Below are 230,686 nucleotides of genomic sequence, written 5' to 3'. Positions count from 1 at the left end.
TCACCTTGGATAGCACGGAAATGAACAAATACGTCATCACCGCCATTGCGTTGAATAAAGCCGAAGCCTTTAGTGTCGTTGAACCATTTTACTACGCCTTGTTCACGAGCAGCTGTCATTAGTTAATCCTCATTGATACTAAAAAAAGGACCACCCGGTGTTGCAAACAGCAGAGCAAACAAGTTTGAAAATATTATTTTTAAGCTTGTAATCATTCTGTAAAACTATTAACAAAATCCCGGTTACATCCATGGTGTTATAGGGTGAAAAACAACTAAGTTGTTTAACTGAAATCCTAATTACCCAACGAGCTTAGCACGGGTTTATGACAATTAATAGATATTTTTTAGCTTTGTTCTTTTTGATTTAGTTATTTTTTTCACAAAATATGTCAAATAGCAGATAAGTGTGAGTTGATGTATCTTTTTGCTCAAAAATTTGGGTTTTGGCATCCTATTTGCTATTATTTATGGTCTTTTTTAAAGGTGGTACGGATAAAGCAGTCATGGGGCAAAATAGCGACCAAATCAGTATCATAGATGCGATGGGCAAACCCTGTCCAATGCCGCTACTTATGTTGAAGCGTGCGTTAAAAGCCCAACCTGGTCTGACATTTTTACTAAAGTCTTCTGATCCGCATAGCCAGACTGATGTGACACGCTATTGTCAAATCCATCATTTAACATATGAATTTAGACAGATTTCGGCCACAGAGTTTCACTACCTGATTGAATCTTAAAAAAATTCAATTAGACTGGATAGCTTCACAAACGTATAAAACTTTACATTTCTCTACCCAAATATCCATTATTTGCGGAGAGTTTGGATTAAGATTAAACCTAGTTAAGGGTTAAATCCCCCGCACTTCAAGGAGAACACATGAGTGACAGCCGCAATCAATTGATGCCCCTGTCATTATCGGCGCCAGGTGTCAATCTCGGTGCTTATATTAGTACTGTCAATCAAATTCCTATTTTAACAGCCGAACAAGAAAAAGAGTTGGCTGAACGCTATTACTATGACCAAGATCTCGATGCAGCAAAAATGCTGGTCATGTCACACTTGCGTTTTGTGGTGCATATTGCACGTAGTTATGCAGGCTACGGCCTGCCTCAGGGTGACCTGATTCAGGAAGGTAACTTGGGTCTGATGAAAGCAGTAAAACGCTTTGACCCGAACATGGGTGTGCGTCTGGTGTCATTTGCAGTGCACTGGATTAAAGCTGAAATTCATGAATATGTGATTCGTAACTGGCGTATTGTCAAAATTGCCACCACCAAGGCACAACGTAAACTCTTCTTTAATTTACGCAGCCTGAAAAAGTCATCAAAAAAACTGACGCTTGAAGAAGCAAAATCAATTGCGAATGACTTGAATGTCACACCAGAACAAGTACTGGAAATGGAAGGCCGTCTGACGGCATATGATGCTGCTTTTGATGCCTCAGGCGATGACGATGACGAAGGTTCAACCCATGTTGCACCGGCTTTGTATCTTGAAGATAACCGCTACGATCCGGCGCGTTTGATTGAAAATGAGGACTATGAGGAACAAAGTACCTCTGCCCTGCACGACGCCATGGAACAACTGGATGACCGTTCACGTAATATCTTGCAGCGCCGCTGGCTCGATGATGAAAAATCGACTCTGCATGAACTGGCAGCCGAATACAATGTTTCTGCCGAACGTATTCGCCAGCTGGAAAAAAATGCCATGGAAAAAATTAAAGTTGCAATGTCATCTAACTGATATTTTGAATTTGCATGATTTGATATTGTCAAAAAAAGCCTTCCCCCCAGAAGGCTTTTTTATGCCGGCAATTTGACTTTTATGCTAAAGTTAAGCGCAAACTTTATGGGGAAGATCAATTCAAATGTGGATTGCGATTTCAGCACTCAATCTTGCACTTGCAGTCCTGCTCGGTGCATTTGGTGCACATGGTTTAAAGGCACGGGCAACTGAAGCGCAATTGGCCTGGTGGCAGACAGCGACAGATTATTTTTTCTATCATGCGCTGGGTTTACTGCTTCTGGCCATCATGAGCCGAGTCATTCCAGAGTTGCCGATCAAGTGGAGCTTTGTCCTGATTCAGGCTGGAATTTTCTTCTTTTGTGGTTCTCTTTATATTATGGCACTAGGCCTGCCACGTGGTTTAGCTGTTATTACGCCCATTGGCGGTGCTTTAATGATTGCCGGCTGGTTAATTCTGGCCTGGAATGCCGTAAAATATATCAAATAAGTCTGAAGCTTTAATCAATCATGGAGGGTTGCCAATGCTGGTTTATATCAATGGCGAACAACAAGATACTCAATGCAAAAACCTGCTGGAACTGGTTCAAAGTCTTGCACTTGAAGGCAAGCGCTTTGCAGTTGAGGTCAATGAAATGATTATTTCTAAAAGCAGATTAGGTGAAACATTAATTTGCGAAGCAGACAAGATAGAAATTATTCATGCAGTCGGTGGCGGCTAATACTTGGGATAACTATGCAAGATTTATTACAGATTGGTTCACGCCAATTCCAGTCTCGCCTTTTAGTAGGTACAGGCAAATACAAAGATTTAAATGAAACGGATCAGGCAATTCAGGGCAGTGGTGCAGAAATTGTGACCGTTGCGATTCGTCGTGTAAATATTGGCCAGCATCCGGATCAACCAAATTTACTTTCAGTGATTCCCCCTGAAAAATATACGATCTTGCCCAATACAGCGGGTTGTTTTGATGCCAATAGTGCAGTACGGACCTGCATGCTGGCACGGGAACTACTCGACGGACATAATCTGGTCAAACTGGAAGTCTTAGGTGATGAAAAAACACTTTATCCGAATGTGACTGAGACCTTAAAAGCAGCTCGCACTCTGATTGACGATGGTTTTGAAATCATGGTTTATACTTCAGATGATCCAATCGTGGCTCAGGAGCTTGAAAGCATGGGCTGCGTGGCGATCATGCCATTGGGCAGTCTGATCGGCTCAGGCCTTGGTATCCTCAACCCGCATACGCTTTCCATTATTAAGGAAAATGCCAAAGTTCCGGTACTGGTCGATGCTGGTGTCGGTACAGCCAGTGATGCCGCCATTGCGATGGAACTGGGCTGTGACGGCGTGCTGATGAATACTGCAATTGCAGCTGCACAGAATCCGATTCTGATGGCCTCTGCGATGCGTAAAGCAGTAGAAGCAGGCCGTGAAGCCTTCCTGGCAGGTCGCATGCCGCGTAAGCGTATGGCCAATGCCAGTTCGCCGGAAACTGGTTACTTCTTTAAATAAATCTCATTATAGTCAAAGAGTTGTATGATTCTTTGACTATAATTTAGCTTTTACTCATCCTAAATTATCTATTTTTATAAATCAGCTCGACGGATTCAAGCTTTAATAAAGCATCAGGAAAAAGCAACTCCCCCTGCAAGCCTGGTAATTCAACCTTACTCCAGACCAGTTTATTACGTAAAGATAATGGAAGTTTCTCCGCAATAATCGTAGTGCAATAACGATGCGTCTCACCTCTTGATCCTAAAATAAATTGCTCTCCTACCTGCCTTGCCACGGCCCTAGCAATATCTTTTCTTTTATCTGGCTCTAAACTGCTTTCTCTATAAACCGCCCACTTTTTTGCTCGTTTTGAGTCAATAAAATCACTGATATCTGATTGAATCACTTGATTTAAATATGAGGGATCGTCATCTGTGGTCGCATGCACCACCCAAATTTTCGGTTGAGTCGCTGCAATCACGCCAATATGTGAATACTCACTCCCACTCAGCTTTTTGATTAAAAAACTTTCGTAACCCACCCCCTCCCGAACAATCCAATCACCCACTTGAAATGCATGCTCGGGCATATAAATCTGTTTATCTGGCTTTATAGTATCTTTGGAGGAGAACCCAATAAAAAGGCAGATTAGAATAACTAATCCGCCCAAAAACAAAATAAACCGATTATAAATCAACTTTCCATTTATCTTCATTTTTGATAAGTTTTACTCGATCTGTTACAGAATTAGAGCCTTCATTTTTAAAGCTGACTCCGATAGTCACCCGTCCTTTGCCATTTGCTTCATCGATATTTTTGTCTACCACACTAATTTCTTTGACTCCGCCTTTACGTTCAGCTTGCTCTTTAGCCTTTGCCGCGCCAGCTTTTATTTTGCCTTGAATCATTTCTTCAGAACCTGCTTGGGCTTTAACATTTTCAGGTATATAAATATAAGAAAGCATTTTTTCTGAATCGCCTTTATAGGCTGCTGTAACATATTCTTGAGCTACATTTTCTGGATTTTTAACATTACTACATGCAACCAACATGCCCGTTAAACCAAAACTTAATACTAAATTTAGTATTTTCTTCATCTTATTTATTCCAATAGCAATTATTAAATGAAAGTCAAAAAAAAGCATAATAATTATGCTTTTTTTAAAATTTTATGGAATTAGACCTTCATCTCGCATTGCAATCTGTACAGACTGCCGCGCCGCAACTTTGTTTCGAAGATGAATAATATTCTTATAGGGACTTAAATCATGCTCAATATGATTCGACCAATTGGTCAACACAAACAGGTAAGCATCGGCTGGGCCAAAGTTATCATCAACCAGATAGTCATTGTCTGATTCAGCAATCGCTTTGTCGATATAACTTAATAGACGATCGACTTCTGCATAGGCTTTTTTCTTTTCATCATCGGATAACTTGCCACCAAAGAACACCGCATAAGCATCATGCAATTCTGAATTGAGATAACCTAACCATTCCAGCACTTTGGCACGTCCCATGCCAGAGGGTGGAATCAGATCCTGCTTGGGATCATGTTGTGCAAGAAACGGTAAAATTGCCACATTCTCTGTCAGAATTAAACCCGGGTTAATTTCGAGTGCAGGTACATAGCCTTTGGGATTAATTTCGTAATAATCCGTACCTTTTTCTGTTGTATGGCTTTTTAAATCAACACGTTCTAAATCAAAGTCGACATTAATTTCATTTAAAATAATATGTGCTGCCAATGAGCAGGCACCCGGCGAATAGTAAAGCTTCATTTCTGATCCTTGTTCTACACTTCTCAATGTTTTAAAACGCTTCTGACAAACTTTCAAGCGAGCAAACCTGTAAATTGCAAAAAAGCGTAACTGTCATTCCAAGACATTTACTTCTTCAATATTGAGGAAATCACAAGCTTTTGCAAGCCTATCTTGTGTAGATTTTTATCTGCATCTGTTTAAGAGATACGGGCTTTCCTTATTGAGAAGCGATTTTGTGATACACCTTAAAAGTGGAAAGTTTTCTAGCCTCTGGAGAGTGTATTGACAGATCAGAGGATGAAGCCTGAATTACGAGCAAGCTTAAATATTCGGGACTGGATCTGACTCATGCATGGGTTTAAGAGATGGCTTCGGTGAATATACTGAATCACGTGGTTCAGAAATTTAAAGTCAAAAATATTTGAACATCTCATTTAATTTTATTGACAAATAGAGCCAAGAGTTCTTTTTATTTGACTTTGGGAATCCAACCGGCTTTTTATGGATAAATACCGAGAAAAGTTTGACTTGCTCCGCTCAGGACTTAAAATACCGCATTCTGAATTTTTAGTTTTGCCAAAATTATGTCGAACGATCAATTAGACCAGCACGTCGTAGAGCTGGACAATTTAAGCGAACACCGTGAAATTGTGACGTTTATGCGCCGTTCAGCGCCATTAAATACCTCTCAACGTACTGCGCTTGAACAATATGGTCACTTAATTTTGGAATATCCGGTAGGTGATTTACGTCAGCATTTTGAACATCCTGAACGTCCGTTAACGGTAGAAATCGGTTTCGGCATGGGTCGTTCCCTGGTATTAATGGCCAAAGCCAATCCTGAGCGCAACTTTATTGGGATTGAAGTACATGTTCCAGGAATTGCCCAATGTGTCTATGAGGCTGGAATTGAAGGCCTGACTAACCTACGTGTGCTAGATGCCGATGCAATTCAGGTATTGCGTGAAATGCCGGACAATAGCATTAATACAGTTCAGTTATACTTCCCTGATCCATGGCAGAAGAAACGTCACTTCAAACGCCGTTTTGTTTCGCATGACCGTATGCCACTGGTAGAGCAAAAGCTGGAGCTTGGCGGAACTTTCCATGCCGCAACGGACTGGGAACCGTATGCGGAATGGATGCTTGAAGTATTGGAGGAGCGTCCACGACTGGAAAATCTGGCGGGCAAAGGCAACAGCTACCCGCGCCCGGACTGGCGTCCACAAACCAAATTTGAGCGTCGCGGCATTGAAGCCGGCCACAAGATTAATGATTTTATCTTCAAGAAAATTTCTTAATCTAAGATTTAAAAAAGCGCTGACCTGATCAGCGCTTTTCTATTGGAAAAATTTATCTTTCAACCAGAAGATTAGTGCAAGTCCTGTGCCTATCATCGGGCTTAAAAAGACAAACAACGCTTCATCCCTATAGCATGTTCATTTTTATTATTTTTTTCTGCGCATTTTCACTTAAATTTAAAGAGTGAATGCAACCAAATTAGCTTATTCAATTAAAAATCAAACCATTCATTTTTGATGACGCTCTAAAATCTGCTGACTCAATAGCTGATAGACCTTGTATAAATCTGCTCGCTGCATAGTGGCCAACATCTGCTGATGCATATTCAAGATATTTTGATCACCACGCATCGCTGGGCCGGTCTGCATTTGTTTTGGATCATTCTGCGTGGCTTTATTGGCGGTTTCCAGCATCAAGGGATACAGCAGGCTAAAATCGACCTGCTCGGCATCGACCACCTGTTTGGCCATATCATAACAGTAATTACTAAAATTACAGGCAAATACCGCAGCTAAATGCAGGCTTAAACGTTGCTCAGAGCTGTAGAGATAGACCTTTTCGCTTAGGCTATTTGCCAGAGTATTAAGTTTTCCCTCGTCTTCATCATCATGTGCTTCAATAAACAAAGGGGTATTCAACCAGTCAATTTCACGCTCCAGACTGAAGGTTTGAAGAGGATAAAACACTCCGGATTTTGGGTGTACATCGCGCAGCACATTTAAGTGCGTACTGCCTGATGTATGTACTATCAATACGTCTGGCAGATAGTTATGTACCTGCTGGATGACTGTTTGGATCGATTGGTCACTGACTGCAATAATAACCAGATCTACATGACTATCCAGCTGTTCAGGGCTGGTGATGGCCTGAGCTGTGTATAGATCAGCCAGTTGCTGGGCTTTTTCAACAGTCCGACTATAGATCTGTACAATTTCATGCTTGCCTGACAATACACGGGCGAAGTGATAAGCCACGCGCCCTGCCCCGATGATACTTATCCGCATCTGCATATATTCCTGATAAATTGCACACAGCATGCCAATAAAAAAAGGACGAAGCAATTCGTCCTGATTTTTAAAGGGATGTTAAAATTTCCGAAGGGTCAAAATCTGCTCACTGCGTCCGAATGGCCCGTAAATATCATGCAGAATGCCGCTGGTCAAACCGACACCATCTTCGCCATATTGCTGCACCACTTCCAGCCCCAACCATTCACCCTGTGGCAGACGGTGCATGTGAATCTGCAAGTCCAGATTCGGGAATCCCCAGCCCGCACTTGGATCCTGACGTGGCACGATACCATTCGCCGTGTCGACCATACCGAGCAAACGGCTAAAGGCGGTCGTTGTCTGTCCCTCTACCATGTCCAAAGAGTTTTTGAGCCAGACAATCCCTTTGCCTGCCCGATGATCGGCATGCGCTCGCGTTTCAATACTCTGGATATAACCGCCTGGCCAGCAGCGCATGCCTTCCCACACGGGTAAAAACTCTGGACTTTCAATCGGAAAATCTTCTAGACCGGCGATGGCGCGGGTATCCGAAGTCAGCATTTTCCAGGCACGCGCAACGATACAGGTTTTTCCATTCGCACACATTTCTGCTTCAACCAGCTCAATGGTTTTACCCGGACGAAGCATGCGGGTGGTAATTGAAAACTCACCAAAAGCAATCAATCCAAAGATATCCAGTCCGACCCGACCAATTCGCATATCCTCTCGTGGCTGAAACTGTTCCAGCTCTACACAGAGGATACCTGTTGCTGGGGCCATATGCTGTTCATGAGGATTCCATGCGCCTTGGGCATGAATATTGGAACGGTAATAAGCTGTAGTACTACCATCTGCATGCTGCTCACGTTGAATTAAACTGTAATATGCCGACATTCTTCTCTCTACTTCCTTGAATAATCTCTTTAACTTTATCGCAAATATAATGCTTTATGATCTTTATTTTTTCAGAAAAAAGCCATAATAATTCATAATTTGACAATAAGTTTTGCAGTGCTTGAATCCGACTTTTGTCAAAAGGCCTTTGAAGTCTTCAGTCGAAATCAATGCAAAATCCTGCTGTAATCTGGCCAGCATGTTTTCACTTTGCCGGAGACTTAATCCCGTCTGCTGCGCCATTTTTTGCATGATCTGTAGTGCAGTTTCATTTTCTGGCTGCATCAGGTCATAAGTCAACATAATCCCGCCTGTTTTAAGACTTTCATAAATATGCTGAAAAAATTCGGTTTTCTGTGGCTCAGGAATAAAATGGGCGACCAGAATCGCCAGTGCTGCATCGAAAGTATCCTGCTCCAGTCCGTGGGTAGTGCTCTGTATAAACCGGACTCTCTGCTCGGCAGCAAAAGGAGCCAGATTTTTCCTTGCCTGTTCCAGCATGGTGACTGAAGGATCAATCGCCGTAAAAGTCCAGTGTGGATGCTGCTCTAACAGATAGGACAACTCATATCCTGTTCCGCAGCCCGCAATCAGAATATGTGCATTTTCTGGTAATTCCGTACTGAGAATAGCCTCAATCTGCTGATGCACCAGTTCATAAGCAGGAATTAATTTACGGATGTGATCATCATAACTGGCGACCACCACTTCACTGTGAAAGTTTTTTGCCATCTGTTTACTCTGATTTAGATAGTCGATATATGAAGTTTTATATTGAAATAAGACTTTATATAGAAATGCATTTTTATCTATTTAAAGAAATTGCTAAACGCATGACCTCAATTTGCACGATGGATTCTTCTTCCACTCTGCAGGTGCTTCGTTACTTTGACTGGGCAACGTAACCAAACCCCTCTGTTTCATTGATATGGCATCCTTGCCATACAATGAAACGGCGGCATCCATGCCGCCAGGTCATCTGATCAAATACTATTTAAACTTAACTTTAATTAATTTAAGCAATCTCTTTTAAATTTAATTCTTCCCGCATAAATTCACGCAATTTAAATTTCTGCGCCTTACCTGAAGCTGTCATCGGGAATTCATGAAAGAAACGAACATAACGTGGCACTTTGTTATGAGAAATATGCTCGATACAATACTGACGAATCGCCTCTTCAGTACATGAATCATTTTCATGCAGAATGATACAGGCACAGAGTTCTTCCCCATATTTATGGTCTGGGACACCAATGACCTGTACATCTGAGATCGCAGGATGGGTATAGAGAAAATCCTCAATTTCTTTCGGGAACAGGTTCTCGCCACCACGAATCACCACATCCTTAATACGCCCCTTGATTTTAATAAAGCCTGCATCATCCATTTCAGCAATATCACCGGTATGCATCCAGCGGGCTGCATCAATAACTTCGTGGGTCTTTTCCTGATCTTCCCAATAGCCGAGCATCACGGAATAACCTCGCACACAAAGCTCACCCAGTTGACCACGCGGAACCACTTTGCCCTGTTCATCTACAATTTTAACTTCCAGATGCGGATGGACGCGACCAACCGTACTGACTCGCTGCTCAACACTGTCTTCTGTCGAGCTTTGTGCACTCACAGGTGCGGTTTCAGTCATGCCATAACAGATGGTTATTTCAGACATATGCATGCGTTCAATCACACGCTGCATAATCTCCTGTGGACATGGACTGCCTGCCATAATGCCGGTACGCAAGCTGGACAGGTCAAACTCATCAAACCGTTCATGTTCCAATATGGCAATAAACATGGTCGGGACGCCATAAGCTGCCGTACATTTTTCTTGCTGGATGGCTTTTAAGGTTTCCAGCGGATTAAAGACTGCAGACGGATAAATCATGGCTGAACCGTGAGTAATACAAGCCAGATTCCCCATCACCATACCAAAGCAGTGGAATAGCGGCACTGAAATACAGACCCGGTCTTCCGGTGCAAGGTGAATTGCCTCACCCACAAAATAGCCATTATTCAGGATATTGTTATGGGTCAGCATGGTGCCTTTCGGATTACCAGTCGTGCCCGAGGTAAACTGGATATTAATGGTTTCATCGAACTGCAATTCACTGGAGATCTGTTGCAGTTGTTCCAGTTCTTGGGCACTTGGGGGAGGCAGTAAATCCTGAAAACGGTGAATCCCTGTATGCTGCTGGTCATCAATTTTGATTACATGCTTTAAATGCGGCAGGCGCTCTGCATTAAGTAACTTGTCTTCAGTCTCTTTTAACTCTGGTGCAATTTTGGTCAGAATTTCCTGGTAGTCCGTGGTTTTAAACTGGGAAGCAATGACCAAGCCCTTACAAGACACCTTATTCAGCACATATTCCAGTTCATTGCTTTTATAGGCCGGATTCAGGTTGACCAGAATAATGCCAGCCTTGAAAGCAGCAAACTGGGTAATGGTCCATTCCACACAGTTCGGCGACCAGATCGCCAGACGGTCACCTTTTTGCAGCCCCAGCTTCAGCAACTGACAGGCAAAAGCATTGACCTGTTCCTGTAGCTGCCGATAACTCAGGCGTACATTCTGGTGCAGACTTACCACTGCATCCCGATCCGCATACTGCTCGCAAGCCTGGTCAAATTTTTCACCAATTGTCATCCCCAATAAGGGCTGGCTGCTGGTTCCATAGGCATAGCTTAACCGTACTTGTGTCATTGAATCGATCTCCTTGATTCTTTGTAATTCTGATTTCAACTTTACTAATTGTTTTATGACCACGACGACCTTGTCTGTGTGCCTGTTTTTTGTGTATTTATGCTACTGAACTTCCCTCCTGTCGACGTACTGCGTTTACACAAAAATCGGCAATCTGTTTGACAAAGTGATCCTTATACTTCTGATCAAACATCATATTGCGAGATGGATTTAAAGGCTCGATTACGACAAAGGTCATGGCACCTACCACGCCTAGCGCCGCCGTGTTCAAGTCTTCAAATTCAAATTTTCCATTTACCTTTCCTTCGGCCAGAATCTCCTTAATACTCTGCTTGATCAGCTGTTTACTACGAAAACGCTCATGCTCCATCTCCGGATCGACCGGTTCAAACATAAGTGAATACGCCAGTTGAGGGCTATTCATGGCGCGTTTCACAAAAGTTGTAACAGATTTTTGCAATTTCAGTTCTGGCGATAAATCTGATCGAACAATGTGGTTCAAAATTCCCACCTCATGCTGAATCGCTGCCGACAAAACCTCAATCAAAATCTGGCTTTTGCTATCAAAGTACCGATATACCAGCCCTGTAGAAACGCCTGCACGCTCTGCAATGGCCTGAATCGACGCCTCTTTAAAGCCCCCCTGAGCAATCAGTTCACGAGCAGACTGTAAAATCGACAAGCGATTTTGTTCCATTCGCTCCTGCATCAGTGATGATCTTTTATAACTCATAATATTATTCTCAACAAGATAAAATGAATTGTAAATCATTTTGTGAATATAGGTTCACTTTTTTGTTTTTTCGTTGTATGTTAAAAAGCAAGCACAACAAAAATGCTTTTTTGGACACAACAAATATAACCTCAGGATGGATGAAGAATGAATTTACAAAGCTTGGATTTCGGTTTAGATGAAACTCTGATAGCGCTTCGTGATTCAGTGGCTGCCTTTTGCGCCAAGGAAATTGCCCCTATTGCCCAACAGGTTGACCGCGATAACGAGTTCCCAGCTCAACTCTGGAAAAAATTTGGTGATATGGGCCTGCTGGGTCTGACAGTTGGTGAAGAATATGGCGGCACCAATTTAGGTTATCTGGCACATATTATTGTCATGCAGGAAATTTCCCGGGCTTCAGCATCCATTGGTCTGTCCTATGGCGCACATTCTAACCTATGTGTGAACCAAATTAAGCGTAATGGTAATGAAGAACAAAAGCAGCGTTATCTGCCAAAACTGATTTCTGGCGAATATGTCGGTGCTTTGGCGATGTCTGAACCGAATGCCGGCTCGGATGTGGTCAGTATGAAACTCAAAGCTGAAGACAAAGGCGATCACTATCTGTTAAACGGCTCCAAAATGTGGATCACCAATGGCGGTGATGCCGATGTATTAGTGGTGTATGCCAAAACCGATTTACAGGCGGGCGCCAAAGGCATGACTGCTTTCTTGGTTGAAAAAAATATGCCAGGTTTCAGCCACGGCAGCCATTTGGACAAACTGGGTATGCGCGGTTCCAACACTTACCCGCTGTTCTTTGACAATGTCGAAGTCCCTAAAGAAAACGTCCTCGGTGGTGTCGGCAATGGCACCAAAGTGCTGATGAGTGGTCTGGACTATGAACGTGCGGTTCTCAGTGCTGGCCCATTGGGCATTATGGATGCCTGTATGGATACCGTGATTCCATATATTCATGACCGTAAACAGTTTGGTCAGGCGCTGGGTGAATTCCAGTTGATGCAAGGCAAAATGGCCGATATGTACTCGACCTGGCTGGCATGTAAGGCACTGGTTTATGCCGTCGGCGCTGAATGTGACAAGGCCGAGCATAGTCGCAGCCTGCGTAAAGATGCTGCCAGCGCAATTTTATATGCGGCCGAAAAAGCCACATGGATGGCCGGTGAAACCATTCAGACTTTAGGTGGAAACGGTTATATCAACGAGTTTGCAGCAGGCCGTCTATGGCGCGATGCCAAACTGTATGAAATTGGTGCCGGCACTTCAGAAATCCGCCGCATGCTCATTGGCCGTGAGCTTTTTAACGAAACAGCCTAAACCTTAATACTGAGAATAAAACAAGGATGTTCGTCATGAATCAGTTACAGAGCAAAATCAATATTCGTAGTGAAGAGTTTAAAGCCAACCAGACCGCCATGCTGCAACTGGTGGATGACCTGAAGCAGAAAGTTGAAAAAATTGCCTTGGGTGGTGGAGAAACTGCCCGCCAGAAACACCTTGACCGTGGCAAACTGTTACCACGTGACCGGATTAACCAGCTGATTGACCCGGGTAGCGCTTTTCTGGAAATCGGTCAGCTGGCTGCCTATCAAGTGTATCAGGATGACGTGCCTGCGGCAGGTGTGGTCGCTGGTGTGGGTCAGGTCAATGGTGTGACCTGCATGATCCTGGCCAATGATGCTACGGTGAAAGGCGGTACTTATTATCCGCTGACAGTGAAAAAGCATTTACGCGCACAGGAAATTGCCGAACAGAACCATTTGCCTTGTATTTATCTGGTGGATTCCGGTGGTGCGTACTTGCCTTTACAGGATGAAGTTTTTCCGGATCGTGATCACTTCGGCCGTATTTTCTACAATCAGGCGCGTATGTCCAGTCAGGGAATTGCCCAGATTGCAGTGGTGATGGGCAGCTGTACTGCTGGTGGTGCTTATGTGCCTGCCATGTCGGATGAAACCATTATTGTCCGTAATCAGGGCACCATTTTCCTGGGTGGCCCGCCACTGGTCAAAGCTGCAACCGGTGAAGTGGTGTCAAGTGAAGACCTCGGTGGCGGTGATGTACATACCCGTTTGTCTGGTGTTGCCGATCATCTGGCAGAAAGTGATGAGCATGCCCTTGCCATTGCCCGCAACATTGTGGCAAATCTGAACAAAAAGCCCAACAAGACCGCAGAGGAAATTGAAGCGCCGCGCTTTGACAGTTCAGAACTGTACGGCATTATCCCTTGTGATGCCCGCAAGCCTTTTGATGTGCGTGAAGTGATTGCACGTATTGTTGACGGTTCACGCTTTGACGAATTCAAGGCGCGTTTCGGCACGACTCTGGTGACCGGTTTTGCCAAGCTTTATGGGATGCCAGTCGGGATTATTGCCAATAATGGCATTCTGTTTTCCGAGTCTGCACAAAAAGGCGCACATTTTATTGAATTGTGTACCCAGCGCAATATTCCGCTGATTTTCATTCAGAACATTACCGGTTTTATGGTGGGTCGCCAGTATGAAAATGAAGGCATTGCCAAGAACGGTGCCAAACTGGTGATGGCGGTGGCCAATGCCAATGTGCCAAAACTGACCTTGGTGATTGGCGGTTCTTTTGGTGCCGGCAACTATGGCATGTGTGGCCGTGCTTATTCGCCACGCTTTATGTGGACCTGGCCTAATTCTCGAATCTCGGTCATGGGTGGTGAGCAGGCTTCAAGTGTACTTTCGACCCTCAAACGTGATCAGATTGAGCAAAAAGGCGGTAGCTGGTCAGCTGAAGAAGAAGATCAGTTTAAACAGCCTATTCGTGATCAATATGAACGTCAGGGTCATCCTTATTATGCTTCAGCCCGTTTATGGGATGACGGTGTGATTGATCCGGCACAATCGCGTGAGGTGCTGGCCTTAAGTCTGGCTGCAGCGATGAATGCGCCAATTCAGCCAACCAAGTTCGGCGTGTTCCGTATGTAAGAGGTGACGACAATGGATTATCAGTTTTTACAGCTCGAACAGCAGAATCAGGTGGCAACGGTTTGGATCAACCGTGCTGAACTGCACAATGCCTTTAATACTCAGGTCATTGAAGAATTATATGCCTGCTTTCAGTCTTTAAATGCACGTGATGATGTGCGCGTGGTGATTCTGGCCGGACGAGGCAAAAGTTTCTCGGCTGGCGCTGATCTGAACTGGATGAAACAGGCCGGTCAGGCCTCACAAGCCGACAATGAAGCCGATGCCTTAAAACTGGCGAAAATGCTGCAAAGTCTGGCGACCTTAAAACAGCCGACCATTGCCCGGGTACATGGGATTGCCTTTGGTGGCGGTATGGGTCTAGCCTCGGCCTGTGATATTTGTGTGGCTAGCACCGATGCCAAATTTGCCACCTCAGAAGTACGTTTAGGTCTGACCCCATCCACCATTAGTCCTTATGTCATTCGGGCGATTGGTGCCCGTCAGGCGTCACGCTATTTCCTGACTGCCGAGCGTATTTCAGCGGAACAGGCCAAAAATATTGGACTGGCACATGAAGTGACTACCCCAGAGCAGCTCGACAGCAAAATTGATGAAATTGCGGAAGCATTATTGCTCGGTGGGCCAGCAGCACAACATGCCTCTAAACAGCTGATCCAACTGGTTGACCAGCAAGTTTTGAGTGAAGATTTACTGCTTAAAACAGCACAGCATATTGCCCATGTTCGCCAAGGAGATGAGGCGAAAAATGGCCTGAATGCATTTTTGAACAAACAAAGCCCGGCCTGGATCAAGACCACGGCATAACAACAAGAAGGATCCTACAATGTTTGAAAAGATTTTAATTGCCAACCGTGGCGAAATTGCCTGCCGTATCATTCGTACAGCAAAAAAATTAGGGATTGCTACCGTTGCCGTCTACTCCGATGCCGATGCGCAGGCACAGCATGTGAAACTGGCAGATGAAGCGATCCATATTGGTGAATCACCGGCAGCACAAAGTTATTTGCAGATTGAGCGTATTATCGAGGCTGCAAAAACCACGGGTGCCCAAGCCATTCACCCGGGCTATGGTTTCCTGTCTGAAAATGACCAGTTTGCCCTGGCCTGTCAGGACAACAATATTGTTTTTATTGGTCCGCCAGTCGAGGCTATTTTGGCGATGGGCCTCAAAGCCACCTCTAAAGCCCTGATGGAAAAAGCCGGTGTGCCTTTAACTCCGGGTTATCATGGTACCAATCAAGATGCCGATTTTCTGAAGCAGCAGGCAGACAGTATTGGCTATCCGGTGCTGATTAAAGCCAGTGCCGGCGGTGGCGGTAAAGGCATGCGTCTGGTGGAACGCAGCGAAGATTTTCTTAGTTCGCTGGCTTCCTGTAAAAGTGAAGCACGTTCCAGTTTTGGCAATGACGATGTGCTGATTGAGCGTTATGTGGTACAGCCACGTCATATTGAAGTGCAGGTATTTGGGGATACCCACGGCAATTATGTACATCTGTTCGAGCGTGATTGCTCGGTACAACGCCGTCACCAGAAAGTGCTGGAAGAAGCGCCTGCACCGAAAATGCCGGAAGATAAGCTTGAAGCGATGCGTCAAGCTGCCATTGACGCTGCGCGCGCAGTCAACTATGTCGGTGCCGGTACAGTCGAGTTTATTGTCGAGCAAGACGGTACGGCCTATTTCATGGAAATGAACACCCGTCTACAGGTCGAGCACCCGGTCACAGAAATGATTACTGGTCAGGATCTGGTGGAATGGCAATTACGTGTGGCTTTCGGTGAGCCTTTACCAAAGCAGCAAGATGAATTGCAGATTCATGGTCATGCGCTTGAAGCGCGTGTCTATGCCGAAGAACCGGAAAAAGGCTTTATCCCGGCAATCGGCCAGATCAGCTATTTACATTATCCGGAGCAAAGTGACTGTGTACGTGTCGATAGCGGTATTGTCGAAGGCGATGAAATCAGCACTTATTATGATCCGATGATTGCCAAACTGATTGTCTGGGGCAAAAACCGTGAAGCAGCCCTAACCCAGATGCATCATGCACTGGGCCAATTCCATGTCGATGGTCTTGGCAATAATATCGCCTTTTTAGATCGCCTGGTGCTGTGCGACTCATTCAAAAATGCACATTTAGATACTGGTCTGATTCAGCGTGAAGAAGCATTCCTGCTCCCCCCTTCTGCAGAGATTGATGCCGAACTCGTGATCAGTGCTGCACTGATTGAACTCCTGTCACGTCAGGCGCAAAATCCGCTTCCAAACAATCCGGTCTGGCAGCACAGCTCATTCTGGCGCCTCAATCAGCAAAATACTCATTGCATCAAATTACAATGCAATGATCAATTGTGTGAGGTTCGCTTTACTACACAGGATGAAGGCTTTTTGGCCACTTATGCGGATCAATGTGTAGAGCTTAGAGGAAAACTGCTGGATAGGCATTTACTTCAGCTGAATCTTGGTGTGAGACAGCAAAAACTGGCTTTTAGCCGGACTGAACATGGCATTACCCTATTCCAGAATGGGCAAAGCCATAAGTTCAGTTATTTAAACACTGATTTTAATGGTCAAGATGAGCAAGGCACCGAAAACAACCTGACTGCGCCAATGCCGGGCGTCATTACCCAAGTTCTGGTTTCTGCCAATGATAAGGTAAAAAAAGACGATGTGCTGATGACGCTGGAAGCCATGAAAATCGAATATTCGATTCGTGCACCCCATGATGGCATTGTCGCAAGTTCATATTTCCAAAAAGGAGATCAGGTCAAGGCGGGTGATGAACTGGTAGAGTTCCAGCCACTGGCGGAGGAAGTCGCATGACAGATTTTGTCAAAATCGTAGAGGTCGGGCCACGCGATGGCCTGCAAAATGAAAAAACACCTTTGACATTGGATGACCGGAAAAACCTGATTCTGGATCTGATGAAAACCGGTTTACAGGCCATTGAAGTGGGTTCCTGTGTTTCAGCGAAATGGGTACCACAAATGGCAGACAGTGATGTGCTGTTTGCCAGCCTGCCTAAAGATCCGAATATTCAGTTCAGTTTGTTAACCCCAAATCTGAAAGGTTTTGAATCTGCCTTGGCTGTGGGTTGTAAAGAGGTTGCGGTATTTACCGCAGCTTCTGAAAGCTTTACCCGCAAGAACATCAACTGCTCGATTGATGAAAGCTTTGAAAAATTCAGCGACGTAATGAGTGCTGCCAAAGCCAATGATATTAAGGTACGTGGCTATGTGTCCTGCATGGTGGACTGCCCTTATGAAGGTGCGATTGATCCGAAGCAGGTGGTCAAAGTCACTCAGCGCTTACTCGATATGGGCTGCTATGAAGTGTCTTTGGGTGAAACCATTGGGACGGCCACGCCTGATCGGGTGAAAAAAGTCTGGGAGACTTGTCTGGCTGAACTTGATGCTAAAGTTTTGGCAGGACATTTTCATAATACTTATGGCATGGCGATTGCCAATATTTACCAGTCATTATTGCAAGGTATTCGGGTATTTGATTCCTCCATTGCTGGCCTCGGAGGATGTCCGTATGCCAAAGGGGCCTCAGGGAATGTCTCGACCGAAGATCTGTATTACCTACTCTCGAATATGGGCTTTGAAACCGGAATTCAACTGGATGCCCTGATGCAGGCCAGCCGTAATATTAGTGCAGTCTTGCAGCGCAATAATCCCTCCAATTATGCCAATGCCTATTGGCAAAAAACCTGTGCTTAAAGCAGCCTAATTTGGACCTAAAAAGTCCTCAAAGATATAAGTCCGCAGATCTTCTCAAACGAACTGCAAGAAAAAAATAAATCGAGGTAATAAATGGCAAATAAAGTATATGACAGTGCAGAAGCTGCTTTAGACGGCGTGGTTCAGGATGGACAGACCCTGGCCGTAGGTGGTTTTGGTTTATGCGGTATTCCGGAAGCACTGATCGCGGCCTTAAAAGAAACTGGGGCAAAAAACCTGACCTGTATTTCCAATAATGCTGGCGTGGATGGCTTTGGTCTGGGACTTCTACTGGAAACCAAACAGATTAAAAAAATGATCTCCTCTTATGTCGGTGAAAATAAGGAATTTGAACGTCAATACTTAAGCGGCGAACTGGAAGTGGAATTAACTCCGCAAGGCACCTTGGCCGAAAAATTACGCGCAGGTGGTGCAGGCATTCCAGCCTTTTATACCGCGACGGGTGTCGGCACAGTGATCGCTGAAGGTAAGGATGTCCGTGAGTTTCATGGCAAGTCTTATATTCTGGAAGAATCTCTAACTGCCGATGTTGCGCTAGTCAAAGCCTATAAAGCCGATAAAGCGGGTAATTTAATTTTCCGTAAAACCGCCCAAAACTTTAATCCGGTCTGTGCCATGGCTGGCAAAGTGACTATTGCTGAAGTGGAAGAAATTGTCGAAATTGGCGTACTGGATCCGGACGAAATTCATCTACCGGGAATTTATGTGAACCGGATAGTCCTGAACGCTCAACCGGAAAAACGTATTGAACAGATGACTTTAAAGGCGGAGGCTTGATCATGGCTTGGACACGTAATCAAATGGCGCAGCGCGCCGCTCAAGAGCTTGAAGATGGTTTCTATGTCAATCTCGGGATTGGCCTGCCCACGTTAGTTGCCAACTATATTCCGGAAAATATCAATGTCTGGCTGCAGTCGGAAAATGGCCTGCTGGGGATTGGTGAATTTCCAACGGCAGAGACTGTCGATGCCGACCTGATCAATGCCGGTAAACAAACCGTGACTGCACGTAAAGGGGCTTCATTTTTCTCCAGCGCTGACTCCTTTGCCATGATCCGTGGCGGTCATGTCAATATCGCCATTCTGGGAGCCATGGAAGTTTCAGCCCAAGGCGATCTAGCGAACTGGATGATTCCCGGTAAAAAAGTGAAAGGTATGGGTGGCGCCATGGATCTGGTCGCGGGTGTACAAAAAGTCGTGGTCCTGATGGAACACTGTGCCAAAGATGGCACACCAAAGATCGTCTCAGAATGCAGCCTGCCACTGACTGGCCAAGCAGTCGTCCACAGGATCATTACCGATCTGGGGGTACTGGATGTTACTCCTGATGGAATTCGTCTGGTTGAACTGGCACCGGAGGTAAGTTTTGAGGAAATCCAGCAAGTTACTGGCGTACCGCTACTGCGTAACGTTGCCTGATCTATCCAGCCCTTAAGAATACATTTTCTTAAGGGCTTTTTTTATATTCAACTGCTGCATTTCAAAATAATAATCGCAGAATAAATGGATTTTAATCATGTCGACACAACAAAATATCTTGCAGCGCTTCGCCTTGCGCGTCAGCGACTGGTCAGAAAAATGGTTTCCTGATTCTTATATTTTTGCCCTGCTTGGCGTGATCATTGTAGCGATTGCCGCAATCGGAATTGGTGCACCGGCACAGGATGTGGCGATTTCCTTTGGCGACGGCTTCTGGAGCCTGATTCCCTTTACCTTGCAAATGTGCATGCTGATCGTGGTCGGTTATGTAGTTTCAGTGTCCAAGCCGGTACAAATACTAATTCAGAAAATGGCACGCCTGCCGCATTCCGGACGTGGCGCGATTGTCTTGGTCGCCACCGTCAGCCTGCTCATCTCCCTGATTAACTGGGCCATGAGCACCGTACTGACTGCACTACTTGTCATTGCACTGGCACAGCGCAAAGAACTTAATATGGATTACCGCGCTGCAGCCGCAGCCGCGATTATCGGGATGGGAGCCACCTGGGCACTGGGCATCAGTTCCTCAGCAGCCCAGTTACAGGCCAATAAATCCAGTCTGCCTGAGCCAATTTATAACCTGACTGGGGTCATTCCGTTTACCGAGACTATTTTCTTGCCGCAATCCATGATCATGACGGCGGTACTGATTGTGGCTTCAATTGCGATTGCTTACTGGTCAGCACCTAAAGGGTCTGACATTAAAACTATAGAGCACTTCCCGATTCAGATTGAAGAAGAAAAACCGCAAGTATCTGCTGAAAAAAGACCGGGGGACTGGCTGGAAAATTCACCGATTTTGAGTATTCTGATTGTGATTCTGGGTGCAGTCTGGATGTTTAACGAATTTTCCAAAAGCAATCCGATTCTGGCCATTTCCAGCTTAAATACCTATAACTTTATTTTCCTGATTTTGGGCGTGGCCTTGCACGGTACGCCACGAAATTTTTTAAATGCAGTTTCCAAGGCTGTTCCGGCTATTTCAGGGGTACTGATCCAGTTTCCACTGTATGGCAGTATTGCCTTTATGATGACCAATGCGCTGAACCCGGCCGATCTGTCGCTGTCACATTATATTGCTGAATTTTTCGTTTCAATTGCCTCGCAGGAAACCTTTGCCATCGTGATGGGACTCTATTCAGCGATTCTGGGCTTCTTTATTCCATCTGGCGGCGGCAAATGGATTATTGAAGCACCATATGTGATGCAGGCCGCACATGACCTGAAAGTGCATCTGGGCTGGTCAGTACAGATTTATAATGCGGCAGAAGCCCTGCCCAATCTGATTAACCCTTTCTTTATGCTGCCGATGCTGGGCATCTTAAAGTTAAAAGCCAAAGACGTGATTGGATTTACGGTTACCCAGCTAATTTTCCACCTACCTTTGGTACTGTTCCTGCTCTGGTTCTTGGGCCGAACTTTAACTTATAGTCCGCCGGTATTTTCTTAATTCACACCTTGGATTCTCAGAACTGCAATAGAGATTCAAGTGTTGGAAGGAAGTAAGATGAGCGAACATTCTGCTTCCGACCAACCAAAGTCAAAATTGCATCATGACCTATACTCCTCTTGCTCAAGAAGAAAGACACCACATATATACCGTGTTAGGTGAAGGTTTTTTTAAACAGCATATCGCTCTTAAAGATTGCAACGATTGCTAGGGAAATTACAGGCAATCGAGCAAGAAATGATTGTTCTGCCAAGCAGGCCCATAAATTAGCGCAAAGATGTTATGTTTCAAATCCTAAAAAATCCATGCTGAAATGTGGGCATATATTATCTCTGGTCTTGAGCTTCGTCCAACAAGATGAAAATAAGGGTAAAGCCTGCATAACAGACGTATTGAAATTAAACAGCGAAGTCGCTTTGATGATCTAAAAATAGATACAGTGCTTGGTAAGGACCATCAACCCTTATTGATCTCGAGTGTTGATCGCAAGACCGGTTATGTATGGCTAAAAATGTAGCTCACCTAAGACAGAGGACATCTGCCAGACCAGCATCAGTCTGCTTAAGCCAATCTTAATCAGGCAATAAATTAAAAAGACAGTGATTAAATACCTAGATAGATGAATATCTCTCAGAAATCACTCAAGGTTTGAATCATCACCCAAGAAAAAGACTCGGCTTTAAAAGTCCGAGTCAGGTAGTATGGCAACAACATAGAATGGCATTTCAAATGCAACTCTCAGGGCTAAAAAAGGACGAAAATTCGTCCTTTTTCGTTTAGGCCGCGCTCTTAATTGGCTGTCTTCTCAACCACGCCTTCAGCATCTACTCCACGTACAACTCCCGTTTCGGTATTCACAACCTCAAAAGCCACGCGACGGTTCTGAAATTGCCCGGCACGTGTTGCATTCGATTCAACAGGCTGCTCCTGTCCCATCCCCATTGCACGCAGTTGAGCAGGATCTACCCCCTTCTGAACCAGATAAGTCACAATCGCTTGAGCGCGTCGTAAAGAAAGCGTTTCATTTGCTGCGGTACTTCCTTCAGCATCGGTATGGCCCTTCACGATCAGCTGCACATGAGGCGCTCGTTGCAATAATGCAGCAGCTTGATCCAGCACCAGTTTATTGACCTCTGGAACTTCAGTCGATGCGGTATCAAAATTGATGATCTGTAAATTCAGTGCAGTCGCCACATCCAGTGCTTTAACATTATCGGTCTTGATACTGGCCAAGGCTTGTTCTGCTTCGTTGTTAGCAGTATTAATCACATCGCTTCTATTGAGTGGCTGTTGGGTAACCACAGTGACATTTTTGGCCAGACTACGGATTTGTGCTGCCAGCCGCTCGGCTTCTGCATTGGTTGCTGCACGAACCGAAACCTGCTTGCCAATCCAGTCAAGTGACACATTTGGCATTCCCTGGATTGTTCTCAACACAGTCGGAATGGTATCCTGATCAATAAATTCCGAATGATAGACGTCACTGCTAAGTGCACCACAGCCAATATTATAATTAAAGATCTGCTTGATCTCGTCTTGCAGAATTTGCATATATTGCGGATTGTTGAGTTGCAACTTACAGCTAACCAGCTCACCATTGCTGCCTGTACTCAGCTGTAATGCCGCAGGCTGGGCAACAGCAGCCTCACTGACAGGAATCTGGCCATCCAGACCTACTTCAGGATCATCTTCACGCATGCAGCCGCGAAAGAAAAATAAAATAATAGCGGCAATAATCACGAAAATAATAAAAGGCCATAGCAAGGCGGCTTTTTTCTTTTCCTCTCGAACCTCTGCTACATGTTCCGCTTCCAGTATAGGTGCCTGATTCAGGCTCTGTGCGGCTAGCGTAGAAACCCCTAAGGAAGCCAGAAATGGCTTGGCCCATGCCGGTAAAGCCCTTTCAATTAAATCCGCATACATTTCCAGTAAATAACTGACCGCTTCAGCTCTGGGTGCTCCGGCTTCAGTCTGTAAAAAGCTAATAGTTGGAACAATTGATTTATTCAAGGTTTTTTCTATTTCAGCTTGCGGAGCATCCACAGCCAGCTGGTCAAAAAACTGTTGTTTTAGGGCCGGGTTGGTATTGAATAATTCATCAACTTTTGGATTTAACTGCTGGCTTAAGCTATCAATCCAGGCGGGGCGGGCCCGTAAAATACTTAAAAGTATCGGATAGAACTGAACCAATGCCTGATCTTTTGCATATAAATGTTCGGTTTCACCCTGCAAAACAATCGCACTAACTTCACTTTTGAGCTTTTCAATGAGATCTATATTCATCCTGTCGATCCTTTTATATTTTTATGTCTTTTTTAATGTGTAATATTCTCAACCAGTGTATCCAGCGATCCCCTTATAAATGTAAATAATTGTATTAATATCATAAAGCTTCACGATTTATCGTGAGCTATTTTTATCAGTAATTTTTATCCAGTCATTTAAAAAGCCAGCCGAAGCTGACTTTTTAAATCTCCATCCAAGCTCTAACTCGGCAATATTTATACAGCAATAAAACTCTGCACCACTTTTCCTTTTACCTGTTGCTGGATCAGGGGCGTATTTTTACCTTGAGATACGATGGTGTCTTTGCTGAGCGTCCATTCCTGTTCAGGATCTACCAGCACCCAGCCGGCTTCCTTTTTCCAGCGCTCAAGCATATGGGCAACTTTGGCGGGTGCAATAGTGACTTTTTCAACCCATTCTAGCGGTGTAAACAGGCCTTCATTCACCAATTGAATTCCAAACGGAATATAGGTATCAAAAGCAGTAAAACCTGGCTGTGTTTCTGCAAATGGCGCCATCTTTGCAGAGCTGCTCAGCGGTTCATGATGGGTACAAATCGCATCAATCACTCCTGATTTTACGCCCTGACGCAATAGTTCCTTATCCTGCTCAGAACGAAGCGGTGGACGCACATGAGCAATCGAGTTAAAGCCATCAATCAGCTGATCTGTCAGATGTAACTGATGCATCGCCACATCACAGGTCACCGGCAAGCCTTTTTCTTTGGCAGCACGAATCAATTCTACCGATGCACCGCAAGACAGTAAACCAAAGTGAGCATGTACCTTTGTAGCTTCAATCATCAGCAGATACTTGGCAATGGCGACTGTTTCTGCCAGCACCGGAATCATAGGTAAGCCCTGTCGTGAAGCAATAAAGCCTTCATGCACACAGCCATCTTTGGCAATTTGCGGCTCTTCTGCATAGAACACCACTGTCAGGTCTAAACCTGCGGCATATTCCAGAGTGCGCAGAACAACATCATCATTGGCAAAGGCTGCATTTGCATTGGAAACGGCTGTACAGCCACCCTTTTTCAAACCTGCCATATTGGCCGGCTGATTACCTTGCAGCCCTTGGGTTTGTGCCCCAATCACCTGCAGATAGATGCCGCCATCTAGCATGGCCTTTTCAACCAGACCATGAATCAGTGCGCCATTGTCTTGTACGATGGGTTTTGAATCTGGTGGGGTGAATACGTGTAAAATCCCGTTTGCACGAGCGGCCTTGCCTTCAGATTTCAGCGTTCCATGTTGCTGCTGGCCTGGCTCACGTAAACGTGCACATAAGTCCACCATGGTTGGCATCAGCCATTTACCTTGTCCATCCAGGGTTTCTGAAACATTTTCGCTTGCTGCAATGCGCTTGCCATTTTGCAGATAAACGGTTTCTACGGTATCAGTGTTTTGAATCGGATCAAGAACACGAACATTTTCAATTTTTACTATAGTCATGACTTATTCCTTATACCGCAAGCGCTTCAATCAAACCCTGCTCCTGCAATTGGCCTTGCATCGCCAGCGCTAATACTGCCATACGCACGGCAATCCCGTTGGTGACCTGATTTAAAATCACGGATTGCGGACCGTCTGCAATACTGGAATCAATTTCCACACCACGGTTCATCGGCCCTGGATGCATGACGATACAGTCCGGCTTGGCCAGGGCTAAACGCTCTTTGTTCAGACCGTACATTTTGTAGAATTCAGCCTGAGAAGACAGAGCCGGTGAATCAATCCGCTCGTTCTGAATGCGCAAGGTAATAATCACGTCACAGTCTTTGATGCCCGCTTCCATCTTATTGAACAGGCGAACGCCTTCACCATAATCATCGAAACCATAAGGCAGCAAGGTATTCGGTGCAATTACGCGAATATCTTTACAACCCAGCGTTTGTAATGCAGCCACATCTGAACGGGCTACCCGTGAGTGTTTAATATCACCAATAATCGCGATCGACATATCTTCAAATTTTTTGTTGGTCTCGCGGCGAATAGTCAGCATATCCAGCATAGCCTGCGTCGGATGGGCATGACGACCATCTCCGGCATTGATAATCGCGACATTTGGACACACATCTTTGGCAATAAAATGTGCTGCACCTGAAGAAGAATGACGCACCACGAAAATATCCGTTGCCATCGCTTCAAGGTTCCACAAAGTATCACGCAAGGTTTCACCCTTAGATGTACTGGAACGCGCAATGTCGATATTGAGCACGTTAGCCGACAGACGCTTGGCTGCCGCCTCAAAGGTCGTACGCGTACGCGTAGAATTCTCAAAGAAAAGGTTCATCACCGTCTTGCCTTCAAGCAAATTGTTGGTGATTAGCTGATTTTGGTCATTAAAAAAGGACAACGCAGTGTCCAATATTTTTGTAAGAGTTTCTTTAGAAAGACCTTCGATGGTCAGGAAATGTTTGAGATTTCCTGCTTTATTGAGTTGAATCTGGCTCGGTGTATGCAATGCCGCCAAGTGCATGAGAGATTCCTTATACGTTAAGTCAACGTATTATACAGAAACTGGCGAATCTTTATAGTTAGATGCCGGTTTAGTTGTACAAAAACCATCTTGATAATAAGAATAGAAATTGAAATTCCTCTATATTTTTTCAATAAGATCATCTCAATCAGCTTTTTATATGAATGTCTTTGTATACAAAAAAATAAATGTTTTAGCCTCGGGCATCCGCCCTCATTTCTTTTCAGCACCATGCCCTCATATTGTGAGAAAAAAGCTGAACACGAGAGCTATTATCCTGATTTAAGTTCTCAGTTCTCAGTTCTCAGTTCTTCTAGGCCGATTGTTTCAATTATTAACTCGATACTGGCGATCCATCCAGAATAGCTTGTAAACTCTAAAGTAGATGCAGTCATTCCGACTTTGCTGTCTATGCTGTGCAAGCCAATTAATCCTGTAGCTAGCGGCGATTTCAGGCCAGATCCATGATTCCCCTCACCCGATATCCACCTTAAACAGCTATAAACCAGAAATTGAAAAGATTTTATTTTTACATTATTCAATAGCTGTTATCTCTTCTTCCGATTGATTAAAACAAGCTCAATAACAACTGCCCGCACCTGCTTTACTTGACCGCTTGATCAGGTTAAAACAGGACAACATGTATCGCCATGCATCAGTTAAGCCATGAAGAGCGGCTTTTTTCTAACAACAGTCACCCGGCTTTTTCAGAATTTAAAAAGCTTTAAGACAGAAAATACGTTAAACTTGCTAGAGTTTTTTATTGTTTATTTTGGTCTCTCTATTTTATGAATACCTCTTCACGTTTAAGCACCTATTGGGTTACCTGTGCCGATGGACTCGAAACCCTCTTAGAAGAAGAATTACAAGGCTTAGGTGTTCAGAATATTGAACGTTTTCCAGGACGTCTTACTTTTAAAGGCAATCTGGAAAATGCGTATCGTATTTGCATGTGGTCACGTCTGGCTTCACGTGTCCTGATGCCAATCCACACCCATGAAATTGAGTTTTCACATGATGCTCGTGATGTTGCTGAAGAGCTGTATGAGGGCGCCATCAGTTTTGACTGGTCACTGATTTTTGCCCCACAAAGTACCTTTGCTATCCGTCTGCATGTAGAGCGTGACATCAAGGTCAATACCCAGTTCGCCACTTTGCGCGCCAAAGATGGTGTGGTTGATTCCTTTATGGAAGCGGTCGGCAAGCGCCCAAGTATTGATACCAAAGCCCCGGAAATCACCATGTATATTCTGGCGGGCAAGAAAGAACATACTTATTGCCTGGATCTGTCTGGCGACTCTTTACATAAACGCGGTTACCGCCGTTTCATGACGGATGCCCCGATCAAGGAAAACCTGGCGGCTGCGATTCTGCAAAAAGGTGGCTTAAAAGCGCTCAACCCAGACCTTATCGTCGATCCGATGTGTGGTTCAGGTACTTTTATTATTGAATCCTTGATGATTCTAACCGACCGTGCGCCTGGTCTGGTCCGCCGTTTCGGCTTCAATGGCTGGAGTGGTCACGACCATGAGCTGTGGATGGCCATTAAGGCCGAAGCTGCCGAGCGCCATCAAACTGCACTCGAAAATCCACTACCAAAGTTTTATGCCTTTGATGCGGACTGGGAAGCCATTAAAGCCACTCGCCAGAATATTATTGCTGCGGGCTTTGAAGGCTTACTGGATCGGATTCTCATTGAAGAGCGCACCCTGTCAGATTGGCCAGATTTCCAGGCAGAAGGCAAAAAAGTCTTCTTCGTAACCAACCCTCCTTATGGTGAGCGTCTGGGTGATAAGGCCTCGAACCGTGCCTTGTATCTGGGTTTATCCAACCTGTTACAGAAAAACTTCCCGAATCAGAAAGCCGCAGTCATTGCAGCACAAGTCGAACAGGCCGACGTACTGGCCTTTAATGAGCCGCAAATCCTGCGTTTGATGAATGGTAAATTACCCATTTATATCCGTTTCGGTACAGTCAAACCAGCCACAGTAGCGCGTCCATTTTTAGAAGGCTGGCAGCCACAACAGTTTGAGCCGATCGAAGGTGCTATGGAGTTTGCCAACCGTCTGACCAAAAACATGCAAACCCTGAAAAAATGGGCGGTTAAAGAAAATGTCCACTGTTTGCGCCTATACGATGCCGACCTGCCAGATTTTAATGTCGCGGTAGACCTGTATGGCGAGCGCTTACACGTTCAGGAATATGCACCACCGAAAAAAATTGATCCTGAAAAAGCGAAAAAACGTTTCAATCTGGCTTTACAGGCGATTCGTGCTGTCACGGGTCTGAACCGTGATGCAATCTTTATCAAGACCCGTGCCCGTCAGGAAGGTAAAAACCAGTACACCAAGCAAAGTACGGCATCGAAACGCTTTATCGTACAGGAAGGTCAGGCTAAAATTCTGGTTAACCTGACGGATTATCTGGATACTGGCCTGTTCCTGGATCACCGCCAAATCCGTTTACGTATTGCCAAAGAAGCCAAAGGCAAGCACTTCCTGAACCTGTACAGCTATACCTCGACGGCAAGCTTACATGCGGCTTTGGGCGGTGCAGCCAGTACCACCAGCGTGGATTTATCCAATACTTACCTGAACTGGTCAAAGGAAAATTTCGTACTGAATGGCCTCACCGTGGATCATGCTGACCAGCAGCATCAGTTCTTTGCTTCTGACTGTTTTGAATGGTTAAAAGAAGGGCATGAGCAATATGAACTGATCTTTATCGATCCGCCAACTTTCTCCAACTCAAAGAAATTCTACGGTACTTTCGATGTGCAGCGTGACCATATTTCATTGATCAAGCGTGCCATGAACCGTTTGACCACTGATGGAACCCTGTATTTCTCCAATAACTATCGCGGCTTTGAAATGGATGAGATGATTGAAGGTCTGTTTGATGTGGAAGAAATTACCCATGAAACTATTGGTCCTGATTTCAAGCGTAACCAGAAAATTCACCGTGCCTGGAAAATTACTCATCCACAAATGTAATTTGAGAGTGAATGAACTGTTTTTCGTATAAGAGGCATGCTGAAGTTAAAAACGACATTAGTGTGCCCGCCGGGGTATGAATGTTACGGTTTCACATCATGACAGGAACATTGTACTGATTGTCCTAAATCAGCTTCTTGCACTTCTTGCGGTATAATTTATCAAGCACTCGATATTTTCGTACAACATAAAAAAACCCCAGCCTAGGCTGGGGTTTTTTTATGTTAAGGGAAGTGAACTTAGCTCAGTTTCATTTTCTCAAAGATCAACTCATTGCCTTCAGCCCGAACGACAATGGTATCACCCGGGTTAAATTCCCCCGCAAGAATACTTTGTGCCAGACTATTTTCAATACGTTGCTGAATGGCACGTTTCAATGGACGCGCCCCATACAATGGATCGAAGCCAGCCTCGATCAGCTGATCGAAAGCACTGTCATCGACCGACAGACGCATATCGCGTTCTGCCAGACGCTGACGCAAGCGGTTCAACTGGATATCGGCAATACCGCGAATCTGGTCTTTTTCCAGCGAGTGGAAGACCACCAGCTCATCAATACGGTTAATAAATTCCGGACGGAAATGCTCCGATACTGCATTCATGACTACGTTACGAACTTCATCACGGGTTGCTCCTTCACCCAGCTCACGAACATCCTGTGAACCCAGGTTTGAAGTCATCACAATCACGGTATTTTTAAAATCTACTACACGGCCTTGAGAGTCAGTCAAACGGCCATCATCCAGCACCTGTAGCAGAATGTTAAATACATCCGGATGTGCTTTTTCGACCTCATCGAACAGCACCACGCTATATGGTTTACGGCGTACGGCTTCAGTCAATACTCCACCTTCTTCATAGCCCACATAGCCCGGAGGCGCACCGACCAAACGGCTGACCGAGTGTTTTTCCATAAATTCGGACATATCAATCCGGATCATGGCATCGTCACTGTCAAACAGGAAGTTGGCCAGCGCTTTGGTCAGCTCAGTTTTACCGACACCCGTTGGTCCAAGGAACAGGAATGAACCACTCGGACGGTTCGGATCAGACAGGCCGGCACGTGAACGGCGGACTGCATTAGACACAGCAATCACAGCTTCGTCCTGTCCGACCACACGATTGTGCAGGAATTCTTCCATATGCAGTAACTTGTCGCGCTCACCTTGCAGCATTTTTGCCACCGGAATACCGGTCGCTGCACTGACCACTTCGGCAATTTCATTATCAGTCACTTTGTCACGCAGCAGTTTCGGTGCTTCGCTCTCTTCAGCAGCTTCGATACGCTCCAGCTGTTTTTGCAACTCTGGAATAACACCATATTGATAACGTGCTGCTTCTGCCAGATCACCTTCACGCTGAGCCTTATCAAGGGCAATACGCGCCTGATCCAGTTTGACCTGAATGTCTTTATTTCCAGCCACCAGCGCCTTGTCTGCACGCCAGACCTCTTCAAGTTCGCTATATTCTTTCTCGACCGTTTCAATCTGTTGGGTCAGATGCTGGATCTCGGCTTTCGCGCCACTATCCTCATCTTTTTTCACAGCTTCAAGCTGCATTTTCAGCTGAATCAAACGGCGTTCAAGCTTATCCAGCGCTTCAGGTTTAGAGTCCAGCTCCATTTTAATCCGTGATGCCGCTTCATCAATCAGGTCAATGGCTTTATCCGGTAACTGACGATCTGTGATATAACGATGTGACATTTTCGCCGCAGCAATAATCGCCGAGTCTAAAATCTGTACCCCGTGGTGTGTTGCATAACGGTCTTTCAGACCACGTAGAATTGCAATGGTATCTTCTACACTAGGTTCATCGACCAGCACTTTCTGGAAACGGCGCTCCAGGGCAGCGTCTTTTTCAATATACTGACGGTACTCATCCAGAGTGGTTGCACCCACACAGCGCAGCTCACCACGTGCCAGCGCAGGTTTCAGCATATTCCCGGCATCCATTGCACCATCGCCCTTACCGGCACCTACCAGGGTGTGCAGTTCATCAATAAACAGGATGATTTCGCCTTCATGTTTGGCAAGATCTTTCAGAACCGCTTTTAGACGCTCCTCAAATTCACCTCGATATTTGGCACCTGCCAGCAAAGACCCCAAGTCTAAAGATAATACACGCTTACCTTTCAGACCCTCTGGAACTTCACCGTGAATAATACGCTGCGCCAGACCTTCAACAATCGCAGTCTTACCCACGCCTGGCTCCCCAATCAGTACCGGGTTGTTTTTGGTACGGCGTGACAAGACCTGAATGGTACGACGAATTTCATCATCACGGCCAATGACAGGATCCAGCTTGCCTGCCAAAGCACGTTCAGTTAAATCAATCGTATATTTATTTAATGAGTCCCGTTGATCTTCATGATTATTGCTCATGACTTTTTCATCGCCTCGAATTTGATTAATAAGCTGCTGTAAAGTGTCTTTCTGCACCCCAGCACTGTTTAATAGAGTTTTGGTTGTACCTGTTTCTGCCAGTGCCAATAATACCCAGTCGGTTGAGAGAAACTCATCACCGGCTTTTTGGGCAAAACTGTCGGCCAGATGCAGCATTCTGGCTGCTTCCTGACTGATATTAATATCAGCAGAAGGGTTGCCGAGCTTGGCTGTATCATTCAAGGCTGTCTGTATTTTGCTTTTCAATTCAGGCAGGTTCGCCCCCGCCTGTTGTAGCAGACTGGTATTCGATGCTTCTTCCATCAAGGCGGCCAAGATATGAATCCCGTCAATAGAAGCATGATCTTTGCTCATTGCCAGAGACTGTGCATCGGAGAGGGTTTGCTGCAGGCGATTGGTAAATTTCTCAAAACGCATTCTTGTTATTCCTCACAACAATTTTTTCACTTGATTGGTATATGGGTGCTCAGCAGAGAATTTCAAATAGTTTTTCGTATATTTTTCAAAAACTTAAAATATTAAAGTAGATAGATCTTAGTATTAATATCGGTATAGCAACATTTGATTTCAAGAGTATGAATTAAAATAATTTCTATGCAATGGCAGTTAGAAGCAGATAAAAAATACCCTCATGATGAGGGTATTTAAAAATAGTAGTTTTAAGGTGCAGGGTTTGGCTGCTGACGATGAATGGCATCAATGCCTTGCAACACCTCTTCGGACAGTTCAATTTCAAAAGCCTGAATGTTTTCTTTTAGCTGATCCAGATTGGTCGCGCCAATAATGGTACTGGTCACAAAGAACTGCTGCTTGATAAATGCAAGTGCCAGCTGAGTCAAAGTCAGGCCATGCTGTTCTGCCAGCTGCGCATATTGCTCGGTCGCCCACTCACTCTGTGGATTACTATAACGGCTAAAGCGTGAGTATAAAGTAACACGTGCCTGAGCTGGACGTGCACCGTTACGGAATTTACCGGTCAAATAACCAAAAGCAAGCGGAGAATATGCCAATAAACCGACACCTTCGTATTTGGCAATTTCTGACATGCCAATTTCATAGGTACGGTTCAGCAGGTTATAAGGATTTTGTACGCTGACAAATTTACTTAAGCCGAGCTTTTCTGCCAGATGTAAAAACTTCATCGTTCCCCAAGGAGTTTCATTAGACAGGCCAATATAACGGATCCGGCCTTTTTGAATCTCTGCTTGCAAGGCGCTCAGGGTTTCAGCCAGATCGGTGATTGCACGATCATCAACTGCTTCTGCATTGCCATAGCCGAGCTTGCCAAAGAAATTGGTTGGACGTTGCGGCCAGTGCAGCTGGTACAGGTCAATATAATCGGTTTGCAAACGAGCCAGTGACTGGTCAATAGCTGCTGCAATTTCATCTGCCACAAAACGGGTTTTTCCATCACGAAGATGACTGCCGCCTTGTGAAGGCCCAGCAATTTTCGAGGCTAAAAACAGTTTGTCGCGGCCACCACGTGAGGCAATCCAGTTACCAATGATTTGCTCGGTTGCCCCTTGAGTTTCTGGCTTTGGTGGCACCGGGTACATTTCAGCGGTATCCCAGAAATACAATCCCTGTTCCAGCGCATAGTCTAATTGTTGAAATGCCTCGTCCTGAGTATTTTGCTCACCAAAGGTCATAGTACCCAAACAGATTTCAGGCAATAAAATTCCAGTATCGGCCAAGGGTCTAAATTGCATAGTCGCATCCTAAGAATAAGTAAATGTTTATTAATATGAGTAAGGTCTAACCTATAGGAATTATAAGAAGGACTAAATCACCTTTTCCAAAAATTCTGTACTTAATTGTTATATTTTAAAGAAAAACAGCATTTAAAAGGAATAAAAAAAAGCAAATCCGGAGATTTGCTTTTTTTGGCTTTGGAATTATTCGTCTTCAAGCTCGTCCGTGTCCACGATTTCCGGCTCTTCCAAGGAAGCATCAAAAATCAGAATGGCCTTACCATCAGTTTCAATCATGCCCTGCTCTTCCAGGTTTTTCAGGACACGACCGACCATTTCACGGGAGCAGCCGACAATACGGCCAATTTCCTGGCGGGTAATACGGATCTGACGGCCATTCGGCAAAATCATTGCTTCAGGCTGTGATGACAGATCAATCAGACAGCGTGCAATACGGCCAGACACATCAATAAATGCCAGATCAGTCACTTTGCGTGTGGTATTTTTCAGACGGCGTACCAGCTGGGCAAATACGGCATAACTCAGGTCTGGATATTGCTTGCTAATTTCGTGAAAGTTGTCATAGGTAATTTCAGCAATTTCACAGACATCACGAGTACACACTTCCGCGGTACGCTGTGGATTTGCTTCAAATAAACCCATTTCCCCAAAAAAGTCACCCGCATTTAAATATGCAACGACAATTTCACGATCATCATCTTCTCGAAGAATGATAGATACAGACCCCTTCAGAATTAAATACAAAGATTTAGATTCTGATCCTGCATCCACGATCGTGGTACGTTTCGGATAACGATTAATATATGCACGTTTTAATAACGCCTTCACAGATTCCGGTAATTGCCCCGGAGAAAGTGCGTCTGTGCTTAATTGTGAAAAGTTTGAAGTCATGCTTACGGTTCCGAATATGGATAATTTATAGATCGCACAAGACCTAATGTGAACGTATCACACAGTGGGATGAAATTCCGTATCAACCCAATTTATGTTAGTGTACAGTTACTTTACAAATTTATAGCTTTTTTTAGGTAGTTGCAATGCAAACAAGTGTTCATTGGCTAGAGAATGTTGCTTTTGAGGCAAAAACCCAAAGTGGACATAGTATCATCATGGATGGCTCAGCAGAATATGGCGGTGAAAACCGTGGCCCGCGTCCAATGGAACTCATTTTAACCGGTTTAGGTGGTTGTGCTTCTTTTGATATTGTGACGATTTTAAAGAAAGCACGTCAGGATATTAGCGATGTATGCTGCGAACTGAAAGCTGAACGTGCTGATACGATTCCTGCTGTATTTACCAAAATTCACTTACACTTTGTGGTTAGTGGCAAAGGAATTAAAGACAAGCAAGTGGCCAAAGCAGTAGAATTGTCTGCGGAAAAATATTGTTCTGCCAGCAAAATGCTGTCTGACGGTGGTGTCGAAATTACCCATGATTATGAAATCATTGAAGTAGAGTAATCTTTTGATTTCACTAAAAAAGCAGTCTTTCAGGCTGCTTTTTTATGTTATTTCTGCGTCTGATACTGCCTGCCATTTTCAAAGATCAGACGTTGTTCAGGCAATCTCAAAGCGCCCAGATGTTGACTGAACTCAGCCTGCTGCTGTCAGTCGTGATAACGCTTACCAACTGAGTAGTCAACACAGAATACATTACTGTGCTGTCCGAACCACATCACCGCATCAATATCTTTAAACAGGCCAGACTTTTCTTCAGCACTTTTAAAGTTACGCCAGTAATGCCCGATTACGACTGGTACTCTATCTGCATAGTTTTCCCACCACGCCAGACGGTCGATCATGCGCCAGCGCCCGCCGGCATAAACCGGTTTCTGGGCAATTTTTTCCGCACCTGAACTCAAGGTTCGGATCGGATTCTGCATCTGGTCGCGCCACTCTTTTTCTGCAAGAGATTTTAATAAGGGAATGGTTGCGGTGGGATCCTTTAATTGCCCCTGATATTGCTGCTGTTCTGCCTGAATCTGTTCACTTATTCCCAGAGCCTGTAGCTCAAGCGCAGTTTGCTCCAGGAAATACTCATAAGCCTGACGCAGTGAGTAAAAAGAAGATGATCGCAACTGATCAACCGAGCGTTGATCCCAACAGGCATGTACCACTCTTAAATGCGGCGCGTCTAAAACCAGAGGCAGGCTGTTTAGAAAGTCCAGAATCCATTTTCGATGTCCTTCGGATGCTGGAACTGAATCAAAAGCTTTAAAATCATCCTGATGCGCTGAGCCAAAGAACCAGCCATTCCCCTCTCTAAACGTATCAGTGAGTAGATTAATTTCATGGTTTCCCAAGACGCATTGTGCCCGACCCGCTTCTACCAAGCATTTAACCCGTTTGAGTACCGCCACGCTATCCGGACCACGGTCACATAAATCTCCGACAAAGATCAGCCTGCGCTGTTCTGCTTGATTCCCCTCCTCATCATAGCCCAACACGTGTAGCAAACGATCCAGTGCCTCAATCTCTCCATGAATATCCCCTATAATATCAACTGGGCCTGTGAAAGTTGGCTGTATAAATGCATGACTCATGACAATATCCTCAATGAAATGAGAGCAGGTAGGTTCAGTGTAATGCAGGTTTTTTAAATCAATATGGCCAAAGTAAAAATATTTTTAAAATCAATTTTTGGCAGATTTTTGCTGACAGCATGTTGTATTGAAAAGATATTTTTCAATTATTCTTTAACAGCTTGAATACTCATCTTATTAAAATTTAGAAATAAAAAACAAAAAACCGGCGCCTAAGCACCGGTTCTTATCTGACTTGACTGACCCGAAGATCAGCACAGCTTGTACCTAAGCTTGTAGCGATCCAATGATCTGGTTCAATGTCTCACTTGGGCGCATCACGGCATTTACTTTCGCCGGATCTACCGCATAGTAACCACCGATGTCTGCAGGCTTACCTTGAACTTCGTTCAACTCAGCGACAATCTTCTCTTCATTTTCAGCTAAAGCTTGAGCAATCGGAGCAAATTTCGCTTTCAATTCTGTATCTTCATCTTGCGCAGCAAGTTCTTCAGACCAGAATTTAGCCAGGTAGAAGTGGCTGCCACGGTTGTCCAGCTCGCCAGTACGACGTGATGGAGACTTGTCATTGTCCAGCAATTTACCAGTTGCAGCATCTAGCGTTTTTGCAAGCAGTTTCGCACGCGGGTTATTCTCTTTAATACCCATTTCTTCAAGAGAAACAGCCAACGCCAAGAACTCGCCCAAAGAATCCCAACGTAAGTGGTTTTCTTCTACCAGTTGCTGTACGTGTTTAGGTGCAGAACCACCCGCACCTGTTTCGTACATACCGCCACCTGCCATTAACGGCACGATAGACAACATTTTCGCTGAAGTACCCAATTCCATGATCGGGAACAAGTCAGTCAGGTAGTCACGCAGAATATTACCGGTTACAGAAATCGTATCCAGACCGCGAGCAACACGTTCAAGTGTATAACGCATCGCACGAACCTGAGACATAATCTGGATGTCCAAGCCTTCAGTGTCGTGATCTTTCAGGTATTCCTGAACTTTCTTGATCAGTTCGTTTTCATGCGGGCGGTACGGGTCAAGCCAGAAGATTGCAGGCATGCCAGAGTTACGTGCACGCGTTACAGCCAGTTTTACCCAGTCACGGATCGGTGCGTCTTTCACCTGGCACATACGCCAGATATCACCTTCTTCCACGTTTTGAGACATCAACACTTCACCTGTTTCCAGGTCAGTGATGTTCGCAATACCCGCTTCAGGAATTTCGAAAGTCTTGTCGTGTGAACCGTATTCTTCGGCTTTTTGCGCCATCAGACCAACGTTAGGTACAGTACCCATCGTACGTGGATCGAAGTTACCATTCCACTTACAGAAGTTGATCATTTCCTGGTAAATACGCGCGAAAGTCGATTCCGGCATAACTGCTTTACAGTCATAAGGCTTGCCGTCAGCACCCCACATTTTACCGCCACCACGGATCATTGCAGGCATAGAAGCATCTACAATCACGTCGTTTGGTGAGTGGAAGTTGGTGATGCCTTTTGCAGAATCAACCATTGCCAGTGCTGGACGGTGTTCTTGGCAAGCGTGTAAATCTTCGATGATTTCTTCACGTAAAGATGTCGGTAGAGTTTCGATCTTCTCGTAAAGACCTGCCATACCGTTGTTTACGTTGATACCCAGCTCATCAAACAATTTACCGTGTTTTTCAAAAGCATCTTTGTAGTAAATTTTCACACAGTGACCGAATACGATCGGGTGTGAAACTTTCATCATGGTTGCTTTAACATGTAAAGAGAACAAAATGCCAGCTTCTTTACAATCATCTAGTTCTTTTTCATAGAAGTCGCAAAGCGCTTTTTTGCTCATGAACATGGAGTCGATGATTTCACCGTCTTGCAGCGCAACTTTTGGCTTCAGAACAATGGTTTCACCCGACTTGGTGATCAATTCCATTTTCACATTACGCGCACGATCCAAAGTCATTGACTTTTCACCGTGGTAGAAATCACCTTCATCCATGTGAGAAACGTGAGTTTGTGACCACTGTTTCCATTCATTCATTGAATGCGGGTGTTTTTTCGCATAGTTTTTCACTGCAGCTGGTGCACGACGGTCAGAGTTACCTTCACGTAATACAGGGTTTACTGCAGAACCCAGACATTTACTATAACGCGCCTTGATTGCTTTTTCTTCTTCAGTCACAGGATTTTCCGGATAGTCAGGAATTGCATAACCCTTAGATTGAAGCTCTTTAATACAAGACATCAACTGAGCCACAGAAGCACTGATGTTCGGAAGTTTGATAATATTCGTATCTGGATCTTGGGTAAGACGACCTAGCTCTGCAAGATTGTCTGCTACCTTTTGTTCTTCACTGAGGTAGTCTGAAAATTCAGCGAGCACGCGTGCAGCCACAGAGATGTCAGTTTTAACAACTTTAACACCAGCCGGCTTCGTAAAGGTCTCAATGATCGGCAGCAGCGAATAAGTCGCCAACAATGGCGCCTCGTCAGTCAGTGTGTAAATGATGGTTGACTTTCCACCAGCCATATATAGCCCCTTGCGTTAGATTGAGTTTTTAAGAACCGAGCTTTTGACCCAGTTCCTGCGAACCGATTTGCTTAAATAAACCCTGAGAGTATCGGGCCTGATTGCATTCCAGTCAACGAAATATCCTGTGATGATGACATTTCGAAACGAAATAGTACTTAACGACTCTTTTTTTCATTCCGTTTCTAGCTTTTTCCTCACGTAATCCCTTCTTTGCGCATATTTACGCTTTATTTATAGATATACATGGTTAAGTTTCCATGAAACTTACATAGGTTTAAAACTATTTTACTTGGCTGAATAGACATCTCAGTAGAGAAATGAATACCCTCACCATAAATAAACGAAATGATGCTTTAGCTCATGAAGCCAGCCTATAAGGATACAGATCTGATGGGATCACCTTATTTCTTTCATCATATTGAGATAAATGCTCGAACCGTACCATCAGATCAAAGATAGCGTTGCATGGTCTGGCTGCTCTTAACAGCAGTTGCAAAACTGAAGCCCTTACACTGACGTTAAAATCGGATTTTTTCCAAATCTGTACGACACAGCACAACCTGATATAGTTCATATGCTTTTCGTACGAAATAGCAGCTTATCGTCCTATTGCGTAAACCAACAATAGAATAAGAGTTGGTGTTTCTTATCTTAGACATTTTAAGTCTAAAACAGGAAGCCTTTCCCCCTGCTGCTCATCCTATTTTCTCATAATTTGACTTAAATAGCTAAAGCTAAAATGCTCAATAAAATCTTAAATTTATAGGAATATTTTAAGGTTGGAAATTCGGAATATTTACACTTTTTACTTATTGGTAAATTCACTCTATAAAAACCATATGGCAAACTTAAAATAAACCAAACAAAATCAATAATATATTTTTTTAATAAGTTTTATTTGTTTGTTAGATGGTTAGTTTTTAGCTTTCTATAAAACGCTGGGAAATAAATATGAATTTTAAAGCTCGACAAAACACTCAATAAGAATAAATGATAATAATCAACAATACATATCACATTTAATGATGAAGATAATTTTGTGTCTTTCAACTTAAGAGCTTTATCCTGAATAAAGGAGTCTTCATTTGAGAATCAACAGATTCAACATGGGAGTTTGTCCACACTCGACAACTATTAATTTCCTCCAAAGATATCCCAAAACAAAAAATCCACCTGATAAGGTGGGTTTTAAGCAACTGATTACTCAGTAAATATGGTAGGCATATCCAGACTCGAACTGGAGACCTCTACGATGTCAACGTAGCGCTCTAACCAACTGAGCTATACGCCTATATGCCACGCATCTTATAAATTTTTTCTGACAAAGACAAGCATTTTTATTTAGCTCTTAAAACAGATGCACAAGTTTTAAGCAAATCCTTGAATCTGCTTAATTCTTGGGCGTCTACTTGCAGACCTGAATAGGCCTGTTTCTCAAAAATTTGAATGGCATCAGAAAATAAAGCCGGGTCCGTATCATCTGCCTGTTTCGACAAGCGCAACATCCACTGGCGAAAGGTTTCAGCAGACTGCTGCTTTAAAGGCTGGCTTAAAGATTGGTTTAACTGCTGTATGCTGCGTGCTAAAGGTGACTGTGCCTGCCGAAGTTTCCAATAAATGCTGAGCGCATACAGTAAAGCAAGAATGACGATACCAGCAACCATAAGCATAATACTGGCATAAACCGAATTCAGACCGAGTTTAGACATCCAGCTTTGCTGAGATTCTGTATTATAACCCACCACCTTGCTTTGCCATTGATAACTCGCATAATCACTCCAGACCCGCATTGTAGTAAGCCAGAGATGATGCTGGGTAGGCCAGCCGGATGAATTGGCCCGAACTCGCTCATCCTCAGTCATCAGATTTTGCATTCCGTCATCAATGCGTTGTGGCGCGACCATTGCAGTGGGATCGAAACGCTGCCATGTGTCATCTATCCAGACTTCGGCCCAAGCATGTGCATCCAGTTGCCGTACCTCCCAGCTGCGTCCATCCGGCGCGGCTTGCCCACCCTGATAACCTGTCACTACTCTGGCCGGAATTCCTGCGTAGCGCATCAGCATGACAAAACTGGAAGCATAGTGCTCGCAAAAACCTTGCCGGGATTTAAATAAAAACTCATCAATCCGATTCTTTCCCATGACGCCGGGCTTGAGGGTATAGACAAAACCATTCTGTTGATACCAGTTCAGCACATTGTGTATATAACGGCGTGGCTCGGCACCACTTTGCTGATATAAGCGCTGAGCCAGTCGCTGGGCCTCAGGATCTAAACCGGACTGTATTTGGGTATTGATACGCTGCATATAGTGGGGTACCAACGCCTGGCCTGCATTTGGCTGGTCTATCCACTGTAAATGAATCGGCTCTACCCTCTGGGTCAGGCGTCTTGGAACAATGCTCCAGTCCTGACGATTATAATAACGGTGTTCCAAGGGGATGGATTTTTCCAGCCCCATGATCCAGAACACTGAAGGGTCAGCTGCCAGATACTGATAATCCCAGCGATGATTCATTGCAGCAAGGTTCCGCGACTGCTGAATTAAAGGCTGCTGATTCACAGGATGGCTGGTCCAGCGCTGGCCGTCATAATCATCCAGTACCAAGGCTCGCCAATATAATTCTGAACGCGGCGGCAACTTGCTCATGTCCCCGATGATCCGGAATGCTAACGCACTGGACTGCGACAGTTCGGCAATATCACCGGGCGACATGCTGTCACTAATGCCGGTTATGCCTTTATTTTCAGGAATAGGAATATGCCAGAGCGGTGGCAAACGCGGGAAAAAAATAAAAAGCAGCAGAAAAAATGGAATGGCATAGACGATAAATTTACCGACATATTTGGCATCTTGCTGCAAAGCTTGGCGCTGGGAGCTTTGGTCTTGCTCAAACTCGCTGGTCTGGATTCGGTACAACCCAATTAGACAGCTGAGTAGACACAATAGAATGGCCAATGCCATCATAAACGACTGGCTAAATAAAAATGAACTGGCAGCCACAAATAGTGCAAAATTAAAAACAATAATCAGATCACGTCTGTTTCGGGTTTCCAGGGATTTGGCATACAGAAAAGTTGTCAGTACCGCTACGCCTGCCTCTACACCTAAAAAACTCTGATAATCCAGATAAATGCTGGCTAATGCCAAGACTGTCAGGGAAAAGGTCCATTTTTTAGAAAAGGCCCTCTGTCTTTTTAGTGAAATCCAGATACAGATCAAACTAATGGCAAAAATCAGACTCAATAAAACGGGTAAAAAGGCGATCTGGGCCAACAGGATGAATCCCAAACTTAACACGACCGATACTCGTAGTTTTGTATTGATTATCTCCATTGCCCGTACCCTTATGCCTGTGCCAAAAGCTGCTTAGCTTTGCGTAGTTGTTCATCGCCAGCACCTTTGGGCAATACTTCCTGCGGTAAATGCAGCATATAGGCGCATTGCTGCTGCTCACACTGCTCAATCAGCCCCATGACAAATTCCAGCTTTTCCTCATGCGACTGACTGGGCATATGCTCATAATGAATTTCAATACTGTGCTCATCCTGATACTGCTCAAAGACTTTGACGTATAAGCCCTGTCCACGCGCAAACTGCTTCCAGGAGACGGCTTGCAAAGAATCTCCAGACTGATAGTTACGCAGTTCGCGAAACTCATCCATATCTGGTTCAAAACGGTTTTGATAAGCACGATGTTCTGCACTGAAAGCTTTGGCTTGAGGCGCAACCCAGGCAAAATTCTGATGATATAAATAGGTCCAGGCCCGCACCAGCCCAAAAGGATAAACTGAATAAATCCGAATTGGAGGATAGTCAAATTTCCCACGTTGTTCGGCATAAAAAGGGAGAATCCAGTGCTGCCTGGACTCCTCCAGATATACCTTATGTAATTGCTCACCTGCCTGAATATACAGATAACGTGGTCGTGGTGGCTGTTGCTGAAAATAAAAATGCAGATTCATATCATGCCCTACCTGCCCCACTTCATCTGCAACCAGTTCAATCTGTAAGCCATGTAACTGTTTAAAAGTTAAATAAAAGCTGATACACAATATGGCGCTGATTAAAAAGCAGAATCCCAAAATCAGGTTATTGGCATAGTTCACACCAGCAATAAAAGTAATCAGGATCAAAATCAGGTACAGATAACCCTGCCGATAAATAAAGACCAGAATATCGCGCTGTGAAAACTGTTTTTGCTGTCTAAACTGAAAGCGTTTGGTGAGCCAGTTTCGCCAGGTTTTATCCAAAAGAAAACTCCTTTAGCTCACTGCAACCTGTTGCATTAGGTTTAAAGTCTCTGCTTCACTTAAACCCAGACGATGTGAGGCGACCGCCACAAATACCGCCTGTATATCATCAGGCGTGACAAAGGTCCGCTGCTGGATCAAGGCATGGGCCTGTGCTGCGCGCTTGAGCGCCAATAAGCCGCGGGTAGACAGTCCATGCTGTTTTTGCGGGTTTCTTCTGCCAGATCTAGCATATACTCCTGTACCGCCTCACTGATAAAAATCTGCTGGGTCAGCTGTTGTAATGCCAATACTTCATATTCTGTAAAGACATGCGCCAGACTGGCAATTAGGGCAAAACGTGATTCCTGCTGTAGTAGCATTTTCTCTGCATGTCGGGATGGATAGCCCAAAGACAACCGCATTAAAAAGCGGTCTAATTGCGATTCAGGCAAAGCATAGGTGCCACTCTGGAAAAGTGGATTTTGGGTGGCAATTACCCAAAATGGTTTCGGCAAGGCATAACGTACAGCATCGACAGTGACATAGCCTTCCTCCATGGCTTCAAGCAAGGCACTTTGAGTTTTAGGGCTGGAACGGTTAATTTCATCTGCCAGCAAAATCTGAGTAAAAATAGGCCCCTGCTTAAACTCAAACTGATGTTCTTTCTGATTAAACATATTAATCCCAATCACATCACTGGCCAGCATGTCATTAGTAAACTGGATACGCTGAAATTGCAGCCCTGTCAGATGCGCCAGACTGCTTGCTAAAGTGGTTTTTCCCAGACCAGGCAAATCTTCAAATAGTACGTGCCCCCCTGCAATCAGGCAGCACAGCGCCAATCGGGTTTTTGCCTGTTTATCTAAAATAATGGCATTAATTTCTTCAAAAAATTGCTGGATTTTGGGTGCATAACTGACCACCTTCTGCTCAAGCGCATCATTAACGTGTGCAATATCTAATTTTTCTTTTTGTTTCATGCCCCAGATCACAATATTTTTCCTAATAAAACATGGCTTAAGAGTAACATACACTCTTTTTTAATATTCCCCCAAATGTCCGCTCTTCTTTCCAGATCACTAACCTGTCAGATAACAATTTTTTAAACTCTCACGCCATAAATCCATAGACTTCTGTAAACCATTTTCTTCGATAAACCAATCAAAAAAATTGTTTAAAATGCTCTATGTTTTACTGAAAAACCATCTTTCCAAGGTTTACCCAGATAACCTAATAACTGAAAATATAAGGGCTTAAATGTCAAAATTAATGACTATTTTTTATCTTGTTTAAGCATTAAATCACCTGCATAAAAAAGCGCCCCGAAAGGCGCTTATTTTTCAACCGACTAACATGGACATTTTTTCATCTCTCCGCCAGCGGATGGATAGCGAGAATCCACACAATGACGGTAAAAGGTTTTAGGATCCATTGGCTCCAGATCAGGATGATGCTGCTGCATATGCGCCAGATAAGTCTGGTAATCTGGCACGCCCACCATCAGGCGGAAGCTCTGCTGCAAACGCTGCCACAAAGTTGCAATCCGTGACCAGTTTTTCGGGTTCAGAATTAACTCCTTCTGGGCCATCACCGTCATCTTGATAATTTTATACATCACTGTTTTACCCGCTTTGGCAAACTTCAGATTCATCAGTCATACCCCTCTTAATGTGTTTTTACAGGCTGAATGTCTTCGGGATCGCGATAAACCGCTTCTGCTTCGTTGACAGTCGGTACAGGACTTGCAAGTGCACGACGGATAACTCCAATTGCGGCAAACAGCATGACAAAAGCCACAATCATGAAGAAGGCACACAATACCGCATTGATCTGGTTGGACATTGCGACTGTCTGCATTTCAGCCATTGTTTTGGCAGGTGCCAGAATTTCGTTCTTGGCAATAGCAGTATTAAAGCGCTCTGCTTGCGCCAGAAAGCCGATTTTTGGATTGTCATGGAAAATCTTCTGCCAGCCCGCAGTCATCGAAGTAATAAATAGGAAAATGGTGGGAACAATAGTGACCCATACATATTTTTCTTTCTTCATTTTGAACAGGATGACAGTACCTAGAATGAGTGCCATTGCAGCCAGAATCTGGTTACCAATACCGAATAGCGGCCATAAGCTGTTAATTCCGCCCAATGGATCGACTACGCCCTGATAGACAAAGAAGCCCCAACCGGCAACAGCCACAGCTGTACCAAGCAGGTTACCAAAAAAATTATGCGATTTTTTTACCGCAGGAATCACGATTCCGACTGTATCCTGAACCATGAAACGGCAGGCACGCGTACCAGCATCAACGGCAGTCAGAATGAAAAGTGCTTCAAACAGGATGGCAAAGTGATACCAGAAGGCCATCATTTCACGGCTATTGAAGATTTCAGTAATGATATGCGCCATACCAATGGCAAAAGTTGGTGCCCCCCCGGTACGCGACAGGATCGAGCTCTCACCGACTTCCTGAGCCAGTATAGTGAGGGCCTCAGGGGTAACAACAAAGCCAAGATTACGCACCGCTTCTGCCGCACTTTCTGCCGTAGTACCCAGCAATGCCGCCGGCGAGTTAATGGCAAAATATACCCCCGGATCCAGCACTGCCGCACAGATCAGTGCCATGATCGCCACAAAGGACTCCATTAACATACCGCCATAACCGATCATCCGGATATCGCGTTCATTGTTGACCAGTTTAGGCGTGGTTCCCGAAGAAACCAGGGCGTGGAAGCCGGAAATGGCACCACAGGCAATCGTAATGAACAGGAATGGGAAGATAGATCCCGCAAAGACCGGACCTGTTCCGTCAATAAACTGAGTTACGGCCGGTAATTTCATTTCTGGCATTGCAAAAATAATACCTACAGCCAGACCCGCAATCACTCCAATTTTCAGGAAAGTAGATAAATAATCACGTGGTGCAAGTAACAACCACACTGGCAATACCGAAGCGATAAAACCATAAATGATCAAAGCCCAGGTCAGTTCAGTCCCCGACAGCGTAAAGAAGGGCCCCCAATACGGATGCTGTGCGATGTTTTCACCATAAATGATGCCCAGCATCATCAATACGAAACCAATCATGGAAACTTCTGCAATTTTACCCGGACGGATAAAGCGCATATAAATCCCCATAAAAATCGCAATCGGAATGGTGGCGGCAATACTGAAGACCCCCCATGGACTGTTGGTCAGTGCTTTGACCACCACCAGTGCAAGTACCGCCAGAATGATAATCATCACGCCCAGCGCACCCAGCATGACCACAATCCCGGCAAAAGTACCGAGTTCCTGTTTCGCCATTTCACCCAGTGAGCGGCCATCTCGACGTGTAGAAATAAACAGGACTAAGAAATCCTGTACCGCACCGGCCAACACTACACCAACCAGCAACCAGATAGTTCCCGGTAAATAGCCCATCTGTGCAGCAAGGATTGGTCCAACCAGTGGGCCAGCCCCGGCAATTGCTGCAAAATGGTGGCCAAACAAGACACTCTTATTGGTAGGCACATAGTCCAGACCATCGACCAAGCGATGCGCAGGTGTCAGACGGCGCTCGTTCAGTTCAAAAACCTTATTGGCAATAAATAAACTATAAAAACGGTAAGCAATGCTATACACACAAGCTGCGGCCAGAACCAGCCAGACTGCATTGACATGCTCACCACGACTCAGTGCTAGAACTCCAAAGGAGACTGCCCCGACGATGGCTACTAAAAGCCAGATGATTTTTGAAGTCAGCGTCGACTTCTGCTGTAAAGTTTCCATTTAATCCCTCATATTTGTGATGCATACAAATCAGCATAATTGTGTTATTCGAGGTACTGCTGTTTTTTCCTTTGCGACTTTAGGCAATTTTTTTCTAATTTCCTCTAAGACTTTGGCATAAAAAAAGGGATGATTTTCATCACCCCTTTGATAATAGTCTATTTTTAAACCATTATACACGCTCTAAATAGTCACCAGTACGGGTGTCTACACGAACGTTTTCTTCCTGCTGAACAAACAATGGAACACGTACCACAGCACCTGTTTCCAGTTTCGCAGGCTTACCACCACCGCCAGAGGTATCACCACGTACACCTGGATCAGTTTCAACAATTTTTAATACCACAAAGTTAGGAGGGCTGACGGTAAGCGGCACGCCATTCCATAACATAATGGTACATTTTTCATTTGAATCGTCTTTTAGCCACTTGGCAGCATCACCCATTGCTGTTTTATCAGCAGCGATCTGTTCAAATGATACTGGATCCATGAAGTTCCACATTTCACCGTCGTTGTACAAGTATTCCATTTCTACTTCTACGATATCCGCAGCTTCTAGTGAATCACCAGATTTAAATGTTTTTTCTAAAACTTTACCACTGCGAAGATTACGTAGTTTAACGCGGTTGAACGCCTGGCCCTTACCTGGTTTAACGTATTCGTTTTCCATGATTGCACATGGGTTACCATCAAGCATAACCTTAAGGCCAGACTTGAAATCGTTCGTAGAATAATAGGCCATGATTGGCTCACTCCAAACTTACTAACTTTAATCTATTGATGCTATGGGCTGTTGCAATGTCATTTAGCAAGTCTGACAAGAACATGGTTTGCCACATGCACATTCATTTAATGCTGCGTATTCTAAATGAGCAATACACTTTGCCGCAACGAAAAAATCTGATTTAACTGGCTGACTCTGCTTAACTTAACAGCAGCTATCACAAAGCTGTGTACTTGCTGAGGCTCACAAAGCAGAAAAGCACCGAGTTTCTCCTACCATAGCAAATTACAGGGATTTTTAAAAATTTTGCAGCCGGCTTTTATTCTCATTGATCGACAAACTGCTAAACTGCTGGCTTCATTTAATTTTCAGTTCTTTTAATCTTCCGGCATGACACAGTATTTATACCAAGAACATAATTGGCAGTCACAACTCAGTGACCTGATTACCGACCCGCATGAACTTCTCGAAATTTTAAAACTCTCCCCTGAGCAACTTTTATCCGGCGCTCTGCTGGCGTCCAAGCAGTTTAAATTGCGCGTACCTCGTGCTTTTGTAGAACGGATGCAGGTTGGAGATCCTCTAGACCCGCTGTTACTGCAAGTATTGCCTCATCATCTGGAACTGGAAGAGCATCCCGGCTTTGTAACAGACCCGTTGGGTGAAGAACAGGCGAATCAGCAGCCAGGTGTACTGCATAAATATAGCTCCCGATTCCTGCTGACCTTGACAGGTGCCTGTGCAGTACATTGCCGTTACTGTTTCCGCCGGCATTTTCCTTATCAGGAAAACCTGCCTAAACATGAAGATTGGATCAATATCAGGCAGTATCTGGAAAGCCAGCCAGAAATTAATGAAGTTATTTTGAGCGGTGGTGATCCCTTAACACTGTCAAACCGAAAATTAAAATTATGGATTGAGCGTCTAGAATCTGTACCACATCTCAAATTCTTAAGAATACATTCACGAGTTCCTATTGTGATCCCAAATCGGATCGATGAAGAGCTACTGACCATGTTGAAAAACAGTAGGCTACGAATTATTCTAGTGGTACACTCAAACCATGCATCGGAGTTGGATGATTCAACCTGTACGCAGTTAAATCAACTGGTTCAGCAACATATCACCGTACTCAATCAGGCCGTATTATTAAAAGGAGTCAATGATTCCGCCCAGGTTTTGATTGACTTAAGCTATCGCTTATTCGATGCCGGCGTAATGCCTTATTATTTACATGTACTTGATAAAGTAAAAGGTGCGCAGCATTTTGATTTATCACCTGAATGTATTCATGAAATTTACACTGAAGTTTTAGCGAGCCTACCGGGGTATTTGGTTCCTAAACTGGTGAGAGAAATAGCGGGTGAAAAAAATAAGACACCGCTTTTTGGGGATTCAACATTTTCGAGTTAAATAATAAAGATGAGTAAACTTACTTCAGATATCTTTCAGACACCGACTGAGCTTCAACTCGACGAGTTAAGCTTTTGTGCGACCAATGCCAAGGCTTTACAGGAGTGGGTTACCGGTATTTCAGTCTTGCAACTGGGTAATTCTTCTAAATCCCTGTTTAGCGCCTTACTCGAAATTTCAGAACTGAAGTGTGCTGAGACCTTACGCTTTGACCTGATTCAAATCCTTCATCCCACGCTTGAAAATGTGCTGGGCAGTCTGGAAAAGCATTTCATTAATCAGGGCCTGATTACGACTGACCGCAATGACCAGATCATTGAACTGGCGATGCTGTTACGTACTTACTTTACCAAAATCTATATTGATATTGTCAAACGCTGCAATTACCAGCTGAGTCATCAAAAATTTTCGCTCTTTTCTCTAGGCAAAAAGAAAAGTCTGCAAACCGCCCGAATTGTTTCCACCTATTATGCGCTACAGCAACTGAGCCTGCTGTTCTACCAGCAAAACATGCTGTATAGCGCACCCGGGCCGGGACAATGGCTGGCTGCCCATCAGTTGCTTGAAGGTGCCATGGCGCATAACTTCTACCAGGTCAATATCAACCAGATTCTGGGAACAGAACATGACATCCAGAATATTGCCCAAGCCTATGCACAGCTCATCTTGCTGGATATTTTCAATACCAACCAGATTCGTCCCGCAGAAATTCAGGGCTTATATTTATGCAGTGCGGACTGGGCGAAACGGGTTCAGATTCTGCCTAAAGAGACCACTCTGTCTCGTTATGTGGTAGATGCCAGCAAGGATCATCCACCTTTACTCAACGCTCATCAGGGCGAGCAGTTTAAGCCAAGTTTCTTTATTGCTACCCAGAGCCTGATGGAACATCTGGCTGGTACGCAAACCAAAAATGCCCAATACCTGTCACGCAATGAAAAACTGTTCCTGACCCCTGCCTTGCATTTTCATATTTATCATCTGCTTTCAAATAATGTAGAACGCCGTCATGAACGTTATGAATATTCGGCACAAATTAATATCTGCTTTGGCCTGACGGTTGCTCATTTTTATCTGTCCAAAGGTAAGAACTTTAATGAGACACTGGACTTAGAGGCCAATTACAACTTACAAAGCGAAAGCAGCTTTGTCAGCTCCCTGCAAAGCGCCATTCCAAATGGATTTAGCAGTATCAAGGCACTGGACCGGGAAACTAAACAGATTCATAGTGCCGAAGTGCTGGATATTAGTGTCAATGGTTACCGGATTAAGTGGTCTGGCATAACACCGCCCCTTCTAAAAACTGGTGAATTTATTCTGGTACAGGAAAAATCACAGAGTCAATGGCGCGGCGGTGTGATTCGCTGGATCAAGCAATCTACAGATAAAAGCCTAGAAATTGGTCTGGAAATGCTGACACAGGAGCTATATCCATGTGCCGTCTACACCCGTACAGAACTTCATAAAGCCAATTACCAGCCAGCTCTGTTGGTCCAGACCACGCAATTGGATCAGGTTTCGACCAGCATCATTGTGCCGGGCTCACAGATGTTCCGGGAAAAACAAACCATTCATTTACGTCTTGGCCAGCAAGAGCTCAAGATTTATCTAACCAAGGCCCACCTGATTACCCAAAGTTTTATCCGCTTTGATTACGAATTATTAAATGATCAGGAACAAGAGCTTATTGAACGCTTTATTCATAAGCATACAAATGAAGCTAGAAATCACGATTTATGGGAAGCATTAAAGTGAGAAATCCATTATTGTCTAAAAAGTTGAAACGTACTGAAACACGTTTACTGATTATTGATGATAATCAAATTAGATATAACCAAATCCGTGACCTTCTGAGCAATAATCAATATCAGGTGGATGCCGTCCTGCTGGATGATTTGCAGTCTTTTGAAAAACAGCTGAATTTTAATTGGGATCTGATTATTTTCGGTCGTGCCTATGACCTAAAATATGAGCAGGCGCTGAGTCTGGTTCGTCTTTCTCATCAGCCTGAACTTCCCATTATTTTACTCAAGCCTGAAGATTATAAGGCTGAGCAATACGCACAATATGTCCATAAAGGGATTTATGACATTCTGAATCTGGATTATCCGGAACGTTTCTATATTGGTCTGGTGCGCGCGCTGTCTTTTAGCCGCGGTTTGCAAACCCAACAACACTTGATGAACGAGCTGGAAACTGCCCAAAATCAGGCCCAGTCTCTGGTTGAAGACAGTAACCGCGCCGTCGCCACCATTCAGGAAGGGATTCATATTCAGGCGAATGCTGACTATCTAAAGCTTTTTGGCCTGCAAAATGAAGATGACCTGATCGGGTTACCCCTGCTTGACCTCTTACAGCCAGAAGATTTAAACGAGTTCAAAACACGCTTTAAAAAGATTTCTCAAGGGCAGTTTGACCTAGGCCGTTTTGATATTGTATCTGTCAACCCCAAAATCTCCGCGGCGAATCCCTTAAAACTTGAATTTCTTGCTTCAACGACTGAAGAAGATGCCCTGCAAATCACCATTGATACACAAGCACAGTCACAATCAGGCACAGACAAAGCTCTAGGTAAACCCGGTGCTTTCCAGCTACTTAAACGGAAAATGAGCAAGCAACCTGCGCCTTTTAATGCGCTGGTCACCTTCTCTCTGACCTATTATGACCCCGCAGTGCTCTCCTCTGACTGGCACACTTTTAGTAGTTACTTCAACGAAATTAGAGCTTTCCTGAAAGAACAGACTCATGCTCCGCTCTTTAAACTGGAATATGATGTCTTTGTTGGCCTGTTTCAGGCGGACTCGAAGCAAATCCTGGAGTCCAAGCTGATTGGATTAAATGCCCTCAGCAAGCCTCAACTCATTACTGTTGGACAAAACTCGTTCCCGCTGAATTTTCGCATCGGCTATATCATGCTGGAAGATGGCCTGAATGACGAAAGCCACTACAATGAGCTGGTGGCACAAGCTTTCTCGACTGCTTTACCTCAAGCAGAAGCAGCCCCTGAATTTATTCTAGATACCTCTGCGCCAGCAACCCCTCAAGCGCTTCAAATGCCAGGCATAGACTTTAGTGTGGCGAAAGAAGCACCTCTTAGTCCAACAACGGCGGTCATCAGCCCGGCAGTTACTTCAGTTCTGGATGGAACGCCTTCTATATTAAAAGCCTTGCGTGTATGTCTGGATCGTGGCGAAATTCATTTAAAATATCAACAACTGTATGATAAAGAAGATACTCGCCTCTATCGCTATGAAGTCACCAGCGGTTTTATCTTTGACAATAAATGGCAGGATATTTCATCAATCCTTGAGCTGCGTGAAGATGACGAGTTATCCATTAAACTAGATCGCTGGATTCTGGTTGAAGCCAGCAAACAGTTACATAACTTTATTACCCAATATCCGGATGCCAGCTTAATTGTTAACTTGAATCGGGCAGTATTATTTAAAGACCGTACCTTCCCGGAATTTATTTCCAAGCTGATTACGATTATCCGCAGTAAAAACCAGCATCCGCTTACCCTCCAATTCTCGGAAGAGGATGTTTTACTGAATCAGCAAGATGCCCAGAAGTATTTGCGTGTTCTGCATGAACATGGTGCACTGACTTCCCTGCGTGATTTTGGTCAGTCTATCTATAGTCCAAATCTACTGCAAGAACTGGAACTAGATGGCGTCAGCCTGCATTCCAGCTTAACCCAGATGCTGAATCATGATACTGAAATTGAAGAGTTACAAGAAAAAATTGCCAGTTATAACGAAATCAGACCGCTGAATATCCTGATTCGCGAATTGAATGACATGACTTTATTCGCCAATGCCTGGAACGTGGATGCCCGCTTTATTCAGGGGGATTATTTCCAGAAAAAACTGGACCACCTGATTGATGTACAAGACCATTAAGGTGTTGTACCAACCTGTGAAGCTGGAGAAATTTACTGAATCACAGACACAAAAAAACGGGCAATATGCCCGTTTTTTTATTTTGGGTATTAACGTTTGATAGAACGTGACATACCAGCAAAACGTTGTTTGAACTTGTCGATACGACCGCCAGTGTCAACGTTCTTTTGCTTACCAGTGTAGAATGGGTGGCAAGCTGAACATACGTCTAGATAAAGAGTTTCTTTACCAACAGCTGAACGAGTTTCGATTACGTTACCGCAAGAGCAAGTAGCAACTAGTTTTTCGTATTTTGGGTGAATATCGGCGCGCATCGTCGATTACTCCATAAAGATTAAAGAAGGTTTTGCTGTCATCGCAATTGATCACTCTCAAACCTGAGGAAAGCCGAAACCGAAATTCTGGCAGATCAACACCATAACAGACCATTCTTTTGGCCCACCGAGACAGATACCGTCAGAGCTAAGCACAACAAGTTGGACAATATTATACGGCAAACTGATTCAATAAGCGAATTATTCTTGAGCCGGTTCCTCGGGTTCTTTGGCCCAGAGATTAGCCACAACTCCGCAGACCATCAGCTGAATTTGATGGAAAATCATAATTGGTAATACGATCATGCCCAATGGCTGTCCAATAAATAGAATCTGTGCCATCGGTACCCCACTGGCCAGCGTTTTTTTGGAACCACAGAAAAATGCCGTTTTCTGGTCAGCGCGGTTAAAGCCCATCCAGCGTGGAATATATAGCGATAACAGCATAACAATTGTCAATAAAACCGAACATGCCAAGAGCAATAACAACAAGGTACTGATGCTGACTTCGTTCCATAGTCCAGCAACCACTGCACTACTAAAAGCACCATATACGACCAGCAAAATTGAACCCTGGTCAAAAACCTTGACGAGCTTTGGCATTTTCATCATCTGAGGATAAACCCAGGGACGCAACACCTGCCCCAAGATAAAAGGAACCAATAGCAACAAGGTAATCTGGATAATGGAAGCAGTCGGATCAAAATCATGTTCAGATTGGCCCAAAATGAAAAATGCCACCAGTGCAGGAGTAATAAACATACCGATCAGATTAGAAAAGGAAGCACTACAGACGGCACCCGCCACATTACCATTGGCCACTGAGGTAAAAGCAATCGACGACTGGACTGTCGATGGCAAGAAACACATAAACAGAAAGCCCCAATATAATTCTTGCCCCAGCATTGGCTGTAAAATCGGCTTGGCCAATAATCCTAAAAGAGGAAACAAGGCAAAAGTCAAAGCAAAGACCAGAGTATGCAGCCTCCAGTGCATAATCCCCTCAACCACCGCTTCACGGGAAAGTTTAGCCCCATGCAGAAAAAACAGGATTGCAATTGCTGCTGTTGTGACCCAACCAAACACCTGGGCTGCCTGTCCGGAGACCGGTAGCAAGCTGGCCAGCAATATCATTACAAATAACAATATTGTAAAACGATCTAATGCTAAGAGCTTAAGCATCTGACTTACTTCCCTTTAAGTTTTATTCTTTGATAAAAAATGCCCAGATATCTAGCGAATTCTGGACATAGTTAGATCGTTTTGCAAGTCCAATAAAAAATGATTTTTCATCTTACTTGCGGTATGGATCAGTTGTTACGTGCATTACTATCCTGCTGGATAAGTTCGATCTTATAGCCGTCTGGATCTTCCACAAAGGCAATCACGGTTACACCGCCTTTCATTGGACCTGCTTCACGAACCACATTACCGCCACGTGCCTTGATTTCCTCACAGGCCTTATAGGCATCATCCACAGCAATGGCAATATGGCCATAAGCATTGCCCAGCTCATAACTTGCCGTGTCCCAGTTATGGGTCAATTCAAGTACGGTATGGTTTTCTTCATCGCCATAGCCCACAAAAGCCAAGGTAAAACGACCCTCTTCGTAATCACGCTTACGAAGCAAAGTCATACCAAGTACCTCAGTATAGAACTTCAAAGACTGTTCCAAGTTGCCTACACGTAACATGGTATGTAGCATGCGCATATTAATCCTCCTTATTTACAGAGTGTTGTTGGTGTTCACCGAGCAGTTTTGCGACCCAGACCACGAGAATCAGGATTGGAATACCCATCAAGGTAGTCATCAGGAAGAAATTCGGATAGCCGATATTGGTGACTATAGTACCTGAATATCCCCCCAAAATCTTAGGAGTTAGGGTCATCAGGGAACTGAAAATGGCATATTGCACCGCTGTAAAGGACACACTGGTCAGGCTCGACAAGAAAGCGATAAAAGCCGCACCCGCCAATCCAGCAGCCAAATTATCCACGATAATAGCAAAATACAGCCAGGCAGAGCTGTAAGGCTTAATCACTTTCCCCTGTACCTCAACCATATCTGCATCACCCATCTTGAGCGGCTGAATCTCGACATCCAGAGCATTCGTCAAAGTTTGAGTCAAATCCACCATATAGCTGTGCTGCTGGGTCAAAACCACCTGATCTTGCTGCATCAGATTGACACTAATCTGCCTGGTCGCTGAAGCTACCAATTTTTCGGCTGGAATTGCAGCACTAAACGTACCTGCCTCATCCAGTTTGGCATCAAAATTCTGGCCATCTAGCGTCATTACAATTTTTTGCTGATCTTGCAGCGCTGCGCCCGTATATTGTCCACGTACTACAATGCTATTGTCCTGCTCATTGGCTGTAATAATATTATCAGTCGTAATAGGCAACAGCAGTAATTGTGCCTGCTGAGCTTGGCTTTTAAGATAAGGCATATGCAGTGTCACTGCGGGTATACCCTGATCTTGATACTGAGCCTTAACCATTACGATATCGCTCTGTTCAAGCGCTGCTTTGGGAACCGGAATATTCCAGTAACCGACTTCGTCGGTGTCAACCTGATAATAATGCGGTCCGACCTGCACTTCGACCTGAGCGAGTTTTTCTCCAGATTTAACCAGGCCTATAAAAATCAGATTCGTTGAGCAGGCAAGAATAGCACCCACAAACATCAGCTTCATGATGTTCATCTTCTGGGCCAACAATCCGCCAAGAAAACCACCGAGCAGGGAGAAAATCACCCCATATACCTTGACGGCTTCAGCAATCTGCTCCTTGCTAAAATTTAAATCCTGATAGAACACATTGGAAATTACTCCGGCAATAATATCGGAGACCCGATAAAAGCCAATCAGGAGCAACAGCACCAGCGCCAGTTTTAAGCCATAGCGCTCAAAGAAATCGGCCACCGGATTCACCCAGGTTTCATAAGCCATCTGCCTGTTCACAGCGCCCATTTTGACCAGCACGGCACCCACCCCAAATGCAACTGCAGCGGAGCCAATAAAACGTAAAGCTTCAAAACAGAACAAAGCCAAGCTATCCTGAATAGCCCAGCTCTCTATCATAATGGTGACCAGGTTTCCCGAATACACATAGCTTGAAACAAAGCTGATAACGGCAATAAAAAACACACCAACCAGACGAAAATAGTCGCTGCGCTGATAGTCTTTATGAATACGCTCTACCTGTGGCTCACGAATCAATAATGTGGTCAGAATACCCACCAGCATCACGGCTGCCATCGCCAGATAGGTCCACTTCCAGGCATCATAGATATAGTTGCCTTTGGCTGTGCCCAGATAGGCAGCCAGAAACAAAGCCCCTGCTCCAGCCACGATCATCCCGATGCGGTAACCGGCATTATAGGTCGAGGCCAGCACCGTTTGCATCTGGGCTTCAGCCAGTTCAATACGATAGGCATCAATGACAATATCCTGGGTTGCCGCTGAAAAGCCGAGCAATACTGCCCCTAGTGCCATTTGCTGTAAATGTGCCTGACCCAATGCCGGATCAGAAAATGCCATAATTGCAATTGCACAGACAATGAGAATCTGGGCAACCAGAAGCCAGGCCCGACGGCGACCCAAGGCTTTGGTTAGAAAGGGTAGTGGTAATTCATCAATCAGCGGTGCCCAGACAAATTTAAAAGAATATCCCAATGCAGCCCAGCTAAAAAAAGTCACGGCACTTTTGCTGATTCCGGCTTCACCAAGCCATAAAGACAAGCTGGAAAAAATGAGAAGAATCGGGACACCGGCTGAAAATCCCAAAAACAGCATGATCAAGGCACGTCGATCCAAAAATGCTGTAAATGCGGATTTCCAATCCGTCGTTTGTGTGGTCATTAGCTTATTATTTTCCGTGAAAATCAATTGCTGCTATTCAATCCTGTAATACGCCATCTTTCAATAAGATTTATATAATTATCACATTCTGGATTTTTTATTTTTGCCAAAAACGATGCCGCAGCTTGAAATTTTCAAGTAAATCTGTATACCTTAAACCTTATCAACGTAATATTTCGTTTTGGATTTTCAACAGTGACCCAGAGACTCGATCAAATTAATTCTTCTATTGCCACTAACACAACAACAGCCCAACTCTCTAAGCATTCTGAACTAGCAGTCTCAGTATTTGAAAAAAGCGAAATACACCCTACACTTGCGCATACCCGCCTCAGCGCAGAACAACTCACACACATCCCCCAGCTCGAAAAAATTCCGGCTTCTACAAAAAGAATCAAACCCTTAAATAATTTTTTGGGACAGGACCGTGCCCGTGCCTCGGTAGAAGCCGGTATTGCGCTTCCTTATTCAGGTTATAACATTTTTGCTGTCGGCACTGCAGGTCTGGGCAAACGTACCATGGTAAAGCGGCTGCTACAGCAACATGCAAAAACCATGGAGACACCAAATGACTGGGTCTATGTCAATAACTTCCAGAACCAGCGCCAACCTATTGCCCTGCAACTTCCTGCCGGTCAGGGGCCAAAATTCCAGACAATTTTACATCAGAGCTGGCAGACTATTTTAAAGCAACTGGAACGTCGATTTACTGCGGAAAGCTATCACAACCGGATTGAAATGATTCGCCAGGAAACGGGAGACGAGCAGCAACAGGCGCTCATCGAACTCACCCGTGAAGGCGAAGATCTGGATTTAAAACTGATTACCCGCAACGATGAACATTGCTTCGTGCCTGTCTATCTAAAAGATGACAAGGTTCAGGAGATGTCACAGGATGACCTGAATGCCCTCAGCAACAAGGATCGCGCAGAAATTGCGGCCAATATGCGCTATATGGACAAAAAGCTGGAGCGTCTCGGCCTGCATCTGGGTGATCTGGAAGATGATGCACGTGATCGCGTGCAAATACTGAACCGTGATATTGCCAAACAGGTCGTTTTACCACGGGTTGAACATATCCTGTCCAAGTTCAAACATGTGGAAGGACTCGAACAGTATCTGAAGCAATATGCCGAAGACATTATTAATAATGTCGAGATTGTACTGGAACAGGAAGAAGATGACTTCACACCTGCGCTTTTCAGTCGTGTACCCGCCCGCTATCAGGCCAATGTCATTGTGTCCCATAAACCCAATGCTGGCGCACCAGTGATTTTTGAAGACTTTCCAACCCATTATAACCTTTTGGGTCATGTAGAACAGCTGACCCAAAATGGCACGATTACCACAGATTTCACCTTAATCCGTCCCGGCTCACTGCATAAAGCCAACGGTGGCTTCCTGATGCTTGAAGCCGAGCAATTACTGGAACAGCCTTATGCCTGGCAGGGTCTTAAACGTGCACTTAAATCAGGTCATCTGAAGCTTTCTTCTCTGGAACACATGCTGACCCTAACCGGCAGCATTTCGATTGAGCCTGCTGCTATTCCTTTAAATATTAAAGTGGTACTGCTGGCTGAACCGGAAATTTACTATGAAATTCTGGAGCTTGAACCAGAGCTAGGCAGTATTTTTAAAATCCGTGCCGACTTTACCGATACCCTGCAGCGCAATGAAGAAAATGAACAGGCCTATATGCAGCTGATTGCCGATTATGTGCAGTCTGATAAATTATTGCCTTTTGACCGTTCCGCCCTTTCCGCCCTGCTCACTGACTCTAGCCGTCAGGCCGAAGACCAGAGTTCTTTATCCCTGCATGCCTTGACTTTGGGGGACCTGATTCGCGAGGCTCACCATCATGCCTTTCAGGCCGCTGACAAGATGGTCTCTGAAAAGCATATCAACATGGCTCTGGATCACCGCAAATATCGCTTAGGCTATTTACGTGAACTGTACTGGCAGGATCTGACCCGCGGTACTCAACTGATTGAAACCCGCGGTCACCGTCTCGGTCAGATCAATGCCCTATCAGTGATCCATTATGCAGATGTCGAATTTGGCCTTCCTTCGCGTCTGACCGCTTCGGTCTATCAAGGCGGTGGGGATATTCTGGATATTGAACGCAGTGTTGAACTGGGCGGCTCTTTACATGCCAAAGGCGTGTTATTGATGGCTTCATTTCTGAAAGCACATTTCGGCCGTGAACAAACCTTGCATTTTTCAGCTGCTCTGGCCTTTGAACAAAGCTATGGACAGGTCGATGGAGATAGTGCAACCGTTGCTGAACTCTCCGCCCTCATCTCTGCGATTAGTCAATTACCGGTTGACCAGTCTTGGGCCATTACCGGCTCCATGAACCAGCTGGGCCAAGTGCAGCCGATTGGTGGAGTGAATGCCAAAATCGAGGGCTTTTTCGATGCCTGTAAACTGCAAGGTCTGACTGGCAAGCAAGGCGTGATTATTCCACGTCAAAACATGCAGCACCTGATGTTACGCAAAGATGTGATTACAGCGGTCGAACAAGGTCAGTTTCATATCCATGCCATTGATACCATTGATCAGGCGCTTGAGATTCTGATGGCACGTCCAGTCGGCAAAATGGATAAAAAAGGCCGTTATAGTAAAGACTCGATTTATGCAGCAGTCATGGAACAGCTAGATTATTGGCAAGCTATTGAAGATGGTGCAGAATTTGAGGAAGAGCCAAAGAAAAAGAAAAAAAAGAAGAAGAAAAAGAAAAAAGAAAAAGCCGCAGTAAAAGATATTCAGGCAAAGCAAGACGCTCTTGCAGAAGCGCTGGCGGCTGAATCACAAGATCTGGAAAATTCAGGGCACAAGGCAGAAGAATAATTCTGCCCCCTATTTTCCTTTTACCCACATAAAAAAGCGCTTCTAAAAAGAAGCGCTTTTTTACAGCTGTGAGTTTAATTAAATCAATTAAGCTTCAGGTGCCGGGCTGTACTGTTCAACTAAAGACTTCAATTCACCTTTTTGGAACATATCGAGCATGATGTCACTACCACCAATCAACTCGCCATTGATCCAAAGCTGTGGGAATGTCGGCCAGTTTGCGATTTGTGGCAAAGTTGCACGGATATCCGGATTTTCAAGGATATTCACATAAGCAAATGGACGACCAATTTGACTGAGTGCTTCTACCGCACGCGCAGAGAAACCACACTGTGGAAATTGTGGTGTACCTTTCATATAAAGAAGTACTGCATGTTTAGCAATTTGGTCACGAATTAACGCTTCGGTATCGCGTACTTGTTCAGTCATTGATAAATCCTCAACTAATCTGTCTGGCATTATACCGAAATCCGAGAAAAACAGTATGGCTAATGCAATAAATCCATTTTTATTTACATTTACCCTTTAAATCTGCTCAGGTTTTTGCTTATATAAGTTTTTATTTCCACCTCCACTAAAGAGTCAGTCATGAACAATATTAGTCTCGCTCCGGTGCAAACTGATCAACCTTCTCACTTGATGCCAGTCTTTGGCCGTCAACCGATCAGCTTTATCCGAGGGCGAGGTGCATATCTGTATACCGAGGATGGTACGGAATATCTGGATGCCTTAACCGGTATTGCCGTATGTGGCTTGGGCCATGCACACCCGGTCATTGCTGAAGCGATTGCCGAACAGGCAGCCACCCTGATCCATACCAGCAACCTGTTTGAAGTACCTTGGCAGACTGCTGCAGCCCAAAAACTTGCCGAAGTAGCAGGCATGGAAGAGGTTTTCTTCTCTAACAGTGGTGCAGAGTCCAATGAGGGCGCCATCAAAATTGCGCGTAAATTCGGTCATATGCAAGGCATTGCCAGCCCTAAAATTATTGTAGCCGAGCACTCTTTCCATGGCCGTACCATGGCTACCCTGTCTGCAACAGGCAACAAAAAGGTTCAAGAAGGTTTTGGCCCTCTGGTTGAAGGTTTTATCCGTGTTCCTTTTGGCAATATTGAAGCCATTGAAGAAGCAGCGATCAACCATCCTGATATTGTCGCGATTCTGGTCGAGCCAATTCAAGGCGAAGGTGGAGTTAATACAGCTCCGCAGGGCTTTAGCTATCTGGAAGAAATTCGTCAGCTCTGTAACCAGCACCACTGGTTGATGATGCTCGATGAAGTTCAGACCGGAAATGGCCGTACAGGAAAATATTTTGCCTATCAGCATACCAATATTATTCCAGATGTACTGACCACAGCCAAAGGTCTGGGCAATGGCTTCCCGATCGGCGCTGTCATGACCCAAGGCCGTGGTGTAGGCGTTTTAACTGCGGGTAATCATGGCTCGACTTATAGTGGGACCGCCTTAGGCTCACGTGTGGTTTATACCATTATCGATATTATGCAAAAAGAAAATATCGTGGAAAATGCAGCGGAAAAAGGTGCTTATATTGTTGAGCAGTTACGCACCCAACTTGCAGCCCATAACGTGACCGTGCGCGGTTTTGGTCTTATGATTGGAATTGAATTACCGAAAGCCTGTGCCGAGCTGGTGGATATTGCACGTGATGAATACAAGATGATCATCAATGTAACCGCAGGAAATGTCGTGCGTCTGTTGCCTACCCTGAATATCACTCAAGAGCAGGCAGACCAGCTGGTGGAGCGTCTGGTTAAAATGATTAAAGCTTATCTGGCTTAAGACAGAATAAGCTTTAAACCAAAAAAGCCGCTAGAAAGCGGCTTTTTTATAGTCTGGATATTTATGAGGCCACTTGTAACACGCGTCCCCCAGCAATCTGGCTAAAATACTGTTTCAGTGTATCAATGCAGCGAAGCGTTTTGGTCGGCTGTTGTTCTCGTTTCGGCATGACGGCATAAAGTGTCAGTGGTGGAAGCTTCCATTCAGGCAACACTTCAACCAGAGAACCATTCATTAAGTCTTTTTTTCCATCCAGATATAAAATCTTGGCAATGCCATTTCCCTGCAAACACATGGCTTTGGCAACCTGACCATTGTTGGTGCTAAATCGTGAATTTAGCTCAAATTCCACCTGTTCTGCGCTATGAATATGCTTAAAATAGAAGCGCTGATACTGCTTGAAATGAGTCAGTGGCAACATATCATGAGTTTTCAGATCTTCAGGACGTGAAATGACTGACTTTTGATTAATATAACTTGGTGCAGCAACCAGAATCTGTTCAATCTGGATCAATGGTACAACCTGCAGGTTCGGGTCGTCCTGATTCTGGTCAAATTTCAGGGCAATATCGATACGCCCCTCCAACAAATCAACCTCATGACTGCTTGTATCCAGATGAACCCTCAGACCACGATGAGCAGACATCCAGTGGGAAAGTGCAGGAATCACATGATTAGCGCATAATTCTGGCAAGGAGGCAATGCGAAGTTCACCTACCAGATCATCACGTAACTCATCTATGCGAACTTTGCCACGCTCTGCAGCCGATAGCATTTCTTGGCAACTGTGGAAAAATGCTTGCCCCACCTCAGTCAAACTTAATTTTCTTGTCGAACGATTTAAAAGTATAACTTCCATATCTTGTTCTAATGAGCGAATTTGTTGACTCACAGCACTGGTCGTGATCCCTAACTCACGAGCAGCCCCGCTAAACGAGTTCTTTTCCACAACGCAAGCAAAGACGCCCATTGCCCGAAGTTGATCTAACATAAATTTCCCTCTAAACTTATGAGATGCCTCATCTTTTGATAAAAGCAACTCATTGTATTATACGGTGAAATTTGCGCTTTGCATTATTTATTTAATTATTTGGTAAAACTGCTGTCGGATTAATCGGCTTACCATCCAAACGTACCTGGAACTCAAGCATAGTACGGTTGGTACCTGTTGATCCCATTTCTGCAATTTTCTGACCAGCTGTTACATTTTGACCACTTTTCACGTTTAATTTACTGTTATGTGCATAAGCGGTGATATAGCCATTAATATGCTTGATCAGTATCAGATTGCCATATTCTTTTAAGCCATCGGCTGCATAGACGACCTGACCATCAGCTGCTGCCATCACCGGATCACCCGTTTGGCCACCATAACGGGTGCCTTTGATATTTGCATCCAGATCATAGGCCTGCAAAATTGGACCATTTGACGGTTTTACCCAACGCAATCCAGCCGCGGTAGATACCGGAGTTACCGGTGTAGGACTTATGCGTGGAGTGGTCTGTACAGTGGTGCTGACTGAAGGCGCCGGTGTCGGTGTAGGTACTGCAATAGTTTGACGCTGGATAGGTGCAGCTTGGGTAACAGGCTGAGCCGTTGTACGACGTGCGGCATTCTTTTTCAGGCGGATCGACTGTCCTACATAGATGCGGTATGGCGGAGCAATATCATTCATTTCTGCAATACTGATATAGTTCAGGCCATAACGTGTCGCAATACCGCTCAAGGTATCCCCAGAACGAACCGTATAAAAGTCAGGAGCTGTAGCATAGCGAGCCGGATTATTCACCTGAGGCTTGGTTGCACAACCTGTCATAATGATTGCGGATGTCGCTGCGATCGATAAAACCAGCGTTTTCATCAAGGTGGATGTTGAGGCTATCGCGAAGCTTTTCGTTGACACCAAGGACATTATCTTCCTCTCTAAACATTTATACGGTTGCAAAATTGCGTTAAGAGTAGCAAAGTTTTACTGCAATATACTTGCAATAGTTATTTTTTCACAAAGTTATAACACTTATAGAAGGTTTTCAGGCAGCTGGACCTGTAAGTCGTGCAAGACTGTGTAGTTTGTGGCATCTATCTGGATAGGCGTGATACTAACATAGCCGTTTGCGACTGCGAAAAAGTCAGATTCGATCTCGGTCAGGCCTTTTTTCGGCTCTGCAACTGCCTCACCTGCCAGCCCAATCCAGTAGACCTGACGCCCACGCGGATCCACATGACTGCTAATGGGCTTGGATTGTGAACGACGGCCCTGATAGGTCACCTTGGCACCTTTTAAAAGGGCTATATCCGGAATATTAATATTAAAGATATGTCGCTCCGGTAAGACGGGCAGACCGTGTGCAATAAAGTCACGTACCCAGGTTGCCGCAACCCGGTAATCTTCAGAAGATTCATAGCCGCGGACATTGGCACCACATAGTGAAACCGCCAGTGCAGGATGCTTGCTCAGCCGCCCTTCCAGGGCCGCCCCTACAGTACCTGAATAAAGCACATCATCTCCCAGATTTGCCCCGCTGTTAATGCCGCTGACGACCAGATCAAATTCAAGATCGAATAAACCGTTCATGGCCAGATAGACACAGTCTGCAGGCGTACCATTGACCGCCCAGACATCAGGAGAAATCTGGATCGGCCGGAGGGGACGGTCCAAGGTCAGCGCACTGGAATAGCCGCTGCGTTCACTTTCAGGTGCCACCACCACTACACGCCCTAAAGCACTTAAAGCCCTTGCCAAAGCCTGAAGACCAGGGGCAAACACACCATCATCATTTGAAATCAATATATTCACAAAAAATCTCGTTATGCCAGAAAATGACTCGTTAGGACATTTCATTGTATTCGTTCAGGAATTATATATATTTGTGGCCTTACATCCACCTTTAATAAATCTGGTTCATCATGATGAAAAAAAAATCTTTATCAGGGGTAGCATTGTGCTTTAGCGCACTTTTTTCTCACTCAGTATTTGCAACGACTGATCTGACCACCGAAGAAAGCAATACAATCATTAAAGAAGATATTGCCGCAGCACAAGTCATGGCTGAGGTATGCCCTGCCATTATTGGTAAAAATGCAACATTTGACAGCGTAATTCAGCAATTGATCCAAACCTATCTTGGGGAATACTCGGTTAAAGGCATGACCTATTCAGCGCTTCAGGCCGATTCAGAATATAAATCTTTACTGGAAGAAGCACGTGATGGTGCAAAGCAGTCTTCTCAGGAAGAACAACAAACAGTTTGCCAGGAAATTCTTGACCATCAAGGTTGAGTCCGGTGTTAGGATCCTAAATAAGACGGTGCTCACATCGTCTTATTTTTCTTACAGATATCTTCACAATTCTACAGCTTCACTACATTTTCATACTTTTCAATTTAAGAAATAGGTTTAAGCTAGGCCAATTATTGTTCTAAAGCTGATTTTTGAGTTTTCAATGAAAAAGACCTTATTTAAAACCTTCTCTTTGTGCGCCATTTCTGTGGCAGCTTTTCTGGGCACTTCCGCACATGCTGCTGATGAAAATATTGAAGTTACACCCGTTCAATCTGTGACTCCGCATGAACTTGCTGCGATTTATGTCTTATCTGAAATCTGTCCAGGCATGGTCAAGGACAAAGCCAAATTCAACCAGGGCTATAACAAGCTGGTGGCTGAATATCTACCAGGTCAGAAAAATCCGGTAGAGAGCTTAAATCAATTGAGCAAACAGGCAGATTTTCGTCATATTCTGGCCGAAGCCAAAACCGATGCCAAAAAGGCCGGCAAGAAAAAAAATCAAGTGATTTGTGATGAATTAACTGCCTACAGCAATTAAATCATTTTTCTTGCAGCTACTTACAATACTTTTAAAATAACCCCGGGTTTCCCATAGAAGTCAGCCTAGCTTTGTCCTAAAATGCTAGGCTCTTTTGTGCCTACATCAAGATATTGGAACCCACTAGAAATGACCCAAAAAACCGCTCTTGCTGCATTATTATTAATTCCTAGTTTCAGCTTTGCAGCAACTGTCTTATCTGCACCACCAGAATTGAATAATAAATCTTATGTGCTAATGGACTTCGAGACAGGGCAAATTCTCGCTGCAAAAAATGAAAATGAAAAACTTGCCCCGGCTTCAATGACCAAGATGATGACCAGTTATCTCATCGAACAGAAGTTATTAAGCGGTGAGCTGACTGAAAATGAACAGGTTCGTATGAACGAATCTGCCTGGTGCCGTGGGAGTAGCACCGAGTCATGTATGTATGTGCCCTTAAACGGTACCGCGACTACACTGGAAATGTTACGCGGGATTATTATCCAGTCCGGTAATGATGCTTCTAAGGCGATGGCTGAACATATTGCAGGGAACGAAGGTACCTTTGCACATATGATGAATCAGGAAGCGAAACGTATCGGCATGGTCAATACCAGCTTTGTGAACTCAACCGGTATGCCAGCAGAAGGTCATTATTCAACTGCAAAAGATATGGCGATTTTGGCACAGCACATCATTAAAGACAGCTCAAAATACTATCCAATTTATTCAGAAAAAGAATTTACCTTTAATGGCATCAAACAGGGTAACCGTAATGCCCTGCTCTATACAGATCCAAGTGTGGATGGCTTAAAAACCGGCCATACAGATGAAGCGGGTTTCTGTTTAACCACCTCTGCCAAACGCGGACCAACTCGCCTGATCTCGGTGATTTTTGGTGCGCCATCGATGCAGGAACGTGCTTCACAGACACGCGACTTGCTGGCTTGGGGTTATGCCAACTTTGAAACCAAAAATGTTCAACCCGCTAAGCAGGTGTTGGCTAAGGCCAAAGTCTGGTTTGCAAAGGAAGATGAAGTTCAGATCGGTCTTGCAGAAAACTTTAATGTGACTATGCCTAAAGGTCAGGCTAATGCCATTAAAACCCAGTTGGTCGTTCAGCCGAAACTGACCGCACCTTTACAGCCAGGTCAGGTCGTGGGGAAATATGTAGCGACTCTGGATGGTAAAGTCATTTCAGAAAAACCGCTAGTTGCTTTAAATGCGGTTGAAGAAGCAGGCTTCTTTGCACGTATGCTCGACCATATCAAACAGTTCTTCAGTAACCTGTTCTAAGTCAAACATTCCGTCTTAGACGAAAGCCAAAGCATTCATTCAGATGGATGCTTTTTTGTTCTATACTCTTCATGTTTTTTAATAAGCCTCGGACCCCGCAATATGCACCCAAATATTCGCCCTTATTTAAACACTCACCCACAGATCGATACTTCCTGCTATATCGATCCCATGAGCATTGTGGTCGGTGATGTGGTATTGGCTGAAAATGTCTCAGTATGGCCTTTTGCGGTGATTCGTGGTGATGTGAACTCGATTCGAATCGGTAAAAACTCCAACGTTCAGGATCATGCCATGCTGCATGTCAGCCATAAAAAAACTGACAAACCAAATGGTTCACCTTTAATTATTGGAGAAGATGTCACGATTGGCCATCATGTGACTCTACATGGCTGCACCATTGGCAACCGCGTCCTCATTGGCATTAACAGTATTATTCTGGATGATGTGTTAATTCCTGATGATGTCATGATTGGTGCAGGAACGCTGGTACCGCCCGGCAAGGTACTGGAAAGTGGCTGGTTATATGTGGGCAGCCCTGCCAAAAAAGCCCGTCCACTAACTGAAAAAGAATTGGCTTTTTTACCTTATTCCGCACAGAATTATGTCAAGGTATCGACTAATTACTTGGACCAAGCTTGAGCTTCTCTATCCATCACAAATAAAAATTGGCTTAAAAAACAAAAGGACGAGAGGCACCGCTTGGGCTACCACACCAAATGTACAACTCTAGTCCTTGGGTGCGATAGTAGTCAATTACTCTGTGTTGAGGCTTTTTTCTCAAACAGCAGCATTGCTATATGTAAGTGGTTCTCAAATGAGGGGCTGTTAACCTTTCATAAAGGCAGCCAAATATAAATACAAGCTGAAAAAAACCGCACTTTAATAATTACGCTTTAGCAGGTCATATCGAGTAGCCATATCTCTAAGCTGTTTTAAGCTTGCAAAGATATTGTCAACTAAAGGCCTCATTTCATATACATACCGATCTATATTTTTACCGCTAGACTTCGAGTAAATTCTTCCCGGGGCATTTATTTGAGTTTGAATATATTGATTTTTTTCTCTTAGTAATTTTTCGTCATAACTTTTATCAGCAATAATATCAGTTTCTGCCACACCCAAACAAACAACTAAAGCAGGAGAAACTTGGACCTTATAGCTTGTCTCATCCCCAATGATAATTCTAGGATTACCATTTAAATCGACTCCTAAATGAATTTGAGCGCTGTCTCTACCGATACTTTTGAAATACCCTGATTTTGAATGCCCGTAGCAGACTGATATGTGCGCCTAGCTTGCACCAATAAATATCCACTCTGAAGCAGCATCAGAGCAAATTAAATACTTTGAATAGTTTATTTTTGACCATCGAGAAAGCTGCTTGAATATTATATTGGATTTCCTAAAGGCGGTAAGTAAATCTCGCCAAGACTAATCTAGTCAAATTGGATCAAAAATAGTTTCAATAAAATTCCAAAGATCTCGTTCGGGATAAATATAAAAATGACGGAAAATAGTTCTTAACTTAGACCGCGTTGATGTCAGCATGGTATGAGGTGTAGTGAGTGTAAAATCGGGTTAGCGATTGATTGTACTATCTCGCTATTTTTTAAAAAATATCTATAGATCCGACACTACAATATTAAATTTTTTTATAGGTTTAAAATTAATACTTATAAAAAAACCTCTCAATAGAGAGGTTTTTTTATTTCAGATTCGATTAACGATTGTTTTCGTCGTCTGAAGAATCTTCAAATTTCGAGTCATTCTCAAAGCCTGTGCCTTGAGCACCAAAGCCTGCGCCTTGACCACCAAAGCCCGCGCCTTGAGGACCAGCAGGTGCACCAGCAGGACGTGGATTACGTGCAGGAACTACAGTTGAAATTGCATGTTTGTAAACCATTTGGCTTACTGTATTTTTTAATAAAACAACATATTGGTCAAAAGATTCAATATGACCTTGTAATTTGATACCGTTTACCAGGAAGATAGAAACAGGAATACGTTCCTTACGAAGAGAATTCAGAAACGGATCTTGTAAAGTTTGACCTTTAGACATGTTATAACTCCAAAAAAAATTAAAAATCAGCGCAAAAAACTATCTCTATTTTTCAATTAAAAATTATAAAAAAGATAGTCTCTAAATTTTGCTTTATCCGTGACAGTTTCGCAAGTCTTCTTGGGCCTGCTCGAGCGTAAAATATGTAGTAAATTTATGCTTTTCTTGCAAAGATCTCAACCAGGTATATTGACGTTTTGCAAGTTGTCGTGTTGCGAACAAAGCCTTATCTTCCATTTCTCGTTGTTTTTCGCTACTTATATTGCCATTTTTTAAGAATTCTATGGCCTGACGATAACCAACTGAACGCATTGACGGTAAATTATCATCAAAATCGTATTTTCCCATTAACTCCTTAACTTCATTCAAAAATCCGTTTTTCCACATTAATTCAAGCCGCATCTCAATACGTTTGTGCAATTCTACCCGATCTGGCATCAGGGCATAATTATGGAAACTGTAACGATATGGTTGATTTTTTGGTTGTTCTGCTTGTAGTTTTGTAATCGGCTCACCTGTCAGCCTAAAGACTTCCAAGGCACGGATGATGCGCTGTCTATCACTTGGCTTAAACTTTTGTCCAGCGGCTGGGTCAACCCGACACAATTCTGCATAGACGGCCTCCCAGCCTTCACGTATAGCCTCATCTTCAATCTCAGCACGAACCGTATAGTCTGCACTTGGCAAATTATCCGACAAACCTTCTAATAGCGCCTTAAAATACAGCATAGTGCCACCCACTAAAATTGGGGTTTTAGCACGTGCATGAATCTCATCAATCAGTTTGCAGGCATCTTCGACAAAGTTTGCAGCCGAATAGACTTCCAGCGGACTAATAATATCGATCAGATGATGCGGATAACGCGCCAGTTCCTCTTTTGAGGGCTTGGCTGTACCAATATCCATCTCCTTGTAAACCAAGGCTGAATCAACTGAAATCAGTTCAAAATTTCCTTGCTCATAAAGTTCACATGCCAAAGCAGTTTTACCGCTTGCAGTTGGTCCCATTAAATTGATGACCGGCAGTTGATTGGACATGTAAGACTACTCTCCCCGAGCAAAAAGTTTATCAAGTTGAGCCAATGGAAAAGCTCGCCAGGTTGGACGACCATGATTACATTGACTCGCAAATTCAGTGTGTTCCATCTGACGCAATAAAGCATTCATTTCAGATAGACTTAAAATACGATGGGCACGTACTGCACCGTGACAAGCCATGCCTGCCAGAATCTGGTCACGTTTCTGCAATAAGCCCTGCGCCTGATCATTGGGATCAAGGTCATTAAGAAGTTCAGGAATCAAGGCATCAAAATCGGCTTTGTGCAAAATGGCCGGTACACCACGTACAATCACCTGCTCATCACCATACTGATCAATTTCCAGCCCGAGACGTGCCAGCTGATCTTTCAGCTCATCAATCCGCATGGCCTGCATCCGGCTGATATTCACGACTTTAGGTATCAACAATTGTTGTGACATCCAGAATTCCGGCTTGTCCCAGGCCATTTTCATCTGTTGCAGCAAAATACGTTCATGTGCCGCATGCATATCCACAATAATCAGGCCTTCGGTATTCTGTGCCAGAATATAAATGCCGTGCAGCTGGGCAATGGCAATGCCTAAAGGATGTTCATCGATTTTACTTTGCAGATGAGTCTGAAAGCTATCGCCAATAGACGCATCGGTAACAGTGTCAAGCTCTCGCAAGGGTGCCAAATAGCTTTTTAAGGCATTATTGAGCTGCTGTGAACCAGTATAAGATTTACTGTAATCTGGCGCATAATGCACGGTTTGCGGCCGTGAGGATTCAAAATCTGTCAGTATATCCGAAGGTGCATTTTCGTCCTGAACAGGAACAGTGGACGAGTGAGCTGGCATTTGGGCTGTCACTGACTGGTGCAAGCTGAATTGCTCCTGATAGCGTGGTTGAGATGCACTCGCCACAGCTTCACCTTCAGTCTTCATTGCCTCTGACAGATCAGCACTCGCCGTCTGGAACTGTGCCAAGGTTTCCTTGGCATAATGCCGTACAAACTCATGCACTTCACGCTGGTTCAGAAAACGTATTTCATGCTTGGTCGGATGCACATTGACATCAATACTTTCCGGGTCAATTTCCAGAAACAGTAAATAGGCCGCATGCTGATGACCATGCAGAATGCCATCATACGCCATACGCAAGGCATGGGAAATGGTCTTATCTTTGACAATCCGCCCATTCACATAAACATATTGCAGATCAGCCTGTGCACGTGCATCCGAGGGATGACCGAGCCAACCCGATAAACGCATGTTAATACTATCTGCATCCATCCAGTAAGCATTTTCAGTAAACTGGCGGCCAAGTAACTGCTGCACCCGCTGAAAGCGTAATGCGCCACTGTCTGCCACTGGCAGATTCAGTTTGATGCTGTCATTGTGTTCCAGAACAAAACGGATATTAAAATGGGTCAAGGCCATACGGCGGACAATTTCTTCAATATGCCCAAATTCGGTTCCAGGCTTTTTCAGAAATTTACGTCGTGCCGGTACATTAAAGAATAAATCCTGCACCCGGATCTGGGTGCCTTTAGGCGCCGCGACCGGCTGAATTTCCTGATGTTCAAACGCAGTCCCATTGACTTCGACCTGATAGCCAATGCCGTCTTCATTCTGGCTACTGGTCAGACTTAAACGCGATACAGCAGCAATCGATGCCAAAGCCTCACCACGAAATCCGAGACTGTTAATGGCATGCAGCTCTTCCGCAGTCTGAATTTTACTGGTCGCATGACGCAGCACAGCCAATGGCAAATCTTCATGATGGATACCACGTCCATTATCAGTGATTTCAATCAGTGTACTGCCGCCCTGTTCCACCCGGATCAGCAGCTCGGTTGCTCCTGCATCAATTGAGTTTTCCAGTAATTCCTTCACCACAGATGCGGGGCGTTCAATCACCTCTCCCGCTGCAATCTGGTTGGCGAGTGCCGGATCAAGTGCACGGATACGGCGTATACTGAGATCATGAACCATGTGAAAATTCGCGCTCCAAAGCCTGTTTTAATGCCAGATTAGATGAAATCAAACTCACAGTACGTGTAAGTTCATCTTCGGATTTTAAAATTTCAATAATTAAATCTGCCTGTGGAATTTCATCCCCACCTTTAGATGGCCATTCAAATAAAAATAACGCATTCGGCGTTTCCAGATAATCTCGAATGCCCATCAATTCAAGCTCATAAGGGTCATTTAGACGATACAGGTCAAAATGGAAAATATCCTGCTCATTAATTTGATACGGCTCAACCAAAGTATAGGTGGGGCTTTTTACCGAGCCTTTGTGGCCAAGCTGCTGCAAGTAATAGCGCGTTAATGTAGTTTTCCCTGCCCCCAGGTCACCAATCAAATAGACAACACCAGCAGGAACGGTTTCTGCCAGAACTTTGGCCAATTTTCGGGTATCTTCTTCATGATTTAAAGTGACATTCAAGGAATAAGGCATATTACTCACGACATGCGATAAAAGAATAATTATGATAGCATCGCAGCACTTTAAAAGCCTATTCACCTCTGTGAGAAACTGTGTTTTTTCACAGCATCTGTTTTAATAAGAGAGCTTGCGACCTAATCATGCATTCGCCTGTTGATTTTAAGCCACCTATGCTGAATGGCGTAAGTGCGAGTAAAGTTTTTTTGCAAGCTGTTTCCCCCCGTCCTGCGACCATTTATGCTTATTTATGTCAGCAGTTCCGGCACATCGAACCCCGCGAATGGCAGTCCCGCTTTGAGCTCGGTCTGGTTTATGATGCTCAGGGTCAGGTCTTAACGGTAGAGAGTCCCTTTCAGCCCAACACGCACTGTTTTTACTATCGCTTTTTGGCTCATGAAGTCCATGTTCCCTTTCAGCATCAGATTCTGTTTGAAAACGAACATCTGCTGGTGGTCGACAAGCCACACTTTTTGACCATGAGTCCCACCGGACAGTATGTACAGGAAACGTTACTCGTCCGGCTAAAACAGCAGACTGGAAATGAGCATCTTAGCCCGATTCACCGACTGGACCGTGAAACTGCCGGGGTTGTGCTGATTTCCAAATGTGCAAAATCACGTGGTGCCTATCAGCAGATGTTTGCGACCCGGCAGGTACAAAAAACCTATCATGCGATTGCGGCTTATCGTCCTGATTTAAACTTCCCGATGACTTTAAGCCTGAAAATGGAAAAAGGTCAGCCTTTTTATACCATGCAGATCGTTGAAGGTGAGCCAAATAGTGAAACGCTTATTCAACTGCTAGAACACAAAGGGCAATGGGCAAAATATGAACTGCACCCCCATACCGGAAAACAGCATCAGCTGCGCGTCCATTTGAATCATTTAAATATCCCGATTCAACATGATCCTTTTTATCCCGAAGTGGTGCATAAAGCTGAATATGACTTTTCCCAGCCTTTAAAACTGCTTGCCAAACAGCTCCAGTTTAAGGATCCGCTCACAGAACAACAGATGAGTTTTAGCTCAAAATTTGAATTGACACTGTAAATCGCTTGTCATTACAGATTATTTTCTAAAATCGGTCGCTTTAAGATTGAAATTCAACATTAAATGATTAGAATAAATGCGAAAAGTTAAGTAATTTAAAGCTTTGAAAATATTATGAGAAAAACTGAAGTCTATCAAATTCGCCTGGATTCCCAAGAAAAGAAACAGGCTTTTGCAGTATTTAAGCAATTAGGGATTACACCCGCTCAGGCAGTGCGGCTGTTTTTTAAACAGGTTGTTATTACCAAGTCAATTCCTTTCTCCATCGAGAACCAGAATATCGATCTGGAGCAGCTGATTAAATTGCGCAAACTGAAGCAAAATGAACTGAGAGCAGAGCAAGCCCTTCACCCGGTTACTACTGCTCAGGCAGCAGATCATCAAGAACTGGTTGCAGATGATGATCATCTTGATTTATTTGAAGAACTTAATGCAATTTTGGGTGAAAGCGACAAAATTTAACATTGTTGCACTTAGGAACAATTCTTAAGTCCCTCCTCTGGCTAATTTCGCTATGCTTTATGCTAATGATCAAGCAAAATTAGCATGGAGTAAGCCAATGATTGTACGACGCGCCCAGTCGGAAGATCTGCATAATCTGGCTGTTTTATTTGATGAGTATCGCCAGTTTTATGGTGCTTCTTCCAATTTTGATCTTTCCCATCAATTCCTGAAACAGCGTTTTGAAGATGGTCAAACCGTTATTTTCATTAATACTAAAGATGAGGCCTTAATCGGCTTTATTGTGCTGTATTTAGGTTTTTCCTCAGTCGCCTGTTCCACTTATTATATTTTGGATGATGTTTATATCAGCCCGGCTTATCGCCGTCAGGGCGCGGCCAAACAGTTGATTGATACAGCAGTTTTATTTGCCAAACATCAACAGGCCTTAAGAATCAGTCTGGAAACCCAAAAGAATAATTACCAGTCCCACCACTTGTATGAATCCATGGGATTTGTTAAAGATGATGAGTTTCAGACTTACCACTGCTTTTTAAAATAAACCTTTTAACTTGCGCTTGTTATTCTGAACGGAATTTTGCCTGAGCCACCTGTTCTTCGGTCAAATAAATCCATTCCCCCTCCCCCAAGTCATTACATGCCAATGCCCCAATCCGGGCACGATGTAGCTGCTCAACTTTATTTCCCACTGCAGCCAGCATACGCTTAACCTGATGATACACCCCTTGATGAATGGTCATTTGTAAACGTTTTTCATCCAAACGACTGACATGGGTCGCTGCAAAGACACCTTTTTCATTTCTTAGCTCAACTCCCTGTTCCAGCTGCTGAATCTGCTCCGCTGTAATCGGATCGGCTGTGGTCATCTGATAAACCTTTGCCACATGCTTTTTCGGGTGCGTCAGGGCTTGCAGAAACTGACCATCATCTGTCAGTAGTAACAGCCCGGTGGTATCCTGATCCAGACGACCCACACATTGCAGGCCGCGATTCAACAGAATGTCGTCAAACAGGTCAAAAACACTGAAATGATGCGTGGCTTGATGGGAACATTCATAGTCTTGGGGCTTATTTAAAGCAATATAGACTTTTTCCCGGTAGCGATGTTCATGACCATAGACACTAAATATAAGGTCTTGCAGATTGAGCTTATATTTGGGTTCATCGATGATTTCTCCCTGAATTGAAACAGCACCATTCTTAATTAGTTGCTGGCAATGCTTACGTGAACCGAAACCTTGTGATTGCAACATTTTCTCTAATAGCATCTGTTTGAACCTGCTTAAACGGGAGATAGGCGCATTCTATACTGAAATTCCATCAAGATTCTGCGCTGTCCGGTTTTTCTCCCCCTCTCAGGTTAAAAAGCCTATAATCCTGTGAAGTTTCATTTTTCTATCTCCTATGTCCCAACTTGATTTAAACCTGATTGTTCTTTTGGTTTTACTGGCTTGCGGTATATTTAGCCATAATAGTGCAGTGACCATTGCTGCAGCGGTGCTGATTGTACTTAAAATTACGCCACTGCATGACCTACTTCCTTATGTTCAGCAGCACGGCCTAAATATCGGGATTATTATTTTAACGATTGGCGTATTGGCCCCGATTGCGAGTGGAAAAATTCCTGGGGAAAGCATTCTGAAATCTTTTCTTAGCTGGAAATCTTTACTGGCGATTAGTATTGGTCTTTTTGTGGCCTGGCTCGGTGGACGTGGGGTCAAACTGATGGCAAATCAGCCAGATGTAGTGGCCGGCCTGTTGATTGGTACAGTCGCAGGTGTAGCTGTCCTGCGCGGGGTACCGGTGGGACCATTGATTGCAGCCGGGATTTTATCGTTATTGATTGGAACCAGATAATGGGAGTGAATTCGCATGAAGTGCAACAAGGTGTAATCTAGGAAAAAGAAGATGCCCTGAAACACTCCTGTTGCAGCTTCCTGGCATATCGATTTAGCGAGGCCATGCACTCAATAATTTCCGTTCCAAAGCTTAAGCAGTCACCTATTAGGAATAGTTCTAAGCCCTTTGGATAAGCATTTTTAATCTGGTAGTTTTTTCCCACAATGTGGACAATAAGCATAGTGTTCCCGCTCTTGCTGTAATGCTTCTTCGCGTTGCTCACGCATCAATTGAAAAATAATATCCTGCGTCTGCTCCATACTCAGTCCCACCTCTTTGCGAATATTTTCAATTTTCTCTTGATCAATCAATAAATCGATTTCAGCATTTTGTAATAATTCTCTAAACTTTAATTCCAGATTTTGTTTACGTTGTTCCAGCTCATGCGTTAAACCCGTGGCTAAAATACCCGCCGGCAACGCGGCTAGCCCTACCCCTAAAATGGTAATAAGTGCACCCAAAAAACGCCCTACAGGCGTAATAGGGGTTACATCTCCATACCCCACAGTGGTGAGTGTGACCACCGCCCACCACATAGAAGCCGGAATTGAAGTAAATACCTCTGGTTGCGCCTTGCTCTCAACCACATATATACAGGCGGCTGCCATGACAATCATGATGCTCAAAATAAATACGACTGCCTGAAAAGAACCTTTTTCACGTTCAATCACGCGCAAGAGAATTTGCAAGGACACAAAATACCGTGTCAACTTTAACAGTCGTAACAGCCGTAAAATTCTGAGAAAACGTAAGTCGATCGGCACCCAAAAATTGATATAAGCCGGTAGAATGGCTAATAAATCAATCATTGCTCCACCGCTTTTTACCCAATTCAGGCGATTCTTCCATGCACTTTCAAAGGGACTCTCTTCGGCGATAGACCAAAAACGCAAGAGATATTCGATAGAAAAAATCAGGATAGAAAAATATTCAAATAAATCAAAAAACAACGAATAAGATTGATAAATATCATTTACTGATTCCAATAATACGGCGCTGGCATTACTAATGATCAGTAAAATTAAAAAATAGTTGATGATCCGGCTAAATTTTGTTTCGTATTCTTCATTATGTAAATTGTTATAAACGAATTTTCTGAGTGAGTACCACGTGGTAAATACCATATTCGTGCAGATTGTGATTGAGAGTACTTTCTATTTTAATCTGTTAATTCAAGTTGAAAAAGATGGAATGCCGGATAAATGATAAAGTATTCATCAAACATCCATCTTCAGTACTTCACGCAAGGTTATTCAACAAACAGTAAGGCCAGACGCACCTGATCATAGCCCATCCGCGGACTGGTCAGCTCGACAATCGGGCGTAATTTGATACTGCCATCATCATTAAAATGATCGGAGTTTTGGCGTTTAGTCAGACGTTTATAAATCTTGCGCACTTGCTCAACCACTTCTTCCCCCGGATGAGCGATTGAAATATCCAGTCCTCGTTCCTTCTGCAAACGGCCCAAATGATTAATAATGGTTGCAGGCGTCAGACCACGTTCTGTCGCAATATCAGCAATTTCATAGCCTTCTTCAAACAGCTCACGGGTTTCATCCAGCGTGGCAGTGGCATAATTGGTTTTAGCGCCACTTTTGGCAATTTTCCTTTCATTACGCTGAATTTCAGTTTCATTCAAGGTTCCGCCGCAGTGACGAATAAAGGCCTTATGCTGAGTAGTCAAATCGACATGGGAAAAATTGGCCTCGGCTTCATCAGACAGTTCCTGAAAACGGCGATCTGCTTTAATCGCCAAACTGTCAAGCTCTAAAGCCTGTTCATTAAAACCTTTCAGGCGTAATCCACTTAAGGTCTTTAAACGTGACAGCGCCACATAGCCCTGCCCTTTTTCAAAGGTATGATTGAGGTCAATTTCAGCCGCCTCTAATGTCATGCCTTGAGATTTATGAATGGTAATGGCCCAGGCCAGACGTAAGGGAATCTGCTGGAAACTGGCAATGGTTTTACCCGCTTCATTATCGACTGACCAGGTTTCAGGCTCAACAAGCAAGGTGGTTCCATCGGTGAGTTTCACTTTAGGCAGAATGCCATATTCATCATCATCTTCAAAACCAATGACTTCCCCCAAACTGCCGTTGATATAACCCATATCAAAGTTATTTTTCACGAACATCACTTTGGCATGTTTTTTCAGGGTTAAAGCCTCGGGGGCTCGCACGGATGATTTTAAGGTTTCAATCAGTTTTTCATTTCCATCACACTGCGCATCGAACTGCCGTGGATCCTGATCAATTTCATTTAGATGTTTAAAGTTAATACTGTCCACATCCATGTTATGGGTATACAGACGCGTATAAGTCTCGCCGATTTCTTGCTGACGTGTGCTATGCAGGGCGGCCAGATGCTCCTGCGTAATGGCCTGAGCACGAATCGCATTTAAAATATCATTCAGATAATCATTGCCCTGACGATGCTGCTCAGTCAGATAACACACCCGAAACTTGGCTTCGACCCAAGCTTCAGACATAAAACAGAATTTGTCCCGATTACGCTCATCATTTTTACCCACTGGCGGTAACTGGAAAAAGTCACCTGCTACAATCACCTGAATGCCACCAAAAGCCTCATCGCTTTCCTTGAAATATTTCAGTACCTGATTGACCAAGTTCAGCTGCTTGGCATGCAACATGGAGATTTCATCAATAATCAGGACTTGCGCATTTTCCAGATGTTCTTTCAGGTATTTACGCTCTTTCATGCGCTTTAAGTCTTCGTCAGACAAAAAGTCCTTAATCCCGATACCCGCCCAAGTGTGAATCGTCATTCCGTTCATGTGCGTCGCCGCGATACCGGTCGAGGCCGTAATTGCGACAGAGACCTTACGGGCTTTTAGATAATTGATATATTGATTGAGCGTATAGGTTTTGCCTGCCCCTGCAGAACCGGTTAAAAAGACATTTTCTCCTGCTTTTAATAACTTAAGCGCAGTTTCCTGTTTCATAAAAAGAGATACCCTAAAAGAACGGCTATAGCCTAACGATTTTTGGCGGAAAAGTTAAGCATCACAGCGGAAAAGGCCTAAATCCGGTCAGGCTTGCAGGTTGAGCCAGTCAATAAAATGCTGGGCAATATTGATATATTCCAGTTCCGCTTTTTGATTGTTCGGATACTCCAGCTGGTCAAAAATTACATGCCCATCCTGTAACTGGCAACCCAAAATCAGCGGTAAATGAATATCAGGATGCGACATCCGAAAGGCCACATATTCTCCTTCAACGATCCGCTGTGCGTAACTTGCAGCCAGACAATTCCTGAATATTCGAGCTTCTTCAAGAATCCGGTCTAAACTTTTTAATTCCTCAAAGCGCCAATTAAAATACAGTAAAAACGGTGCCTGGGTACGTGCTGTCCAGCTAGCTAGGGCAAACTCCTTTTTAAGCTTGGCGACAATTTCTTGTTTCTGAATATGGTTATGCCACGCTACGGCTTGGGCAAACAGGCTGCTCCAAGTCAGATTTTTAGCCACATCAGCATGAGTAGAAAAATATTCCGGTAAATAATCACGCACATAACCCTCAAAAACTGACTCACGCACATGCCGGTTCTGTAAATAAAAGCGCTTTCGAAACTCTACAAAAGGAATGCGGTTCCGCTGCAATACATGATAAAAATCGCGGTCCTGCTGTGTCTGCGGGCGAATATAGGCCAGTACATCTACTGGCAGATCCTGAGTGACTTTATATAAATGTTGCATAAATGCCTGCATGACCCGGCTTAAATTGGTATACACCTTTTTAGTCATATGATCATTCAGTGCCATATCCCGTAATAAGCCTCTCCATTCATCCAGATACAAAATGGAGGGGCTAATGGCAATACGCTGATCTTCATAGGCTTGGCCAGTGCCTTTCAGGGCAACCTTCTGATTCTGCTGATGCTGAAACCAGTCATATTGAATCGCATATTGATGCGCACTATGAATGAACAGACGCGCTGCCACATATTGAAAATATTGCAGGGTGGCCAGAATGATTTGTGGATGAATATGATGGCTATCAATAAAGCTTAAAGCGGTCGCGGCAACCCGCACACTGCTGTGCTGAATATTCATGCTCAGCCAATCCAGCACCTCAGCAGACTGTTTAAATAGCCAATTAACCGTGCGCTTGCAATCAAATAGGGGTAAATTGGCCACCTTTTTTTGCCACAAATAACTGTCATTTTCCAGAAAATTGCGCTTGGATAACAAGTCATCCCGTTGCCAGACCTCGCGGTTCATTAAACGAACAAAGCCCAACAGATTACTTTGCTCTTCAGCATGACGATATAACAGTCGAATATCATCGATATGCTCATTCAGCTCATACAGGTTAAAACGGTTCTCAAAAGATAATGCCATAATCCGGAGAGTCGCCGGATGCAGGAACTCGGCTGCACTAAAACAAAATTCATCTAAACTATCCATCAAGGATTGAATTGACAGGAACTCATTCGACTGTAAGTAGTGTAAGGAAAAAACCTGCTGCAAGCGGTTCAGCATCTCGACAGGAATTTCCTGTCCATGCTGGACATAGGCATACAGCACCGGTTGATGATACAGCTCCGCCTGAATCATCAGAGAGTCCATAATTTCGGCTTGAACAGCTGACATCTGGCTCAAACATTCAGCAACCCGCTTCGGCCCCTCTACCCAGGCATAGACCTGATCTATAAGAATCTGGCGTAAAGACTTGGCCTTGTCTCTTAAAAAAAGCGAATGCTGTGGTTTTAAATCACCGGTTAAAAAGTAAATATCTTGAAAAAAGAAATCTTCCAGCGCTTCGGCTTTGGCCTGTTTAAAATCAAAATGAGCCTCCGCCAAGACATGTGCCCGTTGCTGATCTAACTCCTTGGGCGTATAAAACTGGATATAAAACATTCCATTGAGCAGATCAATCCGGTGCTGCTCTTGATAAATCTTGAACAGGTTTTGCGCATTCAGCTGGCCAATCAGCGCCATCTGATCGAGATAAAGTTCGTTCAGATTGGGGAAAATACTGAGACTTTGTTGAGCGGACTGCTTTAAACGCAGTAGCAGGCTATCCTGTTCCATATATGAATCCCCATCATTTTATTTTTCTATTGAAGCATATTGAGTCATAGGCCTAGAAGCGATTGTCTTTAAAAACAGTTCTGCACGTGCAGGCTTAAAAAACCAATTATTATTTTTAAACTATTTCGACTTACTGTAAAGCAAAGTAAAAATTAAAAAAAGGCCCCTAAATGATCTTGCAGACACCTGACAGTAATTGCTTGAACCTCAGAGAGTTCGAGTTGTGAACGGTCACGAAAGCTGATCAATTCCTCCAAAGTCTGCCCATGGGTAATAGATTACGGCAGCATAGGCTAAAAACAAAAAGATAAGTGTTGAGAAAAGCATTATTTGAGTATAGCAGCACATAACAATGGCCATGATCAGCATACTGATCATAGCCATTTGATATTTCTTTTACCCCTTATTCATCATTATCGGAACCGCAATGAGGCTCTAGATATAATGAATTAGCGATGTGCATTACAGTAGACCTGTAACAGCACTTCTGGCTTAGGCAACATGCTTTTGTACCAGGATTGAGCCTACAGAATAGCCCGCACCAAATGAACACAGCACGCCATATTCACCATCTTCAACTTCATTTGCTGTACGGTGTAAAGCAATAATTACCCCTGCAGAAGAGGTGTTGGCGAATTCATTCAGAATGATCGGTACCAGACCCGGTTTGGCATTTTCTTTGCCCACCACCAGTTTCAAAATCAGTTCATTCATACTGGCATTGGCCTGGTGCAACCAGAAGCGTTTTACATCTGTAGGTACAATCTGGTTTTTCTCTAGCTGGGCAGTGATCATTTTCGCAACCAGTGGACACACTTCTTTAAAGACTTTACGGCCGTCCTGACGGAAACGCTTATCATCAATATCTGCATTTTCTGAGAGATTCAGGAAACCAAAGTTATTGCGGATATTGTTCGAGAACTGGGTAAAAAGCTGGGTATCCACAATTTCAAAACCGGTTTTAGTCTCTGTATCTTCAATGATGGAAGCGGTGGCCACATCACCAAAAATAAAGTGACAGTCACGTGAACGGAAATCGGTATGTGCAGAAGTAATTTCCACATTTACCAATAACACACGACGTGCGCTGCCCGCTTTGATCGCATCATGTGCCTGCTTCAAACCAAAGGTCGCTGCTGAACAGGCGACGTTCATATCATACGCATAGCCCTGAATTCCCAAAGCCGTCTGGATTTCAATCGCCACGGCCGGATAAGCACGTTGCAGGTTGGAACATGACAAAATTACGATATCAATATCTTCAGCAGTTACACCGGCATTCTCCATGGCCTGTTGAGCAGCAATAACGCCCCATTCCGCCTGAAGTGAGATTTCATTATCTGAACGTTCACGTAAATTTGGACGTAAACGTTTCGGATCTAGAATCCCGCTTTTCTCAACGACATAACGGCGCTGTACACCTGATGCTTTTTCAATAAATTCTGCGCTAGAACCACGACGCGCTTCCAGTTCGCCTGCTGCGATCTTGTCGGCATTTTCGTGATTATACAGTTCCACATAAGCATTTAAACTTTCAACTAACTCTTCATTGGTAATGACCTCTTCTGGATGGAACAAGCCAGTACCTGTAATGCGGATGCCCATGTAAAACTCCTTCTCAAAATGACCTATATCTTAACTGATTCCCAGACGTTCCCATACTTTTTGCAGGCGATTTGGAGAAATGGGTGTTTTCGTTTTCATGGGTTGTGAAAACAATGAGATCCTTAACTCCTCGACCATAAAATACAATTCTTTAAGGCGAGCGTCATTTTTAAACTTAAATAATTTTTCCATCCACGGATCAATTTGGTCAATGGCGGAATCATCCCTCTGTAGGTTATTGGGCAAGCGCTCTAAACGCAAGATCAAGGCTTTCAAATAGCGTGGAAATTCCAGCCATACGTCGGATGGTTTCTGGTAAACAAAGTCAGAAAGACTCATCAAATCAAGCTGGTCCTCAATATCATCAATATTTTTTCCAAATATAGAAGCGTCGAGCACCAGGAGTTTACGACGAATTTCCTGCCATTGAATATAAATATCCGTGATCTCTTTGAGCGCAGTTTGCCCATATGTCAGGAAAGATTTTTTTACATCTTCCACTGTTTTTTGAAACTCTTGCACATTGACAGGCAACTCTTTAACTGACATCTGCAGTGTGGCATAAACTAACATTTGCTCTAACTGGGCTTTGTCTCCCAGAGGCGAATACGCCAGCGCCAACGGTTTGGAAATCTGCTTTTTCAGCTGGCGAACCAGATCACCCAGCTGCATGTGCACCAACCGGATAATTCCTTCCCGATGCTGTTTGACGGCCTCAGCCTGATCATTAAAGGTCTGAATGACCACACCAGATTCATCTTTCTGTTCCAGCACAGCAAATTTTTTGCTCGGCACTAGTGCCTGATATTGCTTCACCATCACGCCTGTGACTTTTTGCGAGGCTTCAAAAACAAAATTTTCCGGGAAGGTTTTAAATTCACCTTTCAGCTGTTTGACCGGACTATGGGTTTCTGTACGGCAGCGTGCTTTTAACTCTGTCAAATCACGGCCCTGTTCAATCACACGGCCTTTTTCATCTACCACCTTAATGAGTGGCAGCAGGTATTGCTCGACCCGCTCAAAGCTAAAATCTTTTTCGCTGATCTGCTCGCCGCGTAACTGGAAAGCCAGAAAACTGAAAATATGTTCTTGCAAATGTACCGCATCAATCCGGGCGACCAGCTTTTGCGCTGTATCTGGAATTGGCACCAGAGCACGGCGTTTCTCTTTAGGCAGGCTTTTTAATAGCGCTTCAATCAGCTCCAGACGCCAACCCGGAATACCCCATGACCAAACATTTTCATCGACTTGCGGCAATGCCTGTAATGGAATCTTCACCATCGCCCCATCTTCATCATGACTTGGATCAAAACGGTAGCTAGTGGCCAGACGTAATTCACCATTACGCAAATAGTCAGGGAACTGCTGTGTCGTCGGACGGTCATTTAGCCACAAGGCATCATCATCAACAAACAGATAACGCGGCTCATGTGGCTCGACCGTCGCACGCCAGTCTTCAAAACTGCGTCGACTGGCCACTTCCGGCGGTACTTTCGAGGCATAAAACTGGTAAATCGTTTCTTCATCGACCACCAGATCACGGCGGCGCAACTTGTCTTCAACCCGTTCCACTTCTTCCAGTTTGAGCAGATTATGCTTCAGGAATGGCGGATTGATGCCCAGATGACCTGTGGTTAAAGCATCACGCAGGAAAATCTCGTGCGCTGCGGCCTGATCGACTTTTTCATAATTCACCGGACGTTTTGGCTCAATAATCAGGCCAAATAAAGAAATCTGGTCATAGGCATTGACCACGCCGGCTTTTTTCGACCAGTGCGGCTCAAAATAATGATGCTTGAGCAAGTCACGCGCGGCCAGCAAAATCCATTCTGGTTCAATCTTCGCCAAGGTACGCAAATACACCTGTGAAGTTTCGACCATTTCAAAGGCCATGACCCAAGGCGTATTGGTTTTATGTAAGGTCGAAGCCGGGAAAATACGTGCCTTTTGCTGACGCACTGCCATAAATACATTGCGTTCATCGGTCTTATTGGCAATGAAAGAGAGTAAACCAGTTAAAAGCGCGCGGTGCAGATTCTCATAACTGGTTTTCTTTTCATTAAAAGACAGCTTTAATCCTTTGGCCAAATCCACCAGCTGCTCATGGGTTTTCTTCCACTCACGCAGACGTAACCAGCTAAGGAAATGATTACGCGCAAAACTACGGCGTTTATTTTCACTCATGCTTTCGCGGTTATTGTGCAGGGCTTCCCAGAGTTTTAAATAAAACAGAAAGTCGGAATCTGCTTCACGGAATAATGCATGTTTCTGATCAGCCTGCATCTGCTTGTCTGCGGGGCGCTCACGCGGATCTTGTACAGCCAAGGCTGCAACAATAACCAGCACTTCATTCAGCGCACCAAAATGCGCACCACCGAGAATCATCCGTGCCAGACGCGGGTCAATCGGCATTTTTGCCATCTGCTGACCGATTTTGGTTAATCCACCTTGTGTTCCTCCTTTTTTTAAAGCGGAAGAAGTCGCCGATGGCTTTTCTTCAGTCACTTTAGAAGAACCTTTCTCAGTCATCGCTCCTAATTCAACCAGCAGCTTACGGCCATCATTAACCAGACGATGATCAGGCGGCTCGATAAAATCGAAATTTTCCAGGGAGCCCAGGCCCAGACTCTGCATCTGCAAAATCACCGAGGCCAAGTTGGTCCGTTTAATTTCCGGCTCGGTAAACTCAGGGCGGCTTAAAAAGTCTTCTTCACTATATAGACGGATACAGACACCTGGCGCAATACGGCCACAACGCCCCTTACGCTGATTGGCAGCCGCCTGGGAAACAGCTTCAATCGGTAAACGCTGCACCCGTGAACGATAGTTGTAGCGTGAAATACGAGCAAAACCGCTATCAATTACATAACGGATATTCGGAACGGTCAGTGCCGTCTCTGCCACGTTGGTTGCAATGATAATCCGTCGTCCCCCACCGGAAGGATTGAAGATTTTTTGCTGGTCAGCCAACGCCAGCCGGGCATATAAAGGGAGAACTTCGGTATGCCTTGGACCATGTTTCTGTAAAGTCTCCTGCAGCTCACGGATTTCCTGTTCAGTACTGGCAAAAATCAGGATATCGGCATGTTCAGGATGACCTTTTTCCTGCGCATCTTCAAAACACTCTTCAACGGCCCGAACCACAGCACGCGGCAGGTTTTCCTCAAAGTCATCAAACTCATCATCATCACTACCGGCAATGCTCATTTCTGAAATCGGACGATAGCGGACTTCGACCGGATAGCTGCGCCCTTCCACTTCATAAACTGGTGCACCATTAAAGTAATCACTAAAACGGTTTACATCCAGCGTTGCAGAAGTGATGATAACTTTTAAATCTTTACGACGTGGCAATAGCTGCTTGAGATAGCCCATGATAAAGTCGATATTCAGCGAGCGCTCATGAGCTTCATCAATAATGATGGTGTCATATTTGGTCAGGAAACGGTCGTGGGCCAGCTCTGCCAGTAAAATACCGTCAGTCATCAAACGAACTATAGAGTCCTGTGAACCCTGCTCGTTAAAACGGACTTTAAAGGAAATAGATTCTCCCAGTTTTTCCCCAACCTCTTCGGCAATACGTTGCGAAACACTGCGGGCAGCCAGACGCCGTGGCTGGGTATGACCAATCAGACCCGTCAGCCCCCGACCCGCCAGCATCGCAATCTGAGGTAACTGCGTGGTCTTACCTGAACCGGTTTCACCCGCTACAATAATCACCTGATGCTGCTGGATGGCTTCAATCAGCTTGTCAGCATACTGGCTGACAGGCAGATCCTGATTGAGGTTAGTCTCAGGGATACGCTCAATACGCTGCATGACTTTGGCATGCGATTTTTCAAATAATTCTTCGTATTGTTTTAGATTCGCATCTTTACCTTTTTGGAGTCGATTTAAACGATGGCGGTCGCGCGCCATAACGAGCTGATCTACATTTAAAGGACTCTGCACTGAGAAAACACCTAATATAAAAAGACAATAAACTGCTATTTTACGCTGTATTGCCAGTCAGCGGAAGCTTGGGATTTTTGAATATTTTTATAATTTCCTCAATTTGACCCTTGAATTTTAGGGCCTCAACCTTCATCTTCTTAGGCAGGCTGAAGAACTGCTTTTTTGTCATTCAGTTATCATCTTTAGGTGATTGAATAGATCAAAAAATCAGATTTGGTGGAATTGTAAACTTTATATTAGTTAATTCGGTTTTTCCGATCTTAATAATGTAAAAATACTGTTTCAGCAATAACAAAAAATCCGTTATCCTTTTGGAAATTAAATACAAACCTCAATCATGGAGACAATGATGAGCTTAATTAATACTGAAGTTAAACCATTTAAAGCAACTGCATTCCAAAATGGTCAATTTATCGAAGTAACTGAAGCTGACCTGAAAGGAAAATGGTCTGTTGTATTCTTCTATCCAGCTGACTTCACTTTTGTTTGCCCAACTGAACTAGGTGACCTTGCTGATAACTATGCTGAATTCCAAAAGTTAGGTGTTGAAATTTATTCAGTTTCTACTGACACTCACTTCACGCACAAAGCTTGGCATGATTCTTCAGAAGAAATCAAAAAAATCCAATACGTTATGGTTGGTGATGCGAACTGGACTCTTGCTAAAAACTTCGACGTATTAATCGAAGCTGATGGTCTTGCTGACCGTGGTACTTTCGTGATTGATCCAGAAGGTAAAATCCAGATCGTTGAAATCAATGCGGGTGGTATCGGTCGTGATGCTCAAGAACTTCTTCGTAAAGTTAAAGCAGCTCAATATGTACACGCTCACCCAGGCGAAGTTTGCCCAGCTAAATGGAAAGAAGGCGATGCAACTCTTGCTCCTTCAATCGACCTAGTTGGTAAAATCTAATTTGTATTAGATTGAACTGATTAAAAAAACCACGCTTTTTGCGTGGTTTTTTTTATTCTTGGATTCTCAAATGAAGTGCAACAGAGATTAAATTATTGGAAGGAAGCAAGATGAGCTAGCATTTTGCTTCCGACCGACCAAAGTCAAAGTTGCATCATGAACTATACTCATCTTACTCAAGAAGAAAGATATCAGATTTCTACATTGTTACGTGAAGGTTTTTCTAAGCGTTATATTGCCTGGAGGCTAAATCGCTCACCTTCCACTATTTCCAGAGAAATAGCACGCAATAGAGCAAGGAATGGTTATTTCGCTAAACATGCCAATAAATTAGCTCGCAGACGGCATTGTCCTAATCCTAAAAGAATCCCTTATGATACTTGGGTACAGGTCATTGCTTATCTTGATCTCCAATGGAGTCCCGAACAGATTGCTTCTCATGTTTCAGTCAGTCTGCATTCCATATACAGGTTTATACAGCAGGATAAAAGCAGAGGTGGTGTGCTCTTCCGCAACTTACGTTTCAGAAATCAAAGAAAGAGGAAATATGGCTCCATTGAGACTCGTGGCCAACTGACAAACCGCAAAAGCATTCACGATCGACCTGCTGAGATTGAGCAGCGCTCTCGCTTTGGTGATTTGGAAATAGATACGATAGTTGGCAAGAACCACCAACAATCCCTGGTTTCAATTGTAGATCGGAAGACAGGTTATCTTTGGCTGAAAAAGTGCAGCACGCGCAAGGCTGAGGAAGTTTGCCAGGCTACGATCAGATTATTGAAACCGATCAAAGCACACCTAAAAACAATTACCGCGGACAATGGTAAAGAGTTCAGCCTGCATGAGTATGCTGCTCAGGAATTAGATGTCGACTGGTATTTCGCTGATCCCTATAGCGCCTGGCAGCGTGGAACAAATGAAAATACGAATGGATTGATCAGACAATATATTAGAAAAGGCAGTGACTTGAATGACTATACGGATGCATATATTGCAGAAATTACTCAACGCTTGAATCATCGTCCAAGAAAAAGACTCGGCTTTAAAAGTCCGAGTCAGGTATTATGGCAACAACATGGTGTTGCACTTCAAATGCTAATCTAAGATTTAAAGATAAAAATTTTACTTTATCCGGTTAGCCATGATGTGAAAGTGCCAAGCCATAATTGAGAACCTCTTTAAACTTACTGCGTATGAAAATTTTTCAAATCATCGCTTAAAGGCTCGACACATCGACTTTTCAAATATCCAGCTGCTCATATTCCTTCCTCCCTGCCAGAGCAATAAACAGGAATCGCACTAGCACAAATAATGGCAACTATTGAAGGGTTAGGAAATAATAAAAGCATCGGGCAAATCGCAATCATAAAACCCATGAATGCCGCGATCAGTTTTTTATTTATATTCTTCTCATTAAACTCTAAAAGTATTAAATATGAGGGTTTCTACATATTAATTCAGTAGCGTTGATGTGAGATCAAAATCCTTCAGACAAGAAAAACCCCAGCATCCTGCCGGGGTTTTTCATATTGGTTGTTCGGTATAACTCCTGTCCTACCTTACTCTTTTTATGCCTATCTCTTGTTATTCTCTGGAATATCCTATTCCTGATAGCTCATCATAGAAAAACTTTAGCCTTTCAGATAGCCGTCAAAGGCCAAGTCTGATGTGAGTCAAAACCTACAAAACAGTCCCAACTCATCGACTAGTAATAAGAAATTCAGATGCAAGAATCTGAATCACCAGATAAAAAACCAAGATTAAGTGTTTTAGGCGTTTTAATGATTGAATATTAGAAATTAGTTTAAAAAATAGATAAATAATCATCTTTTCATTATATTCAATGAAAGCTCCCCTGCTCTTTGTAAGCGTAGTTATAGTGATAATAAAGAACGATTGAATAAAAAAAGAGAATTAAGCTTATGACATACTCAAATGAAAAAATAGTAAAAGCCCTGTTGCTTGCTCCGATACCCTTACTTTTCTTCACTGCATGGTTTTTTATCATTATGAATCGTGAATATGACTTATATTCTATTTTCGTTGTTTTTATAGGGCATGGTCTGGTTTATTTAGCCTATTGCATTTTAACAGTTCCTTTCAGCTTTTTACTCTCTGCTACTTTAAATCGCTATAATCTGCTTAATTTACTCACCATCTGTATTAGCACTCTCTTCATTGCCACGCCATTTTTTATTCTTTTTTCCTGGACTCATACAGGCCAAATTCCTGAGCAATGGTGGAAAATGTATAGCAATATTTCCACTATTTTAATGGCTCTATTTCCCGGCATCTGTTATTGGGTATTTCTTATTGGCCTAAAAGATAAAAAAGCACAGCGTATTTAGCACACGGCTTAATCAAAATGCTGGATTTTATTTAAAAACAACATTTTTATACTCCCAAGAAATCATTCATCAGAATACTTTCCCTTGATCACTTCCCCCCCAAAGCCCCTTTTAATTAGGCTTTTTTTATGATTTATCAGCTTGCACCCTTTTGCTGGTAATGCTCAATTATTTAAAAAAGTAAAACCTGGCCAAAGCGCCAAAGAAAAACTCATCTCACATAGCCACGTCTTGCTAAATTTTGTAGAATAGGGCTTTTCCTGCCATGGTGCGTTTTATGACTGCTTGGACTGCTCACGTTACTGTCGCGACTGTCGTTGAAAAAGATGGAAAATTTCTGTTTGTCGAAGAACATACAGAAGCGGTTAGCCATACTGTATTCAATCAGCCTGCCGGTCATGTGGAAGCAGGTGAAACCATTGTCGAAGCAGCTATTCGTGAAACTCAGGAAGAAACCGGCTATCAGGTTCAGATCACCGATCTGATCGGTATCTATACTTATACTCCGCCCATGTTTCCAGATCGGACCTACTATCGTTTCTGCTTGAAGGCCGAAACGATAAGTTATGATGAACAGGCTGAACTCGATACCGGTATTGTCCGTGCAGTCTGGATGACGCCAGATGAACTGATTGAAACAGCCCGTGCCCGCAGCCCCTTAGTACTAAAAGCGGTGCAAGATGCTCAGGCAGGAAAACGCTATCCTTTATCGCTCATTTACGAGCACCAGAATTCTCCCTTAATTTCAAATTTGGATGCCTAATCCCATGCAACAACGTGTCATCGTCGGTATGTCTGGTGGTGTAGACTCTTCTGTTTCTGCCGCATTACTTCTTCAACAAGGTTATCAGGTTGAAGGTCTTTTCATGAAAAACTGGGAAGAAGATGACGGCACGGAATATTGTACAGCCATGGAAGATCTGGCAGATGCACAAGCCGTTTGTGACAAGATCGGCATCAAGCTGCACACTGCCAACTTCGCCATGGAATACTGGGACCGCGTATTTGAACATTTTCTGGCGGAATATGCAGCTGGTCGTACCCCTAATCCGGATATTCTGTGCAATAAAGAAATTAAGTTTCGTGCCTTTTTAGACCATGCGGTGAATTTAGGCGCAGACTTTATTGCAACCGGCCATTATTGCCGCCGTGGTGAAACCATGACCAATTCTAAAGGTGATCAGTATGCGCCTTTATTACGCGGTGTAGACAACAACAAAGACCAGACTTATTTCCTGCATGCTGTGTATGGTCGTGAAATCAACAAGACCTTATTCCCGGTAGGTGAAATTGAAAAGCCGGAAGTACGTAAAATTGCGGAAGAACAGGGTCTTGCAACAGCCAAGAAAAAAGATTCAACCGGCATCTGCTTTATTGGTGAGCGTCGTTTTAATGACTTCTTGAAGCAGTATTTACCAGCTCAACCTGGAAAAATCGTCCTTGAGGATGGCAAAGAGGTTGGTGATCACCACGGCTTAATGTACTATACGCTCGGTCAACGCGGCGGGATCGGTATTGGCGGTATGAAGGGTGCAGAAGAAGGTGCCTGGTTTGTACTGCATAAAGATATTGAAAACAACCGTCTGGTGATTGGTCAGGGTCATGAACATCCACTCATGCACAGCACCATGCTGTGGAGTGAAGCCATTGAATGGGTTGCAGGTGAACAGGACATTCCTGAATCGGGTTTCCGCTGTACGGCAAAAACCCGCTACCGTCAGCCTGACCAAGCCTGTACTATTTATAAAGACCCGAATACACCAAATGGTGTACGCGTTGAATTTGATGAATCACAGCGTGCAGTGACACCAGGTCAAAGTGTTGTGTTTTATTCAGGTGAAGTATGTTTAGGGGGCGGCGTGATTCACCACACTAATGCTCCTAAACCGGATTTTATTGCATAAGGATGGTCTCGGCATGGCAGAGTTACCGTTTCAACAGCCTCAGACTCTGAATATTCGCCAAAATCGTGTGTTGGCGTTGGCGGCAGTTTTTCAGGCCACCCAGCTGACGCATATGACAGCGATGACGGGTCAGCAGAGTATTGGTGAAAGCGGTAACTTTTATTTTGAACAGTTGATTAAAGCCAGTTTAAATATTCGTCCCAGTGGTCAATCCAATACCCAAACCCTGGACTTCTTTAATCAGCTGGCCGATATTTCCCTCGGCTTAAAGGCTTTAGAAAGTAGCATTACCCAGCCCTTTAATACCTCGCCGAAATCCAGATTACCTAAACTTTCCAATACCAAACTCCCCATGTCCTATGCCATGGCGCTATTACAATTAGAAAAAAAAGTGTATAGCAATCCCAAGTTTGTTGAAATTATTGAACAATCTCAACAGAAAATCTTAAGACAGCTCTCTTTCTTTGATAATAATTATATGCATCCCAGCATTATTGCCAATCTTGCCCAAACCTATGTAGAGACTGCCGGACAGATTAATCCGCGCATCATGGTACGAGGCAATGCTCAGGCTTTCAAAGATTCAGGTCATACCAACCGTATTCGTGCATCCCTGTTTACCGGCTTGCAAATGGCGCATTTGTGGCGCCAGCTCGGCGGCAGCTCATGGGGCATGGTCTTTGGTAAACGCAAGTTACTTCAAGATATTCAAAATCTGGCACGTCTTCAGTTTCAGGTGACTTAACCGAGCTGATGCGCTTTTCATTTTTCGTTTAATTCCAAGATCTAAGGAATCAATATGAACGCTTTAACTGCACTTTCTCCACTAGATGGACGCTATGCGAGCAAATGTGATGCTCTCCGTCCTTTTCTTTCTGAGTTTGGTTTAATCCATGCTCGTGTAACTGTTGAAGTGCGTTGGTTACAAGCGCTTGCAAACCATCCTGAAATTACTGAAGTTCCAGCTTTTTCAGCTGAAACAAATGCTGCACTGGATGCTATTGTTAGCAACTTCTCTGAAGATAATGCCAACCGTATTAAAGAAATTGAACGTACCACCAACCATGACGTAAAAGCGGTTGAGTACTTTTTAAAAGAACAGATTGCCCATATTGATGAATTGAAAAATGCTGGTGAGTTCATTCACTTTGCCTGTACTTCTGAAGACATTAATAACCTGTCTCATGCGCTCATGTTGAAAAATGGCCGTGAAGTGCTGGTCAATGCCATGCAGCAAATCATTGATTCAATCGTTGCTTTGGCAGAACAGCATGCCGAACAACCAATGTTGTCACGTACCCATGGTCAAACTGCAAGCCCAACTACGCTGGGTAAAGAAATGGCGAACGTGGCTTACCGCCTTGCACGTCAAATCAAACAGTTCCAAAATGTTGAATTGCTAGGTAAAATTAACGGTGCAGTAGGTAACTACAATGCTCATCTTTCAGCTTATCCAGACATCAACTGGCCTGCTCACTCACAAGCATTTGTTGAATCTTTAGGCTTAACCTTCAATCCGTACACCACGCAAATTGAGCCACATGATTACATGGCCGAGCTTTTTGATGCGCTACGTCGTTTCAATACGATCCTGATCGACTTTAACCGTGACGTTTGGGGCTATATCTCTCTCGGCTTCTTCAAACAGCGTTTAAAAGAAGGCGAAGTAGGTTCTTCAACCATGCCGCACAAAGTTAACCCAATCGACTTTGAAAACTCTGAAGGTAATCTGGGTATTGCAAACGCTGTTCTTGCTCACTTGGGTGAAAAACTTCCGATTTCTCGCTGGCAACGTGACTTAACTGACTCAACTGTACTGCGTAACATGGGTGTGGGTTTTGCACAAAGCTTAATTGCTTTTGAAGCTTGCTCTAAAGGAATTGGTAAACTTGAATTGAATGCTGACCGTATTCTTGAAGACTTAGACAATGCTCAAGAAGTTCTGGCTGAACCGATTCAAACTGTAATGCGTCGTTACAATGTTGAAAAACCGTACGAAAAATTAAAAGCTCTTACTCGTGGTCAAGCCATGACTCGCGACATGATGGTGGATTTTGTAAATGGTAACGAATTAGAAGCTGTACCTGCTGCTGACCGTGCCCGTTTAGCTGAAATGACGCCAGCAACTTATACGGGTAATGCAGCAGCTCAAGCCAAACAAGTAAAAGAACTGATTTCTAAAATCTAAGCTAAGTTAGATTGAAAAAAAACGAAGCCTCGGCTTCGTTTTTTTATTATAATTCCATCAATAGATCACTGAAAATAATAAGATGATTGAATATCAACTTAGCTTAAAACACTGGCTGAGCTTAGGTTTCTTCGCCATTGCGCTTGTGCTTGCGAGTATTCAACCGCTTGAATTATTTGCTTATATGCTTCATCAGGCCGGTACAGTTTTGATGCTGATTGCCCTGCTGGTGAGCCTCAAGAAAATTGGACTCAGTTTCTCCTGTTTTATTTTTTATCTGCTTTTTTTATTGATTCATATGATCGGGGCGCACTATCTTTATTCTTTTGTTCCCTATAATGACTGGATTCAACAGCTATTGCATTTGGATTTAAATCAATTCATGGGCTGGTCACGTAATATGTATGACCGTCTGGTTCATATTGCTTACGGTCTATTGCTCTACCCTTTTTTCTATCGCCTGTTTCAAGTCTGGCTTCCTACACTGAAACCCAAGGTGATTTTTCTGCTGGTAATTCAATTTGTTATTGCTAGCAGTCTATTGTATGAATGGCTGGAATGGTGGATTGCTGTCAGTTTATCTCCTGAAGAAGCGGAAAATTATAATGGGCAACAGGGTGATATCTGGGATGCGCACAAAGATATGTTACTGGCAACCATTGGCGCCATCATTACTGGCCTAATTCAACTATTACACGGCAATAAAAAAGCACTCGATTGAATGCTTTTAATTCTCAATAATTTATTTAGCGGTGTGATTCATAGAGATCGTTTCACTTTAGACAAAAGCCCAGCTTGGGTGTTGTAACTCGTCTAGATCCATCCTCACATGGGTTAAATCAGCCATCTGCACAGATTGCGAAACTGCCATCGGCTCAGTTGATTTCCCTGCTAATGCTCCCTCTGCTGCGAAGTCATCCATCACCACTTTATCTAAATTCAGTGACTCTAAATCAATTTCGGTGTGATTAAACGAAATCACATCATCGCGACTTAGCAGTGAATGAATATCGAACTCTTGCTCTTCAACAGCATTTATCTCGGTTTGGGCAGAATCGTTCAGTAGTAACTCTAAAGCCACAAGCTGTGAAGCTGCACTGGTCAACTCCTCATTAACACCTGTAGTATCCGCCAATAGCGTTTCCGGGTCTACAGCTTCTACAGTAAATTCAAATGCAGCACTTTTATCGCTAATGTTTCCTGCAAGATCGGTTTGACTGAATGAATAGCTATATTTTCCAGGGTCCAAGTCAAGTTCAGGCGTATAGGTCCATTTACGGTCCGCCCCCACTTCAACAGTGGCAATCGCTACGCCATTTTGATAAATGGTAATCGTTGCATATTTCTCACCTGTTCCTTCAAAAACAGGAGTACCATCTTGAGTGCTGCCACCGGATTTAATGGAAACTTCACTCTCACCCGTATCATCATATACTTTAGATAAAAATGGTGCAGAGGGTGCTTCAGTATCTTTGCTGCCTCTTATATCGATCGGATCAGATTGATTACCCGCTGCATCGATAGCATATACTTTGGCAAGCTCGCCATCTGTCAATGCAGGTGAGAGTTTAATTGTATAGTTTCCATCTTCATCCACTGTACCAAAGCCCAACAAACTATTACCTTTTCGAATTTCAATTCTTGAACCCGGTTCTGCTTGACCGGTTATTTCAGTACCTTGTTCATTTAACGTTACACTAGGTGCATCGGGTGCAATATTATCTTGACCTGCAGTAATACCCATCGGTTTGGAGGTATTGCCCGCTGCATCTTTAACCGTAATACTGGCTGTTTCTCCTTCTGCCAATGCCGGGTTTAATATGATTTCAAAATCGCCCTGATCATTGGCTTGGCCCCTGCCAATCAGGTTGCCATTGCTATCTTTAATTTCAATTGTTGAATTTGCTTCTGCCTGCCCTTTAAGCGAGCTGCCATCTTCTTTGACTTCAAATTTAGGCTGATCAGGTGCTAATGTATCTTGGCCAATTTCAACACTACTCTCTTCTGAACGATTCCCTGCTTCATCTTCAACAACCACTTTTGCAGTTTCTCCGGGCTTGAGTGCAGGCTTGACAGACAGGCTAAAACTCCCGTCTGGCGCAACAGTCACTGGTCCAAGTTCTCCATCTGCTGTATATAAATAGACCTTTGTACCTGCTTCTGCATAACCGAATACCATACTCCCATCATCATTCACTTGAGCATTGGCTGCATCAGGCGCAATAGTATCTTTGTTTCCTGTCACCACTTGTTTTTGTGATTCATTCCCGGCCGAATCTTTTGCAAATACATCAACCTTTTCACCATCTGTAACCGGGCGATCTAGAGTGATTTCATAATTACCATCACTATCTGCCTGTGCTTGACCCAGAATTTCCCCATTGGCATCTTTCACGTAAACGATTGAACCAGCTTCTGCCTGTCCTGTAATGACTTTTCCGTCTTCATCTAACTTAGCTGTTGGTTTAATGGGCGGAATTCGGTCGATATTTTTATCTTTGCTATCCCCATCATCTTTAAATGCCACCAAATATGCTGCCTCAGCTGCAAGAACGGCCAGACCTGCCTTTAATAGCGAAGGAGAGTCATCTTCCTCTGGAGGAGTTGTTGGATTGGCAGTAGCGGTTTGCATTTGCGTATTGCTATCAGGCGCTACTGTTTCTGAGCGGACATTTTGCAGCTTTTCATTGACAGGCGTGTAATCAATAAATTCACCATGAATATCAAACTCGGCCTGTTCATATTCGCTGAGTGTCCCATTAAATAATAAAATATTATTTTCACCAATATCATCTATAAAGAAGTTTTCAATGACAATGACCTGACCATTTTTCAAGGTAATAATACAATTATTTTCAGCACGTGTGAGTGAGGCAATATCCTCTTTATGCATGGCAACTTTTACATAGGAGGGCTGTATTAAATTGACCTTTGCAGTCTGTGAATTATGTAATACAGTGTGGCTAGATTTTGCAATCACAATGATTCTAGTCATTTTTCCCTCGGTATTTTAAAGCTTTTTTAAGTTTTCTGAATAATAAACAAGTATTCAGACAGCACCGATTAAAATAGCAAAATTACTATTAAGGAACAATTAAAAGTGTGATTAATCTATTATTTCATAGGCAGCTTATTCAATATAAATCCAAGATATAAAAAAGGTCAGTAATGACTGACCTTTTTTATGAACCTAAGCTGAGTAATATTAAAATTTAGGATCACGCATTTGTACTACATTAGAATTTGCCTTAAGCAAAGCTTCCATTACCTTGTGCATGACAGCAGGAACCAAACCATCTGCCATTTGTGCAGCCTGTAAACCAAGCTTTTCCCCCAAAGTCGGTTTACGACGCGTTTCAATCACATAGATATCATGTTGTGCCAATAAACCCAGCAAGTATTCATCTGAAGTTTGCAGTTTATTGACCAGATTCAGATCCAGCGCATCTTTTCCATACCAGTGCTCACCAGTCGCCACTTTCTCAACATTCAGTTGAGGACGGTACTTTTCAACAAAGTGTTTAAATAATTCGTGAGTTTGCTGTAACTCTTCTTCAAATTTGGCTTTACCTTCAGCAGTATTTTCACCAAACATGGTTACGGTGCGCTTGTACTGACCCGCAGTATACAATTCAAAATCAATTTTATTGTCTTTGAGCAAACGGTTGAAATTCGGTACCTGAGCCACTACACCGATTGAGCCTACAATGGCAAACGGCGCCGATAAGATTTCATTGGCGATACAGGCCATCATATAACCGCCACTGGCTGCGACTTTATCGACACACACCGTCAGATTAAAACCGGCATCTCGTAAACGCACCAATTGCGCAGCAGCCAACCCATAACCATGTACCATACCGCCCGGACTTTCCAGACGTACCACCACACGATCACGCCCTGCTTTTGCAGTGGCCAAAATCAGGGTAATTTCTTCACGTAAACTTTCTACTGCTGAAGCCGCAGTATCCCCTTTAAAGTCGAGTATATAAATTTTTTGATTGTTTTTTTTACGTATACGGGCTTCTTTTGACAATTGTTGAGTTAATTGCAAAAGCTCCAGTTTAGAAGCCGTAGTTTGCGCGATTTTTTTGCGTTGTTCATTAATTCGCGCGTTTAAATGGCTAATACGAATTTCTGCAGGCAATTTCGGCGTATGAAATAACATAAAAAATATATTCTCAATTTAATTCGGTTTATACCCTTAGATTAGGTCAATACGGGTATTTTTCAATAGTTATTTAAAGTCTGTTGACAATTCATCTATATTCGCGATCTGAGGGATATCTCGCAAGATTTTTAGCTGATATGAAGCATCAGACAAGAAATTCTGTCATTTTAAAGGTATGACTCATCACCAGATAACAGCAAAAACCAGTGACTTGTGTTCGGTTTAGGCACGAATATATGCCCCATTGCCTCGCACCCTGCAATATAGGGAATGCCAAATAAAGAGTGAAAGATTGCGATTTGGTTTTTAAGTTATCTTCTTCTAAAAATTGTAGAGAATGATGATGGTGAGGTCATTCTTTTAATTATCAAAACAAAAAACAGAGCACGACGGCTCTGCTTTTCAATAGTTGAGATAAGCAAAGATTAACCAAAACGACCAGTAATGTACGCTTCAGTCAACTGATGATCCGGCTGGGTAAAGACTTTCTCAGTCGAATTGACTTCAATCAGATCACCTAAGTGGAAGTAAGCTGTACGGTCAGATACACGCGCGGCCTGTTGCATTGAATGCGTCACAATCGCAATCGTATACTGGGTAGAGAGCTCGGAAATCAGCTCTTCGACTTTGGCCGTTGCAATCGGATCCAGCGCTGAACATGGCTCATCCATTAAAATCACTTCGGGTGACACTGCAATAGTACGTGCAATACATAAACGCTGTTGCTGACCACCAGATAGACCCGTACCCGGCTGATTCAGACGGTCTTTGACTTCATTCCACAAGCCTGCTTTATGCAAACTGTTTTCTACAATTTCTTCCAGATCATATTTATCACGCGCCAGACCATGTAATTTAGGTCCATAAGCGACGTTATCAAAAATGGATTTTGGAAACGGGTTTGGCTTCTGGAATACCATCCCTACTTGTGCACGCAGCAGCACAACATCCAGATTCGGATCGTAGATATCCTGATTATCCAGCATGACCTTGCCTGTAACCCGACAGCTATCAATCGTGTCATTCATGCGGTTTAAGGTACGCAGAAATGTAGATTTACCACAGCCCGATGGACCAATAAAAGCAATGACTTCATTTTCATAAATGTTTAGATCAATGCCTTTAATGGCTTCGGCTTCACCATAGTACACATGCACATCCGAAGTACTGAGTTTGACATTACTGTTCTTGGCTTGCTGTTTATTTTCCGCATGAGTATCGAACTGCGAAATAAAAGAAGTCGTTGGCTTTTGTGTACTAGAATCTGCGGTAAATTGCGTATGTTGTGGATTCACAGACGGATCCTTTTCTAAGGTATTCAAGATTTCATTCATTACAATATTCATTATTTTGCCCCTTCTTACCAACGGACTTCAAACTTTTTACGTAACCAGATGGCCAGACTGTTCAGGCTGATCATCATGGCCAGAAGGACAATAATGGCTGCTGCGGTACGACCTTCAAAGAAGTTACGCAGTTCATTACCCTGCCATAAAAAGATTTGTACAGGTAAGGCAGTTGATTGCTCAAATGGTGTCGCTGGCACACTGGCGACGAAGGCACTCATCCCGATCAATAAGAGTGGTGCGGTTTCACCCAGCGCCTGTGCAACCCCAATAATGGCACCGGTCAGAATCCCAGGCAGAGCCAGTGGCAATACATGATGGAATACAGTCTGGATACGTGAAGCACCTAAGCCCAACGCAGCCTGACGGATCGAAGGCGGGACTGCTTTTAAAGAGGCACGTGTGGTAATAATCACCGTAGGCAAGGTCATCAGACTTAATACCAGCCCCCCCACTAAAGGTGCGGACAGTGGCAAATGCATCCAGCCGATAAAGATTGCCGCACCCAGTAAACCGAACACAATCGAAGGAACTGCTGCCAGGTTATTGATGTTGACTTCAACCACATCGGTAATCCAGTTCTTTGGTGCAAACTCTTCCAGATAAATCGCCGAAGCCACACCGATTGGAATCGAGATAAAGATCACGATCAGCATCATGAACAGGGAACCCATGAATGCCCCGGCCAGACCAGAGGTTGCAGGTGAACTGCGCGAATCCGGACTGACAAAGATATTGGTATTGAAGCTGTTTTCGATAACACCCGAAGCTTTCATGGCATCAGCCAGTTGACGGACTTCTGGACTGAGCTGCTGCTGTTCTGCCGGAAGATCACGGTCAATATTACCCGCCAACCAGACATCGACATTGGCATCTGCCAGAATTTTCACATTTTCAGTTTGTCCAACCAGACCTGGATTCATCAGCACCATGTCACGCAGACGATAAGCTTCTGAACTGGTATATAAAGAGCCGAGTTCATCCTGCTGGCCGTCCAGCTTGCTATCTTTGGCAATCATGCCATTTACAATCAGGGCATCCCAGTCGACCATACCCACCTGCATCTGCCAGTCAATCAGACGCTCTTCATATTGCACCGGAGTTTCATTGGCAAGCTGTTTAGGTTTAGGGCCAATATTAACAATCGTCGGATCAAAATAAATCGGCAGATTCATGCTGCTTTGCCAGAAAGCCGGCAAACCTTTGCTCAAGATACTTCCGAACAGCAATACTACGAAGAACAAGCCAGCCAATACTGCCGACAAGCCTAACAGGCGAAATACTTTTTCTTTACGATGACGACCTGCCAAAGAGTTCTGAATGGTCTTCTTACGCTTTTCACGTAGCTCGGCAGCCACAGATGGATCAATACGCTGATCTAAAGGTGTTGTATTTGAAGTACTCATTAGTCGTATTGCTCACGATATTTACGCACGATATACAGTGCAATAATGTTCAAACCTAAGGTGATCACAAATAATGTCAAACCCAGTGCAAAGGCTACCAGCGCCTGCGGACTTGCGAAGTCAGTATCACCGGTTAACTGGTTGACGATGGTAATAGTGACTGTAGAGACTGCTTCTAATGGATTGGCATGTAACTGCGGGCTGTTCCCTGCTGCAAGCACCACAATCATGGTCTCACCAATTGCACGTGATGCTGCCAACAGGAAAGCCCCGATAATCCCCGGTAAAGCTGCCGGCAAAACCACCTGACGGATGGTTTCAGACTTGGTCGCACCGAGCCCTAAAGACCCATCACGTAATGCACGCGGCACCTGGGTAATAATGTCATCAGATAAAGAAGAAACGAAAGGGATAATCATGATCCCCATAACCAGACCAGCGGTTAGCGCACTAGTGGCATTAATATCAATACCGACCATGGCTCCTATGGCCTTCAGGAAAGGCCCAATAATCATTAAGGCAAATACGCCATATACGATAGTAGGAATACCTGCCAATACTTCAATGGTTGGCTTGGCCCAAGAACGGAATTTAGGTGATGCATATTCAGCCAGATAGATCGCAATCATCAAACCGACAGGGACAGCAATCAGCAGTGCAATACCGCTGACCATCAGCGTACCCCAGAGCAGTGGCAACAGACCATAACTGCCTTCAGCATTCCCGGAGGTACTAAAACCAGGATTCCACTCTGTACCAAAGAAAAAATCGAACGGGCTGACGAAGCTAAAGAAGCGCATTGCTTCACCGAACATCGACATCACAATCCCAAGCGTGGTCAGAATCGCAACCCCTGAACAGAGTGCCAGACCAATATTAATAATTTTTTCAACTTGGTTACGGGCTCGGAATTCCTGACTGATGCGATTTTTCGCCCAGACCAGTCCAGCCAGCGCCGCAGAAATCACCACCGCCAGCTTGGCAAATGTACCGATGGTCACAAATTTGGCCAGCTGCTCTGCAGCTGCTATTTCATAAGCAGCGGGTGTATCACTGACTCCAAAACCGGAAGCGAGTGCCTGTACACGATCAACGACAACACCCAAGCTTGCCGGATCAAGCTGAGCCGATACTTCTGGCGGCAGATGATTAATCACCACTTGTTCCAGGAAGCTCGGCTCAACAATATTCCAAACAATCAAAATTAAAAACGCAGGGATTCCACACCACAAAGCGACTAAGGCGCCATAATAACTTGGACGCGAATGTAAGTTCGCAGAATTGTTTCCCTTACCTGCTAGGTTCCGGCTTTTACTTAATCCGATTTGATAGGCTATGGCAATGATTGCCAGCAAGACACCTATGAGTAGCAGATTCATGTATTCTCCACTGTTTTTTCAATTTTCATGGTTTGAAAAAACTTAATCTATCGCAACACACCAATGGCAGGTCGTCCCTGCCATCAGCGCTTTGAGCATTATGTATTTACTTTACAACCACCGCTTTGCCTGCTTTGAAGTTCGCAAGTACTGCTGCACGTTCTTTGTCTGACATTGAAATCAGGCCGGCTTTTTCCAGTTTTGAACCTTTACCTGATACTTTCTTGCTCAGGAAGTATTCGGTGAACTGTGGTAAGCCTTTAATTGACTTCAGGTGTTCGCCTTTCACATAAAAGAACAATGGACGTGAAACCGGATAAGAACCATTCAGAATAGTTTTTTCAGAAGGTGCAATATTATTCACTGTGGCAACACGCAAACGGTCACGGTTCTGGTCATAGAAACCTAGACCAAATACACCAACTGCACTTGGAGAAGTTTTTAAGCGCGCCAATGTTTCAGTGTAGTCACCGGAAATTTCAATCACACGGCCATCTTTACGGAAGTTTGTACACGCTTTTTTCTTGGCCTCTTTATCTAAAGACTTAATTGCAGCGTACGATTCACAACCTGCATCCACCATTTTCTCCTGGAACACTTCGCGCGTACCATGATTAGAAGCAGGAATCACCAGGGTGATCGGCTCATTTGGAAGTGCTTTATCAATCTGATTCCAGCGTGTATAAGGGTTAGCAACCATTTTCCCCTGAGATGGTAACTGAGCCGCAAGCGCTGCATAAACATGTTGTGGACGTAATTTATAAGCTGCTTTATTGGCATTAGAAGCAAATACAATACCGTCATAACCAATTTTGACTTCTAATACCTGGTTGACGCCATTCTTTTTACATTCTGCCAGCTCAGAGCTTTTAATCTGGCGAGATGCGTTTGCGATATCAATCGTGTTATCACCCACACCCGCACAGAATTGTTTTAAGCCGCCTGAAGAACCGCCCGAACCGACTACTGGAGTTTTAAATTGTGGAAAGGTATTTCCAAATTCTTCAGCAACAATACTTGCATATGGAAGAACCGTTGAAGAGCCAGCAATTTGAATAGTGTCACGTGCAGCATGTGCTGTAGTGACTGCCGCCCCAGTGAGTGCAATTGCTAAAGTAATATTTGTAAAGCGCATTCTGTATCTCTCTCATTTTTGCAATTTGGAGTACATTACTTTTGATTCAGTTTTGTACTTGTTTCGATACTTGCATTTTGATTTTAGAATATGACAGACAGGTTACAACTTTGTGACACTTTCATGATGTTTCGTTTTTAGCTTCTGTTTTTTATTACCCTCTGTGGTTTACAGCATGACTTAAGAGCGGTTTAGAATTATAAAAAGATTAATTTTATAATTATTGGCTTACTTGTTTTTTTTATTTTTATGAAAAATAAAAATTTACTTATCGTCATATTAATTACTTCTTTAACCGACCTCCCTATGTGCGTGCTATTGAGGAAAAAGTATTAAAAAAGGAGATCTTTCGATCTCCTTTTTTAATTTTTCAATCAATTAAACAATGGGCGGTGTATAACTACCATCTGCAATTGAATCCTTGATGCGATCCGCTTCTGCCAGTACCAATGCCAGCAGATTTTGCACGTTCTCAAGTGTGGCTACCGGGCTTAAAGTGGTCATTTTCAATGACTGAACATTGCCGACCTTAGTCACCCCAATATTCGCTTCACCACGAGCAAACAGTTCATCTGCTACGTTCTGGTTCAGTGCATCCACAAACTCAGCTGGATAGCCTTCAGGCACTACACGGAACAGTACTGATGCAAATTGTGGCTCAACCAGAAGTTCCAGACCATCAGTCGCCTTGATGTAATCTGCAACGTCACGGGTCAGTTTCACCCCATGATCGATCATCGATCCATACAGCTCTTCGCCGAGTGCTTCTACGGTCATCCACAATTTCAACGCGTCAAAACGGCGCGTGGTTTGTAAAGACTTCGAGACCAGGTTTGGCACGCCATGTTCTTCATCATAAGCCGAGTTAAGATACTCCGCCTCATAATGCATGAAACGGTAGTTCGCTTCATCTTTGAGCAAGAATGCACCACATGAAATGGTTTGGAAATAATGCTTGTGGAAATCCAGTGTAATCGAATCAGATAACTCGATCCCATCCAGCATCGCACGATAGTCATTCGACAGAATCAGTGCCCCACCCCATGCCGCATCGATATGCATCCACGCGCCATATTTGTTGGTGATTTCACGAATCTGTTTGAGTGGGTCAATCGCGCCAGCATCTGTTGTACCTGCAGTTGCAACCACACAAGCTACGATCTTGCCTTCAGACTGAAGATGCGCCATGGTCTTTTCCAGAGCATCAACATCTATTTGTGCATTTTCGTTTACAGGAACAGTGACAACTGACTGGAAGCCCATGCCCATCATTGCCATGTTCTTTTGCACCGAAAAGTGTGCATTTTCAGAACAGATGACTTTGACATTGCGCATTGCGTCCGCAGGAATGCCATCCCGCTGGACAGACCACGGCTGGCCGTTTTCATCTTTCCAATTTTTCGCGATACACGCATCACGCGCAAGCAACACACCCATCAGGTTCGATTGCGTACCACCCGAAGTGAATACACCTGCCTGACCTGCACCATAGCCGACTTTTTGACGAAGCCAGTCAATCAACTGTACTTCCATCAAAGAACCCGCCGGGCTTTGATCCCAGGAGTCCATAGACTGGTTGGTAGCGTTAATCAGCACTTCCGCGATTTGGCTGGTCACCATGGTCGGACAGTGCAAATGTGCTAATGAATGCGGATGATGAACTTTTAAGCTTTTATTTAAGAAAAGCTCCACCATACGCTCAAGTGATTTTTGTACACCCAAACCTTCTTTAGCAGGATTGAAGGCAATAGCACTACGTAACTCTTTGATGCTACCGCCAGTATACATTTTGTCGTTTTGCAACCATGCTGCAACCGCTTTAGTCGCCTGGTCCATTGCTGACTGATAGTCAGCAATGGATGCAGCATCATTGCAGAGTAACGCTTTACGGTGTTCTGCAAAATCTACCATGAATTATGCGCCTCGAACTGCTACAAGAGCTTCAGTAACCGCTTTCTTGAAACGGGCAATCACTTCTACACACTCTTCTTGAGTGATAATTAACGGGCAAAGTAAACGGATTACCGTACCATTACGACCACCTTTTTCTAGCAACAGCTTATTATTGAAACATGCTGTCTGAATAGCGGCTGCCAATTGGCCGTCTGCAGGTAAAGAACCCATGTGGTCAGCAGGTTGTCGCTCGTCCACAATTTCAATACCGATCATTAAGCCTCGGCCACGTACATTACCGATACACGGAAGTTCCTGCGCCAGCTTTTTCAATTCAGCTTGCAGGAAATCACCGCGTTCTTGCGCATTTTGTGCCAAGTTTTGTTCTTTGATGGTCTTAATCACCGCAAGACCAGTCCCCATCGCCAGCTGGTTACCACGGAAAGTCCCCGTATGGCCAGCAGGCTGCCAAGCATCAAATTTACGTTTAATACCCAGTACCGCCAGTGGCAAGCTGCCACCTACTGCTTTAGACATGACAACAACGTCAGGCTCAATCCCTGCATATTCAAAAGCGAACATTTTGCCTGAACGGCCAAAGCCTGCCTGAACTTCGTCAAGAATGAGTACGATATTGTGTTTTTCAGTCACTTCGCGGATTTTTTTCAGCCATTTTACCGGTGCAGTCACTACACCGCCTTCACCCTGAATGGCTTCAAGAATTACAGCAGCCGGTTTAGTCACACCACTTTCTACATCTTCAATGAAATTTTCGAAGTAGTAAGTCAATGCGTCAACGCCCGCTTCCCCGCCCAGACCAAGTGGGCAACGGTATTCATGCGGATATGGCATGAATTGAACGCCTGGCATTAAGCCATTGACCGCATTCTTCGCAGACAGGTTCCCTGTCATTGCAAGCGAACCGTGAGTCATACCATGGTAACCACCAGAAAAGCTGATCACCGAGCTGCGACCGGTAAAGGTTTTGGCTAATTTAATCGCTGCTTCTGTACCATCTGCACCAGATGGACCACAGAACTGCAGGCAGTACTCTTCTTTACCGCCTGGCAGCTGTTCAAGCAGCGCCTCAGTAAAAGCATCTTTTAAAGGTGTTGTTAAATCCAAAGTATGCAATGGCAGACCGCTTGCAAGCGTATCCTGAATACTTTGAATGACCGCAGGATGATTATGGCCTAATGCCAATGTTCCTGCCCCAGCTAAACAATCGAGGTACTCTGTACCTTCGACATCGGTAACCCAGCAACCTAATGCTTTTGCTATCGCAAGCGGCAGTTTACGCGGATAGCTACGAACATTGGATTCCATCTGACTTTGGCGAGTCAAATAGTATTCGTTAGTAGAATTAGTGGCAGGGTTTACTGAAGAAACGCTCATATCGAATTACCATCTCTGATATGGGTTAATAGAAATAAGTCGGGTGACTTGCGGTCCTTTGACTCGGTGCTTTATAAATTCCAGTTTGATGGTTTACTCATACATCATAACTAGGAGGCGGATGATACAGTCTTTTACAGGAAAATAAACGACTTTCGCCACAATTTTGCTGATTTTTTATCGAAAAAAAATATCATGCCGATTTGTCATCTGAATTATCATCTTAACCTGTGACCACCGAAAGAAAAGCACGTTCTTTTATACTTTTTTGTAGCCTTTCAGCAATCTTTCTTGGTATTTTATAACTTTAGAGATAAGCCTATAATTTTTATGATATTTATTTTCAAGAATTGAGGTTAAATATAGAGCGATAATTTAACACTCTTACCACAAATATTTTGCAAAAAAACCATAGTCAGGATTTAATATTTTTATAACAGCCCAGATGGCTTCTTTAAGAAAAACAGGACCACAATATGCGTCTTTTAGCATTATCTAGCATTATCCTTGCAGGCACTTTAGCAACCACGGCTTTTGCAGCTCCCAATGAGTCATTGAATTATAATGTAATTAACCTATCCGCAGATGCCAGACGTGATATTTCCAATGATGAAATGCATGCTGTTTTGTATATTGAAAAATCCCATAAACAACCTGCCCAACTTGCTAGCCAGATTAATCAGCTGATGAATCAGGCGATGGTAACAGCACGCAAATATCCAACCGTTAAAATTGAGACTGGCGCCCAAAGCACTTATCCAATTTATGATAATGACAACCGTAAACTTAAAGAATGGCGTGGCCGTGCTCAAGTGCGTCTAGAGTCCACTGATTTTAAAGCCACTTCTCAACTGATCGCAGAGTTGCAGCAAAACTTCCAGACCGAATCCATTAACTTCACCGTGTCGGATGCAAAACGCAAAAAGGTAGAAAATGAACTGATGGTCGAAGCCACCAAAAACTTTCAACAGCGTGCCCAAGCCCTCACACAGGCGTGGAACAAGCCGGGTTATCAGCTGGTTAATTTAAATCTGAACACTAATAACTATACCCCGCAACCTATGCCGCGTATAGCCATGATGAAGGCCGCTGCCCCAGCCAATGCCATTACAGAACAGCAGATGGTGGCAGGTGAATCACAACTGACAGTCAGTGCTAATGGTACTATTCAGCTAAAATAATTGAAATTCCCCTTATTTCAGGAGAGAGTTAGAGAAAGTTAAAAACTATCTCAGCTTGGTCCTACCAAAAAAGAAAATTTATTTCATAGAAAATCCCGCTCGAAAGCGGGATTTTTTAAATCTAGATTCTAAGTCTGTTTTAATAGATGGCCATATGATTGCGATGTAATATCAAAATAAACTATTGTTTTTTATAATATAAAATATCAATTAAAAACAATTAACCTCTCACTTAACCCCCCGCTTAGGATTCGTCTAGCCGTGGTATGGATTAATTAACCTTGATTAATTGCAGGGCTTCATTGACCGAAAGAGTCGAAGCAATTCTATAAGTATGCTGAGAGTTTGGCTCTAAATTGATCATTTCTTCAACTTGAGAATATGGACAAAATGATGAGGCGGCCAAATCAACTTTGATTTCGTACTCTTGAGGCTTTAAATAAACCGTTGCCCGCTCATTCGGTTTCAAGGCAAAGACTTTTTTATTATTTATATATACTCGGTGAATACAGGCTGCGCCCCAAATTCCACCATCTCTAATAATTGTAACGGGTGTGTTACGTTCGTCTGTCTTGATGAAATAGTCTTTCGAGTACATTCGCTCTAAACTGACTCCTTTAGCGCTACTTGAAGCCGTTGGGGTGGTTGCACAACCGCTAAGAATAGAGAACGACACAAAGCCGACACATAATAGTTTTTTCACTGTTGTTCCCTTGATTTGTTCTTTGAAAGAGATTTGTTTTAGGTATACCCGCAATAGCGGTCTGTTTCGCTCTGGCTTGCTTCAAACTGCATTTAAATTATGAAAACAACAAACCCTACATTCAGGTAATTAAAATCAACTACGGGGAAAATTGGAGCAATACCGCTTGAGACAAGGTTGGTTGAAAATAAGCTCACGCACTACACACGCTATACCCTGGGCAAAAGGCGAATTTTCTAAGACTTCGCCTTTTGTGATTAAAGCTTATTCGCTGATTAGCAAATACTCACCGCTTACACTTTGAATGATTGTCCCCTGTGTTGAGTTGAGAACGGTCATTGAAGTTGAGTTGATAGAGTTATCTTTAACCGCTGCTTCTGCTAGGGTTGTAAATTGTTCTTCGGTTAATTGCGTTACAGTCATGATTGCTTCCAATTTTGTGTTTAAGTGAACATTGGTTGTCTTATAACCAATGCTATCAATAAAAGTTTGTTAAGCGGTGACTTAACATGTTGATTTAATAACCAATCAAGCGGGTCTTTCGATTGCTTTTATCGATTAAAAAAGTAAAAAGCTAGAGTTAAAGAAATTTTGCACAATTTTTATAGTTCACATCCTTTGATTGGTTCGGAAGTCTACTTCATTTCCTCTCTTTTCAAAATATCATTGAACTATACCGCTGCTATTACCGGCCTGTTTTCTTCCTTTCATTACGCTTTCCCATTAAGGTTATAGATAGGGATATAAGTTAATAGGCAGACAACGGCGTTAAGATTGCCCGCTACGGATGGCCCGCCAAGCCTTACAGCGTTTTTTCTTCTAAAAAAAGTGCGTACTTTTTGCGAAGACCAACATTCTAAAAAATGCGTACTTTCTGCGAAAATGAGTATCTTAAAAAGTGCGTACTTTTTGCGAAGTCACTCTTTAAAGTTCCGCTTGAGGTCACTCACTTTTCGGCTGATTACTTTGTTTAATTCGCCATTTTTAGTGATCATTTGATTAAAGTTGCGCTTGTGTCTACTTATGCTGTAGTGCTTTTTCGTTTGCTTGCCAAATGTATCCACGGATTCCTGATAAAGTTTTTTGTCGTCTGCCGTTGCGTTCTTACTGAACCTTGTGAACTTCAAACGATTAAAGGCGCATTGAATGATCTCGGGCAAGTTGCTTAAGCTGTCATCTACTCCAAACTCTGATACGGCGCAATTCACTTCGGTTCTAGACCGGTGCTCGCTCTCATGAAGGTTTAAGCCTCTGTCTGTCGTCTTGTGGTACGAGGTATGATACGCAGGGGAGCCATCAGGATTTACCCCTATACAATAACCTTTCTCAAGTTTTTCCAAGAGAGAAATAGAAGTCTTAGGCATTGGCGTAAAAACCTTTTCGGTCTTATATATGCGTTCATTAATCGAGTTCTCAAAGTAGGCCAATGACTTATGAAGTGCTATCAGCAATGCTTTGCTTTTTACATTGTAAAAGTCGAGTGAGACTTCTATGCGGGTTACTTTGATTTCACCGTACGCCACTCCGTAACGCTCCAAACACTGGATGATCGCTTTTAAATCCTTTCTTGACCTTACATCATGCACCTGCTTGATGGTGAACACGTTACTGGATTGCTCAATCCCACCCTCATCATTTTGGATGTAGTAGCGCGTACCGGTCTTTTCGGTTAATTGCTTTTTGATAGAGTGGCGCGTAGTTGGTTTGTTTACTTCAAACTGTAAAGTGATGAAGTCAATGACTGGCTTGATCTCAATGCCCATTGCCTTAAAGTCGTAGCTATGTATGTCGCTATAAATCTTGGTTTCCCAGTCATCCGCAAGCTTGGCATTGTTAGCATAGCGTTGGCGCATACTCTGCAATTGTCGCTCTAGGTCTTCATCTGATATCTTGGATGATACGGTGATGATATTGCTTTCGTCTGCTGATGATTCTAATAGCAATTGGTCGAGCTCATCATCAAGCCTTGCCGTTAATACTTCTTGGGCATTGCCACCAACCGACAAAGCTTTGCCCATTGAGGCCTGAACCAAGTCTTGGCCGGAATATAAGCTTTCTAGCCTACTTAAGGTTGCAGCTTCGCTTTCGTAGATTAAATTGACGCGACGGGATGAAACCGTATAATCAGGGTTGTAGATTGCGTTCATATTTTAAGCTCTGTATGACGTACGACGGCGTTGTGATTTGTGCTCACGGCGCCGTTTTTATTTATATGAATATCTCGTCAATTTCGTCGAAGTCTTCCCCGTCCGCTTCAATCAAAACTGATTTTAAAGAGGGGGCATAGGTGTTTAAGATCGCTTTGCCATTACTTGTAATGGCAAGCGTGGTACATAGAGAGCCATTTCTTGATTCCCGTCCCATACGCCCCACTAGATCGCGTTTGGAGAGGTGGTTAATGCTACACAAGACAGCTTGCTTCGTTGCGGTATAACTCAGTGACTGCCTAAGTTGAGTAAGGTCGATCAATGAGCCGTCTAGGTTGCCCCTTTCGATTCTTTGTAGTATTTCAACTTGCTTGGGGGTTAGTCTCAATTTGATTGACTCCTAAAGTAAAGAGGACGGTTTTAGCGTCCTCTTTTTAATGCCCAATTGTCTGTGGTCACATCAATTCAAGTTCTTTTAGCGCTCTTATTTTTCGGTTTAATTCGCGCTTAATATCCGCATACTTAAGCTCGAAGCCCGCAACTTTGTAATGGTAAACAGCGCAACGACAAGCCTCATCAATGCCCGCCTCTGTCTTTAAGTCAAAATCGCCATCATTTTCATCAATGATATTTAATGCAATTTCGCTGATGGATTCATCACTTAGGCTTGGCAGTTGGTTCACTTCGATAGTTTCCTTGTGCGGTGTCAGGGTTACGCGTACGAACTCAAGCAAGGCTGCTTCGGTATATGCCAGTTTTCCATTTACAATATGGGTTGTGATCTTGTAGCCGTTGCTTTGGTCTGCATGGTGACGGCTATTTTTCGTCAAGAATCCAAACCACTTCTTTGCATTGCCTTTTAAATGACTTGCAAGAAATTCCGCTGCTTGTTGTTGTGTTAGGTATTTCATTTCGCCCCCTGCTGCTTGAGCCATTTTTCAACCTCGGCAGAACTCCAAACAGTCACCCCATTCATCTTTATTGGCTTCGGGAATTTTTCTTCTCTAACCCACGTCCATAGCGTCTTAGCAGTGATCGGCAACAAACCATTACGTGCCGGCTGTTCACGCTTAACGCAAACCTTGCCCACATTTTCGCCTGTTTTAGTTGTGTATCTTCTTTGTGGCAATGCTTTGGATGAAGTTAAGTGCTTTACCTGTAGGAAGCTTGGCAGTTGTTGCGCAGTGTTCATAATCGTGTCTCTACGTGCTTGTATGTTGCGATTATGAACATGCTTTAATTGTGGTAATAGACGGAAGCTTAAATCGCTCGTATCTAATTTTGCCTATTAATTTCGTCTATTTTCCATTGATCAAAGGAAGCCTCAATAAAAACTTTTGTCTGTTTTGCTTCCTCATTTGTTGGTCGCTTAGGTTCGCCCCAATTATTCAAACTAGTTATCCAATCTCTAATTTTTCTTTCTCCATCACCCTTTAAATTATTAATATGGTCTGTGTCTTTAATCACCTCAAAGATTGCAGCAGCCAGTCTTGCCTTGGTCACTCCCTCACTACCCTCTTTCGAAAGGACATAATTTGCCAAGCCTTCGACGCACTCCCTTGTTTTCTTAGGGCTATATTTGTCTATTTCTTTTTTTGGCTTTGCTTTTGTCTTGGCAATGTAGGCGTTCAGTGATGCCTCAGTGATTCGTAGCCTATCAACTGTGATTGTGTACGAAGCAGATGCACCCTCCTCCCGCTCGAACTCAAAGAAGTATTTAGGTGAATCAAACAGCTGCCAACCGTTCTTGTACTTTGAATCAATGTCATAAAGATATTGATCACTAACATCTCGTATCAAAAGCATTTGCCATTTGCTGCCAAACTGTCGCACGACCTGCATTTCTATTGGATCTTTGGAGTTGTTTTCAATCGCATCAAATACGGCATCTTCGTCATGGCGATGGGAGGGTGTTAGGTATAGCTCACCGTCAAAGTTCAGACTTCTAATTGCGATTAATCTTGTCTCTGAAATCGAATCATCTGATGTAATACCGTCAGTCATTCCTAAACGACAGTTACCCGCCCGCCACTTGAAGCAGACTTGTAACTCTCGCGTTTCACATAATCGCGCTATATGGCCGTACGTTAAAGTCTGGTCGGTTTTTCTATTGATTACTTTAATTGCTTCGCCAATTGTAAAGTGCGCCATGCCTATTGCGCCTTCTTGAATCTAATTACGTTTGGTTCATCGGCTTGGTTGATTCTATCTGCCAGTTCTGTTGCTGTCGGATTGTAATATCGCATAAGTGTTTTTAAGTCCTTGTGCCCTGTAACCTTAGCCAAGTCTTGAATCTGTAACTTTTGCGCCAAACGTGTAGTAGCTTCGTGTCGTGTATCATGAAAAGTTAAGTTCTCTATTTTTAATTTCTCAGTTACGACCTGCCAAAAATACTGTGACAGTGTATTTGCGCTTGTCATGGTGCAAACAGTATTGCTATCAAGTCCCCGCATTAGCTCTAGCATTTCTTTTGCTTTGGTCGAAAGAGGCACCTTTCTCGAAGTGCCGTTTTTTGTATCCGGTAGCAGTACATAGTCATCAAAGATATTCGCCCACGTCAGTCCCGTTATTTCACTTGCCCTCATAGCTGTTTCGATAGCAAATAAAAATGCCCAAGCGGTCTGCTGTTTTTTATTGATAGGCTGAAATGTTGGCTGATAGCTAAATGCTTCTAGGATTTTATTTATTTCCACCTCAGAGATGCGTCTCTCTCTACTCTCTGCCTGCCGAGGTTTAGCAACGTCCGTCAATGGTGATTCGGACATGATCCTAAGTTCCTGTCGTGCGTAACGGAACACGCCACCTAGAACCCCTAAATCCCTTGCTACGGTTGATTCGCTAACCCTCCTTAGTCTCTCATTCCTAAATTCGATCATATCCAATTGATCAAGCTCACTTACCGGTTTAAGCATCAGCTTAGGAAAGTCACGAATGTAACCATTGATCACGCTCTTTTCTTGCTTTGCACCTTTATGAGTGGGCGTAACTACTTCGAGGTATTGTTCAAGCAATTCTCCAAAGCTCATGCTACCAAGTCGTTTGTGCTTAGCTAATTTCTTTTCTTGATTGGGATTAATTCCATTGGCAAGCTGTGCCTTAATCACATCCCGCTTCAACCGCGCGTCTTTAATTGAAACAATCGGGTACTCACCCAAAGTTATAGTGCCTTTCTTCCCCTGAAAGGTGTAAAGCACCTTCCAAGACTTGCGGCCAGTCGGTGACGTAAAGATATAAAGCATATCGCCATCACTAGTTTTGAATAGCCTATCCTTCGGCTTTAAAGCATCAATCTGTTGTTTGGTAAGCATGGAGGTTAGCACCTGACAATAAAAAAGAGGTTAGACCAATAACCTCCAGTCTAACCTCCCTCTGTATGGTGTTTCAATGTCTTTCCAAGTTATTATAAAACACTCTTAAAACAGTAAAACCCATATACTTCAATGCTTTTCAAACGAATTTTATATTCATCGTTGTTGCATGTTTTTCCTAATATATCGCCATATGATTGCGATGAATCATTTCTAATGAACGCGCTTCACCCAAAACCTGGTGCACTTTATCTGAGGCCAAACCTTTAACAACTTCAGCCGAACGTGAACTAAAGTTGACCCGTCCTACTGCAATACGACGGCCTTGCCAATCCACACATTCCACCACATCGCCACGATCAAAATGACCTTCTACTGCTTTCACGCCCACAGGCAACAAGCTACGGTGATTTTCCTTGATGGCTTTTACTGCACCATCGTCAATCACCAGACGGCCAGCGGTTTGTAAATGCGCAGCCAGCCATTGCTGACGCGCCGTAATACGGTCATCATCGGTAATGAATAAGGTTCCCAGCATTTCACCCGCCATCAGACGAGATAACACCCGGTCGCTATCCCCACTGGCAATCAGCGTCGGACAGCCTGATTTTGCTGCCAGACGTGCAGCACGGACTTTGGTCAGCATACCGCCACGACCAAATTTGCCGCCGCCACCCGCCATATCAAACAGGCTTTCATCCATTGCACGAACCGTATGGAACAGTTTGGCATCGGGATTTGAGCGCGGGTCAGAATCAAACATACCTTCCTGATCTGTCAAAATAATCAGCAAGTCTGCATGCACCTGACCAGCCACCATCGCCGCCAGAGTATCATTATCACCAAAGCGGATTTCTTCGGTAGAAACGGTGTCATTTTCATTGATCACCGGAATCACGCGCCAGTCAATCAGGTTCTGCAAGGCATCACATGAATTGAGATAACGACGGCGATCTGCCAGGTCATCATGGGTCAATAACACTTGTGCAGTTTGAATCTCGTGCTTTTCCAGTACACTTGACCATGTCTGGATCAGGCCCATTTGTCCGATTGCAGCACAGGCCTGAAGACTGGGTAGATCGGTGGGTCGACTCTCAAGTTTCATCCGAACCATCCCTTCAGCCACAGCACCTGAAGACACCAAAATAATTTCGTGTCCAGCATTGTATAAATCTGCAATCTGTCCCGCCCAATGCGAGATCGCATCCAGATCTAGTCCCTGCCCATTTGCTGTGAGTAAAGATGATCCGATTTTCACAACGATTCGTTTACAACCCTTGAGCTGACGTTGCCCATCTACCACTTCTATCATCTTGTCCTCAGACTTTTTTCTACAGAATTAGCGTACGTAGTACACTTCTACATCATCGTCGCCATCTTCGTCATCTTCGTCATCCAGCGCACCGGCAAGACGTTGCTGACGACGCATCTCACGATACGCTTCTTTGGCAGCGATGGTTTGTTCACGTGTTTCAGCCTCCAGCTGGTCACGGAATGCTTTCATCTCTGCTGCATATTCCGGATCTTCAACTTCGCGTTCGCGCTGCTCTTCGATCTGGTCCATCAGGTAGTAGACGACCTCTTTGGTTCCTTCAGCCGTCAAGCCTGAGGTCTTAAAGACCGGACCTTCCCATTGCAATTCTTCCAGAATGTGATTACACCACTCTTCACGTGACTCTGCTGGAAGCTGATCAACCTTGTTCAACACCAGAACAATCTGCAATTTTGACAATGTCGGGGAGAATTTTTGCAGCTCGTTCATAATCGCACGGGCATTATAAGCAGGGTCGGAACCGTCAATTGGCTGGACATCCACAATGTGCAGTAAGATACGGGTACGTGCCAAATGTTTCAGGAAGCGAATACCCAAGCCTGCACCTTCGGAAGCTCCTTCGATCAGCCCCGGAATGTCTGCCATTACAAATGAACGGTAACGATCTGCATCAACCACGCCCAGATTTGGCACCATAGTCGTAAACGGATAGTCTGCCACTTTTGGTTTGGCTGCCGAGACTGCGCGGATAAACGTTGATTTGCCTGCATTTGGCATACCCAGCAAGCCCACATCTGCGAGTACTTTCAGCTCGAGACGGATTTCGCGGAATTCACCTTTGACACCATGCGTACATTTACGCGGAGAACGGTTGGTCGATGATTTGAAGTGTGTATTCCCCAAACCGCCCTGACCACCTTGAGCCACTAGAACCTTTTGACCATTTTCAACCAGGTCACCAATAATATCGCCCGATTCAGAATCGACGATAGTTGTTCCTACTGGAACTTTTAATACGACTGATTCGCCACCACGACCAGCACAGTTTGCGCCAGCACCGTTTTTACCACGTTCAGCGCGAAATTTACGGGTATAACGATAATCTACAAGGGTACTGGTGTTGTCATCAGCTTCAATATAAATGCTGCCGCCACGACCACCATCACCACCATCCGGACCACCAAATGGTACAAATTTTTCACGGCGAAAACTGGCTACGCCATTGCCACCGTCGCCAGCCTCTACGGTAATGACTGCTTCATCAACAAAGCGCATCTTGCCAATCCTCTAAAATCTTTAAAACCGCCTATTCTGCCATATTTTAAAGAATTTCACGACTAAATTTATGTACTATTCCAACGAGAACGCTTATTTCTTCAATATTTTAGTCAAGCTGGCTTAAAAGCTTTAAATCTCTGAGATTTATTCATTTAACTGCACTAGTCAATTATATGCCCTATCAATGAGCTTAGTGTTTTTAGTTATTTCTGATTTAGCCACACTCTGCTCAGAGTGCTGTCAGTTTTACAAGAGTCCAGTGTATGCCTGCAAATGTTTCACAGGATGCCAAGCATCCTTTGTCATCACAATTTGTACTCTTGATGGAGTGCGTATATTCTTTTCAAGGATAAACAGCAGAGGCTCTATATATTTATACCAACATAGCCGTTAAGCAATGAAAGATTAGGGAAATCAAGCTTTATCGACGCTTGAGCACTTAAAATAAATAGTCACTGATAAAATCAAGCCAGTCACGATATTATGAATCGCTTGATTACTGAATATACCAATCTTTTCATTCCAGATACGGTAAAACAATTTAAAACCTATGGGCTAATACGCGATTTATTATCTAAAATTTCCGGTAAACTTCGCTCTATCCAGCCAATCAGATAGTTCACTTTTTCAGCCGCCTGCGAACCTAATATGGTTAGCTGATATTCTACTTTCGGCGGTACCACCGGATAGACGGTTCTTAAAATAAAACTATCCTGCTCCAACATTTTTAAAGTTTGCGCCAGCATCTTTTCACTGATTCCTTCAATGCGCTGCTTTAATTCACTAAAGCGATGTACTCCCTCACTCAAGCAACGCAAGACCAGCACTGACCACTTGTTGGTAAGATGCTCCAAGATCCTTCGTGACGGACAATCTACAGATAACACTTGACCAAGCAATTTACTGGTTTCATAAGTCGCCATAAAGCCCTTCCCTTTAATCAAAATTCTTACTTTTCGTTATGTACTTACATTAAGTAAGTTATCAAAACAGAATTGAAGCCACAAGTTTATTTTCCCCCAAAATTAATCACTTTAATACAGAGGCTTTTAAGGGTGAATCTGCTTCAGGGGCAACTGCATGTGCATCTCCAAATTGGCTTTGGTATTTCGTTCGATATTCCGCATGGTGGCATGAAAGGTGGTGATTTTACGCATAGTCATCGGGTCATTCATTTCAAGCTGAGGTTTAAAATCATGTTTTACCTGTAAATATAAGGACTCATCAAAGCCCAAAAATACGGGCCCATCAAACAGGATTCTGATGGGAATCCGATAATTTTGTTTCAGCTGAAATGGTAGATCCAGACGAATCGGCACATCCATTTTTAAAGGAAAGGTCGGCAATAACTTGTTTTGGTAGATCAGATTGGTGGAGGTTTCAAGTGACATTATCTGATCGACTTTAATCGTCGTTTTATAATCGACATTTACCGAAACTGGTACTACAACGGCAAACTGCAAATTTGCCCGATATTTGCCTTGTAGAGGTAAATCGAGTCCACGGTTAATTTTAATCTCTGTGTCTAGCTTTCCTTGAGCATGGGTCTGTAAATGATTTCCAATTGAAATTTTAGTGGGCAATGCGTCTGGTAATCTGACTGAAGCATGCTGTGCCTTGATATGCATACTGGCCTGTATATTCAGATAAAACCAGAACAGCACGGCAATACTGCAAGTCGTAATTACAAACAGTATCGCCCATATACGAATAGAAATAGGCATACTTTTCCCTCCTATTCATCGGCTGTATGAATTGCTGAGGGCGTCGGTGTTCGCTTGAGCTTCAAGCTATCCAAAGCAATTTCCAACTCACCTTGCTGAATCGTAATTGGCAAGGTGTTCTGTACATCTACACTCGCTTGTAATGCAGTTTGAATAGGTACATTCAGATGTCCCTGAATTGGAATACTGGTTTTTAATGTAGTATTAAGTGGAATATTCAGATTTTCTTTTAATACCGTTTTTACAGGTGCATCAAATTTCAAATGCACTTTTTGCTCCAGTGGAACCTTCAGTTGCAGAGGAACGTCCAGATCAATCGGAATCGTGCCTTTGAGCGGCAAGCTAATATCCTTTCCTAAGACATTTACCTTAACCCGGGTATCAATCGGGATATTTTGCTTTACCTTTAATACCTCATTAACCGGAATAACCGTTTTAATCGGCACATAGTTATCAAAGTACACGCGCGGGGTCAGTGTTTGGGTTAAAGGAATATTGAGATTTTCTTGAATGGGAATTTCAGCATTTACATTTCCCTGAACATCCACATTCAAGGCATCATGAATTTTAACCTCAGCCTGCAAAGGCTCTTTCAAATCAATACTTACTTGCTGATCTTGTAATGGAATATAAATCTTAAAATACTGAAACACCCAAATGCCAATTAAGAGTCCACACAAGGTCGCAAAAAAAATTAAAGTAATGGCAGCAATTATATATTTAGATCGCAAAAGGCTATCCTTATCCTCTTGGTTAACACTTTATTGTGAACACAAATATTTTATGTTTTGCTATTTTTTGTATAGGATTTTTAACCCGAATCGCAGCTAAGAAATTAACTGGAAAAATACGAGGACTAGAGCTAGCTGCTGAGTTCCCCCCAACCTTAAGCGCTAGTGCTGAGGTTTAATAGGAGCGAATTATGCTGTGTAGTAAAAGTTCAATGGGCTGGTTTTATGGCTATAAGTTATCTCTTGCGATGAATCGATTGGGTGAAATCGCCTGTTCTGCTTTATCGAATGGGCATATTGCTGACATAAAAAGGGCTGAGCAATTGGTAGAAGGTTTAACTATAAAGCTTCATGCAGTTCATGGCTATATTAGCCAACAACTCAAAAGCAGGTTAATAGATCAAGGAATTGATTTAATTATCTACCGTCGAAAAAACAGGCAGGCTGTTCAACTCAGTACATCAGATAAACATCACTTAAAATAACGCTATAAAATAGAAACGCTATTCAGCTTGTTGCAAGGCCCATCCAATTTAGTGACGAGTAAAGCATATAGTCTTCGTAAGTTTATCAGTAGAATTTATATAGTTATGCGCATATCAATGAATCCATCGCAATAAGCCAACAATTCAGGTTATGGAATCATTGGCTTAAGCCGGATTCGGGTTTCTTTACAATAAATTTTGATTATTTATAACAAAGCGAATCTATATATTGCTTGCTCCAGGCGGGCCAGCATTTTTCCAACGTTTTTTCAAAGTTTACATTGTCTATTTGCCACTGCGGATTTTTATCTTTATCAATGATCAATGCACGTACACCCTCGATGAAATCGCCCTGCTCTAACCAGATATCTTGTAAATCCCGTTCTAACTGCATACATTTTTCCAGCGACAGATTCTGCCCGGTCTGCTGTAATTTCAGACTGACTTGTTTTGCCATCCGTGGACGTTGCTGCAAGAGGTCCAGCATTTTCTTGGCCCAGTCCTGATCAAGGGCATCGCTTGTATGAGCCAGACTATGTTCAATTTCCTCCAGACGCGGATAAGAAAAATGTTTGTTAATCAGTCCAATATGTTTTTGCAACTCGCTTTCTACTGGATGGGTGATAAACGCACTGACGATTTTACGGATTTCCACCGGATTTAAAATAGGCGCAGCGCTCAATGTCGCTTCGAGTTTAGCAAAACTTTCTCTCGGCACATGATAATCGATCAGATCCAGATATAACGCATCGCTACTGCTAATCTGTTCACCAGTCAGTGCCATATAAACGCCAACTTCATCCAGTCGGGACAGGAAATGGGTGGCTCCCACATCCGGGAAAAAGCCAATCGCCGTTTCTGGCATGGCAAAGCGTGATTTTTCACTGGTCACTTTAATATGACACGCCTGCACCAGTCCAAATCCCCCACCCAGAACATAACCATCCATCATGACGATGACGGCCTTTGGAAAATTGCGCAGTGTGCTCAGCATCGTATATTCAGTGGCAAAAAAATCCTGATATTGGGTATTGCCTGCCTGATAGCTGTCATACAGATAGCGGATGTCTCCTCCGGCACAGAATGCCTTAGGACTGTTAGAATTGATCAGAATCGCTTGCACCTCTGGATCATGGTGCCACTGATCTAATTGTGACTGAATACCTTGAATCATCTGTAGGGTTAAGGCATTTAAATGGCTAGTGCGGTCCAGACTAATGATGCCCAGAACTCCCTGTACGCTAATCACTAAATTATTTTCAGCACTCATTATTTTTTCCTATTCTTTTTTTATTGATGGGTAAATTTGGCTGGGCGTTTTTCAACAAAGGCCTGCATACCTTCTTTCTGATCAGAACCAGCAAAAATAGAATGAAATACCCGTCGTTCAAAGCGTAGACCTTCGGCCAGACTGACTTCAAAAGCCCGGTTAATCGATTCTTTAATCATCATCACTGCAGGCAAAGATTTTTCAGCAATTTTTTCTGCCGCTTGCAGCGTTTGTTCCAACAATTCTTCTTTGGCAAAGACACAAGCCACCAGACCACTTTGCTCGGCTTCTTGTGCGCCCATGTGACGTGCGGTCAGGCACATTTCCATGGCTTTGGCTTTACCAATGGCCAGGCTCAAACGCTGCGTTCCACCAATGCCAGGCAATACGCCTAAGGTAATTTCAGGCAAGCCAAATTTTGCATTATCGGCACAGTAAATAAAGTCACACATCAGCGCCAGTTCACAACCACCACCCAAGGCATAGCCACTCACTGCGGCAATTAACGGTTTACGGCGCTGGGCAATTCGATCGGCCAGACTGAAAAAATCATCCAGATAAATTTGTGGAAAATTCAGATCTGCCATTTCTTTGATATCGGCACCGGCAGCAAAGGCTTTTTCCGAACCGGCAATCACAATACAGCCAATTTCTGGGTCTTTTTCCAGCTGATCGAGTGCCTGATTGACCTCGACAATCAGCTGGTTATTCAGTGCATTCAACGCCTGAGGACGGTTTAAGGTAATCAATCCGACACCGTTACGTTGTTCGAGTAAAATGGTTTGCCATTGCATGATAAAAATCCTTTGTAATTCCTTATAAACTGCGTGCAATCACCAGACGCTGAATATCGCTGGTGCCTTCATAGATCTGACAAATCCGGGCATCGCGATAGATGCGTTCAATCGGAAAATCTTTCAGATAGCCATAGCCACCAAAAATCTGTAAGGCTTTGGAACAGACACGTTCGGCCATTTCCGAAGCAAAGAGCTTGGCCATAGAGGCTTCGGTTAAACAGCTTTCACCGGCTTCCTTTTTACGTGCAGCAAAATGGACCAGTTGGCGCGCGGCTTCAATTTCGGTGGCCATGCTGGCTAACCGAAAAGAGATTGCCTGCTGTTCAAAAATCGGTTTGCCAAAGGCCATACGATCATGGGCATAAACAGTCGCCTCTTCCAATGCAGCGCGGGCCAGCCCCACTGCTTGTGCGGCAATACCGATCCGTCCACCTTCCAGATTGGCGAGGGCAATTTTCAGACCTTCACCTTCTGCACCCAGTCTTAGGCTTTCATGAATGCGGACATCGGTTAAAGCAATCTGACAGGTATCCGAAGCATGCAGACCGAGTTTTTCTTCGACCCGAATCACTTCATAACCAGGCGTATCGCGTGGGATTAAAAATGCACTCATGCCTTTTTTACCCGCGTCTGGGTCGGTCACGGCAAAGACAATAATCATCCCGGCATTATGGCCTGAGGTAATAAACTGTTTGGCACCATTGATAATGTAGTGATCGCCGTCTTTGACTGCACGGGTTTTAATCGCTGCCGCATCCGAACCGGTATGCGGTTCGGTCAGGGCGAAGGCACCAATCATTTCCCCTTGAGCCAACGGTTTTAAAAACTGCTGCTTTTGCTGTTCCGTCCCAAACTTCAGAATCGGCACACAACCCACCGAGTTATGTACGCTCATGATGGCGGAGGTTGCACCATCTGCCGCAGCCACTTCTTCGAGGGCCAGCACATAAGCCAGCGTGCCTGTACCTGAACCGCCCCACTCTTCTGGAATCAGCATGCCTAAAAAACCCAGCTCACCCATTTGAGACAAGGTCTGTTTAGGAAAGATGCCTTTTTGATCCCACTCGCTGGCAAAAGGTTTAATCTGTTCCTGAGCGAAGCTTTTGGCCATATCCTGAATCAGTTTTTGCTCTTCCGTAAATTGCATTGATGCTTCCTTCAATCTCTTTATTCAATATTTTTATTCAATCTGCGGGCTAGGGCTGATTTATGCGGTTTTCACCTGCTGCTTGTTGATTTCCTGATTACGCAGTAAGAAACGCTGAATCTTGCCACTCGGGGTTTTGGGCAATTCTGTGACAAATTCAATCAGGCGTGGATAAGCATGGGCAGACAAACGCTTTTTCACAAACTGGCCCAGTTCTTCTTCCAGATGGGACGAAGCTGTAAAGTTATTCGCCAGAATTACAAAGGCTTTAATCACTTCGGTACGTTCAGGATCAGGCACGCCAATGACGGCGGCTTTAATTACGGCATCGTGTTCCAGCAAGGCACTTTCCACATCAAATGGTCCCACGCGGTAGCCTGAGGTGGTAATGACATCATCACTACGCCCTACAAAACTCATACTGCCATCAGCATGAATTTCCGCGGTATCCCCAGTTAAATAGTAATGTCCAACAAAGGGCGATTTGCGACTTTCTTCATAACCCGAGAACCACATCATTGGGGATTGACTGATATCCACTGCCAGAATGCCCGGAACATCAATCGCTAGTTCCTGACCTTGTTCATCGATGACTGCAATCCGATAACCCGGACTGGCAAAGCCTGCCGAACCTGAACGGACCGGATGTTGTAGTGCATGATGATTGCACACCACCATCCCGACTTCAGTCTGGCCATAATGGTCATAAATTGCTACATCCAGCACTTCTTTAAACCAGCGGATCACTTCCGGGTTTAAGGGTTCTCCAGCACTACTGACCACGCGCAGCTTGCCGCGCAGCTGCGCCATCTGAGCAGGATCAGCAGCCATCATCATGCGGTAAGCGGTCGGCGCACCGGCCAGATTGGTAATGCCATACTCCTTGACAATGTCGCAGACACTTTCGACATTGAAACCACCTTCATAAAACAGAGTCGAGTGCCCGAGTAATAAAGGCCCAGTAATGGCATAGTACAAGCCATAAGCCCAGCCCGGATCAGCAATATTCCAAAAAGTATCATCTTCGGTCAGACCAATGGCATTGTGCATATAACCGGCAAAAGCAATCAGGGCTTTTAGCGGCACTTTTAGCGGTTTCGCCGGTCCAGTGGTTCCAGAGGTAAACATCAATAAAAATGGCTCATCGATACTGAGCATTTCCAGTTCACAACCTTCAGCCTGACGGTTGAGCACCGTCCAAAAACTGAGGTCTTGCGGATAGGTTTCGGCCTGCGTTTCGGCATGTACAGTGACGATCGTAGGACAAGCACTAAGATCGGAGAGTTTCTCCCGATTCGCCAGATCAGTCACGACCAGCTTGCTTTGCGCCAGCTGAATACGGTGTTCGATGGCTTTAGGACCAAAGGCAGTAAATAAAGGTTGATACACTGCACCAATCCGCCAGGTCGCTAGAATGGTAATGATTAGCTCTGGAGTCCGTGGTAACAATCCGGAAACGCGGTTTCCTTTGCCAATGCCTTGAGACTTCAAAAAATTGGCAAACTGGCTGGAATATTTCTTAAGCTCGCGAAAGCTATACTGTTCTTTGCGGCCATCTTTACCGTACCAGTGCAAAGCAATGGCATCGGAGTCGGCATGGCGGTCGCAACATTCATAACAGGCGTTCAGTGCCTGCATCGAACCGGATAAATACTGTTTTGCCACTGTATCTAAATCAAAATTTTCAATCGTTTCTTGATAATCTAACATGTTCAACCTCAGCCTGAATTTATCGTTATTACTGACAAGGTACTGTTAATGAAGCGAATCCTTGCTTCATCTGAATCTTTTAAGTGTTAAGCAGGTGGCGTGGTGTATTGATGCATGATGCTGGAAAAATCCAGATGCGCATCCCCTTCCTGACACAATTGCTGATAGAGTTTTTGTACCATGCTGCCAAGTACAACTGGTTGATCCACCTGCTGCGCTGCATCGACGGCCAGGCCCAAATCTTTAAGCATGAGTTGTGCTGCGAAACCATCGGTATAACCCCGTGATGACGGCGCATTGGCACAAATATCCGGCCAGGGATTATAGATTTCAGAACTCCAGCAACGTCCGGTTGAACTATTGATTACCCCAGCCAGTGCTTGAGGATCAATGCCCAGTTTGGCACCAAGCGCCATGCCTTCCGCAACGGCGGTCATGGAAATACCCAGAATCAGGTTATTACAGATTTTTGCCACCTGTCCTGTTCCTACAGCGCCACAATGCACCAGATTTTTACCCATACTGCTGAGGACTGGTTTTACGGCCTCAAAGGTGGCATCGTCTGCACCCACCATAAAGGTCAGAGTGCCATCTTTGGCACCCAAAGTCCCGCCAGAGACTGGTGCATCACACACACGAACCTGTTTGGCTTGCGCTATTGCGGCAATCTCCTGAATAGTTTGCGGGTCAATGGTGCTGCTGTCGATACACAGGCTGCCGGCTTGGAGTACTTCCAGAATACCGTGCTCGCCTAAATAGACTTCACGTATATGCTTGGCTGCCGGCAGCATGCTGACCACGATATCCGCCTGTTTTGCAGCAGCTTGTGGACTGTCACAAACTGCACCGCCCGCTTCGGCAAAATGCTGTAAAGCCACTGCACTTAGGTCATACCCAAAAACCTGATGTCCCGATTTGAGCAGGTTCTGCGCCATCGAGCCGCCCATGTTGCCCAAACCAATAAATGCAATCTTCATACGGATGCTCCTTAGCGCAGGCTGATGGTAGTATTGACACCTGTGGTTTCCTGATCATCTTCAAACCAGCGACTGGTAATGGTTTTGGTCTGGGTATAGAACTGCACCGCCTGTTTGCCATAAGGACCCAAATCACCCAGTTTTGAACCGCGTGAACCGGTAAAGCTGAAGAACGGCACAGGGACAGGAATTGGAATGTTAATACCGACCTGACCAATATCAATCTGGTTCTGGAAGATGCGCGCCGTATTGCCATTTTGGGTAAACAGTCCAACACCGTTACCGAATGGATTTGCATTAATCAGCTCAATCGCTTGCTCTAAAGTATCGACATGCATGATCGCCAGTACCGGACCAAATACTTCTTCTTTATAAATGCGCATATCGGTCGTAACCTGATTAAAAATCGTTGGTCCGACGAAATTACCCTGCTCATAGCCCGGGACCTGCACCTCACGGCCATCGAGCAGCAGTTCAGCGCCTTGTTCAATGCCACTATTAATCAGATCAATCACGCGGGCTTTGGCACGGGTCGAAATCACCGGTCCAACATCGGTATTGGGTTCATGGCCGGCATTGACTTTCAAAGTTTTGGTTTTATTGACCAGTTCATCAACCCAGTGCTTGGTCTCGCCGACCATCACGGCCACAGAAAGAGCCATACAACGCTGGCCTGCTGCACCAAAAGCAGCACCGACCAAAGCATTTAAAGTCTGTTCTTTATGGGCATCTGGCATCACCACCACATGGTTTTTCGCGCCCATCATCGACTGCACACGCTTGCCATGCTGGCCTGCGAGGTTATAGACGTGGGTGCCGACTGCGGTCGAACCGACAAAGGAAATGGCCTTGATGTCAGAATGGGTACAGAGCAAATCGACCACTTCTTTACCACCATGCACCACGTTGAGCACACCTGCTGGCACGCCAGCCTGAATCGCCAGTTCAACCAGCATCATGGTCGACAATGGATCCTGTTCCGAAGGCTTTAAAACAAAGGTGTTGCCGCAGACAATCGCCATCGGGAACATCCACAGCGGAATCATTGCCGGAAAGTTAAAGGGGGTAATTCCGGCACAGACCCCCAGTGGCTGTTGCAAGGTATAGGTATCAACACCACGTGCCACGCCTTCTATGTATTCACCCATTTGTAGGGAACCGACTGAACAGGCATGTTCAACCACTTCTAAACCACGTTGAATATCACCTTCAGCATCTGCTAATGTTTTGCCCTGTTCAGCGGTCAAGACCTGTGCGATACTTTTTAAGTTGGTACGAATCAGATCTTGTAGTTTCAGCATGATTCTCATACGTGTCTGAATCGGGGTCTGACGCCAGCTGGCAAAGGCATTTTGCGCCGCCGCAATTGCAGCATTGACTTCTTCAGTCGTGGCAAAAGGCGCCTGACCCAAGACTTCCTGAGTTGCAGGATTAAAAATATTTTGCCAATGGCTGGTTTTTGATTCGACAAATTCACCATTAATCAGGAGTTTTGCGGTGGTGAATCCGGTACTTTGCTGGGGGTGATGAATAGCGTTCATGGTCGCTCCGTGCTGGTTTTGTTATTGTCGTTGTATCTGCCTTTACTGGCTTTTTTTAACGTATTTTTTTTACGCTGTGTCAGCAGACTAACAAAGAACACTTTGACCACCAATAGAAATTGATGCACGATGATTGTGCAAATATGCACAGGATTTAACAGGATGTTAAATAGAAGATGAAAGTAGATTGGGATCATTTACGCTTTTTTTTGGTTTTGGCACGTGCTAAAACGCTCACCAACGCAGCTCGCTTGATTGGAGTTGAACACAGCACCGTGGCACGGCGGATTCAGGCACTAGAAAATACCCTCGGTACGCAACTGTTTAAACGTGAAGCAACAGGTTATGAGCTGACTTTGGAAGGTTTGGCGCTAGTACCGCGTGTGGAACAGATGGAACAGTCCTTTATCCAGATTGACAAGCGCCATGATCCCTTGCAAGGTCGGGTCCGTATCGGCGCGCCGGAAGGCTTCGGCACGGCATTTCTGGCGGGTCTGTTGGCTGAATTTTCCCAGCATTATCCGCTATTGACCATTGACCTGATTCCGGTGCCAAAAACCATTAAACTCTCGCATCGTGAAGCGGATATCGTTATTTCCATCGACCGGCCTAAATCCGGGCCGTATATCATTACCCGGTTGTCCAATTACTGTCTAAAGCTGTATGGCAGTAAACGTTATTTACAACAAAATCCGCCCATTCAAAAACTGGAAGATCTGAAACAGCAACGTTTTGTCAATTATATTGATGATCTGGTTTATAGCGCGGCGCTCTATTCACTGGAACGTCTGCCCTTGCAAGTCAGCGCCTGTTTTCGCAGTAACAGTATTCTGGCGCAGGAGATTGCAGTTCGGGCCGGTGCCGGATTGGCCATTTTGCCGAGATTTCTTGTACATGATAAAAGTGAACTGGAAGAAGTTCTAGGCGATCAGCTGAGTTTTACCCATACTTTCTGGATGCTCACCCTGGTCGATTTACAACATGAGCCGAGAATTAAACTAGTGTGGGATTTTTTGCGTAAACAGGCCGATGTTCAGCAAGAGCTGCTAATGGGCAGATAAATCACTATTTGTATAAGTTTCAATAATATCTAGATACAGCGAATGAACGGATCACCAGAATTATAGCCAAATCCTAAAGACTATAGAACAATAAAGGTATGGGATACTCAAAAAGTTAACATGTTAAGCAGTCTAAAATGCCCCCTATATTGGCTAAGGGAGTCGGTTTTTAAATGCTGTTAGGGGATTATTTTTACACTGCCGCGGCTTTATTGCACGAACTTATCCCAAAGGCTTATTCAGCAATAACTCTCAAATGAATAAGTCTAGACCTAAAATCTATCGTACAACGAATTGATCTTCCTATAACCGAACCTTAATTATGTAAAAGACAAAAACATATTAATATTTATTGCAGTTAGCTATTAAAGAAAGCAGCAATCGCCTATATCTAATTACCGATTGTACTGACTTGAAATCTTTAAGTGAAAGCAAGTAAAAACTTAAGAAACATTAACCTTCATATCGATGATAGCGGCTTAGGCTAAATATGGGTATAAAGGCTGAAACACTGCAAATATGTACAGTTCCGCTCATAATGAACAATATTAGTGATTCACAAGTACTCGATGATTTACCTGATCAAATTTTACTAGATGAGCGGATTAATTCTGTCTATATAGATGGAGCTTATGACACGAAACATTGCAGAAAAGTCTTTTCAGATCGACAAGCACATGCGGTAATTCTATCTTTAAAGCCTTTATGCTCTAAAGCCAATTAAAAATAATATTGATTTAAGCTGCTTACATAGTACTTATATGAATTCTAAAAACAAAAAAACCACTTAGGATTAGTACACCTAAGTGGTTGTTTTATATGGTGGGCCCAGACAGACTTGAACTGTCGACCAACGGATTATGAGTCCGCTGCTCTAACCAACTGAGCTATAGGCCCTATAGGCTGAATTTGTTATATATCAACAAGTTCAGTCGCAGAGAATACTAGCGGAGATTATTTTAAAATACAAGCCTTTTTCATACCGCTTGCACATTAACGCAACAATTCAAATCAGCAAATTTCTCTAATGGATGAAAATTGTTGAAATGAAATGATTACTTATCGTTTTTAAATATTACTTAAAACATATAACTAAAGGATTAATGATAAAAAACTTTTATTTATAGGAATTTTAACACTTCACATGATTGAAATATGAAAGTTTTAAAATTAATCAAATTGCTTAATTCTCTTAGATTCCGTATAAAATTCAATCAAAGACCATACAATAACGAGTGCAAAAATGACAGATGCAAATAGAACAGCAGTAATATACGTCATTTTTTCTAGTCTCCCAGGGGCAATTTGTTTGAATAAAACTCAAAGCTCAACTTTTGAACCTACGACAAAAGTCTAATAAGATTCACGCTTTCTGAATAGCCCCTAAAAGACCTTTTTAATATATTTTTTATATCAACTCATATTTATTTTATATTTAATCAATTATATTTATTACATCTACGTCTAAGTAAGATTCGCTTTTGGCGACTTCTACCTTTTCCATACCTCTGCATTTTATTTGCGTATTAACTCAACTTTTCTATTGACTGCACACCAAAACAGGCAGAAATTAGCACTCACTATTTCATAGATATACTTTGACTTTCTCTTATGCTGAACAAATTTATTGGCGAATCTGCATTTAAACTTGCCGGTTGGCAATACCATGTGGAACCGAATGTATTGGAAGACAAACAGGTCATCGTTGGCTTTGAACATACTTCAATGCTAGACGCTGTACTTTCACTGGCACTATTTCAAATTTATGACCTGAAGATTCATACGCTAATCAAAAAAGAGTTATTTAAAGGACCATTGAAACCACTTTTAAAAGCCATAGGGGGTATCCCTGTTGATCGTCAAGCGAATAAAGATATTGTGAGCTTGATGGTGGAGCATTTCCAGCAGCATGAAAAATTTAATCTGGTCATTGCGCCCGAAGCAACCCGTGCTAAAAGTGGTGAAGTACGCAAACCGATCCGCACAGGTTTCTGGCATATTGCCAAAGCAGCCAATGTTCCCATTGTATTGATGTATGCCAACTCAAAAACCAAACAAGGTGGTATTTTCGGAAAAATCTATCCGACTGAACTGTCTCATGATCTAGCTTTAATCAAGCAGCTTTATAAAGATCATGTAGAGCTGGATATTATTATTCCAGAATAAATACTAAGGCAGAAGCCATGAGCAACGACTTGCCTCCCCTTGCTGAGTTTGCCTCTCTATTTGTATTATTTTCTGCCTTGTTTTTCGTTTCTGTTGCTATAGTTTTCCTTTTTAAGGATTTTTTTGACATTATGCTGAAATCTCAAATCTAGCCTCTATTTTCAAAAAAATACCTTATGGTAGAATCTGCCCAATTCGATAGGCATACAGCCGATCTACAAGGAGCATATTTCGCATGGCGGGTCATTCCAAGTGGGCCAATATTAAGCATCGCAAAGCAAAACAAGATGCTAGTCGTGGTAAGTTGTTTACCAAATATATTCGTGAATTGACAACTGCTGCTAAACTCGGCGGTCCAGATGTCGGCAGCAACCCTCGTCTACGTGCTGTAGTGGAAAAGGCATTATCTGTGAATATGACACGTGATGTCATCAACCGTGCAATTCAGCGCGGTGCAGGCGGTGAAGATAATGACGATCTAAAAGAAGTCACTTATGAAGGTTATGGCGTAGGCGGCGTTGCCGTGATTGTAGAGACCATGACTGATAACCTGAACCGTACCGTTCCGGATGTCCGCCACTGTTTTTCTAAAACAGACGGTAATCTCGGTACAAATGGCTCGGTTGCGTTCCTGTTCACCAAACGTGGTGAAATTTCTTTTGAAGATGTGTCTTTAGAAGACCAGATTATGGAAGTTGCACTTGAAGCAGGTGCAGATGACATTGAAGTGGATGAAGATCAGATTCTGGTCATCACCACGCCAGAAGCCTTTGGTACGGTACAGGATGCTTTATCCGCTGCTGGCTTAAAGTCTGACAATGCAGAAGTGGTGATGAGTCCTTCAACCAAGGCTGAAATCACGGACATTGAACAAGCGAAAAAAATCATGAAAATGATTGATATGCTTGAAGATCTGGATGATGTTCAAAACGTGTATACCAACGTAGAGTTCTCTGATGAAGTATTAGCGCAGCTAGATCCCTAATGCGCTTTAGAATAAGAAAACGCACCTTCAGGTGCGTTTTCTTATTGAAACTTGTTAGAAATAATTGGATATTTTAAACTTTGTTTAATAGCCCACTACAATTAAAGACATTGTATCCCTTGATCACAAAACTGGAATGCAGAGCAACCACATGCTCGATCTTGCCAATTTTATTTAACAGGATTTCACTGTAGTTTTCCATATCACGCGCAACCACTTCTACAATAAAATCGGCTGATTGTCCCGTCACGAGAAAAGCATGAATGACCTCAGGAATATCTTCCAGCTCTTCCAGAAATTTGGCAAAAGTATCACTATCATGTTTGCTTAAAGAAACCTGCAACAGTACATGCAGGCTAAAGCCAAGCTTTTGATAATTAATCTCCCGCTTCAAACCACTCATAATATTCTGATCAATCAGATGCTTGATACGGCGGTGTACGGAACTAACTGACAGATTTACTCGCTCCGACAGCTCATTCAGGTTAATGTCTTCATGGGTTAAAATTTCCAGAATATGTTTATCGAAACGATCCAGCTCCATATTTATACTCTTATTTATCTCTTTAGAAATGCAGCATTAACTTTAAAAAATCCTACCCAACATTTCGGTAATTTTCACAAAATTTGCTTATTTTGAAAATATTTTCGGAATAGCCAGTAGCTTTCAAGATTTTTTATCTCTTACGATTTGAATCTTAAAACTTTGCTGTCATTGAAGATACAGAGAGTATAGCTCAGGCTATACTCCACGCCAGTCAACCCGCGCACAACGTTCAGTTCGGTAGATCCGGCAGATATATTGTCCAAGGGGTAAGTCTTCCAGATACTGCTGATATTCACGGTATTCTTCGGACAGATTTTCAAAGTTTTCTTTTTCCCAGGGCGTACCGGGAATGGCCAATAAAGGGGCCAGCATCGAACACACGGCAATATCCGCCAGCCCCAAACGTGAACCCACAAAATATTGTCCACCCGCTTGCACCAGCAAGGCATTGAGCCGCTGTACCGCAACATCAATCTGCTGTCTGGACTCCGCCACTGTTTCTTCATTCAGCGCATAGCCTCTGGCCACCACCGCTTTTAAAAGAGGCCGGGAGTATTTTTCAAACTGACGTAAATAGCCCTGCTCACCAATTAAAATATCCATGGATTCATCATCATATGCCAAAGCCTGAGCCAACATCCAGCGTCTGACATGCCGCCCTAGCTCCAAGGTCATTTCATTAATATTTAAACTTTGCTGGCGCCATGGGCCTTCTGGGTACAGCAGGCCATGTTCCGGATAGGCATCATCTAGATATAGTGCAATCTGGGTGGAATCGGCAACCCACCGATCCTGATCACGCAGAATCGGCAGGCGGTTTTGTCCGGTTTTCAGTCGGGCAAATGCCCGATGTACCCCGGGAATCAGGTTCTGTGCAACATAGTCCAGCTCTTTATGGTCCAACATCCAGCGCGCTTTTTCACAAAAGTGAGATAAAGGAAACTGGTATAGAGTTCGCATGCATGCTCCGTATATATGCCAAGATGAGGACTATTTTCGTCTAATGGTTATTCCAGCTACTTTAGACATTCGCCTGTTTAAAAACAATGTGATTTTTATTTAAAATTAACATCATGAGGGTCAAGCCGCTCTTGTCAGGCCAGTATCTGCTTATTTTCCTCCGGTTTTTTCGATTTATCCAGACTCTATCAAAAATGGTCCGATTGAAATAAAGCTAATACACATCACCTGACTTTGGTGCGGCTTTCATGTAAAATCACAGGCAATTTTTATATAACGCTTTGTGAGTTATTTCATGGGTTTTAATTGTGGTATTGTAGGCCTGCCGAACGTTGGTAAATCTACGCTTTTCAATGCATTAACTAAAGCTGCTATTGCTGCAGAGAACTTCCCATTCTGTACCATTGAGCCCAATACAGGTATCGTGCCTGTACCGGACATGCGTTTAGACAAGCTTGCTGAAATTGTAAAACCACAACGCGTTATTCCAACTACGATGGAATTTGTGGACATCGCAGGTCTGGTGGCAGGCGCATCGAAAGGTGAAGGTCTGGGTAACCAGTTCTTGGCCAATATCCGTGAAACGGATGCAATTGCACATGTGGTTCGCTGTTTTGAAGATGAAAATGTCATTCATGTGAATGGTAAAATTGATCCTTTAGATGATATTGCGACCATTAATACCGAACTGGCCCTAGCTGACCTGGAAACGGTGACCAAAGCTGTAACCCGTCTGGCCAAGTCTGCAAAAGGCGGCGATAAAGAAGCCGTTGCGACCAAAACCGTACTTGAGAAAATCCTGCCTTTGCTAGATGAAGGCAAGCCTGCCCGTGCTGCCGATCTGGATGATGATGAACGTAAACTGGTTCGTGGTTTTGGTTTATTGACATTAAAACCTACCATGTATATTGCCAACGTGGCTGAGGATGGTTTTGAAAACAACCCGCACCTGGATGCAGTACGTGAACTGGCAAGTACGGAAAATGCAATTGTAGTGCCTTTGTGCAACCAGATTGAAGCTGAAATATCACTGCTTGAAGATGAAGACCGCAATGAGTTCCTTGAAGCACTGGGTATGGAAGAACCTGGATTAAACGTGGTTATTCGCGCAGGTTATGCTTTGCTTGGCTTGCAGACTTATTTCACGGCAGGCGTACAGGAAGTTCGTGCCTGGACTGTAAAAGTAGGTGCAACTGCTCCTCAGGCCGCAGGTGTGATCCATACAGACTTTGAAAAAGGTTTCATCCGTGCTGAATGTATTGCTTATGATGATTTCGTACAGTACAACGGCGAAGCAGGTGCCAAAGAAGCAGGTAAATGGCGTCTGGAAGGTAAAACCTATATCGTTCAGGATGGTGATGTTCTACATTTCCGTTTTAACGTGTAATTGATTTTTAAGCTTAAGTTTTTCATTGTTTTTAATTAAAACCCCTTTCGAGGGGGTTTTTTATGGCGTGAAGAAAATATCTTGCACAGCAGGCTGCTACCTGGGCAAAGACTTAACGCACCGCAACACTAATGATAATAATTCTCATTGTATTTTATGGGATTCAGACGTATTTTATTTCTTAGTCCAATCCGCAACCCGGTGACACTGAGGAACAATAAAATGAGCTATGTACTTCCGCCACTGCCCTATGCTTATGATGCACTTGAACCTCATCTTGATGCCAAAACCATGGAGATCCATCACAACCAGCATCATCAGACTTATATCAATAATATTAACGCGGGTATTGCAAGTACAGAATGGGAAGATTTATCTGTTGAAACACTGGTAACAAAATTCAATCAAGTACCAGAACCTTTAAAAAACAATGTCATTAATAATGCGGGCGGTCATGTCAACCACTCTTTGTTTTGGAGCATCATGACTCCTGAAGGCTGTGGTCATCCCCAAGGGGAAATTGCACAAGCTATTGATACAGAACTAGGCGGTTTTGAAGCTTTTAAAAAGGCTTTGACCAAAGCTGCACTGACACGTTTCAGCAGTGGCTGGGCATGGCTAAGTGTGGCACCGGATAAAACAATCATTATTGAAAGCAGTGCCAATCAGGATTCTCCACTGATGCAGGGCAATATCCCTATTCTTGGACTGGATGTCTGGGAACATGCTTATTACTTGAAATACCAAAACCGCCGTCCTGAATATATTGCTGCTTTTCTGAATGTCATAAACTGGAAAGAAGTGAATCGCCGCTATCTTGAAGCCCTAAACACGCCTTAATCTGGAAGGAAGATAGAGAATGACTACTCGCCGTACTCGAATCAAACGGATTATTGGCAGCTCTCTGCTGCTTTGCAGCGTGTGGGTGATTTTGTTTGAATATCTTCCCGGATCATTGTTTTAAAAACCAAACGATCTGTCGCTTAAATGATATATCTCCAGCACAGTTAACAACACTACAATAGCAGCATATTGAATAATCAAGCTAAGGATAAATATCATGAAGGCTTTTTTACATCCGAGTGAAAACCGTGGTCATGTGAAAATGGATTGGCTGGAGTCTAAACACAGCTTCTCCTTTGGTAACTGGTATAATCCGAAATATATGGGCGTTAGTGTATTACGTGTTATCAATGATGACCTGATTAATGCTCATCAGGGTTTTGGTCAGCATCCACATGACAATATGGAAATTCTGACCTGTGTTTTAAAAGGTACCATTACCCACAAGGACAGTATGGGCAATCATGGCGGAATTTCTGCTGGTGAGTGGCAGCTGATGAGTGCCGGCACAGGTGTACGTCATAGTGAGATGAACCAGGGCGATGAGCAGGTGCATTTATTGCAGATCTGGATTGTGCCTAATGAACGGAATGCCGAACCCAGCTATCAACAAATTAAATGTGATCCGCACGAGCAGCCCAACCAATGGCATTTGATTTGTGGACCAAATGACAATGCCCCTATGCATATCCGCCAGAATACTGAAGTCAAAACTGCAGTGATTCACAAAGGACAAATTCTGGAGATTGAAGCAACACAGCAGGTGAATTATGTACATGTGATTTCCGGTTCAGTCCAGATTGCAGAACATATTGTAGCGGCTGGTGGTGCAATTGCTTTCACAGAAGCAAGTCAGATTAAGGCGCTGGAGGATGCTCAAGTGATCTGGTTTGATTTGCCAGAAGCCAACAACTAGCCCCCTACTCGGCTCAAAGAATATGGTGAGTGATTCAGGTGATCAGTCACCATTTTTAAAAATGGTAATCAGGTGTAGGTATTAAGATTTAAACTGCCTATATGGCAGTGAACTGTCCTTCGGATCGTGAGGCTGAGGTCAATATTTTCTAAGCTGCCTATATGGCAGTGAACACTGGCTTCTACAAATAAATGGGTAGATTTAGTTTCTAAGCTGCCTATATGGCAGTGAACAGGTAGGTGACCAATCATGCCGATGGTGTCACTTTCTAAGCTGCCTATATGGCAGTGAACCTATTGCTATACGTGCGTTTGGTATTAATACATTTCTAAGCTGCCTATATGGCAGTGAACATTGTAAATTTTGAAGATAAACGCCTTTGTGCTTTCTAAGCTGCCTATATGGCAGTGAACTACCAGTCATTCGCTTCAATCTCTGCCCGGTTTTTCTAAGCTGCCTATATGGCAGTGAACACAAAACCGAATCATCGGCAAGTAAAGCTGGTTTTTCTAAGCTGCCTATATGGCAGTGAACATCTAGTGATAAAATTGAAGGCTGGCCGTCTATTTCTAAGCTGCCTATATGGCAGTGAACCTGAACGCTTAGGTGAGTCTATGGAAAAAGTATTTCTAAGCTGCCTATATGGCAGTGAACGTTCAGATCCCATGTGAAGAGCATGGCCCCCATTTCTAAGCTGCCTATATGGCAGTGAACTTTAGGATTGCCCATTTCAATGTTCTTCATAGTTTCTAAGCTGCCTATATGGCAGTGAACATTCCCAGCTACTAGACAATATTTTTCATCCTTTTCTAAGCTGCCTATATGGCAGTGAACAATTTGTTTTTGTGGCTGCACCGACTCGATCATTTCTAAGCTGCCTATATGGCAGTGAACATGGCTATAGTCGAAAGGCTAAACCGCTTACATTTCTAAGCTGCCTATATGGCAGTGAACTCACGAGGGCAACAAGGTCACACATTTACGTATTTCTAAGCTGCCTATATGGCAGTGAACTGGGATACGTTTGAAAAAGCTTCTGGCGTAGATTTCTAAGCTGCCTATATGGCAGTGAACAAAAGCCGGAGCCAAAAAACAAGCCTGTCACTGTTTCTAAGCTGCCTATATGGCAGTGAACTTCGCGCTCTTTCGCATTCGTTTCGCGCTGCTTTTCTAAGCTGCCTATATGGCAGTGAACTTTGTACGGGAATTTCCAGATATACACTGTTATTTCTAAGCTGCCTATATGGCAGTGAACCACGATGAATAACAGGTATTGTTTCTTTCAATTTTCTAAGCTGCCTATATGGCAGTGAACTTTCTGTTCCGTTTAGTCCTTTATTTATGTATTTTCTAAGCTGCCTATATGGCAGTGAACGCCTTGCAGAATGGATTAAAAACCATATATCTTTTCTAAGCTGCCTATATGGCAGTGAACTCAGTCACGTAAACGTGCAATGATGTTTGGTTTTTCTAAGCTGCCTATATGGCAGTGAACAATACATTTTATCAGAATGTTACTCAAGAGCTTTTCTAAGCTGCCTATATGGCAGTGAACTTAAATTGGCTATATCAAAAAACCCTGCACAATTTCTAAGCTGCCTATATGGCAGTGAACATTGTTCAAGTAAGCCGCGCATACGTGAACTATTTCTAAGCTGCCTATATGGCAGTGAACATTTCTAAATGATCCGAATTTTCATGATATGTTTTCTAAGCTGCCTATATGGCAGTGAACAGATTAACAATGATGGCTCAATTAATTTAGATTTTCTAAGCTGCCTATATGGCAGTGAACTCGAGCTATGAAGACGATGATCCACTTGAGGATTTCTAAGCTGCCTATATGGCAGTGAACTCCACCATCAGAAAAGCCGTTTTTAATTGAATTTTCTAAGCTGCCTATATGGCAGTGAACCGTTAGACTTATCCACCCCAATTGTTGTACATTTTCTAAGCTGCCTATATGGCAGTGAACGATTTGTACTTTTCAGATCTGCCGAGCTTCAATTTCTAAGCTGCCTATATGGCAGTGAACATTCTATTGTTTTGTAGCTGCCCCAAAGTAATTTTCTAAGCTGCCTATATGGCAGTGAACAAATGTACGCAAGATAAAAAAAGCGCCATATATTTATAAGCTGCCTATATGGCAGTGAACTGCACTTAATCGCTATGGAAAGTCTACCAAAATTTCTAAGCTGCCTATATGGCAGTGAACGCATTACGCAGCCTTATTTGTTTTTGATTAACTTTCTAAGCTGCCTATATGGCAGTGAACTTCGTGAAGCGCCTATTCACATCGTTATTAAATTTCTAAGCTGCCTATATGGCAGTGAACGTCAGTATTATCTGGCTTAAAATTCAGGTTTATTTCTAAGCTGCCTATATGGCAGTGAACTTGCGTACTTAGCATAAGAGGCAGTCCAGACTTTTCTAAGCTGCCTATATGGCAGTGAACAGATTCGGGCTTACTATTTTCAGACTTTTTACTTTCTAAGCTGCCTATATGGCAGTGAACGGCCCTATTACAACTTGAACCAACTGTTATTTTTTCTAAGCTGCCTATATGGCAGTGAACGTTAAAGCACCAAAAACAAAGGCTCGAAGAAGTTTCTAAGCTGCCTATATGGCAGTGAACTAACTAAAATTGATTGTCCAAGCTGTAATAAATTTCTAAGCTGCCTATATGGCAGTGAACTACAAGCATCTTTGCAAGGCTTACAAGTTAAATTTCTAAGCTGCCTATATGGCAGTGAACAGTTCACCTTTTAAAGCATCAATACCTTTTAATTTCTAAGCTGCCTATATGGCAGTGAACTATCAGAAAATCACGCTCAAGCACGTTTTATTTTTCTAAGCTGCCTATATGGCAGTGAACTTTTGCATTTATTGGCGTTTTTAGCCCTGTTTTTTCTAAGCTGCCTATATGGCAGTGAACTCGTGTCGCCACCTAAACCAGACAATGAGAACTTTCTAAGCTGCCTATATGGCAGTGAACAATTAGTTTGGTTAAATTGCTTAACATCATAATTTTCTAAGCTGCCTATATGGCAGTGAACCATCTTCTCTTAACACAACGAGAAGAACAGCATTTCTAAGCTGCCTATATGGCAGTGAACCAGTTCAAGCGACCAGGACTAATATAGGTCAATTTCTAAGCTGCCTATATGGCAGTGAACGCAACTTGTATCTAGTTGCGGAGGTTGCAGAATTTCTAAGCTGCCTATATGGCAGTGAACATCGCTCAGAAGCATATAGCGATATGACAAAATTTCTAAGCTGCCTATATGGCAGTGAACGTTCTTTTGATATACGCTCCAAATTCAAAGAATTTCTAAGCTGCCTATATGGCAGTGAACGCATGATTGGATTTTGTGTGATTTGATCTGTATTTCTAAGCTGCCTATATGGCAGTGAACAATCCATACTATGTTAATTCTGTTATGGATCATTTCTAAGCTGCCTATATGGCAGTGAACGTGTGACATTGCTTCCATTTGCCCCTCAATTTTTTCTAAGCTGCCTATATGGCAGTGAACCTTTTTCGCTCTTTTAATTTATGCAAAAGAATTTTCTAAGCTGCCTATATGGCAGTGAACAAGATGAAGCCAAAGCAGTAGCTAAAGCAGCATTTCTAAGCTGCCTATATGGCAGTGAACATGCAAGGTTTTCATTATGTTTTCATTAAGCTTTTCTAAGCTGCCTATATGGCAGTGAACTAGCGTTCTTTATTGGTCTAGTGCTTTTATTTTTTCTAAGCTGCCTATATGGCAGTGAACGTTAAAGCACCAAAAACAAAGGCTCGAAGAAGTTTCTAAGCTGCCTATATGGCAGTGAACCAACTAGCAAAACAAGACCCAGCTAAGTATAATTTCTAAGCTGCCTATATGGCAGTGAACAAAAGATTTAATGATGCTGTAGATGTTCTGGATTTCTAAGCTGCCTATATGGCAGTGAACTTCGTATTGTGAAAGTTGGCCCAGCAACTACTTTTCTAAGCTGCCTATATGGCAGTGAACCTGCTGCTTGCAGTTGATCATATGCGGTGTTTTTTCTAAGCTGCCTATATGGCAGTGAACTAGCATCATTTTCAGCGATATAGTAAGACAATTTTCTAAGCTGCCTATATGGCAGTGAACTTCATCTGCGGAACGTCTGGCATGTTGAGATATTTCTAAGCTGCCTATATGGCAGTGAACAATAAACGTGAAAGTAAACAAGGTGTTCACATTTTCTAAGCTGCCTATATGGCAGTGAACTAAAAGTAAATACAGTATTCGACTTTATGAATTTTTCTAAGCTGCCTATATGGCAGTGAACTATACAATGATGTTAAAAACAAAAACATTAATTTTCTAAGCTGCCTATATGGCAGTGAACGCTTGATTTAATCCAACAAAGTGCGTCGTCATTTTCTAAGCTGCCTATATGGCAGTGAACGTTTGGGTGTTTTTCCCGCTTGTTTTCAAACATTTCTAAGCTGCCTATATGGCAGTGAACCTAACAGGCTTGTTACGAGTCCGGCATCTGTATTTCTAAGCTGCCTATATGGCAGTGAACAATTTTGCATGATAGACACGGCCATCCAGCTATTTCTAAGCTGCCTATATGGCAGTGAACTATTCCACTGAAGATCATTTGACTGTGCAAAATTTCTAAGCTGCCTATATGGCAGTGAACAAAGGACTAATAACGTAGTCACTACCAATCAATTTCTAAGCTGCCTATATGGCAGTGAACAGTAGTTGTATAGGTTGGTTAAGTTGCATGTTTTTCTAAGCTGCCTATATGGCAGTGAACTTAAAAAAGCGGCTGTGCCACCCGTTGAAATTTTTCTAAGCTGCCTATATGGCAGTGAACCGAAGATTTTTCCGATAGTGCGGAACCGGGTTTTTCTAAGCTGCCTATATGGCAGTGAACATTTTTATCATTCACGATATTAAGGAAATCTTTTTCTAAGCTGCCTATATGGCAGTGAACTATCTCCTAGCACCGCTGCCCCGACGTTAGTATTTCTAAGCTGCCTATATGGCAGTGAACATTCTATGGCCGTGCTTTAGAGTTCCAATTAATTTCTAAGCTGCCTATATGGCAGTGAACCAGCGGATCGCAAAGCGTGAGGCTTATATTTTTTTCTAAGCTGCCTATATGGCAGTGAACGGACGACGAAGAATTATTTGAGCTGTTAGATCTTTCTAAGCTGCCTATATGGCAGTGAACACTTACACAGCAAGCGAGGAAAATTTAACAATTTTCTAAGCTGCCTATATGGCAGTGAACCGCAATCTGGCCCACTAAAATAGATAGTAAGTTTTCTAAGCTGCCTATATGGCAGTGAACGGCGTTTGGTGTTTAAATAAGTCTAATTTTATTTTCTAAGCTGCCTATATGGCAGTGAACCAACGACAGGGGACGCATATAAGCCCGTTAAATTTCTAAGCTGCCTATATGGCAGTGAACAGAGCAAGGGACAGCCCCGTGGTTGAAGCCTTTTTCTAAGCTGCCTATATGGCAGTGAACCTAATTTTGGTGTATCCCCCGGCCATAGTTCATTTCTAAGCTGCCTATATGGCAGTGAACAGTAATTTTACAGCAAAAAATAAAGTTATAACAGCAAGTTAACCCTTTAAATCCACAAAAGACCCAAGTTTTAACCTACCGCTATAACTTATTGATTTTATTAAGCTGTTAAAGAGTGAAAAAATATTGGGTTAAAATTCGGGTACAGATGACACCGAACTTAAACCATAAGTACTAAAAACCTGAGTTTCAGATTTTTCAGCAGGCCGCTTTTCAATAAATAATTTAAACCGCTTCTTATCCTGTTCATTAGAAGTGCTTAGGCTGAGCATTTGAATATAAGGTAAATCCGTAGTCGTGATAAATTTTTGATAATGCGCTAAAGCGTTTTCATAAATATAACGTCCTTTATTTGCCTCATGACGTGCCAAGCGTTCAGCATTGGTTTTAACCTGTTTACGACTATATATTGCGTAGCCCGTCACTTTAGCCTCAGGTACTTCACGAATCGAAGTGACATGCAGATAATCAGTTAAGCGATCCAGCCATTTCGTTAGATCCAGCTTTTCCAAGTCACTTTCAGATTGAGCAAAGAGACGGAATTTATCACCTAAGAATCCAATACTTTTTTCAGCATTAAAGCGATATTGCGGAAATGAAACCCCAATATTCACTTTGTTATCTGTATCTTTAATTTCAGCAAATGCAATATGTATTTGTGAATAAAGTCGTGACCATAATTCATAAAGTGAAAAATCATTATTTTTCATCAAGGTCACTTCAATATAATATTTCATTTAAATGACCTCATCGAATATCCGATACATAAGCAAGTCCTTTTTTACCTAAATAAAAAGACGATACACCTGCATTTTCAATCTTTTCTTCTAAGTCTCTTGCCTGATCTTTAGAAATATTCAAATTGATAATAAGCTGGCCGCTTGCCTTACTCAGAATAGATACTACTTCACCTTCGCCCTTCTTCTTTTCTTTAAGTAAATATGGATTACCCCAAATTAACTTTTTGCTACCTGTTGTGTAACGGTCCATAAAATCTTTTTTAGTGAATCCTCGTTTTGAAATACCACTTAAACCACCACTTTTGGTTAAGGCACTTGTGAGATCATACCGTTTAGATAATCGTTCAATTTGCAGATACAAAGCAGAAGCATATAAACTAATTAAAGGTAATTGCTGTTTAGCATTCAGATAATTCACATCATCAAATTTACTTTGTAAAAAATCTAAAGCTTCTTTTACTGCATCAATAACATCAATCGCTTTTTCAGCACTCAGCAACTCAATTTGACTACATACGGTAATCGGATCGAGCTCAATATCTGTCTTAACCTGATATTTGTCATCACAAATAAATTGAGCAACATCATCTAAACTTAACCAAAGAATGCCCCATAATTCAGGAGAATATTCAGATTTAAATGCAGGATCATTCGCCTTAATCATCCCTGTAAATGAATTTTGGTCTGTACTTCCTGAAACATTTCGGATATATGCCATTTCATTACTTATTATCGATTTATCCACAATGTCTTTATCTTGCAGAATTTTTTCAATTTCTGAAAAGTAATATTCTTTATCTTGGCGAGCTTGATAAAGTTTTCGTTGTTCGCCAATTAAGCGGTTTAAAACCCCCATGACTGTATCCTTAGATACATCGCGCTTTTTATAATTTCCAGCTTGTTTCAATGTTGTCATTGATGCAATGAAATTACGCCCTCCTTTGGGTAATGGTTCATTATTTGAACCATCCAAAAAAGAATTACGCCATGAGGATTCATATTCAATAATAATCTGCATCACTCACCTCATTATTGCGCTTCAAAATAAACCGCATAATCATTTTGAGGTTCAGGATTTGCTTGATCAGGATGACGTTTAATCCTCATCATTTTATGACTATCATTGTAATCCACTTCCAAAGTATCTACACACATATAGCCTTTGGCTTGTTTGATGACTAACTCTTGGAGCATATTTAAAGTTTCATTGACGAGAATATCAATTGCTGTGTTATCCAATAAAATTCCGACTTCACCTTCATTAAAAATTGTACCTTTACGTACATAATTTTTATGAAAGATCGCTTTTGGTTCTTGGGTTGGATCTAAACTTTTAATAAAATTTTTCACAGTTTCAGCAATTTTTTCACCTTCGCCTTCCTTGATAATCATTGATGCACGATCAAATTTTTTATCTAAAGAAATAAACTGTAATTGCTCTATACTAATTGAACCATAAGCCTCATATTCAGTATCACCAAATGTAGTTTTAGAGAAAATTGAATTCTCACCACGCTTATATGTTTTTGTTCCATCTGCTTGCGTTATTTCTTCGCTAGAACTCGCATTAGAAAGTTGTTCAAAGTTACCATTACCCAACTGATCAATAAAATCAGTAATTAGCAGTGGACTTGTACGCTTACATTGACTAGATGGCACTACATAACCACGGATTAAACCAGTAATTGAAGCCAAAACATCAATTAAATTTTTGTCTTTGGCATAATGTAAATCAAATGACTGATCACGGAATAAATGATGACGAATACAGTTTTGGCTAATATATAATGGCGTTTCATCAAAATTAATATCAGATGCCTCTTTACGATATTTATAACCAGTTTCTTCTTTGACTTTACCCGACAAATTACTAAATCCACGTAATTTAGGTAATGTATGATTATCTACTGTCTTACCATCATTCCCCGTCAATGATGTTGGACCATTCCAATTCACCACCCCGTAACCATACGCTGTAATTTTAAAATCTACGCTTTTAACACCCGTTACTTTAGCCATGTTAGTTCCCCTCTGGCATTTTTAGTTAAAAAATTAAAACTTATCTAATCTAGTAGTCACTATTTATTTCTCTAATCTTGTATACTTTTATCAGTATTTCACTACTGTATAAGTAGCTTAGAAAATATGAGTTTTACCTATTACGTTCACTGCCATATAGGCAGCTTAAAAATTTTATCTATTGCTCAGAAGCAGATCAAATAGATTTATTGCACAGTGAAAATAAATACTGTCTTTACTAAGATACAATACTCTTTAAAAAAATCAACCATATGAGTTTTAACTATAGTCAACTTTTAATAAAAAAATTCAAAATAGTAAGGTGAAATATTTTCTACCCACTCCCATATTCTAAATAAATACATAATATTCAATGCCTTATATTTTAATCATGGATAAAAAATTCAATTTATCTAATGAAATTGAACCAATCGGTTGTTGATCACATACCGCATAGTAAATCGCGTCAGGATGTCGAACCCCCGTCCCACCCACTTTATTTAAATCATCTTCGATATAACTCAAATACAATGGATAATCTGCATCTCGTGCATAGTTTTCCAATACAGTACAGCGAGCCTGTTGTTTTTTCTCAGGGATGCCTTTCACAGGATGTGTCGAATCAATATTGCCATGTTTTTGTGCAATGAAATTAATCAAGCCTAAATCTTTGATAATATTTAAAGATTCTGTCAGATTATCGTATTCTGTTGTATCATCCAAAGGTGGCGTATATGCATATTCATTTTCAAAAATTGGCTGTTTAAAATCATTTAAGTTCAAAACAGCCAATTGCACAAAACGACTATCACCACGAAGTGAGTTCTTGCTGATTTTTGACTTTCTTTCAGTCGTTTTGGATTTAATAACTTTAGTTGGTTCAGTAACTTTTTTATTCAGTAAATCTATGCTTTTCTTTAAAGCTTTGTCCATATCCTGTATGACAGCAGACTTATCCTTTAACTCTGATTGGTGAGCATAAAATTCTCTGTATAAAGCATACAACTCAACAATCTTAAAGACTTTTCCATTTAAATGATCTTGTAAAAAGTCATACCATGCTTTTGTCGTTTGCAAGCTATTTAATTGATTTAAGAAATAAGCCAATGAACCTTTACAACTGCCTTTCTTTACATTATCTGTAATTGCTACTTGCAACACATTCACTTCATCATTTTCACCAAAACGATCCAAACGCCCCATACGTTGTAGCATATTTTCAGGTGAGGTCATTTCACTCAACATATGTTGACTGCTGATATTTAATGATGCTTGAACAATCGGACCACTTCTTAAAACATCATATTTTTTTGAACCACCCTTTTTAAATGAATCAAATACTTCATCAAACCATTTTTTTTTGTCACTACGCTTATATTTGGAATGGAACAGTACACTGTTTTCATGATTTTTTTGATAAATAAAACCTAATTGTGCTGTTTGAGCAGTATTTGAAATAATAAAGGTTTGATCAGAATAGGGCTGATAAAATGGATTTCCTTCAATCACAGATTCATCGTATTCAATAAAATCAATTTGATAATGACTTTGATTAAATGATGACATTTCAATTACATCATCTTTATGAACTTTTAAAATATTTTCCAAATAATAATAATGCGGTGTAGCAGAAACCAATAAGGTATTTTTTTCATAGCGTTTTCGCATATTTTTATTGGTAATTAATTCTGCAAATAGAAGATTGAAAATCTCCATGCCTATATATTCATGGTATTCATCAAATACTACATGTGCATCCATGAATGGTAATAAACTATTTACATTGGTATGCGTCACAATCGAACCTAAAATTTGATCAATCGTCGTAACAACAACATCTCCTGAAAAAGGTTTTGGTTCATTGATAATCTTGCCATTTTCATAGATATACTTAAATTCACCTGTCAAAATTTCTAATTTTGCATCAGGTAAATAATCCTGTGTCAGTTCTTCAAAAATCCCCTGACAAACTTGCACACGTGGACACACCCAAATAATTTTCTTAGCATTTTTAAGTTTTGCCCATTCCAATGCAATTTTTGTTTTACCACAACCTGCTGGACCTGCAAGTACTGCAATATCACGTAAATCCGCAAGTGCTTGCGCAACTTGATTTTGTTTTTGTGTTCTTTCACTATCAGGGAATTTCATTGCTACATTTTCTAAATGAACGTGTAAGTCCGACAAAATTTCCTGATCATCTAACAGTTCATCCAAGCGTTTTTCAGCAATATAATCTATTAAATCCTGAGCAGTCTGTTGTGAAACCAAACGATCCGCACTGATGACGCAGGCACGTAATAGGTTATGTTGTGCATTAGTTTGAATTTTCCCTGTCAATACATCTGTCGAATCTGTCGTTGCATACAATTTAAAATCAGGAAAACTTCGACTTTTAAAAATATATTCAAAATTTTCAATTAAATCAGTATGATTGTCATTATCCCACGGTAGATGCAGTTCTATTAAATCAACTACATTATAATGTTTTGCAATTCCATTCATTCGCTTAATGACATTCGTACTATTTTTAATTAGCAAGGCAAACTGTTCTGCATTTATATTCTTAATTAAATATTCATACGCCTTATAACTGCCTGTAAAATCATCATTTTGACGATACGGCTTCGCATGATGCCAATACAAAACATGTTGAATACTTTCTTTTTGACGATTATTTAAATTTTTACATTGCTGTTCTAACAGATTGAATATCAACAATGAAATTTCATTGTGGCGTGGATGTTTATCAAACGTGAATTTCACATCAATATGCTGACCATCTTCCTCAGGATCTTTTTGCTTCCCTTTTTTTACCCAATCCTGAAAATGAGGGTCTAATTTACCCAAATCATGTAAACAACCTGCCAAAAATGCTACTTTGGACAAGTTTTCAAATTCATCATTGTCTACAACTTTCTTAAATAATTGTTGTGCTAAATAGCCAATTGCAAATGAATGCTCAGCCAAAGGTTGTAAGTGTGTATTTGCGTAAAATTCGTCTTTCTTTGCTTTCATTGTCATCACATCCATAAATACTTCTTTTTGAGTGCTATTCACAGGGACGATCCCCTCTGAATTAAACTTATTCCGATTCCCTACGATCCACAACAGCTCACTTCTACGTCGCCCGCGTATCCAATGACAACTCACCGCAGTGCTTTTGGTCACGGTTTTACGCAGCAACTTTTTTACGGCAATCAAACCATCTTCAGTGATAACCGTTTGCCAAGTGTTATCCCCTATTCGGTCTGCAAAGGCATCTAAAACACGGCGTGTACGTGGAATGGCTTTCTTTTCACATTGGGAAATAAAGGTCACAATCATTCTTCATCTCCATTTTTAGAAGATAAAGCAGCTAATTTCACCTGATCAAACATCCAATCCAAGCAGCGATGCTCTGTAAATTTCTGCAATAACTGCTGTCTAAACTCTTGCTCAGTCATCTTCTCCTTGGCACAGATAAAAGCATAAGGCAGAACGACCGCATCCTTAACCAAATCCGCCACATCAAACACCAAAGCACCACGGCGGGTTTTTCCATGCATCACCGCAAAACCATGTGGAATACCTAAAACCCAAAGTGTTGTTGCTGCGAGTCCATAGGCCAAGTAATTGCCATGATTGAGGAAATCATTGGCTAAATCCCCCTGTTCCGGATTGCGGCTAAAATCTTTTAAGCCTGTACGTGTTGCCGCAATTTTATAAAGCTGTTTGGTCATGGTCGCTTCGGTCAACAAGAGGTCGCCGACTTTATTTAAATGCGGTATTTTCTTCTCAAAACCTGTCAGTGCCTGCTGAATATCCAGATCATCCAGATAAAAACCTTCGGCTTTTAAATCACGGTCTTTGTCCCAAACTTTTCTGATAAATTCAATCCGAGCCTGCTGAAACTGCTTGGCAACTTCTAAACGTTTTGCATCATCAAACCAGAATTGCATCCAGCCTTGCATGTATTCGGTTGGGCGATATTCACTTTGCGGCGTCATCCATTCAATTTCACAGCCCATAAATAAAGGTGTACCGCCTCCGCCACAAAACCCAACCAGAACACCTGCACTGGCCAGCATACGCATCGCGGCCTGGGTAATTGATGTTCCCGTTCCCAGCATAATGACCGTGGTATTGGCGATCGGAATATTCCAGTACTGGTTTTCATTTTTGGCTTCTGTCAAATACAGGACCCGACCATCTTTTTGCATGACCCGGGCATGTTCCAGGTAGTACACATTCGCGCGTTTGGAATGCAAGATGGCTTTAAGATCTGAAGGATTAAGTTGTTCCATTTTCTATTATTCTTGGTATCAAGTTAAGATCAATATAATGAGATTTATCAACAAATTCGAGCCTAATTTCAAGTTAGGCGACATTTTATGTCTCTTATTCGTCTCTATAGAAATACAGTTTTAAGCCATCTCTTGGAATGCCTAGCTGTCTTATTCAAAAGGATTGAGCTTAATTTCATGCGAATTGCTCTATCCCCATCCTCTGCTGGATGAACTCTATTGATTAAGCTATCGGTCTTCTGCTTTATTTTTATATCAGAGTTGTTTCACAAATCATTCTTTAATTAACGTAAAGGAAATTCCCTTTCCTTATACGAGTGGGTCAGGGAGAGGCTCTTATAAAGACCCCCTCATCTTCTTGCGGAATATGCTCTTCATTCTAAAGAGAGAGGGAACATTTAATCTCTATTTAAACATGTAATTAGCATTATTATTTTTCGATTGAAGAAAGAGATCTACTGATCAGACATTTATAGAATCAGAACACCTCACTCTGCCATCATGACCATTAAAAAAGTGATTCATTTTTGATAGATATCATCAACCTTTGAATAAATGCTTTTAAAATTAGCTGGTTTTTTCCGTTTGATATGTCACTTCATAATCATTTAAATCTAAATGTTTTAACCGCTGCTTCAATGTTTTTAATGACCATGGCCAAGCCGCAAAATTACGCCCATTGGCATCCAGATAGTAACTCTTACAACCACCTGCATTAAAAACTGTTGTTTTTAAATGTTTTTGTACCAGCTCATTATGTTTTCTGATCACCTCTGGCTTAATGTTCAGTTGACTAATTCCCTGTTGCCTAATTTTAAGCAGACCATCCACAATATAATCCAGTTGTGCTTCTGCCAAACCAATAAATGAATCATAAACCAATACATTCGGCCCCAAGATCAAAAAAGCATTCGGTACATTTTCAATGCTGGTGCCTAAATAAGCTTCTGGTGAATTATGCTTCCACAAATCATGCAAACATTCACCCTTCTCATTGCTAATCCGCTTACCAATCGGTGGATGAGAAACCTCAAAACCTGTTCCCCAAATAATGACATCAACTTCATGGCGTTCACCATTTGCAGATACCACGTGATTGCCTTCTACTTTCACCAAGCCATGTGGAATCAACCGGATATTTGCCTGCTGTAAGGCTGGATAATAATTATTAGCAAATAACAAACGTTTACAGCCAATAGTAAAGTTTGGAGTTACATTTTTGCGTAGTTCAGCATCTTCAATCTGAAAGCGCAGTATCAGTTTGGCCAGTTCACCTACCGGTTTTAATACCGCTGGGTTACGTAGTCCAAAATTAATTGCATTCAGTGACTGGGCCACTGTTTTACGCCACGCTGTCTGAATGAAAGGAAATTTTGCAATCATTGCCTTGCTGAAGTCACCCAACTCCATATCCGGTTTTGGAACCACCCACGGAGCTGTGCGCTGGAAGACATACAGTGCTTTGGCTTTGGGCTGAATTTGGGGCACAAACTGAATGGCCGATGCACCCGTGCCAATTACTGCAATCCGCTTATCTGTCAAATCATATTCATGATTCCATTGCGCTGAATGGAACATCTCACCTTGAAAAGTGTCAAGGCCTTCAAGCTGTGGAGTTTGAGCTTCGGTAATAGGACCTGTGGCAAAAACCACGGTTCTGGATAGGTATTGGCCTTTATTGGTCTTGATTACCCACAAATGACACTGTTTATCCCATGCCGCATTTAACAGTTCAGTTCCAAATTCAATCTTGGCGCGGATCTTAAACTTTTCACTGACTTCTTCCAGATAATTCAGGATTTCAGGTTGACGCGCAAACAGATGACTCCAGTTTGTACTGGGTGCAAATGAATAAGAATATAAAGCCGAGGGCACATCACAGCCACAACCTGGATAAGTGTTTTCACGCCAGGTTCCACCGACCCGGGTCGCCTTTTCAATCATTTTGTAATTGTGATAACCCGCCTGATCAAGGCGAATGGCGGTGGCAATGCCTGAAATACCTGCACCCACAATAAATGTATCGTAAATGTGTGGGGTTAATGCTTTTCTTTTAGCGGTGTCTAATTTTTCTGCTTGAGCTGTCATTTTAAATATCCCTTAACTCTGATATTGACTTGGCTGTCTTGCCAAGCTTTTTATCCTGATCTCCGCACTGACTTTAGGCGTGAACTATTTACATGTCAGACACGCTACTATGTTTATTGATTTAACTTTCAAGTGAAGAGATTTCTTATTCCGCCTCATAGCCCAGATCGCGGAAGGTATTTCCTGTCTCCTACGAAAAAGGCTGGAGATTTTTATCTTTCACTTCATTAACCGGTACAAATTACCCAAAAATTTCGCATATAAATTTGGAGCCATTCGTTTCATTAACCAGAATAATTTGGCATCAAGCTGCGGAATAGTATAAAGCTGGCCTTGATCCAGACGATCCAAAGTCAGTTCCGCGACTTTATTGCTAGTGGTCAAGGCCAGATTAGTCAGGGCATAATCCATAATTCCTTTATGCGGGAGCTTGCCATTTTTAATAATATTGGTCGGCACCAGCGTCGGACAGACGACATTGACTTGGATATTAAACTTTCTCAGCTCGGCAGCCAGTGTTTCCGATAAAGCTCGCACACCGGCTTTAGTGACGTTATAGGCGGTCATTTCTGGAGCGGCGGTATAGGAGGCTGCTGAAGCGACATTAATAATGGCCCCATGTCCTAACTTTTTAAATTTAGGCACAAAATAATGACAACCATGCACCACGCCCCACAAATTTACATCAGTGACCCATTTCCAGTCGTCCAGCGTCACTTCATCAAACTTGCCACCCAAGCCGACCCCTGCATTATTAATCAGCAATGTGGTGGGGTGCTGCATTAACTGCTCGGCCTGATGCGCCAGCTGCTCGACTTGTCTGGCATTACCCACATCACATTTCACGGCAAACGCTTGGGCACCCGAGGCTGTAATCAGCGCAACAGTTTCTTCAGCAGCCTCCAGATTAATATCAGCACACACCACCATACCGCCCCGTTTGGCCAGCTCAAGGGCGAAATTACGGCCAATCCCGCTTCCAGCTCCTGTCACCACGGCAAAGGCATTCTGGCTGGGCTTGATTTTTTTTCTAAATAATTTCATTTTTATTATCCAGCAAATATAGTCTTGAGCAGAATTAGCTTAGGCAGAAGCTGCAGGTACAGGCGGTACAAATTCTTTCAGGAAATAAGGCGTCAACAATCCGGTTTCAGGATGCAATAATCGTTCTTTGTAATAGGCCAGATAGGCTGTCGTATCATGATCATTGGGATGAAAGCTCGGACGCAGATATTCCAGAATATGCACAAAGCTGCTACCAAACACGCCACGCTCACTGCCAAATAACAAGGCTGTGCTTTCTAGCACGTCTTTCATATAACGCGGATTTATCAAATTGCTGGGTTTACGTACAAATGGCATGAGATAACCGCCAAGCGACACCCCGCCCAGAATGGTTAAGCTTGCCAGTAAAAAACCGGTAATTCGTAGCCAGTAATTACCTGATAATTCCAGAAACACATCATAAGCAATATCTTTATGTTCGGATTCTTCCAGCATATGCCACATCCACATGGCACGCTGTCTTTCATCCTGTGAACCCAGCAGATATGCCTCGTGCTGCATCATAAACTCGGCTAGAACCGCCGTATAATGTTCAATGCCGGCCATTAAGGAAAGCTGTAAAGAATGGGGCAGTTTGTAGATGCCATAATCAAACACTTTTGCAGCGATGGCGCGCAACAACTCGACGGGATAGCCATTTTCTTTTAAAACTTCATCATTAAACTGATTATGAATTTTGGAATGAATGGCCTCTTGTCCAATCAGGGAGGTGAGCCTCTGTTTCAACACCGGATCATCAATAAAATCCCGATGATGACGTGCAGTTGCAATCACTACATCTTCACCAAAAGTCAAAAAAATTGACAAGGCATGAAAATAAGAAGAGGCTAATTCTTTATTAAGGAAAAGCCGCTTATCTAGCTCTGCCGGATTAAATTTAAAATCAAAGTGACGAATCGGAATGGGAGATTTATCGACAATATTTTGAACAATTCCCTGATATTTCGTACTTAATTTTTCTGTAAAAACGTTTCTAATAATTTGAGTGACCATAGTTTAATCCCTATAGAGAGAATAAAAAATCCAAAACCAGCACCTAAGTTGAAGCGTAAAATTGTTTATAAGGTTGTTTCTGCAATTTTACTGAATACCATCCTTCAAACCTCAAGCCAGATCGTGCCGCATTCTTCCTGAAAAAGTTTAAAGGGGTGCCTGAATTCCTAACAGCATAGTGCACTGATAAAATATGACCAGAACCAAACTGCCCATATCACTATGAACTTTTTTGCCAATTCTCGTGATTAACATCTGCCTTACAGATGTGGCTTAGAAGCCGACCTCTGGATTTATTTTCTATGGCACAGCAAGTGCATATTGGATGGCAATGCAGACTCTAATTCAGAGGATGGATTTACTTACTTCCAGGGATAAAATTAAAAAGTTATTTAAAAAAAAATCCTTGATTGCAAATATTAAAAAACACATAGCTCTGCCCTGATGTACCAGTGACAGTTAAAAAGATGGGGGCAATACCTCAGCATACCTAAGAATGGTGCTACAAAATATTAGCTCGGAGATTAAAGGATTCTGAAAGACGGTTAGCTCAAGTCGAAACCTTAACAAAAGTTTAGATGGTAAAATATAAATTCTCCTTGATCTTCGCCTAAAACAAAAAATGGATATTAAAACAATATCCATTTTTTAATGCCTGACTTAACTGATCAAGGCTTTTCACCTTGAGCCAATCGTTGCTCAATCTCATTTAGCACAGCAGGCAAGTCTGCAATACTGTCAATGACATAATGCGCTCCTGAAGCATGCATTTTTGCATAAGCTTTTTCTTTTAGACTGACCTGTTCAGACTCAGGCAGTGCCTCCCATTCTTCATAGCTCAGACCAACCTCATTGCCACTCACGGCCAAGCCTACCGTCCAGCATCCCCCATTTAAGCCCTCATGAATACCCACGACGGTATCATCCACTTTCACCACTGTTTTAATATCCAGAACATCCAGTTCAATCAGGTTTTTCCATAACATTTCTGGATACGGACGACCATGTTTCACATCACTGGCAGTAATAATGCAATCAGGCACATAACCTTGTTGCGCTGCATCTTTTACCAACTCAGTAATCATCATGCTGGCATAACCGGTATTGCTGCCGATTTTTGCTCCACGTGCGCGAATATCTGCAAATGTTTCCAGTGCGCCCGGAATCAGCTGTGAACATTGCGGAATGGCTTTTAACTGATAAGGAATAAAGTCCTGATATAAACGGTCAATATCGGCGATGGTCACTTCTGCCCCATGTGCCTGCTTCCATGCAGCTGCCACACGCGGCATGGCTAACACAGCTGCAATATGATCGCGTTTCTCCAAACCCATCGGCGCACGTGCTTCTTCAATCGTGATTGCAACCTGATTATCTGCAAACAAGGCCATGAAAGCTAAAATTGGAGCACGTGAGCCAAAATCGACTGTGGTTCCAGCCCAGTCGAAAATAACTGCTTGCAAAGTATTAGATGAAATTGTCATGAGTCTTTCCTTAAAAAAAATTAAATATAAATCAATAAAAATAAGCTAAATTATTTCTGGCAGTAGACTGAGATTGCAGCCAGTAAACGTTGAATGTCTTCCAGATAAACCTCGCCAATATTGCCAATCCGGAAACAGTTCAAATCGGTAACTTTGCCGGGATAGATGACAAAACCCGCCTGTTTTAAATTCTCATATAGCTCCTGAAAGCTAAAGTCGGCCGTATTTGGATACATAAATGTAGTAATGATCGGCGATTGTGGAATATCAGTATCAAGTACCAGTTTAAAACCAAGTTTTTGCATGCCATCGGCAAGACATTTTTGATTATTCACATAACGCTGATAACGGGCTTCAACCCCGCCTTCCTGCTCCAGTTCCAGTAAAGCCTGATAAAATGCACGTACCACATGTGTAGGTGAAGTAAAACGCCATTTACCATCATGCTGTTCCATGGTGTTCCATTGATCGTAAAGATCCAGACTTACTGAACGCGCCTGACCTTTGCAGGCTTGTAATTGTTCACGTTTTGCCAGAATAAAACCAAAACCGGGCACACCCTGAATACACTTATTGGCACTTGAAATTAAAAAGTCGATTTCAAGCTTTGCAATGTCCATCGGCACCCCTCCGAATGAACTCATCGCATCGACAATCCAGACTTTACCGGCAGCTTTCACAAGACGGCCAATCTCTTCAATAGGATTGAGCAAGCCCGTCGTAGTCTCACAATGCACACAAGACACATGAGTAATACTTGAATCGCTTAATGCCCTTTCAATATCACTTAAATCGGGAATTTGAGTCTCTGGATAAGCCAGCTCAACCACTTCAATATTTAAGCAACGTGCCATCTGCACCATGCGGGCACCATAGGCCCCATTATTAATAATTAAGATTTTGCCATTTTTAGGCAGGGCTGAACCCAATACGGCTTCTACAGAAAAACTGCCACTTCCCTGCATCAGCACGGCGCTGTAAAGTTCTGTTTCTGAGGTCGCCAAAGCCACTAAACGCTGGCGAATATCTTGCACCAGACCATTATATTCTTTGTCCCAGGTACACCAGTCACGCTGCATTACCCGGCGCACGGCTGGAGAAGTCGACAATGGCCCAGGAGTAAGCAGTAAATATTCGTTTTCTAGTTCAACATGCGCGTTCATTCATCAATTCCTTACTGAGATTTTCACTTTAATTACAATCAATATAGCGCAATCTGGTTTAAACCAGATTACAGAATATGGTTTTTTAATACTTCTTGCATAAAACCTGCACCTGTAGTCATCCCCTTGCCTGCAATAGCACTTATCAAGTAAATATTCGGTTCCGCTTCGGTTACACAGGCCAGCTCTTGAGGATGTGTGAGGTAATAACCATTCCAGCGAGACTCAATGGCTGGAAGTTTCAAACCTATTTTTTCTTTACAATATTTAAGAATAAATTGATTGATTTCTTCACGTTGATTAAATTGTGGTGCATCTTGAATGGCATGATATTCATGACTGTCGCCTAAAATAATCTGTCCAAATTCATTTTGTTTGATCAAAATATGAATTCCGTAGTCCTTGACCAGACCTTGCTGCGATTCTTCTTTTAATGCTTGATGACTGGGGCAAATTTCAAAAGCAGGATAACGGGAGATAGATAAACCCGAATAAATCGATGCTTTCAGATCATGCGCCAAAGGCTGAGTCAGGGCCATTTGTAAAGCACAGCGCTGCAGCCCCAAGTGCTGCAAGAGTTCCGGATATAAAATTTGTGTCGTTTCACCATGACAGATCAAGACTTTTTCTGCGCGATAATGCTATCCTGAAGCCAGCTGGATTTCAGCATGTCCACGGTGATAACGAGTGCGTACTACACAGGTCTTACAATAGATTTCAATACCCAGTTGCTTGGCATATTGCAATAAACGATGTCCTACCAGATGTGGTTCAACCGAATAATCTTCCTGAAATATTAAGGCACCGCTGATGTTGGCGCTGTGGTCCAGGTAACCATAACGTTCAAACACTTGTGTGCGGCTCAATAGTTCGACCGGAATCTGGTAATCCGGTGCAGCTTGAGCAAACTCATTCAGCACTTGCCATTCCAAAGCGGTATTGGCCAGATATAAACCATCGCGCTGCTGAAATGAAATATCATGCTGCGCTTGAATGCGCTGATAAAACTTGCGGGTTTCGAGTGCGTATTGGCGCCATTTTGCATCCGGACGGCTTAAGGTTGACGTGCCGACCATGCCAAAGTTCCGTCGGGTGGCTCCCACGGGTTGGGCATCTTTTTCAAAAAGCTGAACTTTCAACCCCTGTTCAGCCGCCTGAATGGCTGCTGACAGTCCTAAAATACCGGCGCCGACAATAATTAAATCTGTTTTTGCTGTGTTCATCGAAGGTTTCCATGCCTTTTCAAGTTTTTCAGGATGAAGAATCCTAAACCTTGTTAAAAAGCGTTCAAAAAATGAGTATTCATTAAGGTTTAAAACAAATTAAAAGGATGAAAAATAGAGCTCTTTTCTCACCTAATGCTGATGCTCGCGCCAGCGCTGACTCGACTTCATCATTTTCCGGGTGAACAGCCAGTGCAACAGCTTGACTACACAGGACGTCACTAAAATCAAAATGCTCATGGCAACCGCTGCCACGGTATCCCCGGCATCATCCATATTCAGCACGGCCACCGAAGCCAAATTGGTATCCGGTGAGTAAAGGAAAATGGCCGCTGAAACCGTCGTCATGGCATTGACAAAGATATAGACCGACACATCACATAACGCAGGAAAGGTTAAAGGCAAATAGACTTTGTAAAACATTTTCCAATTTGAGGCTCCCAGACTTTGCGCGGCATGATCCAGTTGGGTCGGAATCTGTTTAATGGCATTGCTCAAGGTTAAATGCGGCACGGTGTAGTAATGGATAATGGTCGAAATCACTAATAAGGTTAATGAGCCATATAGCACCGACATGGGATTTTCAGGCTGATTAAAAAACAGGATATAGGCTATCCCGAGTACCAGCCCAGGTACAGCCAATGGTAATAAAACCAGCATCTGCACATAATTTTTAATCACAGGATGGGCTTTAAAACGCTCGGTAAATAAAGCAATGATGAAAATCAGTATCGTACCGGCCAGTGTGCTCCAAAGTGCCAGCTGAATGGAGTTGAAATAACTGGACCAGCCACCGCCATCCACGTAGTCGAAGCGGTAATGGTTCAGCGTCAGCGAAAGATCGTACGGCCAATAGCGGATAAAAGAAGCCAAGATTGCAGTGATCACAATTAATAAAATACTGCCTGCAATCACGCTGCAAAATATGGTCAGCAGCTTTTCCAGACGCGGATTGTTCTTGATACGATAAGGCTGGATCTGGAAGCTCTGGAAGCGTGCCTGACGACGGCTTTGATAGCGGTCAAAAATAAAGGCCATCACAGCAGGACAAAGCAGCAGAATAGAAATTACTGCCCCCATATTCATATTTTGCTGGCCAATAATTTGCTTATAAACATCCAAAGCCATCATATTGAACGAGCCACCAATTACCTTGGGAATACCAAAATCGGTAATCACATAAGTAAATGCCACCAGACAGGCACTGACCAGTCCGTAACGAATGGCAGGTAAAGTGACCGCCCAATGCGTCTGCCAACTGTTTTTACCTAAAACGTGAGAAGCTTCAATTAAACGCTGGTCAATATTGCGAAAGGAGGCCATCATCAGCATAACCATGGCAGGAAACAGCCAGAAACAGTAACTAATAAGAATGCCCAAAGGCCCATAAATTTGCATATCTCCCAGCAGACCTTTGAATACCCCCTGCTGTCCGAACAGATAGACCAGAGCCAATGAAGGTAAGAGCGAGGGAGCTAAAATCGGCAAAAATGCCACGGTTTTAAAAAATGCCTTGCCTCGCATATGCGTGTTGGTCAAGGCAAATGCATAGATACTGGCCAAACTCACTGTCACCAGCATCGCCGTACAGGCAATCCAGACGGAGTTGAAGATAGAGGACAACAGAGCTGGATTGGAAAAATAGGCTATAAAATTTTGCAGGCCGACAAACTTCTGATTTTCATCCAAAAATGCGCTTTGCAATAATAATAACAGCGGTACAATGAGGCTTAGGGTCAGTACAATTGCAGCAACGAACAACACTGCACTAGAACGTAATGAATACAATGAAGGTTTGGATTTTTTACTGTTTAAAATGGCTTCTGCGGTTGACTGATTTAACATCTGGCTATTCCTTGCAAGTCAAACACATGTAAAGCCTGAGTCGGGATTTGTAGCCACATGTCATCTGCTAAATTCATGAGTTGCTGATTTTCAATATCAATTTGCAATTGGACTGGCGCAGCCTGTGGGTCATTTTGTTTCAATTCACAAAACAGGCGACGCTTCGCGCCAAGAAATTCCATATTTAAAATACGGACAGCTAAACTAAATTGTCCTTTACGCTCTTCTGGTTTTAGAGCCAATTCAATATTTTCTGGTCTAAATGCAATCTCGAGTTGCTCGCCTGCCGTAAAATTTATACTCGGATGATCCAACTCATATTGCCCGGCAATCTTTAAGCTATGGGTTGAAATTGCTGTGGCCTGAATAAAGTTCATGGTGCCGATAAATTGCGCGACAAAACGGGTTTGTGGCTTATAGTAAATATTGTGCGGAGTATCCAGCTGTTCAATCAGCCCTTTATTCATCACTGCAACACGATCAGAAATACTTAAAGCTTCTTCCTGATCATGAGTGACCATAATTGCAGGTAAATTCAGTTGCTGTTGAATGGCACGGATTTTCTGGCGCAGATTTAAACGCACCAAGGCATCCAAGGCAGACAACGGTTCATCCAGCAACAAAATGTCGGGTTTCGGGGCAATGGCCCGTGCTAGTGCAACACGCTGCTGCTGCCCACCCGACAATTGATTTGGATATTTATCACTAATCTCCGGCAGTTCAATCAGCTGTAATAACTCAGTAATGCGTGTTTGGATTTGTGCCGCTGTCCATTGTTTTTTATGCAGGCCAAAAGCAATATTTTCTGCAACGGTTAAATTTGGAAATAAAGCATAGTTTTGAAACACAATCCCGCATTTGCGTCTGGCAGTATTCAGGTGAGTAATATCGACATGCTGTTTAATAATCCGGCCATAATCGGGCTGTTCCAGACCTGCAATAATACGTAGCAATGTGGTTTTTCCGCAGCCTGAGGGGCCTAAAAAGCTGACAAACTCCCCCGCTTTTAAATCTAAATTGATATGTTCCAATACTTTTGTGTGGGCAAAAGATTTTTGAATATCTACAGCTTCGAGTACCACTTTCGCATTGGCAGTTGGATAGTTTTTTAAAGTTGACAGTAGATGTCCCGCTGACAACTTTTCCCCTGTTGGAGGCAGAGAGTTTTGTAAATAAGTTGGAATTTGCATACTGTACCTAATTCTAATTTCATTTATTTAAATGACATTTCTTCAATTTCGGTAGAAGCACTATTGTCTTTTTCCTATCTCACCCGGAATCCTAATGCAGGAATTGCCGGGAAGAATCGCTACCGGAGAAATGGATAATTCATCTAATTTCTAATTTACTTCTCGAACTGTGCTGACCATTTTTTTAAAATTGTGTCGCGCTGCGCTGCCGCCCAGTAAAAATCATTTTTCACCAGTTTTTCTGGCAGATCTTTGGGGAAATCGGTATTGCTACTTTGGACATGTTGATGGGCAACCATGGAAAAATTTTGCGCATACGCCTGATTCGCGGCCTGACTGACAGTCCAATCAATAAATTTCTGTGCGCTGCTCAATTTCTTGGTGCCTTTTACAATTGCAGAGGCTTCCATGTCCCAACCCAAACCTTCTTTGGGATAAATCACCTCTAACGGCGCACCACGGGATTTGAGTTTAAAGCCCGGATAACCGAATGAAATGCCAATCACGGTTTCACCTTGTGCCGCCATTTTGCAAGGCTTGGAACCAGAGTGAACATATTGAGAAATATTTTTGTCCAATGCCTGCATATAAGACCAGGCTTGCTTTTCACCAAAAATCTGCATCCATGCCGTGACATCCAAATAGCCTGTACCACTCGAGGCCGGATTTGGCATCACGATCATATTTTTATAAATCGGTTTACTGAGATCTTGCCAGGTTTGCGGCATCGGGAGATTTTTCTTCTTTAATTCGACTCGATTAACACATACTGCCGATTCCCAGGCCGTCATGCCTGTCCAGGTTGGAATTTCTTTCTGGCTATAAAACTCAGGCTTTAACTGTTCAACATTTTGCGGCCGATACGGCTGTAGCATCTGCTGTTTTTCCATCACCAATAAACTGGTCAAGGCCAAGCCCATCACTACATCTGCTTGCGGATTTTTTTGTTCTGCCAGGAGTTTTGCAGTAATGACACCGGTAGAATCACGGACCCATTTTACTTTTAATTCAGGATGCGCTTTGCGTAGTTCCCATTGATAACGTTTGAGCTGATCGGCTTCTACGGCGGTATAAACCGTAATTTGTTCAGCATCTGGTGAAACTGAACTGGTGGTACATCCTGATATCAAATAAGCCGTACCAAGGCTCAGGACACATAAACCAATCTTTTTTTTACACTGTTTTAAATACTGACTCATCTGCCATTCCTAGTGAATGCGGCTTCTTGATAATCAGTATTTCAGCAAATATTTATGACAGCTTAATTAATCTGGTTTAAACCAGATTGGTTTTTTATTTTAATTAAGGCCAGGTTATCAATGAAGCTAGATCATTGTTGAAATAATTTCACTTTTCAACCCGCCCTAAGTTGAAGCTTCAAAATGTAAATCCAGTACATCATGGAGCCAATATTCCTGATCGACATCAGTAATGATGCCGTTTTGATCACGATTGGTTCGACAAATATATAATCCCATGCTTCCTACATTGACATGTAGGGCCTTAGCCTGTTGTTCAGCAAAAGCAGTTGGATAAAGATGGATATGTGCTCGCGTAAGCTGTCGCTGATATTTTTCAGCCATTAGTACAGTGATTGAGTTTTCCAAGTTCTGTGCTAAAAACTCTGGAAAGAGTGTTGCGTTTACTCGAATATGTTCAACCACAGCAGGACGGCCATTAATTGTGCGTCGACGCCAAATTGAATAGACTTGATCTCCAACATTCAGATTTAAATGTTTTGCATCCCATTGAGTTGCAGATACCAGCTCTGCTGAAATAAGCTCTGTGGCGGGAACACTTCCTTGCTCTTGTACATATTGATTAAAGCTTTTGGTAGATTGCGGCCGATAGGCAATGCGGGGGGCACGCACAAACCAGCCGCGACGGTCTAAACGATAAATTAAACCATCCATTTCAAGCGCTAAAAGTGCTTCTCTGACCGCAACACGTGTTGTTGAAAACTGCTCCGATAATAAGCGCTCAGAGGCTAATTTTGTATTACTGCTTAATTGGCCCGACTCAATTTCATGGGCAATTGCATCTCTTATCGCTATATATTTAGGAATACGCTGGGAAGTTGTAGCCAAATCAGACATAAAGGTAAATTTTAAAAAAACTTAAACTACTATACTAAATTTTTAATTTCAAAGTGATGAAAATCAATAATAACTCGTATTCTGCTTAGGCCACTCATTCCATTAATTAAAGAGTTGACTTTGATTCAGCATACATAAAAAATAGGCTTCTGAATAGAAAATTCTCTTTTATATAGATGGTTATGCTTATTAAATTTTTTCTATTGAGCAGGTCGTATTCTCAAATGCAAATTGCGGTGTTTTAAAAATTCCCCATACTTATAGAGGCCTTCGAATTTCTAACAAGTCATCAATTATGCAAAAAAACATAGGAAATCAAACAAGGGGGCTGAAGGAATAAACTACCCGGTAAGCTCTTAATGAGTATCAGCCACTTTTCAGGCTCATTTCTTTTCCACAATTCAGGTAAATAAAGAGATTGAAATGATGACCTTTATTTCAGACCTCCAAGACAGCCTTCAAATATCCAAGTTCCACAGTCATTTTTTAGCTTTCGCACGAGCAATACAAATCATCATATTTTATCGTGATGCTTTTTCATCCCTATCAAGCTAGTAGTCAAAGTGTTCAGCTTGCAAAATCGCAGTTTCACAAGTACCACAGATTAGTGCTGTCATTGATACGTGTCATTAGCTTCATTATTACCGTGATGAATATATGCTTTGGGCACAGTTTGCCTCAAGCTCACCTAAATAAGCAGCCGCCAATCATGTATTCATGTATACAACTAAAATCACGCCCAAAAAAAAAGACCCTTGATGATCAAGGGTCTTTTAGATATTTGGCGGAAGCGGTGAGATTCGAACTCACGGAGGACTCACACCCTCGTCGGTTTTCAAGACCGGTGCATTAAACCGCTCTGCCACGCTTCCATGGCCGCCATCATACGAATCTTTCAGCCAGCTGACAAGTGAAAAGTGCAATGAATGCAATCAACTGCATATAGTTTCATCAACTCTTACAATTTAGCTGCCAATTCAGCGCCCTCACGGATTGCACGTTTAGCATCCAGCTCAGCCGCAAGCTTGGCCCCACCAATAATATGATAATTGGCCAGCGTATGTTGACCTTCGGCTGGCATTAATGCTTTGACCGATTCCTGGCCTGCACAGACCACCACACTATCTACACGCAGTAACTGGTCATGACCATCAACTTCAATCCATAAGCCTTCATCCGTAACTGCTTTATACTGCACTCCCCGCAGCATGCGTACACCGTGTTTCTTTAATTGTGCACGGTGTACCCAGCCGGAAGTTTTACCCAGACCTGCGCCAAGAGCAGTGGTTTTACGTTGTAGCAAATAAATTTCCCGGACTGGCGGTTCTACTTCAGCAGGCTGCATTCCGCCTTCGCTGATATAGTTTGGATTCGGATCGACTCCCCATTCACGCTTCCAGTCTTCCAGCGGTTGTGGCTGAGGCTGATGCTGATGCTGATGCTGATGCTGGGGTTTTAACAAAAATTCTGAAACATCAAAGCCGATCCCACCTGCTCCAATCACTGCAACCCGATCACCTACCGGTGCACCACGTAAAACTTCTGCATAAGACAGCACTTGTGGCGCCTCACTACCCGGAATTTTCAACTCACGCGGAATCACCCCTGTGGCAATAATGACTTCATCAAAGCCTTCGCGTTCCAGCTGTTCTTGATTGACCCGGGTATTCAGACGAACATCCACCCCATTTTTTTCCAGCTGCACCTTGAAATAGCGAATCGTTTCATGGAACTCTTCTTTGCCCGGTATGACTTTGGCCAGGTTAAACTGCCCGCCAACTTCATCACTTGCTTCAAATAAAGTCACCTCATGGCCGCGACTGGCAGCAACGCTCGCTGCCGACATGCCGGCCACACCTCCACCAACGACGGCGATACTTTTCGGCTTTTTGGTTTTTACATATACCAGTTCAGTTTCGTAGGCGGCGCGCGGATTGACCAGACAGGTTGCCCGTTTATTTTTAAAAGTATGATCCAGACAGGCCTGGTTGCAGGCAATACATGTGTTAATTTCATCGACCCGATTGGTTGCCGTTTTATTGACCCAGAAAGCATCTGCCAATAATGGTCGTGCCATTTGAATCATATCGGCCTGACCAGAGGCCAAAATCGCTTCTGCTGTATCCGGCATGTTAATCCGGTTCGATGCAATTACCGGGACGGTGACATGCTTTTTAACTTCTGCGGTGTAATCAACAAAAGCTGCTCGCGGCACAGAAGTTACAATGGTAGGAATACGTGCCTCATGCCAGCCAATCCCGGTATTTAGCAAGGTAATACCGGTTTTTTCCAGGGCCTGAGCCACCGTAATCACTTCCTGCATGGTGTTACCGTCATGCACCAGGTCCAGCAAAGACAAGCGGAAGCAGATAATAAATTTTTCCCCCACTTCTGCACGGATGGCTTTAACAATTTCTAATGCAAAGCGCATGCGGTTTTCAATTGACCCGCCCCAGCGGTCAGTACGCTGGTTCACATGCCGGCTAAGAAACTGGTTTAGTAAATAGCCTTCAGAGCCCATAATTTCGACCCCGTCATAGCCTGCTTTTTTGGCCAGACTGGCAGTTTTGGCATAGTCCTGAATAGTTTCCAGAATCTGTTTTTCAGACATCTGGCGAGGTTTAAAAGGTGAAATCGGTGACTTGATCGGGCTGGCTGAAACCACAAAAGGCTGATAGCCATAACGGCCCGCATGCAGAATCTGTAAAAGAATTTTGGCGCCATGTTTATGGACGGCATGCGTGACCAGACGGTGTGGAGCAATATCTCCCAGCGTATTCATAGTTCCGCCGGCAGGCAGTAACCAGCCCTGACGGTTAGGTGAAATCCCGCCAGTAATTAATAGCCCCACGCCACCTTTGGCACGCTCACCAAAATAGGCAGCCAGTTTCGGATAATTATAAAAACGGTCTTCCAGCCCTGTATGCATTGAACCCATTACTACCCGATTTTTAATCGTCGTAAACCCCAAATGTAATGGTTTTAAAATATTTGCATAACGCGTATTGGTCATAAGATCTTCCTGTTTTTATTTAGCCCAAGCCTATCCCTCTTACTTTAACTGATTTCACACGGCTTTTTATGACTATCAGGTCTGCTTTCTCAGGCATAAATCCCAATCTGTGTCGTCATGCTGCATCTGGTTTTTTCAATTACTGTTGCCATTGCCGTGCGCTTGCTTTCCACAAGGCAATCACGCCTAAAACTGTACCGACTGGAAAACTGAGCAGCATCAGAATGGCCATGATTCTGGACAGTGTCCGACCACCGCGATTGCCCTGTTTGACCTTAAGCGATGCCTGAATATTCAAGTAAATCATCAACGCCAGCAATAACAGGATAAATCCTAAGCTCATAACTGAAATTGTCGACTGCTGATATTCCAGATAGCCGAATACAATCGTAGTAAACACCAGCAGACCGGCATAAATACCATGGATCAAGGCCAAGGTTTCATTTTTGGGTTTAGGATTCAGGTTGGGTAAAGGGGGAATACGTGTCGTCATTTTGGGTGCCTCAGCGAATCACTTTTTATCTATTGATGATGAATATAGCGAATATTGCTGATATTCAGCAGTATTTTCAAAAAAACAAGCGCATTTGAAGTGATTTCAGACTATTGATTTCAAATTTTAAACCGAGTTTTCCTTTTCTAAAGCACACCTAAATAAAATAATGATACAATTGATACAATATATGTTTTTTTCAGGCCACCACTTCTGGCGCGCCTATTTCATATCATTAGGATGAACAATGTCTGATAATGCAACTATCTTGCAGAATGTCCCAGTAGGTAAAAAAGTTGGTATTGCCTTTTCTGGTGGTCTAGATACTTCTGCAGCTCTTTTGTGGATGAAACAAAAAGGCGCTGAGCCTTATGCTTACACAGCAAACCTGGGTCAGCCTGATGAAGACGATTACGATGCAATTCCCCAAAAAGCTGAAGCTTATGGCGCTGTAAAAGCACGTCTGATCGACTGTCGTCTACAACTTGCATTAGAAGGTATTGCAGCCATTCAATGTGGTGCATTCCATATTTCTACAGGTGGCGTTCCTTATTTTAATACCACGCCACTTGGCCGTGCAGTAACAGGTACGATGCTTGTAACTGCTATGAAAGAAGATGATGTCAACATCTGGGGTGATGGTTCGACCTATAAAGGAAACGACATCGAACGTTTCTACCGCTATGGTCTGTTGACCAACCCGGCACTCAAGATCTACAAGCCTTGGTTAGACCAGACGTTTATTGACGAACTAGGTGGCCGTGCAGAAATGTCACAGTTCCTGATCGACAATGGCTTTGACTACAAAATGTCAAAAGAAAAAGCTTACTCAACTGACTCAAATATGTTGGGTGCAACTCACGAAGCCAAAGATCTTGAATACCTGGATGCTGGTATTAAAATCGTTGAGCCAATCATGGGGGTAGCTTTCTGGAAAGAAGATGTTGAGGTTACGCCTGAAGAAGTATCGATTACTTTTGAAGAAGGCTTCCCGGTTGCAATCAATGGTCAACGTATCGAAGATCCGGTGGAGTTCATTCTTGAAGCGAACCGTATCGGTGGCCGTCATGGTCTAGGTATGTCAGACCAGATCGAAAACCGTATCATCGAAGCGAAATCTCGTGGTATCTACGAAGCTCCAGGTATGGCGCTGCTTCACATCGCTTATGAACGTCTGGTAACAGGTATCCATAACGAAGATACGATTGAACAATATCGTATCAACGGTTTACGTTTAGGCCGTCTACTTTACCAAGGTCGCTGGTTCGATTCTCAAGCCTTAATGCTGCGTGAAACTGCACAGCGTTGGGTCGCAAAAGCCGTCACAGGTACTGTAACGCTTGAGCTACGCCGTGGTAATGACTACACCATTATGAACACTGAATCTCCAAACCTGACTTATGAAGCTGAGCGTTTGACCATGGAGAAAGCTGATTCAATGTTCTCTCCTATGGATCGTATCGGTCAATTGACCATGCGTAACCTAGACATCACTGACACTCGTGCAAAATTAGGCATCTATACAGATTCTGGTCTGTTATCTGTAGGTACAGGTTCTGCTGTTCCTCAACTCAAAGACAAAAACTAAGTCCTTGGGATGAGCTCCTTTAAGTTGTAAAACTGCTTTTGATGAGCAATGCCAGTCAGTTAAACATTGACTGGCATTTTTTATGCTTTATCAGCGGCCTAGAAAGACAATAAATAATTTTTAAAGCAACTCTCAGCTATTGGACAAATTTAATTCTAATATTTTGCTGCAAGCCTGCCTTCTCTGCTTTTGAAAGCGCAGAGAGGATTAAATATATACAGTCAGCAAGAAAAGCTTTTCATTTGTCTCTCGCATTCCTGCCTTAAACATCTGCCCTTTTCACTTTCATACATTAAGGCAAGCATTTTAATTTAAAATTAATGACTTATCTTAAAAAAATTGAGTAGCATTTATTTTAAGAGTTCACCATACCTGCATTTACTGAACGAATCGACTGATAATAAATCTGGTTACGTCCCAATTGCTTGGCCCGATACAGTGCCTGATCGGCAATCTGCAATAAACTGTCCTTATCAAGATTTTCTTCACTACGATAGACCGTGATGCCTAAGCTGATCGTAATCTGATCAGAGATATGAGATTTTTCATGAGGAATTCGCAGTCGATCAATCGCTTTAAAAATGTTGGAAGCCACTGCATAGGCCCCGTGTGCATCAGTTTCCGGCAGCAGCACCACAAACTCTTCACCGCCATAACGCGCGACAAAGTCCATATGCCGAATCGCATTTTTAATCGTTAAGGCAATATTGGAAATGACATCATCACCTTTTTGGTGCCCATAATAATCATTATAATTTTTAAAAAAATCCACGTCGATAAACAGGATGGCTAAGGCACTTTCATTACACTGTGCCTGCCTGAAAAAAACATCCAGGGTTTCATCCAGAGTTCGACGATTAGAAATTTTAGTCAGCTCGTCCTGCTGACTTAGATGCAACAGCTCGGTGGTGTGAATACGCTGGATTTTTTCACTGATTTTGGCACGCCTACTGTATAAAAAGATCATTCTTTCCCGTGCAAAAATCATATGACTAATTACATAACCCAGCAAACAACTTCCCACCAAAATCCGGCCAAATACCAGCGGATTAAACACCACTGCCATGCTGAGTAGCAGCAGGATCGTAGTGAGCGCTGCCATTAAGCCGGTGATCAGCATCTGCACAGGTTTAATCCCGGTCAAGATATAGCCCAGAATATAAATGATCGTCATGATCGCCATTGACTGATGTTGTAAGCTCTCGGCCTGCATAGACATGTTGATATAAGAAATAGACACCAGCAACCAGAACACCAATATCATTGAGGCTTGCGAAAAAAAGCGTTTCAGTTTGGGGAGCGACGCGGCCAGATAGAAGAGTACCAGAGAGATTGCACCATTTAGCAAGCCTAACAGGCAGAGTATGAAATCATGCAAAAAATACTGGGGATCAGCAATCCAGTAATCGGTGGGAATCATGATCAGCAAAAAAATGAAATAGCTCAACACGCCTCCCCAGACGTATTTTTCCACATGCTTGCGTGCACGTTCCAAATGTTTGCTGCAAAACTCCTGCTCCAGACTTTTCGGAAATATTGAGCCGATACGCTGACTTTGGCTTGCAATAAGCTGTTCTATTTTTTCTTTGTCGTTCTGCAATTTTGCAAGATTGTACTTGTAGTCCATTGCCAAGTATTTATGTAATTTTTTTATTAATTACAAAATAACATACTTTTATAAATTAATTTATAGCGCTCATTTATTTTATATCCCTTTCTCGTTACCATTTTTGCTATAGATGGATTATCATTTGTTTTATTTCTCCGATTGAATTCACCTTGGATACGATTACGATTCTCCAGCCAGACGACTGGCATGCTCATCTGCGTGATGGTTTAGCACTACAACGCACCGTTCCTGATTTAGCCAAACAGTTTTCCCGTGCGATCTGTATGCCGAATCTTGTTCCGCCGGTTAAAACGGTGGAAGAAGCCCTCAGCTACCGTGAACGCATTATGGCGCACGTACCGGAAGGCTGTGATTTTGATCCCCGTATGGTGCTGTATTTCACTGACAATACTTTGCCAAGCGAAGTCCAAAAGATTAAAAACTCTGCCTATGTCAATGCCATCAAGCTCTACCCTGCTGGTGCAACCACCAACTCGGATAGCGGCGTGAGTGACATCAGCAAAGTCTATGCCGTCATTGAACAACTGGAAGAGCACCAGGTGCCCTTACTTCTACATGGTGAAGTCACCCAGCATCATGTGGATATTTTTGACCGTGAAAAACGTTTTCTGGACGAAGTTCTGGCACCTTTGCTAAGACAGTTTCCGAAACTGAAACTGGTCCTTGAGCATATCACCACCAGTGAAGCGGCGAACTTTGTACTGGAACAGGATCGCAATGTAGCGGCCACCATTACTCCACAGCATCTGTTGTTTAACCGCAATGATATGCTGGTCGGAGGGGTGAAACCGCACTTCTACTGTTTGCCAATTTTAAAACGTCAAACGCATCAGCAGACTCTACTGGAAGTGGCCACTAGTGGTAACCCTAAATTCTTTCTGGGCACGGACAGCGCGCCGCATTCCAAGAATGCCAAAGAAAATGCTTGTGGCTGTGCGGGTTGCTATAGCGCACCGACGGCAATCGAGCTGTATGCCCAAGCCTTTGATCAGGTCGGAAAGATTGAACGTCTGGAAGGCTTTGCCAGCCACTTTGGAGCAGATTTCTACGGTCTGCCACGCAATACCAATACGATTACACTGGTCAAAGAAGACCAGGTGATTCCTGAAAGTCTAGACTACTTGGATGGTGAACAGATTATTCCGCTTTATGCCGGGAAGACCATCCAATGGAGAAAAATGTGACAATTGAAACTCTTCCAGTCATTGGTCAGCGTTTCCGTGGATTTTTACCTGTTGTTGTCGATGTTGAAACAGCAGGTTTTAATGCACAGACTGATGCCCTGTTAGAAATCGCAGCCATTCCGATTGTATATAATGAAGATGGCCAGTTTATGCCAGGTGAAGCTTTTCATGCCCATATCAATCCTTTTGAAGGCGCCAACCTAGATCGCCGCTCTCTGGAGTTTATTGGAATTGATCCCTCCAATCCCATGCGGATCGCCATGGCTGAAGATGAAAAAACTGCATTAAAGCGTATTTTCAAATCAGTCAATGAGGTACGTCGTCAGCAAAACTGCACCCATGCAGTTTTGGTCGGACACAATGCGCATTTCGACTTAGGCTTTGTACAGGCCGCGATTGCCCGTACCGGAACCAAAAACCAGAACCCGTTTCACAGTTTTTCTGTCTTTGATACTGTGACCTTAAGCGCAGTGATGTTCGGTCAGACCGTCCTGGCAAAATCCTGTATTCAGGCTGGAATTGAGTTTGATGGCAAAGAAGCCCATTCTGCATTATACGATACGCAAAAGACGGCTGAACTGTTTTGCTATATTTTAAACAAACTCGCACCTCACCTGCTTGACACTTGGGTGGCGGATCAATAAGATACCGCCATCTTCTAAACGTCCCTATCGTCTAGAGGCCTAGGACATCGCCCTTTCACGGCGGTAACCGGGGTTCGAATCCCCGTAGGGACGCCATCTTCTGTTTTCAAAATCATGGTTGCACTTTATCTGAGAAGCCCAGCTGTACTCGTACCTGCTTAACTGCCTTTTTGAGTCTGCTTCAGCTATAATTCATCCAGTTCCCTATTTTATATTGTCGTCATGTTAAAAAAGATCTTACTGGTTCTGATGATTCTGGCTCCTTCGGCTTTGTACCTGTACATGGTCTCCGGTGATGATACTGCAACAACCCAGTCAGAGCCGACTCCTTCTTCCGCTAAACCGACAGAGCGACCACGTTATTCAACTCCAGACCACTAAAATGAGTGGTCTTTTCACCTATTTCTTAAATAAAAGCAATTAATTTATAAAAAATTCCAATTTATGTGAAATTTCATTCAATTAAAACTAGAATAGTCTTTTTCAAGTACATTTCCCAATTCATTTATGCAACCTGCTTCTCCTCCTTCACAGCAGTCCCCTGTTGATGAGGGACATACCCCTTCTTTAAAACGTGCCATGGGCACCCGTCATCTGATTATGCTTTCCCTTGGGGGGGCCATTGGCACCGGCCTGTTCATGGGCTCAGGTGAAGTCATCTCTCAGGCAGGTCCTTTAGGGGCAGTGCTGGCTTATATTGTCGGGGGCCTGATTGCCTATATGGTCATGCTGTGCCTGGGTGAGCTGGCTGTACATTTGCCAGTATCCGGTTCATTCGGTGCTTTTGCTACAAATTATATTGGTCCGGGTACAGGCTATATGGTGTCCTGGATGTACTGGCTCGGCTGGTCTGCAACTCTCGGGACTGAATTTACCGCTGCTGCCATTCTTATGCAGGAATGGTTCCCTCAGACGTCTATCTGGTTATGGACGCTGATCTTTGCTGCTGGCGTGCTGATCTCCAACCTCAGCTCAACCCGTACTTTTGCAGAGTCTGAATTCTGGCTGTCGCTGGTGAAAGTGGCCACCGTCCTGATCTTCATTATTCTGGGTTTTGGCTGTATCTTTGGTTTTATTCCTTTTCAAGGCTATGAATCTGCCCCCCTCTTCGGCAATCTGACCGAACATGGCTGGCTGCCCAATGGCTTGATTCCACTATTTACCACCCTGCTCATCGTGAACTTCGCCTTTAACGGCACAGAAATGATCGGGATTGCCGCCGGTGAAACAGAAAATCCTGAGAAAAATGTGCCAAAGGCCATTCATGCAGCGGTCTGGCGCCTGATCATTTTCTTTGTCGGCACCATTATCGTCATCAGTTCTTTACTGACCTACACTGACGCTGGTTTACAGGTGGGCGGAGATGGGGGCTTGAGTAGCAGTCCTTTCGTCTCGGTATTTACCCAGATGGGGATTCCATATGCTGAGGACTTTATCCGCTTTGTGATCATTACCGCACTGTTATCTACAGCCAACTCTGGCCTTTATGCCGCTTCGCGCATGATGTGGGCGCTGTCTTCACAAAATCAGCTGCCGCGGGTATTTGCCAAGGTCAGCAAGTCCGGCGTGCCTTATATTGCGGTTTGGGTGACCATGATTGGCGGCTTACCTGGCTTATTGTCTGAACAGTTCGAAGCCGATGTTATCTTTAAAAACCTGCTCGGTGTAGCGGCCTTTACCATGGTAATTGTATGGATGAGTATCTGCTGGAGCCAGTTTAATTTCCGTCGTCAGTGGCTTAAACAGGGCCGCAGTGTATCCGAGCTTAAATTCCGTACCCCGTGGTTCCCGCTGGTACCGATTCTCGGCTTTATTGCCTGTACTGCGACCGGCCTGAGTATGGCAGCAGATCCTGAAATGCTGTCGGGCTTTATCGGCTGTCTGTTATTTATGGCTGCCTGCTATGCCAGCTATTACTGGCTATACCATCCAAAACCTTAGGTTCTACACTAAAAAATTCTTCGCATTGCTGCAATAAACCCAATTTTTATTGGGTTTATGTGAGGATCTGTTGACCCTTCATTGATGTTTGCGACCACGCAATCCATTTATGAAATATCAACAGACCCTCTATTTAGAGTTAAAAATCACCTGAACTCTCCTATTCCAATAAAATCGTCTTCTGTTTTGCTTAATGTTTAAACTATTAAATAAGTTTTCATAAAAAGCCTTTTGACAAATTTAAGCTGAGTCCTTAATATACGCATCACCTCGCAACGTCCCTATCGTCTAGAGGCCTAGGACATCGCCCTTTCACGGCGGTAACCGGGGTTCGAATCCCCGTAGGGACGCCATCTATTGATCACATCTGATCAAGCCTTAGACACAATCCATATTAATACATTGCAGATTTGTAGTTTTTCACTACAATAACCCGCTTTACTTCTCTGGTTTTTTTGACTCCTATGCATTCATCTCCGAATGATGCTACGCATCAGGGCAATTCTGCGCCTTTAAAACGCGCTATGAGTACTCGACATCTGGTCATGATTTCGCTTGGCGGCGCAATTGGAACAGGCCTGTTTTTAGGTTCGGGTGAAGTCATTGCACAAACGGGGCCAATAGGTGCCATTCTTGCTTATTTCCTCGGCGGGATCATCGCTTATATGGTGATGCTCTGTCTGGGTGAGCTTGCAGTTCATATGCCTGAATCAGGTTCTTTTGGTGCCTACGCCAAACGCTATATTGGACCAGGAACAGGCTATACCATTACCTGGCTCTACTGGCTGACCTGGTCGGTGACCCTGGGAACTGAATTTACCGCCGCCGCCTTGCTGATGCAGGAATGGCTGCCGGACAGTTCCATGTGGATGTGGACGCTGGTCTTTGGCGCGCTGGTCTTCACGCTGAATATGATTTCGACCCGCTGGTTTGCCGAATCCGAATTCTGGCTGGCGCTGGTAAAAGTCGTCACCGTCATTGCCTTTATCCTGCTCGGTTTATTGGCCATTTTCGGGGTTCTGGATTATCAAGGCCAAGAAACAGCACCGCTGTTCAGTAACCTGACCGCCCAAGGCTGGTTCCCTGAGGGACTGTTTCCGATTTTCACCACCATGCTGATTGTGAACTTTGCTTTCTCGGGCACCGAACTCATTGGGGTCGCAGCAGGTGAAACCAAAGACCCGGCCAAGAACGTGCCAAAAGCCATCAATACCGCAATTTTCCGCCTGCTGATTTTCTTTGTGGGTACGATTGTGGTGGTGACCTCACTTCTGCCCCATCAAGAAGCAGGACTGGCCGTTGAAGGCGTGAGTAACAGTCCGTTTGTAACCGTATTCCAGCATATCGGTATTCCCTATGCAGAAGATATTATTCGCTTTGTTATTATCACCGCCCTATTGTCGGCAGCCAACTCCGGCCTGTTTGCCGCGTCGCGCATGATGTGGTCACTGTCCTATAGTAAACAGTTGCCCGCTGTATTTTCACGCGTGAATGCCAAAGGAATTCCTTATATCGCAGTCATTGTGACAATGATTGGCGCAATGCCGGGCCTATTGTCAGAGCAGTTTGCACCGGAAACTATTTTTACCAACTTGCTGGGTATCGCAGCATTTACCATGGTCGTGGTCTGGATGAGTATCTGCTTGAGCCAGTTCAACTTCCGCCGCCAATGGTATAAGGATGGTCATAGTGTCAAAGAACTAGGCTTTGCAGCCCCCCTGTTCCCGATTGTACCGATTTTAGGCTTCCTGTTCTGCCTGATCACCTGTATCAGTATGGTCTTTGATCCGAGCATGCGCATCAGTTTCTTTGGCTGCCTGCTGTTTATTGCAGTGTGTTATGCCAGCTACTATGCCTTCTATCACAAAAAAGTGTAGGGCTTAAAGCCAACAAAAGAGCAGCTTTCGCTGCTCTTTTTTTATCTATACTGTAAATAGATATGGAGCCACCCGAATGAGGCACCGATGAAAATTATTTATATTCATGGAATAAACAAACAGCAGTTTACCTCTGCCTCATTACGTCAACATTGGCTACATATTTTTAAAAAAGGTCTTCGGGAAAACCATCAGCTGGCCTGCTTTTCTCATTTAAAACGCCATATCCGCATCGCTTTTTATGGCGACTTACTGTTAAAGCATCATCTGCACAATGTTCTCAATGCCAGCACTCTTATGCCTCAGGACTGGCCACACTTCCCCTTTCATCATCCCGTCAATATTCCGCCAGAGCATTCCCTCCCTGCGCATAAAGTTGAGACTTGTGAAATTCCAGAGTTAAATGTAGAAGATGCTCTGGGTTTTAACCAGAAATTAAAATTCATTACTACTTTAAGTAAAAATATAGCCTTACGTGATTTTGTTGTATTGCTAAATTATTTTCCCGGCTTACATGGCACCCTGATCAAGAAATTTCTGATCGAAATCTATCTTTATCTGGCCAATCCTGATTTTATGCAGCAAGTTCACCAGCGTATTGCCCAGCAACTTTATGGTCAGCAGCCCTGTATTGTAATTGCCCATTCGCTGGGCAGTGTCATTGCCTATAATTATCTGGTTCATCACCCAGAACTGAATGTCCAGCGCTTTATTACGCTCGGATCGCCGTTGGCTTTTAGGGTAATACAGACTCATCTGCCTCAGCCCGTGGTCCGGCCTGCTGCCATTTGTGGTGACTGGATCAACTTTTATTCACATGATGATTTTTTGACAACGTTTCCCCTGACAGAAGCCCCTTTTTTATTTGAACCTGCCATTATTAATCATGAAATACGCACCTCCCCCGAACATCCGCATGATATTGATGGTTATATCCAGCATCCAGACGTGGTAGCAGCCATCCTGCACATGCTTAAAAAATCGTCTTAAATTCTGTATTTTTCAAGCATTTCCCCCATATTGTTTTAAAATTATGCGCTCAGCAGAAAAAACAGGAAAAATTCTGGAAAAGCGTTTGACACCTCCTAATTTTCACCCTACTATACGCCCACCTCTGAAACGTCCCTATCGTCTAGAGGCCTAGGACATCGCCCTTTCACGGCGGCAACCGGGGTTCGAATCCCCGTAGGGACGCCAATTTTCAGAAGTATTATTTTATTAAGTCCCTATCGTCTAGAGGCCTAGGACATCGCCCTTTCACGGCGGCAACCGGGGTTCGAATCCCCGTAGGGACGCCATACTTTAAATCAAAAGGTATGGTAGATTAAAATATTACTTCTCATTTGTCCCTATCGTCTAGAGGCCTAGGACATCGCCCTTTCACGGCGGTAACCGGGGTTCGAATCCCCGTAGGGACGCCATATTCGAGATCATTCTTTTAAAAGAAGTGTTCTCACAAAAAAGCCCAAGCATGATGACTTGGGCTTTTTTTATTACCTAGACATTCAATTCCATTTTTTTATCTTTTGATCAATTTCATGGGATTGCAGTTTTCTTTTTGATAAACAATTCATTCAAAAATTTCATTCTTTTACATTTATCTTCATCTCGTTATCGATTCATTTTCATTTACAGCAATCACACTATAAATATGAACAAAAAATCAACACCGAGCATATCAGCATGCCGTTAAGGTAGAAAGCATACTATATCTGCAAGGATCAGATTATGTTCGTCAGTACCAAGTCAAGTTCGTCTGAATCATCTATTAAAAACCATAACCATCAATTTAAAAATTTTAAAGATTGGGTCAACTTCTTTCAGGATCAACAGATTTCAACGGCGGTCAAGACCGAACAGGCGGAGCACTATTTAAGCGATTTAATCCAGCAAGTTGATGTGGTGGGAATGGAATGGCTGGATCAGCCAGCTTATGTAGAACAGCATTTTCTGGAACAGCACCATCAAACTTGTGCGCTTTTCCAGTCATATCTAGAACGGCGCAAACAGCAGCAAGGACGGGAATATTTTCCTACTGTGGCTCATGCCTTTGAGTTTTTAGCCAAAGTGGCTCCGGTGAAACTGGTAGATGGTGCGTGGTTGTATTCGAGTGTACAAAACTGGAATCGTCCGGAAAATAAAGACCTGATTTATATCTATCTGGAAGAACTCGGCATGGGGCATACTCGCGCCAATCATGTCACCATGTATCAGGAGCTGCTCAACCATTATGAGTTAAACAGTTATGCCGAGCAGCTGGATGTCAGCTATTATGAACAGGCAGCAGTACAACTGGCGCTGGCCTATGCCCCTCCAGAATATCTGCCCTTAGTGATTGGATTTAATCTGGGCTATGAACAGTTGCCCTTACATCTCTTAATCACCAATTACGAGCTGGCTGAACTGGCTATCGACCCGCATTATTTCAATGTGCATATCACCATTGATAATGCGCACAATGGTCATGCCCATAAATCGTTACAAGCCTATTTAGATCACTATGCTCTCGCGGAAGATCCTGCACAGTATCTGGACCTGATCAAAAAAGGTTATGTACTGAATGATATTGGTAAAAGTTCTACCGAGATCATCACGCAACTAAATCCTGAGCAGCTGGCCTTGAAAGTATTCCAAAATAAGGCTCTGATCGGACAATATATCCATAACCAGAAGTGTCAGTTTAGCGGCAAAACTATCAATGAATGGCTCTCTGACCCGGCGCAGATTGCTGACTTCCTGAAAGTCATGGTTGAAAAAGGCTGGATTGTAAAAGATGCAGCAGTAGAACAGAGCCGTTTCTGGAAAATCATTGATGATCCGGACGGCAAAATGTTTGGCGTATTTAATGCCACTGAAAAGCAGATTATTAAAGACTGGATTCAGGGAGCGACATTGGCTGCCCGCCTGTCTACAGGTAGCAAATCTCAGCTAAATCATCAGACGGAATCAGTATTAAACCGTATCGATCAGCAACAGATTCATCAGCTGAAAAACCGTTTGAATCGCTGTGCCGCTGCCGAGCAGAAGATTGATTTATTGATTCCTTATGTGGCGCCACATATGCACCATCAGGAAGTCGGTTTATGGGCTACACGTCAGCTTTCCCAGCTACTCTTCCCCTTCCAGACTCAGGCCATGACCTACTCCTAAATAAGTCACTAAAAAACAGGGCATTTTAAATGCCCTGTTTTTTTGCTTCAATTTATAGATATCAAGCTGATTTACGTGAATTGATCTGACCTTTAATCACAGCTTTTACATTACCTTTTAAATAATTCAGAAAAACTTTTAGAGGTGATAGTTTTGGATTCGGCTGATTGCCTTTGGCAATTTCCTTAAACTGTGCGGCATACCAGATAATTTCCATAATGGCCATTTTATCAACCATTGGAATACCGGTTTTAATTTTCTCCACGGCATAACGCACATCCTCCCCGGCAACCAGACGATCACCCAGATCAGGCTCAACCGCAAATGGGCGGGCAATACCCACAAATTCACATGCACCACTTTCCAAGGCGGCATTCATACCCGCTGCAGTACGGAAGCCACCCGTCACCATCAGATGGCAATTTACTTCCTGACGAATCTTCTCGGCAAAGTCGAGGAAATAGGCCTCTCGTGCCACGGTTGAAGCTTTACGTTTTTCCGCTTTCACTCCCGCCATGGCCGGTGCTTCATAAGTCCCGCCAGATACCTCGATCATATCAATACCTGCGGCATCCATGGCTTTAAAGACATAGATCACATCTTCTTCAGTAATACCACCACGCTGGAAATCCGCGGAGTTCAGCTTGACCGAGATGATGAAGTTTTCTGAGGTTGCTGCACGCACCGCCTGATAAGTCTCAAGCAGAAAACGGCTGCGGTTTTCAATACTGCCACCCCACTGGTCCTGACGCTTATTCGTTAGCGGTGATAAAAACTGGCTGATCAGATAACCATGGGCACCATGTAATTGCACGCCTTCAAACCCGGCCTTTTCACAGATGGCTGCTGAAGTCGCAAAGCGCTGAATAATATCCAGAATCTCATCTTCACCTAGTTCACGCGGTGTCCCAAAACTCACTGCCAGCGCCGGGCTAAAAGGTACAGCCGAAGGTGCAACCGTTTCTTTATTTAATCCTTTAGGACACTGACGTCCCGGATGAGACAACTGAACCAGCTGCACCATACCATGACGTTTACCCACTTCAGCCCACGCCTGGAGCTGTGCCAGATCACGTTCGGTTTCCACCACGACCACGCCAGGTTCATTTTTGGCACGAAAATCCACCATGACGTTGCCGGTAATCGCGCAGCCCAAACCGCCTTTGGCCCAAGCTTCATAAAGTTTTAAATGGGCCTGATTCGGCTGACCTGCATCATTGGCCAGCGCTTCACTCATCGCGCCTTTAATAATGCGATTTTTAAACTGGGTATTACGAATCTGAATAGAATCAGCCAATTTTGTCATGTATGTTCCTAAGGTATTTATCTTATTTTGTATGTGTTATAACCCAAGTCAGAAAATTTGACAATTCAACTTGTCAAATTGACACAAATTTTATTTAAGATGACTGATCACGAATTTATTTGCTCTATGTTTACGACGATGCATCTTTTTTAGCTGGAATGAAGTGAAAAGTTTAAGTTTTAGGATCAAAAGCATCCCGTATGGCTTCTCCCGTATAAATGAGCAGGGACAGCACAATTGCCAGAGTCAGAAAGCCAGACCAGGCCAGCCACGGCGCATTTAAATTATTTTTTCCTTGTAGTAACAGTTCACCCAGAGAAGCTGTCTCAGGTGGCAAGCCATACCCCAAAAAATCCAAAGCAGTCAGGGCGCTAATATTGGCGGTCAGCATAAAAGGAAGCTGCGACAGGCTCGAACCGATGACATTGGGCAAGATATGCCGGAACATGATCCGGCCATGGCCTGCGCCCATACTTCTGGCAGCCCAGACATACTCCAGATTTCTCGCTCGCAAAAATTCAGCCCGCACCATCGACACCAGCGTGGTCCAGCCAAAGAACAGCATGATCAAAAACAGCCAGTAAATATTCGGACTGAACAGACTGACCAGAATCATCACCATAAACAGCATTGGCAGACTGCCCCAGACTTCGAGAATCCGTTGCCCAATCAGGTCTACCCAGCCGGCATAATAGCCCTGGATTGCGCCGACCAGAATACCGAGGGCTGCAGACAGCAAGGTCAATGCAAAACCAAATAGCAGGGAAATACGCAAGCCATACAGAATCCGGGCCAACACATCTCGCCCCTGATCATCTGTGCCTAACCAGTTCTGCCGACTGGGGGGTGCAGGAAGCGGCACATCCAGCGCCAGATTGGGTGTGTCATAGGAAAACCGGATAACCGGCCAAAGCGCCCAACCATTGGCATGGATCAGCTGCTGCACAGCCGGGTCCTGATATTCGGCCTCAGTTTCAAAAACGCCACCAAAGGTGGTTTCAGGATAGGCTTTCAGTACGGGCAGATAATAAGCATCCTGATATTTGACCAGCAGGGGTTTATCATTGGCAATCAGTTCCGCGCCCAACGACAGCAGCAGGATTATTAAAAATGCAATGAAACAGGCAAAACCGGTCCGGTTATTTTTAAAGCGTTGCAGGCTGGCACGCAGCATGGGTGACATTATTTCAATCCTCGCGATTCAAAATGAATCCGTGGATCAATCACCCGGTACAGCACATCACTGAGTAAACGCAGAAGCAGACCCAGCAAACTAAAAATAAAGAGCGTTCCGAAAATTACCGGATAATCCCGCTGCATAATCGCTTCAAATCCCAGCAGCCCCAAACCATCCAGATTGAAGATGATTTCGACAAACAGGTTACCGACAAATAGAATGCCGAGCAGTGCCTCAGGTAAACCGGCAACCAGGACCAGCACAGCATTCCGCAATACATGCCGATACAGCACTGCTCGTTCCTGTAGGCCTTTGGCTTGCGCTGCCAGTACATAATGTTTGCCCAGCTCCTCGACAAAGGAAAATTTCACCAGATAGGTCAGTCGGGAAAAACCGCCCAGTACAATAGCCAGCAATGGCAGCGCCATATGCCAAAAATAATCCCCGATTTTCCCCCAGAAAGATAATTCAGCAAAATTTTCCGAGCTTAGGCCTTGCAAAGGAAACCATTGCAGATAAGAGCCACCTGCAAACAATACAATCAGCAAAATCGCAAAAATAAAGGCTGGAATGGCATAGCCGACCGCCAACAGCAAAGAGGTGGTCTGGTCAAACAGGCTGCCATGCTTTTTAGCTTTCTGGATGCCCAGAGGAATCGAGACCAGATAGATCAGCACCGTACTCCACAGGCCTAAAGACAATGAGACAGGAAGCTTTTCCCAGATGAGGTCTGTTACAGCCTGCCCTTTAAAAAAACTGTGTCCCAAATCAAACTGGGCATAGCTTTTCAGCAGTTCCCAGAAACGCAGATAGAGCGGCTGGTCAAATCCATATTGAATTTTAATCTGCTCGAGCATTTCAGGCGTCAGACCTTGCTGCCCCTGATATCTCAAGCCATTCGCCCCCAGAGGGTTAACGTGCTGCGCCTGATAAATCGCCTGTTCTACAGGACCACCCGGTGCAAGCTGAATTACCACAAAATTGATCAGTAAAATGACAAATAATGTTGGAATCATGAGTAGCAGACGTTTGAGTATATAAGTACTCATGGTACTCCTCGGGACTAGAAACTTAGCGATATTTTAAATAGGGGGCTATTTGTTTGGCCTTGCCAGCATCAACCCACCAGTAATCAATGCCGGCAGAAAGCTTCGGCTTGATCTTGGGTTGTTGATACATATTCCAGTAAGCGTACCAGTATTCACGGCTACCATATGTCGGAATGTGATAATAACCCGCCCGCAGCAAACGATCCAAGGCCCGGGTACGGTCTATCAGCTGCTCGCGGCTTTGCGCCTGAATGATCTGATCAATCACCCGGTCAATCCCCGGATTGCGAATCCCGGCATAATTATAGTTGCCGGGCTGGCCTGCAGCCTCGCTACCCCACAACTGCTTTTGTTCCTGTCCCGGCGTCAGCGATTGCGGCATGGTATCCACAATCATATCGAACTGATAATTTCTTAGCTGCTCATAATACTGTGCAGTTTCCACCATCCGGATTCGAGCCTGAATCCCCAAACGTTTTAAATGCCTGAGATAAGGCATCAGATAACGCTGCTGCTCGGCCTGATGTAATAAAAGCTCGATTTTTACAGTTTTACCCTGGGCATTTAGCAACTGTCCCTGCTGATAATAATAACCGGCTTTTAACAGAATTTTGCGAGCCTGAAGCAGGTTTTTGCGGTTAAATCCGGAGGCATCCGAGGGTGGATACTGCCAGTTTTGCAATACTGCTTGACGCTGTACCGGATGCAATTTAGACAGTTCAGGCTGTAAAATCTTCAGCTCCTGAGCACTGGGTTTTCCACCAGATGCGAGTTCACTATTGCTAAAAAAACTATTTAAACGCTGATACTCTCCATGAAACATGGCTTTGTTCAGCCATTCAAAATCATAGGCCAGACTCAACGCCTGACGGAAGTAAATATCAGCAAAAGGCTGACGCCGAGTATTCAACACCAGGCTTTGTGTGGGAATCGGATTATGGTGATGTAGGCGATAGGTCTTGACCCGGCCTTGCCGTACCGCAGGAAAGCGGTAATCTTTCACCCAGCGGCTGACCTGAGTTTCCTCATGGAGGGTGAACTGGCCTGATTTAAAAGCTTCAAATTTAATTTCCGGACTGCGGTAATATCGATATTGAATCCGGTCAAAATTATAACGCCCACGATTGACCGGCAAATCCCGGCCCCAATAATGCGGATTGCGCTTATAGGAAATACATCGTCCAGCTTCAATCCGTTCAATCACATAAGGCCCTGAACCCAGAATCGGTTTCAGGCTGATCTCCTTAAAATTACGCTGCTGCCATTCCTTCTGCGCATAAATCGGCATTTGTGACACGCCTATGGCCATTTCCGGATTGTGGCGCGACTTAAAACTGATTTTGACTTTTAAGGGAGATAGCACTTCAACGCGTTGAATATCCGCCAGATACATCTGCAAGCCGAAATTAGATTGGGTCTGATACAGCTCAAAGCTGTATTTAACATCCTTTGCCGTCACGGGCTGACCATTACTGAATCTGGCCTTCGGATTTAAATGAAAAATAATATAGGCGGTCTGCTCTGGATCGAAACTGACTTTCTCCGCCAGCAAAGGATAATATACGCCAGGATCATCCAGCGACTTCGACAGTAAACTGTCAAAAATATAGTTAATCCCTTCAGTGACATTCCCCTTACCATTCATGCTGTTCAGATTATCAAAACTGCCATCCGCTGCCCGGATCAGCACCCCACCTTTGGGCGCTTGAGGGTTGGCATAAGGCATAGATTCAGCGTGAGCATATTGAGGACTGCCATGCAGGGCAATATACGGGGTGGTGATGACTGCTGCCCCACTGCTACTGATGAGCCAAGGGGCAGTCACTACCATCCAGATATGACTGGGATTAAACAATCTCACGAGACAAAAATCAGTTTGGAACCTTAATTACCTCGCCAATCCGCAATTGCGTATTCGGTTTGATTTCATTCATTTCTGCCAGTACATCTGTTGCCAGACCATGACGCGCAGCCAGACCAATCAAGGTATCGCCACGCTGGATCTTATATTCAGTCACCAGTTTTGGAATCTGAATGGTCTGACCGACACGCAGCCCTGCACGCGGACCGAGATTGTTCAGGCCTGCCAGATCACTTACGCTTATACCCAAACGCTTGGCAATTGCATTCAGAGACTCGCCGGATTTCACGGTATAAGATTCCGTTGCCCTCGACGCTGAAGATTTATTTGTCACCTTTGCTTCTTCGACTTTTTTATCGGCCGGAAACTGACCTTCAATTTTTAAACGCTGGCCGATACGCAGGTTGCTATTGCTCTTCAGACCATTTAAATCTGCCAGATACTTCTGCTGCAAATGATACTGGCGCGCAATCGAAGTGAGGGTTTCACCCGATTTCACCACATGCGTATCAGACTTGATATTTTTCGTACTGCTCTCAACCTGCGTTTCCTGCACAGGTTCAGCTTCGCCGCTCAGTTTTAAGCGCTGACCGACACGCAGATTGGCTGTACGGGAAATATTATTCAAGTCCGCAATCTGGTCCATCGACAGGTTGTATTTCGCCGTGATACCGGTCAAGGTGTCCCCTGCTTGCACCGTATAAGTTTCCGGCACTCGACTAGCGGCTGGAATTTTAATGGTCTGACCAATACGCAAGCCGCTATTGGCAGACAGACTGTTCAAGGCCGCCAGTTCCGATACACTGAGCTTGCTTTGGCTGGCAATGCTATACAGGGTTTCACCGCGCTTGACCTGATAGTTTTCTGTCGGTGTCTGCTCTACTTTGACATTTTCAAACTTCTGCTCGACTTTCTTGCCCGATGTAGTCAACTCTGCCACTTCATTTAATGGCACATTGATCTTTTGTCCAACCAATAAACTGCTGCCTGCGGTTAACCCCGGGGTCAATGCTGCCAGTTCACCATTCGACAAGGCATAACGATCCGCGATCAGTTTCAAATATTCACCACGTTTTACCGTATAAGACTTGGTCTGAATTTTGACTGTTTCTGCTTTTTTGTTGTCTTCAGCTTTGGCTTTTGTGGCAGTTTGTTTTAAAGTCAGCTTCTGGCCGACAAACAAACCACTACTTGGTGCCAGATCATTAAAATCGGCCAATTGCTGTAGGCTTAAACCGAACTGGCTGGCGACACTGGTTAAGGAGTCATTCGCCTGAACCACATAGCTGTCCGGTTTTTCTTTGGCCTTCGCCGCTGCTTGTACCGGCTTGGCATCATAGAGATAAATCGTGGTTCCTACATATAGCGTTGCACTCGGGTCAATCTGGTTCCACTTGGCAACATCGCGCCAGCTCACCCCATTTTTGGCTGCAATCAGCGCCAAAGTATCACCCGCAACAACGGTATAAGTACTGCGTTTGCCTTTCGGTGGCACCACGACCACTTCCGAGTCAGTCTTGACATAGTTCTTGCCCTGATTCAGCTGGGCTTCAACTGAACTGGCTTGGGTATTTTCCGCCACCTGTTTAGGATAGGAAAAACCTTTGGTCAGCTCCTTGCCCTGCTGCTCTGCCACAGACAGACTGGTCTGAATGGCAGTGAGCTTAATTTTGCCATCATAAGGATCAACAATTTCTGTGCCCGCAGGTGCCAAGGCTTTTAGCTCCTCAACCACTTCATCACGCTCAGCGGTTGTCGCCACAGGCTGTAAAACCTCTTCTACCGTTTGTGCCGCACTCTCTGCAGCCAGCATACTTTGAATTTTCTCACGTTCTGCCGCAGAAATTGGTGGCTCCACCTGAACTGGCTTAACCGGAGTGTCAGGTCTTACCGCCACCGGAATACGTGGTGCACTCGGAATCGGCAAGTCACTTTGTGCCGCGAAGTCCGCCAAGGCGGTCGATCCTTTTGGTGTGGATACTTTTTTAGTATTAAGTGCCAGCGAATTGCCAGATTTCATGGCGACTTGAGCTGCTGTAGAGCTTGCCGTTTTACTCACCACTCCAGCAGTCGATACTGTACCGGACTTGCTGGTGGTTGCAGCAGAAGGTGTGCGGGTTGTAAGCACCGTGGTGGTCGAAGTTTTAGCAGCAGAGCTTGGAGCACTCGCCAATAAACCGCCAGAGCCGGAGAGTTTTTTCAGTTTCTCATCAATCGATGGACTTAGGTCAGCCGGGATCAGAATACGGCGCGGGCTTTGTGGATCAATCCGTTCCCCCCGATGTCCCGGGTTTAACTGATAAAGTTCTGCACGGCTTAAACCGGTAATCGCTGCAATCTCATTCAGACTGGATGCACCCACATTCACTTCACGGAAGTGAGGACGGTTGGCAATGGGCGGTAAACTCACGCCATACTGATTAGGATTTTTTACAATCTGTGCCACTGCCAGAAAGCGCGGCACATAGTTCATCGTTTCCTGCGGCAGTTTTAAAGACCAATAGTCAGTCGGCAAACCGGCTGCCTTGTTACGGTTAATCGCCTGTTGAATACGTCCTGGACCCGCATTATAAGATGCCAGTGCCAGCTCCCAGGAACCAAACTGGTTATACAGGCTCCCCAAAAACTCATAAGCTGCACGGGTGGATTCTACAACGTCACGACGGCCATCATACATCGGGGTCTGTTTTAAACCATAAATACGGCCGGTACTTGGAATAAACTGCCACAAGCCTGCTGCTGCCGCACTACTGGTCGCTGCCGGATCATAAGAACTTTCAATAATCGGTAATAACGCCAGTTCAGTCGGCATACCACGACGCTCTGCCTCTTTCACCGTATGATATAAATAACGCGAAGCACGGGCACTCAAGCGGTCCAGATAAGGCTGACGGGAAATAAACCAGCCACGCTGGGCATCAATACGCGGGTTCCAGACAGTTAAATCCATCTTGAAGCCCACAGTCATGCGCTTCCAGATATCACCGTGTTTTAGAACCTGCAAACGATCTCCTTCCACTGCCCGCATATCGGTAGCAGAAAGCAGATCTTCAAGTCCATCCAGACCGTTGGCATCCAGATATTGCGAACTGACTTTTTTACTGGAACCTGTTTGGGTCGCACTTTGTGTAGATGAACAGCCGGTCAGTCCCAAGGAAGCAAGCGCCGTTCCAAGTACAGAAAGTTTTAACAAGATGGGGAAATCAGGCTGCCACAAAGTTGCGGTTGGTTTATACATAAAGAAATCCAAACAATCCGTATAATTTATTTTTTAAGATATGCCATTGTAGTTAAGCATGTCGGAGACACAAGGCAATAATTTACCCTGATTTCACGTTAAATGTTACAAGAAATTAAAAAAACCGCTACGGGTAGCTTAATCCGCTGCATTTGCGTTATACAATATCGGTTCATCATGTTCTTTTCTGATCGGATTTATATATGTCACACACAATTACCCTCTATGTTGATGGCGCTTGCCGTGGCAATCCTGGTTTAGGTGGCTGGGGGGCGTATATTGTTAGCGGACAGCAGGAACATAAAATTTGTGGTGGCGAAGACCATACCACCAATAACCGTATGGAACTGACTGCCGCTATTAAAGGAATTGAGTTCTGCCCCAAAGATGCAAAACTGGTGATCTATACCGACTCCAATTATGTCAAACAAGGCATTACCGAATGGATTCACGGCTGGAAAAAGAAAAACTGGAAAGATGTCAAGAACCCGGACCTCTGGCAAGAACTGGATGCAAGCTGCCAGGGACGTGAAGTTGAATGGCACTGGATCAAAGGCCATGCCGGTCATGCGGGCAATGAAATGGCCGACCAGCTGGCTAATCAGGGCGCTGATGAAACCCTGAAAAAATCCAAACTGTCCGCTTCATCTGCTTCCACTACGGAAGATAAAAAAAAATCTGAACCCGACTGGCTGCTAGACGATCCTTTTGGTCTAGACCTGATAACTGATGATGAAGAAGAAGAACTGGAAGAGCCGATTGAGGTTGAAGAAACTGAAACAGATATGGCAGCCCCAGAACCAAACTCTCATTCTCAGGCCATGAATGAAGCCCAGCCGGTTCAGATGCATCCACATATTGTCATTACACCTGCAACAGCAGAATTGCATGGCCCACGCCAATTAATTCTGGATACGGAAACTACTGGTTTTTACTATCAGGATGGTGACCGGATTATTGAGATTGGTGCAATCGAGATGATTAACCGCAAACTCACTGGCAGCTCGATTCATATTTATACCAACCCTCAAAAACCGGTCGGCGATTCGGTCAATGTCCACGGCATTACTGATGAATTCCTGCAAGACAAACCATTATTTGAAGAAATTTCTCAGGTCCTGTTTGACTACTTGCAAGGAGCCGAGATTATTGCGCATAACGCGACCTTTGATATGAACTTCCTAGATATGGAGTTCAAGCGTGCAGGGCATGTTGCGTTGTCCGAAGTATGTGAAGTTACCGATACTCTGGCTATGGCCAAATCCAAGCATCCTGGACAGAAAAACTCCCTTGATGCACTGGTACGCCGTTATGAAATTCCACAACGCGACCGTACCTTCCACGGCGCCTTGCTGGATGCGGAAATTCTGTCCGATGTCTATCTGGCAATGACCGGTGGACAGGTTTCTTTTGATATGGATGCCCTCTCTCAGACAGAAGAACAAGGGAACCGTTCTGGCAGCGCCCGGATCGAGATGGAGCTGCCGGTGATTCTTCCATCAGATGAAGAGCTTGCAGAACATGAGAAGTGGGTCAAACAATTTCAGGAAAAGCATGGAACTCCTTGCCTTTTTGCCAAATAAAATCTAGATTTCGAGCAGTAATTTCGCTTTAAAAATACAGTTCTTCAGTTATAGTAATTACAAACAGTCCCGTCTAATAAAACGGGACGCATATATAGATAATACTTCAGGAAAGGTGCAGATCCATGTCTTACCAAACCTCTATACATTTTGATCCAACAGCATTACTGATAATAAAAAATGAGGTTGATAACTCGATCAAGTTAGTCGAATCAGCAGTAAGCACCTTGGTAGAAGATCAGGCCTTACCTTTTGGTATTGATGATGCATTAAATCAGTTTGAACAGTGTGCGCAGGTTCTGGCTCTGATTGATATGCAAAGTCTGGCAAAAATTGCTCAATATTCAGCAGAACTTATGCGCAAGATTATAGAAAATCCGGCCCAGGTAAATACTCAGGACGTGATCGCGTTGAGTGAAGGCACCACCATGCTGAAACGCTATATCGAATTTATCTGTCTGCGTGAAGTGAAGATTCCACAGTTCCTGCTGGATACCCTGAACCGTCTGGAAATTGCGCTGGGCAAACCGCTAACTACCGAAGGTCAGCATATTGAACCTCTACTGGATCTGATTACCCCGGACTTCCAGTTACCGCAAGCGCCAGGTCTGGAAAAATCCAACTATGTACAACGCCTGTACAAGCTGTCTCTAAACAAGCTGCTAAAACAGGAAGAAAGCGAGATGGATTTGCAGGCAATCAAACTGGTCGGTACCTATCTGGCAGGTCTGTCCATCAATCATCCGAGTAAGCAATACTGGCATCTGGTCCATGTGGCTTTTAACAATATTGAGCACTTGCTGATTAATGAACCGCGTTTGCGCACCCTGATCAGCATCGAACGCAATATGGCGCAGTACTTTAATACACCGCAAAGCTTTAAGGCCTCCATGCGCGATCTGGCCAATGTAATTAGCCTTTGCATCAGTCAGGAAGATCCTATCTCACAACATATCCGTAACCAGCTCAATATTGGCGATGAGCTGCTCACTGATACGCAATTGCAGGTATTCAGCCGTCATCTCTATGGGCCTGACTTTGAAACCATGCAGACGATCAGTGAACTGGTGACCACAGAAATGGCACAGATTCGTAATGAGATTGAATACAACTATCAGAACATGAGTCCTGAAAAAACGCAGGAACTTCAGCTTCAGTTGAATAATCTGGCCAATATTTTCAAGGTACTGAACCTGAATGAAGCCTACAATGACCTGACCCAGCAAGCCGCGTCATTGAGTCAGGCGGATATTCTCAAAGATGAAAACTTTGCCCAGCAACTGATGAATGTCATTCTGTCAGCCATGAACTCGATTGGAGTGCTGGAACGTCATCATACTTCGAGCCGTCTACAGCTGCGGGTGAATAATATGAATGTTTCACTCGACCGTCTGGATGAAGCTCATACCGCCCTATTGAATGAAACCCAGGCAATCATCGAACTGTCTAGCCAGACTCTGAGCAATTATCTGCAAGAGCAGGATCTGGCCGCACTCGAAGCTGTACCAGCACAGTTGATTGAAATTGGCGGGGCGATGATGTTCCTGAATGCTGAACAGGTTCGTACAGCCTTTGTGACCACAGCGGCCTTTATCAAGAGGCGCTTTGAACTGTCAACGGCTCTCAGTCCAGAGGAAGTGCACCATGCACTGGATGCACTGGCAAGCGCGGATATGATGATTAATAACTTAAAGAATAAACAGCCTGTATTACAGTCCATGTTTAAGATAGCATTAGACAGTAGTGAAAAACTGAAAAGCGTTGCCTAATGTCTAAATTATCACTGGCTTATATTTTCCAGCAGCAACAGTTACTGGTCGATCAACACTTTCAACTTCCGCGAGTTGAAGCACTCGCAGGTGATTTGCTACTGAACACGGATGATCAGGTAATTGCCCGTGACCTGCTTCCGCAAGAGCCGATCCCTGACGGCCTGCAACTGGTGCCCATCCGTCAGCTGTTACAATTCTGGAATGCCCAGCAATTTGAACAGGCCAGCCGCGCCGTGCAATTATTGGAATGGCGCCGTAACCACAAATTCTGCAGTCACTGCGGCACAGCGACTGAAGCTCATGCCACAGAACATGCCATGGTCTGTCCTGCTTGTCATTATCGTCAATACCCCCGGGTTCAGCCTTGTGTCATTACGGTTATTACCCGAGGTGAGAATGAAATACTGCTGGCCAAAAATGCACGCAATAAAAACAGTCAAATGTATGGCCTGATTGCTGGCTTTGTAGAGGTCGGAGAAACCCTTGAAGAAGCAGTCCGTCGTGAAACTTTTGAAGAAGTAGGCTTGGAACTGACAAACATCCAGTATCTGGCCAGCCAGCCCTGGCCTTTCCCCAGCAACCTGATGATTGCCTTTAAAGCAGAATATGCAGGAGGTGAGTTACAGTTGCAGGAAGAGGAAATCAGTGATGCGCAATTCTTCAAATTTGACCAGCTGCCCGAGATTCCATTTAAAGGCAGTATTGCCCACGCCATGATCATACATGTGACCCAAGGTCTCCCGGTGGCTGATGACACCCGGGCTTGGCTCTAAAAGATTTAATCAAAAAGCCCGGTTTAAACCGGGCTTTTTATTGCTAAGCGTTTGAATTACACAGATAGCTCTTTATCTAAAAGCATCCTCAAGCGCCCACATTACACGCGGCTTGGTTTCAAAGAAGCGGCTAAACAAACTGGATAATGAACCAATCAGGGTAATATGTCCAAGCTTTGGAATTGTCACCAATTCACAATGATTACCATGATCTTTCAGGACCTGACTCAAGTCCTGACTATTGAAATGGCCAACAATAGTGTCTCTTTCCGCCATAAACAGATAATGCCTGGTCGAGCTGTTTTCTACAAAATAATAAGGCATCACCTGCTGATAGGGAATCGACTGATCAAAGGCATCGGCACAGATCGGGTCATTTTTATAATCGAAATGGTAAGGCCCGGCTAGTCCAATGATAGCTCGGATATTCTCGCGCTGAATCATTGCCTTTTGTGGATGATATAAAGCCGACATTACATTAAATGCCCCGGCAGAATGCCCCATCAAGACCAGATTTTCTGTAGAAATGTTTAACTGCGTTTCTGCCTGCTGTAAATGATTAAGCAACAAATGCAGGTCATTAATATACATCGGGAAAATATGTTCAGGCGCCAGATGATAATTCATAACGACGACATCATAGCCTTCTTTGGCGAAAGCTTCCCCAATGAAGCGATAATCCTTTTTGTCCCCATGCAGCCATGCACCGCCATGTACAAATACAATCAGCGGCCGATGGGATAAAGGCTGATGACTGCGGAACAAGTCAAAGCGCTGCCGAGCTTTCAGTCCGTAAGCCAGCTGGTGTTCAAAACTATAACCCTGTCGGGGGGTTAAACGATTCAACGCATAACTGCCAACGTCATATACTCGCAAATCTTTATAGCGTTGCTGGACTTCCAGTAACTGATTTGACAGTTGCGTTCTTAAATGCTCAACCTTATGGAGCATCGGTTGGCTCAATCGCATCAGGGTCAATGGCAACTGGTGTCTGTTCCAGGCCAGGTTGCGCATAGGAAGCCGGTGCCGCAAAATCCTGCCCGTTTAGCGTTGAATTCTGTTCGATATTATCAATCAAAGTGACAATTTTTGTGACATTACCTACCTGTTGTAGCACCTGATTCAGGTCATTAATTTCCGCATTGTTTAAGCGCCCCATCACATACAATATGCCATCTTCGGTATGGATATGCAGCTTACTGTCTGACACCACCGGTGCTTTCATAATCAGGCCGCGGGTATTGGCGGTCACTGCCGTATCCTGCATGATGGTGTTATAGCTGATCTGGTTTCCTACTGTAATAAAGTTATGGACGGCTTTCACATCGCTCATCGACTTGACATTATCTTCTGCCAGCTGCTTAAGATGCGCATCAGGCACCTGCCCCGTCAACAGCACGTTGCCATGGAAACTTTCAATATTGACCCGCGCCTGTTTAAAACGCGAATCCAGTTTATAAAGATTAATTTTTGCAGTACGCACAATAGAAGAATCAATAAACACCTGTCCCAACGTTCGTACACCACTTTCAGTACCTACAGGAGCCGTACCTGTACCACTGGAAATAAAGCTGGCACAACCCGATAAACTTGCGACACACAGCATTGTTATTGCAATACGCTTAACCACTCAGCAAGACTCCTTCAATTTTTTACAGTCTTTATCTTAATTTAATCGTCTGTTTTTAAGTTCAGATAAATTCCACTATAGGGGACTTTAGCCTGTTCCTGCAGGAAATATAAGCATATCTGGACTTATTTTGTTCAAAGATTAATAAACTCTTGATCAAAAGTAAAAGCATTTTCAATCCATTGCAAATCATACGGGTATAGTGAAAAGTCATGCTGTATGGTTTTTGCAAAATACTGATTAAAATCAAAACAAATTACATCGAAACGATAATCATGATGAATAAATTGTGGAGATTGCTGAATAAAACATAGGGCTGTCTGTAAGATTTTTCTTTGCTTTGTGTAAGAAATAGATTCAATCGCTGGGGCATAACGGGTTCTGGCCCGGGCCTTTACCTCTACAAAAACCAGCTCTAGCCCACGCTGCATGACCAGATCCAGTTCACCATAACGACTATGATAGTTCTGGGCCAATAACTGAAAACCTTGCTCCCCCATCAGGTGGGCCGCCTGCTGTTCGGCCCATAGTCCCAACTGTTTTTGTCTGCTCATCCTTTTACAATACCTTCAGGCCATGGGCAGTTTGCTGAAAACAGGAGGGTGTACGCTGTACACCCTGCTCGGATAGCTGAATCAGGCCGGTACGACCATAAAACTCAATCTGTTTCAGTTTTTTATTGGCAAGATAATATTGGGCAATTTGCCAGGCATCGCCCCCAAAGGCAATCAGCCGCTGATAGGTCATATCTACCGGGTTCTGATGATAGGCCTGATGAACGTCGGGCCAGTGACCAAAATAAAGTACGGGCACATCACAAAACTTGATGCCCCGTGGCGGTGAATGCTGTTCATTAATTGCATGGGCGACCGTATAGATACGTTTATGTCCCAAGCCCCGCAAAGTAGCCAGCCAGTCTGCATTACCAAGTAATAATATGCCTTGTTTATGTTTCAAGAAAAAGGGCGGTTTCTCAACCAGGTGTAATTGTAAATTGCTCTGGCTCAGCAGTGACATCAGTACAAGTTCATGTTCCGTTTCATGTCCTGGCTGGCGCAGCACCAGAAGCTGCTGGATGCCGTCTTGAAAGATTTGCTGTTTTAAGGCAGCTGCATCATCTCTTTTCGACAGACTGAATTGCCAGACCTTGGCGGTCTTTGACGTCGCTTCATTTAAGCTTAAGGTGCGTATTCCGGGCCTGCTTTGAATCAATTGCTCAACATCCTGACGGGCCAGTGGGCCAATCACCAGCTGGGTCTTTTTATTGACATGCTGTTTCAATAGTTGAGGGATTTTCTTCTGGTCAGAATTAACCCATCTTAGCGGGACTTTCTGCCCGGAAACCTGATAGGCACTTAGAAAACCCTGTTTGATACTGGATGCAGCTCGCGCCAAAGGGCCAGATTCAGGTAGAATGATCAGCACTTCCGCCTGTACACTGCTACAGCAGAGCAGCAGGCTTAAGCACAATATTTTATTTTTAATCTTCCATTTTTTATTATTCATTTTATTCCACATGGAGAAACCTATGAGTGCTCAGTTATTTGTTGTTGCGACTCCAATCGGGCACTTAGATGATATTAGTTATCGTGCAATTCAAGTTTTAAAATCGGTGAGTCTTATTGCCGCTGAGGATACACGAACTTCTGCACAATTACTTAAACATTTTAATATTCAAACACCGCTGACGGCCTGCCATGAACACAACGAAAGCAACAAGATTGAACAGCTGATTGCACGGCTGCTCATGGGTGAAGATATGGCACTGATCAGTGATGCCGGTACTCCCCTGATCAGTGACCCGGGCTTCAAGTTTGTCCGTGCAGCACAAGAACACAATATTCGGGTGGTTCCGGTACCGGGTGCCTGTGCAGCAATTGCCGCCCTAAGTGCTGCAGGTCTGCCTAGTGACCGTTTTAGCTTTGAAGGCTTTTTGCCTTCAAAACAAAGCCAGCGTCTGTTAACTCTGGAAAAACTCAAAGATGAAAGCCAGACCCTGATTTTTTACGAAGCGCCGCATCGGATTCTAGAATGTGTCAAAGATTTGGCTCAGGTTTTTGGTGCAGAGCGCCCTGTCGGCTTTGCCCGTGAAATTACAAAGACTTTTGAAACCATCAAAAAAATGACCTTGGCTGAACTGGTGGAATTTATTGCTCAGGATCATAATCAGCAAAAAGGTGAAATTGTGCTGGTGGTCGGTGGTGCAACGGTAGAAAAAGATCTGGATCAGGAAAAACTGGACAAACTTTTACTGCGCTTGTTACAGGATCTCTCGGTCAAAGCCGCCTCCCAACTGGCTGCTGATCTCACTGGCATCAAGAAAAAAATCGCCTATCAGCGCGCATTAGAACTGACTGCTGCAAATGGCTAATGCATTCTTCAAAAAAAACACCACAAGCAAGGTGGTGTTTTTTCTGGGCTTAAACCTGGCAGCTATTATTCTCTGGCAACGGATTCATCCGCTGGAACTTCAGTAATACGACCACCTTTGGCCAGGAAAGCCGCTATTTCATCTTCCAGAGCCTGACGCTGCTTTTGTTTGGCAGTAATCGTCAGAGTTTCCGCTTCGACTACATCACTATCATTTACAGCTTCATCGCTGCTGACTGCACCTTTTTCAGCTGCCTGTGCTTCTTCATCGTCGACAACAGGATCTTCTACATCATCATAATCATTTATATCTGTCATTTTAGTCTCCCCACAAATGACTGCTGGTTTTGGGCATTTCAAGCTCGGTTTGAAATTACCTGAAATTTAGCAATCTCTGTGGGTTTCGCCTAGTACTTCCTATTAAAAAATCGTATTTTTTTTAAACAAAATAGTTACTCTTTATGAGTGTTTGTTTAAAAAATTTACATTCATGATCTAGGCGGAGTAACGGGTAGCTTTCAGCAGACTCAAACCATTGGCCTGAGCCATAAACGCATCTTTTAACAGGGGTTGCTGCTCCACCTGTTTCAGAGCAAAATTATGTGCCCACACCACCGGAAAGAGCTGGGCGGTTTCCATCCAGCCAATTAAAGACATGCTATGCATCATGGCATCATTTTGTCCCTTACGGCGATGTTCATAACGCTTCAAGGTCTGCTCATGCGCCCAAACGCCACGTGCTCTATCATGCAACAACACATCACATAGCACCGCTGCATCCAGACAGCCAATATTTACCCCTTGTCCCGCCAGCGGATGAATCACATGTGCGGCATCTCCAATTAGCGCCAATCCATCCTGTACATACTGCTGTGCAGCACGCGCCTTGAGCGGAAATTTGGCACGCGGTGTCGCTTCCAGCACTTCACCCAGCATATGATAACTTTCACGCGTCAGAAGCTGCCTAAACTCGGCATCTGATAGTGCGGCATATTCATCGGCATAATCGTCCGGCAATGTCCAGACAATCGATTGCCAGTGCCCCTGTTCCTCAGCTTTCAGGCTGGCCATCGGCAAATAGGCCAGAGGACCGGTTTCAAGGAAAATCTGGCGGGCCACATGCTGATGCGGCTGAGCCGTTTTAATCGCACAGCTAATCCCCGCCTGTTTATAATCCAGTACATCCAGATCGATAAAGGCCTGTTCCCGCACAAAGGAATTCGCGCCATCTGCACCGATCACCAATTTGGTTTTTAGCTGAGTCCCATCCGCCAGATGAATCAACCAAACGCCAACACCACGTTCGATCCGGCTAACTTTGACCTGCGTGCGATAGTCCTGCACATCCTGCAGTATCTTTTGCTGAATGGCCAGATTCAGAATGCTTGGTTCCACCATCGAACCTAAAGCCTGCTCTACCGATGGTGTTTTTTCTGAAGGCTGGCCAAAATTAATTTCGCCATAGCCATTTTTATTCCAGACCTGCATGCCAGTATAAGGTTGCTGCCGTGCCAGATTTTCCCAGACACCCACCGTTTTTAATAGGTGAATGGTTGCCTGACTTAGAGCAAGGACACGCGGATTAGCCACACTCAAAGTTTTTGCTTCATTCAGGATAGGTGCAGCATCAAGCACAGTGGCCTGTACATCGCCTTGAGCCAGCAGCAAGGCAGTCAGGCCACCTACCAATCCACCACCAATAATGACAACGTCTAATATTTCGTTAGTTTGATTTAAGCTCATGCTTTTAACCCCATGGCATAATTTGCAACGAGTGGCTTGATGCCTGGAATAGTATCAAAAGCAATGAGTCCGGTATTACGGACCAGCTTTAAAAATGGATTCTGGTTACTAAAGCCACGCACCACAGAGTCACAGAACTTAATCACACGCTGCTGATCATTCAGACGGGATTTTTCATAATCCTGCAATACCGCTGCATCGCCCAAGTCTGCCCCTTGTGCCTGCTGTTCTTTGAGATAGCGCAGCAGTACATAGGCATCGCGCATACACAGGTTAAAACCCTGCCCGGCAACCGGATGGATGGTATGTGCCGCATTTCCCATTAACACCACACGGCCAATGGCCTGCTTTTCTGCCAGAACTTGAGATAAGGGAAAGCTAAAACGTTTACCGGTTTTCTGGAATTTACCTGCCCGATCACCATAGGTTTGCTGCAAGGCATTCAGGAAGTGCTGATCATTTTCCTCACCCAGCCATTCTCCTTCTGTACCCTTTTTTACAGGCCAGACCACAGAGCGGCGATATTCTCCCGGTAGCGGCAACAAGGCCAATGGCCCTAAATGGCTAAAACGCTCAAAACCTACCTGATGATGCGGTTTAGAAGTTTGTACAGTCGTTACAATTGCAACCTGATCATAATCATGTTCGGATGCACCGACCCCGAGAGCTTTACGGCAGAAAGAATCCCGTCCGTCTGCTGCGATGAGCAGTTTGGATTGCAAGCTCAGTACAGATTCACCGCGCTGCGCTTCAATATAAGCAAAGTCGGCATCTTGGGTCAGTGATGTAACCTGAACACCATCAATCAGTTCAATCAGTGGATTTTTTTTAACTTCAGCAAGGAGTACCCGGCCGAGCCAGGCATTTTCAATCACCTGACCAAAGCTTTCTACTTTTTCCTGTTCTGCAACCAACCGTGCCTTACCAAAGCTGCCCTGTTCGGTAATATTGACTTCAAGAATTGGAGTGGCATGTTCCTGTAAAGCCTCCCAAAGTCCCAACTCCTGATAAATCTGCACACTACGGCGCGACAAGGCACTGTTACGGGCATCAAAACCGGAGTGATAGGGAGCAAGACTTACATCATCATAATCCGGATATTTGATCGCTTCCAAGAGTTTGACTGCAATATTGGTTTTCGCCAACATCAGTGCGAGGCTTAAGCCGACCATACCACCACCGACAATGATGACTTCTTGTTGCATGCTCTAATCCTTTCAATATCGTATCTACATAACAGATACTTATAATCATGATAGATTTTATATTAGCTCAAAAATTTCCTTTTTTATAATAAATTAGGTTTTGCCTACCCAGTACTTCTTGAAGGTGCTGGCTTCCTTGATGAAGGGACAGCATGCAGGGGGGGGTTCTGAGAGTGAATTCATGGCAAGCTTTAAAATTTGGAAACTTTAAAATGGTGCTTTAAAAACCTGTTTTGCGTCTGTCCTTTGGTTGATCGAGTTTTGCTTATGCACAACATATAGCACCTAGTTTTGATGACGAACTAGATCCCGCCACCCTGCAAATCAAGAGCGACATTCTCAACCCATTAAAACAAAAACAAATTCTAGCAATTATCTATTCCAGCCTGAATAAAGTCAGGAGAAAGCATGGTAATTCTTATTCCTCTTCAAAAAGCTTTATTCAATTTTGTAGTCTCCGGCGTACATCAGTTGCGGTCCTTTACTGCTATCCAGCATACAGAAGATCTTCTATGATGAACTCATCAGGAATAGGAAGTTCCCTATAAGAATAATAAGAGATAAGCACAAGGACAGTCTGGTACGACAGGAGTTATACCGAACAAATCCAGAAGAAAAACCCTGGCAGGATGCCGGGGTTTTTCTTCTCTTATTTTTCATGCTGTTAATTTCTTTTAGTTTTTCTTTGGCTGAAAGTGTTTAATAAACAGCGCTTAAAATGATGAAATATCATCTTTATATCTACGGAAAGAATGAGAGATTTTTTAATCCATCATAAAAACGGAACCTGAGCTCCGTTTTCACTTATTAAGATTTAATAGCTTCAAGTTCAATCTTAGCAGATTAAAAATCCATCTCACTCAGATATCAATGATCTCTTTCTGCTCTTCAGTGCATTAACGCATTACTCTCGAGTGAGTATCCGGATGGTGATGTATGGTTCTGCCTAATTTCGTTCCCGTATAGATTAAATATAAGGCTGACAAACCCACCAGAACATAAATAATTCGAGACAGCGTGCTCATTTCACCAAAGATTGCAGCAACTAAATCGAAATTAAATGCACCCACCAAACCCCAGTTGATTCCACCAATAATTGCCAAAGCATAAGCAATCCAGTCGATCGTATTTAGTCTCATTTGTTGTCTCCTACTCTTGTTTAAATTTACTCAGGGATCAGGGAAATTATGAAAACTAAGCTCTATTTAATATGTTGTATTGATGCTAAAAAGGCCAAGGCTGTGTTGAAGTACTGTCATCTTATAAAGTTTATTTTTTAATCAGGTTGGTTTTGTTTTGCTTATACAAGATAAACGTAAGTTAAAATTTTTCTTATTCTTAGGGAGGCTTTAAATGAGTGAGCAAAGTAGGGATCTCTTTTAACAAAATAAAATTAAAAGAACTTTTTTCTCTTTAAAAAATTATTTTACCAGTGACCATGTCGTTTATTTTTTAGAGGATTTGACATATTTTTCACGGCTGGGCTGAAGGTTTGTCATACCAGATAGCAAGACACAGCTCAGGTTTTGCCCAGTCATCCACTAAAACAAGCGTTCTATACTGACAGCTGCTCTGATAGCGATTGGCAATCATGTCGGGCAAGATATCGATACTGCCCCCTGCTCGACCATTTCAGCCATGCCTTCAAATGTAGGTATCCCGCTTCTTAAATTCAGCTCATGTCTTGGTGTTGGGGGCCTGCATATTTATATGATCTTGTCATCCACGTCCTGAATAAAAAGCCACTACATGGCTCCTAAATAGGAGCTTTGAATGAAATCTCAGTGTGCTGATATTAAAAGAGACTGAGGTGGAAGGATCACAACCAGATGGTCATCAATCACTGGTCCAGTCCCCTAAAGCTCCGAATTTAGGTCAGTATTTGGGCTTCTCTACAATATTCTCAGCATTCTTGTCAGATAAAATAGGTGCTGAAATAAAACAGCCAGTCATCTGACTGGCTGTTTTAAATAGATTTATACGGCGCGTGCTTTAGCCATCAGTGCTTCAATTTCTTCCACTGTTTTCACTACTTTGGAGGTTAAGTTCAGCGGACCATGTTTAGTCACTACAATATCGTCTTCAATACGAATACCGATACCCCGCCATTTCGGGTCAACTGTTTCATCATCAGGTGCGATGTAAAGACCTGGCTCAATGGTCACGACCATTCCTTCTTCATAGTTACGCCAGTCACCCTCTAGCTTATAGCTACCCACATCGTGAACATCCATGCCCAACCAGTGCCCGGTACCATGCATATAGAACTGGCGATAGGCTTCTTTTTCAATAATATCGTCAATATCACCTTGCATAATGCCAAGATCAAGCAGCCCTTGAACTAGAATACGTACTGCGACATGATGTGGCTGTTTATAAGAATTACCGATCTGAACCGCGTTAATTGCGGCAATTTGCGCATCAAGTACAATATTATAAAGCGCTTTTTGCTCAGAGCTAAATGTACCACTTACCGGGAAAGTACGGGTAATATCCGAGGCATAAAATTCATATTCACACGCCGCATCAATCAGGACCAAATCACCTGCTTTTAGCGGTTTGTCATTTTCTACATAATGCAGGATACAGGCATTGTCGCCTCCACCCACAATACTGTTATAAGAAGGCACACAACCGTTTTTACCAAAAATATAATTCAGCTCGGCTTCCAGAGCATATTCCATCATGCCCGGATGCACCATTTTCATGGCTTGAGTATGGGCTTGGGCTGAAATATCAGATGCAATCTGCATCAGTTCAATTTCTTTTTGATCTTTATGCAGGCGCATTTCATCCACAATGCGATCCAGCTGAATGACCTGCGCCGGTGCCGAAGTCCCGCGGCGGCTTTCACCATTGGCAGCTGCGATCCATCTGGCCACACGCGCATCAAAGTCTGCATTGTGCCCAATCCGGTAAAAAAACTTATCCTTGTTCTGCAGCTTAAGTAAGATTTCTTCATCTAGCAGATCAATTGCATAGGCTTCATCTGCTTCATACTCTTCAATAGCGCCATCAACACCAGCCCGATAACCATTCCAGATTTCCATTTCACGGTTCCGCTCACGGCAGAACAGGCTATAGGTATAACCTTCCTCTGCGGTATCAAAGGTTTCAATGACTGCGACTGCTTCAGGCTCGGCAAAACCGGTTAAATAGAAAAAACTGCTGTCTGCTCGGTATTTATAATCTGCATCGCGGTTACGCATGGCCACCGGGCTGGTGGCAATAATGGCAATACTACGCAGACCTATTTCACCCGCGAGGATGTCACGACGTTCCTGAAAATCGGCTTGAGTCAGTTTCTTCATGAGACCTTACTTCTTATTCATTTATATGAGGATTAAAATATGGATTAAGCTTCTGCCCTGAAAGCAGAGCAGTTCTGTTTGCTGTCAGTAACGAAAAATACCAGCAAAACATCTGCCTGTTTTCAAGACAAGTTATAAGCTGGTGGAATTAACTCGGGCGTTGAGGCGAGAAAATCTCGACCACAGATTGTGCTTCTGTAGTCGTCGCTTGGGGTTGAACTTTTTGAGTAAATTTCTGCAACAGTGGGGTTTCTTCCACAGCGACTTTCTTGCGACCTAAGGACAGGCTGACCGGAATTAAACGCACAAACTCGTAGAGTTCCTGGTAGCTTTCTTCACCTTCGGCATCATTATCAGAATCTTCGAATTCAACTGCTGCCACATCCTGCAAATGTTCAATCAGTTCCATTTCATCATTACGGATATGACCTGAAGCCAGTCCAAAGCCCAGCACTACCCCGGCACACCAGTCAGCCAGTGCCTGAACGCGCTCAGCCAGACTGTGTTCATCATCGGGCAATAAAGGCAGATAGTCCAGTTCATCTTCTGAGAGGGCATGAAACACATCTTCAGCTTCGCCGGTTAATAATTCTAATGCTTCAGGGTTCAGCTCAGGGACATCCAGCGTTTCCAGAATCTGCAACCACTCTACATTGGTCGGTGCCTGAGTCACGCAAACAATGCCAGTCAACAGACCGTGTAACTCACTTGGACTAGAAATTTCTTCAATTGAAGAAAAATTGCGGTACCATTCCGTCCAACCTGAAATATCGTCTTGCATTCGTTTATCCAATCTCTATACTGCTTATATATTACCTTTGTTTGCAACACTGTGCGACCTCGATATGTTAGAAGAATTACAGCGTCTACAAGGGCATATTGGCGTTTTAAAAACGCGACTTGCCCATCTTGAACATGAGAATACCAGTTTGCGCGAGGAGCAAGAGTCTTCTAATGCGCGACATCAAAATCAAATCGAACAGAAAAATAGCGTTATTACACAAAAACAACAAGAAATTGAAGGTCTAACCCAAAAGCTCTCTGAAACACGTGGACAGTTCCAGCAGTTAAATCAGGATGCCACTGCGCTGGCGGATCGTTATAGCCGTCTGGAGAAAAGCTGTACCGATCTGAAAAACCGTTTTCAGGAAATTCTGGCAGAGCGCAATGAATTACGTGCAGTAAAAGAAAAGTTATTACTTGATCAGCGTCATGCCCAGCAGGAAATTCAGCGCCTGAATCAGGAAGCTGAGCGTCTGACCCAGAAAAATGAAAGTGCAAAGGCGAAAGTGGAAGTCATTATTCAGCGTCTGGCCATTTTGGGAACTGCACAAGACCAGAATGCACAGGAAATCCAGCAACTGGCCCATCCGACTGAAGTGACCGAGGAAGCATCATCATGAGTGAGCAAATCGCTATCGACTTAAGAGTACTGGGACATAGCTTCCGTCTGGCCTCCACCGCGGATAAACGCGAGGATCTGGAGCGAGCCGCCCAGTTACTCAATGAAAAATATGATGAGTTTCGTCGCAAAGCGCCCCGCATGGAGCCGAGCAAGCTGATTATTATGGTGGCACTGGAATTGATGCAGGAAGTTCTGACCATGAACAAGTCCTTGCAGCAATATGCGCATTGTGAACGTTTGTTACAAACTATTTTAGAAGAAGTAGAAGAACTCTCTGAATAAATTAAGTTTTTGTTTAAAGTTCAAGCATTCAATCCGCATGTTTACAGTTGAGGAACAGCATAGAGTTGCCTCATTCATATTATAGTTTATACTGAGTCTTAACTCTGAGATGTTCGCCAGCGGGTCAAATTCCCCTGAGCCGATATTTAAATCTTAGGATTGAGTTCTGCATATTTAGAGTGTATGCCCATCCGGTATGGGAAACCTAGCAAGTATGCGTCTCGTCCACCTTGAACTTTAGGGTTCAAGGGTAATGACATGCAGCGGCATCTTCGGAGTGCTTGACTATTTTTCATACATTTCATTTTTTATCTTTTTAAATTCCAATTACATTTTTAATTTTCTTATTTATCGGATCTGCCTCAAAAGCTCTGTTTTCACGCCCCACTTAAAACTATCAATAGATTCATTTCATTCTCAAGGCTTTAGTTGTTTAAAGCTTTCTTAAAATGCTATCCGTATGTCTATAATATATAGGGCTTCTTTATCTTCGGTATAGCGAAGCCTGGCTGCCCTTCTCAAGCTGATCGCGAATTTTAAAGACCCTATGCTTATGACGACGATGAATCTATTTGAACTTCGAAAACAGCTCCGTAAACAACGCCGTCAACTTTCTTCCTTCCGGCAAAAACAGGCACAGCAGCGCGTTCTCAATATACTCCGTACCTTACCCGAGTTTCATGCCAGCAAGTCTGTCGGGCTTTATTTACATGCCTTTGGGGAAATTCATACCCAAGCGCTGATTGAATACTGCTTTAAAATGGCTAAACAGGTCTATCTGCCAGTTATTTGTAATATGAACCAGCAATTGGTCTGGGTCGAGATCAGTAAACATCAATATCGCAATAAGCGCTTTGCCCATCATCGTCTGGGAATGCGTGAACCGATCGCAACACGTGGTCTGCATGTTTCAAAACTGGAGCTGCTGATCATGCCACTTCTGGCCTGCGATACCGTAGGAACTCGTATTGGAATGGGCGGCGGATATTATGACCGTACTCTGGCATCTGCTCCTCGCCGTCCTTTTCGGCTTGGTCTGGCGCATGATTTCCAGCTGATTCATCAGCCTTTGCAACGTGAAACGTGGGATCAGCCACTTGATGCCTTAATCACGCCCTCCCTTTTACGACGCTTTAAACGTTAAATAATGTATTTCCAATGAGTTAAAGGCTTTAAAATCACATAATTAGTCATTTTTCATACAATTTAATCCTGTTTACCCTTGTAATTTTTAAATTACCCATCACTATTAAAAACATGGCAACACCGTTGTCACTCATTAGGAGTGCCCATGTCTGAAATTATTATGAATCAAGAAACCTTAGAGCCTCAGGTTCCAAGTGTATTACCACTTTTGGCGCTACGTGACGTGGTAGTTTATCCACATATGCAAATTGCGCTATTTGTCGGTCGTGAAAAATCGATCAATGCAGTTGATGTGGCTCGTAACAGTGACAATCTAGTATTTGTAGTTGCGCAAAAAGATTCGCTTACAGAAGAAATTGATCACGACAACTTATATCAATACGGTACTGTCGCGAAGATTGTGCAAGTTGTGAATCACGAAAATGATGAAAACTGTATTAAAGTCCTGATTGAAGGCCTGTATCGTGCCAAGCTCAAAACCATCATTGATGAAAATGAGTATTTGACTGCAGAGCATGAACTGAGTCCAATGAGCGTCACTGTAGATGAAGATACTCAAGCCCTTCGTCTGCAAGAACTGCGTGCGCTCTTTGCTCAATATGCTGAAGCTAAACTGCGCAATGCCCGCGAGCTGATTGCAGCTGCCAATAAAATCGAAGATTTGCTCCAGCTGCTATTTTTTGTTGCGACACGTGTACCCTTAAATATCGAAGTAAAACAGAAATTTCTGGAACACGATGAATTTGAAGCACACTTAACCGAGCTGATGACTTATTTATTGCAGCAATCTGAAGAACAGCAGATTGAGCAAACCCTGCATGACTCGGTTAAACGCCAAATGGAAAAGAACCAGCGCGAATATTTCCTGAATGAAAAAATGAAGGTCATTCAGCGCGAGCTTTCCGATATGAATGGCGGTGCAGAAGATGATGTTGCGGAAATTGAAAAGCGTCTGGCCGAAGCTGACCTGCCTGAACATGTCCGTAAAAAAGCCGAAGCCGAGTTCCGCAAACTCAAAGCCATGCAGCCGGCATCCAGTGAAGCGGCTGTGGTGCGTAACTACCTGGAAGTCATTCTCGATACACCGTGGAACAAAGCCAGCAAAGTCAGCATTAACCTGAACAAAGCGCAGGAAATTCTGGATGCCGATCACTATGGTCTGGATGATGTCAAAGACCGTATTGTGGAATATCTGGCAGTTCAATCCCGTGTGAAGAAACTGCGTGGCCCGATTCTGTGTCTGGTTGGTCCTCCTGGGGTCGGTAAAACTTCACTGGGTGAATCGATTGCCAAAGCAACCGGTCGTGAGTTTGTGCGTATGGCCTTAGGTGGTGTACGTGATGAAGCTGAGATTCGCGGTCACCGCCGTACTTATATCGGTGCGATGCCAGGTAAAATCGTGCAATCGCTAACCAAAGTTGGGGTTAAAAACCCGTTATTCCTGCTCGACGAGATCGACAAAATGGCTCAGGATTACCGTGGTGATCCAGCATCTGCGATGCTTGAAGTACTTGATCCATCACAAAATAACAAGTTCAATGATCACTATCTTGATCTTGACCTTGACCTGTCTGAAGTGATGTTCATCTGTACTGCAAATAGCATGAATATTCCTGAGGCCCTCTTGGACCGTATGGAAGTGATTCGTCTTCCAGGTTATACCGAGGAAGAGAAAGTTAACATCGCAGACCGTTACCTGGTACCTAAAGCCATTAAAAATAATGGTCTACGCGCCAAAGAACTTACCGTGCATGAAGAAGCAATTCGTGACATTGTACGCCGCTATACGCGTGAAGCCGGTGTGCGTAACCTTGAGCGTGAAGTGTCGAAAATTGCACGTAAAGTGGTGAAAGAAGCCATCAGCAAGAAAGCTAAAAACCTTCAGGTTGAAGTAAATGCTGCCAATCTTCCTGACTACCTAGGTCCGCATAAATTTGACTATGGTATGGCAGAAGAAGAAGCTCAAGTCGGCCGTGTCAATGGTTTGGCCTGGACTTCAGTCGGTGGTGAATTGCTCACTATTGAAGTTGCAGCAGTCAAAGGTAAAGGGAAGTTTATTACCACAGGTTCTCTTGGCGATGTGATGAAAGAGTCGATTACTGCAGCCATGACTGTGGTTCGTACCCGTGCCGATGAGCTGGGTATCGAAGCTTCACGCTTTGAGGAAACTGATGTACATGTGCATTTACCGGAAGGTGCCACCCCTAAAGATGGCCCATCTGCTGGTCTGGCATTAACCACGGCGCTGGTCTCTGCGTTTACTGGAATTCCGATCCGCCCAGACATTGCTATGACTGGTGAAACCAGCCTGAGTGGCCGTGCAATGCGTATCGGTGGCCTGAAAGAAAAGCTGCTTGCGGCACATCGTGGAGGTATCAAACTGGTATTCATTCCACAGGCAAATATACGCGATCTTGCGGAAATTCCTGAGAATGTCAAAGAAGGCCTGGAAATTAAAGCGGTGAAATCGATTGATGAAATTTTACCACTGGCTTTGATGGATATGCCGAAAGCACTGGTTAAAGCTCCCATTGTAAAAGCCAATGAAGAAGCCAAAGCAGCGCGTCATTAAGATTGCTATGCTATAAAAAATTACCCTGCTCTGGCAGGGTAATTTTTTATCTGGGTATATGTTTAAAATTAAAAACTGCCTAAAATTTCAAAGCTAAATCCACCACACTATTGACGACATCTGCCATTTTATTCAAATCCAGCTTATCGACCGTATCCAGTGGCGTATTATAATAAGGGTTGCGATAATGCGCTGTATCGGTAATCAAAAGCGTAGAATAATTAAATTTGGCATAATTCAAATAACCCGAAAAGTCGATATTTTGCAAAAAGGCCGGGCTAATAAATCGCTCACAATCCAAACGGGAAAGACGCTGCATCGACTCACAATAGTGAGTGACCATTCTGGCTGACGCCAGATGACCAAGCGCCGCAATAAAATTCCCTTCGCGTGGATAGATCCATTTTAACCCGGCCGGATAGGTTTGTACCTGGTTATCGTTAAAATAGCCGATTGAATCCAGAATGATGACTCCTTTAATTTTCTGTTTCTGAGTTTTTAACGATTTTGCATGAATGTAACTACCCATATATTCAGACTTGAAATAAGGAGGTTCTTCTAAGGTGTAAAAGGCAAACTCGACATTGTGTTCTAGTTTGGTCTTTTGTAAAGCCAGCAACCGTGCAGCTTCCAGCGCTCCTGCAACACCAGAGGCATTATTGTCCGCGCCAGCCTGCTCACCTTGTGCATCATAATGCGCTCCCAGCACCAAGGTCTTTTCCGCTTTGGCATCCAGACGGCAAATGACATTACGATAGCTCAGATTATTGACAACATAAGTTTGAAACTGGCAAGGGATACCAAACAGTCGCATCTGCTGCTTGATCCAGGCTGAAACCCGATTGAGTTCTTCGACATTCTTAAAATTCCGAAATTCATCAATATTAACAATCTGGTTAATAAACAGTTTTAAGTGCCCTGCTTGAGCACTTTTGGCAACATTGGCTTGACTTGCCGTAGAACACAGCAACCCCCAACTCAACAGAAGAACCGTCATACATCCTTTTAAAATAACACTGGGCCGCATTCTTATTATTCCATGGCTTTATTATCAAGCGGAGACTTGAACTCCGTTTATTAAAGCAACATCACTCGCAGTATTTCAATTGCAATTTGTTTCACCGCTCAACTTCATGTTAGGAGATCGTTATAATGGCGTATCCAATGATTGATTCTCTATTATGAAAATTCGTATCCTGACCATTGGTCAGAAAATGCCGGCTTGGGTATTAACTGGCTTTACAGATTATTTTAAGCGCATTCAGCCCTTTGTCCAGACGCAGGTTATTGAATTACCTATGGCCAAACGTGGGAAAAATGATTCTGAAGCCGATATTTTGAAATACCGCAATATTGAAGGTGACAGCATCTTGAGTGCGTTGAAACCAAATGAAGTGCTGATTGCGCTGGAAGTGGGGGGCCGTGAATTGAGTACCGAAAAGCTGGCTGAAACCATGAAAAGCTGGATGCTGGAAGGTCAGGATATTGCGTTAGCCATTGGTGGACCGGACGGACATTCAGAAGCTGTGCGTAAGGCAGCCGTCTGGCACTGGTCGCTCTCCAAACTCACCTTGCCGCATCCGCTGGTACGTGTAATGCTGATCGAACAGCTGTATCGTGCCATGAGTATCAACCATAATCATCCTTATCATCGCGCTGGCTAAGCAGAGTTGTTCTGTATTTGCAACGTTTTGTTGAATAATCACGCCTGCTCCTGATGCTCTTTTTTGGGCATTATTGAAACATCTGACTTATATGGTTTGAATTATGAACTTACAAACCCTGCCCGGCTTATTTATTTCTCATGGCTCTCCGATGCTGGCGCTTAACCCCGAGCAGGTAGGCCCGGCCCTACAGCGTCTGGCATTGAATTTACCGCGTCCGCAAGCCATTGTGGTGATGTCTGCACACTGGGAAAGTGAGGTACTGGAAGTGAATACCGGTATTCGTCCAGAAACCTGGCATGACTTTCGCGGCTTTCCGCCGGAGCTGTACCAGCTCCGCTATCCAGCACCGGGTAATCCTGAACTGGCAGAACAGATTCTGAATATGTTTGCCAATGCGGGATTCTCGGCACATGCCAACAGTGTCCGTCCACGTGATCATGGTGTCTGGATGCCGCTACTGCATATGTATCCCGAAGCAGATCTTCCAGTGGTGGAAATCTCTCTGCCGATGTCAATGAGTGCCGAGGAGATTTATGGGACCGGTCAGACCTTGGCTGTGTTACGTGAGCAGCAGGTGCTACTGATAGGTTCTGGCAGTATTACCCATAATCTGGCTGAATTATCCTGGCAAGAAAATACTGACGAAGTTCCAGAATGGGCATCGACTTTCCGCAATTATGTGGTGAACAAACTGACCCATAGTGACTTTAATACAGTCCTTGACTGGCAATCGCTCCCTCATATCAAGCGCAACCATCCAAGCTTGGAGCACTTTAGCCCATTGTTCTTTGCCATGGGTACCGGGCACCGGTTCAGCATTGTGCATAGTAGCTTTAGTATGGGTTCCTTAGGCATGGATATTTACCGTTTCGATTAAAATTTAAAGTAACTTTCATCAATTAACAAAAAAATATCAATAGATACACTTTGAAACCAAAAAAAATTGAATGTATCCATTTTTTTTAAAAGCTGATCATATATGATGTATCTTGTTATTTTAAATCAAGAACTTGAATCTAATGAAACTAAAACTTCTAGCACTTGCACTCTTCCCACTTGCACTGACTGCTTGCCAATCATCTGAGATTCAAAAAGTAGGAGATCTGGCTGTGTCTGTACTACAACAACAAAATGCAGATCAGACTTTGGCAAATTACCATTGGAGTGCTAACACAGCAGATGCCCCAAAACCTCTGGTTTTAAAGTTTGACAAAGCAGGCCGTTTAGGAATTTCTACCAGTTGTAACGGTATGGGAACCAGTTGGAAAGTTGAAAATAACCAGATCGTGACGGGCAACTTGGCGGCTACTCAAATGGCCTGTGAACCTAAAGCCATGGCACAAGAAAAAGTTGCAGCAGATTTATTTGAAAACCGTAAAGTACCATTCGTTTTAAACTTGAATGATCCACAAGCTCCAACCCTGACTATTGTCTCTGTAAAAGGCGAAAAAATTGTCTTCACCGGTAAGCAAACCGCTGAATCAAAATATCAAAGTGAAGGTGAAACCATTTTCCTTGAAATTTCACCAGAAACCAAAGCATGCACAGGTGTAACAGCACAGACTTGTCTTCAGGTTCGTGAAATCAAATATGCTGACAATGGCGTAAAAACCCAGGTCAATAAAGACTGGACATTATTCTATAACTCTATCGAAGGTTTTACACATAACCCTAAAGAGCGCCAGATTGTACGTATCAAACGTTATGAAGTTAAAAATCCAGCAGCGGATCATTCCAAATATGCGTATGTTCAAGACATGATTATTGAACGTGAAACAGTTAAGGGTTCACTTTAATTTTTAAGTCGATACAACATGTATGAAAAACCGATGTTAAGGCATCGGTTTTTCAGTTTTTATTCCCCTTCACTCATGGATCATCATTTTCTATAATTTTTAAATATGGAATATTGATCATGCAGATAAAAAGAAATATGTAAGCCATCAAAGCATTCAGCTTATTTTCTATATTTTTATTGCTATCAGCTTGCCGAAATACAACCATAGAGAAAACCACTCCGACAACACCCTTTAAATCCTCAGTCACGTTTTTATGTCATGAAATATTAGAACAAACAGGTGGATATCATGCCACCCAACACTAACCTAAAGTCACTTCAAAAATGGGCATCAATATATTGTTTACGGTATCTCTTATATCTCTGATATAAAAATTATAATGCTGAACTTTAGAAAAATTTACATTGAAGTCAATTTAGAAGATCAAACTCCAACACTGTGATCAAGCTTCCATCCTGATCAAATGATATTTTAGAATAACTGCCCTCGCTTAGGTCTGGACTGTTTTTTGTAAAGACAATAAAAAAACCGAGGCAAAATCCTCGGTTTTTATTTAGCTATATTCAGATTTAGAATACACCCTGTGCAAGCATCGCATCCGCTACTTTAACGAAGCCGGCAATATTTGCACCATTTACATAGTTCACAGTGCCATCTTCTTGCATACCGAATTTCACACAGTTACGATGAATTTCTTTCATGATTGCATGCAAGCGCTCATCGACTTCTTCGAATGTCCAACCTAAACGTAAAGCGTTTTGAGACATTTCCAAACCAGAAGTGGCTACACCACCTGCATTTGAAGCTTTACCTGGCGCATAAAGAATTTTCGCTTCAACGAACTTCTCAACTGCTTCCAGCGTAGAAGGCATATTTGCACCTTCCGCCACACAGATCACGCCATTTGCTAGCAGAGCTTCAGCATCAGACTCATCCAGCTCATTTTGTGTGGCACATGGAAGCGCAATATCACACTTGATGGACCAAGGGCGCTTACCTTCCATATACTCAAAACCATGCTTGGACGCAAATTCGGAAATACGGCCACGTTTTACGTTTTTCAGTTCCATCACTTCAGCCAACAAGGCATCCGTAAAACCGTCTTTAATGTATACCGTACCCCCCGAGTCAGAGAGTGAAACAACTTTAGCACCCAAATACATCGCTTTTTCAGCGGCATACTGTGCAACGTTACCTGAACCTGAAATGGTCACCACTTTATCTTTGAAGCTTTCGCTACAGCTCTTAAGCATTTCCTCAGCGAAATACACAGCTCCGTAGCCTGTTGCTTCTGGACGAGCCAGTGAGCCACCGAAAGTCAGGCCCTTACCGGTGAATACACATGAAGTGTCATTGCTGAGCTTTTTCATCATACCCGCCATATAGCCCACTTCACGGCCGCCTACACCAATATCGCCCGCAGGGATATCGGTGTCTGACCCTAAATGACGGTATAACTCAATCATGAGGGACTGGCAGAAACGCATGATTTCGCCTTCTGACTTGCCCTTAGGATCAAAGTCGGAACCACCTTTACCACCGCCCATAGGCAATGTAGTCAGGGCATTTTTAAATGTTTGTTCAAAGCCCAAGAATTTCAGGATAGACAGGTTCACCGATGGGTGAAAACGCATGCCACCTTTAAATGGACCAATCGCTGAGTTATATTGCACGCGAAAAGCACGGTTGACATGGGTTTGACCTTGGTCATCCACCCAGGCAACACGGAACTGGATCACGCGCTCTGGTTCAACTAGACGTTCAAGCAAACCGTGGGCTGCGTATTGTGGATTTTTCTCGATAAATGGCCACAAGCTGGTCATCACTTCTTCAATCGCTTGAAGAAACTCTGGTTGATGTGCATCACGTGATTTTACGTAATCTAGGAACTCATTAAGTGTGTTGTATTTCAACGCTTAATCCTCAGCAGAAAATGGATCAAAATTGGTCAAATTTACAATCAATGTTAAATTTTGGCGCAAAATATTAAATATCTTTTGTAACTAATCTACAATACTTTTTTGAAAAAATCTTTAAAATTAATTTGATAACAAATATTTATACACATTATAAAAATTTTTCCTTTGTCAGAAAATGCTAATTGAGTCCATCCAGAATTCTGCCTTTATGTCTAAAAAACAAGGCACTAAATGCTAAAAAATCCTGCCCATCATGTGACTTTAAATTTATGTTAAAATTGAAAAAACGACATATTTTGTTTCACTTATACTAAAGCTCAAGCAAGAGCTGCTCTGGTTATTCATGACTTCGCAAATTTCTCTCATCCAGTCCATTGATGCTTTACTGCCCCAAACCCAATGTGGTTTATGTGGTCATCGTGATGGTTGCTTACCTTATGCCCAATCTATTGTTGAGGGTGAAAATGCAAATAAATGTGTACCAGGAGGACAGCCGGTTGCGGATGCTCTGGCCACATTATTAAATCGCACTAAACTTCCGGCCGAAAAAAGTGTCTGGCCGATCCAGGCCGATGGCCGGCCACAGCGGATGAAAGCGGTTATTCGTGAAGATGAATGCATTGGTTGTACCAAATGTATTAGTGCATGTCCGGTAGATGCAATTATTGGTTCAGGCAAACTCATGCATACAGTTTTGACTGAGCTTTGCACCGGCTGTGAATTATGTATTCCTCCTTGCCCGGTCGACTGCATTGATCTGGTCGAGGATCAGCAGCCTTTAGCTACAGATGCACAGCGTATCACTGAGCAGGATGACCTGCGTCAACGTTACTATGCACATATCCAGCGTGAAGAGAAACGCCGAATGAACCGCAAGGGTCCAGTTGTACGGGCTGAAATCAATACTGCCCTATTTGCACAATTTTCTGCCCAGGTTGAGCAGGTTCCGGCTATTGAAGTTATCCAGAAACCGGCAGATGAGGTGGTCATCTCCGATGCGCAAACGACGATTGAACTTGCCAAACTCCGCACGCAAATCAAGAAGTTGGAAAAACAGCTTTCTGTACATGAAAATGAACAGAAACGTATACAGCTTGAGGAATTACAGCAGAAATTACAGGGATTACAAGGATAAAATATGAGTACCGCAAGTCATAAACCTGTAAAAAACATGACTAAGAAACAGGTTCAAATCTTTTTTGAGCGCTTAAGAGCGCAGCGACCAGATCCCAAAACTGAACTGAATTATTCTAGCCCATTTGAACTGTTGGTGGCCGTAACCCTGTCTGCCCAAGCAACCGATGTCAGCGTGAATAAAGCCACCGACAAACTGTTTCCAGTGGCCAATACTCCCGAAGCAATTTATGCCTTGGGCGTAGACGGCTTAAAGGAGTATATCAAAACCATTGGTTTATATAATTCAAAAGCGGTTAACGTCATTAAAGCCTGTGAAATACTCATCACGAAACATAATAGCGTAGTACCGGACAATCGTGCTGATCTGGAAGCTCTGCCCGGCGTAGGCCGCAAAACCGCCAATGTGGTGTTAAATACGGCTTTTGGTCAGCCGACCATGGCAGTCGATACCCATATTTTCCGGGTAGGTAATCGTACAGGTCTGGCCGTGGGTAAGAATGTACTGGAAGTAGAACACTGTCTGGTGAAAGTCATTCCCAAGGAATTTATTGTCGATGCCCATCACTGGCTAATTCTGCATGGCCGCTACTGTTGTATCGCACGCAAGCCTAAATGTTCTGAATGTGTTGTCGCCGATGTCTGCAACTGGCCGGACCGTTTTGAATTTGGCGCAGGCCAAGCCATTCCAGTAAAAAGTATTGATTAATCTTTTCAGTTAAGTTCTGAGGAAATGAAAAGCTCTTATAAATTGCTTGTCTTTGGTTAACGCCGAGAGTAGAGAGTCATCATGCAGAATAGTTTGAAGTGGGGTTTGTGAATAGAGTTCATCTCAGAACAATCAGCCTGAATAATGGTGTCGGGCTGGGTAATAAGGAATTTTATACATACCAGGCTTTCCCCGCCAAGTCAGCAGAAGTGAGTTGGAAACTAAGGAAAAAATCGAGCGCCTAGCGTTAAAAAATATAATTCTTGCATCCTTTACTCCTCAGCTGACTTTTTGTTTCCGGTATTTATTTCTTGTCTTGCTCAGCTTGTTCTTGCTTGGCCCGATCAAGTTCAGCTTGTAATTTTGGATGCAGCTGACGCATAGGTACTTTACCCACATTTTCTGTGCGCTCTTCTTTCTGAACTTTTCTTAGCATTTTAAAGCTCAATACAAACAGGCCTACCAGGACAACCAAACAAAGTCCTATTCCAAGTAATATCGCAATTTCCACAGTGGTCAGCCCTTTCCAATCAACCATAAAAAAGAGCCCTAATATGACTTAGAGCCCTTTTAAAGTCAAAATTATCGAAAATCGATTATTTTGTTTGGTCCAGAACCGCGAAGAGATCAGCCTGAACATCTTCGATTGGACGTAAACCGTTTAGCTTGTCATAAGTCGGCGCATTTTCACCAGATGCTGCACGGCTCTGATAGAAGCTCACCAACTGTTCAGTTTCAGTGTGGTATGAACCCAGGCGCTTACGAATTGTCGCTTCCTGATCATCAGGACGTTGAACCAGATCTTCACCAGTTTCATCGTCTTTACCTTCCACCTTAGGTGGATTGTAAATAATATGATAAACACGACCAGAACCCGGATGCTGGCGACGGCCAGACAGACGTTTTACGATTTCTTCATCCGGTACATCAATTTCAATCACATGATCAATATCGATGCCTTCTTTTTCCAGCGCTTCAGCCTGTGGAATAGTACGTGGGAAACCGTCAAAGATACAGCCATTTACACAGTCAGGCTGTGCAATACGTTCTTTGACCAGTCCAATAATTAATTCATCAGAAACCAAACCGCCATTATCCATGACGTTTTTAGCTTGTAGACCTAATTCAGTTCCTTCACGAATCGCAGCACGGAGCATATCACCGGTTGAAATTTGTGGGATATTGTAGCGCTTACAGATCAACTGAGCTTGTGTACCTTTACCTGCTCCAGGTGGTCCGAGTAAAATAATGCGCATATATAAACATCCTCATTTAAACAATATGTATGACGCCACGACCACAATCCTCTGATTGTGTCCCCCGGCATCTCATTATAAGAAAGCCACAAACAAATGGATTAAACCCGCAATAAAACCGGTGACACCACCCAATACAATCAGGATCCATTCGTCTTCCTGAAATGCAGGACGTAACAGATTCTGAAACTCCTTCGGTGTCAGCTCGCGTATGCGGTCTCTAAACATTTGATAGATCTTCTGTGCACGGCTCGCATTAAATGCAGGGTCGCATACAGGCACCATCGTAATTTCAATCGAGCGATCGATCAAGTCTGTCTTGAGTTTTGCATACTCTTTGGGTCCTAAAGACAACTGTAAAGAGGTCCGAACCAACGGTGTTTCCATAATTTCGTTAATATGGCGTTTGACAATACGGCGAGTCTTATCTTTTCGACTGCCATACATCATTTCAGTCATGATTGATTTTAGCGTAATCAGATCTTCTGTGACTACACTTGCAAAAACATCAGAGACTTCTTCCTGACGTTTCATAAAGGCACCTTGTATGTTATAGGTGCTAATTCGTGGAATTACCGGCTTGATCCAAGGGAAGCTGCGATCGGCAGTCCGGGCGAAGAATTGCGGATACTTGATATAGTGCGGCTCCACTGGATTAAATACCATCCAGATGGCAATCCAGTTGGTCAGAAAGCCCCAGATTGCTGCCCAGAACGGCACAGTCCAGTGCCAAGGCACCACAAACCATACTATCATCTGGAACAGACCAAAGAGCATTCCGATCAGGGCGCTAATATGCCAGATAAAGTTAATTTCTTTTTGCCCGACTTTAAGGAACATGCGTACCATTAAACGCCGGTCACCTTCCATTTGGCTGACCACCATCTCCCGCATATTGACCAGTGACTCGACGTTCATGGTCAGCTCGGTCACAAGTTCTTTTAAGGTACTTGGCAGCTGCTTATGGGCCTGGGCATAAATACGGCGTTTAATAGAATAAGGTAAATTTTCCCAAAGTACCGCATTACGGTCGATCATCACTTCATCAATCAGGTGCTCAAGCTCAAAACCCACCTGTTCACCAATAATACGAGCCATATCATCTGGATCCATGGCATTTAAAAACTCATGCAACGAGCCCAGTTTAGATAAAGTATTATCTGTGATAATTCCCGAAATACGTCCAGCTTTACGCGGTACGATCCCCTGCCATCCCACAGGTAGAGGGCCTATATGAAAACCCCAGAAGTTGATTGGATAAAACACCATTTTCAGTGCCATCCATACGTGTGCCCACGTTACAAATGCGGTGACCGGGATAATGCTGAGCACGGCCCAGAAATCCGGGCGATTCAAAAAGACTTGCCATAACTCGTTGACGTACTCAAGCATGCATAACTTCCATATTTAATTTTTTGTTCACAGTATACACGTATTAATAAAGTCAAATATTTTCTCTATAAACCGATACTTAAAGTATAGGAAAATTGTAGCCGCGGTTCAGTTTCAGCCACCACCCGGCCGTTTCGGTCTTCTAGTTTCTCACCTGCCCCTATCCCGATACTAAAGCTGCTGATCCGCTCTGAGTTCAGCAAGACGTAGGCCAGATCAACGCCTGCACCCAAGCGGGCTTTATCTTGGCGGTCTACCTGTTTAGTATCAATATGTCCTGCATAAGCTCCAATATAATAACCATTTTTATCTTTACCTGTGAGGTGGGCCGGGTAACGAAAGCCAACTTGTGCTCCCACAGTCTTGTCATCGTTGATAAAGACACCACCTTTCACATAAGCAATCCCATAAGGATTCACCCATTCAGTATTTAAATGGAGCATTTTCTGGGTCAACCCTGCTCCGATATTCCAAGTTTTGGGTTGCTGATCATTTAACTGGGCCTGCCTGTGATTGTCCTGGGCATAGGCAGAACCCGCAACTGCCCATAAAGCACACATTAACAAAGGGTAAACTTGGTTCATTCCTTCACCATCATCCTTAATTATATTTTTTGGTAGAGCTCTATTTTTATTTAATTTTGACTTTAGCAGAATTATCCAGACTGTTATAGGCAGCAGCTTATAATTTTCATGTCTACAAAGTCAAAACGTCGTCGCCATCTCATTTTGCAGCTGTTTTTTCGTTATCAAATTAAGAACAGTTGCGTTAGAATACTCCACTTTGATTCTTTTCTCTCAGGTCTTAAGTCGATCGCGTTATGAAGCAGCACTTTCCTTTAAAAAATGCACAACAAGAAAAGCGCATCTATCGCAATCGGGTCATGATTTCGTTTGGGATCGTCATTTTCTTTATGCTGCTGCTGGTATGCCGCTATGCTTACCTGCAAATTTTTAATTTTGAAACTTTTTCCACGGCTTCTGACCAGAACCGGATTCGCCTGCAACCTTTAGCGCCCGCACGGGGATATATCTATGACCGTAACGGGGTGCTTTTAGCCGATAATTATCCAGTTTTTACAGCAACGTTAAGCCGTGCAGATGTCAAGGATATTGACCAGACTATTGAGCAACTCAAGCCAATTTTAGACCTGAGCGAAGAAGATATCCAAGGTTTTCAGAGCCGGATTAAAACCGCTCGTCGTACCGAACGGGTCTCGATTAAACTGAACCTGAATGAAAGTGATATTGCACGTTTTAGTGAAGTGAAATATCAGTTCCCAGGTGTCAACATTGAGACCCAGATGACCCGCTATTATCCGCATGGTGAGCTGTTTGCTCATGTCATCGGTTATGTAGGCCGTATTAATGACAAAGAACTCAAGTCGATCGATAAAGACCTGTATGCCGGCACCAACCTGATCGGGAAGATTGGGGTAGAAAAATCCTACGAGGAATTACTGCACGGAGTTCCGGGCAATGAATCGGTTGAAGCAGATGCCTTTGGTAATGTATTGCGTCATCTCGGCCGTAAAGACCCAGTCCGTGGCAATGACCTGTTCCTGTCCTTGGACTATGGCCTGCAAGTTGTTGCCTCAGAGCAGCTGGCTGGACGCCGTGGTGCCATTGTGGCCATGAATCCGAAAACTGGAGAAATTCTGGCCCTGGTCTCTAGCCCCAGCTTTAACCCGAACCTGTTTGTAACCGGAATTAGCCACAAGAACTATAGTGCATTAAGAGATAACCTCGACCAGCCGCTTTATAACCGTGCTGTACAAGGGGTCTATCCGCCGGGTTCTACCATTAAACCCATGTTTGGACTGGGCGGGATTCATTATGGTTATGTGGACTGGGATACCACCATTTCTGATCCGGGTTATTTTAGCCTGCCTGGCGATAGTCACCGTTTCCGTGATCATAAAAAGACCGGGCATGGTGCAGTCGATATGCATAAGGCACAGAACGTTTCCTGTGATACCTATTTTTATGTGCTGTCCTATCGCATGGGTATTGAAAAAATGGATACCTGGATGCGCCAGTTCGGTTTTGGTGAAAAAACCGGTGTAGATCTGCCCAGTGAAAGTTCAGGACTTTATCCTAACCCGGATTGGAAAATGCGTACCCGAAATGCTAAATGGCTACGCGGTGAAACCATTTCAGTCAGTATTGGTCAGGGCGCCTTTACTGCAACTCCTTTACAGCTCGCGATGGCGACAGCTATTACTGCCAACCATGGTAATAAAGTCATTCCGCACGTACTGCGAGAAAGCCGTGGCGCCAAATCCTTCCAGGTACATAATGGCACGCATGGCAAAATTGAATTTAATGGAAGTGATGAAGACTGGATTAAAATGCGTGATGCCATGGTTGACGTCATCCAGACCGGGACCGGCCGTGGGATTCGTGGGGGCTTACAGTATTCAATTGCAGGTAAAACCGGAACAGCACAGGTTAAAAGTATTGCTCAAGGAAAGCGCTATAACGAAGCCTTACTGAATGAACGTCAGCTGGACCACGGTTTATTCGTCGGTTTTGCGCCAGCAGAAAGTCCTGAAATTGCCATTGCAGTGATTCTGGAAAACGGCCGCGGTGGTAGTGCGGCTACAGCACTTGCCCGTCCGATCTTCGACTATTGGCTGCTGCACAAGGATAAAAATCCAGTACGTCCACACAACCATCAGTTAAGTGGTGGCCTGATGACTGCGGGGATCAAACCTGGTGAATTGCCAAGTGGTGAAAGTCTGCTCAGTCCAAATTCAGCCGGCACAACGAATGCATCTGACAATGCGGCAGCTTCTCCCCCAGGCAATGCTTCAGCTCCCGCAACCCCTGCACCTGCTTCTATAGAGCGAGATTAACCATGAAAAATCAGCTTCGTATTATTGGAGGTGACTGGAAACGCCGGCAACTGGCTTTTGCCAGCATTGAAGGGCTTCGTCCTACGCCAGACCGCGTTCGTGAGACTCTGTTCAACTGGCTTATGTGGGATATTCAGAATGCTGTTGTCCTGGACCTGTGCACAGGCTCGGGAGCATTATCCTTTGAAGCGCTGTCACGCGGTGCTGCTCAAGTGGTCATGATTGAACCTGACCGTACTCAGGCGCAGTTTTTAACCAATAATCTTGAGCTGTTAAAAGTCACCAGGTCACGTGCCCAGTTAAAAATTGCTACGGCGCAGCAAGCGTTGACAAATATAAAGCAGCAATTTGACCTGGTCTTTCTGGACCCCCCTTATGGCCTAGACTTATGGGAAGAATTGGCTCAGCAAGCAGATCCGCTGATTAAGTCTGAAGCTTATATTTATGTCGAAGCAGACAAGGACTTACATCAGCTGAAGCTTCCGGCTTCATGGCATTTAATTAAAACGACCAAAGCAGGTATGATCCGGGCGGGACTGTATCAGAAAAATGTAAATGCATAGTGATCGAAAAAAATCATAAAAAAGGATTCCAGTATGGAATCCTTTTTAAGTAATCACATCGTCAAGTTAAGAACTAAGCCATAACCTGCTTAACGGTCACGACGCCAGTCACGATTGTCCCGATCATGTTTCCAGTCCCGATGATCTTTATGTTTCCAGTCGCGGTCCCCATGTTTTCGGTCATAGTGGCGGTCACCATGATTCCGATCATATTGTCCATGACGGTCTTTATTGTAACGATAATCACCATCATCATAAGGGTCAACGACACAACCGGTGACAGAGATTGCAAATATAGACAGTAATATGATTCTTTTCATATTCATCCCCTCTTACTTCATTGTTTAGTATCAAATGATTTAATGGAGAATAAACGTGATGATTGTTGTACTGTTGTAGCTTTTATTCACTACTTATGCGTACAGAGATTCAGGCGAATCTGACCGCAGTCTTCAGGTATCAATACAGTGAAATATAGACTTGGATTTTGCGGGAATCTGTTAAAACTATTTACCTTTATATAAGTACTTCATTTTACGACCTTGCTGGTTTTTATTGTAGGCGCCATGATCGCAGCTTTCGTTCAAGGCCTGACCGGTTTTGCCTTGGCTTTAATTGCCCTGTCATTCTGAATCTGGGTTTTGCAGCCCAACCAGCAGCCCCTTAGAGGTATGCCCCGCTGTCTGGAGTCATCTCATTTGTCTAAGTCAGGAACAACACCAGTCAGTTTTACCCTGATAGCTTGATCTGCCTGATTTATTGGCGGGATGAATCGGAATCCCACTCGGTATTTGTTTTATTGCACATCATTCAAACCAATACTTTTAAATTGGTGCTGGGAATATTTTTGATTCTCTGGTCACCGATAATGCTACTGAATCCCCCACTAGCCGCGCTTGAATGTCCAGGAAAAGTTATTGACAGCGTGATCGGCTTTATAGGTGACATTTTAGGAGGGTTAAGTGTATTTTTCGGTTCCTTCAACCTGAATAATGATTAGACAACGGCACAGAGCAGCACAACCTAATATCCTGCGTCATTTTAATTTTTCTATTCAGCTGTTTAGCCTCGGGGCTTATTGGCAGTCATTTCTCTTCTCTGGCAATTCTCATGTTTTTTGTCCTGCCTGCCATTTTGGGGCCAGGTTGCTTTATCACATTTTTGAACTGGTCTTTAAACGGATTATTTTAGAGCGGTTGTTCAGTGCCGGCAGGTTTTCTGCTCATGAGCCAGCTGATGTAAATCAGACGATCCAGATTATTTTCTAAAACTTGGACAGTATTCCTAGAACTGTTATGGTAGGTTCATGTTCAGTAACTTCAGATAAAATTCATGCAAATTCGTGATCAGATTGTTCTTGTGACTGGCGGTGCCCGCGGTCTTGGTCTAGCTATTTCTCATGCCCTGCTTTCCGAAGGTGCGCGCGTGGTGGTGAATTATCATAATAGCCAGCAAGCAGCTGAACAGTTGGCCCAACAGTATCCTGAGCAAGTTTTTATCTATCAGGCCGATGTAACACAAGCTGATCAGGTTAATGCCATGTTTGCAGCTGCTAAAAACCATTTTAATGAAGCGATTCATGCCGTGGTCAATAATGCTCTGATCCAGTTTGAATTTAATGGCGATGCGCGTCCTAAAGTAGAGCAACTGACTTGGGACATGATGCAACGCCAGCTGAGCGGAGCAGTACAGGCCGCTTTAAATACGACTCAAGCTGCGCTACAAGATATGCAACAAAACCGCTTTGGCCGTATTGTCAATATCGGGACGAATCTGGTGCAGAACCCGGTGGTGCCTTATCATGACTATACCGCTGCAAAAGCTGCCCTGCTGGCATTTACCCGTACCACCGCTCAGGATCTGGGACAGTATGGTATACATGTCAATATGCTCTCAGGTGGGTTATTACAAAAGACAGATGCCAGCAAAGCCACACCGGATGCTGTGTTTGATTTGATCGCGGCTTCTACGCCGATGGGCCATGTGGTATCACCCGAAGAATTTGCTGCGGCTATTCTTATGTTCCTGTCTCCGTATGCACGCGCAGTCACCGGACAAAACCTGATTGTAGATGGCGGCTTGGTAAAAGGCTAAGGACTGTACAACGAAAGCACTTAAAGCCAGCCACTGGCTTTAAGTTAAGAGGTCAATTTTCTAGTTTTTAACCAGTTATTTAAATTTAGAGAGGTTAAATCAGATTTTTAATTTACACTATTCACTTTCTTATCAAACCTACCTATTTTTATTATGAAAACTATCACAGCATTGCTCGGTAGCATCTTACTGGCAGGTTGTATGTCTAGTGATCTTAAAAAATCAGAACAGATGCTCGATAACTTTCGCTGCACCAAGATTGAAACCTCACAAATGTCAAACAGTGCAGTGACGGACTATTATCAGCAGTCACTTTACAGCACCAAAGCCAAAGCTGAATCCTATATTCAGCAATATCAGCAAGGTCAAAAGCTATTTGATATTCCCTTAACCGAAGTAGTCCAGCAGCAATATGATCTGTATAAAGATGCCTGCCAGAATCTCGGAGGCATCTTGGCTACCCAGCATCCCCCCTGAACTCAGCTTGTATCCGGTTAAGCTGCATAACGCTGGTCGATGCTGAATTTTTCAGGAAATTTCGGTTGAATGTTGACATAAAAGGCCATAATTTCAGCCATATCCTGTTCATAATTTCCAGTTGGGTAGATAATTTTCCCTACACCTGCCTCTTTTTTCTCATAATCCATATAGGCCAAGGCAATAGGCACACCGGCATTGATTGCTACATGATAAAAACCGGTTTTCCATTGCTCCTGACGGGAACGCGTACCTTCCGGAGTAATCAGCATTACCAGTTTAGGATGTTCTTTAAATAAGTCACTCATGACCTGAACCATACTTGGACGCGGCTCACCTGGCTGCTTAGGACAGCGATTAATGCCAATACCCCCCATCGCCCGTACAAACGGTCCAAATGGAAGTTTCATATAGCTGTCTTTAATCGTCAGGCGGACATTCACCCTCAACGCTTTTAAAGCCAGACGCGCATAAAGTGCATCCCAGTTGCTGGTATGGGGTGCTGCGATCATCACGCATTGATCTAGGTCTTCCGGCCATTGATTATCAGTTTTCCAGCCCATTAAATTCAGAGTTTTTTCAGCCCATTTTTCAAACACGATAGGTCACAATCATTCGCAAAAATTCGGCACAGTCTAACAACAAAGTAAAATATAGATAGAGTGAAATGTACACAAAATAGACAATTAATTTATATTTGTATTTTAAACTTAAGCAAGAAATTTTTCTTTTTGCTAATCAATTACTTTTTTAATTGGGCTGATATCAAACTCTATAACCTTTTGGCTATTTTGCGATAACGCATATTTTTTATGCCACCCATCTCCCAATTTTCAGATAAAGACATTACAGGTTTCCGGGAAATCAACCGCACGCATAACAGCGCTAGTTTATTCGCTATTTTAGAAGATGGATGTACAAACAGGGTGAAGCTGATAGTTCTGATGATCTCGGTCATTCCGGTATAGACATCAGACAGTTAGCTTGGAATACGACCACTATTCAGTTTACAGCCCATCTTTCACCAGATACTCATGGTGGATTGGAACTTTCACATCCGGTAAATAGTTAGGCAATACCTTAAATCTGGATGATAGACGTTTAATTTTGACTGAATTTGGAATAAATAAGACGAATTATTTAACCCGCGTCCAACAATCTCCTGATCTGGCAGAAACCTGAAATCTGAAAATTTCCAGTTATTGACTTTCTATAACAATACTTATTATTTCATGCTGGATATAGCCGATTACATGCTGATGAAATTATTATACTTGCTGATATTTCCAAGATTCTTCAAATTATATTTGCTCAACTTCACTTGCTTCACCTACGGAATCAAACTTTAACAAGATCTCTCTTTTATATTTTCCCTGTCCTTTTAAGGTATTTAAAGTGCAATAAAAAAACCAGGTGAACCTCAATGAAAAAAATTCTATTTTCCGCCCTGCTGACTGTAACGGTTGCAAGCTTAACCGCCTGTTCAAAACAGGAAGAACGTGACATGACCAATACCGAGCAGGCCGATTCAGTTCTCAATTCTTCTACCTCTTCAGAACCTACAAGCGCTCAAAGCACATCCAGTACTGGCCTGACCACCAATGATCGTGCAGAAACTGCCCTAGATTGGTCAGGTGAATATGAAGGTGTTTTCCCCTGCGCAGACTGTGAAGGCATCAAGGTCGAACTCGAACTCCATCCTGATAAAACTTATGAATTAAAGGAAGAATATCTCGGTAAAGGTAAAAACAATGAAACTGAAATTAAAGGCAGTTTCAGTTTTGACTCACAACAGCCTTCAATTATTATTCTGGATGCCAAAGCTGAAAACCGGAAATTTTTTGTAGGTGAAAATTTTCTTGAAGCGCGTAATCTTGAAAATGGTCAAAAAATCGAGAGCAAGCTGAATTATAAACTGCTTAAAAAAGCATCCTGATAATGCATCAGCTAAAAAAATCCCCGCATAAGCGGGGATTTTTTAGATCGAATGACCGGATGATGAATTACATCATGCCGCCCATGCCACCCATACCGCCCATATCTGGCATAGCTGGTTTTTCTTCTGGAATTTCTGTGATCATACACTCAGTGGTCAGCATCAAGCCAGCTACAGAAGCAGCATGCTCAAGCGCTGAACGAGTTACTTTTGCAGGATCAAGGATACCCATTTCCAGCATATCGCCATATTCGCCAGTTGCAGCGTTGTAACCAAAGTTACCTTCACCGTTCTTCACTGCATTGATTACAACAGATGGTTCATCACCTGCGTTTGCAACGATTTGACGAAGAGGTGATTCAATCGCACGACGAAGGATGTTAATACCTACATTCTGGTCATCGTTTATGCCAGTCACACCGTCAAGTGCTTTTGCTGCACGTACTAGTGCAACACCACCACCAGCAACAACACCTTCTTCAACTGCTGCACGAGTTGCATGCAGCGCATCATCTACACGGTCTTTCTTCTCTTTCATTTCTACTTCAGTTGCAGCACCGATCTTGATAACTGCTACACCGCCTGCCAGTTTAGCAACGCGTTCCTGAAGTTTTTCCTTGTCGTATTCAGAAGTAGATTCTTCGATTTGCGCACGGATTTGCTGTACACGGTCAGCAATTTGAGCTGCATCACCAGCACCATCAACAATGACCGTATTTTCTTTAGATACTGTGACTTTATGTGCAGTACCAAGATGTTCAAGCGCTGTTTGATCTAACTGCATACCGATTTCTTCAGAAATTACAGTACCGCCAGTTAAAATCGCGATGTCTTGCAGCATTGCTTTACGACGGTCGCCAAAACCAGGCGCTTTAACCGCACATACTTTAATGATGCCACGCATGTTGTTAACAACAAGTGTTGCAAGTGCTTCACCTTCAACATCTTCAGCAATGATCAGAAGCGGTTTACCTGTTTTTGCAACAGCCTCTAATACAGTGATGAGTTCACGGATGTTGCTGATTTTTTTATCAACCAACAAAATGAACGGGTTTTCCAGTTCAGCTGTTAAAGTATCTTGCTTGTTTGCAAAGTATGGAGAGAGATAACCGCGGTCAAACTGCATACCTTCTACAACATCAAGCGAATCTTCAAAGCCTGAACCTTCTTCAACAGTGATCACGCCTTCTTTGCCCACTTTTTCCATTGCTTGCGCAATCAGTTTACCTACAGTGGTGTCAGAGTTTGCAGAGATCGAACCAACCTGCTCAATGGCTTTAGAATCAGATGCTGGCTTGGCAGTTGTTTTGATATTTTCAACCACAGTTCTTACTGCAAGGTCGATACCGCGTTTCAAGTCCATTGGGTTCATACCCGCAGTTACAGACTTGATCCCTTCATTCAGGATAGCTTGAGCCAATACGGTTGCAGTTGTTGTACCGTCACCTGCGATGTCATTGGTTTTTGAAGAAACTTCGCGAACCAGCTGCGCACCCATATTTTCAAATTTGTCTTTTAGGGTAATTTCTTTTGCAACAGAAACACCATCTTTAGTGATGTGCGGTGCGCCAAAAGAACGGTCGATTACAACGTTACGGCCTTTAGGACCTAAAGTTACTTTCACCGCATCTGCAAGCGTATTGACACCAGCAATCATTTTGCTGCGAGCTGAATCACCAAATTTTACGTCTTTAGCTGACATAGTTGACTCCGAATATTTTTAATAGCTTTACAAAATCTGATATGGAATGTGTAAGACTGTATTTAGCGAAATTAAGCTTCTAGCACCGCTAAAATATCAGACTCTTTCATAATTAATAGTTCTTCACCATCCACTTTTACAGTTGTGCCGGCATAAGTACCGAACAATACTTTGTCGCCAACTTTTACATCTAACGCGCGTACGCCATTGTCAGTGATCTGACCATTACCTACTGCAATAATTTCCCCTTGTGCCGGTTTTTCTGCAGCAGAACCTGGAAGTAAAATACCGCCAGCTGTTTTAGTTTCTTCTTCAACACGACGAATAACAACGCGGTCATGTAATGGACGAATGTTGCTCATATTTAACTCCATCAGACTAAGTCTTTTTTGATTACTGATAATGACTTCGTTATTCCCTGGGTCACTATCAAAACTTTTAGATGTCACTTTTATGGAGATGGAATAAAACGCTTCAAGGGTAAAAATAAAAAAAATTTCGTTTTTTTTGATATTTTTTGATCAATCACACTGTTTCGTCTATTTATTCAGCGCATCGGAGTGCAATACAAAGCTTTTAGTTTGTTCATCAAATAAATATTGAGAAATTTTTCCTGCTGCATCAATCAAATTAAAACTGTTTGGTTGACTTTTATGGAGCCGATGCGAGGTAGAGGTTCCGGCATGTACATCATAAACGGGATGATCTACCCCCAGCCTAAACATGCAGTTTAGGTCATAGCTGGCTGGCTGATGTAGATGACCATGCAAGACCGCGAACAGGCCATGTCTGGCCCAAGCCTCCAAGGCAATCTTGGCCATGAGTGGACTATCTTTAAAACCGCGCTTATTGTGAAAAGGCACATAAAAAGGTTGATGGCTCACAATAATTTTGATCTTAGAGGAAGGTGCCTGTGCCAACTTCTGATCAATGCGCTGAATCTGCTCAAGCGATAAATGCCCTTTGGTATGATAGCGACGCCGGATTGAATTCACTCCGATCAGATAAAAATTTTCCGTTTCGAGGGTGGGTTCCAGTTCACGGAAAAAAAACTGATAACGGGTAAAAGGACTAAAGAGGCGATTCCATAAATGATAAAGCGGAATATCATGATTGCCGGGAATGACCAGATAAGGTGTACTGAGCTGATCCAGAAATCGCTTGCAGGCATAAAATTGTGCAAACCTGGCGCGCTGGGTCAAATCTCCGCTCACCACAACCGCCTCCAGAGGATGAGCCTGACAGAACTGACGAATCGCCTCCAGACACTCAGGTCTTTCTGTTCCAAAATGCAAATCAGAGAGATGTAGAATCATAAGGCACCATAACACTTAGGCTATTTTTGAGGACAGCAATATTGAGAGGCGGTGTCATTTCTACAGTTTCTCCATCTATGGCCACCATCAGCTTGTGACGCTCTGCTTTAATGCAGACATGATCTGCTGCAAAACTGTAGACGTCCGAAGCCTGATCAATCTTGCCTCTAATTAGCTGATAAACCAGTCTGAATAAAGTCAGCTTATCGCTTTTGGCCACCACCACCCCAGCGACTTTACCCTGCTCTGCTGCCTGAGCAATCCGCATTTTCATTTCTTCCAGCTGCAAAGGGTTATTTCCAAAAAAGATCAACGGCGTTTTTACCGGATATTTTTTCTGGTCAATCCAGATTTCCAGCTTGAGTTCCTTATGATTACGAATTAACACATCCAGTGCTGAGGTATAAGCATGCAAAGGCAAACGCCCAAAAAGACGATTATAATCTTCTCTTTTTTTGATAAATAAAGGATATAAGCCCAGACTGGCATTATTCAGGTAAATGTCCTGATTAATTTGTGCCACATGAATCCGTTTAGCTTGACCTGTGACAATCACCTGTGCCGCTTCAAGCAGCTCTAAAGGAATATGTAATCTTCGGGCAACATAATTAAACGTGCCCATTGGCAAAATCCCAACAGGAATGGGGGTATTAAGCAAATACTTGGCGACTGCATTTAAAGTACCATCACCGCCAGCCGCGACCACAATGCCTTTATCAGATGCCTGAGAGTGTCGTTCCAGTACCTGCTGCATAATCAGTTTAAATTGTTCTGGAGTATTAATTTCAAAAGCCTGAGTGTCATAGCCATGCAATGCAAAAATATTAGTCAGCTCTGTGTACAGCTCTTGCTGGCCTGTAATACGAAAGCCTGAATTATGATTATAAATAATCGATAAAGGTTTAGATTGTTTAGACATTTTTCGCTTAAATATACTGACACCTTTAGGCATTTTGTCGAATTCATAGACAATTAAAAGGTGCTTTATGTAAAATTCAAATCACAGTCATTCATTTAATCAATAAATGAGTTAGAACAAATATTTAATTTAAGTCATTGATAAATAATACAATCAATTAAATAAATACTGCACATAAAAAAACAAAATAACAATTAAAATCAAAGATATCCTTCTTATGTGGTTGTTTTACATCAACTTAATCAATGAGCAGCATTATATTCCAAAAAAAATCTAGCGCGCCTTTAGTCTTATTTTTTTTATGATTTTATGCTTTAATACAGCCACTTTTTTTTCATATTTCATCTGAGCAGTTGCTGTATTGTTCAGATTGTACTTTGTACAACATTTTGTACACATTTGAGATAGGCCTCACCATGACCCAAGTGAACGCACCAGAATTCGTTCGTCACCCTAAGCTTATTGCTTGGGTGGAAGAAATTGCTAATTTAACAAAACCAGCAAAAATTGAATGGTGTGACGGTAGCGCAGAAGAATATCAACGTTATATCGACTTGATGATCGCTAACGGCACAATGCAAGCGCTGAACCAAGAAACACATCCGGGTTCTTATCTTGCAAATTCTGATCCTTCTGACGTTGCGCGTGTTGAAGGTCGTACATATATCTGTTCAGAAAACAAAGAAGATGCTGGTGCAACCAACAACTGGGAAGCGCCTGCAGAAATGCGTGCTCGTCTGAACGGTTTATTTGATGGTTCAATGAAAGGCCGTACTTTGTATGTGGTTCCTTTCTCTATGGGTCCTTTAGGTTCTCATATTGCCCATATCGGTATCGAATTAACAGATTCCCCATACGTTGCAGTTAGCATGTCTAAAATGGCACGCATGGGTAAAGCTGTTTATGACGTACTGGGTACTGACGGTGAATTCGTTCCTTGCGTACACACTGTAGGTGCTCCGCTGGAAGAAGGTCAAAAAGATGTTGCATGGCCTTGCAACCCTGAAAAATATATCGTTCATTACCCAGAAACCCGTGAAATCTGGTCTTACGGCTCTGGTTATGGCGGTAACGCATTGCTGGGCAAAAAATGTCTTGCTTTACGTATCGCCTCTTATATGGGACGTGAACAAGGCTGGTTAGCTGAACATATGCTGATCCTTGGTGTAACGAATCCACAAGGTGAAAAGCACTATATCGCAGCTGCATTCCCTTCTGCTTGTGGTAAAACCAACTTTGCGATGCTGATTCCACCAGCAGGCTATGAAGGCTGGAAGATTGAAACCGTAGGTGACGATATTGCCTGGATCAAACCAGGTGAAGATGGTCGTTTATACGCAATCAACCCTGAAGCTGGTTTCTTCGGTGTAGCACCTGGTACAAATACCAAGACCAACCCGAACTGTATGGCTACGCTTCACAAAGATGTGATCTACACCAACGTTGCTGTAACTGACAACGGTGAAGTTTGGTGGGAAGGTCTGACCAAAGAAGCACCTGCCAATCTGACCAACTGGAAAGGTCAACCACATACCGGTGAAGAGAAAGCAGCGCATCCAAATGCGCGCTTCACTGTTGCTGCAGGTCAATGCCCATCTATCGATGCTGACTGGGAAAATCCGGCAGGTGTTCCTATTTCTGCATTCATCTTCGGTGGTCGCCGTGCAGACACAGTGCCTTTAATCTCAGAAGCTTTTGACTGGGTTGATGGCGTGTATAAAGCTGCAACTATGGGTTCTGAAACGACTGCTGCTGCAGTTGGCCAGCAAGGTATTGTTCGCCGTGACCCATTTGCAATGCTTCCATTTGCAGGTTACAACATGGCTGACTACTTCACGCACTGGTTAGAAATGGGCGAGAAAGTAGGTGCTAAAGCTAAAGCTTCAGGTAACAAACTTCCTGGCATCTACAATGTGAACTGGTTCCGCCGTGATGCTGAAGGCAACTTTGTATGGCCTGGTTTTGGTCAAAACATGCGTGTGCTTGAGTGGATCATTGACCGTTGTGAAGGCCGCGCTGATGCAGTTGAAACTCCAATCGGCCGTGTTCCAACTTACGAACAGTTGAACTGGACTGGTGTAGACTTCACCAAAGAACAGTTTGATCTTGTAACTGCTCAAGATAAAGATCAATGGATCAAAGAGCTCGAAAGCCACACTGAACTATTCGACAAACTGGGTGAACGTTTACCAGAAGCGTTGAAAAAACGTCAAGCTGAGCTTTTAGAAGCAGTTAAATCAGCTTAATTATAAGTTAAAGTGAAAAAAGACCGCTCATGCGGTCTTTTTTTTATCTATTTGACAACTTGAATGGATCAATGAACAAAAAATATAACAAGGGCTTTTTTTAAAGCACTCATCCCAATAACCTGCTTACCTGGGCTATCCAGCTTCACTCTGGCTAACTCTACTATGTTCTAGCAACCCGTTGTGTACGTCTGTGCCCCTTTTTATTTTATGGCCAATTTCATTTGATCTTTTAATCATTAACTTTAGAAGATACTGATCTAAACGCGATATTTCATCCACATTAAATTGAAAACCAAGTTTGCTTCTACGCCATAAAATATCCTGACTGGTTCTGGCCCACTCCCGATCTACCAAATAATCGACTTCTTTGGCAAACAGGCCGTGACCAAAATCTTCACCCAGCTCCTTCAGGCTGGAAATATGCCCTAAAAACTGCCAGACTCGTGAACCATAAGCATGAGCCCAGCGTGAGGCCAAGGTCAAAGGGACATTTTCCACACGCTGCATAATTTGCTGAATTAGAAGTTCCACCGAAACCAGATTTTCAGCTCCAGGCAATAACGCTTTTTCAGTCCAAGGTTTTTTTATTTCAGGAAAGGTTACTGCCAAGTGCGCTATGGCTGCCTCCGCCAGCTTTCTATAAGTAGTGAGCTTCCCGCCAAATACTGAAAGCAAAGGCGCTTCATGGGGCTGCGGATGCGACAGGGCCAAAGTATAATCCCGGGTAATGGCCGATGGATTATCAGACTCGTCATCACATAAAGAGCGCACACCGGAATAAGTCGATAAAATATCTTCTAGACCTAACTGCTGCTTAAAGTGATCATTATAAACATCCAGCAAATAGCTCATTTCCGGCTGAGTAATTTCAACCTGATCTAAATCGCCTTGATACTCATGATCCGTGGTTCCGATTAGCGTGTATTGCTCAAGATAAGGAATGACAAAAACAATGCGATGATCTTTATTTTGTAAAATAAAAGCCTTATCGCCATCATAAACTCTAGGCACAATAATATGACTGCCTTGAATCAGGCGCAGCCCATAAGGTGATTTCTGTTTTAAGCTTTTTTCAATAAACTGGGTTACCCAAGGTCCGGCAGCATTGACCAAAGCTTTCGCCTGTACCTGATAACCCCCTTGCGAATCTTCCAGATGAATTTTCCATAATTCATTTTCACGCTCAGCAGCTGTACAACGTGTTTGGGTGGCAATATAGGCTCCCAGCTCATGTGCCTGCATGGCGTTTAAAACCACCAGACGGGCATCATCTACTGCACAATCCGAATATTCAAAACCCTGGGTTATGTCTTCCTTTAAAGGACTACTAACGGTATCAAACCTAATATGTCGAGAACCTGCTAGTTTTTCCCGTTTTCCCAGATGATCATAAAAAAACAAACCTGTCCGGATGAGCCATGCAGGACGCAAATGCGGTTGATGAGGCATGATAAAACGAAGTGGACGAATAATATGCGGGGCTTTCGCCAACAGAATTTCCCGCTCAGCTAAAGCTTCGTGCACTAAACGAAATTCTTTATGCTCCAGATAGCGCAAACCACCATGAATAAGCTTGCTGCTGGCAGAAGAAGTGTGACTAGCTAAATCATCTTTTTCGCATAAAAAAACCGATAAGCCTCGGCCCGCAGCGTCAACCGCAATGCCAACACCATTGATACCGCCACCGACAATCACTACATCATAGACCGGATGATTCATCTGCATCATCACCTCCTTGGATCTGCTCAAACAGTATATTTAGATTTATTCTTGTTCTAATAGTTGGTTTTGCATCTAGCAAATTAACATCTTAGATTAGCATTTGAAGTGCAACACCATGTTGTTGCCATAATACCTGACTCGGACTTTTAAAGCCGAGTCTTTTTCTTGGACGATGATTCAAGCGTTGAGTAATTTCTGCAATATAGGCATCCGTATAGTCATTCAAGTCACTGCCTTTTCTAATATATTGTCTGATCAATCCATTCGTATTTTCATTTGTTCCACGCTGCCAGGCGCTATAGGGATCAGCGAAATACCAGTCGACATCTAATT

The 230,686-nt window shown here is 43.5% G+C and carries 184 protein-coding genes, 8 tRNA genes, 1 other RNA gene, 8 pseudogenes and 1 CRISPR repeat array (1 of these 202 cut by a window edge); of the genes and pseudogenes, 80 read left to right on the top strand and 121 right to left on the bottom strand.

What is annotated here, in order from left to right:
• On the bottom strand, positions 1-119 hold the 5' portion of the coding sequence (locus E2K74_RS02410; protein ID WP_004280099.1) for a cold-shock protein. 97 nt of this gene lie to the left of the window's left edge; 119 of the gene's 216 nt are visible here — the first part of the coding sequence; the start codon lies at positions 117-119; its stop codon lies beyond the left edge, outside the window.
• A gap of 386 nt (positions 120-505) precedes the next feature.
• Between E2K74_RS02410 and E2K74_RS02405 the strand changes: the two genes are divergently transcribed.
• The 5 genes from E2K74_RS02405 to E2K74_RS02385 all read left to right on the top strand — a co-directional run bounded on the left by E2K74_RS02405 (position 506) and on the right by E2K74_RS02385 (position 3,268).
• Positions 506-739, top strand: coding sequence for a sulfurtransferase TusA family protein (locus tag E2K74_RS02405; protein WP_151204207.1), 234 nt, complete (start codon positions 506-508; stop codon positions 737-739).
• A gap of 140 nt (positions 740-879) precedes the next feature.
• Complete coding sequence (rpoH, locus tag E2K74_RS02400) at positions 880-1,749, top strand: RNA polymerase sigma factor RpoH (protein WP_151204185.1); 870 nt, start codon at positions 880-882, stop codon at positions 1,747-1,749.
• Between the two features lie 124 nt (positions 1,750-1,873).
• The gene (locus tag E2K74_RS02395; protein ID WP_151206128.1) at positions 1,874-2,239 is read left to right on the top strand and encodes a DUF423 domain-containing protein; all 366 of its coding nucleotides are present in this window, start codon (positions 1,874-1,876) and stop codon (positions 2,237-2,239) included.
• A 34-nt stretch (positions 2,240-2,273) separates the two neighbouring features.
• Complete coding sequence (gene thiS, locus E2K74_RS02390; RefSeq protein WP_151204183.1) at positions 2,274-2,471, top strand: sulfur carrier protein ThiS; 198 nt, start codon at positions 2,274-2,276, stop codon at positions 2,469-2,471.
• A gap of 14 nt (positions 2,472-2,485) precedes the next feature.
• Complete coding sequence (locus tag E2K74_RS02385) at positions 2,486-3,268, top strand: thiazole synthase (RefSeq protein WP_151206127.1); 783 nt, start codon at positions 2,486-2,488, stop codon at positions 3,266-3,268.
• A 64-nt stretch (positions 3,269-3,332) separates the two neighbouring features.
• Here E2K74_RS02385 and E2K74_RS02380 read toward each other — a convergent pair whose 3' ends face one another.
• The 3 genes from E2K74_RS02380 to E2K74_RS02370 form a co-directional block, all read right to left on the bottom strand.
• Positions 3,333-3,839, bottom strand: coding sequence for a YiiX/YebB-like N1pC/P60 family cysteine hydrolase (locus E2K74_RS02380; RefSeq protein ID WP_161982765.1), 507 nt, complete (start codon positions 3,837-3,839; stop codon positions 3,333-3,335).
• Between the two features lie 97 nt (positions 3,840-3,936).
• Positions 3,937-4,347 carry a DUF4878 domain-containing protein gene (locus E2K74_RS02375; protein WP_151204180.1) on the bottom strand — a complete coding sequence of 137 codons (411 nt, stop codon included), beginning with the start codon at positions 4,345-4,347 and terminating at the stop codon, positions 3,937-3,939.
• Between the two features lie 72 nt (positions 4,348-4,419).
• A complete protein-coding gene (locus E2K74_RS02370) occupies positions 4,420-5,031 on the bottom strand; it encodes a glutathione binding-like protein (RefSeq protein ID WP_151206124.1) in 612 nt (203 codons plus the stop codon).
• 566 nt (positions 5,032-5,597) lie between these two features.
• Between E2K74_RS02370 and trmB the strand changes: the two genes are divergently transcribed.
• On the top strand, positions 5,598-6,314 hold the full coding sequence (gene trmB, locus E2K74_RS02365; RefSeq protein ID WP_151204178.1) for a tRNA (guanosine(46)-N7)-methyltransferase TrmB: 717 nt from the start codon (positions 5,598-5,600) through the stop codon (positions 6,312-6,314).
• A gap of 228 nt (positions 6,315-6,542) precedes the next feature.
• On the opposite strand, the gene E2K74_RS02360 is transcribed toward trmB, so the two are convergent.
• From E2K74_RS02360 to E2K74_RS02340, 5 genes are all read right to left on the bottom strand, one after another.
• A complete protein-coding gene (locus tag E2K74_RS02360; protein WP_264766489.1) occupies positions 6,543-7,325 on the bottom strand; it encodes a Rossmann-like and DUF2520 domain-containing protein in 783 nt (260 codons plus the stop codon).
• A gap of 75 nt (positions 7,326-7,400) precedes the next feature.
• Positions 7,401-8,198 (bottom strand): thioesterase family protein, encoded by a 798-nt coding sequence (locus E2K74_RS02355; RefSeq protein ID WP_151206123.1) that lies wholly within the window; start codon positions 8,196-8,198, stop codon positions 7,401-7,403.
• A gap of 63 nt (positions 8,199-8,261) precedes the next feature.
• Positions 8,262-8,930, bottom strand: coding sequence for a class I SAM-dependent methyltransferase (locus E2K74_RS02350; RefSeq protein ID WP_151206122.1), 669 nt, complete (start codon positions 8,928-8,930; stop codon positions 8,262-8,264).
• Positions 8,931-9,213: 283 nt separating this feature from the next.
• Positions 9,214-10,902, bottom strand: coding sequence for an AMP-binding protein (locus E2K74_RS02345; protein ID WP_151206121.1), 1,689 nt, complete (start codon positions 10,900-10,902; stop codon positions 9,214-9,216).
• Positions 10,903-10,999: 97 nt separating this feature from the next.
• Positions 11,000-11,635, bottom strand: coding sequence for a TetR/AcrR family transcriptional regulator (locus E2K74_RS02340; RefSeq protein ID WP_151205239.1), 636 nt, complete (start codon positions 11,633-11,635; stop codon positions 11,000-11,002).
• A gap of 147 nt (positions 11,636-11,782) precedes the next feature.
• Here E2K74_RS02340 and E2K74_RS02335 point away from each other — a divergent pair, with 147 nt between their 5' ends.
• The 8 genes from E2K74_RS02335 (at position 11,783) to E2K74_RS02300 (ending at position 21,261) form a co-directional block, all read left to right on the top strand.
• Complete coding sequence (locus E2K74_RS02335) at positions 11,783-12,955, top strand: isovaleryl-CoA dehydrogenase (protein WP_151205240.1); 1,173 nt, start codon at positions 11,783-11,785, stop codon at positions 12,953-12,955.
• A 35-nt stretch (positions 12,956-12,990) separates the two neighbouring features.
• A complete protein-coding gene (locus E2K74_RS02330) occupies positions 12,991-14,592 on the top strand; it encodes a carboxyl transferase domain-containing protein (protein ID WP_151206120.1) in 1,602 nt (533 codons plus the stop codon).
• Between the two features lie 12 nt (positions 14,593-14,604).
• Positions 14,605-15,399, top strand: coding sequence for an enoyl-CoA hydratase/isomerase family protein (locus tag E2K74_RS02325; RefSeq protein WP_151206119.1), 795 nt, complete (start codon positions 14,605-14,607; stop codon positions 15,397-15,399).
• A gap of 19 nt (positions 15,400-15,418) precedes the next feature.
• Positions 15,419-17,413, top strand: a complete 1,995-nt coding sequence (locus E2K74_RS02320) for an acetyl/propionyl/methylcrotonyl-CoA carboxylase subunit alpha (protein ID WP_151206118.1) — start codon at positions 15,419-15,421, stop codon at positions 17,411-17,413.
• Entirely contained in the window at positions 17,410-18,312 is a 903-nt protein-coding gene (locus E2K74_RS02315) for a hydroxymethylglutaryl-CoA lyase (protein ID WP_151206117.1), read from the top strand. Before E2K74_RS02320 ends, E2K74_RS02315 begins: the two co-directional genes overlap by 4 nt.
• A 93-nt stretch (positions 18,313-18,405) precedes the next feature.
• Complete coding sequence (locus tag E2K74_RS02310; protein WP_151205245.1) at positions 18,406-19,110, top strand: CoA transferase subunit A; 705 nt, start codon at positions 18,406-18,408, stop codon at positions 19,108-19,110.
• 2 nt (positions 19,111-19,112) lie between these two features.
• Positions 19,113-19,751: a CoA transferase subunit B gene (locus E2K74_RS02305; protein ID WP_151206116.1), complete on the top strand. Its 639-nt coding sequence runs from the start codon at positions 19,113-19,115 to the stop codon at positions 19,749-19,751.
• A gap of 97 nt (positions 19,752-19,848) precedes the next feature.
• Positions 19,849-21,261: a short-chain fatty acid transporter gene (locus E2K74_RS02300; RefSeq protein WP_151206115.1), complete on the top strand. Its 1,413-nt coding sequence runs from the start codon at positions 19,849-19,851 to the stop codon at positions 21,259-21,261.
• Positions 21,262-22,050: 789 nt separating this feature from the next.
• On the opposite strand, the gene E2K74_RS02295 is transcribed toward E2K74_RS02300, so the two are convergent.
• From E2K74_RS02295 to E2K74_RS02285, 3 genes are all read right to left on the bottom strand, one after another.
• Positions 22,051-23,544 carry an OmpA family protein gene (locus tag E2K74_RS02295; protein ID WP_151206114.1) on the bottom strand — a complete coding sequence of 498 codons (1,494 nt, stop codon included), beginning with the start codon at positions 23,542-23,544 and terminating at the stop codon, positions 22,051-22,053.
• Positions 23,545-23,762: 218 nt separating this feature from the next.
• Complete coding sequence (locus E2K74_RS02290; RefSeq protein WP_151206113.1) at positions 23,763-25,001, bottom strand: dihydroorotase; 1,239 nt, start codon at positions 24,999-25,001, stop codon at positions 23,763-23,765.
• A gap of 10 nt (positions 25,002-25,011) precedes the next feature.
• A complete protein-coding gene (locus E2K74_RS02285) occupies positions 25,012-26,028 on the bottom strand; it encodes an aspartate carbamoyltransferase catalytic subunit (RefSeq protein WP_151206112.1) in 1,017 nt (338 codons plus the stop codon).
• A gap of 788 nt (positions 26,029-26,816) precedes the next feature.
• Here E2K74_RS02285 and rlmKL point away from each other — a divergent pair.
• Positions 26,817-29,021, top strand: coding sequence for a bifunctional 23S rRNA (guanine(2069)-N(7))-methyltransferase RlmK/23S rRNA (guanine(2445)-N(2))-methyltransferase RlmL (rlmKL, locus tag E2K74_RS02280; RefSeq protein ID WP_151206111.1), 2,205 nt, complete (start codon positions 26,817-26,819; stop codon positions 29,019-29,021).
• A gap of 239 nt (positions 29,022-29,260) precedes the next feature.
• Here the strand turns inward: rlmKL and clpB are convergent, their stop codons facing one another.
• The 3 genes from clpB to crp all read right to left on the bottom strand — a co-directional run bounded on the left by clpB (position 29,261) and on the right by crp (position 34,026).
• On the bottom strand, positions 29,261-31,840 hold the full coding sequence (gene clpB / locus E2K74_RS02275) for an ATP-dependent chaperone ClpB (RefSeq protein WP_151206110.1): 2,580 nt from the start codon (positions 31,838-31,840) through the stop codon (positions 29,261-29,263).
• Between the two features lie 242 nt (positions 31,841-32,082).
• Positions 32,083-33,132, bottom strand: coding sequence for an NADP(H)-dependent aldo-keto reductase (locus tag E2K74_RS02270; protein ID WP_151206109.1), 1,050 nt, complete (start codon positions 33,130-33,132; stop codon positions 32,083-32,085).
• 186 nt (positions 33,133-33,318) lie between these two features.
• Complete coding sequence (gene crp, locus E2K74_RS02265; RefSeq protein WP_151204456.1) at positions 33,319-34,026, bottom strand: cAMP-activated global transcriptional regulator CRP; 708 nt, start codon at positions 34,024-34,026, stop codon at positions 33,319-33,321.
• Positions 34,027-34,172: 146 nt separating this feature from the next.
• Here crp and E2K74_RS02260 point away from each other — a divergent pair, with 146 nt between their 5' ends.
• Entirely contained in the window at positions 34,173-34,595 is a 423-nt protein-coding gene (locus E2K74_RS02260) for an OsmC family protein (protein WP_151206108.1), read from the top strand.
• Positions 34,596-34,642: 47 nt separating this feature from the next.
• Here E2K74_RS02260 and E2K74_RS02255 read toward each other — a convergent pair.
• The 9 genes and pseudogenes from E2K74_RS02255 to efp all read right to left on the bottom strand — a co-directional run bounded on the left by E2K74_RS02255 (position 34,643) and on the right by efp (position 46,929).
• Positions 34,643-35,677: pseudogene (locus E2K74_RS02255) on the bottom strand (metallophosphoesterase).
• Between the two features lie 267 nt (positions 35,678-35,944).
• Complete coding sequence (locus E2K74_RS02250) at positions 35,945-38,182, bottom strand: NADP-dependent isocitrate dehydrogenase (RefSeq protein ID WP_151206107.1); 2,238 nt, start codon at positions 38,180-38,182, stop codon at positions 35,945-35,947.
• A gap of 1,217 nt (positions 38,183-39,399) precedes the next feature.
• Positions 39,400-39,476 (bottom strand) — tRNA-Val (locus tag E2K74_RS02245).
• A 46-nt stretch (positions 39,477-39,522) separates the two neighbouring features.
• The gene (locus tag E2K74_RS02240; RefSeq protein ID WP_151206149.1) at positions 39,523-41,517 is read right to left on the bottom strand and encodes a transglutaminaseTgpA domain-containing protein; all 1,995 of its coding nucleotides are present in this window, start codon (positions 41,515-41,517) and stop codon (positions 39,523-39,525) included.
• 17 nt (positions 41,518-41,534) lie between these two features.
• Complete coding sequence (locus E2K74_RS02235) at positions 41,535-42,440, bottom strand: DUF58 domain-containing protein (RefSeq protein WP_151206106.1); 906 nt, start codon at positions 42,438-42,440, stop codon at positions 41,535-41,537.
• Positions 42,441-42,452: 12 nt separating this feature from the next.
• A pseudogene (locus tag E2K74_RS02230) lies at positions 42,453-43,402 on the bottom strand (AAA family ATPase).
• Between the two features lie 368 nt (positions 43,403-43,770).
• Positions 43,771-44,076 carry a YbdD/YjiX family protein gene (locus E2K74_RS02225; protein ID WP_171480640.1) on the bottom strand — a complete coding sequence of 102 codons (306 nt, stop codon included), beginning with the start codon at positions 44,074-44,076 and terminating at the stop codon, positions 43,771-43,773.
• Between the two features lie 11 nt (positions 44,077-44,087).
• Positions 44,088-46,187 (bottom strand): carbon starvation CstA family protein, encoded by a 2,100-nt coding sequence (locus tag E2K74_RS02220; RefSeq protein ID WP_151206105.1) that lies wholly within the window; start codon positions 46,185-46,187, stop codon positions 44,088-44,090.
• A gap of 172 nt (positions 46,188-46,359) precedes the next feature.
• Positions 46,360-46,929 (bottom strand): elongation factor P, encoded by a 570-nt coding sequence (gene efp / locus E2K74_RS02215; protein ID WP_151204865.1) that lies wholly within the window; start codon positions 46,927-46,929, stop codon positions 46,360-46,362.
• A 372-nt stretch (positions 46,930-47,301) separates the two neighbouring features.
• On the opposite strand from efp, the gene epmB reads away from it, so the two are divergent.
• From epmB to E2K74_RS02200, 3 genes are read left to right on the top strand one after another with little or no spacing between them, the layout of a single operon-like run.
• Positions 47,302-48,324, top strand: a complete 1,023-nt coding sequence (epmB, locus tag E2K74_RS02210; protein ID WP_151206104.1) for an EF-P beta-lysylation protein EpmB — start codon at positions 47,302-47,304, stop codon at positions 48,322-48,324.
• Between the two features lie 9 nt (positions 48,325-48,333).
• Positions 48,334-50,079: a GTPase gene (locus E2K74_RS02205; RefSeq protein ID WP_151206103.1), complete on the top strand. Its 1,746-nt coding sequence runs from the start codon at positions 48,334-48,336 to the stop codon at positions 50,077-50,079.
• A complete protein-coding gene (locus E2K74_RS02200) occupies positions 50,061-52,226 on the top strand; it encodes an EAL domain-containing protein (protein WP_151206102.1) in 2,166 nt (721 codons plus the stop codon). Before E2K74_RS02205 ends, E2K74_RS02200 begins: the two co-directional genes overlap by 19 nt.
• A gap of 89 nt (positions 52,227-52,315) precedes the next feature.
• Here E2K74_RS02200 and rpmE read toward each other — a convergent pair whose 3' ends face one another.
• From rpmE to E2K74_RS02180, 4 genes are all read right to left on the bottom strand, one after another.
• Entirely contained in the window at positions 52,316-52,540 is a 225-nt protein-coding gene (gene rpmE, locus E2K74_RS02195) for a 50S ribosomal protein L31 (RefSeq protein ID WP_004971624.1), read from the bottom strand.
• Positions 52,541-52,741: 201 nt separating this feature from the next.
• The gene (locus E2K74_RS02190) at positions 52,742-53,722 is read right to left on the bottom strand and encodes a bile acid:sodium symporter family protein (RefSeq protein ID WP_151204861.1); all 981 of its coding nucleotides are present in this window, start codon (positions 53,720-53,722) and stop codon (positions 52,742-52,744) included.
• Positions 53,723-53,850: 128 nt separating this feature from the next.
• Positions 53,851-54,252 (bottom strand): lactoylglutathione lyase, encoded by a 402-nt coding sequence (gloA, locus tag E2K74_RS02185; RefSeq protein ID WP_151204860.1) that lies wholly within the window; start codon positions 54,250-54,252, stop codon positions 53,851-53,853.
• A 1-nt stretch (position 54,253) separates the two neighbouring features.
• Complete coding sequence (locus E2K74_RS02180; protein ID WP_151206101.1) at positions 54,254-56,404, bottom strand: AmpG family muropeptide MFS transporter; 2,151 nt, start codon at positions 56,402-56,404, stop codon at positions 54,254-54,256.
• Between the two features lie 195 nt (positions 56,405-56,599).
• Between E2K74_RS02180 and E2K74_RS02175 the strand changes: the two genes are divergently transcribed.
• Positions 56,600-59,254 carry a Lon protease family protein gene (locus tag E2K74_RS02175; protein ID WP_151206100.1) on the top strand — a complete coding sequence of 885 codons (2,655 nt, stop codon included), beginning with the start codon at positions 56,600-56,602 and terminating at the stop codon, positions 59,252-59,254.
• 87 nt (positions 59,255-59,341) lie between these two features.
• Here E2K74_RS02175 and grxD read toward each other — a convergent pair whose 3' ends face one another.
• On the bottom strand, positions 59,342-59,683 hold the full coding sequence (gene grxD / locus E2K74_RS02170; protein ID WP_151204857.1) for a Grx4 family monothiol glutaredoxin: 342 nt from the start codon (positions 59,681-59,683) through the stop codon (positions 59,342-59,344).
• A gap of 159 nt (positions 59,684-59,842) precedes the next feature.
• Here grxD and E2K74_RS02165 point away from each other — a divergent pair, with 159 nt between their 5' ends.
• Positions 59,843-61,054, top strand: a complete 1,212-nt coding sequence (locus E2K74_RS02165) for an aspartate aminotransferase family protein (RefSeq protein ID WP_151206099.1) — start codon at positions 59,843-59,845, stop codon at positions 61,052-61,054.
• Between the two features lie 61 nt (positions 61,055-61,115).
• Here E2K74_RS02165 and E2K74_RS02160 read toward each other — a convergent pair whose 3' ends face one another.
• The 3 genes from E2K74_RS02160 to surE form a co-directional block, all read right to left on the bottom strand.
• A complete protein-coding gene (locus tag E2K74_RS02160; protein ID WP_151204855.1) occupies positions 61,116-62,045 on the bottom strand; it encodes a LysR family transcriptional regulator in 930 nt (309 codons plus the stop codon).
• 91 nt (positions 62,046-62,136) lie between these two features.
• Positions 62,137-62,967, bottom strand: coding sequence for a peptidoglycan DD-metalloendopeptidase family protein (locus E2K74_RS02155; RefSeq protein ID WP_151206098.1), 831 nt, complete (start codon positions 62,965-62,967; stop codon positions 62,137-62,139).
• Positions 62,968-63,072: 105 nt separating this feature from the next.
• Entirely contained in the window at positions 63,073-63,852 is a 780-nt protein-coding gene (gene surE, locus E2K74_RS02150) for a 5'/3'-nucleotidase SurE (protein WP_151206097.1), read from the bottom strand.
• Positions 63,853-63,962: 110 nt separating this feature from the next.
• Between surE and E2K74_RS02145 the strand changes: the two genes are divergently transcribed.
• The 4 genes from E2K74_RS02145 (at position 63,963) to E2K74_RS02130 (ending at position 66,798) form a co-directional block, all read left to right on the top strand.
• The gene (locus E2K74_RS02145) at positions 63,963-64,334 is read left to right on the top strand and encodes an MCR_0457 family protein (protein WP_151206096.1); all 372 of its coding nucleotides are present in this window, start codon (positions 63,963-63,965) and stop codon (positions 64,332-64,334) included.
• A 163-nt stretch (positions 64,335-64,497) separates the two neighbouring features.
• A complete protein-coding gene (locus E2K74_RS02140; protein ID WP_151206095.1) occupies positions 64,498-64,878 on the top strand; it encodes an MCR_0457 family protein in 381 nt (126 codons plus the stop codon).
• 129 nt (positions 64,879-65,007) lie between these two features.
• A complete protein-coding gene (gene dacC / locus E2K74_RS02135) occupies positions 65,008-66,156 on the top strand; it encodes a D-alanyl-D-alanine carboxypeptidase PBP5/6 (RefSeq protein ID WP_151203875.1) in 1,149 nt (382 codons plus the stop codon).
• 102 nt (positions 66,157-66,258) lie between these two features.
• Positions 66,259-66,798: a gamma carbonic anhydrase family protein gene (locus E2K74_RS02130; protein ID WP_151206094.1), complete on the top strand. Its 540-nt coding sequence runs from the start codon at positions 66,259-66,261 to the stop codon at positions 66,796-66,798.
• A 194-nt stretch (positions 66,799-66,992) separates the two neighbouring features.
• On the opposite strand, the pseudogene E2K74_RS15105 reads toward E2K74_RS02130, so the two are convergent.
• The 5 genes and pseudogenes from E2K74_RS15105 to tsaE all read right to left on the bottom strand — a co-directional run bounded on the left by E2K74_RS15105 (position 66,993) and on the right by tsaE (position 71,702).
• Positions 66,993-67,707: pseudogene (locus E2K74_RS15105) on the bottom strand (IS5/IS1182 family transposase).
• A 172-nt stretch (positions 67,708-67,879) separates the two neighbouring features.
• A complete protein-coding gene (hfq, locus tag E2K74_RS02120) occupies positions 67,880-68,218 on the bottom strand; it encodes an RNA chaperone Hfq (protein WP_151203877.1) in 339 nt (112 codons plus the stop codon).
• Positions 68,219-68,311: 93 nt separating this feature from the next.
• Positions 68,312-69,256: a tRNA (adenosine(37)-N6)-dimethylallyltransferase MiaA gene (gene miaA, locus E2K74_RS02115; RefSeq protein WP_151206092.1), complete on the bottom strand. Its 945-nt coding sequence runs from the start codon at positions 69,254-69,256 to the stop codon at positions 68,312-68,314.
• A 6-nt stretch (positions 69,257-69,262) separates the two neighbouring features.
• Positions 69,263-71,233 (bottom strand): DNA mismatch repair endonuclease MutL, encoded by a 1,971-nt coding sequence (gene mutL, locus E2K74_RS02110; RefSeq protein WP_151206091.1) that lies wholly within the window; start codon positions 71,231-71,233, stop codon positions 69,263-69,265.
• The gene (gene tsaE, locus E2K74_RS02105) at positions 71,223-71,702 is read right to left on the bottom strand and encodes a tRNA (adenosine(37)-N6)-threonylcarbamoyltransferase complex ATPase subunit type 1 TsaE (protein ID WP_151206090.1); all 480 of its coding nucleotides are present in this window, start codon (positions 71,700-71,702) and stop codon (positions 71,223-71,225) included. Before tsaE ends, mutL begins: the two co-directional genes overlap by 11 nt.
• A 128-nt stretch (positions 71,703-71,830) precedes the next feature.
• Here tsaE and E2K74_RS02100 point away from each other — a divergent pair, with 128 nt between their 5' ends.
• The 3 genes from E2K74_RS02100 to E2K74_RS02090 all read left to right on the top strand — a co-directional run bounded on the left by E2K74_RS02100 (position 71,831) and on the right by E2K74_RS02090 (position 73,742).
• Positions 71,831-72,739, top strand: a complete 909-nt coding sequence (locus E2K74_RS02100; RefSeq protein ID WP_151206089.1) for a pseudouridine synthase — start codon at positions 71,831-71,833, stop codon at positions 72,737-72,739.
• A gap of 114 nt (positions 72,740-72,853) precedes the next feature.
• Positions 72,854-73,201, top strand: a complete 348-nt coding sequence (locus tag E2K74_RS02095; RefSeq protein ID WP_151203882.1) for a type II toxin-antitoxin system RelB/DinJ family antitoxin — start codon at positions 72,854-72,856, stop codon at positions 73,199-73,201.
• Between the two features lie 97 nt (positions 73,202-73,298).
• Complete coding sequence (locus E2K74_RS02090; protein ID WP_151203883.1) at positions 73,299-73,742, top strand: GNAT family N-acetyltransferase; 444 nt, start codon at positions 73,299-73,301, stop codon at positions 73,740-73,742.
• Positions 73,743-73,761: 19 nt separating this feature from the next.
• Here E2K74_RS02090 and E2K74_RS02085 read toward each other — a convergent pair whose 3' ends face one another.
• Positions 73,762-74,469: a pseudouridine synthase gene (locus E2K74_RS02085; RefSeq protein WP_151206088.1), complete on the bottom strand. Its 708-nt coding sequence runs from the start codon at positions 74,467-74,469 to the stop codon at positions 73,762-73,764.
• A 136-nt stretch (positions 74,470-74,605) separates the two neighbouring features.
• On the opposite strand from E2K74_RS02085, the gene E2K74_RS02080 reads away from it, so the two are divergent.
• Complete coding sequence (locus E2K74_RS02080) at positions 74,606-75,058, top strand: DUF441 domain-containing protein (RefSeq protein WP_151203885.1); 453 nt, start codon at positions 74,606-74,608, stop codon at positions 75,056-75,058.
• 182 nt (positions 75,059-75,240) lie between these two features.
• Here the strand turns inward: E2K74_RS02080 and E2K74_RS02075 are convergent, their stop codons facing one another.
• The 5 genes from E2K74_RS02075 to hrpA all read right to left on the bottom strand — a co-directional run bounded on the left by E2K74_RS02075 (position 75,241) and on the right by hrpA (position 85,712).
• Positions 75,241-76,224 (bottom strand): ion transporter, encoded by a 984-nt coding sequence (locus E2K74_RS02075; protein WP_151206087.1) that lies wholly within the window; start codon positions 76,222-76,224, stop codon positions 75,241-75,243.
• 125 nt (positions 76,225-76,349) lie between these two features.
• Positions 76,350-78,065, bottom strand: coding sequence for an AAA family ATPase (locus tag E2K74_RS02070; protein WP_151206086.1), 1,716 nt, complete (start codon positions 78,063-78,065; stop codon positions 76,350-76,352).
• An 87-nt stretch (positions 78,066-78,152) separates the two neighbouring features.
• Positions 78,153-80,156 carry a hypothetical protein gene (locus E2K74_RS02065; RefSeq protein WP_151206085.1) on the bottom strand — a complete coding sequence of 668 codons (2,004 nt, stop codon included), beginning with the start codon at positions 80,154-80,156 and terminating at the stop codon, positions 78,153-78,155.
• A 492-nt stretch (positions 80,157-80,648) separates the two neighbouring features.
• Positions 80,649-81,761, bottom strand: coding sequence for a beta-ketoacyl-ACP synthase III (locus E2K74_RS02060; protein WP_151206084.1), 1,113 nt, complete (start codon positions 81,759-81,761; stop codon positions 80,649-80,651).
• A 30-nt stretch (positions 81,762-81,791) separates the two neighbouring features.
• Positions 81,792-85,712 carry an ATP-dependent RNA helicase HrpA gene (gene hrpA, locus E2K74_RS02055; RefSeq protein ID WP_161982761.1) on the bottom strand — a complete coding sequence of 1,307 codons (3,921 nt, stop codon included), beginning with the start codon at positions 85,710-85,712 and terminating at the stop codon, positions 81,792-81,794.
• A 352-nt stretch (positions 85,713-86,064) separates the two neighbouring features.
• Between hrpA and ahpC the strand changes: the two genes are divergently transcribed.
• From ahpC to E2K74_RS02015, 8 genes are all read left to right on the top strand, one after another.
• Positions 86,065-86,628: an alkyl hydroperoxide reductase subunit C gene (gene ahpC / locus E2K74_RS02050; RefSeq protein WP_005097370.1), complete on the top strand. Its 564-nt coding sequence runs from the start codon at positions 86,065-86,067 to the stop codon at positions 86,626-86,628.
• A gap of 156 nt (positions 86,629-86,784) precedes the next feature.
• Positions 86,785-87,732, top strand: coding sequence for an IS30 family transposase (locus tag E2K74_RS02045; protein WP_151206083.1), 948 nt, complete (start codon positions 86,785-86,787; stop codon positions 87,730-87,732).
• An 818-nt stretch (positions 87,733-88,550) separates the two neighbouring features.
• On the top strand, positions 88,551-88,976 hold the full coding sequence (locus tag E2K74_RS02040; protein WP_151206082.1) for a hypothetical protein: 426 nt from the start codon (positions 88,551-88,553) through the stop codon (positions 88,974-88,976).
• A gap of 277 nt (positions 88,977-89,253) precedes the next feature.
• Complete coding sequence (locus E2K74_RS02035; RefSeq protein ID WP_151203891.1) at positions 89,254-89,739, top strand: NUDIX hydrolase; 486 nt, start codon at positions 89,254-89,256, stop codon at positions 89,737-89,739.
• Between the two features lie 4 nt (positions 89,740-89,743).
• A complete protein-coding gene (gene mnmA, locus E2K74_RS02030; RefSeq protein ID WP_151206081.1) occupies positions 89,744-90,880 on the top strand; it encodes a tRNA 2-thiouridine(34) synthase MnmA in 1,137 nt (378 codons plus the stop codon).
• Between the two features lie 13 nt (positions 90,881-90,893).
• A complete protein-coding gene (hflD, locus tag E2K74_RS02025; RefSeq protein ID WP_151203893.1) occupies positions 90,894-91,625 on the top strand; it encodes a high frequency lysogenization protein HflD in 732 nt (243 codons plus the stop codon).
• 54 nt (positions 91,626-91,679) lie between these two features.
• Positions 91,680-93,068 (top strand): adenylosuccinate lyase, encoded by a 1,389-nt coding sequence (gene purB, locus E2K74_RS02020; RefSeq protein WP_151206080.1) that lies wholly within the window; start codon positions 91,680-91,682, stop codon positions 93,066-93,068.
• An 82-nt stretch (positions 93,069-93,150) separates the two neighbouring features.
• Positions 93,151-93,789 (top strand): DUF2238 domain-containing protein, encoded by a 639-nt coding sequence (locus E2K74_RS02015; RefSeq protein ID WP_151206079.1) that lies wholly within the window; start codon positions 93,151-93,153, stop codon positions 93,787-93,789.
• A gap of 57 nt (positions 93,790-93,846) precedes the next feature.
• On the opposite strand, the gene E2K74_RS02010 is transcribed toward E2K74_RS02015, so the two are convergent.
• The 8 genes from E2K74_RS02010 to E2K74_RS01975 all read right to left on the bottom strand — a co-directional run bounded on the left by E2K74_RS02010 (position 93,847) and on the right by E2K74_RS01975 (position 105,793).
• On the bottom strand, positions 93,847-96,063 hold the full coding sequence (locus E2K74_RS02010) for an Ig-like domain-containing protein (RefSeq protein ID WP_151206078.1): 2,217 nt from the start codon (positions 96,061-96,063) through the stop codon (positions 93,847-93,849).
• 210 nt (positions 96,064-96,273) lie between these two features.
• Entirely contained in the window at positions 96,274-97,236 is a 963-nt protein-coding gene (sohB, locus tag E2K74_RS02005) for a protease SohB (RefSeq protein ID WP_151206077.1), read from the bottom strand.
• Between the two features lie 428 nt (positions 97,237-97,664).
• Positions 97,665-98,573, bottom strand: a complete 909-nt coding sequence (gene pstB / locus E2K74_RS02000; RefSeq protein ID WP_413773033.1) for a phosphate ABC transporter ATP-binding protein PstB — start codon at positions 98,571-98,573, stop codon at positions 97,665-97,667.
• A 26-nt stretch (positions 98,574-98,599) separates the two neighbouring features.
• A complete protein-coding gene (pstA, locus tag E2K74_RS01995; protein WP_151206075.1) occupies positions 98,600-99,991 on the bottom strand; it encodes a phosphate ABC transporter permease PstA in 1,392 nt (463 codons plus the stop codon).
• A complete protein-coding gene (gene pstC / locus E2K74_RS01990) occupies positions 99,991-101,370 on the bottom strand; it encodes a phosphate ABC transporter permease subunit PstC (RefSeq protein WP_151203901.1) in 1,380 nt (459 codons plus the stop codon). The genes pstA and pstC overlap by 1 nt, the downstream gene beginning before the upstream one ends.
• A gap of 106 nt (positions 101,371-101,476) precedes the next feature.
• Positions 101,477-102,505 carry a substrate-binding domain-containing protein gene (locus E2K74_RS01985; RefSeq protein WP_151206074.1) on the bottom strand — a complete coding sequence of 343 codons (1,029 nt, stop codon included), beginning with the start codon at positions 102,503-102,505 and terminating at the stop codon, positions 101,477-101,479.
• Between the two features lie 378 nt (positions 102,506-102,883).
• Positions 102,884-104,416 carry a pyridoxal phosphate-dependent decarboxylase family protein gene (locus E2K74_RS01980; RefSeq protein ID WP_151206073.1) on the bottom strand — a complete coding sequence of 511 codons (1,533 nt, stop codon included), beginning with the start codon at positions 104,414-104,416 and terminating at the stop codon, positions 102,884-102,886.
• A 3-nt stretch (positions 104,417-104,419) separates the two neighbouring features.
• Positions 104,420-105,793 (bottom strand): diaminobutyrate--2-oxoglutarate transaminase, encoded by a 1,374-nt coding sequence (locus E2K74_RS01975; protein WP_151205596.1) that lies wholly within the window; start codon positions 105,791-105,793, stop codon positions 104,420-104,422.
• A gap of 476 nt (positions 105,794-106,269) precedes the next feature.
• Between E2K74_RS01975 and E2K74_RS01970 the strand changes: the two genes are divergently transcribed.
• Positions 106,270-106,974: an SIMPL domain-containing protein gene (locus E2K74_RS01970; protein WP_151206072.1), complete on the top strand. Its 705-nt coding sequence runs from the start codon at positions 106,270-106,272 to the stop codon at positions 106,972-106,974.
• Positions 106,975-107,245: 271 nt separating this feature from the next.
• Here the strand turns inward: E2K74_RS01970 and E2K74_RS01965 are convergent, their stop codons facing one another.
• From E2K74_RS01965 to E2K74_RS01915, 12 genes are all read right to left on the bottom strand, one after another.
• The gene (locus E2K74_RS01965) at positions 107,246-107,677 is read right to left on the bottom strand and encodes a hypothetical protein (protein WP_151206071.1); all 432 of its coding nucleotides are present in this window, start codon (positions 107,675-107,677) and stop codon (positions 107,246-107,248) included.
• Positions 107,678-107,941: 264 nt separating this feature from the next.
• Positions 107,942-108,100, bottom strand: a complete 159-nt coding sequence (locus tag E2K74_RS14525; protein ID WP_153228199.1) for a hypothetical protein — start codon at positions 108,098-108,100, stop codon at positions 107,942-107,944.
• Between the two features lie 494 nt (positions 108,101-108,594).
• Positions 108,595-109,824, bottom strand: coding sequence for a hypothetical protein (locus tag E2K74_RS01960; RefSeq protein ID WP_151206070.1), 1,230 nt, complete (start codon positions 109,822-109,824; stop codon positions 108,595-108,597).
• A gap of 455 nt (positions 109,825-110,279) precedes the next feature.
• A complete protein-coding gene (locus E2K74_RS01955) occupies positions 110,280-110,759 on the bottom strand; it encodes a hypothetical protein (protein ID WP_151206069.1) in 480 nt (159 codons plus the stop codon).
• Positions 110,732-111,016, bottom strand: coding sequence for a helix-turn-helix transcriptional regulator (locus E2K74_RS01950; protein WP_151206068.1), 285 nt, complete (start codon positions 111,014-111,016; stop codon positions 110,732-110,734). Before E2K74_RS01950 ends, E2K74_RS01955 begins: the two co-directional genes overlap by 28 nt.
• 83 nt (positions 111,017-111,099) lie before the next feature.
• Positions 111,100-111,975 carry a hypothetical protein gene (locus E2K74_RS01945; RefSeq protein WP_151206067.1) on the bottom strand — a complete coding sequence of 292 codons (876 nt, stop codon included), beginning with the start codon at positions 111,973-111,975 and terminating at the stop codon, positions 111,100-111,102.
• Between the two features lie 2 nt (positions 111,976-111,977).
• Positions 111,978-113,132, bottom strand: a complete 1,155-nt coding sequence (locus tag E2K74_RS01940; RefSeq protein ID WP_151206066.1) for a tyrosine-type recombinase/integrase — start codon at positions 113,130-113,132, stop codon at positions 111,978-111,980.
• 178 nt (positions 113,133-113,310) lie between these two features.
• Entirely contained in the window at positions 113,311-114,444 is a 1,134-nt protein-coding gene (gene proB, locus E2K74_RS01935) for a glutamate 5-kinase (protein ID WP_151206065.1), read from the bottom strand.
• 27 nt (positions 114,445-114,471) lie between these two features.
• Positions 114,472-115,680, bottom strand: coding sequence for an Obg family GTPase CgtA (gene cgtA / locus E2K74_RS01930; RefSeq protein ID WP_151205405.1), 1,209 nt, complete (start codon positions 115,678-115,680; stop codon positions 114,472-114,474).
• A 551-nt stretch (positions 115,681-116,231) separates the two neighbouring features.
• Positions 116,232-116,606 carry a winged helix-turn-helix transcriptional regulator gene (locus tag E2K74_RS01925; RefSeq protein ID WP_151206064.1) on the bottom strand — a complete coding sequence of 125 codons (375 nt, stop codon included), beginning with the start codon at positions 116,604-116,606 and terminating at the stop codon, positions 116,232-116,234.
• Between the two features lie 126 nt (positions 116,607-116,732).
• A complete protein-coding gene (locus tag E2K74_RS01920) occupies positions 116,733-117,407 on the bottom strand; it encodes a hypothetical protein (protein ID WP_151206063.1) in 675 nt (224 codons plus the stop codon).
• An 11-nt stretch (positions 117,408-117,418) separates the two neighbouring features.
• Entirely contained in the window at positions 117,419-118,138 is a 720-nt protein-coding gene (locus E2K74_RS01915) for an MFS transporter (protein ID WP_151206062.1), read from the bottom strand.
• 203 nt (positions 118,139-118,341) lie between these two features.
• Here E2K74_RS01915 and E2K74_RS01910 point away from each other — a divergent pair.
• Positions 118,342-118,744: pseudogene (locus tag E2K74_RS01910) on the top strand (transposase); the annotation flags it as partial.
• An 81-nt stretch (positions 118,745-118,825) separates the two neighbouring features.
• Here E2K74_RS01910 and E2K74_RS01905 read toward each other — a convergent pair.
• From E2K74_RS01905 to E2K74_RS01880, 6 genes are all read right to left on the bottom strand, one after another.
• On the bottom strand, positions 118,826-119,893 hold the full coding sequence (locus E2K74_RS01905; RefSeq protein WP_151206061.1) for an enoyl-CoA hydratase/isomerase family protein: 1,068 nt from the start codon (positions 119,891-119,893) through the stop codon (positions 118,826-118,828).
• Between the two features lie 20 nt (positions 119,894-119,913).
• The gene (locus tag E2K74_RS01900) at positions 119,914-120,687 is read right to left on the bottom strand and encodes an enoyl-CoA hydratase (protein ID WP_151206060.1); all 774 of its coding nucleotides are present in this window, start codon (positions 120,685-120,687) and stop codon (positions 119,914-119,916) included.
• A 22-nt stretch (positions 120,688-120,709) separates the two neighbouring features.
• Entirely contained in the window at positions 120,710-121,837 is a 1,128-nt protein-coding gene (locus E2K74_RS01895) for an acyl-CoA dehydrogenase family protein (RefSeq protein WP_151206059.1), read from the bottom strand.
• Positions 121,838-121,897: 60 nt separating this feature from the next.
• On the bottom strand, positions 121,898-123,547 hold the full coding sequence (locus E2K74_RS01890) for an AMP-binding protein (protein ID WP_151206057.1): 1,650 nt from the start codon (positions 123,545-123,547) through the stop codon (positions 121,898-121,900).
• An 86-nt stretch (positions 123,548-123,633) separates the two neighbouring features.
• Positions 123,634-124,524, bottom strand: coding sequence for a 3-hydroxyisobutyrate dehydrogenase (mmsB, locus tag E2K74_RS01885; RefSeq protein WP_151206055.1), 891 nt, complete (start codon positions 124,522-124,524; stop codon positions 123,634-123,636).
• 11 nt (positions 124,525-124,535) lie between these two features.
• Entirely contained in the window at positions 124,536-126,065 is a 1,530-nt protein-coding gene (locus tag E2K74_RS01880; RefSeq protein WP_151206053.1) for a CoA-acylating methylmalonate-semialdehyde dehydrogenase, read from the bottom strand.
• 176 nt (positions 126,066-126,241) lie between these two features.
• Here E2K74_RS01880 and E2K74_RS01875 point away from each other — a divergent pair, with 176 nt between their 5' ends.
• On the top strand, positions 126,242-127,126 hold the full coding sequence (locus E2K74_RS01875) for a LysR family transcriptional regulator (protein ID WP_151206051.1): 885 nt from the start codon (positions 126,242-126,244) through the stop codon (positions 127,124-127,126).
• A 481-nt stretch (positions 127,127-127,607) separates the two neighbouring features.
• Positions 127,608-127,814: pseudogene (locus E2K74_RS15100) on the top strand (IS5/IS1182 family transposase); the annotation flags it as partial.
• 132 nt (positions 127,815-127,946) lie between these two features.
• Here E2K74_RS15100 and E2K74_RS01870 read toward each other — a convergent pair.
• A tRNA-Ile gene (locus E2K74_RS01870) sits at positions 127,947-128,023 on the bottom strand.
• Positions 128,024-128,737: 714 nt separating this feature from the next.
• Here E2K74_RS01870 and E2K74_RS01865 point away from each other — a divergent pair.
• Both E2K74_RS01865 and E2K74_RS01860 read left to right on the top strand, forming a co-directional pair.
• Complete coding sequence (locus E2K74_RS01865; RefSeq protein WP_151206049.1) at positions 128,738-129,292, top strand: 1-acyl-sn-glycerol-3-phosphate acyltransferase; 555 nt, start codon at positions 128,738-128,740, stop codon at positions 129,290-129,292.
• 235 nt (positions 129,293-129,527) lie between these two features.
• Entirely contained in the window at positions 129,528-130,277 is a 750-nt protein-coding gene (locus E2K74_RS01860) for a YebC/PmpR family DNA-binding transcriptional regulator (protein ID WP_151206047.1), read from the top strand.
• Positions 130,278-130,350: 73 nt separating this feature from the next.
• On the opposite strand, the gene E2K74_RS01855 is transcribed toward E2K74_RS01860, so the two are convergent.
• Both E2K74_RS01855 and E2K74_RS01850 read right to left on the bottom strand, forming a co-directional pair.
• The gene (locus tag E2K74_RS01855) at positions 130,351-130,821 is read right to left on the bottom strand and encodes an Lrp/AsnC family transcriptional regulator (protein ID WP_151206045.1); all 471 of its coding nucleotides are present in this window, start codon (positions 130,819-130,821) and stop codon (positions 130,351-130,353) included.
• A gap of 198 nt (positions 130,822-131,019) precedes the next feature.
• A complete protein-coding gene (locus tag E2K74_RS01850) occupies positions 131,020-131,784 on the bottom strand; it encodes a glutathione S-transferase family protein (RefSeq protein ID WP_151206043.1) in 765 nt (254 codons plus the stop codon).
• Positions 131,785-132,079: 295 nt separating this feature from the next.
• On the opposite strand from E2K74_RS01850, the gene ychF reads away from it, so the two are divergent.
• From ychF to E2K74_RS01835, 3 genes are all read left to right on the top strand, one after another.
• Entirely contained in the window at positions 132,080-133,171 is a 1,092-nt protein-coding gene (gene ychF, locus E2K74_RS01845; protein ID WP_151204740.1) for a redox-regulated ATPase YchF, read from the top strand.
• A 222-nt stretch (positions 133,172-133,393) separates the two neighbouring features.
• Positions 133,394-134,011: a superoxide dismutase gene (locus tag E2K74_RS01840; protein WP_151206041.1), complete on the top strand. Its 618-nt coding sequence runs from the start codon at positions 133,394-133,396 to the stop codon at positions 134,009-134,011.
• A gap of 220 nt (positions 134,012-134,231) precedes the next feature.
• A complete protein-coding gene (locus E2K74_RS01835) occupies positions 134,232-134,930 on the top strand; it encodes a pirin family protein (protein ID WP_151206039.1) in 699 nt (232 codons plus the stop codon).
• Positions 134,931-135,015: 85 nt separating this feature from the next.
• Positions 135,016-140,507: a CRISPR direct-repeat array (repeat unit 28 nt; unit sequence TTTCTAAGCTGCCTATATGGCAGTGAAC).
• 131 nt (positions 140,508-140,638) lie between these two features.
• Here E2K74_RS01835 and cas6f read toward each other — a convergent pair.
• From cas6f to E2K74_RS01745, 18 genes and pseudogenes are all read right to left on the bottom strand, one after another.
• A complete protein-coding gene (gene cas6f / locus E2K74_RS01830) occupies positions 140,639-141,244 on the bottom strand; it encodes a type I-F CRISPR-associated endoribonuclease Cas6/Csy4 (RefSeq protein WP_151206037.1) in 606 nt (201 codons plus the stop codon).
• A gap of 10 nt (positions 141,245-141,254) precedes the next feature.
• Positions 141,255-142,265 (bottom strand): type I-Fv CRISPR-associated protein Cas5fv, encoded by a 1,011-nt coding sequence (cas5fv, locus tag E2K74_RS01825; protein WP_151206035.1) that lies wholly within the window; start codon positions 142,263-142,265, stop codon positions 141,255-141,257.
• 11 nt (positions 142,266-142,276) lie between these two features.
• Positions 142,277-143,266 carry a type I-Fv CRISPR-associated protein Cas7fv gene (cas7fv, locus tag E2K74_RS01820; RefSeq protein WP_151206033.1) on the bottom strand — a complete coding sequence of 330 codons (990 nt, stop codon included), beginning with the start codon at positions 143,264-143,266 and terminating at the stop codon, positions 142,277-142,279.
• A gap of 378 nt (positions 143,267-143,644) precedes the next feature.
• Complete coding sequence (locus E2K74_RS01815; protein WP_151206031.1) at positions 143,645-146,593, bottom strand: CRISPR-associated endonuclease Cas3''; 2,949 nt, start codon at positions 146,591-146,593, stop codon at positions 143,645-143,647.
• Positions 146,590-147,552, bottom strand: a complete 963-nt coding sequence (gene cas1f / locus E2K74_RS01810; protein WP_151206029.1) for a type I-F CRISPR-associated endonuclease Cas1f — start codon at positions 147,550-147,552, stop codon at positions 146,590-146,592. The genes E2K74_RS01815 and cas1f overlap by 4 nt, the downstream gene beginning before the upstream one ends.
• A 567-nt stretch (positions 147,553-148,119) precedes the next feature.
• Positions 148,120-149,640 carry a flavin-containing monooxygenase gene (locus tag E2K74_RS01805; protein WP_151206027.1) on the bottom strand — a complete coding sequence of 507 codons (1,521 nt, stop codon included), beginning with the start codon at positions 149,638-149,640 and terminating at the stop codon, positions 148,120-148,122.
• Between the two features lie 219 nt (positions 149,641-149,859).
• Positions 149,860-150,684, bottom strand: a complete 825-nt coding sequence (locus E2K74_RS01800) for an SDR family NAD(P)-dependent oxidoreductase (RefSeq protein WP_151206025.1) — start codon at positions 150,682-150,684, stop codon at positions 149,860-149,862.
• Between the two features lie 39 nt (positions 150,685-150,723).
• Positions 150,724-151,698, bottom strand: a complete 975-nt coding sequence (locus E2K74_RS01795) for a metal-dependent hydrolase (protein WP_151206023.1) — start codon at positions 151,696-151,698, stop codon at positions 150,724-150,726.
• Positions 151,699-152,366: 668 nt separating this feature from the next.
• Positions 152,367-153,182, bottom strand: coding sequence for a phosphonoacetaldehyde hydrolase (phnX, locus tag E2K74_RS01790; RefSeq protein WP_151206021.1), 816 nt, complete (start codon positions 153,180-153,182; stop codon positions 152,367-152,369).
• A 50-nt stretch (positions 153,183-153,232) separates the two neighbouring features.
• The gene (gene phnW / locus E2K74_RS01785; RefSeq protein ID WP_151206019.1) at positions 153,233-154,345 is read right to left on the bottom strand and encodes a 2-aminoethylphosphonate--pyruvate transaminase; all 1,113 of its coding nucleotides are present in this window, start codon (positions 154,343-154,345) and stop codon (positions 153,233-153,235) included.
• Between the two features lie 68 nt (positions 154,346-154,413).
• A pseudogene (locus tag E2K74_RS01780) lies at positions 154,414-155,568 on the bottom strand (TIGR03364 family FAD-dependent oxidoreductase).
• Positions 155,569-155,700: 132 nt separating this feature from the next.
• A complete protein-coding gene (locus E2K74_RS01775) occupies positions 155,701-157,413 on the bottom strand; it encodes a putative 2-aminoethylphosphonate ABC transporter permease subunit (protein ID WP_151206016.1) in 1,713 nt (570 codons plus the stop codon).
• Positions 157,407-158,603 carry an ABC transporter ATP-binding protein gene (locus E2K74_RS01770; protein ID WP_151206014.1) on the bottom strand — a complete coding sequence of 399 codons (1,197 nt, stop codon included), beginning with the start codon at positions 158,601-158,603 and terminating at the stop codon, positions 157,407-157,409. Before E2K74_RS01770 ends, E2K74_RS01775 begins: the two co-directional genes overlap by 7 nt.
• 155 nt (positions 158,604-158,758) lie before the next feature.
• A complete protein-coding gene (locus E2K74_RS01765) occupies positions 158,759-159,802 on the bottom strand; it encodes a putative 2-aminoethylphosphonate ABC transporter substrate-binding protein (protein ID WP_151204828.1) in 1,044 nt (347 codons plus the stop codon).
• A gap of 165 nt (positions 159,803-159,967) precedes the next feature.
• The gene (locus E2K74_RS01760) at positions 159,968-160,699 is read right to left on the bottom strand and encodes a UTRA domain-containing protein (RefSeq protein WP_151206013.1); all 732 of its coding nucleotides are present in this window, start codon (positions 160,697-160,699) and stop codon (positions 159,968-159,970) included.
• Between the two features lie 782 nt (positions 160,700-161,481).
• Positions 161,482-161,571: transfer RNA gene (locus tag E2K74_RS01755), tRNA-Ser, on the bottom strand.
• Positions 161,572-161,657: 86 nt separating this feature from the next.
• Positions 161,658-163,712, bottom strand: a complete 2,055-nt coding sequence (locus E2K74_RS01750; RefSeq protein ID WP_151206012.1) for an NADPH-dependent 2,4-dienoyl-CoA reductase — start codon at positions 163,710-163,712, stop codon at positions 161,658-161,660.
• 139 nt (positions 163,713-163,851) lie between these two features.
• The gene (locus E2K74_RS01745) at positions 163,852-164,205 is read right to left on the bottom strand and encodes a hypothetical protein (RefSeq protein ID WP_151206011.1); all 354 of its coding nucleotides are present in this window, start codon (positions 164,203-164,205) and stop codon (positions 163,852-163,854) included.
• 247 nt (positions 164,206-164,452) lie between these two features.
• On the opposite strand from E2K74_RS01745, the gene argG reads away from it, so the two are divergent.
• Positions 164,453-165,793 carry an argininosuccinate synthase gene (gene argG, locus E2K74_RS01740; RefSeq protein ID WP_151204831.1) on the top strand — a complete coding sequence of 447 codons (1,341 nt, stop codon included), beginning with the start codon at positions 164,453-164,455 and terminating at the stop codon, positions 165,791-165,793.
• A gap of 355 nt (positions 165,794-166,148) precedes the next feature.
• Here argG and E2K74_RS01735 read toward each other — a convergent pair whose 3' ends face one another.
• Positions 166,149-167,420, bottom strand: coding sequence for a GGDEF domain-containing protein (locus E2K74_RS01735; protein WP_151206010.1), 1,272 nt, complete (start codon positions 167,418-167,420; stop codon positions 166,149-166,151).
• 152 nt (positions 167,421-167,572) lie between these two features.
• Between E2K74_RS01735 and pyrC the strand changes: the two genes are divergently transcribed.
• The 12 genes from pyrC to E2K74_RS01680 all read left to right on the top strand — a co-directional run bounded on the left by pyrC (position 167,573) and on the right by E2K74_RS01680 (position 176,219).
• A complete protein-coding gene (gene pyrC, locus E2K74_RS01730) occupies positions 167,573-168,607 on the top strand; it encodes a dihydroorotase (RefSeq protein ID WP_151206009.1) in 1,035 nt (344 codons plus the stop codon).
• Positions 168,592-169,251 carry a ribonuclease T gene (rnt, locus tag E2K74_RS01725; protein WP_151204834.1) on the top strand — a complete coding sequence of 220 codons (660 nt, stop codon included), beginning with the start codon at positions 168,592-168,594 and terminating at the stop codon, positions 169,249-169,251. Before pyrC ends, rnt begins: the two co-directional genes overlap by 16 nt.
• 20 nt (positions 169,252-169,271) lie before the next feature.
• A tRNA-Glu gene (locus E2K74_RS01720) sits at positions 169,272-169,347 on the top strand.
• Between the two features lie 126 nt (positions 169,348-169,473).
• Positions 169,474-169,632 carry a hypothetical protein gene (locus tag E2K74_RS14665; protein ID WP_162850558.1) on the top strand — a complete coding sequence of 53 codons (159 nt, stop codon included), beginning with the start codon at positions 169,474-169,476 and terminating at the stop codon, positions 169,630-169,632.
• Positions 169,633-169,758: 126 nt separating this feature from the next.
• A complete protein-coding gene (locus E2K74_RS01715; RefSeq protein ID WP_151206008.1) occupies positions 169,759-171,192 on the top strand; it encodes an amino acid permease in 1,434 nt (477 codons plus the stop codon).
• A 277-nt stretch (positions 171,193-171,469) separates the two neighbouring features.
• Positions 171,470-171,545 (top strand) — tRNA-Glu (locus E2K74_RS01710).
• A 111-nt stretch (positions 171,546-171,656) separates the two neighbouring features.
• Positions 171,657-173,069, top strand: a complete 1,413-nt coding sequence (locus E2K74_RS01705) for an amino acid permease (protein WP_151206007.1) — start codon at positions 171,657-171,659, stop codon at positions 173,067-173,069.
• An 87-nt stretch (positions 173,070-173,156) separates the two neighbouring features.
• Positions 173,157-174,059 carry an alpha/beta fold hydrolase gene (locus tag E2K74_RS01700; protein WP_151206006.1) on the top strand — a complete coding sequence of 301 codons (903 nt, stop codon included), beginning with the start codon at positions 173,157-173,159 and terminating at the stop codon, positions 174,057-174,059.
• A gap of 131 nt (positions 174,060-174,190) precedes the next feature.
• A tRNA-Glu gene (locus tag E2K74_RS01695) sits at positions 174,191-174,266 on the top strand.
• 25 nt (positions 174,267-174,291) lie between these two features.
• Positions 174,292-174,367, top strand: a tRNA-Glu gene (locus tag E2K74_RS01690).
• Between the two features lie 47 nt (positions 174,368-174,414).
• Positions 174,415-174,490 (top strand) — tRNA-Glu (locus E2K74_RS01685).
• 307 nt (positions 174,491-174,797) lie between these two features.
• Positions 174,798-176,219, top strand: a complete 1,422-nt coding sequence (locus E2K74_RS01680; RefSeq protein ID WP_151206005.1) for an iron-containing redox enzyme family protein — start codon at positions 174,798-174,800, stop codon at positions 176,217-176,219.
• A 61-nt stretch (positions 176,220-176,280) separates the two neighbouring features.
• Here E2K74_RS01680 and E2K74_RS01675 read toward each other — a convergent pair whose 3' ends face one another.
• The 5 genes from E2K74_RS01675 to E2K74_RS01655 form a co-directional block, all read right to left on the bottom strand.
• Positions 176,281-177,525 carry an NADH:flavin oxidoreductase/NADH oxidase family protein gene (locus E2K74_RS01675; RefSeq protein WP_151206004.1) on the bottom strand — a complete coding sequence of 415 codons (1,245 nt, stop codon included), beginning with the start codon at positions 177,523-177,525 and terminating at the stop codon, positions 176,281-176,283.
• Positions 177,526-177,697: 172 nt separating this feature from the next.
• Positions 177,698-178,708 carry an ABC transporter permease gene (locus tag E2K74_RS01670; RefSeq protein ID WP_151206003.1) on the bottom strand — a complete coding sequence of 337 codons (1,011 nt, stop codon included), beginning with the start codon at positions 178,706-178,708 and terminating at the stop codon, positions 177,698-177,700.
• Entirely contained in the window at positions 178,708-179,751 is a 1,044-nt protein-coding gene (locus E2K74_RS01665) for an ABC transporter permease subunit (protein ID WP_151206002.1), read from the bottom strand. Before E2K74_RS01665 ends, E2K74_RS01670 begins: the two co-directional genes overlap by 1 nt.
• A 22-nt stretch (positions 179,752-179,773) precedes the next feature.
• Entirely contained in the window at positions 179,774-181,582 is a 1,809-nt protein-coding gene (locus E2K74_RS01660; protein WP_162850559.1) for an extracellular solute-binding protein, read from the bottom strand.
• A 40-nt stretch (positions 181,583-181,622) separates the two neighbouring features.
• Positions 181,623-184,850: a lytic transglycosylase gene (locus E2K74_RS01655; protein ID WP_151206001.1), complete on the bottom strand. Its 3,228-nt coding sequence runs from the start codon at positions 184,848-184,850 to the stop codon at positions 181,623-181,625.
• Positions 184,851-185,053: 203 nt separating this feature from the next.
• Here E2K74_RS01655 and dnaQ point away from each other — a divergent pair, with 203 nt between their 5' ends.
• From dnaQ to nudC, 3 genes are all read left to right on the top strand, one after another.
• Positions 185,054-186,433, top strand: a complete 1,380-nt coding sequence (gene dnaQ, locus E2K74_RS01650) for a DNA polymerase III subunit epsilon (protein ID WP_151206000.1) — start codon at positions 185,054-185,056, stop codon at positions 186,431-186,433.
• A 125-nt stretch (positions 186,434-186,558) separates the two neighbouring features.
• Positions 186,559-188,202, top strand: a complete 1,644-nt coding sequence (locus E2K74_RS01645) for a chemotaxis protein (RefSeq protein ID WP_151205999.1) — start codon at positions 186,559-186,561, stop codon at positions 188,200-188,202.
• A complete protein-coding gene (gene nudC, locus E2K74_RS01640) occupies positions 188,202-188,978 on the top strand; it encodes an NAD(+) diphosphatase (protein ID WP_151205998.1) in 777 nt (258 codons plus the stop codon). Before E2K74_RS01645 ends, nudC begins: the two co-directional genes overlap by 1 nt.
• A 72-nt stretch (positions 188,979-189,050) precedes the next feature.
• On the opposite strand, the gene E2K74_RS01635 is transcribed toward nudC, so the two are convergent.
• The 4 genes from E2K74_RS01635 to E2K74_RS01620 all read right to left on the bottom strand — a co-directional run bounded on the left by E2K74_RS01635 (position 189,051) and on the right by E2K74_RS01620 (position 192,126).
• Positions 189,051-189,929: an alpha/beta hydrolase gene (locus E2K74_RS01635; RefSeq protein WP_151205997.1), complete on the bottom strand. Its 879-nt coding sequence runs from the start codon at positions 189,927-189,929 to the stop codon at positions 189,051-189,053.
• Entirely contained in the window at positions 189,919-190,608 is a 690-nt protein-coding gene (locus tag E2K74_RS01630; protein WP_151205996.1) for a BON domain-containing protein, read from the bottom strand. Before E2K74_RS01630 ends, E2K74_RS01635 begins: the two co-directional genes overlap by 11 nt.
• Positions 190,609-190,742: 134 nt before the next feature.
• Positions 190,743-191,162, bottom strand: a complete 420-nt coding sequence (locus tag E2K74_RS01625; protein ID WP_151205995.1) for a YraN family protein — start codon at positions 191,160-191,162, stop codon at positions 190,743-190,745.
• 4 nt (positions 191,163-191,166) lie between these two features.
• The gene (locus E2K74_RS01620) at positions 191,167-192,126 is read right to left on the bottom strand and encodes a penicillin-binding protein activator (RefSeq protein WP_151205994.1); all 960 of its coding nucleotides are present in this window, start codon (positions 192,124-192,126) and stop codon (positions 191,167-191,169) included.
• A gap of 10 nt (positions 192,127-192,136) precedes the next feature.
• Here E2K74_RS01620 and rsmI point away from each other — a divergent pair, with 10 nt between their 5' ends.
• Positions 192,137-192,979, top strand: a complete 843-nt coding sequence (gene rsmI / locus E2K74_RS01615) for a 16S rRNA (cytidine(1402)-2'-O)-methyltransferase (RefSeq protein ID WP_151205993.1) — start codon at positions 192,137-192,139, stop codon at positions 192,977-192,979.
• Between the two features lie 65 nt (positions 192,980-193,044).
• Here rsmI and E2K74_RS01610 read toward each other — a convergent pair whose 3' ends face one another.
• From E2K74_RS01610 to E2K74_RS01585, 6 genes are all read right to left on the bottom strand, one after another.
• Positions 193,045-193,296: a hypothetical protein gene (locus E2K74_RS01610; RefSeq protein WP_151203315.1), complete on the bottom strand. Its 252-nt coding sequence runs from the start codon at positions 193,294-193,296 to the stop codon at positions 193,045-193,047.
• 177 nt (positions 193,297-193,473) lie between these two features.
• Positions 193,474-194,721, bottom strand: coding sequence for an FAD-dependent monooxygenase (locus E2K74_RS01605; protein WP_151205992.1), 1,248 nt, complete (start codon positions 194,719-194,721; stop codon positions 193,474-193,476).
• A complete protein-coding gene (ubiH, locus tag E2K74_RS01600; protein ID WP_151205991.1) occupies positions 194,718-195,926 on the bottom strand; it encodes a 2-octaprenyl-6-methoxyphenyl hydroxylase in 1,209 nt (402 codons plus the stop codon). The genes E2K74_RS01605 and ubiH overlap by 4 nt, the downstream gene beginning before the upstream one ends.
• 896 nt (positions 195,927-196,822) lie before the next feature.
• On the bottom strand, positions 196,823-197,065 hold the full coding sequence (locus E2K74_RS01595; RefSeq protein ID WP_151203312.1) for a DUF378 domain-containing protein: 243 nt from the start codon (positions 197,063-197,065) through the stop codon (positions 196,823-196,825).
• 837 nt (positions 197,066-197,902) lie between these two features.
• A complete protein-coding gene (gene pepP, locus E2K74_RS01590) occupies positions 197,903-199,237 on the bottom strand; it encodes a Xaa-Pro aminopeptidase (protein WP_151205990.1) in 1,335 nt (444 codons plus the stop codon).
• Between the two features lie 148 nt (positions 199,238-199,385).
• A complete protein-coding gene (locus tag E2K74_RS01585) occupies positions 199,386-200,018 on the bottom strand; it encodes a UPF0149 family protein (RefSeq protein WP_151205989.1) in 633 nt (210 codons plus the stop codon).
• Positions 200,019-200,082: 64 nt separating this feature from the next.
• On the opposite strand from E2K74_RS01585, the gene E2K74_RS01580 reads away from it, so the two are divergent.
• The 5 genes from E2K74_RS01580 (at position 200,083) to lon (ending at position 204,642) form a co-directional block, all read left to right on the top strand.
• Positions 200,083-200,640, top strand: a complete 558-nt coding sequence (locus E2K74_RS01580) for a hypothetical protein (RefSeq protein WP_151205988.1) — start codon at positions 200,083-200,085, stop codon at positions 200,638-200,640.
• Complete coding sequence (locus E2K74_RS01575; RefSeq protein WP_151203308.1) at positions 200,637-200,924, top strand: cell division protein ZapA; 288 nt, start codon at positions 200,637-200,639, stop codon at positions 200,922-200,924. Before E2K74_RS01580 ends, E2K74_RS01575 begins: the two co-directional genes overlap by 4 nt.
• 98 nt (positions 200,925-201,022) lie before the next feature.
• A non-coding RNA gene (gene ssrS / locus E2K74_RS01570) (6S RNA) lies at positions 201,023-201,207 on the top strand.
• Between the two features lie 279 nt (positions 201,208-201,486).
• Positions 201,487-202,068: a 5-formyltetrahydrofolate cyclo-ligase gene (locus E2K74_RS01565; RefSeq protein WP_151206146.1), complete on the top strand. Its 582-nt coding sequence runs from the start codon at positions 201,487-201,489 to the stop codon at positions 202,066-202,068.
• A gap of 147 nt (positions 202,069-202,215) precedes the next feature.
• Complete coding sequence (gene lon / locus E2K74_RS01560; RefSeq protein ID WP_151205987.1) at positions 202,216-204,642, top strand: endopeptidase La; 2,427 nt, start codon at positions 202,216-202,218, stop codon at positions 204,640-204,642.
• Between the two features lie 79 nt (positions 204,643-204,721).
• Here lon and E2K74_RS01555 read toward each other — a convergent pair whose 3' ends face one another.
• Entirely contained in the window at positions 204,722-205,669 is a 948-nt protein-coding gene (locus E2K74_RS01555; protein ID WP_151205986.1) for a M28 family peptidase, read from the bottom strand.
• 154 nt (positions 205,670-205,823) lie between these two features.
• On the opposite strand from E2K74_RS01555, the gene rlmH reads away from it, so the two are divergent.
• The 3 genes from rlmH to E2K74_RS01540 all read left to right on the top strand — a co-directional run bounded on the left by rlmH (position 205,824) and on the right by E2K74_RS01540 (position 208,105).
• On the top strand, positions 205,824-206,306 hold the full coding sequence (gene rlmH, locus E2K74_RS01550; RefSeq protein ID WP_151205985.1) for a 23S rRNA (pseudouridine(1915)-N(3))-methyltransferase RlmH: 483 nt from the start codon (positions 205,824-205,826) through the stop codon (positions 206,304-206,306).
• Positions 206,307-206,409: 103 nt separating this feature from the next.
• On the top strand, positions 206,410-207,186 hold the full coding sequence (locus E2K74_RS01545) for a DODA-type extradiol aromatic ring-opening family dioxygenase (protein WP_151205984.1): 777 nt from the start codon (positions 206,410-206,412) through the stop codon (positions 207,184-207,186).
• A gap of 142 nt (positions 207,187-207,328) precedes the next feature.
• A complete protein-coding gene (locus E2K74_RS01540; RefSeq protein ID WP_151203303.1) occupies positions 207,329-208,105 on the top strand; it encodes an META and DUF4377 domain-containing protein in 777 nt (258 codons plus the stop codon).
• A 73-nt stretch (positions 208,106-208,178) separates the two neighbouring features.
• On the opposite strand, the gene E2K74_RS14520 is transcribed toward E2K74_RS01540, so the two are convergent.
• Together E2K74_RS14520 and gdhA are read right to left on the bottom strand one after the other, a co-directional pair.
• Positions 208,179-208,355: a hypothetical protein gene (locus E2K74_RS14520; RefSeq protein WP_153228198.1), complete on the bottom strand. Its 177-nt coding sequence runs from the start codon at positions 208,353-208,355 to the stop codon at positions 208,179-208,181.
• Between the two features lie 322 nt (positions 208,356-208,677).
• Positions 208,678-210,021 (bottom strand): NADP-specific glutamate dehydrogenase, encoded by a 1,344-nt coding sequence (gene gdhA, locus E2K74_RS01535; protein WP_151205983.1) that lies wholly within the window; start codon positions 210,019-210,021, stop codon positions 208,678-208,680.
• A 349-nt stretch (positions 210,022-210,370) separates the two neighbouring features.
• Here gdhA and E2K74_RS01530 point away from each other — a divergent pair, with 349 nt between their 5' ends.
• Together E2K74_RS01530 and nth are read left to right on the top strand one after the other, a co-directional pair.
• Positions 210,371-211,162: an RnfABCDGE type electron transport complex subunit B gene (locus E2K74_RS01530; protein WP_151205982.1), complete on the top strand. Its 792-nt coding sequence runs from the start codon at positions 210,371-210,373 to the stop codon at positions 211,160-211,162.
• Between the two features lie 3 nt (positions 211,163-211,165).
• Positions 211,166-211,870 carry an endonuclease III gene (nth, locus tag E2K74_RS01525; protein WP_151205981.1) on the top strand — a complete coding sequence of 235 codons (705 nt, stop codon included), beginning with the start codon at positions 211,166-211,168 and terminating at the stop codon, positions 211,868-211,870.
• A gap of 304 nt (positions 211,871-212,174) precedes the next feature.
• Here nth and E2K74_RS01520 read toward each other — a convergent pair whose 3' ends face one another.
• From E2K74_RS01520 to E2K74_RS01505, 4 genes are all read right to left on the bottom strand, one after another.
• The gene (locus tag E2K74_RS01520) at positions 212,175-212,381 is read right to left on the bottom strand and encodes a hypothetical protein (RefSeq protein ID WP_151206145.1); all 207 of its coding nucleotides are present in this window, start codon (positions 212,379-212,381) and stop codon (positions 212,175-212,177) included.
• A gap of 85 nt (positions 212,382-212,466) precedes the next feature.
• Positions 212,467-213,126, bottom strand: coding sequence for an adenylate kinase (gene adk / locus E2K74_RS01515; RefSeq protein WP_151203298.1), 660 nt, complete (start codon positions 213,124-213,126; stop codon positions 212,467-212,469).
• A gap of 75 nt (positions 213,127-213,201) precedes the next feature.
• Complete coding sequence (locus E2K74_RS01510; RefSeq protein WP_151203297.1) at positions 213,202-214,518, bottom strand: hypothetical protein; 1,317 nt, start codon at positions 214,516-214,518, stop codon at positions 213,202-213,204.
• A 65-nt stretch (positions 214,519-214,583) separates the two neighbouring features.
• Positions 214,584-215,102, bottom strand: coding sequence for a hypothetical protein (locus E2K74_RS01505; RefSeq protein WP_151203296.1), 519 nt, complete (start codon positions 215,100-215,102; stop codon positions 214,584-214,586).
• 236 nt (positions 215,103-215,338) lie between these two features.
• Between E2K74_RS01505 and mrdA the strand changes: the two genes are divergently transcribed.
• Positions 215,339-217,375, top strand: a complete 2,037-nt coding sequence (gene mrdA, locus E2K74_RS01500; protein WP_151205980.1) for a penicillin-binding protein 2 — start codon at positions 215,339-215,341, stop codon at positions 217,373-217,375.
• A 2-nt stretch (positions 217,376-217,377) separates the two neighbouring features.
• Entirely contained in the window at positions 217,378-217,938 is a 561-nt protein-coding gene (gene rsmD / locus E2K74_RS01495; RefSeq protein WP_151205979.1) for a 16S rRNA (guanine(966)-N(2))-methyltransferase RsmD, read from the top strand.
• A gap of 89 nt (positions 217,939-218,027) precedes the next feature.
• On the opposite strand, the gene E2K74_RS01490 is transcribed toward rsmD, so the two are convergent.
• Positions 218,028-218,258, bottom strand: coding sequence for a hypothetical protein (locus E2K74_RS01490; protein WP_151205978.1), 231 nt, complete (start codon positions 218,256-218,258; stop codon positions 218,028-218,030).
• A gap of 321 nt (positions 218,259-218,579) precedes the next feature.
• Between E2K74_RS01490 and E2K74_RS14780 the strand changes: the two are divergent.
• The 3 genes and pseudogenes from E2K74_RS14780 to E2K74_RS01475 all read left to right on the top strand — a co-directional run bounded on the left by E2K74_RS14780 (position 218,580) and on the right by E2K74_RS01475 (position 220,509).
• Positions 218,580-219,206 (top strand): annotated as a pseudogene (locus E2K74_RS14780) (sulfite exporter TauE/SafE family protein).
• A 64-nt stretch (positions 219,207-219,270) separates the two neighbouring features.
• Positions 219,271-220,032: a 3-oxoacyl-ACP reductase gene (locus tag E2K74_RS01480; protein ID WP_151205977.1), complete on the top strand. Its 762-nt coding sequence runs from the start codon at positions 219,271-219,273 to the stop codon at positions 220,030-220,032.
• A gap of 153 nt (positions 220,033-220,185) precedes the next feature.
• Positions 220,186-220,509 carry a hypothetical protein gene (locus tag E2K74_RS01475; RefSeq protein WP_151205976.1) on the top strand — a complete coding sequence of 108 codons (324 nt, stop codon included), beginning with the start codon at positions 220,186-220,188 and terminating at the stop codon, positions 220,507-220,509.
• Between the two features lie 17 nt (positions 220,510-220,526).
• Here E2K74_RS01475 and E2K74_RS01470 read toward each other — a convergent pair whose 3' ends face one another.
• Positions 220,527-221,108, bottom strand: coding sequence for a 1-acyl-sn-glycerol-3-phosphate acyltransferase (locus E2K74_RS01470; RefSeq protein ID WP_151205975.1), 582 nt, complete (start codon positions 221,106-221,108; stop codon positions 220,527-220,529).
• Positions 221,109-221,932: 824 nt separating this feature from the next.
• Here E2K74_RS01470 and E2K74_RS01465 point away from each other — a divergent pair.
• Positions 221,933-222,445, top strand: a complete 513-nt coding sequence (locus E2K74_RS01465; RefSeq protein WP_151205974.1) for a copper resistance protein NlpE — start codon at positions 221,933-221,935, stop codon at positions 222,443-222,445.
• 67 nt (positions 222,446-222,512) lie between these two features.
• Here E2K74_RS01465 and groL read toward each other — a convergent pair whose 3' ends face one another.
• The 4 genes from groL to E2K74_RS01445 all read right to left on the bottom strand — a co-directional run bounded on the left by groL (position 222,513) and on the right by E2K74_RS01445 (position 226,382).
• Positions 222,513-224,147, bottom strand: coding sequence for a chaperonin GroEL (gene groL / locus E2K74_RS01460; RefSeq protein ID WP_151205973.1), 1,635 nt, complete (start codon positions 224,145-224,147; stop codon positions 222,513-222,515).
• A 71-nt stretch (positions 224,148-224,218) separates the two neighbouring features.
• Positions 224,219-224,509: a co-chaperone GroES gene (gene groES / locus E2K74_RS01455; RefSeq protein WP_067729023.1), complete on the bottom strand. Its 291-nt coding sequence runs from the start codon at positions 224,507-224,509 to the stop codon at positions 224,219-224,221.
• Between the two features lie 177 nt (positions 224,510-224,686).
• Positions 224,687-225,463 carry a metallophosphoesterase family protein gene (locus E2K74_RS01450; RefSeq protein ID WP_151205972.1) on the bottom strand — a complete coding sequence of 259 codons (777 nt, stop codon included), beginning with the start codon at positions 225,461-225,463 and terminating at the stop codon, positions 224,687-224,689.
• Positions 225,444-226,382, bottom strand: coding sequence for a diacylglycerol/lipid kinase family protein (locus E2K74_RS01445; RefSeq protein WP_151205971.1), 939 nt, complete (start codon positions 226,380-226,382; stop codon positions 225,444-225,446). The genes E2K74_RS01450 and E2K74_RS01445 overlap by 20 nt, the downstream gene beginning before the upstream one ends.
• Before the next feature lie 416 nt (positions 226,383-226,798).
• Here E2K74_RS01445 and E2K74_RS01440 point away from each other — a divergent pair, with 416 nt between their 5' ends.
• Positions 226,799-228,628 carry a phosphoenolpyruvate carboxykinase (GTP) gene (locus E2K74_RS01440; protein ID WP_151205970.1) on the top strand — a complete coding sequence of 610 codons (1,830 nt, stop codon included), beginning with the start codon at positions 226,799-226,801 and terminating at the stop codon, positions 228,626-228,628.
• Positions 228,629-228,856: 228 nt separating this feature from the next.
• On the opposite strand, the pseudogene glpD reads toward E2K74_RS01440, so the two are convergent.
• Both glpD and E2K74_RS01430 read right to left on the bottom strand, forming a co-directional pair.
• A pseudogene (gene glpD, locus E2K74_RS01435) lies at positions 228,857-230,359 on the bottom strand (glycerol-3-phosphate dehydrogenase); the annotation flags it as partial.
• Positions 230,360-230,441: 82 nt separating this feature from the next.
• Positions 230,442-230,686 (bottom strand): IS30 family transposase (locus E2K74_RS01430; protein WP_151205968.1); only part of this gene is annotated, 245 nt, incomplete at its 5' end.

Origin of the sequence: Acinetobacter sp. RF15B (genome assembly GCF_007558235.1) — a bacterium.
In the GTDB taxonomy this organism is placed as follows: domain Bacteria; phylum Pseudomonadota; class Gammaproteobacteria; order Pseudomonadales; family Moraxellaceae; genus Acinetobacter; species Acinetobacter lwoffii_C.
The sequence above is the reverse complement of the archived record's forward strand: the minus strand, read 5'-3'. Positions and strand labels throughout refer to the sequence as shown.

Coding starts and splice junctions, on each gene's coding strand:
- mmsB (WP_151206055.1), bottom strand. CDS start 124,524: ATGAAGATTGCATTTATTGGTTTGGGCAACATGGGCGGCTCGATGGCG.
- pstB (WP_413773033.1), bottom strand. CDS start 98,573: ATGAATGAAATCTTGAATACCTTAGAAAAGGATCCGTCTGTGAATCCA.
- pstC (WP_151203901.1), bottom strand. CDS start 101,370: ATGAATCTGCTACTCATAGGTGTCTTGCTGGCAATCATTGCCATAGCC.
- rsmI (WP_151205993.1), top strand. CDS start 192,137: ATGAGTGCTCAGTTATTTGTTGTTGCGACTCCAATCGGGCACTTAGAT.
- E2K74_RS01540 (WP_151203303.1), top strand. CDS start 207,329: ATGAAACTAAAACTTCTAGCACTTGCACTCTTCCCACTTGCACTGACT.
- E2K74_RS01745 (WP_151206011.1), bottom strand. CDS start 164,205: ATGACGACACGTATTCCCCCTTTACCCAACCTGAATCCTAAACCCAAA.
- E2K74_RS01905 (WP_151206061.1), bottom strand. CDS start 119,893: ATGAGTGCTGAAAATAATTTAGTGATTAGCGTACAGGGAGTTCTGGGC.
- E2K74_RS01855 (WP_151206045.1), bottom strand. CDS start 130,821: ATGGAGCTGGATCGTTTCGATAAACATATTCTGGAAATTTTAACCCAT.
- E2K74_RS02380 (WP_161982765.1), bottom strand. CDS start 3,839: ATGCCCGAGCATGCATTTCAAGTGGGTGATTGGATTGTTCGGGAGGGG.
- rpoH (WP_151204185.1), top strand. CDS start 880: ATGAGTGACAGCCGCAATCAATTGATGCCCCTGTCATTATCGGCGCCA.
- E2K74_RS01840 (WP_151206041.1), top strand. CDS start 133,394: ATGAGCTATGTACTTCCGCCACTGCCCTATGCTTATGATGCACTTGAA.
- miaA (WP_151206092.1), bottom strand. CDS start 69,256: ATGTCCAATCAACTGCCGGTCATCAATTTAATGGGACCAACTGCAAGC.
- E2K74_RS02335 (WP_151205240.1), top strand. CDS start 11,783: ATGAATTTACAAAGCTTGGATTTCGGTTTAGATGAAACTCTGATAGCG.
- E2K74_RS01585 (WP_151205989.1), bottom strand. CDS start 200,018: ATGCAAGACGATATTTCAGGTTGGACGGAATGGTACCGCAATTTTTCT.
- E2K74_RS01440 (WP_151205970.1), top strand. CDS start 226,799: ATGACCCAAGTGAACGCACCAGAATTCGTTCGTCACCCTAAGCTTATT.
- rlmKL (WP_151206111.1), top strand. CDS start 26,817: ATGAATACCTCTTCACGTTTAAGCACCTATTGGGTTACCTGTGCCGAT.
- mnmA (WP_151206081.1), top strand. CDS start 89,744: ATGCAACAACGTGTCATCGTCGGTATGTCTGGTGGTGTAGACTCTTCT.
- efp (WP_151204865.1), bottom strand. CDS start 46,929: ATGGCCTATTATTCTACGAACGATTTCAAGTCTGGCCTTAAGGTTATG.
- cas7fv (WP_151206033.1), bottom strand. CDS start 143,266: ATGGCTAAAGTAACGGGTGTTAAAAGCGTAGATTTTAAAATTACAGCG.
- mrdA (WP_151205980.1), top strand. CDS start 215,339: ATGAAGCAGCACTTTCCTTTAAAAAATGCACAACAAGAAAAGCGCATC.
- E2K74_RS02045 (WP_151206083.1), top strand. CDS start 86,785: ATGAACTATACTCATCTTACTCAAGAAGAAAGATATCAGATTTCTACA.
- rpmE (WP_004971624.1), bottom strand. CDS start 52,540: ATGCGCGCCGATATTCACCCAAAATACGAAAAACTAGTTGCTACTTGC.
- E2K74_RS02145 (WP_151206096.1), top strand. CDS start 63,963: ATGATGAAAAAAAAATCTTTATCAGGGGTAGCATTGTGCTTTAGCGCA.
- E2K74_RS01950 (WP_151206068.1), bottom strand. CDS start 111,016: ATGAACACTGCGCAACAACTGCCAAGCTTCCTACAGGTAAAGCACTTA.
- epmB (WP_151206104.1), top strand. CDS start 47,302: ATGACACAGTATTTATACCAAGAACATAATTGGCAGTCACAACTCAGT.
- E2K74_RS02080 (WP_151203885.1), top strand. CDS start 74,606: ATGTCCCAACTTGATTTAAACCTGATTGTTCTTTTGGTTTTACTGGCT.
- E2K74_RS02065 (WP_151206085.1), bottom strand. CDS start 80,156: ATGGAACAGGATAGCCTGCTACTGCGTTTAAAGCAGTCCGCTCAACAA.
- E2K74_RS02300 (WP_151206115.1), top strand. CDS start 19,849: ATGTCGACACAACAAAATATCTTGCAGCGCTTCGCCTTGCGCGTCAGC.
- E2K74_RS01805 (WP_151206027.1), bottom strand. CDS start 149,640: ATGACAGCTCAAGCAGAAAAATTAGACACCGCTAAAAGAAAAGCATTA.
- E2K74_RS01635 (WP_151205997.1), bottom strand. CDS start 189,929: ATGCTCCATAAGGTTGAGCATTTAAGAACGCAACTGTCAAATCAGTTA.
- clpB (WP_151206110.1), bottom strand. CDS start 31,840: ATGCGTTTTGAGAAATTTACCAATCGCCTGCAGCAAACCCTCTCCGAT.
- E2K74_RS01765 (WP_151204828.1), bottom strand. CDS start 159,802: ATGAGTCAGTATTTAAAACAGTGTAAAAAAAAGATTGGTTTATGTGTC.
- ahpC (WP_005097370.1), top strand. CDS start 86,065: ATGAGCTTAATTAATACTGAAGTTAAACCATTTAAAGCAACTGCATTC.
- cas1f (WP_151206029.1), bottom strand. CDS start 147,552: ATGGAACAACTTAATCCTTCAGATCTTAAAGCCATCTTGCATTCCAAA.
- E2K74_RS01970 (WP_151206072.1), top strand. CDS start 106,270: ATGCGTCTTTTAGCATTATCTAGCATTATCCTTGCAGGCACTTTAGCA.
- E2K74_RS02360 (WP_264766489.1), bottom strand. CDS start 7,325: ATGCAGATGCGGATAAGTATCATCGGGGCAGGGCGCGTGGCTTATCAC.
- rsmD (WP_151205979.1), top strand. CDS start 217,378: ATGAAAAATCAGCTTCGTATTATTGGAGGTGACTGGAAACGCCGGCAA.
- E2K74_RS02295 (WP_151206114.1), bottom strand. CDS start 23,544: ATGAATATAGATCTCATTGAAAAGCTCAAAAGTGAAGTTAGTGCGATT.
- E2K74_RS01715 (WP_151206008.1), top strand. CDS start 169,759: ATGCAACCTGCTTCTCCTCCTTCACAGCAGTCCCCTGTTGATGAGGGA.
- E2K74_RS01835 (WP_151206039.1), top strand. CDS start 134,232: ATGAAGGCTTTTTTACATCCGAGTGAAAACCGTGGTCATGTGAAAATG.
- E2K74_RS02385 (WP_151206127.1), top strand. CDS start 2,486: ATGCAAGATTTATTACAGATTGGTTCACGCCAATTCCAGTCTCGCCTT.
- hflD (WP_151203893.1), top strand. CDS start 90,894: ATGGCAGAGTTACCGTTTCAACAGCCTCAGACTCTGAATATTCGCCAA.
- E2K74_RS01940 (WP_151206066.1), bottom strand. CDS start 113,132: ATGCTTACCAAACAACAGATTGATGCTTTAAAGCCGAAGGATAGGCTA.
- E2K74_RS01795 (WP_151206023.1), bottom strand. CDS start 151,698: ATGGTCACTCAAATTATTAGAAACGTTTTTACAGAAAAATTAAGTACG.
- E2K74_RS01735 (WP_151206010.1), bottom strand. CDS start 167,420: ATGGACTACAAGTACAATCTTGCAAAATTGCAGAACGACAAAGAAAAA.
- E2K74_RS01625 (WP_151205995.1), bottom strand. CDS start 191,162: ATGAGCAGACAAAAACAGTTGGGACTATGGGCCGAACAGCAGGCGGCC.
- E2K74_RS01680 (WP_151206005.1), top strand. CDS start 174,798: ATGTTCGTCAGTACCAAGTCAAGTTCGTCTGAATCATCTATTAAAAAC.
- E2K74_RS02375 (WP_151204180.1), bottom strand. CDS start 4,347: ATGAAGAAAATACTAAATTTAGTATTAAGTTTTGGTTTAACGGGCATG.
- E2K74_RS02205 (WP_151206103.1), top strand. CDS start 48,334: ATGAGTAAACTTACTTCAGATATCTTTCAGACACCGACTGAGCTTCAA.
- E2K74_RS01605 (WP_151205992.1), bottom strand. CDS start 194,721: ATGAGCTTAAATCAAACTAACGAAATATTAGACGTTGTCATTATTGGT.
- tsaE (WP_151206090.1), bottom strand. CDS start 71,702: ATGCCTTATTCCTTGAATGTCACTTTAAATCATGAAGAAGATACCCGA.
- thiS (WP_151204183.1), top strand. CDS start 2,274: ATGCTGGTTTATATCAATGGCGAACAACAAGATACTCAATGCAAAAAC.
- E2K74_RS02015 (WP_151206079.1), top strand. CDS start 93,151: ATGATTGAATATCAACTTAGCTTAAAACACTGGCTGAGCTTAGGTTTC.
- E2K74_RS01475 (WP_151205976.1), top strand. CDS start 220,186: ATGAAAACTATCACAGCATTGCTCGGTAGCATCTTACTGGCAGGTTGT.
- E2K74_RS01465 (WP_151205974.1), top strand. CDS start 221,933: ATGAAAAAAATTCTATTTTCCGCCCTGCTGACTGTAACGGTTGCAAGC.
- E2K74_RS01945 (WP_151206067.1), bottom strand. CDS start 111,975: ATGGCGCACTTTACAATTGGCGAAGCAATTAAAGTAATCAATAGAAAA.
- E2K74_RS02355 (WP_151206123.1), bottom strand. CDS start 8,198: ATGTCGGCATATTACAGTTTAATTCAACGTGAGCAGCATGCAGATGGT.
- E2K74_RS14525 (WP_153228199.1), bottom strand. CDS start 108,100: ATGACTGTAACGCAATTAACCGAAGAACAATTTACAACCCTAGCAGAA.
- E2K74_RS01510 (WP_151203297.1), bottom strand. CDS start 214,518: ATGCTTGAGTACGTCAACGAGTTATGGCAAGTCTTTTTGAATCGCCCG.
- E2K74_RS01675 (WP_151206004.1), bottom strand. CDS start 177,525: ATGACAAAATTGGCTGATTCTATTCAGATTCGTAATACCCAGTTTAAA.
- E2K74_RS01890 (WP_151206057.1), bottom strand. CDS start 123,547: ATGTTAGATTATCAAGAAACGATTGAAAATTTTGATTTAGATACAGTG.
- ubiH (WP_151205991.1), bottom strand. CDS start 195,926: ATGCAACAAGAAGTCATCATTGTCGGTGGTGGTATGGTCGGCTTAAGC.
- E2K74_RS02395 (WP_151206128.1), top strand. CDS start 1,874: ATGTGGATTGCGATTTCAGCACTCAATCTTGCACTTGCAGTCCTGCTC.
- E2K74_RS02160 (WP_151204855.1), bottom strand. CDS start 62,045: ATGTTAGATCAACTTCGGGCAATGGGCGTCTTTGCTTGCGTTGTGGAA.
- E2K74_RS01620 (WP_151205994.1), bottom strand. CDS start 192,126: ATGTGGAATAAAATGAATAATAAAAAATGGAAGATTAAAAATAAAATA.
- sohB (WP_151206077.1), bottom strand. CDS start 97,236: ATGTTATTTCATACGCCGAAATTGCCTGCAGAAATTCGTATTAGCCAT.
- E2K74_RS02345 (WP_151206121.1), bottom strand. CDS start 10,902: ATGACACAAGTACGGTTAAGCTATGCCTATGGAACCAGCAGCCAGCCC.
- E2K74_RS01900 (WP_151206060.1), bottom strand. CDS start 120,687: ATGCAATGGCAAACCATTTTACTCGAACAACGTAACGGTGTCGGATTG.
- ychF (WP_151204740.1), top strand. CDS start 132,080: ATGGGTTTTAATTGTGGTATTGTAGGCCTGCCGAACGTTGGTAAATCT.
- E2K74_RS02010 (WP_151206078.1), bottom strand. CDS start 96,063: ATGACTAGAATCATTGTGATTGCAAAATCTAGCCACACTGTATTACAT.
- E2K74_RS01800 (WP_151206025.1), bottom strand. CDS start 150,684: ATGAAATTATTTAGAAAAAAAATCAAGCCCAGCCAGAATGCCTTTGCC.
- E2K74_RS02165 (WP_151206099.1), top strand. CDS start 59,843: ATGAACAATATTAGTCTCGCTCCGGTGCAAACTGATCAACCTTCTCAC.
- E2K74_RS02220 (WP_151206105.1), bottom strand. CDS start 46,187: ATGGAAACTTTACAGCAGAAGTCGACGCTGACTTCAAAAATCATCTGG.
- adk (WP_151203298.1), bottom strand. CDS start 213,126: ATGCGCATTATTTTACTCGGACCACCTGGAGCAGGTAAAGGTACACAA.
- E2K74_RS02035 (WP_151203891.1), top strand. CDS start 89,254: ATGACTGCTTGGACTGCTCACGTTACTGTCGCGACTGTCGTTGAAAAA.
- lon (WP_151205987.1), top strand. CDS start 202,216: ATGTCTGAAATTATTATGAATCAAGAAACCTTAGAGCCTCAGGTTCCA.
- pepP (WP_151205990.1), bottom strand. CDS start 199,237: ATGAAGAAACTGACTCAAGCCGATTTTCAGGAACGTCGTGACATCCTC.
- E2K74_RS01865 (WP_151206049.1), top strand. CDS start 128,738: ATGCTGAACAAATTTATTGGCGAATCTGCATTTAAACTTGCCGGTTGG.
- E2K74_RS01480 (WP_151205977.1), top strand. CDS start 219,271: ATGCAAATTCGTGATCAGATTGTTCTTGTGACTGGCGGTGCCCGCGGT.
- E2K74_RS02405 (WP_151204207.1), top strand. CDS start 506: ATGGGGCAAAATAGCGACCAAATCAGTATCATAGATGCGATGGGCAAA.
- E2K74_RS01750 (WP_151206012.1), bottom strand. CDS start 163,712: ATGACCAATACGCGTTATGCAAATATTTTAAAACCATTACATTTGGGG.
- E2K74_RS14665 (WP_162850558.1), top strand. CDS start 169,474: ATGTTAAAAAAGATCTTACTGGTTCTGATGATTCTGGCTCCTTCGGCT.
- E2K74_RS02200 (WP_151206102.1), top strand. CDS start 50,061: ATGGGAAGCATTAAAGTGAGAAATCCATTATTGTCTAAAAAGTTGAAA.
- E2K74_RS02060 (WP_151206084.1), bottom strand. CDS start 81,761: ATGGGCATCCGCATTACAGGTACTGGCTTGTTCCATCCAGAAGAGGTC.
- E2K74_RS01565 (WP_151206146.1), top strand. CDS start 201,487: ATGAATCTATTTGAACTTCGAAAACAGCTCCGTAAACAACGCCGTCAA.
- purB (WP_151206080.1), top strand. CDS start 91,680: ATGAACGCTTTAACTGCACTTTCTCCACTAGATGGACGCTATGCGAGC.
- E2K74_RS01985 (WP_151206074.1), bottom strand. CDS start 102,505: ATGCGCTTTACAAATATTACTTTAGCAATTGCACTCACTGGGGCGGCA.
- E2K74_RS01530 (WP_151205982.1), top strand. CDS start 210,371: ATGACTTCGCAAATTTCTCTCATCCAGTCCATTGATGCTTTACTGCCC.
- dnaQ (WP_151206000.1), top strand. CDS start 185,054: ATGTCACACACAATTACCCTCTATGTTGATGGCGCTTGCCGTGGCAAT.
- E2K74_RS02370 (WP_151206124.1), bottom strand. CDS start 5,031: ATGAAGCTTTACTATTCGCCGGGTGCCTGCTCATTGGCAGCACATATT.
- crp (WP_151204456.1), bottom strand. CDS start 34,026: ATGACTTCAAACTTTTCACAATTAAGCACAGACGCACTTTCTCCGGGG.
- E2K74_RS01665 (WP_151206002.1), bottom strand. CDS start 179,751: ATGAGTACTTATATACTCAAACGTCTGCTACTCATGATTCCAACATTA.
- proB (WP_151206065.1), bottom strand. CDS start 114,444: ATGATAGAAGTGGTAGATGGGCAACGTCAGCTCAAGGGTTGTAAACGA.
- E2K74_RS01815 (WP_151206031.1), bottom strand. CDS start 146,593: ATGATTGTGACCTTTATTTCCCAATGTGAAAAGAAAGCCATTCCACGT.
- E2K74_RS01960 (WP_151206070.1), bottom strand. CDS start 109,824: ATGAACGCAATCTACAACCCTGATTATACGGTTTCATCCCGTCGCGTC.
- E2K74_RS01610 (WP_151203315.1), bottom strand. CDS start 193,296: ATGACAGATATAAATGATTATGATGATGTAGAAGATCCTGTTGTCGAC.
- mutL (WP_151206091.1), bottom strand. CDS start 71,233: ATGGTTCATGATCTCAGTATACGCCGTATCCGTGCACTTGATCCGGCA.
- E2K74_RS01575 (WP_151203308.1), top strand. CDS start 200,637: ATGAGTGAGCAAATCGCTATCGACTTAAGAGTACTGGGACATAGCTTC.
- E2K74_RS02140 (WP_151206095.1), top strand. CDS start 64,498: ATGAAAAAGACCTTATTTAAAACCTTCTCTTTGTGCGCCATTTCTGTG.
- cas5fv (WP_151206035.1), bottom strand. CDS start 142,265: ATGCAGATTATTATTGAATATGAATCCTCATGGCGTAATTCTTTTTTG.
- E2K74_RS02320 (WP_151206118.1), top strand. CDS start 15,419: ATGTTTGAAAAGATTTTAATTGCCAACCGTGGCGAAATTGCCTGCCGT.
- E2K74_RS01580 (WP_151205988.1), top strand. CDS start 200,083: ATGTTAGAAGAATTACAGCGTCTACAAGGGCATATTGGCGTTTTAAAA.
- E2K74_RS02330 (WP_151206120.1), top strand. CDS start 12,991: ATGAATCAGTTACAGAGCAAAATCAATATTCGTAGTGAAGAGTTTAAA.
- E2K74_RS01760 (WP_151206013.1), bottom strand. CDS start 160,699: ATGTCTGATTTGGCTACAACTTCCCAGCGTATTCCTAAATATATAGCG.
- E2K74_RS01775 (WP_151206016.1), bottom strand. CDS start 157,413: ATGTTAAATCAGTCAACCGCAGAAGCCATTTTAAACAGTAAAAAATCC.
- E2K74_RS01705 (WP_151206007.1), top strand. CDS start 171,657: ATGCATTCATCTCCGAATGATGCTACGCATCAGGGCAATTCTGCGCCT.
- hfq (WP_151203877.1), bottom strand. CDS start 68,218: ATGTCTAAAGGTCAAACTTTACAAGATCCGTTTCTGAATTCTCTTCGT.
- E2K74_RS02155 (WP_151206098.1), bottom strand. CDS start 62,967: ATGTCCTTGGTGTCAACGAAAAGCTTCGCGATAGCCTCAACATCCACC.
- E2K74_RS01895 (WP_151206059.1), bottom strand. CDS start 121,837: ATGCAATTTACGGAAGAGCAAAAACTGATTCAGGATATGGCCAAAAGC.
- cas6f (WP_151206037.1), bottom strand. CDS start 141,244: ATGAAATATTATATTGAAGTGACCTTGATGAAAAATAATGATTTTTCA.
- E2K74_RS02130 (WP_151206094.1), top strand. CDS start 66,259: ATGCACCCAAATATTCGCCCTTATTTAAACACTCACCCACAGATCGAT.
- E2K74_RS02350 (WP_151206122.1), bottom strand. CDS start 8,930: ATGGCAAAAAACTTTCACAGTGAAGTGGTGGTCGCCAGTTATGATGAT.
- E2K74_RS01955 (WP_151206069.1), bottom strand. CDS start 110,759: ATGGCTCAAGCAGCAGGGGGCGAAATGAAATACCTAACACAACAACAA.
- groL (WP_151205973.1), bottom strand. CDS start 224,147: ATGTCAGCTAAAGACGTAAAATTTGGTGATTCAGCTCGCAGCAAAATG.
- nth (WP_151205981.1), top strand. CDS start 211,166: ATGAGTACCGCAAGTCATAAACCTGTAAAAAACATGACTAAGAAACAG.
- E2K74_RS02180 (WP_151206101.1), bottom strand. CDS start 56,404: ATGACCACACAAACGACGGATTGGAAATCCGCATTTACAGCATTTTTG.
- phnX (WP_151206021.1), bottom strand. CDS start 153,182: ATGACAATTTCATCTAATACTTTGCAAGCAGTTATTTTCGACTGGGCT.
- E2K74_RS02085 (WP_151206088.1), bottom strand. CDS start 74,469: ATGCTATTAGAGAAAATGTTGCAATCACAAGGTTTCGGTTCACGTAAG.
- E2K74_RS01555 (WP_151205986.1), bottom strand. CDS start 205,669: ATGCGGCCCAGTGTTATTTTAAAAGGATGTATGACGGTTCTTCTGTTG.
- E2K74_RS02070 (WP_151206086.1), bottom strand. CDS start 78,065: ATGAAACAGGAAACTGCGCTTAAGTTATTAAAAGCAGGAGAAAATGTC.
- E2K74_RS02340 (WP_151205239.1), bottom strand. CDS start 11,635: ATGAGTTATAAAAGATCATCACTGATGCAGGAGCGAATGGAACAAAAT.
- argG (WP_151204831.1), top strand. CDS start 164,453: ATGTCTGATAATGCAACTATCTTGCAGAATGTCCCAGTAGGTAAAAAA.
- trmB (WP_151204178.1), top strand. CDS start 5,598: ATGTCGAACGATCAATTAGACCAGCACGTCGTAGAGCTGGACAATTTA.
- groES (WP_067729023.1), bottom strand. CDS start 224,509: ATGAGCAACATTCGTCCATTACATGACCGCGTTGTTATTCGTCGTGTT.
- E2K74_RS02095 (WP_151203882.1), top strand. CDS start 72,854: ATGAGAAAAACTGAAGTCTATCAAATTCGCCTGGATTCCCAAGAAAAG.
- rlmH (WP_151205985.1), top strand. CDS start 205,824: ATGAAAATTCGTATCCTGACCATTGGTCAGAAAATGCCGGCTTGGGTA.
- E2K74_RS02260 (WP_151206108.1), top strand. CDS start 34,173: ATGCAAACAAGTGTTCATTGGCTAGAGAATGTTGCTTTTGAGGCAAAA.
- E2K74_RS01880 (WP_151206053.1), bottom strand. CDS start 126,065: ATGAACGCTATTCATCACCCCCAGCAAAGTACCGGATTCACCACCGCA.
- E2K74_RS01445 (WP_151205971.1), bottom strand. CDS start 226,382: ATGTCTAAACAATCTAAACCTTTATCGATTATTTATAATCATAATTCA.
- E2K74_RS01655 (WP_151206001.1), bottom strand. CDS start 184,850: ATGTATAAACCAACCGCAACTTTGTGGCAGCCTGATTTCCCCATCTTG.
- phnW (WP_151206019.1), bottom strand. CDS start 154,345: ATGAACGCGCATGTTGAACTAGAAAACGAATATTTACTGCTTACTCCT.
- E2K74_RS01545 (WP_151205984.1), top strand. CDS start 206,410: ATGAACTTACAAACCCTGCCCGGCTTATTTATTTCTCATGGCTCTCCG.
- E2K74_RS02075 (WP_151206087.1), bottom strand. CDS start 76,224: ATGGTATTTACCACGTGGTACTCACTCAGAAAATTCGTTTATAACAAT.
- E2K74_RS02250 (WP_151206107.1), bottom strand. CDS start 38,182: ATGGCTGGTGGAAAGTCAACCATCATTTACACACTGACTGACGAGGCG.
- E2K74_RS01450 (WP_151205972.1), bottom strand. CDS start 225,463: ATGATTCTACATCTCTCTGATTTGCATTTTGGAACAGAAAGACCTGAG.
- E2K74_RS01700 (WP_151206006.1), top strand. CDS start 173,157: ATGAAAATTATTTATATTCATGGAATAAACAAACAGCAGTTTACCTCT.
- gloA (WP_151204860.1), bottom strand. CDS start 54,252: ATGCGCATGCTACATACCATGTTACGTGTAGGCAACTTGGAACAGTCT.
- nudC (WP_151205998.1), top strand. CDS start 188,202: ATGTCTAAATTATCACTGGCTTATATTTTCCAGCAGCAACAGTTACTG.
- E2K74_RS02310 (WP_151205245.1), top strand. CDS start 18,406: ATGGCAAATAAAGTATATGACAGTGCAGAAGCTGCTTTAGACGGCGTG.
- E2K74_RS01770 (WP_151206014.1), bottom strand. CDS start 158,603: ATGCAAATTCCAACTTATTTACAAAACTCTCTGCCTCCAACAGGGGAA.
- dacC (WP_151203875.1), top strand. CDS start 65,008: ATGACCCAAAAAACCGCTCTTGCTGCATTATTATTAATTCCTAGTTTC.
- E2K74_RS02305 (WP_151206116.1), top strand. CDS start 19,113: ATGGCTTGGACACGTAATCAAATGGCGCAGCGCGCCGCTCAAGAGCTT.
- E2K74_RS02290 (WP_151206113.1), bottom strand. CDS start 25,001: ATGACTATAGTAAAAATTGAAAATGTTCGTGTTCTTGATCCGATTCAA.
- pstA (WP_151206075.1), bottom strand. CDS start 99,991: ATGAGTACTTCAAATACAACACCTTTAGATCAGCGTATTGATCCATCT.
- E2K74_RS01860 (WP_151206047.1), top strand. CDS start 129,528: ATGGCGGGTCATTCCAAGTGGGCCAATATTAAGCATCGCAAAGCAAAA.
- E2K74_RS01875 (WP_151206051.1), top strand. CDS start 126,242: ATGAAAGTAGATTGGGATCATTTACGCTTTTTTTTGGTTTTGGCACGT.
- E2K74_RS01975 (WP_151205596.1), bottom strand. CDS start 105,793: ATGAGCGTTTCTTCAGTAAACCCTGCCACTAATTCTACTAACGAATAC.
- E2K74_RS02325 (WP_151206119.1), top strand. CDS start 14,605: ATGGATTATCAGTTTTTACAGCTCGAACAGCAGAATCAGGTGGCAACG.
- rnt (WP_151204834.1), top strand. CDS start 168,592: ATGGAGAAAAATGTGACAATTGAAACTCTTCCAGTCATTGGTCAGCGT.
- grxD (WP_151204857.1), bottom strand. CDS start 59,683: ATGACTGAACAAGTACGCGATACCGAAGCGTTAATTCGTGACCAAATT.
- E2K74_RS01850 (WP_151206043.1), bottom strand. CDS start 131,784: ATGCGAACTCTATACCAGTTTCCTTTATCTCACTTTTGTGAAAAAGCG.
- E2K74_RS02285 (WP_151206112.1), bottom strand. CDS start 26,028: ATGCACTTGGCGGCATTGCATACACCGAGCCAGATTCAACTCAATAAA.
- E2K74_RS02270 (WP_151206109.1), bottom strand. CDS start 33,132: ATGCAATTTAGACCCTTGGCCGATACTGGAATTTTATTGCCTGAAATC.
- E2K74_RS02090 (WP_151203883.1), top strand. CDS start 73,299: ATGATTGTACGACGCGCCCAGTCGGAAGATCTGCATAATCTGGCTGTT.
- E2K74_RS02040 (WP_151206082.1), top strand. CDS start 88,551: ATGACATACTCAAATGAAAAAATAGTAAAAGCCCTGTTGCTTGCTCCG.
- E2K74_RS01670 (WP_151206003.1), bottom strand. CDS start 178,708: ATGTCACCCATGCTGCGTGCCAGCCTGCAACGCTTTAAAAATAACCGG.
- E2K74_RS01505 (WP_151203296.1), bottom strand. CDS start 215,102: ATGAACCAAGTTTACCCTTTGTTAATGTGTGCTTTATGGGCAGTTGCG.
- E2K74_RS02190 (WP_151204861.1), bottom strand. CDS start 53,722: ATGCTTAAGCTCTTAGCATTAGATCGTTTTACAATATTGTTATTTGTA.
- E2K74_RS02100 (WP_151206089.1), top strand. CDS start 71,831: ATGCATTCGCCTGTTGATTTTAAGCCACCTATGCTGAATGGCGTAAGT.
- E2K74_RS01645 (WP_151205999.1), top strand. CDS start 186,559: ATGTCTTACCAAACCTCTATACATTTTGATCCAACAGCATTACTGATA.
- E2K74_RS01980 (WP_151206073.1), bottom strand. CDS start 104,416: ATGGTAGATTTTGCAGAACACCGTAAAGCGTTACTCTGCAATGATGCT.
- E2K74_RS01595 (WP_151203312.1), bottom strand. CDS start 197,065: ATGAGACTAAATACGATCGACTGGATTGCTTATGCTTTGGCAATTATT.
- E2K74_RS01490 (WP_151205978.1), bottom strand. CDS start 218,258: ATGAAAAGAATCATATTACTGTCTATATTTGCAATCTCTGTCACCGGT.
- E2K74_RS02315 (WP_151206117.1), top strand. CDS start 17,410: ATGACAGATTTTGTCAAAATCGTAGAGGTCGGGCCACGCGATGGCCTG.
- E2K74_RS01920 (WP_151206063.1), bottom strand. CDS start 117,407: ATGCCTATTTCTATTCGTATATGGGCGATACTGTTTGTAATTACGACT.
- cgtA (WP_151205405.1), bottom strand. CDS start 115,680: ATGCGCTTTGTTGATGAAGCAGTCATTACCGTAGAGGCTGGCGACGGT.
- E2K74_RS01925 (WP_151206064.1), bottom strand. CDS start 116,606: ATGGCGACTTATGAAACCAGTAAATTGCTTGGTCAAGTGTTATCTGTA.
- E2K74_RS01660 (WP_162850559.1), bottom strand. CDS start 181,582: ATGGTAGTGACTGCCCCTTGGCTCATCAGTAGCAGTGGGGCAGCAGTC.